The sequence below is a fragment of the Robinsoniella sp. RHS genome (assembly GCF_001029355.1).
Lineage (GTDB): Bacteria > Bacillota > Clostridia > Lachnospirales > Lachnospiraceae > Robinsoniella > Robinsoniella peoriensis.
On the sequence record NZ_JNGB01000023.1, the window covers coordinates 1 to 192,243 of the forward strand.

General features: G+C 41.6%; 142 protein-coding genes and 1 pseudogene. 22 read left to right on the forward strand and 121 right to left on the reverse strand.

Features of this window, described 5'->3' with window-relative positions:
* From RHS_RS12525 to RHS_RS12605, 17 genes are all read right to left on the reverse strand, one after another.
* The coding region (locus tag RHS_RS12525; RefSeq protein ID WP_047833382.1) for a hypothetical protein at positions 1–5,050 on the reverse strand (5,050 nt) is incomplete at its 3' end.
* A gap of 272 nt (positions 5,051–5,322) precedes the next feature.
* Entirely contained in the window at positions 5,323–5,697 is a 375-nt protein-coding gene (locus tag RHS_RS12530) for a hypothetical protein (RefSeq protein ID WP_044295633.1), read from the reverse strand.
* Positions 5,698–5,794: 97 nt separating this feature from the next.
* Complete coding sequence (locus RHS_RS12535) at positions 5,795–28,783, reverse strand: NlpC/P60 family protein (protein WP_047833383.1); 22,989 nt, start codon at positions 28,781–28,783, stop codon at positions 5,795–5,797.
* A gap of 242 nt (positions 28,784–29,025) precedes the next feature.
* Positions 29,026–29,616, reverse strand: a complete 591-nt coding sequence (locus tag RHS_RS12540; RefSeq protein ID WP_047833384.1) for a prepilin-type N-terminal cleavage/methylation domain-containing protein — start codon at positions 29,614–29,616, stop codon at positions 29,026–29,028.
* A 287-nt stretch (positions 29,617–29,903) separates the two neighbouring features.
* Positions 29,904–30,986: a type IV pilus twitching motility protein PilT gene (locus RHS_RS12545; RefSeq protein ID WP_047833385.1), complete on the reverse strand. Its 1,083-nt coding sequence runs from the start codon at positions 30,984–30,986 to the stop codon at positions 29,904–29,906.
* A gap of 14 nt (positions 30,987–31,000) precedes the next feature.
* Positions 31,001–32,698 (reverse strand): GspE/PulE family protein, encoded by a 1,698-nt coding sequence (locus RHS_RS12550; protein ID WP_047833386.1) that lies wholly within the window; start codon positions 32,696–32,698, stop codon positions 31,001–31,003.
* Between the two features lie 12 nt (positions 32,699–32,710).
* The gene (locus tag RHS_RS12555) at positions 32,711–33,466 is read right to left on the reverse strand and encodes an A24 family peptidase (protein ID WP_047833387.1); all 756 of its coding nucleotides are present in this window, start codon (positions 33,464–33,466) and stop codon (positions 32,711–32,713) included.
* A complete protein-coding gene (locus tag RHS_RS12560; RefSeq protein WP_027292474.1) occupies positions 33,466–34,137 on the reverse strand; it encodes a hypothetical protein in 672 nt (223 codons plus the stop codon). Before RHS_RS12560 ends, RHS_RS12555 begins: the two co-directional genes overlap by 1 nt.
* Before the next feature lie 17 nt (positions 34,138–34,154).
* Entirely contained in the window at positions 34,155–34,844 is a 690-nt protein-coding gene (locus tag RHS_RS12565; protein WP_047833388.1) for a hypothetical protein, read from the reverse strand.
* Between the two features lie 111 nt (positions 34,845–34,955).
* Positions 34,956–36,026, reverse strand: coding sequence for a hypothetical protein (locus RHS_RS12570; protein ID WP_027292472.1), 1,071 nt, complete (start codon positions 36,024–36,026; stop codon positions 34,956–34,958).
* A gap of 11 nt (positions 36,027–36,037) precedes the next feature.
* Complete coding sequence (locus tag RHS_RS12575; RefSeq protein WP_047833389.1) at positions 36,038–37,264, reverse strand: type II secretion system F family protein; 1,227 nt, start codon at positions 37,262–37,264, stop codon at positions 36,038–36,040.
* Between the two features lie 3 nt (positions 37,265–37,267).
* Positions 37,268–40,288, reverse strand: a complete 3,021-nt coding sequence (locus RHS_RS12580; protein WP_395022247.1) for a polymer-forming cytoskeletal protein — start codon at positions 40,286–40,288, stop codon at positions 37,268–37,270.
* A 1-nt stretch (position 40,289) separates the two neighbouring features.
* Positions 40,290–40,598 (reverse strand): hypothetical protein, encoded by a 309-nt coding sequence (locus RHS_RS12585; protein WP_047833391.1) that lies wholly within the window; start codon positions 40,596–40,598, stop codon positions 40,290–40,292.
* Positions 40,599–40,619: 21 nt separating this feature from the next.
* Entirely contained in the window at positions 40,620–41,321 is a 702-nt protein-coding gene (locus RHS_RS12590; RefSeq protein ID WP_047833392.1) for a PilW family protein, read from the reverse strand.
* Between the two features lie 39 nt (positions 41,322–41,360).
* Positions 41,361–41,819 (reverse strand): hypothetical protein, encoded by a 459-nt coding sequence (locus tag RHS_RS12595; RefSeq protein ID WP_047833393.1) that lies wholly within the window; start codon positions 41,817–41,819, stop codon positions 41,361–41,363.
* A 19-nt stretch (positions 41,820–41,838) separates the two neighbouring features.
* A complete protein-coding gene (locus RHS_RS12600) occupies positions 41,839–42,477 on the reverse strand; it encodes a hypothetical protein (protein WP_027292466.1) in 639 nt (212 codons plus the stop codon).
* 25 nt (positions 42,478–42,502) lie between these two features.
* Positions 42,503–43,285 carry a LytTR family DNA-binding domain-containing protein gene (locus tag RHS_RS12605; RefSeq protein WP_047833394.1) on the reverse strand — a complete coding sequence of 261 codons (783 nt, stop codon included), beginning with the start codon at positions 43,283–43,285 and terminating at the stop codon, positions 42,503–42,505.
* Positions 43,286–43,605: 320 nt separating this feature from the next.
* Between RHS_RS12605 and RHS_RS12610 the strand changes: the two genes are divergently transcribed.
* Positions 43,606–44,727: a hypothetical protein gene (locus RHS_RS12610; RefSeq protein ID WP_047833395.1), complete on the forward strand. Its 1,122-nt coding sequence runs from the start codon at positions 43,606–43,608 to the stop codon at positions 44,725–44,727.
* Positions 44,728–44,949: 222 nt separating this feature from the next.
* Here the strand turns inward: RHS_RS12610 and RHS_RS12615 are convergent, their stop codons facing one another.
* The 17 genes from RHS_RS12615 to RHS_RS12695 all read right to left on the reverse strand — a co-directional run bounded on the left by RHS_RS12615 (position 44,950) and on the right by RHS_RS12695 (position 65,889).
* Entirely contained in the window at positions 44,950–47,100 is a 2,151-nt protein-coding gene (locus tag RHS_RS12615) for a transglutaminase family protein (protein ID WP_047833396.1), read from the reverse strand.
* A gap of 19 nt (positions 47,101–47,119) precedes the next feature.
* Positions 47,120–48,316 carry a DUF58 domain-containing protein gene (locus RHS_RS12620; RefSeq protein ID WP_047833397.1) on the reverse strand — a complete coding sequence of 399 codons (1,197 nt, stop codon included), beginning with the start codon at positions 48,314–48,316 and terminating at the stop codon, positions 47,120–47,122.
* 12 nt (positions 48,317–48,328) lie between these two features.
* Positions 48,329–49,255 carry a MoxR family ATPase gene (locus RHS_RS12625; RefSeq protein WP_027292461.1) on the reverse strand — a complete coding sequence of 309 codons (927 nt, stop codon included), beginning with the start codon at positions 49,253–49,255 and terminating at the stop codon, positions 48,329–48,331.
* Between the two features lie 283 nt (positions 49,256–49,538).
* Positions 49,539–50,243: an aspartate/glutamate racemase family protein gene (locus tag RHS_RS12630; RefSeq protein ID WP_047833398.1), complete on the reverse strand. Its 705-nt coding sequence runs from the start codon at positions 50,241–50,243 to the stop codon at positions 49,539–49,541.
* Positions 50,244–50,449: 206 nt separating this feature from the next.
* A complete protein-coding gene (locus RHS_RS12635; protein ID WP_395022260.1) occupies positions 50,450–52,129 on the reverse strand; it encodes a glycoside hydrolase family 3 protein in 1,680 nt (559 codons plus the stop codon).
* 85 nt (positions 52,130–52,214) lie between these two features.
* Complete coding sequence (locus tag RHS_RS12640; protein ID WP_047833400.1) at positions 52,215–53,354, reverse strand: exo-beta-N-acetylmuramidase NamZ domain-containing protein; 1,140 nt, start codon at positions 53,352–53,354, stop codon at positions 52,215–52,217.
* A gap of 56 nt (positions 53,355–53,410) precedes the next feature.
* A complete protein-coding gene (locus RHS_RS12645) occupies positions 53,411–54,121 on the reverse strand; it encodes a PIG-L deacetylase family protein (protein ID WP_047833461.1) in 711 nt (236 codons plus the stop codon).
* A gap of 127 nt (positions 54,122–54,248) precedes the next feature.
* Positions 54,249–55,247: a GNAT family N-acetyltransferase gene (locus RHS_RS12650; protein WP_047833401.1), complete on the reverse strand. Its 999-nt coding sequence runs from the start codon at positions 55,245–55,247 to the stop codon at positions 54,249–54,251.
* 46 nt (positions 55,248–55,293) lie between these two features.
* Complete coding sequence (locus RHS_RS12655; RefSeq protein ID WP_395022263.1) at positions 55,294–56,763, reverse strand: 6-phospho-beta-glucosidase; 1,470 nt, start codon at positions 56,761–56,763, stop codon at positions 55,294–55,296.
* Positions 56,747–57,631 carry an ROK family protein gene (locus RHS_RS12660; RefSeq protein WP_047833402.1) on the reverse strand — a complete coding sequence of 295 codons (885 nt, stop codon included), beginning with the start codon at positions 57,629–57,631 and terminating at the stop codon, positions 56,747–56,749. The genes RHS_RS12655 and RHS_RS12660 overlap by 17 nt, the downstream gene beginning before the upstream one ends.
* Positions 57,628–58,575: a BadF/BadG/BcrA/BcrD ATPase family protein gene (locus RHS_RS12665; RefSeq protein ID WP_395022265.1), complete on the reverse strand. Its 948-nt coding sequence runs from the start codon at positions 58,573–58,575 to the stop codon at positions 57,628–57,630. Before RHS_RS12665 ends, RHS_RS12660 begins: the two co-directional genes overlap by 4 nt.
* Before the next feature lie 83 nt (positions 58,576–58,658).
* Positions 58,659–59,522, reverse strand: a complete 864-nt coding sequence (locus tag RHS_RS12670; RefSeq protein ID WP_027292453.1) for a carbohydrate ABC transporter permease — start codon at positions 59,520–59,522, stop codon at positions 58,659–58,661.
* Between the two features lie 50 nt (positions 59,523–59,572).
* The gene (locus tag RHS_RS12675) at positions 59,573–60,460 is read right to left on the reverse strand and encodes a carbohydrate ABC transporter permease (protein WP_027292452.1); all 888 of its coding nucleotides are present in this window, start codon (positions 60,458–60,460) and stop codon (positions 59,573–59,575) included.
* Between the two features lie 80 nt (positions 60,461–60,540).
* Positions 60,541–62,055: an extracellular solute-binding protein gene (locus RHS_RS12680; RefSeq protein ID WP_047833464.1), complete on the reverse strand. Its 1,515-nt coding sequence runs from the start codon at positions 62,053–62,055 to the stop codon at positions 60,541–60,543.
* Between the two features lie 166 nt (positions 62,056–62,221).
* Complete coding sequence (gene murQ / locus RHS_RS12685) at positions 62,222–63,142, reverse strand: N-acetylmuramic acid 6-phosphate etherase (RefSeq protein WP_047833465.1); 921 nt, start codon at positions 63,140–63,142, stop codon at positions 62,222–62,224.
* A gap of 13 nt (positions 63,143–63,155) precedes the next feature.
* Positions 63,156–64,016, reverse strand: a complete 861-nt coding sequence (locus tag RHS_RS12690; protein WP_027292449.1) for a MurR/RpiR family transcriptional regulator — start codon at positions 64,014–64,016, stop codon at positions 63,156–63,158.
* A gap of 1,174 nt (positions 64,017–65,190) precedes the next feature.
* Positions 65,191–65,889, reverse strand: coding sequence for a LytTR family DNA-binding domain-containing protein (locus RHS_RS12695; protein ID WP_047833403.1), 699 nt, complete (start codon positions 65,887–65,889; stop codon positions 65,191–65,193).
* A 174-nt stretch (positions 65,890–66,063) separates the two neighbouring features.
* Here RHS_RS12695 and RHS_RS12700 point away from each other — a divergent pair, with 174 nt between their 5' ends.
* The 3 genes from RHS_RS12700 to RHS_RS12710 are packed head-to-tail and all read left to right on the forward strand — an operon-like array spanning position 66,064 to position 70,692.
* Entirely contained in the window at positions 66,064–66,786 is a 723-nt protein-coding gene (locus RHS_RS12700; RefSeq protein ID WP_047833404.1) for a LytTR family DNA-binding domain-containing protein, read from the forward strand.
* Positions 66,787–68,733 carry a hypothetical protein gene (locus tag RHS_RS12705; RefSeq protein WP_047833405.1) on the forward strand — a complete coding sequence of 649 codons (1,947 nt, stop codon included), beginning with the start codon at positions 66,787–66,789 and terminating at the stop codon, positions 68,731–68,733.
* 39 nt (positions 68,734–68,772) lie between these two features.
* A complete protein-coding gene (locus RHS_RS12710; RefSeq protein WP_047833406.1) occupies positions 68,773–70,692 on the forward strand; it encodes a sensor histidine kinase in 1,920 nt (639 codons plus the stop codon).
* Between the two features lie 31 nt (positions 70,693–70,723).
* Here RHS_RS12710 and RHS_RS12715 read toward each other — a convergent pair whose 3' ends face one another.
* From RHS_RS12715 to RHS_RS12805, 19 genes are all read right to left on the reverse strand, one after another.
* Complete coding sequence (locus RHS_RS12715) at positions 70,724–71,020, reverse strand: STAS domain-containing protein (protein ID WP_047833407.1); 297 nt, start codon at positions 71,018–71,020, stop codon at positions 70,724–70,726.
* A 148-nt stretch (positions 71,021–71,168) separates the two neighbouring features.
* On the reverse strand, positions 71,169–73,358 hold the full coding sequence (locus tag RHS_RS12720; RefSeq protein WP_047833408.1) for an NHLP bacteriocin export ABC transporter permease/ATPase subunit: 2,190 nt from the start codon (positions 73,356–73,358) through the stop codon (positions 71,169–71,171).
* Between the two features lie 11 nt (positions 73,359–73,369).
* A complete protein-coding gene (locus tag RHS_RS12725) occupies positions 73,370–75,529 on the reverse strand; it encodes an NHLP family bacteriocin export ABC transporter peptidase/permease/ATPase subunit (protein ID WP_027292441.1) in 2,160 nt (719 codons plus the stop codon).
* An 11-nt stretch (positions 75,530–75,540) separates the two neighbouring features.
* On the reverse strand, positions 75,541–76,050 hold the full coding sequence (locus RHS_RS12730; protein WP_047833409.1) for a hypothetical protein: 510 nt from the start codon (positions 76,048–76,050) through the stop codon (positions 75,541–75,543).
* On the reverse strand, positions 76,043–76,258 hold the full coding sequence (locus tag RHS_RS12735) for a hypothetical protein (RefSeq protein ID WP_047833410.1): 216 nt from the start codon (positions 76,256–76,258) through the stop codon (positions 76,043–76,045). The genes RHS_RS12730 and RHS_RS12735 overlap by 8 nt, the downstream gene beginning before the upstream one ends.
* A 220-nt stretch (positions 76,259–76,478) precedes the next feature.
* On the reverse strand, positions 76,479–76,799 hold the full coding sequence (locus RHS_RS12740) for a hypothetical protein (protein ID WP_027292438.1): 321 nt from the start codon (positions 76,797–76,799) through the stop codon (positions 76,479–76,481).
* Positions 76,800–76,873: 74 nt separating this feature from the next.
* Positions 76,874–77,068: a hypothetical protein gene (locus RHS_RS12745; protein WP_047833411.1), complete on the reverse strand. Its 195-nt coding sequence runs from the start codon at positions 77,066–77,068 to the stop codon at positions 76,874–76,876.
* A 70-nt stretch (positions 77,069–77,138) separates the two neighbouring features.
* The gene (locus RHS_RS12750; protein WP_047833412.1) at positions 77,139–78,521 is read right to left on the reverse strand and encodes a radical SAM/SPASM domain-containing protein; all 1,383 of its coding nucleotides are present in this window, start codon (positions 78,519–78,521) and stop codon (positions 77,139–77,141) included.
* A gap of 43 nt (positions 78,522–78,564) precedes the next feature.
* Positions 78,565–79,095: an RNA polymerase sigma factor gene (locus RHS_RS12755; protein WP_047833413.1), complete on the reverse strand. Its 531-nt coding sequence runs from the start codon at positions 79,093–79,095 to the stop codon at positions 78,565–78,567.
* A gap of 23 nt (positions 79,096–79,118) precedes the next feature.
* Entirely contained in the window at positions 79,119–79,526 is a 408-nt protein-coding gene (locus RHS_RS12760; protein ID WP_047833414.1) for an ATP-binding protein, read from the reverse strand.
* 19 nt (positions 79,527–79,545) lie between these two features.
* Positions 79,546–81,693, reverse strand: a complete 2,148-nt coding sequence (locus RHS_RS30940; protein ID WP_395022275.1) for a SpoIIE family protein phosphatase — start codon at positions 81,691–81,693, stop codon at positions 79,546–79,548.
* On the reverse strand, positions 81,683–82,756 hold the full coding sequence (locus RHS_RS12770; protein ID WP_156042749.1) for a hypothetical protein: 1,074 nt from the start codon (positions 82,754–82,756) through the stop codon (positions 81,683–81,685). Before RHS_RS12770 ends, RHS_RS30940 begins: the two co-directional genes overlap by 11 nt.
* Positions 82,757–82,828: 72 nt before the next feature.
* Entirely contained in the window at positions 82,829–83,524 is a 696-nt protein-coding gene (locus tag RHS_RS12775) for a hypothetical protein (RefSeq protein WP_395022278.1), read from the reverse strand.
* Complete coding sequence (locus RHS_RS12780) at positions 83,454–83,744, reverse strand: hypothetical protein (protein ID WP_047833417.1); 291 nt, start codon at positions 83,742–83,744, stop codon at positions 83,454–83,456. The genes RHS_RS12775 and RHS_RS12780 overlap by 71 nt, the downstream gene beginning before the upstream one ends.
* Before the next feature lie 326 nt (positions 83,745–84,070).
* Entirely contained in the window at positions 84,071–85,339 is a 1,269-nt protein-coding gene (locus RHS_RS12785; protein WP_047833418.1) for a DUF4179 domain-containing protein, read from the reverse strand.
* Positions 85,340–85,352: 13 nt separating this feature from the next.
* Positions 85,353–85,853, reverse strand: coding sequence for an RNA polymerase sigma factor (locus RHS_RS12790; RefSeq protein WP_027292431.1), 501 nt, complete (start codon positions 85,851–85,853; stop codon positions 85,353–85,355).
* A gap of 385 nt (positions 85,854–86,238) precedes the next feature.
* Positions 86,239–88,257, reverse strand: a complete 2,019-nt coding sequence (locus RHS_RS12795) for a beta-galactosidase (RefSeq protein WP_047833419.1) — start codon at positions 88,255–88,257, stop codon at positions 86,239–86,241.
* Between the two features lie 159 nt (positions 88,258–88,416).
* The gene (locus tag RHS_RS12800; protein ID WP_047833420.1) at positions 88,417–89,616 is read right to left on the reverse strand and encodes a DUF6070 family protein; all 1,200 of its coding nucleotides are present in this window, start codon (positions 89,614–89,616) and stop codon (positions 88,417–88,419) included.
* A 39-nt stretch (positions 89,617–89,655) separates the two neighbouring features.
* The gene (locus RHS_RS12805; protein ID WP_395022281.1) at positions 89,656–91,791 is read right to left on the reverse strand and encodes a penicillin-binding transpeptidase domain-containing protein; all 2,136 of its coding nucleotides are present in this window, start codon (positions 91,789–91,791) and stop codon (positions 89,656–89,658) included.
* 430 nt (positions 91,792–92,221) lie between these two features.
* Between RHS_RS12805 and RHS_RS12810 the strand changes: the two genes are divergently transcribed.
* Both RHS_RS12810 and RHS_RS12815 read left to right on the forward strand, forming a co-directional pair.
* Positions 92,222–93,112 (forward strand): hypothetical protein, encoded by an 891-nt coding sequence (locus RHS_RS12810; RefSeq protein ID WP_047833421.1) that lies wholly within the window; start codon positions 92,222–92,224, stop codon positions 93,110–93,112.
* 198 nt (positions 93,113–93,310) lie between these two features.
* Entirely contained in the window at positions 93,311–94,168 is an 858-nt protein-coding gene (locus tag RHS_RS12815) for a DUF6612 family protein (protein WP_027292426.1), read from the forward strand.
* Positions 94,169–94,388: 220 nt separating this feature from the next.
* On the opposite strand, the pseudogene RHS_RS30945 reads toward RHS_RS12815, so the two are convergent.
* Positions 94,389–94,454 (reverse strand): annotated as a pseudogene (locus RHS_RS30945) (hypothetical protein); the annotation flags it as partial.
* A 424-nt stretch (positions 94,455–94,878) separates the two neighbouring features.
* Here RHS_RS30945 and RHS_RS12820 point away from each other — a divergent pair.
* Entirely contained in the window at positions 94,879–95,433 is a 555-nt protein-coding gene (locus RHS_RS12820; RefSeq protein ID WP_027292425.1) for a hypothetical protein, read from the forward strand.
* A 224-nt stretch (positions 95,434–95,657) separates the two neighbouring features.
* Positions 95,658–96,116, forward strand: coding sequence for a hypothetical protein (locus RHS_RS12825; RefSeq protein WP_027292424.1), 459 nt, complete (start codon positions 95,658–95,660; stop codon positions 96,114–96,116).
* Between the two features lie 207 nt (positions 96,117–96,323).
* On the opposite strand, the gene RHS_RS12830 is transcribed toward RHS_RS12825, so the two are convergent.
* The 27 genes from RHS_RS12830 to RHS_RS12955 all read right to left on the reverse strand — a co-directional run bounded on the left by RHS_RS12830 (position 96,324) and on the right by RHS_RS12955 (position 132,398).
* Positions 96,324–98,033, reverse strand: a complete 1,710-nt coding sequence (locus RHS_RS12830; protein WP_070041198.1) for a sulfate adenylyltransferase subunit 1 — start codon at positions 98,031–98,033, stop codon at positions 96,324–96,326.
* On the reverse strand, positions 98,033–98,944 hold the full coding sequence (cysD, locus tag RHS_RS12835; RefSeq protein WP_027292423.1) for a sulfate adenylyltransferase subunit CysD: 912 nt from the start codon (positions 98,942–98,944) through the stop codon (positions 98,033–98,035). Before cysD ends, RHS_RS12830 begins: the two co-directional genes overlap by 1 nt.
* 181 nt (positions 98,945–99,125) lie before the next feature.
* Positions 99,126–99,440 (reverse strand): ferredoxin family protein, encoded by a 315-nt coding sequence (locus RHS_RS12840; RefSeq protein ID WP_044295740.1) that lies wholly within the window; start codon positions 99,438–99,440, stop codon positions 99,126–99,128.
* The gene (locus RHS_RS12845; protein WP_027292421.1) at positions 99,424–101,130 is read right to left on the reverse strand and encodes an adenylyl-sulfate reductase subunit alpha; all 1,707 of its coding nucleotides are present in this window, start codon (positions 101,128–101,130) and stop codon (positions 99,424–99,426) included. The genes RHS_RS12840 and RHS_RS12845 overlap by 17 nt, the downstream gene beginning before the upstream one ends.
* Positions 101,131–101,260: 130 nt before the next feature.
* The gene (locus RHS_RS12850; protein WP_027292420.1) at positions 101,261–102,322 is read right to left on the reverse strand and encodes a sulfate/molybdate ABC transporter ATP-binding protein; all 1,062 of its coding nucleotides are present in this window, start codon (positions 102,320–102,322) and stop codon (positions 101,261–101,263) included.
* Positions 102,322–103,146, reverse strand: a complete 825-nt coding sequence (gene cysW / locus RHS_RS12855; protein ID WP_027292419.1) for a sulfate ABC transporter permease subunit CysW — start codon at positions 103,144–103,146, stop codon at positions 102,322–102,324. The genes RHS_RS12850 and cysW overlap by 1 nt, the downstream gene beginning before the upstream one ends.
* 13 nt (positions 103,147–103,159) lie before the next feature.
* On the reverse strand, positions 103,160–103,993 hold the full coding sequence (gene cysT, locus RHS_RS12860) for a sulfate ABC transporter permease subunit CysT (protein WP_047833422.1): 834 nt from the start codon (positions 103,991–103,993) through the stop codon (positions 103,160–103,162).
* Positions 103,994–104,074: 81 nt separating this feature from the next.
* Positions 104,075–105,106, reverse strand: coding sequence for a sulfate ABC transporter substrate-binding protein (locus RHS_RS12865; RefSeq protein ID WP_047833468.1), 1,032 nt, complete (start codon positions 105,104–105,106; stop codon positions 104,075–104,077).
* Positions 105,107–105,265: 159 nt separating this feature from the next.
* The gene (locus RHS_RS30950; protein WP_081820097.1) at positions 105,266–105,421 is read right to left on the reverse strand and encodes a YezD family protein; all 156 of its coding nucleotides are present in this window, start codon (positions 105,419–105,421) and stop codon (positions 105,266–105,268) included.
* A 508-nt stretch (positions 105,422–105,929) separates the two neighbouring features.
* Positions 105,930–107,270, reverse strand: a complete 1,341-nt coding sequence (locus tag RHS_RS12870; RefSeq protein WP_047833423.1) for an MATE family efflux transporter — start codon at positions 107,268–107,270, stop codon at positions 105,930–105,932.
* A gap of 190 nt (positions 107,271–107,460) precedes the next feature.
* Positions 107,461–108,183, reverse strand: a complete 723-nt coding sequence (locus tag RHS_RS12875) for an MBL fold metallo-hydrolase (RefSeq protein ID WP_047833424.1) — start codon at positions 108,181–108,183, stop codon at positions 107,461–107,463.
* Positions 108,184–108,354: 171 nt separating this feature from the next.
* Positions 108,355–109,788 (reverse strand): sucrose phosphorylase, encoded by a 1,434-nt coding sequence (gtfA, locus tag RHS_RS12880; protein ID WP_395022286.1) that lies wholly within the window; start codon positions 109,786–109,788, stop codon positions 108,355–108,357.
* A 117-nt stretch (positions 109,789–109,905) separates the two neighbouring features.
* On the reverse strand, positions 109,906–110,496 hold the full coding sequence (locus RHS_RS12885) for a class II aldolase/adducin family protein (protein WP_395022288.1): 591 nt from the start codon (positions 110,494–110,496) through the stop codon (positions 109,906–109,908).
* Between the two features lie 67 nt (positions 110,497–110,563).
* Complete coding sequence (locus tag RHS_RS12890) at positions 110,564–112,642, reverse strand: Sip1-related alpha-galactosidase (protein WP_047833425.1); 2,079 nt, start codon at positions 112,640–112,642, stop codon at positions 110,564–110,566.
* The gene (locus tag RHS_RS12895; RefSeq protein ID WP_047833426.1) at positions 112,639–115,341 is read right to left on the reverse strand and encodes a glycoside hydrolase family 2 protein; all 2,703 of its coding nucleotides are present in this window, start codon (positions 115,339–115,341) and stop codon (positions 112,639–112,641) included. The genes RHS_RS12890 and RHS_RS12895 overlap by 4 nt, the downstream gene beginning before the upstream one ends.
* A 13-nt stretch (positions 115,342–115,354) precedes the next feature.
* Positions 115,355–116,497, reverse strand: a complete 1,143-nt coding sequence (locus RHS_RS12900) for a uroporphyrinogen decarboxylase family protein (protein WP_044295752.1) — start codon at positions 116,495–116,497, stop codon at positions 115,355–115,357.
* A gap of 30 nt (positions 116,498–116,527) precedes the next feature.
* Positions 116,528–119,821 carry an alpha-mannosidase gene (locus RHS_RS12905; RefSeq protein ID WP_047833427.1) on the reverse strand — a complete coding sequence of 1,098 codons (3,294 nt, stop codon included), beginning with the start codon at positions 119,819–119,821 and terminating at the stop codon, positions 116,528–116,530.
* 34 nt (positions 119,822–119,855) lie between these two features.
* Positions 119,856–120,842: an ROK family protein gene (locus RHS_RS12910; protein ID WP_047833428.1), complete on the reverse strand. Its 987-nt coding sequence runs from the start codon at positions 120,840–120,842 to the stop codon at positions 119,856–119,858.
* Positions 120,839–121,477: an SIS domain-containing protein gene (locus RHS_RS12915; RefSeq protein ID WP_027292401.1), complete on the reverse strand. Its 639-nt coding sequence runs from the start codon at positions 121,475–121,477 to the stop codon at positions 120,839–120,841. The genes RHS_RS12910 and RHS_RS12915 overlap by 4 nt, the downstream gene beginning before the upstream one ends.
* Positions 121,478–121,647: 170 nt before the next feature.
* Positions 121,648–122,928, reverse strand: a complete 1,281-nt coding sequence (locus RHS_RS12920; RefSeq protein ID WP_027292400.1) for a four-carbon acid sugar kinase family protein — start codon at positions 122,926–122,928, stop codon at positions 121,648–121,650.
* 229 nt (positions 122,929–123,157) lie between these two features.
* Entirely contained in the window at positions 123,158–125,590 is a 2,433-nt protein-coding gene (locus RHS_RS12925) for an alpha-mannosidase (protein WP_047833429.1), read from the reverse strand.
* Between the two features lie 213 nt (positions 125,591–125,803).
* Positions 125,804–126,730, reverse strand: coding sequence for a class II fructose-bisphosphate aldolase (locus RHS_RS12930; protein WP_243133100.1), 927 nt, complete (start codon positions 126,728–126,730; stop codon positions 125,804–125,806).
* A gap of 186 nt (positions 126,731–126,916) precedes the next feature.
* Positions 126,917–128,410, reverse strand: a complete 1,494-nt coding sequence (locus RHS_RS12935) for an L-fuculokinase (RefSeq protein ID WP_395022294.1) — start codon at positions 128,408–128,410, stop codon at positions 126,917–126,919.
* Between the two features lie 11 nt (positions 128,411–128,421).
* Positions 128,422–129,117 carry an aspartate/glutamate racemase family protein gene (locus RHS_RS12940; protein ID WP_047833431.1) on the reverse strand — a complete coding sequence of 232 codons (696 nt, stop codon included), beginning with the start codon at positions 129,115–129,117 and terminating at the stop codon, positions 128,422–128,424.
* A 38-nt stretch (positions 129,118–129,155) separates the two neighbouring features.
* Entirely contained in the window at positions 129,156–130,031 is an 876-nt protein-coding gene (locus RHS_RS12945) for a carbohydrate ABC transporter permease (RefSeq protein ID WP_242849028.1), read from the reverse strand.
* Positions 130,021–130,953, reverse strand: a complete 933-nt coding sequence (locus RHS_RS12950) for an ABC transporter permease subunit (RefSeq protein WP_047833432.1) — start codon at positions 130,951–130,953, stop codon at positions 130,021–130,023. Before RHS_RS12950 ends, RHS_RS12945 begins: the two co-directional genes overlap by 11 nt.
* Positions 130,954–131,033: 80 nt before the next feature.
* Entirely contained in the window at positions 131,034–132,398 is a 1,365-nt protein-coding gene (locus RHS_RS12955) for an ABC transporter substrate-binding protein (RefSeq protein ID WP_395022297.1), read from the reverse strand.
* Positions 132,399–132,770: 372 nt separating this feature from the next.
* Here RHS_RS12955 and RHS_RS12960 point away from each other — a divergent pair, with 372 nt between their 5' ends.
* Complete coding sequence (locus RHS_RS12960) at positions 132,771–133,517, forward strand: DeoR/GlpR family DNA-binding transcription regulator (RefSeq protein WP_047833433.1); 747 nt, start codon at positions 132,771–132,773, stop codon at positions 133,515–133,517.
* Between the two features lie 149 nt (positions 133,518–133,666).
* Positions 133,667–134,401, forward strand: a complete 735-nt coding sequence (locus tag RHS_RS12965) for a DeoR family transcriptional regulator (RefSeq protein WP_047833434.1) — start codon at positions 133,667–133,669, stop codon at positions 134,399–134,401.
* A gap of 109 nt (positions 134,402–134,510) precedes the next feature.
* Here RHS_RS12965 and RHS_RS12970 read toward each other — a convergent pair whose 3' ends face one another.
* From RHS_RS12970 to RHS_RS12990, 5 genes are all read right to left on the reverse strand, one after another.
* A complete protein-coding gene (locus RHS_RS12970) occupies positions 134,511–135,401 on the reverse strand; it encodes an Rpn family recombination-promoting nuclease/putative transposase (protein WP_047833435.1) in 891 nt (296 codons plus the stop codon).
* 380 nt (positions 135,402–135,781) lie between these two features.
* Complete coding sequence (locus tag RHS_RS12975) at positions 135,782–137,974, reverse strand: alpha-galactosidase (protein WP_047833436.1); 2,193 nt, start codon at positions 137,972–137,974, stop codon at positions 135,782–135,784.
* A gap of 33 nt (positions 137,975–138,007) precedes the next feature.
* The gene (locus tag RHS_RS12980) at positions 138,008–138,838 is read right to left on the reverse strand and encodes a carbohydrate ABC transporter permease (RefSeq protein WP_027292390.1); all 831 of its coding nucleotides are present in this window, start codon (positions 138,836–138,838) and stop codon (positions 138,008–138,010) included.
* Positions 138,839–138,852: 14 nt separating this feature from the next.
* Positions 138,853–139,749 (reverse strand): carbohydrate ABC transporter permease, encoded by an 897-nt coding sequence (locus RHS_RS12985; RefSeq protein ID WP_047833437.1) that lies wholly within the window; start codon positions 139,747–139,749, stop codon positions 138,853–138,855.
* A gap of 144 nt (positions 139,750–139,893) precedes the next feature.
* On the reverse strand, positions 139,894–141,234 hold the full coding sequence (locus tag RHS_RS12990) for a sugar ABC transporter substrate-binding protein (RefSeq protein ID WP_027292388.1): 1,341 nt from the start codon (positions 141,232–141,234) through the stop codon (positions 139,894–139,896).
* Between the two features lie 318 nt (positions 141,235–141,552).
* Between RHS_RS12990 and RHS_RS12995 the strand changes: the two genes are divergently transcribed.
* Complete coding sequence (locus RHS_RS12995) at positions 141,553–142,386, forward strand: AraC family transcriptional regulator (protein ID WP_027292387.1); 834 nt, start codon at positions 141,553–141,555, stop codon at positions 142,384–142,386.
* Positions 142,387–142,402: 16 nt separating this feature from the next.
* Here the strand turns inward: RHS_RS12995 and RHS_RS13000 are convergent, their stop codons facing one another.
* The 7 genes from RHS_RS13000 to RHS_RS30960 form a co-directional block, all read right to left on the reverse strand.
* The gene (locus tag RHS_RS13000) at positions 142,403–144,100 is read right to left on the reverse strand and encodes a diguanylate cyclase (protein WP_047833438.1); all 1,698 of its coding nucleotides are present in this window, start codon (positions 144,098–144,100) and stop codon (positions 142,403–142,405) included.
* 94 nt (positions 144,101–144,194) lie between these two features.
* Positions 144,195–145,226 carry an ABC transporter permease gene (locus RHS_RS13005; RefSeq protein ID WP_044295765.1) on the reverse strand — a complete coding sequence of 344 codons (1,032 nt, stop codon included), beginning with the start codon at positions 145,224–145,226 and terminating at the stop codon, positions 144,195–144,197.
* Between the two features lies 1 nt (position 145,227).
* Positions 145,228–146,220, reverse strand: a complete 993-nt coding sequence (locus RHS_RS13010; RefSeq protein ID WP_047833439.1) for an ABC transporter permease — start codon at positions 146,218–146,220, stop codon at positions 145,228–145,230.
* A complete protein-coding gene (locus RHS_RS13015; protein WP_047833440.1) occupies positions 146,220–147,065 on the reverse strand; it encodes an ABC transporter ATP-binding protein in 846 nt (281 codons plus the stop codon). The genes RHS_RS13010 and RHS_RS13015 overlap by 1 nt, the downstream gene beginning before the upstream one ends.
* Positions 147,062–147,217, reverse strand: coding sequence for a hypothetical protein (locus RHS_RS30955; protein ID WP_176731056.1), 156 nt, complete (start codon positions 147,215–147,217; stop codon positions 147,062–147,064). The genes RHS_RS13015 and RHS_RS30955 overlap by 4 nt, the downstream gene beginning before the upstream one ends.
* Before the next feature lie 364 nt (positions 147,218–147,581).
* Entirely contained in the window at positions 147,582–148,067 is a 486-nt protein-coding gene (locus RHS_RS13020) for a hypothetical protein (protein ID WP_047833441.1), read from the reverse strand.
* 33 nt (positions 148,068–148,100) lie between these two features.
* On the reverse strand, positions 148,101–148,223 hold the full coding sequence (locus RHS_RS30960; protein ID WP_395017555.1) for a hypothetical protein: 123 nt from the start codon (positions 148,221–148,223) through the stop codon (positions 148,101–148,103).
* Positions 148,224–148,707: 484 nt separating this feature from the next.
* Between RHS_RS30960 and RHS_RS13025 the strand changes: the two genes are divergently transcribed.
* The gene (locus RHS_RS13025; RefSeq protein WP_047833442.1) at positions 148,708–150,006 is read left to right on the forward strand and encodes an extracellular solute-binding protein; all 1,299 of its coding nucleotides are present in this window, start codon (positions 148,708–148,710) and stop codon (positions 150,004–150,006) included.
* Between the two features lie 36 nt (positions 150,007–150,042).
* A complete protein-coding gene (locus RHS_RS13030; protein ID WP_047833443.1) occupies positions 150,043–154,005 on the forward strand; it encodes a response regulator in 3,963 nt (1,320 codons plus the stop codon).
* A gap of 434 nt (positions 154,006–154,439) precedes the next feature.
* Here RHS_RS13030 and RHS_RS13035 read toward each other — a convergent pair whose 3' ends face one another.
* Positions 154,440–155,528 (reverse strand): cell wall metabolism sensor histidine kinase WalK, encoded by a 1,089-nt coding sequence (locus RHS_RS13035; protein WP_047833444.1) that lies wholly within the window; start codon positions 155,526–155,528, stop codon positions 154,440–154,442.
* The gene (locus RHS_RS13040) at positions 155,525–156,193 is read right to left on the reverse strand and encodes a response regulator transcription factor (RefSeq protein ID WP_047833445.1); all 669 of its coding nucleotides are present in this window, start codon (positions 156,191–156,193) and stop codon (positions 155,525–155,527) included. The genes RHS_RS13035 and RHS_RS13040 overlap by 4 nt, the downstream gene beginning before the upstream one ends.
* Before the next feature lie 109 nt (positions 156,194–156,302).
* Here RHS_RS13040 and RHS_RS30965 point away from each other — a divergent pair, with 109 nt between their 5' ends.
* Positions 156,303–156,425 (forward strand): hypothetical protein, encoded by a 123-nt coding sequence (locus tag RHS_RS30965; protein ID WP_255348072.1) that lies wholly within the window; start codon positions 156,303–156,305, stop codon positions 156,423–156,425.
* Positions 156,426–157,251: 826 nt separating this feature from the next.
* Here the strand turns inward: RHS_RS30965 and RHS_RS13045 are convergent.
* Positions 157,252–158,190 carry a YafY family protein gene (locus RHS_RS13045; RefSeq protein WP_047833446.1) on the reverse strand — a complete coding sequence of 313 codons (939 nt, stop codon included), beginning with the start codon at positions 158,188–158,190 and terminating at the stop codon, positions 157,252–157,254.
* A gap of 130 nt (positions 158,191–158,320) precedes the next feature.
* On the opposite strand from RHS_RS13045, the gene RHS_RS13050 reads away from it, so the two are divergent.
* A complete protein-coding gene (locus RHS_RS13050; RefSeq protein WP_027292377.1) occupies positions 158,321–158,809 on the forward strand; it encodes a cysteine hydrolase family protein in 489 nt (162 codons plus the stop codon).
* A gap of 147 nt (positions 158,810–158,956) precedes the next feature.
* On the opposite strand, the gene RHS_RS13055 is transcribed toward RHS_RS13050, so the two are convergent.
* Positions 158,957–159,919: an aldo/keto reductase gene (locus RHS_RS13055; protein ID WP_047833472.1), complete on the reverse strand. Its 963-nt coding sequence runs from the start codon at positions 159,917–159,919 to the stop codon at positions 158,957–158,959.
* Between the two features lie 2 nt (positions 159,920–159,921).
* Positions 159,922–160,452, reverse strand: a complete 531-nt coding sequence (locus tag RHS_RS13060; RefSeq protein WP_027292375.1) for a flavodoxin — start codon at positions 160,450–160,452, stop codon at positions 159,922–159,924.
* Between the two features lie 135 nt (positions 160,453–160,587).
* On the opposite strand from RHS_RS13060, the gene RHS_RS13065 reads away from it, so the two are divergent.
* The 4 genes from RHS_RS13065 to RHS_RS13080 all read left to right on the forward strand — a co-directional run bounded on the left by RHS_RS13065 (position 160,588) and on the right by RHS_RS13080 (position 163,360).
* Positions 160,588–161,475 carry a LysR family transcriptional regulator gene (locus RHS_RS13065; RefSeq protein WP_027292374.1) on the forward strand — a complete coding sequence of 296 codons (888 nt, stop codon included), beginning with the start codon at positions 160,588–160,590 and terminating at the stop codon, positions 161,473–161,475.
* 79 nt (positions 161,476–161,554) lie between these two features.
* On the forward strand, positions 161,555–162,229 hold the full coding sequence (locus tag RHS_RS13070) for a hypothetical protein (RefSeq protein ID WP_047833447.1): 675 nt from the start codon (positions 161,555–161,557) through the stop codon (positions 162,227–162,229).
* A complete protein-coding gene (locus RHS_RS13075; RefSeq protein WP_047833448.1) occupies positions 162,226–162,972 on the forward strand; it encodes a zinc ribbon domain-containing protein in 747 nt (248 codons plus the stop codon). Before RHS_RS13070 ends, RHS_RS13075 begins: the two co-directional genes overlap by 4 nt.
* Entirely contained in the window at positions 162,953–163,360 is a 408-nt protein-coding gene (locus tag RHS_RS13080) for a hypothetical protein (RefSeq protein WP_047833449.1), read from the forward strand. Before RHS_RS13075 ends, RHS_RS13080 begins: the two co-directional genes overlap by 20 nt.
* Before the next feature lie 217 nt (positions 163,361–163,577).
* On the opposite strand, the gene RHS_RS13085 is transcribed toward RHS_RS13080, so the two are convergent.
* The 23 genes from RHS_RS13085 to RHS_RS13190 all read right to left on the reverse strand — a co-directional run bounded on the left by RHS_RS13085 (position 163,578) and on the right by RHS_RS13190 (position 190,020).
* Entirely contained in the window at positions 163,578–165,323 is a 1,746-nt protein-coding gene (locus tag RHS_RS13085) for an ABC transporter ATP-binding protein (RefSeq protein WP_044297879.1), read from the reverse strand.
* Positions 165,320–167,104 carry an ATP-binding cassette domain-containing protein gene (locus RHS_RS13090; protein ID WP_047833473.1) on the reverse strand — a complete coding sequence of 595 codons (1,785 nt, stop codon included), beginning with the start codon at positions 167,102–167,104 and terminating at the stop codon, positions 165,320–165,322. Before RHS_RS13090 ends, RHS_RS13085 begins: the two co-directional genes overlap by 4 nt.
* 245 nt (positions 167,105–167,349) lie before the next feature.
* Complete coding sequence (locus RHS_RS30970; RefSeq protein ID WP_176731058.1) at positions 167,350–168,312, reverse strand: AraC family transcriptional regulator; 963 nt, start codon at positions 168,310–168,312, stop codon at positions 167,350–167,352.
* Positions 168,313–168,635: 323 nt separating this feature from the next.
* Complete coding sequence (locus RHS_RS13100; RefSeq protein ID WP_044297881.1) at positions 168,636–169,403, reverse strand: LamB/YcsF family protein; 768 nt, start codon at positions 169,401–169,403, stop codon at positions 168,636–168,638.
* Between the two features lie 48 nt (positions 169,404–169,451).
* Positions 169,452–170,798, reverse strand: a complete 1,347-nt coding sequence (gene accC, locus RHS_RS13105) for an acetyl-CoA carboxylase biotin carboxylase subunit (RefSeq protein ID WP_027292367.1) — start codon at positions 170,796–170,798, stop codon at positions 169,452–169,454.
* Positions 170,799–170,819: 21 nt separating this feature from the next.
* Positions 170,820–171,245: an acetyl-CoA carboxylase biotin carboxyl carrier protein gene (accB, locus tag RHS_RS13110; protein ID WP_027292366.1), complete on the reverse strand. Its 426-nt coding sequence runs from the start codon at positions 171,243–171,245 to the stop codon at positions 170,820–170,822.
* Positions 171,246–171,276: 31 nt separating this feature from the next.
* Entirely contained in the window at positions 171,277–172,281 is a 1,005-nt protein-coding gene (locus RHS_RS13115) for a biotin-dependent carboxyltransferase family protein (protein ID WP_047833450.1), read from the reverse strand.
* A gap of 1 nt (position 172,282) precedes the next feature.
* Positions 172,283–173,011, reverse strand: a complete 729-nt coding sequence (gene pxpB, locus RHS_RS13120; protein WP_047833451.1) for a 5-oxoprolinase subunit PxpB — start codon at positions 173,009–173,011, stop codon at positions 172,283–172,285.
* A 56-nt stretch (positions 173,012–173,067) separates the two neighbouring features.
* Positions 173,068–174,273: an NRAMP family divalent metal transporter gene (locus tag RHS_RS13125; RefSeq protein ID WP_027292363.1), complete on the reverse strand. Its 1,206-nt coding sequence runs from the start codon at positions 174,271–174,273 to the stop codon at positions 173,068–173,070.
* A gap of 210 nt (positions 174,274–174,483) precedes the next feature.
* A complete protein-coding gene (locus tag RHS_RS13130; protein ID WP_047833452.1) occupies positions 174,484–176,544 on the reverse strand; it encodes an ATP-dependent helicase in 2,061 nt (686 codons plus the stop codon).
* Positions 176,545–176,553: 9 nt separating this feature from the next.
* On the reverse strand, positions 176,554–179,220 hold the full coding sequence (locus tag RHS_RS13135; RefSeq protein ID WP_047833453.1) for a DEAD/DEAH box helicase: 2,667 nt from the start codon (positions 179,218–179,220) through the stop codon (positions 176,554–176,556).
* 119 nt (positions 179,221–179,339) lie between these two features.
* Positions 179,340–180,440 carry an ABC transporter permease gene (locus RHS_RS13140; protein WP_047833454.1) on the reverse strand — a complete coding sequence of 367 codons (1,101 nt, stop codon included), beginning with the start codon at positions 180,438–180,440 and terminating at the stop codon, positions 179,340–179,342.
* A complete protein-coding gene (locus tag RHS_RS13145; RefSeq protein WP_047833455.1) occupies positions 180,437–181,123 on the reverse strand; it encodes an ABC transporter ATP-binding protein in 687 nt (228 codons plus the stop codon). The genes RHS_RS13140 and RHS_RS13145 overlap by 4 nt, the downstream gene beginning before the upstream one ends.
* A 42-nt stretch (positions 181,124–181,165) precedes the next feature.
* Positions 181,166–181,360: a DUF6783 domain-containing protein gene (locus tag RHS_RS30975; RefSeq protein WP_083267372.1), complete on the reverse strand. Its 195-nt coding sequence runs from the start codon at positions 181,358–181,360 to the stop codon at positions 181,166–181,168.
* Between the two features lies 1 nt (position 181,361).
* Positions 181,362–182,489, reverse strand: coding sequence for an ABC transporter permease (locus RHS_RS13150; RefSeq protein ID WP_047833456.1), 1,128 nt, complete (start codon positions 182,487–182,489; stop codon positions 181,362–181,364).
* 80 nt (positions 182,490–182,569) lie between these two features.
* On the reverse strand, positions 182,570–182,746 hold the full coding sequence (locus RHS_RS13155; protein WP_027292357.1) for a cysteine-rich KTR domain-containing protein: 177 nt from the start codon (positions 182,744–182,746) through the stop codon (positions 182,570–182,572).
* Positions 182,747–183,048: 302 nt separating this feature from the next.
* Entirely contained in the window at positions 183,049–183,729 is a 681-nt protein-coding gene (locus RHS_RS13160) for a hypothetical protein (RefSeq protein WP_047833457.1), read from the reverse strand.
* Entirely contained in the window at positions 183,722–184,567 is an 846-nt protein-coding gene (locus RHS_RS13165; protein WP_044297889.1) for an ATP-binding cassette domain-containing protein, read from the reverse strand. Before RHS_RS13165 ends, RHS_RS13160 begins: the two co-directional genes overlap by 8 nt.
* The gene (locus tag RHS_RS13170) at positions 184,560–184,922 is read right to left on the reverse strand and encodes a GntR family transcriptional regulator (RefSeq protein WP_395022313.1); all 363 of its coding nucleotides are present in this window, start codon (positions 184,920–184,922) and stop codon (positions 184,560–184,562) included. The genes RHS_RS13165 and RHS_RS13170 overlap by 8 nt, the downstream gene beginning before the upstream one ends.
* 332 nt (positions 184,923–185,254) lie before the next feature.
* Complete coding sequence (locus RHS_RS13175; RefSeq protein WP_395022315.1) at positions 185,255–186,112, reverse strand: hypothetical protein; 858 nt, start codon at positions 186,110–186,112, stop codon at positions 185,255–185,257.
* A 96-nt stretch (positions 186,113–186,208) separates the two neighbouring features.
* Positions 186,209–187,231 carry a ParA family protein gene (locus RHS_RS13180; RefSeq protein ID WP_027292352.1) on the reverse strand — a complete coding sequence of 341 codons (1,023 nt, stop codon included), beginning with the start codon at positions 187,229–187,231 and terminating at the stop codon, positions 186,209–186,211.
* 1,018 nt (positions 187,232–188,249) lie between these two features.
* The gene (locus tag RHS_RS13185; RefSeq protein WP_027292351.1) at positions 188,250–188,663 is read right to left on the reverse strand and encodes a GNAT family N-acetyltransferase; all 414 of its coding nucleotides are present in this window, start codon (positions 188,661–188,663) and stop codon (positions 188,250–188,252) included.
* Between the two features lie 319 nt (positions 188,664–188,982).
* Complete coding sequence (locus RHS_RS13190) at positions 188,983–190,020, reverse strand: ParB/RepB/Spo0J family partition protein (protein ID WP_047833459.1); 1,038 nt, start codon at positions 190,018–190,020, stop codon at positions 188,983–188,985.
* A 797-nt stretch (positions 190,021–190,817) separates the two neighbouring features.
* On the opposite strand from RHS_RS13190, the gene RHS_RS30980 reads away from it, so the two are divergent.
* From RHS_RS30980 to RHS_RS30985, 3 genes are all read left to right on the forward strand, one after another.
* Positions 190,818–191,285, forward strand: a complete 468-nt coding sequence (locus RHS_RS30980) for a hypothetical protein (protein WP_395022318.1) — start codon at positions 190,818–190,820, stop codon at positions 191,283–191,285.
* A gap of 397 nt (positions 191,286–191,682) precedes the next feature.
* A complete protein-coding gene (locus RHS_RS13200) occupies positions 191,683–192,036 on the forward strand; it encodes an IS5 family transposase (protein ID WP_047833460.1) in 354 nt (117 codons plus the stop codon).
* A gap of 29 nt (positions 192,037–192,065) precedes the next feature.
* The gene (locus RHS_RS30985) at positions 192,066–192,209 is read left to right on the forward strand and encodes a hypothetical protein (protein ID WP_395022321.1); all 144 of its coding nucleotides are present in this window, start codon (positions 192,066–192,068) and stop codon (positions 192,207–192,209) included.
* The last annotated feature ends 34 nt before the right edge of the window (positions 192,210–192,243 follow it).

Sequence of the window (192,243 nt, forward strand, 5' to 3'; positions counted from 1 at the left end):
GTGCCGGAATTACCAGCGGCGTCGTTTCCTGATTCACCAGATTGGATAAGTCTTTTCCGGCGCTATCCTTTACCTTAATTGTGACTTGCAGCTGTTCCTTGTAAGTAAATGTTACTGTCTCGTCTTTCGTGATTGGATTGAATTCCTGGAAATTATCTCCCTGAACTTTATATCCATCTATCACTGGCGCCTCTACTCTTACATTGTCACCTTTCAGCACTGGTATCACGAGTGGTGTTGTTTCCTGATTCACCAGATTGGATAAGCCTTTTCCGGCGCTATCCTTTACCTTAATTGTGACTTGCAGCTGTTCCTTGTACGTAAATGTTACTGTTTCATTTTGGGCGATAGGATTGAATACCTGGAAGTTTTCTCCCTGGACTTTATATCCATCTATCACTGGCGCCTCTACTCTTACGTAGTCACCTTTCAGCACTGGTATCACGAGTGGCGTCGTTTCCTGATTCACCAGATTGGATAAGTCTTTTCCTGCGCTATCCTTTACCTTAATTGTGACTTGCAGCTGTTCCTTGTACGTAAATGTTACTATCTCGTCTTTCGTGATTGGATTGAATTCCTGGAAATTATCTCCCTGAACTTCATAACCATCTATCACTGGTGCTTGTACTCTTACATTGTCACCTTTCAGCACTGGTATCACGAGTGGTGTTGTTTCCTGATTCACCAGATTGGATAAGTCTTTTCCTGCGCTATCTTTTACCTTGATTGTGACTTGCAGCTGTTCCTTGTATGTAAATGTTACTGTCTCGTCTTTCGTGATTGAATTGAATTCCTGGAAGTTTTCTCCCTGGACTTTATATCCGCCTATCACTGGAGCTTCAACTCTTACGTTGTCACCTTTCAGCACTGGTATCACGAGTGGCGTTGTTTCCTGATTCACCAGATTGGATAAGTCTTTTCCTGTGCTGTCTTTTACCTCAACCGTCACGCTCAGCTGTTCCTTGTACGTAAATGTAACTATCTCATTTCCCGTGATTGGCTTGAATTCCTTAAAGTTGTCTCCATAGACTTTATATCCGTCTATCACTGGGGCATCTACTCTTACGTTGTCACCTTTGAGTACCGGTATCACTAATGGTGTTGTTTCCTGATTCACCAGCGCGGACAAGTCTTTTCCTCCGCTGTCTTTTACCTGGATCGTCACGTTCAACTGTTCCTTATAAGTAAATGTTACCGTCTCATTTCCCGTGATTGGCTTGAATTCCTTAAAGTTATCTCCATAGACTTTATATCCGCCTATCACTGGAGCATCTACTCTTACGTTGTCACCTTTGAGTACCGGTATCACTAATGGTGTTGTTACCTGATTCACCAGCGCAGACAAGTCTTTTCCTCCGCTGTCTTTTACCTGGATCGTCACATTCAACTGTTCCTTATAAGTAAATGTTACCGTCTCATTTTTCGTGATTGGATTGAATTCCTGGAATTTATCTCCCTGAACTTTATATCCGTCTATCACTGGTGCTTGTACTCTTACGTTGTCACCTTTCAGCACAGGTATCACGAGTGGTGTTGTTTCCTGATTCACCAGATTGGATAAGTCTTTTCCGGCGCTATCTTTTACCTTGATTGTGACTTGCAGCTGTTCCTTGTACGTAAATGTTACTGTTTCATTTTGGGTGATTGGATTGAATTCCTGGAAATTATCTCCCTGAACCTTATATCCATCTATCACTGGTGCTTGTACTCTTACATTGTCACCTTTCAGCACTGGTATCACGAGTGGTGTTGTTTCCTGATTCACCAGATTGGATAAGTCGTTTCCTGTGCTGTCTTTTACCTTGATCGTCACGTTCAGCTGTTCCTTGTACGTAAATGTTACTGTCTCGTCTTTCGTGATTGGATTGAATTCCTGGAAATTTTCTCCCTGAACTTTATATCCATCTATCGCTGGTGCTTGTACTCTTACGTTGTCACCTTTCAGTGCCGGAATTACCAGTGGCGTCGTTTCCTGATTCACCAGATTGGATAAGTCTTTTCCTGCGCTATCTTTTACCTTGATCGTCACGCTCAGCTGTTCCTTGTACGTAAATGTTACTATCTCATCTTTTGTGATTGGACTGAATTCCTGGAAATTATCTCCCTGGACTTTATATCCGTTTATCACTGGTGCTTTTACTCTTACGTTGTCACCTTTCAGTGCCGGAATTACCAGTGGTGTCGTTTCCTGGTTTACCAGATTTGACAAGTCTTTTCCTGCGCTATCCTTTACCTTAATTGTGACTTGCAGCTGTTCCTTGTACATAAATGTTACTGTCTCGTCTTTCGTGATTGGATTGAATTCCTGGAAACTATCTCCCTGGACTTTATATCCGCCTATCACTGGTGCCTCTACTCTTACGCTGCTTCCCTTTGTAACTTCTCTATTTAAAGGTGTAACATCTTGGTCTACAAGTGCACTCAGGTCTCTTCCATCTGCATCCTTTACCTGAATTATTATATTCACTTTTTCTTCTACAGGATTTCTGGTATAGGTGAATTCCACTGAACGATCTGAAGTTACTTCATTCAGAGTGACTTGACTAGCTCCTTTTATGGTATAACCTTTTATCAGAGGTGCTTGAATAGTTATGGATCCGTTTTCTTCTACTTCATAATTAAATTGATAATTCGGATCTGCTGCCAGTTCTGTCAGATCTGTACCCGTTCCATATTCTAATGGTACTACCTGAATACGATGCAATCCCTTTGCATAATGGAATACAACTTCACTATTCTGCGTAATTTTGGAAATAGTTACGAATCCATCGGCTGCCGATATGCTTCCTCCGCTTCCCTGTACAAAATCACCGATCGGGGATGCCAGTGTATATCCTGCGATACCCGGTAATTTAAATCGGATTGTTTCATCCGGGAATACTTCGTAGCTGCTCTTGAAGCTCTTTGGCCATTGGCTGGTTATATCTTCTCCCTTGGAATTTCTGGCTGTAAGTTTAAGTGTATGTCCGGTCTGTACTCCATCGCCTACGCTGACGTAAAGTGTTCCGGAATATTGGTACAGCTTCTCTCCCTGGGAATTATAAATAGATTTTGCATCAAAAGTGATGGTATACATATCTCCGGGTTTTGCATTGTCCCAGGTAAATGTATAGGTACTATAGTCGTATTTACCACCGCCGGAAATGGTATATTTATCAATCGGCAGCTTTCCGCCATGATATTGCAGTGGATTAGTCAATACTGCTTTTTTTGTACCTGAATTATACTGTGCTGTTACTTTAGTTGTCTGTCCTTTTAGTATTGTACTGGATGGAATCACCTTGCCTTCCCAGGACTCCGGTATGTTTAAAATACGGTTGCCGGATAAGTTTACGGATACGCCAACTCTCTGATTAGCATAAAATCCGTTGAGCGCTCCGGGGCTTCCATCCTCCCCCGTCCATTCTCCTAAGTCTTCAATTTCACAATTTGATAAATCCAAAGAAGCCACTGTGGCTTTCTTAAAAAGTGAAATTTCCGGAACGGTTTTGAACTTATTGTTGCTCAAATCAATTGCTACCTGCCCCATCCAGCTGCTTCCTTCCAGCTCAGAAATTTCCTTCGGCAGCGAGGTCAGCTGATTACCCTGTAGAAATAACTGCCCCAGAGACAGATTTCCGATTGATCCCGGTATCTCTGTTAAATTATTTCTCTGTGCATGAAGAATGCCCAGATTTTTCAACTGTCCAATAGAGTCCGGAAGCTGGGTAAGCTGGTTTCCCTCCACATAAATTGCTGTTAATCCGCTCATTTCTCCGATTTTATCCGGCAGAGTTTTCAGCTGCTGCTGTCCTGCTTTTAATTCAGTGAGGTTCGTCAGGTTTACAATAGAATCCGGCAACACACTGATCTGTCCGATATCCGGCAGGACAACTTCCAGATCCAGTTGTGTCAGCCCTGACAAAGTGCCAATGTCTGCCGGAAGGCTCTTCAGATTTAAGCATTGGCTCAAATCCAGCTTCGTCAGTTTTTTCAGCTTCGTAATTGATTTTGGCAGAGACGTTATGGATGCCCCTGTTAAATTTAACTCTTCCAGTTCGGTACAATTTCCAATACTTTCCGGAAGCTGTGTTATCCCCACTTCTTTATCCAGCTCATTATAATATACACTGTACGTGGATAAATATTTTAGTTTTGACAGCTGTCCAATACTTTCCGGGATCCTGCATCCGGTCGGAAGAAACAGTAATTCCAGTCTCTCCATATTTGTAAGGTTAGAGATCTGTACCGGTATTTCTGCATAATTTCTACCATACAGGGACAATTCTTTTAAACTTCTACAGTTAGTGAGTCCCGCCGGAAATTCATCCATTACCACATTTGCAGCATTGAAAATTTCCAGTTGCTGCAGTTTTCCCAGTTCTTCCGGAAATATAACCCCTTCTCCATCGGAAAGTTCAACAGACTGTAAATTTACCAGGTTTCCTATTGATTCCGGAAATGTTATATTGCTCATCGTCTCCTGAATATTTAAACGCCTGAGATTTACTAAATTACCAAATTCCTGTGGTATTACCGTTTGTTTACTACTTCCTAAAGTACCGGAGCCATTCAGTATCTCAAGTTCTTCAATCTGAGTAGCCAAACATAATTTTGCCGGAAAATTCCCCTTGTAATAGGTGATCTTAAGTTTTTTCAGGGAAGGAATCTCAAACATTTCATCTGGCGTATTATTAAATACGCTTTCTGTTGTTAACGCCTGAAATTCTATTTCTTTCAGATTCCTGAGATTAGCCAGTTCTTTTGGCGCTTCCCAGGGGTTTTTCCCACTTCCGGGAACCGTTTTGATCACAAGTGTCTCAATCGAATCAAATTGTGCCTGGGTAAGCTGTGAAGGCGTGGGCTTCGGCGAACCCACAATTTGTTTTGCAATTAATGTAGTCAACCAGTTTTCTGTTGCAGGATTGGATACCGGATTGATATCCGCTACATCCCAGAAGCTTTTTTGAGATGGAGCTGCAAGTGTATCCGTTTTCATCAGACAGATTCCGCATACAAAAACTGCCAGAAAACAAATTAACACTATTAATTGTCTCTTTCGGTTTTCCATGTTTCTCTCCTTTTCTTATGTAATGCTCAACTTACGGTTTCATGTAAATACACTCATATAATCATCCCCTTTGATTAAAATTTATAAAATCACCTGCATAGATCACAGCAAAATGACTGCAGCAGATGAGTTTATCAATATGCCGATCCCACACTTCAAATTTTCCCTAGTGCCCCCCGGTGTTGATACAACGGAAGGCACCCACAATTTTCATACCCACTCAAATCTATAGAATCCGGCAGATATTTTACCGGTTATTTTCTAATTTAAAATTAATAATAGTCTTTTGCTCCTAAAATATACAGACCAGGTAATAATAGCCCCAGTATACTCATTAAAATATTATCTCCCGACAAAAGCACTCCGACAAACCCTAATAACTGCAGGATAAACATGATAGTCCCCAGTATTCTGATAACATTCATTCTGTCATCCCGCCTGTTAAATACTAATCCTAAAATACCGGATACAATCATAAAAATAGCATAGCCGCTGTATATAAATAACGTCGTTAAAACAATTTTTGATAACAATCCTTCTGCGAATAATCCAATCCCATCAAACAGCACAAGATGATAAACCAGGGTAACCCCACCCATAATAATCATGAGAATACTGGTAATTTTTAATAATATTCTGCTCTCCATATAACCTTTTCTCCTTTGTAATAACCGTATTATTATAAAAGGCACTATAATTATAATAATCATATAATCATAGTGCCTCCGATTTGTACTTGTACCATTAAGGTACGAAGAAACAATTTCCATATTCTGCTATCAAACTCATGTTTCCCCAGAACCCATCATGTATTCCCTGTGATTCATAGAAACCTTTGCTGCAGAAATACAGACAATCTGAATTATTTAATACAGATAGTTCTCCGCTCATCACCTGGGTGACGATTGAAATCTGTTCTGCTGTTGGTACATAACTGTCAATCATGGCATAGGTTGTAAACTGCCCTGGTGCCGCTACAACTCCTGTAGCTGTATCCGGGAATAGCGGTGACATTACTCTGTTACGAATAACTTCTGCTACAGCTGTCATTCCTTCTACTCCTGTTCCTCCAGCTTCCAAACCTACAATTTGTGCAACCAGATAAATTTCAGAATCATTGGTTCCAATTGGCATCATATCTGCATTCGCATTGATATTTGCATCAGCAGTATATGGTCTTCCGTAAAAGTTAATATTAGATTCAACAATTGGATCTAATACGGTACCTCTGGCGGAATTAGCCGCATGAATCATCATCCCGTCACCTACATAGATTGCTACATGACTGATATTCATATAGTCTCCATTAGCTTCATAACTGTAAAAAATTAAATCGCCGGGCTGCAGTTCTTCTCTGGAAACTACACTTCCCTGTTCCGCACAAAACTGTGCCTGCCAAGCCGCTACACGGGGTACTGATACACCTGCAAGATCATAAGCTGTCATTACAAGATAACTGCAATCCAGGTAGTCTCCCTGTCCTGCTAATGGCATGGAATAAGGATCCCCTAAACGGGTATAAGCATATTGAACCACCGTATCTCCGATCGTTCCGCTGTATCCCCGGGAAAATCTCATTTTACCTCTCCTGCTGTTCAGGATTAGGGGATCCGCTTCCATTACCAAAGAGTCTCCTGCTTCTATCAGCCCCTCTGTCTTACCCAGAGTGATATCTATTGACTCCCCTCGCATTCTTCTGTCATTTCCATCTCTCACTGCAGCTACACCTAATAGAAACGGTGTATCCTCCGTCAAACGGTTTGTGATATCAGCCCAGTACTCCGGACTGAAATGGTAACTGTAAGAAGTTGCTTTTGGTGTTCCGGACTGGTTTGCCAGTCCGGGCCTTAAAGTAAGTATCCTCTTTGGATTTTGATTAGCATCGTATAGCATAATTGCAAATCCATCCACAGACGGATCCGTCTGTTCAGTGTAACTCCAATTCACTACATAATCACCGGAAGCCGGGTCTTTTGTAATGGATACATTATTGACCGCCTGCACCATATAATGGGTATCATCGTCCGGTACATATTCATTTCCTCTTAATACAGGCAATGTATACTGTCCTTCTGACTCATCTGCGGTATGCATCATCCATTTTGCCGGTGCATCCGGATCTGCCGGGTTAATTCCTTCAATCAGTGTATCGTCCCAGCCGGATTTATCTTTTAAGGTATCTAGATCCTGCATCTGTGCAAGACTTAACAAGATTGCACTTTCTGCTTCCGGATCATCTTCCTCAGACTTATCCGTCTCGTTGGTACCTGTATCGGTAGTACCTGTATTGGTCGTATCTGTTTCTTCCGTCTGCTCCGGTCGAACCATATCTTCCAGCCCAATGTTATAATACTGGGCAATGGCCGGTTTCGGTGGTTCAGGTGGATCTGTCTCTGTTTCAGTTTCCGTTTCTGTTTCTGTTTCGGATTCTGTGTTGCTCTCCGTTTCATAACCAGTTTCGGATTCCGATTCACTTTCTGTTTCAGACACACTTTCGGATTCTGTTACTGTTTCAGTCTCCGTCTCTGTTTCCTTAAGGGTTTCAGATTCCATTTCAGATTTCGAACTGCTTTCTGTTTCTGAAGTTCCCTCAGTAGCTGCGCCACTGCCTGAACCTGTACGGCTCTTGGATCTGGTTTCATTTTCCTGTATTTCCGGGTATGTTTCGGCACTGTCTTTGGAATCTTCTATTTCCGTTTCCGGATGAATATCTATGACAGATACCTCTCCGGATTTGGAACCGGATCTCCTGTATTCTGAACTTTCTACTTCCAAAGTTGAATCCATATTGGATTCTTCTTCTGTCTCCGGTACCGTTTGTATTTCCGTTACCGCAGCAGATCTCAACGCCGCATTCGACTTCTTCACTTTTTCTGTTTCCGGTTCTTTTATTACTTTTGTCTGACTTTCCGTCTCCGGTGCCTTCTTTGCTTTCGTCTGGCTCTCCGTTTCCGGCGCCTTCTTCGTTGCTGTCTGGCTTTCCGTCTCCGGTGCCTTCTTCGTTGCTTTCTGGCTTTCCGCCTCCGGCGTTGCCTTTGTTTCCTTTATACTTTCTGTTTCTGATGTTTTTTTTGTATCAGTTACATCTTCGGTTTCCGGTATATTCTTTGTTTCGGCTGCGCTTTCGCCCGACAGCGGTTGTTTTGTTTCTTCTTCGCTTTCTGTGTCCTGCCCGGTTTGCTTTTCAGCGGGGCTTTCTGTTGTCTGCGCTGTTGTCTCAGCTTTTTTATCTGCCTTATTTTTTTGTTTTTTTGCTTTTACAGATGTAGTTTCCGGGGTTTCGGCATCCCCTTCCCCTTCATCCGGCGGAGCTGTTGTCATTTTCTCGCCCCGCCCGTTATACTCATCACCGTTTACATCCACTTTTACCGGAAGCTGCCACATTGCAGTTATATCTGCTCCGTTTTCATGCGTTCCTGCATCGATGGTTCCCACGTTGATGTTATACCTAACCGTACTGAACGGAAGGCTGTCTTCATCCAAAGTGTGAACTATACCTGCCGCCATATCTGCTTTGATTCCTCCTGCATTGTGATTATACTGTATATCCACGCCGCTCTTATAGAGGATCTCTGCTGAGATTCCACCCGCTTTTGCAATTCCGTCTGCCCTTGCCGGCACTTCATCCGGATCAGATTTATCCCGGTTATCCTGGATATTTCCCTGATTCAGTGCATTCTGAACTATGAAACGTGTGGTTGGCGGCGCTGTTGGATATGCGCTATCTGCCGCATAGGCTGCAATTCCTGCTCCGTAGAAATTAGCATGTTGGTTTTCACCTGTTACTTCTACATTACCTTCGTTTCTCACTCCAAACAGTTCAAGCATTGTCTCAGCCGCATATCCCACTGCTCCGGCACCGTAAACAGTACCAGGAGTAAAGGTATCAGCCTTTGGATTCTGAACTTCTAAATCAATTACTGTATTTCCGGTATTTCTGATGTTACTGTTTCCAGTATCATCGCTGTCTTCCATATGGACATTTCCATTTTCTGCTTTTCCGATAAATCCGCCGCTGTAAAGCACAGATTCATCGCCCAGCTTGGATACTTCAAGGTTTCCGATATTCACAGTGTTTTTCATGTTCACGGTATAACCTTGCAGATGTCCCATGATTCCGCCAAGTTTACTTTCTGTCGCAGGTTTCTCCAGGAATAAATTGCTGTTATTGGTCACTCCCTGCAAAGTAATGACATTCGCGCTGTTATCTGATGCCGATGCTTTTCCAATAATACCACCCAGATTTATCATATGCCTGTCTGTATTCTTAACATACAGTTTTGTCTGGCTGTCCGGATCCGTATCATCGTAGCTTCCGGCTGTTACTTTTTTCAGTTTTACTTCTGCTGCCTCATTCAGTTCTCCAATGATTCCTCCAACGGATGTTCCCAGTGTATTAACCGGATTACTTCCGTTTTGTTCGATACTGCCTGTAGCTGCAGAATTCTTGATATTTAGTTTACCCTGTTCACTTCTGCCCACAAGTCCGCCATAGCTTCCCTGTCCGTTCGTATTGCTGACAGCAATATTTCCTGCAGAAATATTTTCATCCATTTCAACGTCAGACTGTGTCACATTACCCAGAATTCCACCTGCCGCTGTACTTCCATAGAAGTTTGTGCCAGCTGATGATCCTGTAACAGCCATACTTCCTGTATTCTGGAATCCATGAACCGTAAGAGGAGTATGGTCCGCATAGCCGACTGCACCTCCGGTATATAGATAACCTGCTGTTGTTGCAGACCTTGGTGTTTTTCCGACAGAGATGTTACCCTCGTTTAGTACATTGCTTACATCCGTGTCATCGGTGTCTGTGATTTCCACATCGCCGTTCTGCGCTTTTCCGATAAATCCACCGCTGTAAAGAACGGATTCATCACCCAGTCCTGTTACGCTCAGATCCCCACGGTTCTGCGTATTTTTCATAATCACGGAATAGCTCTGCATTTCTCCAAGGATTCCTCCCAGCCTGCTTTCAGTCTGAGGATTCGCCAGTTGAATGGAACTGTTATTTACAACGCCATCCATCGTCACCTTATTCTTGGCATCTGCTGCCGTTGACGGATTAATTACTTTACCAATGATGCCTCCCACAGATACAGCATGTTTATTACTATTGCTGATACTGATCTGGGTAGCTGGTTTCATGTCCGCCGTATTGTAGCTTCCGGCTGTAACACCGTTCAGCGTAATCTCAGATACTTCTGATGTTTCGCCGATAATGCCTCCATAGGTTCCTTCCTGGCTTACAGCATAAGCAGTATCCTTATGTGTAATATTTCCAGAAGCTGTACTGTCTGTAACCGATATATCCGCTTTTGAGATTTTACCAACAAGTCCTCCAAAAGAACCTTTGCCGCTGATCTGTTTTAAGCTGATGTCACCACTTGACACACTGCCCTGTATTGTAACTTCTGACTGATCTGACACGCCTACGATACCACCTGCCATCTTACCTGTCTTACCCTGTCCTGAAATTTCTATATTTCCTATGTTTTCAAAACCTTTGACTGACAGAGGTGCTGATACAATATTTCCTATCGCTCCTGCTGCATATACGGTAGTTACATCTGCACCAGTATTTACAAAGGCATTTTTAATTGATGTATGTCCCTGGTTCACCACATTGCTCTTGCCAGTGCTGTCCGTATCTTCGATTACAACGCTTCCGCCTTCGGCTTTTCCAATAAATCCGCCGCTGTAAAGTGAATTTGTATCACTTACCTGAGAAGCATTTAGGTTTCCACGGTTTTGTACATCTTTTAACTCAACCGCAAATCCCTTTTCTGTACCGATAATACCGCCCATCTTGCTGTCATTTGCAGAAGACGTTATCTGAATGGTGCTGTTATTTACAATACCTTCCATTTGTATGGTATTGGATGCAGCTGTTGTATCTGCTGCCGCCTTGCCAATGATTCCGCCTGCATTTATAACTCTTTGACCGCTGTCCGGAATGACAATCTGTGTTGTGCCCGCTGCTGCTGCATCATCATAGCTGCCTGCAGACACATCTTTCATTGTAATTGAACTAACGCCTGTGGTTTCACCGATGATTCCACCGAATGATCCGCCCTGATTATAGCTTTGCGTTCCGCTTACTGTGATGTTTGCAGAAGCTGCTGCATTTGTAAGCTTTATATCGGATTTTTCTAACTTACCGATTATGCCTCCATAAGTTCCCAGCCCGTTGGTCTGATTACGGATAATGTTGATATTACCCAGGTTCTTCATTTCTTTCATTTCAACCGAGTAATTTACGGCATATCCTAATATTCCGCCTATACGGCTGTTATTAACCGCATAATTCAGATTAAGGCTGCTGTTATTGATTACGTCTTCCATGACCAGCTTGTTCGGTGCGTCTGCGCTTCCCGGGGCTGCCATTACGGCTTTTCCGATCATTCCGCCAATTATGGCTTCATAACTTCCACTGTTCACCACCTGTATCTGTGAAATGGACGTACCTGTTCCTGCATCAAAGCTTCCTGTTCTTACATTTTTAAATGCAATATCCGGTACTGCCGAAGTCTCACCAATGATTCCTCCATAAGATCCTCCGCGGTTATAACTCTGGGTGCTGCTGCTTTCTGTTATACTTCCGGATGCCGTTCCATTTATAAGGGAGATCGTTGATTTTTCTAACTTACCGATCATACCTCCATAAGTTCCCAGCCCATTGGTATAATTTCTATTGATATCAATATTTCCACGGTTTGCTGTATCTTCCATTTCCACCGTATAATTAACCGCATACCCCAGTATTCCACCGATTCTGCTGTTTCCTTTTGCATTTGTAAGGCTCAGTCCGCTGTTGTTCGTTACTGTTTTCATCACCAGCCTGTTTGGTGCACCTGTACTACCCGGCGCCGCCATTACGGCTTTTCCGATGATTCCACCCAGTAATATTTCATAATTCCCATTGTTTACTGATTGTATCTTTGTAACAGAATTTCCGGCTGTGGTATCAAAGCTTCCCGCCGTTACATTTGTAAATGCAATATCCGGTACTTCTGATGCCTCTCCGATAATTCCTCCAAATACACCTCCATGATTATAACTCTGATCACTGCTGTTCTCTGCCATACTGCCGGATGCTGTTCCATTTGTAAGGGAGATCGTTGATTTTTCTAATTTTCCGATCAGACCTCCATAGGTTCCCAATCCGCCGGTTTGGTTCCTGTCGATTGCAATATCTCCACGGTTTGTGATATCTTCCATCTCCACCGCGTAATTGACTGCATATCCCAGTATTCCGCCGATTCTGCTGCTTCCTGATACATAGCTCAGGTTCAGCGCGCTATTGCCTGTCACATTTTTCATAACCAGACTGTTCGGTGCATCTGCACTTCCAGGTGATGCCATAACTGCTTTACCAATGATCCCGCCTGCCACTGCTTCACTGCTGCCATTGTTTACAGCCTGTATCTTAGTAACAGAGCTTCCGGCTGCAGCATCATAGCTGCCTGCCGTTACATTTGTAAATGCAATATCCGGTGTTTCCTGAACTTCTCCAATGATTCCACCAAAGCTTCCGCCCAGGTTGCTGCTCTGGGTTGTGTTATTCTGAACAATATTCCCCGAAGCAGTGCCATTTTTCAGTTCAATGCCGGACTTAATTAGCTTTCCGGCTAATCCACCGTAAGCACCCTGTCCGTTTGTACGGTTCAAGATGATATCCGCAGATGAGTAAACGTTATCCATAACGGTATCAGCCTGTTCAATCAGACCCACGATTCCGCCTGTCCTCTGGTTGCCTGCATTTGTAAGAACCAGTTTTCCTCCGCGGTAATGTACATTCTTCAAGCTTAACGCTGCCTGCTCTGTAGAACCTGCAGGTGCTGTTACACGTCCTGCAATTCCGCCTGTAGAAGCCAGACTGCTGCTTGCTCCGGTATGGTTTATAGATGCTGCCGAAGTTACATCTGCCAGATTTGCAGAACCGGTGATCTTGCCAACCGTACTGCCTATGTCCTCTTTATTCGAAACCTGATTTTCCACTGAAATTTCTTTCCTGATATCAATCTTTTCTACAACCGGTATCTCGGCTGCTCCTGGTTCCGCTTTTATTTCACCCGCAATCAGACCAAACCGGTCTGGGCTTGTGGTTGTTACTTTTACTAAGGTGTCCGCTGCGGCAGAAGTGAGGTTGATACCGGAAATGGTACCTGCTCCTGTCTTCACAAGGATAGCATCTGCACTGATACGGTAATCTGCTTTATTGATAATGTAATCCAGATTTGATACTTTAGCGGTCTTAGTCATACCGTTAAAAATGCTGTATCCAACCGGTTTCGCTGCTGATGCCGACCTGTTATCCAGAATCTTGTGATTCGTTCCTCCCGCTGCCGCCCCAGTATAGGTTCCTGAGAAGTCCTGTGCTGGGGTTCCAATGCCCCGTTTCCAGAATTCCTGCATGGTTCCTTCCTGGTTCGTTTGTACAGGCACAGATAATTTCTTATCTTTTAATTCCAGATCCTGTGTCTGTGCATAATGAGATTTCAGATAATGGCTGTCCCCGTGTTTGATTCCCCCAAGACTGATGTTATAGAGGTTTCTCTGAGTCATGATCTCATAAGGTTTTGCCGGAGTTCCAAATTCCCATGCAGCACTCTGCGTTTCTGTTGCTTTTGCAAAATGCGGACTAAACTTAGAGTAGAAGTTGTTCTTATCTGTCTCCTCTTTGCCCGGAACCTGATATTCCACCACGGTTGCACTGTAGTATGGCTTCTCCTTCTGAGGCTCTTCCAGCCTGTCTAATACATTGTTATTGAATAAAATCTCATTTTTGTTATTAATAAATTCTTTATTGGCGAATATCGCCGGTACTTCATTTCCATATCCATCCCTTACCAGGACCTCATAATAATATCCGCTCTGCCCGTCTACATAAATCTTACTGTACTGCATATTGTTCAGATTACTGATATTGGACAGGTTGCCCGGATTCCGAAGATCCACATATTTCTTCTCTATGGTAACGAATAGTTTTTGTTTCTCCTGTTTCTTTATATCCTCTGCTATTGCATCGCCTTCATAAACCAGGACTTTATATCTGGCTGTGGTACTCACATTATTCAGATCTACCTTGATGGTATCCTTAAATGTCTCTGTTTTCCCTTTGTCAGCCACCGGATCATAAGGTTCGTATTTCAGCTTCTTATCGCTGCTTCCATACGGCGTTTTCCCGGTTTCCTGTGCCGCTCCGAACAGAAGCGGGAAGTTCAGGTTTTTTCTTGTCTTATGTTCATACTGCGTAAACTGCGGCAGTGGATATGGATCTTTAGCATAATCCCTCAATAAGAGGTTACTGCTGTTAATGGTATCATTCACCGGATTCGGATCCAGCTTCCAGGTTTTGTCCGCACCTCCTGTTGTCATATCGAATCCCTTTGCCGCCATTGCGACTGCATCCGTGATTTCTGCATAAGTCAATGCGTAGGTATCCTGGTAAACTTCATCAATACCATTGTCCGGGTCTGCCGGTGTTGTCACATAATCTTCGTGTTTATTGTCTGCGAAAGCCCAATATTCATTCGGTGCCCTGCCAAATCCCAGGTACAGTTCCAGATCCTTATCGTCTGTCACCACCATGGATCCCGGCAATCCGGGCAGCTGTGTGGAATCTCCCCAGTAGAAATTTTCGTCCTTCAGATAGTATGCATTTGTAAACCGTCCTCTGGACCCTTTGTTCCTGGATAAGCTTCCCTGATATTTTCCGCTTACAAATCCTGCGTTATAAACTTCCGTTACGCTGCCTGTAACATCTGCGGCAATACCAACTGCGGTTCCGCTGCCTCCGGCTGAAGCAACTGCCAGAGCAGTTACTTTACCGGTATTATAAGCCTGTTTGATCTGGCCGCTTCTTAAATCCTTTACAAGTCCTGCCGCCGTACCGTTGTGTGCTCTGATATAGCCGCCATTCATGCTCTGTGAAATCTGTGATTTACTTCCTTCCATGGTATGCACCAGACCTGCTGCGTGATGATTTCCCTGACTGGCAATAATTTCGCCATTATTGGAAACTTTCACGAATTTTGTATCTTTTGCATACGCTGCAATTCCGGCTGTTTCGATACTGAGTGCTGCCGGGAGATCATATTTTACTTTCAGCGTGTCCCCATTTCCAAGGGGAACATCTGCTTCCGGTCTGGTTAAATTCACTCCAAGAGTCGCGTTATTTCTTGTATCGGTTACTTCTGAATCTCTGATAAATCCTGCCACACCGCCAAGTGTATAACTGTTATTTAAATATCTCTTTACATTGGCAAGGCTGTTAAATCCCTGAGCACGTACCTCTCCGCTTACCGTAATCTTATCCAGCAGCGCGCTGTCCGCATAATCTGCAATCAGTCCGAGGTTTGCTGTATAGTTGGATGCTTCCTGGTATTTTCCAAGGTTCTTAAGCTTTTTACCGGACGTATCCGTTGCTTTTACCTGCATCTGTAAATTGTGTACACTGGCTGTAAATGATGCTTTATCCTTACTTCTTAAATAGGATATAAATCCAATATCTTTGTTGTCCTGAGTGATCTTATGGCCATCGCCATCGTAATCACCGTTAAACTCAAACATTTCATAGAACGGCTGATCGATTGTGAAATTTTCCGTCTGCCTGTAATATCGCCCTGTTGTGGCATCCTGTGCAATACCGGATGTAGTCATGCCGATTATGCTGTACTGGTCTGTTACATAGTAAGGCTTCGCCTGTGTACCGTATGAATATCCGGTTGGCAGCAGACCAAAGAAGGTTGTCTGGGAATCTATATTACTTCCATCAGCATTATCCCCTCCAAAATGTACCTGGAACCGCTCAGAGGTGTTTCCTTTTATTGCAGATTTTGCAATACCATTTACCGTTCCGTTTTTATCCTGGAAATCACTGACTTTAGATTCAATATCCGCTGTCGTGGCGTTTCCTGTGGATTTTGTTACAATTGCTGTATAGTATCCCTTAATTGGCATATACCAGCCGGTTTCTTCTTCATCGAGAATCTGAAGCGTTCCTGTTCCTGCGTTAAATACAACATTTGCCGGATTAAAGAACTTCATCGTTCCCGCCGTTGTGGTGGTTGACTCATAATTCGGAAGTTTGCCGCCTGAAGTTACCGCACCTCCCGGTGCTATTTCAAATTTCCGGATGGTAATCGGGGCATAATCTGCCTTCTCATATGCATCACCATCATAGATTGTGACCTGATAAGAGGCTGCCGGATCATATCCATCTATCTGAATGGAATAATTGGAAGGTGTACTCTGATAGCTGATTGTACTGGATACAGCATCTTTCACCGTAACCTGTGCATTTTCTATCGTGGTTTTCGGGGTTTCTATATCAATATTGTTCTTGCGTTTATTAAAGTCTGTGTTGAATGCAAAGTCCGGTTTATCTGCCAGGAATTGATCCCCAACGTATTCCGCCGTCTGCTGCCTCTTCACAAACTGTGGGAATGGATACAAGACATCTCCGTCATCGTCCCTGGTCTGATTATCCAGAGTCCAGATATCAGGATCAAAGCCTTTGAAATTATCTCCGGACATCATATCCATATAAGTCATTGTTGTTACGTTATTTCCATAGGTTGTATTTCCAACCGCATCCAGTTTGTAATTATAACCTTTTGCGTCGGGATCCTGGTTTACTACTACCTGATTCCAGGTGAAATCCGTCGTTGCTCCGTTTATTACCAGCTTGTAAGCCTGGTGGAGCTGTTTGATGCTCAGTTCCGGATCAGACAGGCTGTAGCAGTTTTGTATATCTACGAACCGGTTTAATCCTCCTCCGGCTATTCCGCCGATATTCCGGTTATTATCTGAGAAAGTACCTGAAATATAAGAATCCGCAGTGTAATCTTTGATATAGTGAACGGTTCCCACATTATAACAATTCCTGATAATGGTCTTTCTGTCATCGTTATCCGTAATATCTGTTGGTTTTAACGTATCCCAGCTGTAGCTGTCCGGTCTTGGACTGGATGCATAAGCTACGATACCTCCGGCGTAAGAATTTTCTATTGCCTTTTTATTATCCGTATTCGTAGTGACTGCAACATTTCCTGTGTTGTAGCAATTACTCAGTTTCAGCTGGACATCCTGATTCGGTACGGCTGTTCCGCCATACCCGGAAGGAACTGCCACAATACCTGCTGCTGCCAGCGTTCCCTGTACATAACCATTATTTACACAGAGGTCAACAACGGTATGTTTATCTCCATAGTTACTGATTCCGGAAGCAATTTTTCCAAATACACTTCCATTATTCGTACAATAAGAAGCTTCACTTACATAGTTTCCGATTCCGCTTGCCAGTCCGTTGCCGTCCGGCGTCTGTACGATACCGTTATTATAAGAATAAGTAACCTGTATCCTGCTTTCATTTCTGCAGTCTGCCTGCTGTACCGTGTCACCTGTACCAAAGCTGACAATACCCTGCGTGATGCCGTTAGCCTGTTCATGGGCAACAACTGCCCCGTTATTGGATGATTTACGGATTGTTCCAATCTGTCCCACCCGATTTTGGGGATATAATGCCTCGCAGATCATTCCGGCAGATACATTATTTGCAAATACATATCCTTCTTTGTCTACCTGGCACCCATTTACTTCCGCCTCGGTTCTGTAATTCTGATACAGATTCAGACCTGGCTTCGTTTCGTCAATATCTTCTGACTTACGGGTACCGGAAACAAATACTAAGATACCTGCTGATCTGGATGAGTTTCTTGCCAGTGCATCTCCGGCATTCATAAATGGATCATTTCCTCCATAAATACCGTTAATCTTTCCGGCAAAAGTATCATCTGTAAAAGTAACCGCTTTCTTAACTGCCTCTCTTCCGGATGCTGTTGTAGGAACATCCCCGCTTCCGCTGAAACGCCTTGCCGTATACAGTGCAAAACCTCCTGCCCTGCTGGCACTTATCCTTGCAGATACCCTTGTATCATAGATTTTTGCATCTGCGCCGGTTTCCATCGGCAGCTGCGGACTTAAGTTCTCAAATAAAGCATTGTCATAATCCTGATAAGGATCCGGGTTCCTGGCCGTCCTGCCATTACTTACGTAATATGCAAGCCCTGCTGCTTCATCGGCAACAATTTTGCTGTCACTTCCGATATTTAAATTCTTCACCACACCGCCGCTCAAATCATAAATCAGAGCATAATGTGTATTCGGTATGGATGCCCCGGCCTCGAAATTACCGGGATTTTGTATACGGTTTACCCTGATTCTTCCAATGGTATAACCATTTCCGTCCAGAGATCCCGTCATACGGTACATACGTTTATTGGATGCACCAATTACAAATCCATTGTATCCGCCATCACTTGTAGATAACTGGATATTATTCATTAATTCTATATCTCTTGTAAGATATTTCAGATAAGAACTTCCGATTGCTGCATAACCCATGTTTTCACCCAGGTTCATGTTATATAAATGACGTTCATTCCGGATCTGCAGCTTGTTCTCTGTCTCTACCCGGTATGTATCCGGCTGGGCTGCTGTCTCATCTTCTGCAAGCAGTGTACTTCCCAATGCCGCTGTCGTCTGAGGATAATATTCCAGATCATCCAGATCATCAAAATCTATTGATGGGATTTCATCCAGTATACTGTCATTATGAACATCATCTATTTCAGTATTTGAAAAATGCATACTGAACATTCTGCTGGTTCTGTCATATGCCGCTAAATTTTCCGGCTTGATTCCTAATTCCTTATCATAAATCTTGGTTGCCTCTAATGTAAAATAACCACTGGAAGCCGGCAGATAAGAATCCATCTCTTCACAAGGAAGATTTATTCGGATGGTCATATTAGTTGCTCCTGTGAGATTTACGGATACCGTAATATCATCTACAGAATCAAATTTATCCGGATCATTTCCTGCCGTATCTTTTGCATAGAAATAATACAATTCCCCGTTTACCATAATATCCTGTTTTTTATTGGGGACGTCATACTCATAACTGGATGCCTTAGCCAGTGTGTAAACTTTAACCGGCGATTTTGGCAATATCGTATTTGTAAAGACTGTATTATTATAATTATAGGTTCCTCTGCTGTGTCCGTCATAAACGGAGAAGTTCATATAATTTGGCAATGCGCCGCTGCTCAGTTTGAACCTGGCTAATAAATCAACATTTTCCTGTGTAACTCTCTTTACCGGATACTTATCATTGTCTCTGAATTTTATTTCTACTCCGGTATTGTTGGTGTTATCTGCTGTCCAGGTACCGTCTGTATACGCTGAATTGTCATTATTTCCTCCATCATGGTATTCCACGGATGACTGCATATAATCAACGACTTTTGTTGGCCAATAGTTGTAATAATAGGAAACCTTCGTATTATCAAGAGACGTAAACGACTGGTTATTACCCGGCAGTGCCTGTCCTCCGTTTGTTGTAAAACTGCCCAGGCTGACTTCGGATATACCGCTGTCATCCGCAGAAGCACCTGCCAGATCCAGCTGTGGAAATTCATAATCCATTCCCAGAGTTAATTCATCCTCTGTCCATGGATAAACAAATTTAGCCGATCTTGCCTTTTGGGCTGCAAGGCTGCCTGAAGAAGCTGCCACATCTGCCGAACCGGTTCCCGTAATTTTATTGTTAAGAGGGGTTTTCAAATTTTCTTCCCCTTTGGCCGGATATTCCATAGATACGCTGACGCTGGAATTTACCTTTGCATACTGGCGTACCATATTGCTGTAATTTCGCAGACCATATTCACTGTCCGTTCTCTTTTCATCCAACGGAGTTGTATTATCTGCCGGATCTCCATCCTTTTTCAACTGCTGCGTTTTCTGTACAAATGTTTCATAGTCTGTACTGCTTGGCAGTGAAATTGGTTTTAACCCATAGTTGAAGGTGGAGTCGATCTGTGAGGTGGAACTATTCCAATACTTCAGTTCGTTGTCACTGAGATAATAGCTGTTCTCAATACGTTCTGATTTAATTACTTCATCGGTATATCCTTCCAGGAATCCAATCAGGGTTCCCCGGTCGTTGGTACCTATTATTTCTCCTGTGTTATAGCTGTTTGTTATTTTTATGGTCTTGCTGCGGTCCTGGGCCATTACGCCTACCAGCCCGCCTACTTTTGTACCGGATACTCCTAAGTCATCCAGTCCGGTATCCGTCTGTTTTGCAGATATGGTTGCACTGTTATAAGATACATCCACAGGACCGACTGCATAACCTGCAATACCGCCTATGTAACTGGCTCCTCTGACAATCTGCGAACTGTTGAATACACTCTGGATATAGACACCTGTCTCCGGCTTCTGAACAATTCCGTTGCCGGTACGTTCACCAAGCTCACCGGCTATCCCGCCGATATGTGTTGCCTGTGTATATTCTGTCAATGTTGAATTTCCCGGAACATGTCCTACATCATGAATGTAAATCACCCTGTTTTCACCAATCACATCGCCCGTGTTGTATGTATTTGTGATCCGGTAACCGCTTCCGCTGATACCGCCTGCACGCTGCACCGCAGATATCTGTCCGGTATTGACTGTATAATTGATAATACCGTATGCTCCTGTGATACCGCCTACATAGCTTTTTCCACTGACTGCGTTAGACTGGTTGCCGCCAAGGGTATACTTTCCGGCAAACTTTGCATCTTCCTGTAAATCTTTAAATTCTTCGGTGATCAGCGGGTCATTTTTACTCATGGTAACAATAACACTATTGTCACCCCGGCCCACGATTCCACCGATATAGCTTCCGTCTACATTACTTTTATCAAGCTGTGCAGATTCGTAACCCGGCAAAGTTATGGAAGCAGTATCCGTTTTTAAATCTTCGGCGCTGTATGCCTTACCGGTAACAGCTTTCAGATTCTGGGCAAGCGTTACTTCTACGCTTGTTCCTGCATATCCAATGATACCGCCTACATTTGTTCTTCCGGTTACGCTGTTGTAATTCCGGGTATCCAGTACCTGAGTTCCATCATAGGCATAACCGATGATACCGCCCACATTCCGGCTTCCCCTCTGAATAAAGTTTCCGCTTCCCTTTGCAGCTTTCGTTGTAAGGGATATGTCTTCTCCATCCATTCTGGTAACCTGTTTCACAAGTGCATTCTTTGCAAATCCTACTACTCCGCCTACATTTTCCGGAGAAACAACTTCTCCCTTCAGCGAATAAACTCTTTCAATTCTGCCGCCTTCCATATATCCGACTGCACCGCCTGCGTTCTGACTGGTCAGGTTATACTGGTCTCCTGTACTAAAATCAACCAATCCCTGAGCAGTTGTCTGGCTGGCACCCTTGTCTATGGAACTTGCCCTTACCTGGGCATTGTTGGCAACCATGTGAAGTCCGGTCATGCTCCCGCCAATACGGATTGCATACGGATCTTTACGTACTGCTTCATCGTTAAACGCCGGTGCAAATGTACTGTGATCGCCTTTATCTGTAGTATTCAGATTTGACGGTCCGGGATTAATATCAAATGTGTAGGTAATATCTGCATAAACTGAATTTCCTACCAAACCTCCGGCATTGCTGTTTCTCGCACGAATACCGCAGATTGCATTGCCGCTCTTCTCCGCACCTGTGTTAAAGGTGTTCTCAACGCGGATATTTCCCGGATTACCAGTAACGAATCCTACAATTCCTCCGGCATTATTGTTGCCTGCCGTTATATTATCCTCTGCCGATGCTTTTACTGTTGCAGCTTTCGGAGCATTGGTATAACGGTTCTGATAAGGTGCATCCGGTGTATCCGGACCTGTCGTGATTGTCTGATAGGTAATATAGCTGACTTTTTTGGCTTTTTTCAGATCCTTAACAGCAGTACCTCCTATATTGGTATCTTCTGCCTTCACGGTCTGATTTAATTTCACATCAATTCCGCTTAAGTCTGCCACATCTTTGTCTGCGCTGTCTTTTTTGTCGCTGACAATATCTCCGGTTCCCTTATCATATAATTGTCCGGCAATTCCTCCGGCATTATTTCTTCCTGCGGTGATCTGGCCCATATTATAGGTATCCAGCAGCTGCACACTTCCTCTTCCGTTACCGATGATTCCTCCGGCATTGTCCCTTCCTGCACGTATATTAGCCAGGTTGGTGTAGACATATGCACGGTTATTTATGATCTGATCTGATATTAATTTGGAATAGGAAATGCTCATTGCATCTGCTCTTCCCACCAGACCTCCGGCATTGTCCTGGCCGGCACTGATCACTCCCTGAGTACCGCTGTTCTGAACCTGTTCATAGGTTCCTGTCATTCCGCTGTTAAATACATCCTGTAAAATACAGATGTCCGCATCGCCAATGATTCCTCCGGCGTTGTCATAATCTGCGGTTACCCGATTTGTATTCGTAAAAAGGAAATTATCAGGATCATTCGCATTCATAGCATCTGTCAGTACTTTCCTGGAATATTTCAGATCCAGCTTTACCGCTTTTCCTGCTACTCCTCCGGCATTGTACTGTGCCCTGATGCTTCCTCTGTTAAATAAATCGGTGATATCTGCATCTGTATCATTTCCCTGATAATCTTTTGCGGTTGTGGAAATCTCAAACTTTTCACTTGCATAACCGAAGATTCCTCCGGCATTTGCAATTTTCGCCCAGACATTTCCTGTATTCGTACTCATACCCTTTGCAATCATGTTTACCACACGATTGTCCTTATTACTGTATTTTCCGTCACCGCCTATACCGAAGATTCCCCCGGCATTCATCCTTTCCGCAGTAACATTTCCTGCGTTATAGACATCAGAGATGTTAAAGCTGTTCTGTTCCAGTCCGGAACCTGTCTTGATGCTGTCTATTCCTGCGTATGACATATTATTAAATCTGTCATCTGCTCTGTCCCTGCCATCCGCATTGCCGACAATTCCTCCGGCATTGCTGCGGCTTGCTGTTACAGTAGAATTATTTGTGTAAATTCCTTTACTGATTGCTGTATCTACACTGACATCGTTTGTAATATCAGTATCGATCAGTCTTCCTACCATACCGCCTGCATTGCTTCTGGCATTTACGCTAAGCGGCAATGCTCCAGCCGCTGTTGAAATTCCACTGTAGACATCTTTTATGATCGCTCTGTCTGCATCTGCTGAACCAACGCCGACTACCTTACCTGCAATTCCTCCGGCGTTGTCTCCGCCTGCGGTGACGCTTGCCTGGTTGGTCATGAAGTAATCATTAATTACATTATGAATTCCATCGATCACGACGTTCTTACTGTGCTCAATGGTACCTTTTCCGCTCAAGAATCCTGCAACGCCTCCGGCGTTATTTCCGTATCGTGCATTTACAGTTCCACGGTTAAATACATCCTTTATCGTTACATTTCCTTCGGCACTTCCGGCAATTCCTCCGGCATTATCCCTAGAAGCAGTTACAGTTCCCTGATTGGTACATACTTTTTCTTCCACAGATTTCTTAGCCGTAGCTTCTCTGCTTTCGATATGTATTTCTCCAATCACCTGCCCTGCAATACCTCCGGCATTGCTATTGTTTGTTGCTGTCACAGTACCACTGTTATAAGTATCTGTAATGGAAACAACATTTGTAGCCCTGCCTGTGATTCCACCGGCATTACTGCCACCGGCTATTACATTTCCCTGGTTGGTATACATCTTGTTAACAACCATGTCTAATGCAATCGCTGCATCACTGCTGACAGCAGCATCTTGTGTATTCGCCTGTAAGTTACCGGCGATTCCTCCGGCATTATCTCCGATTTCGGCTGTAACTGCACCTCTGTTAAATACATTTGTTATATGAATATCTGCACCGGTACCAATCACACCTCCGGCATTGCTGACCCTTGCCTTAACATCTCCCAGATTTGTATACATACTGTTTGCGATCATATTGGATGCAATATTGCCATCTATACTTATCACAACAGTTTGTGCATTTCCCCGAAGATCTCCGGCAATTCCACCAGCGTTACTGCCAGTTGACGCTGTTACCTTGCCCCTGTTAAATACATTACTGATATTAACATCTACACCAGTTCCGATCACACCGCCGGCATTATTAACACCTGCTGTGACATTTCCCTGGTTACTGTAGATCATACCTGCAAATACTTCCGTGGCTACGGATCTATCGTGGTTGATATTACCTTTTGCAATACTTCCCGCGATTCCACCGGCGTTACTGTTGTTGTTGGCAGTTACTGCCCCCTGGTTGAACATATTTATAATATCGGTATTTTCACCATGACCGGCAACTCCGCCAGCATTTTTCCCAAAAGACTGAATCGTACCTGCATTATTATATATAGGCGTAACCCCGGTAGTTATATGTGAAATAATTCTTTTCGCGATCCCTTCATCATTTGCAATAACCATTGCATCAGTATCAGAGTCTTTGTTCATATTGCCGACTATTCCTCCGGCATTATCTCCATTTCGTGATGTTACCGCTCCGCGGTTAAACACATTCTTCACATCTGTATGTGAGTCTCCAATAATTCCTCCGGCGTTATTTGCCGCCTGAACTGAACCGCTGTTTGTATAAAAAATTCTTTTGCCCGCGTCTGCAGGTATCACAACATCATCTAAGATATTCTGGCTGTATGTCAGGATAAATCTGTCCTGCTGTGCAGTGGAACCCCCTGGCTGCCTTACCTGGATCAGCCCTGCAATTCCTCCGGCATCTTCATTAGTCGCTGTAATATTTCCACGGTTAAATGCATTATGAATAACTGCATTCCCATCTGAAATATTTCCTGCGATTCCTCCGGCATTTCTGTATGCATTTACTGATCCTTCATTTGTGGCCATGGAGTTGGTATGATTCATTCTGGCTTCAATTAATTTCTCATCATATGTGATCGTAACTGCAGAACTGATGTAACCGGCTATTCCACCTGCATTTGCCTGTGATGCGGATACAACTCCGGCATTAAATACATTTCTGATTTCTTCTGTGGTATTTAGTTTTCCCGCAATACCTCCGGCATTATTGCCGACTGTACCGGTTGTGCTAACCGGCATTGTATTTGTGTAATACCCCAGAACAGGATCTATTTCATCTGTTATAGGATCCACCGTAATACTTGGCAGACTTTTTAAGACTAGAATCTTTACTTCGGTATCTGTTGATTCGGTGTCCCCCGGGAACAAACCTGCATCTGCTTCGGAAGTGACACTGCCTGCGATTCCTCCGGCATAACTGCCGGCAGCTTCAATCTTAGGTGTGGTCACCGTATTATAACGGTTCTCCACATTTTGAATCTCAACTTTTCCGGCTGCCACACCTGTGATTCCTCCGGCATAACTGCCTCCGGCACTAACCGTTCCTTCATTATAGACCGGTTTTTCCTGCACCTGAGTAGTCCCCACATTAAGTTTTACATTTTTTGTCAAAGCACCGGCGATCCCTCCGGCATAACTGCCCTGAGTGGTTACATTCGCACTGTTGCTGACCTGAATTATGGCATTTGCCGTCAGGTTTCCAATATTATAAGGTAATGAAAGGTTTGATATTTCCACCTGATCATCTGCCAAGCCTATAATTCCTCCGGCATACGATACCGCTGAAATACCAGGCTTCATAACAGGCACTGTTCCGATTTTAATATCTTCAATGATCTTTCCTGTTTCCGTTTTCAGATTTACAGCTCCGCTTATTAAAAACTCATTTCCTGCGGCTGCTGTAATACCTCCGGCATAACCTTTTATTCCTGCTCCACCAGTCGCTGTCAAACCAACAGCAGCCACATCGGCCTTATTTACCACATTCTGCAGAGATACCTGATAACCTTGTATCTGTCCTGCAATTCCTCCGGCATAACTGTCTGTTGCCAGCACCGGACCGGCATTTGCTGTATTTTCGATTACTACATCATAATGCAGTTTTGGATTCAACGGTCCTTCTGCAGAACCTGTAATTCCTCCGGCATTTATTTCAGCCTGAATAATTCCATAATTGGAATATTCACTTTTGTAAGTCTTCACCGCAGTCGTCCCGGCACCCGTAATATATTCGTAATCCCGGATAACATATTGCTCATTGGTTGAACCCGCTGCTTTATCAAGTCCAGAAAAAGTGCTTCCTTCTTCTATACTTCCGGCGATTCCTCCGGCATTATACTGCTTAGCTGTAACTTCTCCGGTGTTAACCGCTTTCGTTATGACTGTCTTTTTGTCTGCAACACCGGCGATTCCTCCGGCATTGTTATCTGCCTTTACGGATATACCATTCAAATCTTTTCGGCTGGCATTTCCAAGAGCAGGATTCTGGGTTTGATTTTCTTCGTTAATCTTACCATCATACAGACTGATGAAACGGGTTCCGTTTGCAGTATCTACCAGCATTCCTGATTTTGCATCACCCGGAACTGTGTCCTCAATTCCTATTGCAAGTATACCTGCAATTCCCCCGGCATAATTACCTGCTGCTTTTATGGTATTGCCGTTAAATCCAGGATCCGCTGCTCCATATGCGTAAGGTTTTAGAACAATTTCATTTCCACTGCTATCCTTCAGTCGTTCTTCACTTTTTTCTCCGCTTGCCGATTCTACCATTTTCGTGTGATAATTATTTTTCTCGTTTTTCAGGAGTGTAATATTCTTTCCAAATCCCTGAAACTCGCCGGCAACACTGCCTACATAATCATTTCCCTTAGCCGTGATGCCTTCAATGGTAAAATTCTTAACAGATGCATTTTGTCCAACAATTTCAAAAAGACCTACTCTGTTTTCCTTTGCTGTATCAGCCGGATTACCCGGATCTGTATATGTATTACTTATTTTTAAGTTTGATAATTTATAGTTGTGATAAACAGGAATTTTTTCCTTTTTCTTCACACCCAGCGAATCCAAAACTTCAATCTCAAGATAATTTCCATCCGCCTTTTTCTGGTATTCAATTTTCCCGGCAGTATCTTTTTTAACCGTGGAAGTAAATGATCCTTCAAACCCTCTTGTTCTGTCTGGCTCTAACGCATCATGTTCATTTGCCGATATCGGCTGTAAAATCCGCAGTTTTGAGACATCTGTTGTAGTCAGATCATTACCTGACGCATTTGACACTACCAGCCGGTGATATACTTTGTTACCACCTCCGGGCTGTATAACCTCTTCTCTTCCAAGCTTCTGTAAACTCCAGTCAATGTCATCATTTAGCATAAAGTTCTGGAAATTGCCATCTTTATTTGGTTTATAATCCGGGGCTGTCGGATCTGATTTGTAATTCAGTATGTACCGAAGATTGCTCAGATGTCGTGCATACCCTAAACCGTACCACATGTTAGATAACGCTGTTTTGTTACGATTTTCCAGATATGCCATTGCTTCTTCAAAAACCGTACCGCCGCGTACACCTGTGATATAGATGTTTTCTGCGGGATTGACCGTCTTTGCTTCCGTATAGGCATTTTCTTCTCCGGATGAAACACTCATGGATCCGGTAAATCCTTCACCTTTATACTTTCCTTCTACTATGACTTTAAAGTTTTCATTCCATGGTATTGAGGGATATTTTTTATTGACCGATAATTTATCATCACTGTCATCCGTTATACTGTCGAGAACAAGCCGGAACACTCCATATTGTTTCTTCCCTGCTTTATCCGCAGGTACATAGTATGACAGCCGGTGCTTAAAGGTACTGGTCTCATCAGAGCCGTCATAGCTCTTCATTGTTCCATCACCCTGGAGTTCTTCCGTATAAAAAGGAACCATTAAATTCGTTTTCAGAGCGTTATTCACGCCTTTATTTTTATCATAAGAATACAGATCATAAACCGGCATTGGACCACGGACATCGCCGGATGCTCCTGTTGTCACAGTACTTCCTGGCGTTATATAACCATCTCCGCTGTTATATGCGGTAACGTCTTTTATCTTATAATAGACCTTCGACGTATCCACAGCATTTACAATGGATATATCATAAGTCATTTTGGTGAATTTTTTCCTCTTATCATCCGTTACTCCACCTGCATCATTTTCCGGACCGATTTCACCCCACTCAATAGTAAGCATATCATCATTATTAACTTTTACATATGCATTCTCCAAAAGTCCTAAATTTTCCGGTTCTCCAATCCCCTGAGCGCCATAGTAGCCCTGTCTTTTATCTTCCAGGGCACCCCGGTCCCTCAGAAGCACATTTTCTTTACTCTTTAATACACTTTCGCTTAAACTTGTTTCATTATAAGATAAGCTATCTGTACGTTCTGAATAAAATGCGCAACGAACCGTTTTATTATTTAGATTAACTTCTACCAGAATGCTGTAATCGAGAATACTCTTATCACTGATATAAGGTTCTAACAGACGGTAAAGCAAAGCAGATTCATCCGAGTCATCTTTGCTCAATTCCATGTAAACTAAATTTTTTGAATCGATCAGTTCTTGCTTTTTAGCAGTTTCATCTGCACTGCCTTCGGCAACTCCAGGAAATGTCACGCCGGGATAATCAACTCCATCCACAGTACCTCCCTTAATCGCCTCCTCGGGAACATCAAAGAATTCCGTTCCCCGGTTTGCATCCGAAAACTCCTCATCAAACTTGCCCTGAACTTTCAGATCTGTCAGCGAAGACTGCATCGCCATATAAATTACCTGAGAAGTATCATCTGCCCTTGCCATGTATGCCTGATTAGCGATTCTCACTGCATTAAATGCAACTATACCAATCAATATACTAAGCACACCTAAAACTACAGCTAATTCAGTAATTGTAAAGCCTTTTTTATTTTTAACCCTTTTCTTGTACCTGTGCATAAATGGCATCATATACAGTCACCTCCTTTCAAAGCAGTCAGCGCTGCATTTTTTAGATGCTGATAATTTCTGTCACATGCCATTTTGTTACACTTGAGTTGCTGGCTTTAAATGAATGCTCTGCCCTCCCCGTTGTACAGGGAGAAAGGGGAAGATTTGCGAAACATTCATTTAAAGCCAGCAAATATCTTCTAATTTATATTATCAGAAGATATTTGCCAAATTTAATATTATCTAACGTTATCAGAATGTATTTAAGAAATAACACCATTAGCAGGATTAAATGTCTTATCCTTTAATGTTGCTGAATCAAAGTTGTCTGCAGTTACCCCTGTTGGAGCAAAACCAGCAACAGCTTTAACTCTTGTTCCATTTACATATACCATTCCCATAACTGCGCCTTCATTACTGATATATGCATATAACTTATCGTCTCCACTTACCACATTTGTGTTCAAATATGCATCACCTGATTGGCTCATAAACTCATCAGTTGAAGCTGTTGCTGTACCACCACCAGCAGGAGTTACAGTATAAGCCGCTTTCATCTTGTCATCTGTTAATTCGATTACAAATGCAGTTGCAGGAGTAGCAGTTCCTACACCAGATCCTGCAGCTGGAGTAGCTGAACGTCCTGCTGCCACCTGACGTGTAGCATAAGCCTGTGCTGCAGTTAATGCTGTCTTTGCTTTAGCAGCATCGGATGTTTCCTGCCCATCTTTAATAATTCTTGCCATATTTGGTGCGACCAAAGCAATCAAAATACCGATAATTGCTAATACTACGATCATTTCAACCAACGTGAAACCCTTTTTGTTTTTCAATTTTTCTCTTAATTTTTGCATATTAATATTTCCTCCGTTTTTTTACTATTTTTTTATAATTATTTGTACCTGCAATTCTTTATTTTCCTTTCCTCCCTCCGTCATACTTCTTCAGATACATCTCTTGCTTCAGTAAAATGATTACTGTCAGCTACATATATAAAATAGCAAAAAAAACCATTTTTTTATCATTTTTGTATTCAAATGCTCTTTAACCGTTATATATTTGTTTGTCATGTATTGAAAAGCTGTTTTTTCGACATAAAATGAACAGTTCATCATTTCACATGTCAAAATTGGCTGCTTTTTTACTTATTAACCAAGTATTTATTCACCATTTGCTTATCAACACACCTTTCAATACCTGCATCATAAGTTATAATATTAGCCTGTATCAGTTTCGCAATATGGTAATCCAATGACTGCATCCCTACTTTTTGACCTGTTTGAAGCACTGATGCAATCTGATGGCATTTATTTTCCCTTATCATATTAGAAACTGCATCATTACACAGCAAAATCTCAAATGCTGCCACCCTGCCTGTCCCATCCGCTTTCGGAATCAAAGTCTGAGTAATAACACCACATAAAACCTGTGCTAAAAGTATCCGTATTTCGTCTTGCTGGCTTGCAGGGTATTGGTCTATGATACGGCTAAGCGTACTGGCAGCGCCGGTTGTATGTAAAGTAGACAATACATAATGCCCTGTTTCTGCGGCAGTTATGGCTGATGATGTAGTTTCGAGGTCTCGCATTTCTCCTACCTGTATGACATCAGGATCTTCTCGAAGGGCACTTTTCAATGCACCTGCAAAAGACTCCACATCCCTTCCTACCTCTCTTTGATTAACCATAGACCGCTTGTGCTCATGTTTATACTCTATCGGATCCTCAAATGTCAAAATATGGCATTGTTTATTCATGTTAATATAATTAATCATAGATGCCAGTGTAGTGGATTTACCGCTCCCGGTGGGTCCTGTAACCAAAAGCAGCCCTCTCGGGAACATTGCCAGCTTTTTAAACAGCTCAGGAAGATGCAGTTCATCAATTGTGGGAATCGTATCATTTAGCAAACGTATTGCTATACCAGGACTCCCATACTGTGTGTAAATATTGACACGATTCCGGTTACCGTCAGCTGAAACATAACAAAAGTCCACATCCTGTCCAAATACATATCTTTTTTTTACCTGAACCAGCATAGAATCAGCCAAAGCACGTATCTGATTTTCATTCAGAATACCCACTTCTTTCATTTTCTCCAAACTCCCATGAATTCTCATAATAGGCGGAAGTCCTTTTGTAAAATGCAGGTCAGATACCTTCCATTCCCTGCAGGTCTCCAAAAGAATATCAATTATCTGCCTTTTTTCAATTTCGTTACCCATGATTCCAACCCCTTTTAGTCTAATGATGTTTTTATTTTTTTCATTTCCTGAGTAGTTGTAACGCCCTGGTTCACCAGCTCCTGCATATGTAATCCCAGATCCAGAAATCCCTTTTCCTCCTTCAGGTATTCTTTTATGACATTACTCTCTGCCTTTTGTACAACAAACCTTTTTACCTTATTATCTATTTCTATGATTTCATAGACTGCCATTCTGCCAAGATAGCCAGTATTATTACACATTGGACATCCTCTTCCATGGTGTAATTTTTCAGGTTTCTCTCCTTCCCATTCCTCCAACTCCTCTGGTTCAGGAGAATACTCTTCTTTACAGTATTTGCAGATTTTTTTTACCAGTCTCTGCGCCACAACACAGGCAATTGAGGATGCAACCATATATGGCTCCACCCCCATATCTATTAAACGCATAAATGCCGATGCCGCATCATTTGTATGCATGGTTGCAATAACCAGGTGACCGGTTATCGCCGCACGTGCTCCTATCTCGGCAGTCTCTGCATCTCTGATTTCACCTATCATTACAATATCCGGATCCTGCCTTAGTATTGATCTCAGTCCGGCTGCAAACGTAAGACCGCTTTTTATATTTACCTGCACCTGATTAATTTTCGGTAATATTTTTTCCACAGGATCTTCTACCGTAATTACATTAATAGTAGGTTTTGCCAGCATTTTCAAAGCTGCATATACGGTTGTGGTCTTACCACTTCCGGTAGGTCCTGTAATCAGCACAATCCCATTCGGCGCACTCAGTCCCTTTTCAAACTTTTTTTGATTCTGACCCATATGAAGATCCTCTATTCCGAGAATATCCTCAGGGTTACTGGTCCCCAGAATTCGAATAACAATCTTCTCCCCGAATATCGTCGGGAGAGTGGAAATTCTCATGTTTACTTTTTCTCCATCTAAAAGCACATTCATTCTACCATCCTGGGGCAGTCTTTTTTCTGCAATGTCTAATCCCCCTAGCACCTTAAAGCGGCTCAACAGATGCCCAAAAGCTGTTTTGGCAAAAGACATCGTCTCTATTAGTTCTCCATCTATCCTGAGCCTTACAGTTACATGATTTTCTACAGGCTCAATATGGATGTCGCTTGCTTTTCTCTGATATCCCTGTTCCAGAATAACTCCTACCGCCTTTACAATAGAATCATTCTGGAGGCTTTCATCATCAAATGCAAAGATTTCTTCCTGTTCTTCTTCTCCTTTTCCAAACTCATCCTCAATCTGTGCCATTATATTATTAACACTTTGTTGTATATAATTTTGCCGGATAGCTTCTTCAATATCGTTCTTAGTGGCCAGGAGCACAGAAACCTGTTTACCGCATAACTGACTGAGTTTTTCAAATAATACCTGCTTAAAAGGATTGTCGGTAGCAACATGCAGCATATATTCTGTTTCATGTACAGGAATAATTACATTCTTTTTGGCATCTTCTTCCGAAATATACCGCAGTATGACAGGAGATATTTTCTGGGCTGCAAGATTAACCAGCGGAAGATTATATTTAACACCCATAGCCCGTATATAATCAAACTCAGATATTATATTTTTTTCCAGTAAAATAGTACTCAGCGTCTTCTTCGGGTAAGCTTTTTTTGCCTCAGCAGCTTTCAGCAGTCCCTCTTCATTTAGAAGACCCATTTTAACCAGAATCATTTCCAAACTTTGATTTTGTTCTTTTTCCATCGTTACCTCTCCTTAATATAATCCCAGATACCAGTCAAAAATCATATTTCCCCAGATTGAGGCTATTATCAGGCCAAAAGAAAGAAAAGGTCCAAACGGCATCTTCAATTTTCTTTTTTTCTTATGAATGAGTATCATAATTCCATAGATTCCAGCGATAATTACTGCTGCCATCATAGCAACAATATTTGCCTTCCACCCAAGCAGGAATCCGGCAACAGCCATTAGCTGGATATCTCCTCCTCCAAATCCTCCGCATAACAGAGTGATGAGAATCATAGGCACACTGATTGCAAATATACCAATTACTTTATCCCAAATGTTATCTGTTCCATTTATAAAAACGGAAGCTATACCTAATCCAATAATGATGAATTCAAACCTGTATGGAATCTCCATCGTATCCCAGTCAATCATACAGATTACAATCAATACAGAAAAGAAAATACAGTATAGAACTGTATTTAAACTCTTTCCCCAAATATATGCAGCCGCTCCCCACAGAACGCCATTTAAAAGTTCAATAACCGGATAACGAAGGGAAATATGCGTTTTGCAAAATCTGCATTTTCCGCCTAGAACACAATAGCTGATTACCGGTACCAGATCATACCATTTTAGTGTCTTTTTACAATAAGTACACATGGACCTTCCATGATTTCCATTAACTGAAATTTCTCTTGGAATTCTGTATATACATACATTTAAAAAACTGCCGACGATAATTCCTGCTATAACTGCATATGCAATGATATAATTCAAATCCATTACTGTTTTTCCTCCTCTATCGGCGGCGGTGTCATCCCATACATATTTACCTGCAATGACACTTCTCTGACTGTTTCCCCCTGAGGTTCAAATTCGACAGTAGGTATCTGAAGACAGTAGCGCTCTTTATTTTTTTCTCCTAATCCTTCCGGTGGTATATTATTAATAGCATTAATTACCTGCAGACACTGGGAATCGTTTACATCCAATGATATAGATATTTGTGAAACGAGAAAAAGATTAATTAATTCTCCTCCCATATCCGCCTGCATCTTTGTATAGTCCTTAGCATTCTTTGGCTGTACAATACTGCTTTCATAGGTAACAGCATCGACTTCTGTATAAGGAGATATATTTATGGAATTCAGTTTCAATCCCAGGCTGGTAACAATTTCTTCGATTTTTTCATTAGCCTTAAAGCTTTTATAATTCTGTTCAAAGGTCATTTTACTGTCTTTTTTGATCTTTTCATAATTGGGTTCTATCGTAACATCTTCAATTACGCTGCGGATTCCGTCTTCCTGGATCTTTAAGGTCTCCAGCTCTTCTTTATTTAATTTAATTTTGTCATAGACGGACTGAACACCCATTGTGATAATCAAAGCACTGAACATAATCGTAAACAGCAGCATGATAAGCTTTTTTTGACTCTCCGTAATAGAAAAACTCAATATTTAACCCCCTTTCTTTATTGTACCGTTTCAGATTGAACTTGTGTTTCAGCAACTGCTGGTTCAGATTCTTCTGCTGTCTCAGTATCCACTTGCCAAAGCGTTATTTTTAAATCATAAATATAAACCATATCGCCAAAGACATCAGTCTGATTTTTAAACCCTGTGTACTGCACATCCGAGAACATCTGTGTTCCGTCCTTTTTCTTCAATTCACTTAAATGCTGGGCAAAAAGCTTAGGCTTTTTCTCATCATCAGCAGAGCAATTTAACGTTAAGGAATTACCTCCATAATTATAATTCGTAATTTCACTGCCATTTCCAATTGCCTTATCCATTTCTGCAGTAAAAAAATCCACCCATTTACTTGAGAACCGGGCACTGTCTTCTAACTGCTTCAAATATTGTGAAGAAGCATTATTATAATCTTCTATTTTTTTTGTTTTTGCTTTTATTGCCAGTTTTTCATTATACTGTTTGACGTTATTTTCATCCTGTATGTACTCTTTAGATGCTGTAATATCGCGTTCTACCATCAGGTTTTGATTCCACGCCATTGCATATACGATCAAAACGCTTCCCAGCATTAATGCACAAACGAGAAATACTGCATTACTGGAACGGCGTGCTTTAAATTTATCCGGATTTTCATTCTCATGCAAACTGACATAAAAATTAATATCTTTATCTCTTCTATTTATTTTCATAATTTATAACCCATGCATATAGCAAAGCATCTGCTATACTGCCACAAATAAATTGAGTTGGAAAAACAACAGCGTGGCTTCCTTCCATTTACATATTTTTCTTCCAACCTGTTAACTTTTTAAAAGACAGCCAATTGCCCCTGCGTACTTTGGATAATCTGTTTCATATATCCCTCTTACCCCTTTGGGAACAGGAAGATGGGAGGTGGGGATATCGACCATTGCTGCGGTCAGTTCACACATTCTAGACAGCATGGAAAATTCACCGTATAGATAGATGCTCTCCACAGGCTGATCCGGTAATACACTTTTCTGAAATGCCAGGAATTGTTTTATTTCTTTCATATAAAGTATCATCATATTCTTTTCCTCCTCCATCTCTGATTCGTACTCTGTATCACCTCCAAGATCCAGATTCATCCCCTCCAGCATGATTGTTTTTGTAAAGATATCTCCATCGATGCCATTTGTCATTATTTTAATTTTTTCATAATAAAGACCAATCCATAATTTCACCTGTCCTTCGATCCGGACATTCTGAAATTCATCTGTTTCATCATCTATTTCCTGATCTTCATGAAAACTATCCGTCAATCCTGCTTTCTTTTTCCTGGGTTTCTTTACTTTCTTCTTTTTTTTAGGCTCTGAAAACTCTTTAATTATGCCAATGTCCTTTTTGTCTAACTGCTTAATAATGGATTCATTTAATGTATCAATACTTTTTAAATTTAACCGGCTCTCTTCACAAAGCCCCTGATAATCCTTGAGAAAGATTTTGGGAATTGCATACAAAATGCACTTCATATATTTCTTATTATTTTTTTTGTATATATCTTTTACAATATAGTCCAGAATGTGATCTTCATCTGCAATAAGCTCCCCCATCTCACGCTGCATGAGCTGAAGTACTATTTCCCTTTTTTCAAAGGGTACCTCTACTTCTTTCCTTTTTAACGCAGTACCATCTACCACAAAACAAATTTGCCTTTCTCTTATCAGGTTATGATCCAGCAAAGCCCCCCTGATCTCTTCAGCCAGTCCCTTTATATTTTTAATATATCCGTTTCTAAGTGCTCCCCATGGGGTGGTTATGCTGAATGAATCTAATATCCGGACTCCCCTTACGCTAAGGACGCCGGATACAATATGTATATTACTGCCTGTCATTTCAATACCAATCATGATCTGCCTCCTTAACTTGCCTTTGCTTTTTCGGTAACCTGAGATGCAAGTGAAAATGATGGAACGATTACGGCTGCAATTACAACCAGTAACAATACTCCAATGATAACCAGAATTACCGGTTCAATCACTGTTACCATTCTCGCAATTGCTTCTTCTGCTTCACTCATATAGAACACGGAGATTTCCTGCAGGATATGTTCCAGATTACCGGCTTCTTCACCAACAAACATCAGTGAAGTAAACATCGGTTCAAATATTTGTTCTTTTTCCAAAGCTGCGGAAAGCATTTTCCCCGACTCCACCGCCTTGATAACCGATTTAAAACGTTCTTCATAATATTTATTATTCAAAATGGAAGATGCTATCTCCAACGAATCCAGCATAGAAACACCACTTCCGTAAAGTACAGCCATCGTACTGCTAAAATTGGCTATCGCCACTTTTTCTGTAGCTACTCTGACTATAGGGAGCTGCGTTTTTATCTGGTCAATATAATAAGCAAATTGATAATTTGTCATTAAAATAACGAATAATAACCAGACTGCTGCAACTGCAATTACGATGTACAGCCATTTGTTTATAAAAAAATCACTGATTGCAATAACTGCCTGAGTAACTGCAGGAAGTTCAACATCTAACTGATCAAATACAACAAAAAACTTTGGTAAAATAAAAGTAAACAGACCGACAACAATAATTACCAACAGCACTAACAAAATTTTCGGATACAGTAATCCCGTTTTTATTTTGTTTTTTAACCTATGCTGAGATTCGAAATATACTCCGCATTTATCAATAACAATATCCAGATTACCACTGGCTTCACCGGCTCTAACCATATTTACCAGCATAGGAGGAAACACATCCCCTTCTGCCCTCATACATTCATTTAAGGACATACCTTTTTGAATATTCTGGTATATATTTCCGTATATTCTATACAACTGCCTTTGCCCTGTCTGTTTTGCCTGAACAGTAAGGATATCAAAAGCTTTAACCAGGGGAATTCCGGCTGATAACATAGAACCAAACTGCCTGCAGAACAAGGTAACTGTTTTTAATGATAATTTTTTAGCTTTCGTCTGCTTTTCCTGCTTATCCAATTGTAAAATTTTGATAGGCTGCAATCCATTTTTTTCTATGCTTTCATATACATCCGCATAATTGGCTGCTTCCACATATTTTTTAACAACTTTTCCTTCCATGTCCCTTGCCGTATAACGAAATTTTGCCATGTACTATTTCCCCTTTCTTTCAGGATTTTTGAAAAAGATGTCTCCTTGTACCATTGCCCCCTGTGTAATCCTTACATCGGATGAATAGATATTTCCCAAAACTAATGCATCATTTTTAATGACTACTTTTCCTCTTGCTTCTATTTCGCCAAATACCGTTCCTTCCACAACGATGGAATCACAGCTTACTTTCCCCATGATAGCTGCTCCAGATAAACAAAGAACCTTTCCCTGGGCAATGACATCCTTCTTTACAACTGCCAGCGGATTCAGCGTCACGTTATCTCCGCTGACTGAACCGGTAATTAATCCATTAATAAAGGTCTCTTTTTCCTGACTTTTATAAACGTTACTCTCTTCCATAACAGCCTCTTGGCTGACAATCTCCAATTTAGGCTTTTTCTTAAATAGTTCTCGAATTTTTTGTATCAGCCTGGACAACAGGCTCTGCCGCTTTTCCTCTGTCAGCACTTTTACTGCATGACTGGAAGAATCTGCTTTTACTATTTCAGCAGTTGTCTGTTTTTGTTCTTTCGTTAACTTCTCTTTTGTTAACTTCTCTTTTGTTATCCTTTCCTCCGGAACTTTTTTTGCCGCAGGTTTTTTATTATTTTCTTCCTTAGCTGCTTTCCCAACTATTTTCTTTTTTTCCGGTACAGCCACAGATACCGGATCGGATATCTTTTTATGTATTACCTTCTGCATGTCCGCTGCATGATCCTCCTGAAAATAAGCGGCAATTCCATCTTCCATTCTTTTTTCTGCAGAGACAGGTTTTGTGGGTTCTGTCTTCTTTTTCTCTTCTGCAGAATCCTTGTCCTCATCTATATATTCCAGGCTTTCTATGTCCTGTTTTTCTATGTTTAGCTTTTTTATGTTCTCCTTTTCTATGTTCTGCTTTTCTATGTTCTGTTTTTCTATGTTTTGCTTTTCATTATTCTGTAAATCAGACTGACCAACCTGCGTATCTTCCATTAATAAATTCAAGATATCTTCTATGTTATTTGTATTACTGGAGGATTTACCTTTTAACTGTTCTGCATGTTCACCTGTGCCAATTACCGAAGCAGTTTCCATTTCATTAATTTTTCCAACGTCACTCTTTTGCTCTGAATCATTATGAAACAGTCCGGATGATTCCATGTCCATGCACTCTTCAACAGCTTCGGCTTCCTGATCAATGCCAGAATCGGATCCCCCTAATAACGAATTCAATAAATCTTCCATGACTTCAAACTGATCTGTTGTTTCATCACCAATAGAACTGTTAATTCCCAGGTTGTCGCTGTCTGTTTCTTCATTATCCTCCGATTCACTCTTCCTCCTTTCCATTTCCACTTTTAGAATTTCATCTGCATTTTCTCCTGAAACGATTTTGATTTCATCACTATATTCATCTAATTGCACTTGCTTTTCCCGCGAATTTTCCGGGGAATGATTTTCTGATACATTATCTTTGTTCTCAGTTCCATCGGTAATCACTTCTTCACTTGTGTTACTTTCCTCAGATTCATCTTCCACATGTGCATTACTTTGTGTCTTTGCTGATTCCATATCATGATTGGCGGAAGATTCATCTTCACCACTGGTTATCGGATTTGTTTGCCCCTCTGATCCAGAATCAGGCACGATTTCCTGTTTTAAACTATTATCCATAGAAACAGGTGCCGGGCTTTCACTTTTTCTTTCTAAATCATCAGATAAATCTTGATTATCCGGTCCTTCTCCAGCAAGACCATCAAAGTCTATTTCTATCTGCTCCTCTCCATTTTCACCATACTCCTGGAGGATTACCGTGTCACCTGGTTTGTTCCTAGCTTTTTCATTACCATGCCCTCCAACTCTACCATCCTCTGCAGACTCCGGCCGAGGCATATTTTTGTCCGCTTTGACAGAAGATATAAAAACTTTGTTACGGTATTCCTCAGTATCATCTGTATCTGTCTCCGGTGATTCATCCGCTTCACTTATCTGATCATTAGATAACAAATTGCTAAATAAATCAGATAAATTGCTGTCATGGACTTCTCCCGGTTCCTCGGTATTCAAGCTTTCATGCTCTCCATCAGACCTAGTGTCTGTAATTTCAATGCTTTCATCTTCATCTTCTGCTTTTTCTGTATTTTCTGCAGATTCCATATTCAGTCCCGGTATATAAACATCTCCATTATCTTCCTGATTGTCCTTGCTATGCAGATCTGCCTCTAATTTACCCTCTGATAAAAGGCGGCTCAACAGATCACTCATACTCTGAGTTTCATCATCCATCTGTCCCACGAACGCTTCCTGCTCTGCCTGCTCAATATGCCCGGATTCCTCACCGGAATGATTGCTTTTATATTTTGATGAGTCCTGATGAGTGAAAACTCTGTTTTTCAATTCCGAATCCTGGCCTTCTTCCATGCGCAGTTCCTGCAATTGTTTGAGCAGATCCTGGTCCAGGCTGTCTTTCACAGAATTAAGATCTGCTGTATTTTCATTTACTTTATCTTCAACGATAATATTCTGCGCTTCATCCTTCGCAGTTTCTCCCATTTCCTGATATAGTTCTTCACCGAATAACTCTCTGATTGTATCCGCATTAGTCTTCTCATCACTACGTTCAACAACGGTATCCTGCTCCTCCATAACATCCGTTTCTACAATATCCGGTGAAAACACCTGGCTTCTGTATTCATCTGGGAGATCATATTCCTTCATCCGGCTGAAATCTAAGGGATTTGATCCTGCCGGTCCGTCCTGCTCAATCATATTCTTTATAACAATTTCATCTTCCACTACTTTTTTGGGAATATGTTCTGTTATCTTTTCTTCCAGTTCATTCATATCTTTCACATATATTTTATCCGGCATGGAAGGATCTTTATCCGGATGTTCCAGATAGAACGCTTTTATTTCTGCTCTTAACTGTTCTATCTCCTGTGCAATATCCTGTTGTTCAATATCCAGCACTTCTTCCTGTTCCAGTTCATCCCTGGACTTAAAGATTTTTTTTGCAGAGGTAAATATCTTATTTTTATTCATCTTACTTTTCGCCATCCTTATTTGTATTCCTTTCTTCTATTCTGCCCTCCTGCATCCGCATGTCCGAGGCCAATTGCTGTATTCGCTCATCCATTATGTTTATCTGACGCTTCAATGTATAATATTGTCCAGCGATATAAGTAAACTGAACGCTGACAAATAGCAGCAGAACAAGCATTAATATTATTCCAATCCCGATGATTCCCCTCTTCCTATGTACTTTCTTTTTTATCTCTAACTGCTGTTTTACTTCTAATTCACGCAGTCTGTTAATCTTAGCTTCTATATCATTCTGAATCTGTTCAGACATGGGATGTCTCCTTTCCTGCATCTAGTTCTTATTTAAGCCTTCTACCGATACCTCCGATAATGCCACAGCCATATTTCCGGTTCCGGTGAGTTTAATCATATAAATCCCTTTTTTACCAGCATCCCCTGCCACAACACCCTTGTCTCTGATTTGAAGTTTCAAATTTAACCCTCTGTAATATTTACCGCCAAAAGACAGCCCATAAATGGATTCCCCCTGATAATTATCGGCTGCTATTTTTTTACTCACTAAATAAATTTTTTTATATCCCAGATCTATTCCGTTACCATAAAATTCTGCACCTGAGACTAACTGTCCGGTAACACCGGAACCAGGTAAAGCAACAGCATTTTTGGTTCCGTTCATATCGTCAAAGATTAACCGGTTATCGTCCTTAGGATCCAGATAAACCTCAGTTCCTTCTGCAAACCAGCTGGCGGCTGCCCCTGCCACGGTTTTTCCGGACACTTTCGTCTCTCCCTCTGACAAACGGTAGAAGACCCTCACATCTTCGCCATACATCACATAATTAGTGATATCATCCATAATCGTGGTGACAGCCTCCTGATTATTTCCTGCGACTGTTTCTGTAAGGTAAATCTTGCTGCCTGAAGTTAATATCAGAGTGACTCCTAAGAAAAATATGGACATTACAGCCATCGTTACAATAAATTCCACTATGGTAAATCCATGTTTATCCATGTATTTTTGTTTTATTTTCATCACCTTCTCTATACTAAATTTATGTATCTGCAGGATCGTTTACCTGTTATCAATTGTATAAATATATGCATTGCCGCCAGATACGGAAGCTTCTGATTTTACAGGTTCCTCATACCTGCAGAACACTTTATCTCTCAGCATGATTACCGTTGGAATCATCCCACTATTTACAGTAGATACATCAATCGTTCCTGTACCCAAAGGGGAGTTGTCTGCAAGAATAATGTCTTCTCTGTTAATATTGTTCATAACCATTACTACATTAAATGCCGGTGTACTTTTTGTAAACGAAGTTGAAAAATCCTTTTCAACTGTTTTACTGAATATCCTCTCCCATTCACTGGATATCACAGCCGATTTACGAAATAACGTAGATGCACTGATTACACTCAGGCTGAAAAAAGAAATTACAATTGTCAGAACAGCAAATGCGCATAAAGTTTCAATCAAAACAGAACCTTTACTATTACGGAAAATGTTAATAATTTTATTGAACACACTATCCCTCCAATCGAATTTAAGTTGTATATAGTTTTCCGGTATATTTATTTAACTGCCATTTCATGTTTATAAAAGGTTCCAGAGATGGCGGAGGCTCCACATCCGATCCATCGGGATTTTTATTCGCATTAGCAGAACAATAGTAATCAGCTGCTATGCGATATTCCATATCCGTCAGCTTTATCCGGTATTCTACTTTTAAGCGGTCTCCAATTCTTATATAATTCTTTGCATCATCCGGAAGTATCTGGCCGGCACCCTGGGGTTCATAAGCAACCGACATATCCATGTAAACTTTCCCAAGATCATTCTGTATAAAGGAATTTGTTAAATACTTTTTATCTCCGCCTGCATTTTCCCCCAGGTCAAACTGAAACTTATAGACTTTTGCATACTGGGACAATTTACCCGGATCTGTAACAATAATATTTTTTACCATCTGCGCAATCTGCTGGTTTAACTTCCCCTCTTCAATTGTTTTAGTCGCATCCTCAACTAATGCCGTTGCATATAAATATAATTGATCCTGTTTTTGACGCACGAATGTACTTTGATATCTGTAGCTGGCAACCAAAAGAAGGCTGCCTGCAAATGCCATTAACAACAGCATTAATGCCAACGCCATTGGAACCGTATACCCTTTCTTGTTTAGCATGCTCCTCCTACCTTCCTTTTTCACTTTACAGCAGTATTGTCTTTTCCTGCTGTATCATCCTCTCCACAAGATCTTGTTTATAATTTCTCGCAACAGGTAATTTTTCCCCGGTCATAAGATAAAGTTCACCTTTATCTACGCAGTCCACATAGTTTAAATTCACAATATAGCCCCTGTGAATCCTGACAAAGTTCTCATTTTTAATGCTTTGCTCTACATTTTTTAAGCTTTCATAAAAAGAATATTCCTGATTGTCCTGGCAATAAATCTGCGTTACCCTATGCTCTACTTTCATATAAACGATCCGATTCATATTAATCCGGTTCAACTTTCCATTTTGAGTAAAACACAGGGAATTATTTTTTTTGTCTAGAATTAACCGAAAGCATTTCATAATTACTTCTTCGAATTTTCCATGAGTGACTTCCTTTTCTATAAAATAGTAAAAAGGATTCACCTGAAAGGAATCCAATATATTTTCAATTTCCATCCCTAAAAAAATAATTTCAGCCTCACATTCATTTTTCCGAAAAGCCCTGGCAATATTTATCCCTCTTAAATACCTGTATTCCCATCCAATCATAATCAGATCGAGTGTTTTTGCCCTGTCCTCTTCACAAAACAGGGCTTCTTTTCCACTCTCATATAAGGCAAACGTCACATCATACCCATTTTTTTCAGCAATATATATGAGCAGATTTTTATATGTTTTCATCAGGCTTTCGTTTTCATTGCAAATTAAAATATTAATATTCTGCTCTATATTCTGCTCATCCTGCTTTTGTATCTTTTTTTCTTTATCCTTCATAGCCTCATTTCTTCCCAATTTCTTTAAGACATTATTCTAACAAAAAATAGTGGTTCTATTGATCTATATGTACTGAATAGAAAATTAATCGACATATTTTTATTATTTGCGATGTAAATTGCGGTATATCAACTTCTTATCTATGTTTTAATACACAAAATGTGCTTTTTAATACATTTTCATGCATTGTATTTTTAAATTATGTTATTTTTGTACTATATTTTTGAAATATCTCAGATTTGATTCCATTGCAAATAAATCAATTTATCTCAAACTACATATCAATAATTCAGTTTATAAAAAACAAAAGGAGCATAATAATGAATCAGGAAAACCAAAAACAAGAACAAAAAAGCATGTTATCTCAAAATACGGATTTATCAGTAAAAAAAGAAAATCAAATACCTGTTGAAGCTGAAACTAAGGATACCACTTATCCCACCGTACAAAGCAGCATTATTCCCTCTATGAATGATTCAAAAAAAGAAGAGACAAATAGTCCCACGGTTGAAATCAATCCCCAAAAGAAACCCGAAGCATCACAGAATAATATTAATAATAATGAATCCATTAAAGAAAAATCACCGGACTCAGAATCCAGAAAACCTTTTACTGCAGGCCAGGACATTACATGCAGACCGCCTAAATATGATCCTGAAAGAATGAATAACCATATACAGAATTTAATTAAAGAAAAAAAGGCTCATTTAAAAAAGATTGCTAATTTGGAAGACCAGGTGAATCAGTTAAGAAAAGATTTATCAGCAAATAATACACGTGTTCCGAAGACTGAAAAAATGATTGATATTTTTTCTACTGCTCAGGAAAATGCAGAAAAATATTTTGATAATATTAAGAATCTTGCAGATGCAGAAATGGCAAAAGCGAAAAAAAGTGCAGAAGAAACTATAACAAACGCTAACCAAAAAGCTCAGAAAGTTTTAGCTTTAGCTGAAAAGAAAGCTCTTTACATACAGGAAAAAGCCTCTGAACAAGCACTGGAACTACAGAAAAAAAATGGAATAATGATGCAGGAGACAGAGCGTTATAAATCCTCTATTGAAGCTCAGTTAAACGAAGCAAAAGCCAAAATAGAGACTTCCGAAAATCAGGCAAATGAAAAAGCAGAGCGGATTATAATTAAGGCAAAAGAAGATGCAGCAAATATATTAACTGAAGCAAACATGAAACTGGAACTGGCTAATAAAAAGCATGATCAGATTATCGGCCGTGCCGAAGATCAGGTTGAACATATTGTAAGCTGTGCTCGTACTGAGTATGAGGGTCTCCGTTCATTGATTGATAAAAGTTCACTTCAATATATTGAATTGTGTAAAGATTTGTCTGATTTTGACTATCTGTACAGTTTTACTGAAACTATAAATTCACAGCCTGATGAAGATGATTCAGAATCTGACAGCGGCGAGACAAAAGAGAATTAATTTTTTATCCTGTAATGAAAACGGCTTGCCACAAAAATGAGAATGGCTTGCCACAAAGTGGGATATGCAGATGTGGGAAATAGATAGTACCAAACAAGGCAGGGTGTGACCAATGCTGTTCACACCCTGCCTTCAACTTTATCCCCCAGAAAAATGATGATGGAATCAGATTAGAACCGGGTATAATCCAATCATGCTGTATGCTGTCTTTTTACTAATCATTTATGCAAAATCTGGGTTTTTCTTCTTTTTTATTAATCTGTACAAATGTCTATAACATTGTATAACTTCCCGTTTTTCTTTTCCGGATACCAGCGTTTTTCCATACGTGCTTCGGTCAAATATCTGTCCGATTACAGTGCAGTCATATCCATATCCACGTTGAACACTCTGGATTAAATCGTTACTTCCCAGTATTGCTTTTTTCTTCATTTTTTTTAAAATAATCTTCCATAATCTATGATATACCATTTTTACAGACTGCTCATTTGTACAAAATAATATATGGAACCGAAACCATAATTCACTCCCTAATGTCCGGATAATCATAAGAAGGCTGAGACCTATTGACACAAAAGCTATGATAACCAGTATATTTTGAAAGGTAATGTTTTCCCACCATTTTGTTACTGTATCTGCCGGTTTATCTTCATATTCCTGGCTTAAGGATACTGTGGGTTCAAAAACCATCCAGCCCAGACCTTTAATAAATATTTCCACAAACGCATGGGAGTTTTTTGTCCTGACAACATATGCACCTTTTTTCTCATCATATTCACTGACCTTAAAACCTTCCATGTATCTGACATTCAAGCCAAGTGTCTGAGCCATTAACGCCATGGACGTTGCATATTGGGTACAGGCTCCACGTTTACTGTTCTCCATGAAATACTCTGGTCCGTAATCCGGCGGTACATAGGAAGCATCATAGATATAATCTCCTTCATGAAAATATTTTTCCAGGGCTTTTGCTTTATCATAATCGGTTTTGGAGTCTGATGTAATTTCCAATGCCTTTTCTTTTAAATAATCCGGATAATAGTCAAACTGTCTTTTGATATGATCTGAATAGGCAAAAGAAAATGCTTCATAATAGTCCACATATTCATCATCAAATACTTTTATTAATCTGTTATATGCATCCTCATTCAGTTCAGATAGAAAATTTAATATATTATCCGGTTCTGTCAGTTCGTTCTTCATATATTTCACTGTGTAAGGGTATGATGTACTTCCATTGACTGCCATCATTTTGTTCGCATCCCATAACACCGGCTGCTGTAATTCCATCTCCAATTTACCCGCATAAGAATACGGCGGGTGAGGCAGCATGGTAAAGTTCATCAGTGGCTCCAGGTAAACCGTTTTTTCAACAGAGTTTATTGCTTTAGAAAGTTCCGGCTGCACACCTGGGAAACTTTGCTTCAGCTCCTTTTTATTTAATAAAATTTCATCTATTTTAGTATACAATTCTTCCATATTAAAAGGATTCTGCTGAATATCAAGCCCCTCAAAACTATCGCTTTCTTTCATTTCCCAGCTATGGTTGTCCCAGTTATAAAAAGTATAAAACTGGCGTTCCAGGTAAAGCGGTTCATCCGCATATACATATAGTAAAATCTGATCATCTAAATCCTCATTTCCATTGCTGTTCCCTGACTGTTTATTCAGGTGTCCCAGATTTGCATTTGAGTTTACATCCATCTGAAACATCACCAGGTTTCTAAATTCCTCTCCAAAGGGCGCCAGATATCCTTTTGGCATCAAAGAAGCCGGAAGAATAAGAATGCCAAGCAGTAAAAATGCGTACCATTTATACTCTTTCGTAATTATATATGTATAATTGCTCTCTTCCCGCATCTGGCGGCAATGCAGGATTGTCATAAAGTACATGAAGCATAGAGTTATGATATATACACTGGAAAATATTCTGCCTGTTTTAAGAAAAAGCAGCATAGGCATAATTACAATCAAAAAATTAAGCAGACTATTTTGTATCACATTGGAACAGTAATAAACCAGCGATCCGATCACAAAACATATAAATACCATGATTCCAGTCTGCAGAAAAATATTCGTCGTATAAACGCCGCCAAAAATAATGTCTTTGAATTCATTGACCGTTTTACCTGCTGCCATACAGCACACCCATACGATGATAAACACGGAAGCTAATCCCAGACAATAGTATAGCGTTCCTCTCCTGGTATTATCTTCTTCAATAAAATAAAAGAAACAAAATAACACTGCCTGAAATAATAAGACAACGATACTCCAAACCAGGATATTTTGTATGTATAAAGTCAGGATAATACCGCAGACAAACGTTGCATATACAAGGGGTACTCCGTTCTTTTTCATTGTGTTCAGCATAAATGTTTCCTTTCTTCCCTTATCCAGTAATTCTTTGTAAATGAAATTCTTCCGTAATCAGAAACATATCCGGCACAGTAAGCAGATTTTCTCCGCCGATAACCGTTATCACCTGATTACCCAAAATTTTAATTTGGGATTTCAGCCTTGCATTCATGCCTGCCGTAAAGATTATATATCCGCCTCTGCTATCCGGAATCCGATCATATAAATTGAAACTGCGATAGCTGTTATGCTCAAATTGAAACCTGGACATCTTCCATTGCAGAGCTCCCAGATCTTCCATTGCATTTAAAGATATCTGCTGGATTTCTCCTTCAAAAAAGCAGTACAGTTCACAGCCAGATCCATTTTCTATAAATTCCTTTATCGTTCCCAGCATCCCCTCAAGAACCCGCTGCTGCATATAAATTATCTGGCTTCTCTGGATCTCCGGCCAGGCATCCGTATCCACATATGCATCCAGTATAAAGACCGGGGGGGAACACATGGCGTAGTCATCCAAACGCAGCATATATTTTCCTCTGCGCTCTGATAATTTCCAGTTAATTCTTTTGATGGGATCTCCCGGCTGATATTCCCGGTATTCATATCCGGGCATGGCTGATCTTTGATCTAAAGATTCCCTGGATTCTTTTTCATCCTGAGTATCATCTGCAATCCTGAAGCAGTTCCATATACACTCATCTTCTATCAGTACATCCGGAATATCCGGTACAATCTTGATTGTTTTTTTAATCTTCTCATGATCAGCAACCGCTTCCTGAAAACTGATAAATCCAAATAAATCTGTTACGGTTACATATGCTGCTTTCAGATTACACTCTCCCCACATGACAGCCTGGTATTCTTTATCATATGACAGGCTTTGCCTGCCGCCAATTGATAAATGATACCGGTCTTTACCCAAATATTGTATATGGTTCTCTTCGGTTAAGATAACCTCCAGACCGAGAACCGGCGGCAGGCTGTGATTCGTTACGGTAACCGATATTTTCCCTTTCTCCCCTTTTAGGAGAACAGTTTTCTGAATGTCTATGGAAACTTCAAGCTTCTTCACTACTGCAAACGCACCGCCAATTGACAGGATCGGAGCAGCCAGATACATCCCTAAGAAAACCAGTGAAAAATCCATATCAATAAACAAGCCGATTATAATAATTCCAAGACCGGTAAGTAAGTATTCTTTTAATTTATATATTTTAATTTTTCCCATAATTTTTCTTTTCTAAGATGTCACTGAAATATTTTCCAGTAAATAGTTAATAAATGCTCTGGAATCTTTAAATTTTACCTTTCCTTTTCTGGAAAGGATCATTCGATGAGCCAGGATATCAACCGCAATCGCCCTTACATCATTGGGCGTTGCATAGTCACGGTCATCCATATAGGCAAGGCCTTTTGCCGCTTTAAAGAGACTGATGCTCCCTCTTGGGCTGATTGCCAGGGAGACATTCTCATTAGACCTGGTTGCCTGAACCAGATCCAGAATATATTTCTTAACCTCGTCCTGGACCCGGACCTGCTCAACCTCCTTTTGCATAGCCGTTACATCTTCAATGCTCCATACCGGATTCAATGCTGCTTTTAAGCTTCTCACGCTGTTTTTATTCAAAATTTCCATTTCACTTGCATGATTTGGATAACCTATGGATAATCTCATGAAAAACCGGTCCATCTGAGCTTCCGGCAAATGATAAGTACCATAGTTTTCAACGGGATTCTGAGTAGCAAAAGTGATAAAGGGTTCTGGAAGCGGATAAGTTTTTCCATCAACACTGATCTGATTTTCTTCCATGACCTCCAATAATCCCGACTGCACTTTTGGCGAAGCCCGGTTGATCTCATCCGCCAGAAGGAAATTACAATTGACCACACCTTCCCGATACACCATCTTCTTTGTCTCGGGATCAATCATGGTATAACCGATAATGTCTGAAGGCATAATATCGGGCGTCAGCTGCAACCGGTGAAATACACCGGCAACCGACTGGGATAAAGCAAGTATTAGTTGAGTTTTCCCGGTACCTGGCACATCTTCTATCAATACATGTCCATTGCACAACATTGCAAGAACTACTTTTATGACAGAGAGTTTTTTCCCGACGATTACTTGTTCAATATTTCCGACTAACTGTAGAATTTTTTGATTCATTTGCTTTCCTCTTTTCAAAAATTTATAATACAATTTTTCCACTTAATTATTATATTTTATTGTAATATAATTTTTCTATTATATACTATACTGATGATATACGGCTTTATAATGTATTGAAAGGTAGACTTTATGTCATATTTATCAAACAAGCCAGAGTATACAGCTATACGTGCCGAAAATTGATTGGTTAGCTGACTTTTGAATTTCTTGCTTAATGTATAAAAATAAGGCGTTGAAAAATAGATACCAGTTCTATTTTCCAACGCCCCTAACATATTACCTATATCAAAACCCGCTCTTCCATCGCCAGCATAGCCGCCTGTCTGGCATGTATATAAGTAGTATCAAACACAGGAATCTCTGTATCCTCCTGTTTCACTAATAAACCGATTTCCGTACATCCAAGAATAATACCCTGAGCACCCTTTTTCATTAGTCCGCCGATAATTCTCAAGTATTCTCTTTTGGACTTCTCCGATATAATTCCCAGGCATAACTCCTTGTAAATGACCGAATTAACTATTTCCATATCCTGGATATCGGGGATGATTACATCCACCTGCTTCTCTTTCAGGTTCTCCTTATAAAAGTCCTGCTGCATAGTATACTTCGTCCCCAAAAGGCCCACCTTATCAATCCCCTGTCTTCTTAATTCCACCGCAGCAGTTTTTGCAATGTGAAGAATTGGTATCTCTATTTCCTTTTCTATCTGGGGTACTACTTTATGCATTGTATTGGTACAGATGATAATAAAATCAGCACCTGCTTTTTCAAGATTTTTTGCTGCTTCCGCCAGTATACTACCGCTTTTTTCCCATTCACCGTTAGCCTGGCATTCTTCTATTTCCTGAAAATCTACACTGTATAATAAACATTTGGCAGAATGAAGACCACCTAATTTATCTTTCACCACTCTGTTCAGGATCTGATAATATGTAACCGTGCTCTCCCAACTCATGCCTCCAATTAAACCAATTGTTTTCATTATTAAAAATCCTCCTATTAATCAGGCTTTTTACAGCCCTTTTCCTGTTCTCTATCTTTGTGAATTCAATTATAGAAAACATCTCCGATATCTTTTTGCAAATACGTTATTACATCATATTTCCAATAAAAAGTATAACTTTTTATGAAACCTGTGTCAATGCACAGCCGGATAAATAATTGTAATTATGCATAAGATAAAAATAATTAATAGAAGAAAGCAAGATCACAAAAAGCCTTCAACGCCCTTTCACTGTACTCATATAGTGCTGCCCGAAAAATATTCTCCGGCATTTGCTCCAGATCATAAGGATTTCTAAGGGCTGCTACTGCCATAGGTTTTCCCGCCTTTTCCAGTTTAGCCGCCAGTCTGGCAACCAGTTCGGCCTGCCCGGGATTCATATGGGCATTTAAAGTGCCCACCGCTATAGCACTGCATGAATTTGTTTTGCTTAATATAATGTCTATTTCATCCAGGGTTGGATTTAATGACATATATACAGCATCACCGCCATACTTCGCTTTCAGATAGGATGAAAAAGCGAAGCTGCTGTCCGCTTCATTTTGCACCAGGGCAGTCCTTGCCGGATATGGTCCGATCCATAACGGCATTCGTCCGACTTTCATTTTATCCATTCCTTCTGGTTTATAGAGATCAATGCATTTTCTGTAAAATTCTTCCATGAACTTTTTCTGGTCAGCTGTTCCCACAAGCTTTAAATCCATCGGCTGACCAGAGTTGAAGTCAGCTTGTGCAGTGTGATTTTTTTTAATTTTTGTCCCATGTTTTTTTTCTGGGGGTTCTCCGGCATATAATGCTTTATATTGCAAAACCCGCTGCAGCGCTTCATCTATTCTGCTCATTTCAATTCTGCCGTCATCTACAGCATTCTTGATTTCCTGTATGGACTCATGGACTACCGATGCTGTATGGGATATAAAGATTAGATCTGCCCCTGCCCGCAGAGCTTCTACTGCACCTGCCGGTGTCCCGTAATACTTCCGGATGGCATCCATTTCCATACAATCGGTAATTACCAGCCCTTTAAACTGCAGCTCATCCCGGAGTAAACCAGTTATGACTTTCTTAGACATTGTACATGGGATTTTTTCAGGTTCATATGCCGGCAGAAGCATATGTGCAATCGTAAGGGCAGGAATCCCTTTTGCAATGGCAGTTCGAAAGGGCAAAAGTTCCTCCCTCTCTAACTGCTCCCGGTTCTTATCTACAGAAGGCAAGCCCAGATGGGAATCGACATCCGTGTCCCCATGTCCCGGAAAATGCTTTCCTGAGCATAGAATCCCGGCATCCTGATATCCACGTACCGCCTGTACAGCACATTTGCTGACTAAAGCGGGATCATTTCCAAAACTTCTGACTCCAATTACGGGATTTCGCGGATTGCTGTTTATATCCAGTACCGGAGCCAGGTTAAAATTTATGCCTAGTGCTTTTAATTCTTCTCCTACAATTTTAGACCCATGATAAATGGGATCCCATTCCCCGGGGTGTGCCTGTAAATCGTTTTCTGGCATCTGCGGGTCATACATTGCAGGCTGCAAACACGCTTCAGCTCTCCCCTGCGCCATTGCAGATGGAAGCACAGCTGCATCTTCAGGCAGTCTGGATACCACGCCTCCTTCTTCGTCAACGCTAAGAAAGGGCAAAACCCCGGTCTCTTCCAGGATGAAATCCTGCAATTGCCTGCACAGAGCTGCCGCCTGTTCCTTACTCTTTATGTTGTAAGAGAAGAAAATAACATTTCCAACCTTATCCTTTTTCACTAAATCCAAAAATGCTTGATCCGGTTTACTGCCCGGGAATCCGGTAACAATCAACTGTCCTATTTTCTGATCTAAATTTTCCAATTTTTTTAAATCCATCATAATCTCCTTGTATTCCTTAAAGCTATTTCATGGTGTACCGGGGGGGGGTCTGAGACTGCTTTCTGACGCTTCCCTTCTGCTTCATTTAATACCTGTGAAATTTAGATTTTCTTTTATAAAATTTACTGCTGTCTCTGGCAAGTCCGCAAAGCAGTTCCTCCGCCTGCTGCCCCTCTTCCAGGATTTTTCCGCTGCCAAAAAGTAACTCTATCATGCTTCTTGCACCATCCTGATAGGGTGGCAGAAAGGCAAACTCTCCCGGATAATAATCCCGGAAAGCAAACAACAATTGCAGACCGGTTTCCACCGGACAAAATGCATTCCTGTCCGTAATGTGTATATGGACTCCTTCGCATGCCGTTCCCTGGTGCTTTGAGCTAAAAGGTGTGAAATATGCCGGCGAAAATATGGTTCCAGGCAAATTTTTCATGTTCATATGCTTTGCCAGCTTATATCCGTCTGCAAAAGGTGCTCCGATTATTTCAAAAGGTGCAGATGTCCCCCTGCCTTCAGAGAGATTGGTTCCTTCAAACAAGCAGGTCCCGGGATATAAAAGTGCTGTATCGAACCTGGGTATCCCAAGGCTGGGCATTACCCATATGCTATCTGTATCGGGAAACATCCAATTCCTCTCCCAGCCTTGTACCGGGACAACCTTCAGCTCAAAATGATAACCCTGTTCCTGATATATCATATCTGCCAGTTCTCCTATAGTCAGTCCGTACCGCATACAGAGCGTATATGCACCGACAAAGCTCTCATATTCTTCCCGGAGCAAAGTCCCCTCCGCTTTGTCCCCAAGGGGATTTATGCGGTCCAGAATAATCAATTCCTTCTGGTATCTCTCGCATTCCTGCATTGCATAATACATCGTTGAAATAAACGTATAATATCTCACCCCCAGGTCCTGAATATCATAGACCAGAGTATCTGCCCGATCCAGCATTTCCTTTGTAAACCGCTTAGAATCTTTGCGATATAAACTGTAAACCGGAATCTTTGTATAAGGATCCACATAGGCCCCCACATCGCCTCCTGCATCCACATTTCCCCGGACACCATGTTCCGGGCTGTAAAGCGCTGTCAGCATAAATTTCTCCCGTAAAATATCAATAGTGGATACCAGCCTTTTATCTACACCGGAAACCGAAGTAATCAGCCCAAGCCTTTTACCAGTAAACCACCCCTTGTAATCATCAATAGAATCTATACCATTTCGAATCATTTTCTCTCAAACCTCCCATCTCTTTATCATAAAACACCCCCAAGAACACCTAAAACCTAAAACTCCTGCAAAACCAGTTTCTTAGCTTCTTCCTCTACGGTAAATGCCTGAGCATATTCTTTTCTTGCGAGACACCCGTTGCATCTCATCAAATGCGCATAGTATTCCATATATGGAAAACTGGGGCTGTTTACAGCAAACCAATGTTTCGATATAGCCTCTTTCCATAAAGCAAACCCCTCATTTGTTACTTCCATATATAAATATGGAGTATAATGTGCTGCGTCTTCCCAGTTCTGGGCATAATAAGGACCTTTTGCAAACCAGGCATCCTCTGTTCTTTCCAGACCTGCAAGCCCTGCATAAAACCATGCATCTTTTACTATTTTATGGGTCAGCTCATGGTCCTTGTGCATACTGTATTTCCAGTGTGTCATAATTGCTGCCGGTTTATATTTCCGGATATCATCACAAAGCCTGAGTCTCACTTCTTCACTGTCAGGCAGTTCCCCATCCACATAGGGATAAACCAGAGCCTCACCCTTTAATATCTGTGCAAATTCTGCTGCTTCACTCTCTTTCTGTATGCGGTATTCCTGTGGAGAAAGATGGGGCGGATTTCCCCGCTCTCCTCCGGTCAATGCCACCGTAACGATCCGGTATCCCCTTAAAGACAGGCTCGCCAACACGCCTCCGCAAGTTAATTCCGCATCGCCCACATGACCGCCTATTGCCATAATTGTTTTTTGCTTTTTATTCGTCTCCATACATATACGCACAAGAGCGTTTCTTAAAATTGCTTTCTGGCAGCTTTGCGTCACAAATCAAATTGAAAGAATCACTCCGTGGCTTCCTTTCCTAATTATCTTTCAACCTTTTCAACCTTGATCCTCCCTATAAATAACGTTTTCTCATATCTGCCCACGTATGTATTATGGAAAATCCCACGGATTCATAAATATTTCTTGCCGGGTTATTTTCCCCTGTAAACAGCGTCATATATTCTGCACCTTTTTCCTTCAGCCCGCTGCATAAGAAGCAAAACAAAACTTTAGCCAGACCTTTTCCCCGGAACGCCTCATCAATGCCGATACCGGCAAAATACCCTCTTTTACTTTCCTCCACATCCAGAGGTCCTGCAAATCCACAGACCCGCCCCTGATACACCGGAACCAGAATCGGCCTCCCTCCTTTATTTCCGTGTGCATTAATATTGCTGTCTGACAGAGTTGCGTTTAGTATCTCCTTTTCCCACAGAGGATTCTGAAAATCCTGCATCATCTTTTCCATGCCCCGGTGAACGCTGGGATCAAAGAAGGTAAATGAAAATCCTTCTTCAGACAGTTGGATACTTTTCTCATCCATTTCATTGGGAGCCTGATAATCATACAGATTCAGATAATAACTATTCTGCATGGCAAAATCCCGGTATCCGCAGTTTTTCAGGAATATATATGCATCCGATTGAATGTCCACGCCGGGTGTGTTCGGATGGGTTACTGCTTCTTTCCCCGGAACGCCCCAGGGCAGCCCTACCGGACTAAAAAAGGATATTTCCAGCTCCGTCTTATGCCCGCGTTCCATTAACTGCTTTTCTAAAGCAGACAATACTGCTCTGCCAAAGCCTTTTCTTCGGCAGGATTTATCAGTTATTACCATTGTTACAAACAGCTTCCCTGTGAGATGGTCCACAACGCCTGATGCAAATGCAATACCGTCATCCAGAAGGAGTGTAATTTTCTCCATCCCCTCTTTCTGCTTCAGAAACTTATCCTCAAATGTTTCTCTTGACAGGGGCAAATGGAGCATTTCTTTTTCTTTGCAAGCCTGGCTAAACATCATGTATGCCTGTTCCGACTCCCTGCTCCCGGTTACTATTTCTGTTATTTTCATTGAATACCTCCCCTAGATCGTGTCTTAAAATTCATTCCAGCCATCTTCACACTCTAAACTGCGGAAGATAATCTCTGTGCGCCTCAAATAATTCATCCATGACTGCCCGGGCTGTCTTCTGGGACATGACCAGTGGATTAATCATCAGCGCCAGCAGAACTTTTTTCTTATCTCCCATAAATGCCGCCTCACATCCTGCGATTTCAAAGGATTTAATCTGCTGAATGAGGCCATTTACCGCTCCCGGCAGCCTGCCAATTTTAATCGGTAGCGGTCCATTGGCGGTAATGCGGCAGCTCACCTCTACAATTTCATCCTCTTCAAAGTTTTCGATGGCACCACGGTTCACCGTATTTACCACCTGAATATCCCCTGTGTCATTATAAATGGAACTGATCAGACTGCATGCAGCATCACTGTAATAAGCCCCTCCACGTTTTTCAAGCTGCTTTGGCTTCTCACAGAGTGCAGGATCCTTATACAGCGCAAACAATTCATCCTCAACAGCTTTGACAAATTCAGCCCGTACTTCATGCTTTTTGTATTTCTCCAAAGCCTCCTCCAGATATTCTTTTGTCATATAATAATACCGGTGATAGGAACAGGGAATGACTCCCAGTTCTTCCACAAAATCAGGGTCCCAGGATATGGAAGTTATATTCTGAACGCTCTGGTCTCCCCAAAGCTTTAACACTTCTTTGGTTACATCCATTCCGTCCACTTCTACTCTGGTGCCAAATACCATGTGGTTCAATCCCCCAAAATCAACCCGTACTTCTTCCACAGGGCGTTCCAGCAGATCTGCAATTGCTTTATGCATGCCTATCGGCACATTACAAAGACCGATGATTTTCTGAAAGTCCGTATACCGGTGAATTCCTTCCATCACCATGCCCACCGGATTTGTAAAATTAATCAGCCATGCATCGGGACATATTTCCTTTATATCACGGCATATATCAGCAATGACGGGAATCGTTCTCAAGCCTTTAAAAAGCCCGCCGGCTCCGTTGGTTTCCTGCCCGAGTATACCGTGGGCCAGAGGAATCCTTTCATCCTTTATCCGCGCTTCCAGCTGCCCCACCCGAAGCTGGGTGGTGACGAAATCCGCTCCTGCCAATGCCGATCTCCGGTCCAGGGTTGTATGTATCTCCATAGGGATTTGTGCCCGCTTTACCATCCTTCTTGCAAGTCCGGCAACCGTATTCATTTTTTCTGATCCCTCCTGAATATCAACCAGCCATAGTTCTCTGACCGGCAGTACATCATATCGTTTTATAAAACCATCCACCAGCTCCGGCGTATAGCTGGAACCACCACCGATGGTAACTACTTTGATACCCCGGGGGGTCTGCTTTTCTGACTTCTGCATTCCTGACTTCTGCATTCCTGATTTCTGCATTCCTGACTTTTGCATTCCTGATTTCTGCATTCCGGATTTCTGCATTCCTGATTTCTGTGTTTCTGACTCCCCTGAACGCTGTGAAAATTCCTTCTTTTCATTCTTCTCTGCCAAGATTCTTTACCTCCACTTCATATGCCATCCTGTACAAATACAAAGCACCTATTCTTCCCGCCTGATTGCCCAGGCGGCACGCCTCAATTTTCGTATATTCCTTTAACTGGGGATAAAGGCAATAGACCGCCTCTGAGAGATCCGTGAGGAACCTCGGCTGGTGGGAAACTGCGCCGCCAATCAGCATTTTTTCGGGATCCAGAAGCATCGCCACATTGCCGGTAACCATTGCCGTTTTATCCAGCCACGCACGGTAAATACGTGATATCTCCGGATCATCTAAATGGGCAAAGACATAGATCCCATCCACTTCTCTTTCCAGCGCAAGGGATACTTTCCTGACCAGCGCTGAAGTGGCTCCCGCACTTTCCAAATCAGTTGACGTATGTCCAAGTTTCACTAACCCTGCTTCTGCAGCCTTAAAATGGCTTCCCCGGTACAACTGTCCATTTATAATCATTGCCCCGCCGATACCAGTTCCAAAGGTGAGCATACAAAAGTTTTGTATGTTCTGACCAGAACCTTTTACCAACTCTCCTACAGCGGCGCAATTACTGTCATTTTCAATCATCACAGGTATTTTAAAGATATCTGCCAGTTCTTTTTTCAGATTGTACTTCCTGAAATTTTCCCCTACACTGTAATCCGTATTTTCTCCCGTTACCGGATTAATAAATCCAGCCATGCAGACAGCCACCCCGCAAATTTCCTGCTGATATGGTTTCACCACCATTTTTATCTGTTCCAGGAACTGTTCCGGATTCTTTAAAGTAGGTTCCTCCCCTTCCTCTAAGACCTGATAATTACGGTTCATCAGGCTGTATTTCAAAAAGGTGCCTCCTATGTCCACTGCCAGATATTTCTTCATTTTGTCTCCGCCTTTCTTTTCAACAGCATTCTCAAAGTTCCTTCTGCCGATTCCGTCTCTGCCAGTTTCACACGAAGGTCCGGGAATTCCAGCAGTATCCGTTCCTTTGTCTGTCGGCAGATATCTTTATTTTTCAGCAGGACGCTTCCGGCAAATACCAGATTATGTTCCTCCGGCATCCGGCGCAGCACAGATTTTGCAAGCTTTGCAAGTTCTTCTGCGCTTCTGTTTTGTATTTCACAGGCTGTTTTATCCATTTTTTCAGCTGCTTCCCCGCACAAAACCGCCAGTGAAGCAATTTCGCCTTTGGTTCTTTTTTCCTGATAAACCCAGCGGATCATTTCTTCTATACCGGTTATCTGTAAATGATCATAAACCATCTGTCCAAGCAGGGTTTTCTTCTCTCTGCAATCTTCACTTTGTACAACTGCAGACAGAATCTCTCTCCCAATAAAATAAGCGCTTCCGCCATCATCAATCAAATGCCCATAGCCCCCCGCCCTGTACAAAATGCCATTTGCGCCTATCCCCATGCAGACAGACCCTGTGCCGGCGACTAATATGCAGCCTTTACACGAAGGAAATGACGCCGCCAATGCAGTCTCATGATCTCCAAATAAGACAACTTCACATAAAAAACCTGCTTTTTTACAGGTTTCTTCTAAAAAACCGGATACCACCGGGTTACTGATCCCAGCGGTTCCAATACCAATCTTCATACAATTATCCGGCGGAAAACCCTGCTGCTTCAAACAGGCTAATGCCCCCAGCAGCATGCTCTGCACTGCCTCTTCTTTCTGACCATTCATGTTCAGGGGGCCGGCTTCCAGTCTGGAAATAATTCTGCCCATACAGTCAGCCGTTAAAATTACCGTTTTCGTTCCCCCTCCATCAATTGCCAGCAGGTACTGCTCTTCCCATGCTTTTTCATACATTTCTGTCATATCCCCCTTCCTGGCTGAACCAGGCTCTCTCTTTCACTGCTCTCATTTACGACTCACACTTTCACTACTCACACTTTCAGACCTTACCCTTTCACTGCCCCCACGGTTACTCCTTCCAGAAAGTATCTCTGAAGTGCGAAGAACAGGATAAACATCGGTAGTGCCGAAACTGTTGCACCTGCCATCATCGGAGCAAAATAAGTCGTATTTGCGAAGCTGAAATTCTTAAGCCCCACCTGAATCGTCTGCATAAATTCCTGGTTCGAAACCAGAAACGGCCAGAAGAACGTATTCCATTCTCCTAAAAATGTCATAATCGCCATAACAGACAATATGGTCTTTGAGAGTGGTACCACAATCTTCCACACAATCATCGGCTGGCTGCATCCCTCTATCCTGGCCGATTCCATAATCGATGTAGGAAGTGATGTAAAGAACTGTTTCGCCAGAAATACGTTATAACAGGTAATCAGCGTTGGTGCGATTAAAGCAACATAAGTATCCTGTATCTTCAGTACATTCACCACCAGAATATAGAGGGGTACCTGGGTAACCTGATAGGGCACCATCATCGCCACTAATAACAGGAAAAAGAAAAATTTGCACCCTGGAAAACGCAGCTTCGCAAATGCATACCCGGCCAGACTTGCAAAAATTACATTGCTTACCGTCACAGCGGACGCCACAATCAGTGAATTTAAAATCCACCTGAGAGAGTATTTGCTGTAGCCGAAGAAAAACTTATAAGAATCCAGTGAAAAACTCCTGGGGATCAGTGAATAGCTGGCTCCCCCGGCTTCCGTCGGCGCTCCAAAGGAGGAAATTACCATATAATAAATCGGAAAAATGGTAAGCACTGCAATGGTAACGAGCAAAAGAGCCAGCAGCAAATTTCTAAGGATTTTCCGATATCTTTGATTCTTTCCGTAGTTTTTATATAATCCCATCTTTGTGGCTTCCTTTCTATATCATAATATTCTTTCAATTTTCAGACACGCTAATATTCCACGTCATTGGCACTTAGTTTGAACTGGAATACTGCAAATACCGCAATAATTACAGCCAGAATTAATGCCTGGGCACAGGCTTCCCCATATTCAAAGTATTTGAATGCACGGTTAAAAATCAAAAGTCCAGCCATGGTGGTCGCGTTATCCGGTCCTCCGCCAGTCATCAGGTATGCATTCTGAAATGACTGGAACCCATTTATGACACCGGTAATAGCAAGAAATACTGTGGTCGGTTTCACCATGGGCCACACCACATAGCGCACCTTCTGGAAAAAGGATGCCCCGTCGATATCCGCAGCTTCATAATATGTAGAATCAATTCCAAGAAGAGCCGCGATATAAATAATAATGCTGGTGCCCAGACCGGAAAAAACAGCCATAATAATCAGCGATGCCATTGCTGTCTTAGAACTTCCCAGCCAGTTCTGGTTACTGATACCCAGAATATGAAGTATGCTGTTTAACAGCCCGGTGGGCAGGGGATCATAAATCCATTTCCACACAAAAGAAAGTGCCACTCCGGAGGCAATTGCCGGAAGGTAGAACACCGCTTTGAATACGGTCTGTGTCCTTTTCTTAAATGGCAGAATAAATAAAGAGATGGCAAAGGATAAAAACATGGAAATGGGAACTGCAAAGACCGTATAAACCAGCGTGTTTTTCAGTGCTTTATAAAACAATGCATTCTTAAAAGTGGACACATAATTTTGGGCGCCCACCCAGGTCGTATTCAGCGGTTTATAATGCTGAAAACTGGTGACAGCCGCAGAAATAACCGGATACAGGGTGAAAATAATAAAGGTTGTAAGGGGTACCAGAATGAAAATATAACCCCAGAGAGCATCTTTTTTCAGTTTATGTTTTTTATTCGTCATCGTCTTCTCTCTTTCCAGGGGATGCTGCACAAACCAACGCCAGTAAGTGTCGAAATGCCTGCCGCAGCACCCCCTTATGCTTAATTATTTACACAGCCATCCTCGCCAAACCTTTCATATGCCGCATCCTTAATCGCCTGATACATCTCTTCCGGTGATACTTCACCAGCCAGTAATCCCTGGAATTTAGGTACAATGACTTCATCTTCGATTTTGATTGCATTTGCACTTAATTCAGCCGGGATATCCGGTCTTGCTTCACCAACCTGTGTCAAAAGCTTCTGCACTGCTTTCGTATTATCTTCATTCTTATTTTCAATCGGAGTAAGCGCTTCATATGCTTTACGACCGCTTTCACAGATTGGATTCAGGTATAATTCCTGACAGGTCTGCGCTGCACGTTCCCCGCTTGCCAGGTAATAAGCTGCATTTGCCACATTTTTCAGATGGGCTTCATCCGGATTTCTTTCTCCGGTAAGGCAGATGTATCCGTCCACTGCTCCATATGCCTGTTGTTCTCCGCCTTCAAAAACCGGTACAGGAAGAACAATGTAGTCTAATTCCATACTGTCTTCTACTGCACTGCTGTCCTTATTTTTCAGTTTTTCATTATTGTCGGATGCACTTTTTTCAAAAGAGGACAGCCCTTTTCCGGTAATCATTGTCTGTCCGGTTAGAAACATATTCCAACGTTTTCCGGCATCTATACTTCCCAGTTCTTTTGGCATAGATCCATCATCAATTAAAGCACGCAGATCCTCCAGATAGCTTTTCATTTTAGAACTGGTATATGCATATTTTAAATCCTTATCAAATGCTGACGGCATCCCTGCATTTCTCACAAAAATACTGAAATAATCCTTTGCCGCCACGCCTGAGCATGCAAACAGGAACCCATAACGGCTGACGGCATCCCCATCTTTCACTACCCCCTTACTGATCGATTCCCGAAATTCGTCATAACTCCATCCCTCTTGCTGTACTTTCTTCCATTCAATACCTGCATCCTCCAGGAACTGACGGTTGCCGCCGATACACTGCACCTCACAATAGGCCGGGAACCCATACATTCCATCCCCATTTTTGAAGTAATTCAAAATATCCGGATCAAAATCACTCATCATTTCTTCATCAGCATACTTGGAAATATCCACTGCCATGCCGGAATCTACATATTTGGAAAGGCCGTCAGAACCTATGAATGCAATATCTGGCGGAGATCCTGCATTTACCTGCACATCTAATTTCTGAGTTACATCTTCCCAGCTTGCCGTTGTCACCTGGATCTCTACATCCGGATTTTCTTTGTTAAATGCTTCCACATAAGAATTGATTTTGTCCTGATAGGTAGCGGAAACCGGAGGCAGTAAAGCTGTTACTACATCTTTTTCACCGGAAGTACTTTCTTTTGCTGCCTCACTCTCCTTTGTACTGTCAGCGGCATTCCCCGCTTTGACATCCGTCTGCGTACTGTCTTTTGTACTATCTTTTGTACCATCTTTCGTATCCCCCATTGTGGACGCCCCACAACCTGAAATGATTGACAATGTCATCACTGCTGCCATACCAAGTCCCCATAATTTTTTACCTTTCATTTTGATACCCTTTTCGTATTGCAGGCAAGCCGGCAATACGGCCACAATTAATCCGGTTGAAAGAATCGCTCCGTGGCTTCCTTTCTATCTTATAATTTTCTCTCAACCTTATCCCCATGAACAGCGCAAGCGAGCTTGTGCTATTCCCATATCAGCTGTGTGAACATCATTCACACTGTGTTTCCTTTTTCCCATTCATAACTGCTAAACGGATCTTTCCATTTGCAGCCTCTAACAGCTTGCGGGCTCTTGCAATATTACAGTTCACCAGCATCCTTGTAATTGCCAGTTTCGCATCCCCATCTGCTTCCCTTAAAGCTTCTTTTGCATCTTCTCTGCTACAGTTCACTGCTTCCATAACAATGTTTTCCGCACGGCATACCAGCTTTTCATTGGTCTGCTGTACATCCACCATCAGGTTCTCATATACCTTTCCGATTCCAACCATGCTTGCAGTAGAAATCATGTTCAGAACCATTTTTTCAGCAGTTCCTGCTTTCAGCCTGGTGGAACCGGTCAGTATCTCAGGACCCGTCAAAAGTTCGATTCCAATATCTGCTGCCCTGCTCATTTCCATATTTTCATTACAGACAATAGCCACCGTCCTGCACCCGGTTTCTTTGGCATATGCCATAGCCCCCAACACATATGGCGTTCGTCCGCTGGCAGCAATCCCGATCACCGTGTCTTTACTGGTCAGATGAATATGAATCAGATCATCTCTTCCAAGACCGGGATTATCTTCTGCCCCCTCAGCCGCTTTGATAAATGCCTCCTTTCCTCCTGCAATAATCCCTACTACACAGTCATAAGATACACCAAAAGTAGGCGGGCACTCAGAGGCATCCAGTATACCAAGCCTTCCGCTGGTCCCCGCTCCTATGTAAACGATCCTTCCCCCGGTCTGCAGGCTTTTTGTTGTCCACTCAATCACCTTTGCGACCTCCGGAAGCGCCCTTTTCACCACCTTAGCCACACCTTCATCCTCATGATTCATAATGGTGATAATTTCCAAAGGTGTCATTTCATCCAATGCCATCGTTTTGGCATTGCGCATTTCTGTTGCCATTTTTTCCAAATCTACCACTTTTCTGTACATCTCATCCCTCTCCTTCACTCCTGTCTGTTTTTGATATATAAGTTTTTTTTAAGGAAACCATACAGGTGTCATAATTTCTCTGAATATAAGCCACATACAGAATATCAATTACATTCAGCTGTGCAAGCCTTGACGCCAGCTTTCCCGTTTTAAAAGCATACTCCGTTGCCGTTACGTAAAGGTTATAATCCGTAAGCTTCGACAGGGGTGATTCTTTAAAGCAGGTAATTGCAATCATGGGAACCTGTGCACTCTTTAATATCTTTGCACAGGATATTATCTCACTTGTCTGTCCGGAGTAGCTGATAATAATTGCCACATCCTGACGCCCCATTATTTTAGCCTGCACAAGCTGGGCATGAAAATCTTCACATACCTGACATGGTTTGTTGATCCTCAAAAACTTAAGATAAGCATCTTTTGCCACCAAAAGTGACGCCCCAATTCCGAAAAAAGAAACCATACGCGCATTTTGGAGCAAATCAAGGCATTTCTCCAGTGTACCAATATCGATTAAGCTTCTGGTATCTTCCAAAGAAGCGATGCTCTTATAGGTGATCTTATCCACCAGATTTTCCAGTGCATCATCACGATGAATCTCATAATCCAGTCCCAGCACATTTTCTTTGCGAACAGCCAGTTCGTAAAGCAGGGATTTCTGAAACCGCTTATACTGCGGAAAACCCGTTTTGTGGCATAGCCTTGTGATGGTAGATGCAGATGCGTAAACTCTGTCCGCCAGCTGATGAATGCTCATCTCTGCAGCCTCCTCCGGATTCTCCAGCAGAAAAGAAATGATACTCTTCTCTGTATTACTTGCCTGATCATAATACTCACGAAGCCTCACCAAAACACTTTCCATGCATTTTGACCAATCCTTTCTATACATTTTCAGCATTGCAAAAATTTTATTATGCAATACCACCTATATATTTGTTTTTTTGTTTATTTAATGTGTTCATTATACATAGATGAAACATTTCTGTCTATATTTCTGTCTACTTATGGTACTTTGTTTCATCTATTGGTACTTTCCCCTAATTTACATCCTAAATTGTGCAATTTCGCTATCGGACTTGGTCACCGAAGAACAGAAAAAGTGCCGGCACGCATCTGTGAACCGCTCCCTGTCTACTTGACAGGAGCATATCACTGCTGCGCACCGGCACTTTTTTCTTTTATTAAATTTTCTGGTACCCATTTCATCTTCAAGGATCCTACGGAATTATTATATTTGGGTTTAGTTGAGAAGGGGACGCTTTGTAGATAGAGGTAGTGCGCGGAAAGATGGGAGTGGGAAACTTGTATGGACTCCGTCAGCTGGCCGCAGAACTGGTATTTTCTAACCTTTCCGAAATCCAGGTTTTTGCCACAAAGCTGGTTTTCTCAGCAGGGTGTAGACCCCCCGGGCAGTGACCAACTGTTCGTTTTTGGATGCAGCAAAGTGTGTTTCAGCAATTCAGTATGAAATGTGGACAATAAGATTAAAGTATACTTGCTATCCTGTTCATAGACCTAACTGACAGTAGTGCTGTAACCAAAACATATGTAGTAGAATGAAGAAAAAAACTGCAGTGAGAAGATCCGCTGCTTTATGCTTTTATATGTTCTATGCCTATAGCGTACAGCATGCCACATCCCCGGGGGCCCATCATGCTGAGAAAACCAGCTTTGTATCAATAAACTGGATCCCGGAAAGAGAAGGGGGCGGACCATGGCAGGCGTTTGGAAGGCGTATAGCAGATCTGAGCATTTACTTACCTTGCCGGAGTGTTTTTTGGCGGATAGTATTCGACTGGCTCCCATCGGATACTAAGCGGGCAGTGAGCTGCGAAATGCATCAGGATTTCGGAGCGAATGCCCGCGTGCCGCCAAAAAGCGCTCCGGGAAGGTTAGAAAATGCCAGTTCTGCGCTAAGCCTTCCAAACGCCTGCCATGGTTCGCCCACTTCTCTTTTCGAACACTATCTCCAGCTACAAAGCGTCCCCTTCCTCAGCTCCCCCCCCAATTCCAACCTGAAATTGCACACTCTAAAGCTACCTGGATTCAAATAAAAACTGGTTATAGCGTTCCATCATCTCCTGCTTCCGATGTCTGGATACCTGCAGTTCTTTTCCATTTTTCAATAAAAGCCTGTCCTTCTCCAAAACTTTTATGTAAGACATATTTACGATATAACTGCGGTAAGGCTGTATAAAACAAGCCGATTTCAATTCCTGATAAAGCATACTCAGGTTTTCATAGGTGGTAAACTCCTGGTTTTCCGTATGGATTATCACTTTATTGTTAAAAGATTCAATATACTCAATTGCTTTTAGTGGTATGGAAACCTTATGGTATCCGCAAAGTACCTGGATACAGGCTTCCGAGCAGGAAATACTCAGCCTGGCAAAGCAGTCACATATCTGAAAATAATCCACCGGCTTTATCAGATAATTTACTGCATATAAGCGGAATGCTTCCACTGCGTAATCACATAATCCCGTTACAAATATTAATTTCCCACGATAATCTTCACATATTTCTTCAGCCAGCCTTTTACCCTCATTTTCTTCTATTCCTACGTCCAGAAAAATAACATCATAACAGTATCGTTTCAACGCATTTTTCATGGTAAATATCGATTGATGTATATGTACTTTGATATTCAAAGAATTTTCATATCCATACCTAAAAATGTAAGACTGTAGAACCTCAGAATCCTCAAAAACTGCATCACAAACAGCAATCAGCATTACTCAACACCTCCCTTATTACAAACAGATTAAATACTGTATAATTGTAATAAAACAGATTTTCCATAAATTCTCAATTCACTTGTAATAAAGCGCAGATTTTTGTAATAAAAATCACGAAAATAAACGAAAACATGTTATAATAATACGGAATAAAAAACAGGAGAAACAAACATGAAAATAGCTATCTGTGATGACAATATACAAGATTTAGACAACTTGACGAGACTTCTGGAAGGTTATTGCAGAAATCAGCAAATACCTATTGAACTTTCTGACTATACATGTTCCAGAGAACTGCTTGCGGACTTTGACAAAATCAGATTTCCCCTTATTTTTCTTGACATCTATATGAAATCTCCGGACGGCATGCAGACAGCAAAATTGCTGCGCAAAAAAGATACTGGCTTTCATCTGATTTTTACAACAACCAGCCTTGAACATCCTTTACAGGCATTTAGCGTATCCGCTACCGATTATCTCATTAAGCCTATTACATATGAATCTCTGGACGTTTCCATGAAAAAATGTCAGAATCTTCTGAACCAGACGGCACATTATCTTGTTGTAAAAGATAAAAAACTGGTACGCAACATTTTAATACACGACATTTTCTGGACAGAAAGCAGAGGGCGGCTAACCTTATTGCATCTCGAAGATGAGATTATTGAGACATATCTCTCATATCGCGAACTGAAAAAACAGGCTGCCGGATTGCCCTTTCTGGAATGCATCAGGGGCTGTCTTGTAAATATGAATGATATAGACGCGGTTTTGGAACATGATTTTCTGTTGAAAAACAAAGATAAGGTTCCCATCCGGCTGCGTGGCTCTCTGGCAGTAAAACAGTCTTACTATGACTATCTGTGGAGCCGTACAAGGAAGGAGTCAATCTAAATGAATCATGGTTTTGCACGAATATATGGTGCCTTTATCACCTTGTTACTGCTTCTCTCTCTTGTATATCTACCGGTATCTGCAAGTGAAATAGAACATTCAGCTACCGGCAATAAGGATATCGTATATTCCGGAAATGAGCTTATGAACTGGTTTGCCGAACACCCAAACGGCGGAGTAGTAACCTTAGGCTGCACGATTAATACTGGCAGATATCTGTCGCTGAATACCACTTCCCCCGTTACCATACATATGAACGGTTATGGCATTAAAGTTCTGAGCTCAATTAGTATATTCGGCCCGGTCAGAATGGTCAGTATTGATAATCCGGTACCTGTATTAGATATAGCCCCCGATACAAGCATCTCTTTTACTAAGGACGTGCGTATAGAAGCGGTAAACAGCTGCGGGCTATATTTTGAGGGCGATGCAAATGCCGATTTACCGGATAACTCCAACAGTAGTTTTAGCAGTAGTTTTTTTAATATATCTGTTTCCGGGCCTAAGGGTATTGGTATTAAATGCAATGGTAATCTTTCTCTGGATTCCTTTAATATCCGATTAGAGAAAGGCGCCTGCGGTATGGAAGTGCTGGGAAATACCTCTTTATTTTTAACTGGTATTGCAGGCAATGGCATACCTCTGCGTACAGCCGGGGATGTCTCTTTAGATTGCTGCGGCATATCTGATGTACCGGCAAATGCAAAAGTCATTAACCGAATCGTGTCATTAAGCGATTCCGCTGTTAATTATATTATATCGCCGGGTACTTCAGACGAACTACTAGCCCGGATCCCGCAATTAATGCAATATGCATTTCAGTCTGATGACCCAACCGTACCAAAAAGGACAGCTTTATTACCCATCACCTGGAACATTGAAAATGTAGATCCTGAGACACCTGGAATTTACAAGTTTTCAACTTACCCGGAAGCCTTTCCTGTCCTTGGATTGGATATAGATTTCCCTCAGATAACCTGCTCTGTTTTAGTTACTGAACCCGGAAAATTCTATTTGTACGGCGCATCCTCTACGAATAATAATGTCCGTCTTTACTTTTATAATACTCCGCCATACAAGTCCGCCATTGAGCTTTTTTACTCCACAGATGCTGGTTCCAACTGGCAGCCTTTTGAGAACTTTTCGTTTTTACATCCAGGAGAACTGTATCTGGAGACTCCCCTGGATAAAAGCTTAAGTTATTTATTCCAGGCAGATATTACTGCTGACGGCATTACAACCAGAACCAATATACTGAAAGTGGCATATGGTCCGGATGGGCACATCACCCCTCAGATTACGGATGGCGACCGGGATGGAAGTGACCGGGATGATCAGCCTGTAATACCTCCGGATAGCGGAATTAAGCCACCAAATGAATCATATCCTCCAAACGATATGCTGCCATCACCGTCCCCCGGAGATAACAGCAATTCTTCCGAGGAATCCGAGTCATCCGCTTTGGACGTTGAAACAGAACCGTTACCCTCCGCTAAACCGCCTTCCACAAAATTGCCTTCCACAAAATCGCCCTCCACGAAACCGCCCTCCACTAAGCCGTTCCCTTCCAAGCCGTCGCCCGCTAAACCGCCCTCCACTGAAGAGATCGTAATTGATTCTCCAGGGGATGAGGGTAGTTCTTCAGCGAAAACACCAGCTTCGCAGCAAGGCAGCATACCAGAAAATAATAACCGCTCTGATATGACTGAAACAGAATCTGCCTCGGACAAAACGGCTGATAATGTGAAAAAAGAATCTTTTATGCCGGAAACATCACCGGTTCTGAAAGCAGCTCCGAATACCGGCACCGACTCTGCCCAAAACAATATCATTAATCCCATGCCCGTAGGAAAGTCCGGGCATGTACTGCCAAAGTTATTACTTTTATGTTCCGCAGTTATTCTGGCATGTCTGACTCTGTATTGGAGAGGCAAACGGAAATATTAAGACAAACACCCAAAATCTCTTAGAAAGGAGCCTCCTACATTGCAGATATCAGGCAAACACAAAGACAAATATCCCCTACTGCTGGCGGTGGCTATTCTTACCGGCATCCTTCTGTTTTCATTCAATGCCGTTCATAATAACAAGTATGCACTGCAAACGCCACAGGGCAAAAACGGAGTGCTGGATCTGCGAAATACCGAAACGGATTATTTATATCTCATCAGCGGCTGGGAATTCTATCAATACCGGCTTCTTACACCCGACGAACTCCATTCCCAGTCCCCAGCCTGCAGCGACTATGTATCCATCGGTCAGCATGGAGGCTTTGAATTGGGAGATAAAGCAAAGAATCCCCATGGAAGCGCAACTTACCGCCTGACTATCCTGAACAACGCTGATACTCCCCAAATGCTGGAGGTTCCTGAGATTTATTCCTCCTGCCGCATCTGGGTTAACGGGAAATTAGTTACTTCGTTTGGATCTGTAGATCCATCCAGTTATCAGAGAGGGATTGCCAACACCCTGATCACCATTCCACCATCGGATAAAACAGAAATTGTAATTCAGGCAACCGATCCGGACAGTCTTTACAGCGGTCTTACCTATCCTCCCGCTTTTGGTAATCCCGCCAAAGTCACAAAATTTTTTATCCTGCGGCTGTTGATATACACCATGGCATTCACGGTTACTATTCTCATAGGTATTTTTTATCTGTTCACTCAGACGAAAACAAAGCAGAAAAAGACTGCTGTAATGTTCTTCTTACTCTGTGTCTTTTATGCTGGATATATCAGCTATCCACTGGTTCATGCCATTGGATTTGACAGTTACTTCTGGTACCGTTTAGAATCATTTAGTCTGTATGCCATGTTATTAATACTGATTATACAGCAGGGGGGTATCTGCCGGATCCCCGGGAAATGCCGCTATCCAATGGCTGCTGCCAGCTTTCTGATCTGTCTGGCAGTTCTGATTATGCCCACGTTATGGAAAGATAACATAAATATCATGCTGCTTTACAGTAAATTGTTAATGTACTACAAATGGATTGCGGCAGGTTACCTGATTCTCAGTACAATGGCTGCCGTATTAGATAAAACCAGATATTCCAGACGACTGTTGATAGGTTTTGGTCTTATGGGTTCCGCTTTGGCAATAGACCGGATCTTTCCGTTATATGAGCCCATTGTCGCCGGATGGCCACTGGAAATAGCAGGATTTATTGTAGTTCTTCTGCTATGCAGTATCTTATTTTCGGAGACCGTATCCATATACCGCAGCATGCTGGTATTAAAAGAACAGGAGAAATATAACAGGCGCCAGTTAGCGGTTCAGCAGGAACAATACCAGCGCCTGATCTCATCCATAGAAGCAACAGCTAAAAACCGCCACGACCTGCGCCACCACATCCTGGCAATTCGTTCCCTGGCTGAAAACCAGGAACAGGAGAAACTTCTTAATTACCTGAATCAGTTTGAAAATCATTTTAAAACCGCATCTAATCTCATAGTTTGTCAGAATCATGCTGTTAATTCCATCCTGGTTCATTACCTTATTCTTGCCAGGGAGGAAGCAATCCCCACTAGAACAGATATCAGTCTGCCGGATGACCTGGGCGGAATATCAGATATTAATTTGTGCGTGATATTAGGTAACAGCCTGGAAAATGCATTAGAAGCATCAAGACGTATGGTAAATGGAGAAGCCCTCTTGCAGATCTGCATTCAGCCAATGGGTTCCATGCTCTCCATCACAATAGATAACAACTGTGAAAATATCGCTCTTCCCGATGCAAAAGGCGGGTTTTTATCTGACAAAAGGAACCGGAAATTATCCGGTTTGGGCGTTTTAAATATTCGGACCGCTGTAGAACAATGCAATGGAATAGTAAAATTTGAAAATTTGCAAAAAGAATTCCGAACCTCAATCTTGCTGCCTATAAAAAACGGCCGATGTTAGCTGATCAGAGTTTTGCATAGCGGGCTATGTATTACACTATTGTCAGGATATCGCTGAACCCTGTCATATCAAAAACATCCTGTACTTCTTCACATACATGATGCAGTTCCATAGAACCCTGCTGATTCATCTGCTTCTGGGCTCCCAATAAAACACGTAATCCTGCCGAAGAAATGTAATCCAGGTTTTCCATATCCAGAACCAGCTCTGCAGTATTCGAAAGCGATGCCTCCAGTTCCTTCTCCAGCTGGGGCGCCGTCATCGTGTCCAGACGCCCTTCTAATTCTAATACTAATTTACTTTCATCTATTTTCTTTATAATATTCATAGTTATCCCCATGATGTACTGCGCATTGTTTGCAATACAGCCACTCTCAGACAGGTTGAAAGAATCACAAGTGGCATCCTTTCTTCATCTTTATTTTCTTTCAACCTTTATGTTACAAATGCAATTACAGAAAATCACGGCACTTCCACTATTTCTCCGACCCTATCTGCTGTCTTTTCACCAGTTCTGAGAAAAATCCGCCTTTTGCATTTAATTCCTCATAGGTTCCATCTTCAATGATCCGCCCTCTATCCAATACAATGATCCGGTCACATGCTTTAATGGTAGAAAGCCTGTGTGCAATTACGATTCTGGTACTTTTTAGTTCTGCAAGCGCATCTGACACCTGTCTCTGGGTAATATTATCAAGTGCAGATGTGGCCTCATCCAGCATCAGTATCTTTGGTTTTGGCGCAATGGCTCTGGCAATCATTAACCTCTGACGCTGTCCGCCCGATATTCCCCCGGCTCCTTCACCAATCATTGTAAACATTCCCATGGGCATTTCCCGGATATCCCGGGCGATTCCTGCTTTTTCGGCAGCATCCCAGGCATCCGGCAAAGTCAGCCACGGTGCCGAAATTGTAATATTCGCAAAGATATCTCCGCTAAAAAGCTTTCCGTTCTGCATTACCACGCCGATCTGCCGCCTGAGAGATTTCAGATCCACTTTCTGAATATCCCTGCCGTCATAATAGACAGCTCCGGTATCCGGCTTTTCGAATCCCAGCATAAGACGCATCAGCGTAGACTTTCCACAGCCGGTGGTTCCCACAATCGCCACATACTGACCCCTGTTTATTTTGAGACTCAGGTTGTCAATGATTAACGGCGTGTCCTCCTGGTATCGGAAAGATACCTGGTTTAATTCAATGGTTCCTGAAACAGATTTAACAATTTCTTTGTTTTCACTGATTTCCGGGGGAGTCTGCAATATTGGCTGTGACAGTTCCAGGATGGGTTTAATCATGGCTACGGTTGAAACCGTCGCTACCAGTGACAGAATCGCTGTGCTAACCATACCGTATGCCACATTAAAAGCAACATAATTGGCTACCGTAATTGCACTTTTCACGGATACCCAGTAGATCAGCAGCGTCCCGAGCAATGCTGCAGCCGGTGAAACTGCTTTTTGAATCTTAACCAACAGAGGCGGATTGTAATCTGCATCTGCTTCCTCATGATACAAATTCGCCCATTTTACAAATGCCCTCTTTTCACTACCCGACATCTTAATTTTCTGAATACCGGAATAGAGAGCAAAAACCACCCCTTCGACTTTGGAGGACGAACGGATCTTTTTTCGCAGCACCCGGATCTGCCCCCATGCTCCCAGAAAAGCAATGATCAGCTGCATTAAGATTACAAGAAATGCAGTAGCTGCCAACTGTGGAGAAATCCGAATGATTTGCAGAATATAGCTCAGTGAAAAAACCGCCATTAATCCTATCCCCAGCACCCCGTTTGCCAGAATACTGCATATATTCTCCAGGGCACGCACCCTGTTTGCCAGATCTCCGGAATTATAATTCTTAAAAAACTGAACAGGCATATTAATTACCCGTCCCATTACGGCACTTTCCAGTATAACACTCATTTTCGTCTCTATTTTTGTCTGAACCAGCGTTTTGGTTATATTCATTAAAAATGTTGAGATTGCGGCACCGAAAAGTAAAAACGATACTGACAACACCATGGACATCTGACCTGCCGGAATAATATGGCTGAAAATCAGGGTATTAGCAGCCGGTGTGATTAATCCCAGCTGTGTTACCGCAAGTGCTGCAAATCCTAGAAGCAATTTATCATCCATCCCTATATTCCCCAGCAAAAAGATAATTAAATCCTTTCCGGATAGTTCCTTTTGGGGAAGTGGTTTGTAAAAACAAATGGCATCTTCTTTCAGCCGCTCATTAATGCGGGCATCCACTTTTAGCTCATTCCCGCTCTCATAATCAAAATAACGGTAGCCATTAAAAGCTTTTGGTATCAAAGCCACCGGCCGTCCTTCCTTCGTTTCTCCCAGGACAGGTCCCATACTGTCTTTCCACCATTTTCCCCGAAGACGCATATGCCGCCACATTACTCCGGACGGTTCAAAGAGATATTGAATCTGTTCATGTATTTCAACTATATTTTCAGGAATTTCTGTTTTATCTATTCGATAGTATTTACAGATTTTTGTGAGTGCATCTTTCCCCTGTCCCTCTTCTGCAAGATGACCATAGTCAATTTTTTCTTTCCTCCCAACGACTTCGGCAAGCTTTGCATAGGATTTCTTCATCTCGCCTGCATCGTATTGCAGCCGCTCTTTTACCTGACTGTCAAACCAACCCATAACCTGCCCTCCTATTCTGTGGTAATTAACCGTGTATAGTAACCGTTCAAATGATATAGTTCTTCATGTGTCCCCCGTTCCATGACCCTGCCGTGATCAAGAACAATAATTTCATCACAGTCACGAATCGTAGACAAACGGTGTGCAACAATAATACAGGTAATCCCGCGCTTTTGAATTGCTTTGACAACTTCATATTCTGTTTTTGCATCCAGCGCTGATGTAGCCTCATCCAGTATAGCAATCGTCGGGTCCTGTGCCAGAACACGTGCGATCTCAAACCGCTGGCGCTGTCCTCCGCTGAAATTTTTGCCTCCTTCGGAAACAGGATGCCCGTATCCGCCTTTTCTCATCATAATATCAGAATGAATCTGCGCATCTCTTGCTGCAATAATCATTTCAAAATCTTCGATGGATTTATCCCACATTTTAATATTATCTGCAATACTATCTTCAAACATGGTTATGTCCTGGTCTACCACGGATAAAGATGCATTAAAAATTTCTTTCGGAATAGCCTTCATCGGTTTCCCCTGAAACAAAATCTCACCTGACCATGGTTCATATAATCCGCAGGCAAGTTTGGCTATTGTAGATTTACCACATCCTGACGAACCAACCAGTGCTACTTTGGATCCACTTTTTACCGTTAGATTAAAGTCTTTTAAAAGAGGCTCTTCTAACCTGGAATATCCAAACGTAACATTACGGAACTCTACGCTGCCATCCAGCTTTTCAAACACATCATCCGTATTTTGGATGGAAGAAAATACAACATCTTCTTTATATTTCATTACATCATCCACGCGTTCCATTGAAGTCCGCATTTCCTGTAATTTTTGTCCCGTTTCCAGCAAATCGTTCACCGGCATTAAAAACTGTGTCATATAGGACTGGAAAGCCAACAGCATACCAACAGTAAAATTACCTTTTATGATCATCCAAACGCCCAGTGCCAGGATTATAATCCCGGAAAGCTGCTGTACTAAAGCAGGAATTCCCCCCAGAAACTGATTCGTCAATGCAAATTCTACCTTTGCCTTATTTACAGAAGCCTGAAATCCGGACCAGCGTTCAAAAAATCCACTTTCTGCACCTGCTGCCTTGATTGTCTCTATCATCTCAATTCCGGATACCGTAGAAGCGTCCAGCTTGCCCTGGTCACGCATCCTTGTTCTGGTAATGTGTATTCTCTTTTGGGAAATAATATTTGCCAGCACCAGGTTAACAGCAATTGCCGCAAAGCCAACCAGTGACAATACGACACTATAACGAAGCATGATGATCAGATAAAATATCAAAAGTACCATATTTATCAGCATCGGCGCAATCCGTCCAACCAGAGTTTCCGCAATATCATCATTTAAAAGCTGTCTGCTGGCAATATCGCCTGCCATTCTCTGTGAAAAAAACGTCATCGGCAGATGCAGAGTATGCCAGATAAAAGACGAGTTAGATACAATTGCCATCTTGCCTTTGATCTTATATATGTAAATTTCATTTATCATGCCTACCACTAACAGGAATACGATGATAACTGCCAAAAATGCAAGAAAATCAGACAGCCATTGTGTATTCTGTCCGGTTAGAATATTATCGGTAAATATCCTTGAAAATACTGGGGTTAATAAGCTTACAAATGCTGTCAGTACCGTAGTCATCATTACAAAAACTATAGATAATTTACTTCCCTGCAGTCTTTTTTTTGCAAATTCCAATACACTTTCTTTTTTACCGTCAGCAGCAAAGTGCTCACACGGTTCAAACTCCAGACACACTCCGGTAAATGACTTATCAAATTCTTCCGGAGATATTTCTACAACTCCACGTGCCGGATCATTGATAATCGCTTTCCCCCTCTTAAATCCGTCCAGTACCACAAAATGATTAAAATTCCAATGAATGATAGCCGGATAGGTTACCTTGGTACGCACCGATGCCACACTATAGCGATGGGCTTTTACCTGCAATCCATATGCACCTGCTGCCTTTGCCATATTGGATGCTTTACTCCCGTCCCTGGATACTCCGCAATCTACTCTTACCTGTTCCAGCGGCACCCATTTTTTATAATATGCCATAACCATTGTCAGACATGCTGCTCCGCATTCCAAAGCTTCCATCTGCATGATTACGGGCACTTTAACACATTTCTTTTGTTTATCTGCCACGGGCGCACCTCCTAATTCAGTAAAAATACAATGGGCTTCACTTCCGCTGTTACCAGTGTCACATTTGCCAGAACATCCTGCCTCACTTCTTCCGGGAGTTCTACATCTACCTGATAAGCATAGTTTCCAACAGCCACATTTTCCACTACCCAGTCACTTTTTAAGGACTGTGCTATCTCTTCCAATGAATACGGATTATTGCTTACTGATTTTACAACCCCTTCCACGCTGGCACCGTCCGGAAGCACAACATTTGCCTTACATCCCGTCAGATCTTCATTTAATTTTGACGCATCTACATAGCACTGTACCATATTTTTGGAAACCGTAACGCCCTTAGCTGCCAAAGTCTCCGGTAATGATCCCACCAGACTCCATACTACAAGGGCCGCAGCAAGAATAACAAGGGCCGACAAAACAATCCAGATACTGGGATTTGATACCCGTATATACTCATCTAACTGCTCGGGAGACTCTACCGTATCAAGGCTCCTTTGTCTGAAAATGCTTTTTTTACTCATATCTTCTCTCCTTTCTGCTACAATACTTTTTTACCTTCTCCTGACTTCTTACTCCTGCTGCCACCATATCAGGATCCTCCGGATCCATTTCTTCCTGGTGTATCCTTTCCTGTAGTTCTTCCCATAGGCTTCTCTTAAATTCCTTTGAATGAATCGCAGGATTCTGAGCTGCCAATAATCCTATTAATGTCTTTTCTAAATCCTCCATCCTCTTTCCCTTCTCTCCCGTATTCAAAACGGCTTAAAATCAGCTAGAAGTATAAATCCGATCCTGGTCTTACTCTTGTCACTATTAATATATACGCATAACACGGGCTTTTCCCTACATGCAAAAATAAAGTTTATTGAAACCGGGTGATGTTCCGTTACCACATCACCCGTCCAATAAACTTTATTTTATGAACAACTCATTATCATAATACTGGAACTTATACGTAAGCTCCGATGATAATGCATCCGCCTTCGGATGTAATTTCTCCAAATAAGCTGCATCCTGCATTGGAAATGAAACAACCACCTGCTCCACCTGCTACCGCTTTCAGATCATCTAAATTTAATTCGCCTTCTTCTGCATTAAAATCTGCTTCACATAATGACAGATCATATTTCTTTGCGGTTTCGATTAACTTTGCTTTGATAGCTGCTTCATCAATTTCTACGCCTTCTGTCTCTTTGTTTAATTTTACTAACTCATCTTTTAATTCTGCATTTTTCTCTACTTCTTCATAGAACTTTTTTAAATTATTCATTCTTAATTCTCCTTTTCTACTTCTATTTTTTTATTTTGATTTTTAAGAAAATCCATTATGCAGCAAGAAATTAACTATAATTTTCTTTCTGATTTAACACCGTTCTTATAATTATTTCTTCCGGTATTGGTGTTATTTAAGACATCCTCTACTACTTTTTCAATAACTTTTTCACCAACAATTTTACCTATTTCACCTGCGGTACCGCCGCCGGATACCTTGTCAAGTTCCTCATCTTTTAAGTTTTCATCTTTTTTTTCTTCGCTCATTACCAATTCCTCCTTATACTCTGCTCTGGATATTTTCAGATCCGTTTTCATTGCTTATATATAAATTTTATTACTTATAAATCAGGCTTTTAATCTGTGACGGATAACCCTTTTTAAAAAAAGTACAAAGAATATCTGCTTTACCCATAACACCATTGCCGGTAAACATGCTCATAGCCCTGCATCCGCCTCCGCAATCGTACCGGTAATCACAAATTCTGCAGTCTTCATTTGCGTAAATTACTTCTTTTAATTTTATAGATGCCAGGCGAAAAAATGGGTTCTCTATATTTCTATAAATTTCTGCTACGGTTGTCTGTAATAAATTTGGCATATTTTCTTCAATCTCAGAATCCGTCATAGACGGGCAGGGAAGAAAGGTCCCGTCCGGCAAAAGATATGGATGAATCCTGCAATTCAGACAGGAACTTGCATTCTCGCATTCCCTGTCCCCACTATATCTTTGATAGGGACTTCCATATCCTTCTATATTTCCTTTTTCACATGCAAAAAATCCATCCAGCTGTATTCCCATTGGTGCCTGATCCGCCTTGTATACCTGCACAATTTTCAGGTATTCTTCATACAATTCTTCTGTCTTTAGGGGTGTTCCCTGATTGTTTTCTTTCCATTTTCCGGCTTCAAATACCAGCGAAGTTTTCCAAAAATCAATTTTCAGGTCTCTAAGAATCTCATAAGTAGTTTTCAATCCATCAATATTTTTTCTGCAAATAGCGGATTCAATCATGACCCGGTATTCATTTTCTTTCAGCTTCCGTATGATCTCTATTGTTTTTTCTTCCGTTCCCACAATCCCACGCATCCAGTCATGCTGCCCAGCTCCATCAAAACTCAGGACAAATTCCGGATTGAAAGAGCGTTTTTTACACTCTTTTAAAATATCATCCGTTATCAGAATTCCATTTGTATAAATTTGTGATATGGCTATTCCCGATTCCAGAATCTTGTCCACAATCTGAAAAAAGTCTTTACGCAGAAATGGCTCTCCGCCGGTTATGGATATCACACTTACATTTGCTTCCCGAAACTGGTCAATCATTGAAAAGCATTCTTCTGTATTCATATCATGGTAACGGTAGTCCGGAGCACTCATGTAACAATGCCTGCATTTCAGGTTACATCTGCCTGTAACAGACCAGTGAATTGCTTTTATGTATGTATTATCCACATTCCGGTATTCCTGTTTTACAGACAGTTCCATTGGATGCGGGGACACAGTAATAATTTCTTTATCCTTTAATTCACAGAAAAATTGTTTCTGCTTTCTGCTAAAAAAAACCGCATCTATATCTATTTTTCCATTGCAAAATTCCAAAACCTGAAAACCATCCTGCTCCAGAAAATTGATTGTACCATTGTCAGTTTTTATAATTGCAAAGGGCAGATTCTTCCATCCCCTTAACGCATATGGTTCTGCTAATTTTGCATACATGTTTTCACCTTCTTATGTTTTCTTTTCTGTATATATATACGTATCAACTTCTGCATTCCCTACATTTTTTTTCAGATTTTTCTAATTTATTTTTTATCTTTTTCAGAGTTCTGCTTGCTGTTACACTGGCACACTTTTCAGATATATCCAATTGCACCGCTATTTCCCCATAAGATAAATTCATATAATAATGAAGAACGATAATCATTCGTTCCCTCTCAGACAAATTTCCAAGTATTCTTTGTATATCTACCTGATTTTCAACCTGGCTGTAAGTTTCATTTTCCCGGGAAACATCCAGATCAATCAGATCATCTATCGAAATAGCCCCTTTCCGATTCTTCCGCAAATAATCCACCCATACATTTTTCGCAATCGTCAATAGCCACGTAATAATTTTAGCCTTTTCTTCGTCATAGAGGTTTCCTTTTTCCAACACTTTCATAAAAGTGGTACTGGTCAGGTCTTCCGTGGCCTCTTTTTGAAAAGTGTGATAGTAAAAATAATTATATATATAGTCATAATAATGTTCATATACCATTTTAAAAGCCTTTTCCTTACGCAAGTCTATCATTTTTACACCTCTCTTTCGCTGTCTTAAATGTTCTTCTGCAAGGTCAGAATGTTCCTTCCCCCTTCATACCGGTAAGATATGTGATCCATCATCTTCTTCACCATCAGTATGCCAAGCCCTCCTATCTGCCTGCGGTCCGCATCCAGGGTAATATCCGGGTCCTCCTTTAGCAGGGGATTATAAGGTGTTCCAAAATCCATAAACTGGATCGCCACATGCTTTGATTCACCTTGAATGAGGCAGCGGATCGTTGCGTTTCCCTCCCTGGGATAATATGCATATTTGCAAATGTTGACGTAGATTTCTTCCACTGCAACTTTGATCTGCATTTTGACTTTTGCAGTACAATCTGTTTTGTTTAATTCTTCTTCAATAAATTCCAGTACCTGATCCAGACAGTCCGGTTTAGCCGGTACGGTTAACTCTTTCATTTCACACCTCCCGCTTTCTCTATTCCCTTTCATGAATCTTTAATGCAAGCATTGTTATATCATCAAATTGAGGAGCACCTTTTACAAACAAATCAATATTCTTTTTGATATTTTTCAGAATTTCTTCTAGCGGGAGGCTTGCATTTTTATCCAAGATTTCCTGCAGCCGCTCTTCTCCATAAAGCTTATTATAAATATCCGTGGCTTCCGTCACTCCGTCTGTATACAGGTATAGCAGGTCCCCCGGGTTTAATTGGATCTGGTACTGCCCGTAACGTATCCCTTCCATACCTGCAAGTACAAATCCTGCACGGCTTTTCAGATAAGTGAAGCGTTCTCCTTTCCTCTTCAGAAGCGGCGGGTTATGTCCTGCATTAACATAGGTAAACATGCCGCTGTCTATTTCCAGAATGCCCATCCACGCAGTCACAAACATCCCCGCCTGATTATTTTCACACAACTGTTTATTCACATTGGTAAAAACATCGCAGGGCGCCTCAAAATTCTGGGTATGGTTTTTAATCAAAGTCTTGGCAATAACCATGAACAGCGCAGCCGGAACTCCTTTGCCGGATACATCCGCCATCACAACTGCCAGATGGTTATCATCGATCAGAAAGAAATCATAGAAGTCTCCGCCGACTTCTTTTGCAGGCTGCATCGTAGCATATACGTTAAATTCTTTGTGCTCCGGAAATGCCGGAAAGATACAAGGCAGCATACTTGCCTGTATCTGTGTTGCCACATTTAACTCTGCTCCTATCCGTTCTTTTTCTGCTGTCACTGCTGTCAGATTCCTGATGTACTCTTTTAATTTCAATGTCATTTCCTGAAATGCATTGGAAAGCTCTTCCGTTTCATCTCCTGTATGGATTTCCAGATTATATTCCAGATCTCCGTCTCCCACTTCTTGTACAGCCCGGGTCACGCTCACAATAGGATCCGTTATTTTTTTGGAAACAGAGTTACTCAGGAAGAAGATTGCCAGTAATACAATCAGGATTAATACGATTAAGATCACAAATACCATCCTGATATTCTGATTAATCTGGCTGATAGCACCATTCGTCAGCTTCATAATACCGTCCTGGCTCTCAATCGCCGGAGCAATAACCTCTTCCTGCTCAATGACAGTTGCAAAGCTCCAGCCCAGAGTTGTCAGTGGTTCATATGCCAGATATACCTTTTTTCCATCTATAGTTACTTCAGCAATACCGCTTTCACCTGCTGCCATATTCCGGACCGCATCTGCCAGTTCTTTATTTTCGCTCCGGCGAAGATCCGTTACGTGATCAGGATCAGCCCCCACCTCTCCGCTCTCTTTGGAAGATATATTCACCTTGCCGCCGCTGTCGATTAGAAATGCATAGCCGGATTTCCCTACTTCCGTATTCATTACCACATCGTTGATATCCGTCAGGTAGGAGCCTACCCCTGCAACACCCATGAATTCTCCACCTTTATAAAAAGGCTTAGCACAGATAATTGCGGAACCTCCTCCGTGAATGTCCTTAATGATGTCAGTGAAAATTAGCTTCTGTTCATCCACTGCTTTTTGATACCAGGGACGCAAAAATGCTTCATATGGATTGGGCACATCCGAACCATCATCAAACTTAGCGGAAGAAATATAATCAGCCATAATTACAATTCCGGATTTTGTAGCAACATAAGTGGAAGCCACTACCTCGTCATGCCCATTAATCTGCACCAGAATATCCCGGATGTTGGCTATTTTATGTATTTCAGTTTGAATTGCCGGATCGTTTTTATCCTTTACGGTTGAAGAAAACATCAACTGGGCTGTAAGGTTTGTGTTTCCTTTGACCGGCTCCTTCACAGACCGATCGGGATATTCATCCGGATTATCATAAATAGATGTCATGGTATCCGCTATGGTCTCCACATAAGTCTTTGTGAAATTGAATTTTGTTTCTATATATTTTGCTTTTTCTTTGGCAACGTCTGCAATTTTTTGTTTCGCCTGACTGATCAGCGCCACCTTGGAATCAGCTCCCGCCTGATGGCCCAGTTCTTTACTTGTCTGAACCGTGTGGGATTTCATGGAAAGCATTCCATAAACCGTTACTCCACTGATGATAATAATTGCTGTCATTGCTACAAGAATCGTTGCAGCCGTAACCTTTTTCCTGATATTATGCTTCATACTTCCTGCCTCCCATACAATGGCACCGCTGCCGTTCCTCATAAAACACTTCCACATACTGGCTCAGGTCACGGAATTCTTCTGTTAATATATAATCATCAAAATTAATCGGAACTGCCAGGGGATTGTGCATAACCATAAATTCATTTTCACTGCAGAGGGGCTTAAATCCTGCAAAAAAGAAGCCATAATCTTTCAGCAGGTAATAAGCAGCAACCGCTCCCGGATCATTTACATTCAGAAATACATTCAACGTAAAATGCGGCAGCCTTCCGTACTCTTCCAGTATCATCTCCACATACTCCTTAAGCCCGCTGCCGGTTCTATAGATCGTAATGGCGGCGCTGCTCTGTATCCAGTCGATCGTCTTCATAACCTGGCAGGGAGCATGCCGGTCTCCTGTATTCCACTCCCTATCCTCCGGCACATCCGCCAAATGGCAGGTCACGCCCAGCTTTTTATACAGCCATCCGGTAAAGCCTTTTTGCTCCGATGGAATATACAGTGTTCCCCCATTGGTTTTATCCTTAGCCAGAATCTGAATTCCCTGTGAATGCTTGAGGTTCCTGCGCTTACCATAAGACTGTTGTATTTTCCCCATATCAAATACTGAAAAAATAAAGCCGCAGCCGATCAGCCCTCTCATCCGCAATAACCGCTGGGATATGGCGTGAAAAGTAACGGGAAGAGAATAGACTGCTGAACATGGCATCTCCTGGAGTATAGTCATTCCATAATCAAACATATGCTCAGCCATCCCATATCCCCGATACTTCTTTTTGAAAATCTGCGTTGCAATCTCGATCATAAACTCATAGGGAAAAAACTCTTTTAAAATCATAACACCTGCCACATCTGCCATATCCGTAACCGCCACGAGAAAAGTAATAATTCCCTCCCTGTGTTCTTTCCGAATAAATTCAGGATTATAAAAATCCCTTTTAAAATAGGTATCCCCATACTCATCCCGAATGCACTCAACAACTCCCTCTGCATCCCTTTCCTCTAAGGTCCGAAAGGTTACTTCCAAACGTTCACCGGTTTCTCTATGATATAATTGCATCTTTTTATCTGCTCCTTTCCTATATGAACATAAGGCTTTCACAGTAACGTCTCCTGACTGTTATCTAAAAAGCTATACAACCTGAATTACAGTCTTAATTACAATCTTCAGGTTATTGACACCAATTTCTTTGTCTTCAAAACAATGGTCAAAAATGATAATCAGCATTTCTTCTAAAGACAGACTAAGCATCATTGCCGTCTTCCCATCCAGCTGGTTTTCTTTACAAAAAGCATTGATCTTTATTGAAGCATCCACCGCCTCTTCTACTTTATTGGGTACCGAAAAAGAAAGATATTTTCCCTTGTCCTCATAAGTCCTGTCCAATAAGTACAACCCGGAAAATTTATTATTTCTGATGCACACGACCCCCACCCACATGAGCATCACAAGAAAAGCTGCTGCTTCCGCAAGAATAAAGCAAGACCACACTCCCATTAAAAAACCTGCTCTGGAAAAGAGCATTGCAAAAACCGTAACAAACCCAAAAGCCCTGGAAAATGTAATTGCATTCGCCAGCAGATTTCTACCGGTTGTAAAGAATAGAAAAATAAATATATTATTTACCATAGACAAAGCCAGGCTAAGAGCATAGCAGACCAGCGCAGCTGCAGATAAGGCAAGTACTTCCCCTTCCTGTATCCCGAACATTCGGCAGATTTGCTGTGGAAAAATCACAAGCACTATGGTTACAGCCTCAATAATGCCAATGCCGCTCTGGAAAGCCATTTTCATCGTCGTTCGGATACTGGTAATAGACAGATGCATTTGCCGCCGCCCCCACGCTGATCAGAGAACCCAATGTCATAAATGTAAAATATACCGGTTTTACCAGATTAAGTGCCGCCAATCCTTTTTCACCTAAGAAATTACCAATAATAATACTATCAATTAAGACCGTAATCGTAGTTCCAAGAAGCGCCAGAATAGTGGGTATCAGATAAGTCCGGAAAGTGGATCGAATAAAAAAGTCATTATTTCTTTCCATATCAATATTTCCCCAGATTTAATTTTGATTTTATCAATTTATGTCAGTGATACTTTACCAACGAATTTTTTAACTATTTTATATTTAAAGAGAATTATTTTTTTCTAATATCTAATAACTATTATACAAGAAAGGACCTTCTGCCAATTTACCATTTACCACGAAAGTGTGCTATTTACCATGTAATAGCAGCGGGAAGTCGTGCATTAAAAAACCAGGCATATATGATAATTGGTTATCATATATGCCTGGTGATTTTTTGCTGTTTCTCTTAATCTTACCCTCTCCTAACGCTTTAACTCAGTTCTCCCTATGAATGCTAACCTTTACTGTACCTCTACCGTTACCCCTAATATTGCCTTTTCCTTCATTTTCCCCATATCCTTCTCTTTCATGGTATCTATCCCATCCTTTCCAATATACACTTGCAGTTGGCTGATATCATTATTTTGAACTGCAAAAGTAGCACTCTTTTCACTCTGGGAAATTGGCATAAGCCTTTTTCCATCCTGCGTAAACACGGAAACGCCAAACTCTTCATAGATTTTATCCATTAAATAATCATCATAGAGAACTTCACTTTCCCCCTGCGCTTGGATTTCTTTATTTTTCTCCCCCCATAACTCCTCAAATTCCTCTTTCGTAATTTCAGAATCATCCCGGGTCGTGTATGGAACCGTTGTCAGAACTTTGACCTGGTATGGTGTAACAATCACCTGATCTATAGAAAATCCCATCTCATTTTTTTCATTCACGTCGATTACCTTGATATCTGTTTCATCTGCCTGCACGGGGATATCTATATTCCAGGTTCCGAGAATGGTATTTGTGACACCTTCATTTTCCAGCATTTCCGGTGTGAATTCCTTATTGTCAAACCCTATCTGCGTCATTTGCAGAGAAAGTGTATCTTCCGTAATCCTTCCATCATCGGGAAGATCCAGCTTCATCATTCCGATAAATTCTGTATCAGAAACCACCTTCCCTTCTATTAAATTGTTGACAAAGGGAATACCTGCACCATTTGAATTAACCAGCCATACTCCCTGAATATACAACGTCTGCGCAGTATTCTGATCATCCGCTGTATAGTGGCTTGGCATTTTATCAAATCCACCGGACTCTGACTGCACATCTAGTGTGAGATAAATGGAATAACCATCACTGTATATTTCGGAAGCTGTCATAGTAACTCCATTATCTTCTACTGAATATTGCGTGTTGACAGGCATCCCTGTACTCTCATCCTCCGCAGTCAGTACATTATCCTTTTTCGAGTATTCCCCTGAAAAAGTAACATCCTGTTCCACGCGGTCAAAAATAGCACCTATAATGGGAATCTTCGCTGCCAGTGCCGGATTGCTGGCGCACAGCAAAACTCCTCCCGCCAACACTGCCGCAGTCACAGTCAATCCCTTTTTAATTACCGAAAACCTACTGCCAGACTTCTTCCTCCCCGCTTTATTATTAACAGATTTCCCGCCTGCCCCTATCTGCTGATAAACATCCTGAAGTCTTTGATTTACTATTTCTGAAGGCTCATATTTTTTCCCTAATGTTTCTCTCATTTCCTGTTCTGTATAATTTTTATCCATAGATGACTCCTCCTCATAAACTTTCAACGATTGTTTTACGCAGCCTGTCCCTGCTGCGCCGCAGCTTGCTTCGAATTGTATTTTCATTCATATCCAGGATTTGACTGATCTCCTTTACCGTAAACTGCTCCCCGTAATATAAAAGTAAAATCATCCTGCAGTCTTCCGGGAATGCATTCAACATTTCCTGAAACTCTACAATTTCCAGTTCCCTGTCTATGTAATTGATCTCCGGGAAAAATTCAATCACCTCACATCGTTTTCTTTCCCGGATACACATATTGCAATGATTAATCAGAATCCTGATCAGCCATGTTTTGAAATAACCCGGATTTTTCAAACTTCCTATATGTTCGTATGCCGACAGAACACTGTCTGCTATGGCATCAGCCACATCCTCCTCATTCATAAAAAACCCTTTTGCAACCTTATACATACTGCTTTTACTCTGCTCAATTAGGGTCACAAAGGCATCTGCATCACCTCTTTGTGCCTTTTTCACTAGAAAATCCAAATTTTTACCCCCTTTCTGCGTTTTCATTGTTCTGAATTATTGGTTCCTATATATTAGATGGGGATTGGGGCAGATATTGTGCATAAAAATAATATTTTATTTTGGATAAGAAAATGGGCGGAGCCATTTTTTACACGCTTTCGTACAACAGCGAACAATAGTTGCTTTTCGCCAATCGCGTCCAGCATGCCACACACCCAGGGTCTCATCATGCTGAGAAAACCAGCTTTGTATCAACGAATGCTATCTCGGAAAGAGAAGGGGGCGGACAGCTACAAAGCGTCCCCTTCCTAGCTATTGTTATATACAAAAAAATCCCGTACCATGACCATCCCCTCATGATACGGAATCCACAAACATCTCTTTTATTTTTACATATATTTCATTATTTCTTCAACACAACCGTACCAAACGGATCAATCCCTCCATCCGCTTCCCAATTACCTGCTAACACCGTAAACCCATCCGGCAGTTTCAGTTTCACACTCCCAGAATTAAAATTCTGCACAAACAGATATACCGACGTATCCGAGCTGCGGGCAGTAATCTCAATTCCTTTTGGCACTTTCTTCATAAACTTTGTAAGCTTCACTTCTTCCCCGATGTGGCTGCATAATTCACTGCAGAAATCCTGCTCAGCGTCCGTACACACATAGTAGGCTTTGCCTTTACCGAACTGGTTGCAGGTCAGTGCCGGATATCCCTTATAGAAATCCTGTTCATATACAGCCAGTACTTCCGCCGTTGACACTTTCACCAGGTCGCATAGATGTCGGCACTCATATGTTCCTTCCCCCAGAGTTTCTTTTTGCCCGGTTATCTGAATCCGATTCGTTTCATGATCATACAACCCGTCAATTTCCATACTGCGCAGTCCCAGTACATCCATCAATCCATAAGGTGTGCCGCCAAGATAACACCGGTCTGTTTCATCTACAATTCCGGACCAGAAAGTCATGATAAAATGACCGCCATTTTCCACAAATCTGCGGATTTTATCCGCAAAGTCTTCCCTGTACAGATAGAGCATTGGTGCTGCTACCACTTTATAACCGTCCAGATTCCGCCCGCTGCCGATTACGTCCACATTTACTCCCTGTTCCCTAAATGCACGGTAATATTTCTGAACGGTTTCTTTATAATAAAGCCCCTGGTTTCTGGGACCCTGGGCATCTTCCATCGCCCATTTATTTTCCCAGTCATAGATAACCGCTGCTTCGGAAACTGTATCCGTACTGCAGGTTTCCTTGATTTCTTCCAGTGTGTTTCCCACATCTGTCACCTCACGGAACACTCTGGTATCATTCCCGCCATAATGATCAATCACGGCACCATGAAATTTCTCGGATGCTCCGCGGCTCTGACGGATCTGGAAATAAAGCACGCTGTCCGAACCATGGGCAACTGCCTGAAGTGACGAGAGCTGATGCATCCCTGGTTTTTTCAGTTTGCTCACCTTCTGCCAGTTGGTTGCACTGGGACAGGACTCCATCAATAAAAATGGTTTCTTTTGCACACAGCGCAGCAGATCGTGCATCATTGCAGTATCCATAGCGGTTACAGATTCATCTGCCTTATGCCATGTAGGATAAGAATCCCAGGAAAGGACATCCACCACGTCGTTAAACTTAGCATAATCCAGTTCATTATAATAGTACATACAATTAACTGTTGTAGGAATCTTTGAACCTGTCTGACGGATTGCCGCCGCCTCCGCTTTTATGAAATCGATAGTCTGATGGGTAACGAACCGCTTCCAGTCCAGATTCAGTCCATGAAGCTGCATCTCTCCCCTTGGTGAAGGGCTTTCGATCTGGTCAAAATCCTGATAAATATGGCTCCAAAAGGTAGTGCTCCACCGGCGGTTTAATTCATCAATTGTCTTATATTTCTCCTGAAGCCAGTTTCTAAATGCTTCCTGGCAGAGCGGACAGTGGCAGTCCCCTCCATATTCATTTGATAAATGCCACAGTATCACACCGGGATGAGCACCGAAGCGTTTCCCCAGTTCCTGATTCATGATACTTACTTTTTCACGGTAAACCGGGGACGTGTAGCAGTGATTGTGGCGTCCGCCAAACAGATTGCGCTGACGGTTCCCATCCACCCTGAGTACCTCGGGATATTTGTCTGCCATCCATTTGGGCCTTGCGCCGGAAGGAGTTGCCAGAATAACACTGATTCCATTCTCATACAAGCGGTCAATGATATCCTCCATCCACTGAAAATGGAAGACGCCTTCTTCCGGTTCCAGTACCGCCCAGGAAAATACTCCCAGGGTAACGGTATTTATCTTCGCTTCCTTCATATACTCAATGTCTTTTTCCAAAATCCCGGGATCGTCCAGCCACTGTTCCGGGTTGTAGTCCCCACCATGCAAAAGTCCTTCTATGCTAAAATTCATTAAATTTATTCCCCTTCCTTTGTATGTAATGTCTAAAACAATATTAACCTTAGATACATGGAAGCGTCAATACATTTTTTTATCGTCATGTTTATACATTTTTATTATTCCATTTTTATTAATCCATTTTTATTATTCCATTTTTATGTTATTCCATTATTACTGTAACCGGTAAACATAATTGGGCATCACATTGTGTTCATCAGGAACGATTGCATTTGCTGCATACTGCACCTTTCCCCCGCCCAATTCCCGCAGCGTCAGCTCATGGGTAAACGCCCGGTCATTACTTTTCTCCAGGCAGATCACATCTATGGTTAGCGTTACCGTACCATCTGAATTTTTTTTCACCGCTGTTACATCCGGGTCCATATAAGGCATTGCAACACAATTATTGTTGGAGCGAATTTCCTGCCAGGGATAAGCATCTCTCTTTTGTTCAAACATCGCAGCTTTTCTCAGATCCTCCTTTGTAATGGAAAAGTAACTCTGAATGACATTTTCAAATAAATCAGCAGGAATGTACCTGTTTTCATTTGATGGATCAATGGGAAACTGGTCTTTTTCCAGCCGTTTGCCTTCTTTTAAATTATATAAGTTTTCAAACAGGTCATTAAAGTTAAGCTTTGAATAATCCGTCTCTGACCAATTGCTGATCATCAGATTATTACCTCCATAATTGATGGGTTCCACATATTTTTTCTGATAAGACAGACAATTTTCATCCACTGGTTTTACACGGATCATGCGGTATCCATTTCCACTCGCCCAGACTGCATAATCATCCCGGAAAATAAAGTTTTCTTTCTCCGTAAATTTCCATTCCGAGAGAGGTGTTATTTTCATCTCATATACGTCAGGATTCCCTTCTAAATCCAGATTGACAGAAGCGGATAACAGATATTTTCCGGTGTGGTCCATATAGAATTCATAGCGGTAAAACCCTCCATTCTGCCGTATGCGGTAAATGGTAACAGATGCAGCTTCTCCCTTTTGGATCTTTTCCCAGAAGCTATAAAACGCTTCGGTATTTTCCAGACTGCACCTGCCAGCAGTATCGCTTACAGTAATTCCTCTTTTGCCAATCTTCTTTACGATTTCACCGACAGCCTCTTCTGAAATCTGCTTATCTGCCTGAACAATATCAGACGGCTGTTTATCCGTATTAAGATAGGTTTCTTTATAAATGCCGGCAACCTCCAGACACTCTTCCTTCACCCGGTCTGAGACTTCCTTAGAGATACTTCCCTCCATATTCTGAGCCAGAAGATACTCTCCCTTCTGATTTGGTGCGGCATAAAAGACACCTATTATAACCATACAGCATAAAATTCCGGTTACAATTACTATCTTTTTCATCCGGTCTTTCTCCTTCCATCGGTATTCCTAATATTCTTTTTATTCTGCTGAAAAATAATAATCCAAAACAATCTTATCCTTCTCCACAACATAGGTGCTTCCACCGGTTTCTTTTACATCTTCCACCATGCTGATTAACAGGACGGGCTTACTGGAAGCAGGCTCCGGAGTCAATACACCAAACCATCCCAGTTCCGTACCTGTCGTATCAGATACGTCTGCCTTGATTTCCGCAGTTCCTGTTTTCCCTGCTAAAATAGTGGAATCCATTTTTGCTGCCCTGCCTGTGCCTTCCGGCGAGGATATTACTTTTTCCATAGCGTTTTCCACCCTGTCCGCCGTTTCCTTTGAAAATGCCTGGGGAAGCCACACCTGAGGCTCTGGTGAATCCTTGTACTGAAGATAAGGCTTTATGACATTTCCATCATTACAAAATGCCGTATACAATGCCGCAAGATGCAGCGGGTTAATTAAAATCTGTCCCTGGCCATAGCCGCTGTCGGCAAGCAGTACCTCTGATTCTATTTTCTCTGTATTGGAATACTGGGATTGTGCCATGGTAATCTCAAAAGGCATTTCCTGATTAAATCCCAATTTGTCCAGCTGGCTTTCCAACTGATCTGCCCCAATCTTAAGTGCTGCTTTTGCAAAATATATATTATCGGAATAGATCATTGCATTTTCTAATGTGACTGGTTCATATGCATGTAAAGTAGTTACATGATAATCTCCCCAGCTTGTGTCTTTCTGCCAGCTAAGCCCTTCATTTCCAAAGTCCTCATCCGGGTTAACCGCCCCTGTTTCCAGCCCTATTCCGGCGATTACCGGCTTAAAGGATGAACCCGGGCAAAGTACCTGACGGAACCGGTTATACAAAGGATTCCTTTTATCGTCGTTTAATTCCTTCCACTTCTTATCCGACATGCCTTTTATGAAATCATTACTGTCAAAAGTCGGCGTGCTGACAAGGGCCAGCACCTCCCCGGTATACGGATTCATTGCAACAGAACAGCTTTTGTCATCTTTAAATTGCTCATACAGACTTTCCTGAAGCCCGGCATCAATCGTCAGCCTAATATTTTCTCCGTCTTTTTTTGGTATGGATGCAATCACCGCTTTCGTCTTCCCGTTTTCATTTTCAATTACAATCTCATATCCGTCCTGACCCTTTAATTCTTTTTCATACAAGCCTTCCATTCCGCTTTTTCCAATTACACTGTTTTCACTGTATCCTTCATTCGGGTGTGCTTCCAGGTCTTCAGCCGTTACATTCTGAATATATCCGGTCAAATGGGATGCCCCCTTTCCAAGAGGATAACTTCTCACAACCGTATCCGATATCATAACCCCGGGTATCATAATCAGTTCATCCTGAACCTCTTTATTTTTCATAACCTGATCCGGCGGGGAAGCAGACATCAGATCCGTCTCTAACACCTTATCCAATACGGCAACCGGTACCAGTGAATCTCCTTTTACCCAGGTCGCATCCAGCTTTGTCTTGATGGATTCCACGGTAGTATCCAGAAGTTTTGCCAGCCTGATCAGATCATTGCCGGCATCTTCACTCATTTTTCCTGGTACCAGTCCTATGGATACCGCTGTTCCTTCCCCGGCAAGCATTTTTCCATTTCTGTCTGTGATCTCTCCACGTCTGCTTTCCACTACAGATACCCTTACCTTATCCTTCGCCGTCAGCTCTGGGAAAATCAGGCTGTCATTCCATTCCAGTACATATCCCCTCCCCTGCTCTTTGGTAAATACCGCCTGGTTTTCAAACTGCACTTCTCCGGCAGAGCTCTTCATAGCCTGTTGATAACTCACAGTTACCTGCCCCTGGTCTTCCTCCGTATCCAGTATGCTGACCCTGATATCCTCTGCTTCCATTCCCTGATAAATATTTTTATTCCTTTCCGTAAAATATTTTTCGGAATAGCTCTCTTTGCTTTGCCCGCTTATCATGCTGTACATGGTTTGATATTCTGATTTCTCTATATAGGACATATATTTCTGAAGCAGTTGATCAGGCTCTTCTCCCCTGCCGGTTAATTGCTTCAAAAGAGATTCCGGTCCCTTATATCCCTGTGATCTCAGATACATATATCCCGTTGTGATAATCACTCCGGCCACAACAACAGCCAAAAACGCAATGACAGCGATATTCTTTTTCTTCATTTCACATCCTCCTAACAATTCATATTTATTACATTTGTAATATTTAATTACAAAAATTTTTATTTATATATTACATCTGTAGGATTTTAAAGTCAAGTACTTTTCTCATTTACCATGATATTCATAACCCAAAATAAAACCTTTAAATTTTGTCATGATTTCATGTCCGCCCAGGGTCTTCCACTTTACAATACACAAGCAGATTAAAAGCAGATTTGTCTTTTATGCCATACCTGCCACGTTAAATTATGCCGGAAATGTCCGTACTTTCTTCAATAAAGAGTTTAAAACACATACAAAATCTGCATTTCAATACAAATCTGATCCGTATTTTATAAAATCATATATAATGATAATTATGTTTCTATTTCTAAAAGGAAAACTATAGAAAAACCGATTAAAAGTCTAAACAACAACAAAAGGAGAGAATATGAAAAAGAACTTATGGAAATACGGCTGTACTCTATTAGCAGGCAGTATCCTGATTCTAAACATAACAGGATGCGGAAAGGTAACTGCAGAATCACTTATGAACTCCATGTCAGAAAACATGTCAAAAGTAAATGATTATAAAATTGATATGTCGGCAGATCTAAACGCCAGCGGATCCATGAGCGGAGTTACGCTGGATGTCCAGGCAGGTCTGGATATAGCACTTCAGCTAAATGTGGAGCCACAGATACTGTATGCTGATGGTAATATTTGGTTCAAAACACTGGGTATGGAGCAGAAAATAGATGTTGCGTCTTACTCCATGAAAGAAGATCCGGATATCATCAATTATTTTCAAATCGGAAAATCAGAATGGAAAAGGAACACCATTACCAATCCGGAAAATGACCCTGACGTAAATATATATAATGAACTCACAGATTTGTCGGTTAATTTAGAACTGGAGGATCATACATCCCAGCTGGAAGACATAGAATGTTACAAACTCAAAGGTCTTTTAGATACGAATGCCTTGCGTAAAATGGCAGATTCACTATATGATCAGTTCGATGAAGCTGCCAATATTTATAAAGATGTTAACTGGGCGGAAATCGAAATACCTATAGAATTCTACGTTTCCAAAAAAGAAAAAATGCCGGTTAAAATAAGTGTGGAGTTAAAACCATTATTGATGGGTCTGATGAAATCTATTGATGACCAGAAAGACCTAAGCATAAACTGTGATCATTTAACATTAAACTTTATTTATAGTTCTTTCGGAGAAATTGGTACGATTTCCCTCCCACAGGAAATTAAAGATATTCAGACAGAAAAGACTTCGGAAGCCATGAATTCAGAAACAGAAAATATTACAACAAAAACAATATAAATTTATGAAAATAGCAGAAGGCAAATATGTTCTTCTGCTTTTATATCTCTATTTGCACATTTTATGTTATAAAATGTGCATTTCAATACACTCCCGATCCGATCACAAATAAATCATATATAATGACTATCATGTGTTCTTTCTGTCTTAAGAATACAATCACCCATTGAAAAGGGAAAGACAAAGGAGAAAAAAAGTATGAAAAAGAAATTTGTAAGGTATAGCTGTGCTGTATTGGGAAGCAGTATTTTGATTTTAAGCGTGACAGGATGCGGTAAAGCAACATCCGAATCACTTCTAAAATCCATGTCCGAAAATATGTCGAAAGCAGAAAACTATAAAATAGACATGCTTATGGATTTGAAAGCCGGCGGCACTGTTCAGGGAATTTCGGTCGATGTTACCATGAATATGGATATGGGAATGAAGGTAAACACAGATCCCGAAATCATACATGCCGAAGGGAGTATGGCTTTGGGAATGCTTGGTATGGATCAGACATCTCCACTAGAAGTATATACGGTCCGGGACGGTGATAACACAATTTCGTACACCAAAACAGGGGAAGAGGGCTGGACAAAAGAAGTACAAGAAAATCTGGATAAAAGCCTGAATGCTTATGAATTTAAAGAGTTTGAAAAACTGGCAGCAAGTCTGGAATTGGAAAAGAATACAACTGATCTGGAAGGTGTTGAATGCTATGCATTAAAAGGTGTACTGGACGGCGAAGCATTGAGCACAATTCTGGACTCTGCATTAAGTGCAATGAACGATTCTGCGGAGATCATGGGGGATGCAGATTGGGCAGCTATTAAAATTCCGGTAGAATTTTATATTGCAAAAAAAGATTCCATGCCGGTAAAAATGACGCTTGATTTGCAGACTATGATGTTAGAAGCCATGAAATCAGCGGGTGCACAGGAAGATGTAGAATTCAACTGTGAATCATGCACTTTTGATCTTAAATTTGGGTCTTTTGGCGAAGTTGAAACCATTACGCTTCCGGATGATGTCAAAAACTCTGCCATAGAAAAACCTGCAGACAGCGCAGCTTAAAGCGTATTTTTAAACAGATTTTACAAGCTGTACTTTCCATTTACCGGGAAGACGCAGGATGATCTGTTTAAAATGTTCATTTTCTGTAATCAATGTAACCGCAGCAGATAAAACAGGCTGTAATCTTCACACTTTTATTATTTTGTTACAGAAAAACAGCCATTTAGTACAAACATGTTCTAACTGTTTTTAATTTGTGTATAATAGTGATTGCTTAGTATTACATGATTCCCATCCCGCAGCTCCCACAAGCTGCGGCGGGTACTCCCAACAATATAATATTTTCTAAATCCTATATAATTTTATAGATAAAACAGAATCTTATCTGATCTGAAATTCCAACTTCACAGCATCGAGCTCTTCTCCCTTAACCCCTTCTCTCTTAACGTATTTTTAACCTAACAGACCATAACGCTTAAATTCGGGGCTAATCCTTGTCTATTTTCTAACTGCTGCGATGTGGTCAATCGACGTATCCGCTGCGCCTCATTCCTCCGCCTTGCAAACGCTTTGTAGCTGGGGGTAGTGTTCGGAAAGTAGTAAGCTATCTTACCAACCAAAACAACTTGAAAATCTACATTTATTCCCCTATAATAATGTACATAAACTATTACAAAGAGAAAAATAGCTTAAGCTTTAAAAGTGATCCAATTGCTCCATACAACCGCTAAATGGAAAAAAGCATAAGTTATCATAAGGAGAAGTGAATTATGAAATGTGTAATCTGTGGAAACGAGAAAAGTATTTTTTCAGTAATTGGTCTAGACGGCAGCATCTGCAGCAGATGCAACGAACACCTTAATATGTATACCTACGATAATCCGGCTGTTGCAAAAGCTTATTTTGACAAAGTGGCAGAAATCAACGAATTAGGACCAGATACAAAACGCTTTCTGGAACTCAAATACCGGGAACATCAAAGTGATATATCCGAATTTGATGTTGAAAATGCGAAAAAAAATATTTCACTGGAAACGCCTTTGGATACTTGTTACGAAAGTACTTGCAAAGAAGAAAATGTATCACGAAAATCTTCCCATCGGAATCCGGAATCTGAATTACATAATTCCCATGATTGCAGTCTGGAATATAAAGCATTTCATCGCGAATTAGCTAATATAGAAAAAAAACTGGAAGACCAGTATAATAATGTAAGAACCATAAAAAATATACTGATATTCTTTGCAATTATAACTGGAATCGGATTAGTCTGTACATTTATTTATGTTGCCCAGCTGATAAGCGCTATAAATAAAGTATTTTAATTCCAAAAACATTCTATGCCAGAAAACTTACCTTTTAATACAAACATTACCACAACGCTCTGACAATCGTATATAATAAATCTTGAATTTCGTTATTCACAATGTCGGCTCCGCAGCTTCCTCCAACGCTGCGGAGTAACTCCATTTTGCCTGGCTCCGGGGTTATATCCGGAGCCGGTGTATCGTAAAGATCAAAACCCGTTTATAATCTCCAGGAGGTTTCCGTGAAATTTAATCCCCCCAGACTACTGACAAAAGAAAACTGTTCCAATCATAAAATCGAATATTTTGCTTCCGCATTTATAAAACATTATTCCTTTAAAGAAAATTTTGACTACTCGGTCCAAAGCCTTTCCCAGCTGGATCATATCCTGAAAACAATGCCGCCATATGCCAAATTTAATCCGGCGTTCCGGCAAAATACCAGGGTTTTATTTGGCTGCTATATTCTGGAAACAGCCAGACGCTCTTTCGGCGGAAGATATAAGTGGTGGGAGATAAAAGAATTACCCATACTTCTTTCCGGTGAACCCCAAAACGCTATCGGTATTGCACCCTTTGATAAAGTGTTAGAAAGAATGGTTTCTGACGTAACCGAATCGATCCCGGAATTCTTTCAAATATATGTAGACATGATGGAAAAATCAAAAACTGAAAGCCGCCTTTCTTTTATTATCTACTGATAGTTCATCAAAGAAACTGGTAACACAAAAACTGCATTTCAATACATTCGTGAACAAAAAGCCGATGTAATTATATATAATAATTGAGTAATAAACTTCTTTATCATTTTAACTCTGTTTACAGAGAACTCTCTTTTCAAATACCCCGGAGCCAGCCAACCTCCGGGGTATTTCAGCTATATTTTCAGAATCATTTATTTTCTCAAATTAAATCACCCAGAAATTATCATGAAAGATAATTCTGCGGTAAGCCCCAAAATCCATCCACCGGTTTAAAAATTCTGCCTGCCGATTATCTTTTTTTAGCTCCCATTCTTTAAAAAGTTCTGATACTTCATCATCGCTATTTACCTGAATTCCAAATCCTCTGCCATTTAAAACCGGTACACCACTATAATGATATTCCTTTAATGGCTGTATTTCCGCTATCTGTCCTTTGCGTATGCGTACCGCTGTCTTATCGCGAAGTACACAAACATCAAAATCTTCGGGATATGAAAAACTCTCCCCTTCTAACGGGATTTGATCTCCAATAGTATACACCTGCTGTACTTCTCTGCTTTTCATAACAGACAGGCTTTCCAGATTGTAATAATATTCTTCAAAAATATCGCCTCTTGCCCTGAGGTCACCATGGATAAAAGTACTGTCTCTCCCCTCTTTCTCCCCTGCTTCGTCTAACCCACACAGTTCTTCAATAACACCGCAGGCAGAAGTCATATTTGTTATCCTGTCGATCAGAATCAATTCTCCCAGCGTTTTATGCTTATGGAACAGATCGATTACAGCCGGTTCTGTCAAAGCAATTTCACAACGTGCAATTTCATTCTTCACCAGGTGTTCTGCTGCTAAATGTTCCCCTGTATTCACATCTACTTTATACCGGATCGCTTTTACCACTCCCGGTATTAGTTTTGTTCCCGTCTTAACCAGAAATTCTTTTCCGGGAACCAGTCTGGAGTCATCCATCCACAACAGACTTGTCACAAATTGTTTGACTGGTTTTAAATCGGTATCTTTAGTCAGCACACATCCTCTGGAAACATCTACCTCCCGGTCCAGCTGAATGGTCACAGCCTGACCTGCGTATGCTTTGGAAGTTTCCCGGTCTCCCGCATAAATACTCTTTACAACCGCCCTCTGTGCACTTGGCAAAGTAATTAGTTCTTCTCCTGTCTCTATCACACCGGATTCAATCTGACCCTGAAATCCCCGGAAAGTATGATCCGGTCGGCACACTCTTTGTACCGGAAGTACAAATCCCTGTTCCGAAGTTACGGCAACGTCGATATTTTCCAGGCAGGTAAGCAAATCCTGGCCTTCATACCAGGGTGTGTTTGCTGATTTTTTGGTTACATTATCTCCTTCCGTAGCAGATACCGGGATACAAATGATATTTTCAAGCAACAGTTCTTCTTTCAATTCCTGCAATTCACGTTCAATTTCCAGAAAACGATTCTGGTCGTATCCCATGAGATCCATTTTATTTACTGCAAATATAAATGAACGGATACCCATTAACGAACATATTCTGGCATGGCGCCTGGTCTGCACCAGTACACCTTGTTTTGCGTCCACAAGTATTACTGCCAGATCTGCAAATGATGCACCCACTGCCATATTTCTGGTATACTCCTCATGTCCCGGAGTATCTGCCACAATAAAGCTTCTATGATCTGTTGTAAAGTAGCGATATGCTGCATCTATCGTAATTCCCTGTTCCCGCTCAGCCATTAAACCATCCAGAAGAAGGGAATAATCAATCTCACCTCCGCGGCTGCCAACCTTGCTGTCCAGCTCCAGTGCTTTTTCCTGATCTGCATAAAGCAGTTTCGCATCGTATAAAATATGCCCGATCAGGGTTGATTTTCCATCATCCACGCTTCCGCAGGTTATAAATTTTAATAATCCTTTCATTAGAAATATCCCTCCCTTTTTCTTCGCTCCATGCTGCCCGCCTCTTCTTTATCAATCACCCGGGTGGTACGTTCAGAGGAAACTGCACTTAACGTTTCTTCGATAATTTCATCCAGCGTTGCTGCCCTGGATTCACATCCGCCTGTGAGGGGGTAACATCCCAGAGTACGGAATCTTACACTTTTATGCTGAATTTTTTCCTCCGGCAGCAATTCTAATCTGTCATCATCTACCATAATCAGATTGCCATCCCTTTCAATAACCGGACGTTCTGCAGCAAAATATAACGGTACAATGTCAATATTTTCTCTTTTAATATACTGCCAGATATCTTTTTCGGTCCAGTTTGAAATTGGGAATACCCGCATACTTTCTCCCTTATGGATTTTCGTATTATATAATTTCCACATTTCCGGACGCTGGTTCTTGGGATCCCAGGCATGGGCTTCATTTCGAAAAGAAAAGATTCTCTCTTTTGCCCTTGCTTTTTCTTCATCACGGCGTCCGCCTCCAAATGCAGCCGTAAAACCATACTTTGTAAGTGCCTGTTTTAATGCCTGAGTCTTCATAATATCCGTATATGCAGCTCCATGGTCAAAGGGGTTGATTCCCTGGCGTATTCCCTCTTCATTGCTGTATACCAGCATCTCAATCCCCAATTCCTCCGCTTTTCTGTCTCGGAACTCTATCATTTCATGAAACTTCCATGTGGTATCTATATGTAAAAACGGGAATGGCGGTTTCTGCGGATAGAATGCCTTTAATGCCAGATGCAGCATAACGGAACTATCCTTTCCAATGGAGTACAGCATAACCGGTTTCTCACATTCTGCCGCCACTTCCCGTATTATATAAATTGCCTCTGCTTCCAATTCGTCTAAATGAGATAATTCATTTGATATTTTCTTCATATTTATACCCATTACATATTGCAGGATTGCCTGCAATACTGCCACAATAAAACAGGTTGAAAGAATCACACTGTGGCTTCCTTTCTAAATCATAATTTTCTTTCAACCTTTATTCCTCCTAATTGCTGTATGGTCACTGTCTGGAGCGTGTCTTAAAATTCATTCCCTCCATCTGCACTCCTCAATATTGATTTGCATCCTTTTTATTAACTTCGATTGTTACCGTCGTGCCATCTGTTTTCTCTACTTTCCAGTAAAGCAGATCCCCTTTTTCCTCCACAGACAGCAGGCTTCCTTTTCCTCCCATATCCGACCCCAGGTAAAGGGAAATCGCATTTACGGGACACTCTTTTACGCAGGATGCACAGCCCCAGCAGTCTCTGGGATAAGCAATATACGCTTTTCGATCCTGATCTGCCTTCAATAAACTGCCCGGACACACCATACGGCATTTTCCGCATCCGATGCATACATCCCTTTTAATTGTTATGCTCATACTGCTCCCTCCTTCCCGTCAGCTTCCGGTATAAGATTTTAATTTCGCCATCCTCCATGCGGGAATTTACATACTTCATCCATTCAGGATCTTTCCGCGGATAATCCAGATTTTCATTAAAGCTGTTCCACCGGGTCTCCCTGCGTGCCCTGAGGTGCGCAATCAGAGTCAGACAGACCACCAGACGTTCTTTCAGTTCATATACAAACATCACTTCATGCATATCTGCTGCAGACAGATTTTCCGCCAATGCCATTAGTTCCTTTATCTTTCTTTCAGCCAGATTCAGTTGTATCCCATTGTACTGATAATGGTTCGAAATCCCTCCTGCATAAGTATCCATAACCTTCTGCATCGCTTCTTCCAGCTGTTCCGTTGAAAACAGTCCTGGTCTATTCTCCAGTATTTCTTGAATTTCTTTCGCTTTTTCAATACTCACCTGTTCAAATAAACCATCATTATTTTCCGTCAAAGCAGCAGCATTGCACCTTTCTAAATCTTCCAGTATTGCCTGTGCCGCAATCTCGCCTTCCGCCAGTGCTCCGGTTACATATTTCTGGGGACATCCACCAGCCACATCTCCGGCTGCATAAAGTCCTGTTATGGTAGTTCTTCGTTTGGTATCGACCCAATATCCACTTGCTGTGTGTCCCCCGACAATATATGGTTCCGTCCCTTCAATCTCCACATCTGCTGCACTTGGCGGCTTGCCTTCCTCTATCCATTTCAGCGTTTGGGACGGCGCCATATTCAGATAAGCTTTCATTAAATCCAGATCCCGTTCTTTGGAAACTCCAGTTGTCTTAAGATAACAGGGCCCCCGGCCTGCAAGATTTTCTTTTACGGTTCCATAAACCCGCTGAGAGGTAGAAATCCCGTACTTTTCCTCATATAATTCTCCTCGGGCATTCATCTGTTTTGCTCCCGCGCCCTGGGCTATGGTACCGGTCGGTGCGATTGTATCTTTGCAGCGAAGTGCAATAAACCGCATCTCAAAAGTCGTCATCTCTGCCCCGGCACGAATTCCCATAGCATATCCACCGCCTGTATTAAAGGGCGGATACCACATTTTATGTCTTGAAAATCCGGGATTGTTCGGTCGGTACAGCCCTGCAGCGCCTCCTGTAGCACAAAGCACGGCTTTTGCTTCTATCACATAGATCACCGGATCTTCCACTCCAATTCCTACGGCTCCCAGAATTTTATTATCCTTCATGATATAGTCAATGATATGAACCTGGTTCATCACCTGAACATCCTTTAATCCCTGCACCGCATCTGCCAGAAGCGGTTTTATATTTTCTCCGTTAATTTTAATATTCCTTTTTCCCCGGGTGACGTACTCCCCATTTTCATCTTTAAGAATCACAAGTCCCAGGGATTCCAGCTGTTCGGTTACACCATTCAGCCTTTCAGACATGGTCAGCAGCAGGTCTTCCCTTACGATTTCATTTGCATCTTTCTTTGCATAATCAACGTAGTCATCGGGTATCATCCCTTTTGTAACATAAGCATTGAGTGCATTCACTCCTGCTGCAAGGCACCCGCTTCTCTTAATATTTGCCTTTTCGGCAATTAAGACAGATGCATCACCTTCCCGGCGGATGGTCAATGCAGCGTAACATCCGGCAGTTCCGCCGCCAATAATCAAAATGTCGCTTTTAAGTCTTTTTACCTGTAACTTTTTCATAATCGGCTCCTTTTATTCCCGCCGGCAACGAGCCAAAGTCAAGCTTGCCTGGCCTTGACGACTGCCGAGAGGGTTGCTGAACGTCCAATGGACGTTTGTCGTTCATCCATTGCATATTTTCAAACAGAATCTAAAGATAAATCAGATTAGTTTCCTGAAGATTCTGATTTTCTACCAGCCTTGCGCTGCGTTCATCGAATTCATACAGCTTATAGATCAATACACTCACCTCATCACCGGACTTTAGCAATTCCTTCTCCAGAGGCCAGTTTGCCGTGAGAGTAAGATCTCCTACCAGAACCCGGACCTCCTGATAGCTGCCGCGAAATGAACTTTCACACACAACCCCGTCTTCACAGGCATGAACAAACTGTTTCATCTTGCCACGCTTTGCAATTTTGATAAATTCAGGCCGGATTACTGCTTTTCTGGATTCTTTTCCTGCATCAAATCCTTTTAATCGTCCATAATTGTCCAGAACCGCAGACTCTCCTACAAATTGTGCCACAAAAGGCGTTGCAGGGTGTCTGTAAATATTATCCGGAGTCCCCATCTGTTCTACTCTGCCCCGGTTAGTAATTATAATATCATCTGCAACCTCTACCGCCTCATCCTGGTCATGGGTTACAAAGATACTGGTTATTCCCACTGTATTAATCATTTCTTTTAACCAGCTTCGCAGTTCCTTTCGCACCTTTGCATCAATAGCAGCAAAAGGTTCATCCAGGAGCAGCAGCTGGGGATTCGGTGCAAGTGCCCTGGCAAATGCCACACGCTGCCTCTGGCCTCCCGACAATTGATGGGGATACCGCTTTTCCAGGCCATCCAGGCCGATCAGATGCACCAGCTCCATAACCCGGCTATGTATCTTTTCTTTACTCTGTTTTTTTATCCGAAGCCCAAATGCAATATTTTCAAATACAGTCATATACCGGAACAACGCGTAGCTTTGAAATACAAATCCGATTCCCCGCTTACTTGGTTCCTGATCATTGACCCGGATGCCGTCAATGAATATATCCCCGTCATCCGGCGTCTCAAGCCCTGCTATCATACGAAGAATCGTTGTCTTTCCGCTGCCGCTGGGTCCAAGGAGCCCCGCCATTCTGCCCTTTTCGATACCAAAGCTCACCTGATCAGATGCCGTATAGTCGCCAAAGGTTTTCCGAATATTTTTTAACTCCACATACATTAGCGGCCACCTCCTTTTTTCCCTTTATATTCAACCAGATTTCTTAAAATAAGAATAACAACTGCCAGCAGCACCAGAATCGTAGACACTGCAAATGCCTGTGAAAACTTAAATTCATTGTATAAAATCTCCACATGAAGCGGCAATGTGTTGGTTTTCCCTCTCAGATGTCCGGAAATAACGGACACTGCTCCAAACTCTCCTACTGCTCTGGCTGTACATAAAATAATTCCATATAGCAAAGCCCACTTTATATGAGGAAATGTAATCTTACGAAAGATCGTAAAGCCTCCCGCTCCCATAAGTGCTGCCGCCTCTTCCTCATCGGTTCCCTGGGCATTCAGTACCGGTATCAGCTCCCTGGAAATAAAGGGAAATGTAACAAAAATCGTTGCCAGTATAATGCCAGGAATAGCAAATACAATTTTAATATCCGCCGTCTGCAGCAGAGGATATGCCCACCCGATTCTGCCAAAGGTCATAGAAAGCACCAGACCGGCTATAACCGGGGAAATGGCAAATGGAATGTCAATCAGTGTTGTTACAAACTTCTTTCCCCGGAAATGGTACTTGGTCACTGCCCAGGCTGCAAAAACTCCGAACAGGGTATTTACCGCTACCGCAGCCCCCGTCGCTTTTAATGTGAGAAAAAAGGCTTTCAGCGTATATTCATCTGTGATTGCCTTTGTATAAGCTTCCCAGCCGCCCCGCATTGCCTCTCTTACAATTACAAGTAACGGCAGAATCAGCAATACCGTTAAAAAAATAAGACTGATTCCGATCAGTACTATTTTTGTAACCCGGTTTTCCTGTTTTTCTTTCATATCCGCCTTCCTCCTATTCTCCTGCAAACTTTCCCGCATAGATCTGTACCGAGTTAATCAATAATAAAATTAAAAATGAGATCAGAAGCATTACCAACGCAATTGCTGTGGCTCCTTCATAATCGAATTGTTCCAGTTTTCCCATAATCAGCAACGGGGCGATTTCTGTTTTATATGGAATATTTCCTGCAATAAATACCACACTGCCATACTCCCCAAGGGCTCTGGCAAATGCCAAACCAAATCCGGTCAGCAGCGCCGGTGTAATCTCCGGCAGTATAATGCAGAAAAAAGAAACCACTCTTCCGGCACCAAGCATCGCTGCTGCCTCCTCATATTGTCTGTCTAACTTTTCAAGAACAGGTTGAATTGACCTTACGATAAATGGTATCCCGATAAATATCATAGCTATGGTAATTCCAACACGGGTATAGGCAATTTTAATTCCTGCCTTTGCAAACAGTCCGCCAATCCACCCATTATCGGAATACAGCGTCGTTAACGCAATACCTGCTACTGCTGTGGGAATCGCAAATGGCAGTTCAATCAAACCATCTGCAATTCGTTTCAATGGAAAATCATACCTTACCAGAACCCAGGCTAAGACGACCCCAAAAAAACTGTTGATCAGCGCCGCAATCAATGCACACAGAAAACTCACCTTATAGCCGTCCATAATTCTCCTGTCCGTAACAATCCCTACGAATTCGGCAAATCCCAGCCCTGATGCGCTGATCACAATAGACGCCAGGGGAATGATAACGATCAGCCCAAGCAATGCCAGTGTAATACCCATTGTGAGACCGAATCCCGGAATCACTCTTTTTGATCTTTGTTTTCTTTTCATATATTTCCTTTCTCAGGGCGCAAATCCTGATGTCATAAATTTCAGTCACACTCTGGTCTTCTGCCGTTTCAGATCCCCATTTTAATTTGCTTCATAGATCTGGTCAAAGATACCACCGTCATCAAAATGTTTCTTCTGTACTTCTTCCCAACCGCCAAAGATTTTATCATCTATGGTAACCAGATTCATTTTCAGATTAAACTGTTTCCCATACTGAGAAGCAACTTTCTCATCTGAAGGGCGATAGTAATTTTCGGCGGCAATCCGCTGTCCCTCCTCTGAATAGAGGTACTCCAGGTAGGCCTGAGCTGCCTTTCTAGTTCCTCTCTCATCTACCGTCTGATCCACTACTGCCACAGGGGGCTCCGCTTTGATACTGATATCCGGTGTAATTAATTCATATTCATCAGGATGTTCCTTCATCGCCAGATATGCTTCATTCTCCCAGGCGAGAAGAACATCCCCCTGCCCGTTTTCCACAAATGTTGTCGTTGCGCCTCTGGCTCCCGAATCTAAAACCAGCACATTATCATATAACTTTTTGATAAACGATTTCACATTTTCCTCATCTCCCTGATAAGCTTTCTCTGCATAAGCCCATGCTGCAAGATAATTCCACCTGGCTCCGCCTGACGTCTTGGGATTTGGTGTAATGACCTTTACATCTGGCTTGATCAGATCCTGCCATCCGCTGATCTGTGCCGGATTTCCCTTTCTTACGAGAAAAACAATGGTGGATGTATAAGGAGCACTGTTATCCTGCAGCTTACTCTGCCAGCCTTCCTTAATCAGTCCTGCATCCTGAATTGCTGTAATATCTGCTGCCAGTGCAAGTGTAACCACATCTGCCTCATTACCTTCAATAACGGACCTCGCCTGCTTTCCGGAACCCCCATGCGACAGTGTAATCTCGATCTCCTGACCCGTTTTTTCTTTCCAATATTTTGCAAAAGCCTCATTATAACGTTCATACAATTCCCTGGTTGGATCATAGGAAACATTCGTGAGTTCTATCTTCTCCGTATTCGATCCCTCTTTCGCCTCTGCACTGGAAGCTTCTTTTTGGCAGCCCGTTAGTGCTGCTGCCGATAATAAAATAGTTGTTAATAGCATCGTCAATCTGATCTTTCTTCCTTTTATTGCTAAGTCACTCTTCTTTTCATTTTTCATAATTTATCCCCTCTCTTTCTATATTGAAAACTGCAGTACTGTACAAAAAAACTGGAGATTTCGAAAATAATTTTTTCCGAAACCTCCAGTTGACTGGTCAGTTTATCTTAATCTTTCTTTTACATTTTTTTCAATCTGAACGATTCGTCCATCCTGGATGATAACCGAAACGGCACCATACTGCACCGACTCAATTGCCTGTATAACTTTTGTTATATCATCTCTCTGTCCGTAAGAATCCACTTTCTTTTTTTCCATTCATCCACCTCTTAACTTTCATATGCAAATACAGCAGTGCACCTGACAGGAACAACATCGGCACATTCGTGCCTCCTCTATGTATATTTGATTTTGGTTTCTTCGAATATTCATGTGAATTCTCCTTTCATACTTTTCTAATCCCATATAACCTATTAAGTATATCAAGTTAGTATGATATTAGCTATTATATCCTTAATTTTACATTTGTCAAGTGGTTTTTTGAAATTAAATCTGGAAATCAGATCTGATTTCAAATTTGGATTTCAAATCGGGAATTTAAATTAGGAAATACATAATACTCAATAAGCATATGATCGGTTCTAGAAAATATATTCACAATTTTACTAATCGGTTCTATAATTTTGATAGGCATTTTGCTGATTAGGGGTTGCTGATTGAAGACGCTTTAGAGCAGCATCCGACTGGCTCCCATGGGTTGCTAAACGGGCATTGAGCTGCGAAAGCCTTCCGGATTTTACAGCGAATGCCCGACTCAACTACACATCTATTTCACATTTTTCAAGTACTTCCCAGTTCTCACCCTATACACAAAGCATATTGACCGGAAAAGCCAGTCGATAGCCATAGCTGCCCATACTCCCAGGAGCCCCATTTCAAAATGCAGTCCCAGCAGATAACTAAACCCTACCCGAAATATCCACATAGAACCAATGGATACCACCATTGTATAAGGAGCGTCAAAAGATGCCCTTAGTACATTGGGGAGGGAAAATGCCATGGGCCAGAGAAGCGCTGCACAAACGCTGTGAAATATAACGATTTGTTTTGCCATCACAGAAGCTTCCGAGGACACATGATAGATTCCCACAATGGGACCTGCCATGAGAATAATGCCAATATTCAGCAATGCCATGAATAGATAAGCATACTTTATCAGTTTAACTGTATAACGCCTGGATTCGTCATATGCCCCTGCTCCCACAGACTGTCCCACCACGGTAATCAGCGCAGTTCCTACTGCAGATGCCGGAATAACTGCACAGCCGGCTACTACACCTACAATAGCATTGGCAGCAATCGCCGCGGTGCCAAATCCGGCAATCAGGCTTTGTACCAGAATCTTTCCAATCTGAAAGATGCAGTTATCAAGCCCGGTAGGAACCCCTATCCGCAAAATATCCTTAATAATTCCAGGTTGAAACCCCAGTCGGAAATGCCTTTCATAATGTATGTCTTTCTTCTGGTCATGAAGAATCACCAGCATAATCACAGCTCCTGCCGCCCTGGACAATAAAGTAGAAAATGCAACCCCAAATACACCCATATGAAATACAAAAATCAGTATTGCATTTCCGGTTACATTCATGATATTCATCAATATAGAGGTATACATTGCTATTTTGGAATTCCCCATAGACCGCAGCAACGCCGTGCTTGCACTGTATATCCCCAAAAAAGGAAATGACAATGCAGTCAGGTAAAAATAAACTACTGCATTTTCCATTACCGCCTTTTCTACATTTCCAAAAATGGATGCAAGAATTAATCGATTTCCAATCAGTGATATCACCATGATCAAAGATGCCATACCCGTTATGGCTAACAGCAGCTGATCTGCAGTCTTGCAGGCTCTTTGCGTATTTTTCTCGCCCAGCCGGTGCGCAGCCACAACTGCACCACCAGTTGACAGGCATACAAAAATATTAATCAATAATATATTGATGGAATCTACCAGCGAAACTCCGGATACCGCTGCTTCTCCCACACCGGACACCATAACGGTATCCGCCATTCCCACCGTGACTCCAAGTATCTGTTCCAGAATCAAAGGAATAATCAATGCTTTCAACTGCCTGTTTGAAAATATTTCTTTTTTATTTCCCATTTTCAATCTCTGTCTTTCTAACGAATTCTTTATTCGTTGTTGATGATTATGTCTGTGAACTGCATTTGGGTTAAGCTGATTAAGACGCTTTGTAAATGATAGGTAGTGTACAGAAAAATGGGTGCGGGAAACTGGTATGGGCTCCGTCAGCTGGCGCGGATAGCAGGTGCTATATAGTGGCATATTTACACTAGTACCGAAACTCTTCCTTCATTGGCTTAAACCAGGGATTATAATATACACCAAACTGCCGCTTTGCATCCATAATCCTTCTATCGGCATCTGCAATGACATTTGCCCCAACATGCCCGAAACTAAATCCGTCAAAATGCATTGCAGTGAGCTTATCCAGGCTCTCCATCCAAAGCTTTGCATCAGACCCAATCTGTTCACTAAAGCCGCCCCAGATCGTATCCCCTGCAACTAAAAATTGATAACCGGCGCAATCCAAGGCAAAGCAGACGCTTCCTCTTGTATGCCCTGGTGTATGTACCACTGTCATTGTTATCTGGTTTCCAAAGTTTATCTGCTGACCATCCTTTAGGTACCCATTTACTATACAGGGAGGAAATGGATTGCCATAAAGCAATTCACCTGTGGTCAGGATCGGATCGCCCGTTTCCACCTGCCAGGCATCTGCTTCATGAATCATCACCCTGCATTTATATTTTTGCTGAAATAACGCTGCCGCTCCAACATGATCGTAATGCCCGTGGGTTCCATAAATATACCGGATATCATCAGGCGCAAATCCCAGTAATCTGATATTCTCTGTAATCCTGAAAAAGCCATCCGGCGTGCCACAGTCCAACAGGTAAAGTCCCGCATCCCCCTCGATCAGATATGCTGTGGCATCAAAGGAATGGGACAGAGATACACCTGCCACCATGTAAAGATGATTCATTAGTTTCATAGTTCCCCTTCTTTTGCATAAATGTAACAAATATGCCGCTTCTTTTGATGATGATCAGATTTTCCAAGCTTTTGATCCTACGATTACTTCCATTTTCATGGTTCAGGATTTTTCAGAAATTGCCATGTATGCCGCTGATTTATTATTGCGCCGTAACTTCGGCGTATTTCCTTACTGACTCACATAATTATAATTGCTATCATCGCAAATAATACAAAATTTCATTGTCTTCAAATCTGCATCCAGCACCGCTCTGCATCCATTACTTTCCCTTATTATCCTAAGTTTATCATCTGCCGTTTCTTCAGCACAAAAAATATCATCAAATGCCCTGTATTCATTCCGTATCCGCATAAGCCTGCACAGTTCTTTTACCACCGGCTTTTGCACCTCCTGCTCGACTTCCGCAACTGTATAGTTATGTCTGCTGATATTTCTTGGGAAGTCTGTCTTTTTCATTAATTCATAATCATTTTCTCCCGCCAGAAGCCCCATATAATATACTTGTGGGATACCGGGCGCGAAAAACTGGATGGCTCTCGCCAGAAGATAAGCATCATCTTTACATTCCAGCGCCGAATAGTAAGTACAGTTGATCTGATATACCACCGGTTTCTCATTTGCTTTTGCAGAAAAATCCATTTTAAAATTTGCACCGCACTTTTCTGTTACCTTTATTACATGTTCCAGCTCTTCACTGCTCAGTAAATCTTCCACATCCACTGTTCCGATTCCATCATGAGTATCCAGCGTAGTGTATTGATTACACGGGCAGATTTCAAACCAATGTTTTAACCTTTTGACACTGCCTGTATATAGTGTATGCAGCACCAGCACCGGCAGGGCAAAATCATATACCGCATATCCTTTATCCGCGATTTTCATCTGCACTTTATAATGGTCGTGAATTTCAGGAAGCATCGGAATATGCTTTTCATCCAGAATCTTTTGTACCCGTTCCATAAGTTCCCACATCTCAGGCTCTATAAAAAAGCAGGAAGTCTGATATTTCTTTGTAGCAAAGGCAAATGCATCCAAACGAATCAACGCACCACCGTTATCCATTAAAAACCGGAGAGAACGCTCTATAAACTCCCAGGTAATTGATGATTCCATATTTAAATCCATCTGTTCTTCGCTGAAAGTACACCAGATATTTTCATGCGTACCATCCCGAAAAGTGATATCCTCACAGGGTGCATGGTTTTTCCTCTTATTAAGCATTGCTACGTCTGCCGGAGAAGGCTCTCCTTCCGGCCAGAATTCTTTAAAGCGGATAAACATATCTTTATATTCTGACTTATCATGTTTTTCTATAAAATCCTGAAACTGGGCGGATTGTCTGGAAAGATGATTAATCATAAAATCAAACATTAACTCATAATTTTCAGACAACGCATGAATATCGTCCCAATTGCCAAATGCCGGTTCCACTTCTTCATAGGTAGTAGGCGCGAATCCTCTGTCTCCGGTAGATGGGAAAAACGGAAGAATATGAATCGCGCCTATTTCCTGCGAAAAATACATATCCAGCATTTCTTTTAACTCTTTTAAGTTCTTACCAAAGCTGTCAGCATAGGTAATCAGCATTATTTTATTATTCATTTTTATACCCGTTGCATATTGCTGGCTTGCCTGCAATACTGCCACAATATAGCGTGTTTGAAAGAATCAATACCGTGGCTTCCTTTCCATTCATAATTTTCTCAACCTTATTTCCCTTCACTCCGGAATGCTCTGGGGTTCCCCAAGAATCTTAGACATAATGATTGTTTTGGATATGCTTTCCAAAACCTCCATTTTATTGTAGGCCTCTATCAGATCTTTCCCATACGTTAACGCACCATGATTTTTAAGCAAAATTGCATTAGAAACAGATACATCGGGTTCTATCGCATCTGCCAGCGCACGTGTCCCTGGCGTTGCATACTCTGCAAGCGCAATATCCGGCAGCATCATTCTGGTTTCAATCAGATAATTGTCCGGAATATTTATTCCTGCCAGTGCAAATGCTGTTGCGCAGACCGGATGAGTATGAATCACAGCATTTACATCCGGTCTCATCTGATAGATCAATTGATGCATCGGATATTCTTTTGAGGCTCGCCCGTTTCCTTCCAGGGTATTGCCGAAAAGATCCAGCACCATGATATATTCCGGCAGTAACAGACCTTTATTCATTCCCGAAGGTGTCAGTAAAATATGATCTTTAGACACCTTCATACTAATATTGCCATCACATGCAGTTACTAATTGCCGCTCATAAAGCATACGGCAGATATTCACCAATGCTTGTTTTTCATCTATATACACAAAATCCCTCCTCTTTCAATAGAACCTATAATGCTTATGGTCTGATCTGGATTTCCCAGCTGACACGTTATAGCGCATCTTTTGTTTCAATCATCAAAATCACGGTTCCCACTTCCTGCATACAATCAATCTGATACATATATCCCTGGTGATCCAGCTGGTTTGTTTGATCTTTTCCATTGACTAATACCCTGCATATATTCTTTTCGGAATAAAATGCTGCCTTTCCGCCCTGTCTCAAAACTGCCATTGTCATATGGGTGTCGTGTTTTACCTCCATTATGGAATGAAAACTAATATATTTATCAAGCAGGCCAAAGAAAATGATATCCTCCTGATAAGGCAGAATCAAAAAAAATGCAGTCCCTTCTGACTCCACAGTTATTTCTAACTTCTCTTCTCTGTCCATAACCATCGTTTCTTGTCTGAAGTAATCATATACCAGGAACTGATCTCCTTTCAGATCATAAATATCTGCCGGAGAAATGGTGCTTTTCTGGCATCCCGGGCTGATATTAAATGCAGCAATCACCCCCGCCTTACGATTTTCTCCGCATCCTCCGACATTGGTAAGTTTACACAACCCCTCTTTTTGCGGGTCTGTAAAAATACAATCCGGAGATGGCTTGGCTCCCCGGTCCATTTTCAATATTCTTCCATCCCGATAAACAAGTGGCCGCACTGCTTCGCCATCCGTTTCCCCAATCCGGTCGCTGAAATATACAGGGCCTCCGCTGATCGCTCTTAATAAACCATGCTTCCCGGCATCTTTATGTGAAGTCCAGAACATATCCCAATCCAGATAATATAATTCATCATGGTACAGAGCATTGTATGCATTTTGCAGAAGATGTTCTTTGAATCCATCCTCATGATCCGGGACAAAATCATCGCTGTTTCGGGAAATCGCAGATCCCTGGCGTCCTAAGATATTCTCCATAGCCATACCCATACAATTAATAAGTCTGCCTCCCATATAAGCAGCGGCAGCACCTTCCAGTGCCATATGAGTTTGTGCTGCAGCCAATGGAACAGGCCGGTCATTCTCATAATAATTTTTCACAGCACTTTGGCCGTCTACTTTTACAAAATCTATCCCGTCCCTGCGAAGCTGTTCATACCAGTCCCTGAAAAAGCCATATCCCCGCTCCGCTTCCGGATAAGGCAGCAGCTTTCCATTGGTGGTAGAAAACAGATTATCCTTTTCTTCCTCAGCCAGAGGGCTGCCCGGCTCAATGCCGCCCCAGTAACCGCCAAAAGCATGCCAGACCCCAAACCATTTAATATCAGTATTACGTTTAATCTCAGCCGTCATTTCTAAAAATCCCCGGGGGAATTTTTCTGTCTCCGGAGCCATACTGTAGAGCCGCTGGTCATGCACCGACAACCATCCGTCATCCATAAGCATCCATCTTACCGGAACATTTTTTTCTTTTAACTCTTTTGCCTTTTCCTGCACTTTTTCTTCTGTAATATCGGTGTAAAAAGCATCCCAGCTGCACCACCCTAGATACTGGAACATATCCGGATAATTCTTTTTTTCTTTTCCTGGTATTCCTTTTAATTTAACTGCTTCATCAAATGCGCTATTTACCGCAGAATACAGCTCTTTTCCCGTTGTCATTAAAAATACGGGTTCACACAGCTGATTCATTCCGGCCATATAGGAGGTCATCGTCAGTGAAAGAATGCCCTTCTTTTCTCCCTTTGCGTAAGCTTTGAATTGATTTCCGGATAAAGGGAGAAGATAACCTGCTCCGTCATCATATTCCATAAAAACGGATTGTGTTCTGTCCGGGATTTTTCCAAGATCATCTGTAAATTCCGGTCTGGTCCACCAATCACGATGCAGATACATGGCTGTAACCGCCCTGGGTTTTTGTGCTAATTCTATTTCCAATGTAACAGGCTCTATAAGCTCCAGATTATCATTTTCCCGAAACGGCTGATTCCCTAATTTCAGGCTCAGAAAACCCGCTAAGATTTCTCCGTGTTTTCTGATAGTTATTTCTGCCCTTCCCTTATCTTCTTCAAATAAATAGATCTGTTCTCCATCCCGCTCGCTCTTACCGGAACACTCCCACACATGTTCCCCGGATTTCTGACATCTGATTTTTAAAAGTATCTTTATTATGTCCTGTTTCATTTTCCACACCTTTCCAACACGCTCTGCAGCACCGTCACTCTTATATCCCAGTTCTTTCCACCATCCGTATCCTTCAGGTTTTCCACCTCCAAAAAGGTTCCGGCAAATTTGGGAATCAATAAATACTGCATTTTTATTTCTTCCCCCGGAAACAGCAGAACATAATTATCTGTTCCTAAAAGGTAATAGTCATCTCTTACCAATTCAATTCCAACCTCTGCTGCTGCTTCTTTTCCGGTATTTTTTAATACGAGTGTTTTTTCCAATCTGCCATTTCGAAGCTTTTTCGTTTCAGAATGCCGGACTTCCACTTTTCCCGCACCTCCCCGAAGAGGATTTAATATCTCTTTCTCCAGGCTGCTAAATGTATAAGTGTTTTCTGATAAGAACCTGCTGCCGTTTCTCAGCCTGACGGTTACAAAGAAGAGACCCTGCTCTTTCGGTGCATGAAAAACTGCTTTCCCTAAGACAGAAGAACCGTTTTTCAGAATATTTCCGGTCAAAGCGAACCTTGAAATCAATTCACCGGAGATTACCCGTACCAGCACTTCTGCCTCGGCCAGAAATCCTTCGCCGGAATTGGACACCACGATATCTTCTTTGATTTCTTCGTTAGGAGCATAGTTTAATTTCCGATACGTCATAGAAATATGTTGTCTTTCATATGCCCGTTTAACCTGATAATACGCCGATTTCGTTTCCCCGTAATAGTCAATCAGATTTGTGCATGAGGCATTGGGCCAAGGCTCATTTAACTGCCAGATAATCGTACCGCTGTTTTGAAACGCACGCCTTCTGTCCGCTTCAATCATAAAGCGAAGTCCTTCAGACTGCATAAACTGGCTGCATTTCGTAAACAGCATCAGGTTCTCCTTTGTTTTTGCTATCTCTCCGAACATCTCCACATCACGCAGATAAGTTCCCCACCACTCACCGTGGTGCTGCCAGTTCAGATCCCCGGACATAAGCGTGGGTTTCCCAGACTCTTCGGGCAGGAACTTTTCCAGGCTTTTCACGCTGCTGGTACCATCCATGCCGAATTCACTGTGAAACAAATTATCAGACTGTCCGTATAACTCATAGTGTTCCGGATTTCCTTCATATCTCCAGTTTCCATGTACGTCATGGCTGACGCCTTTTTCTCTGGTTATAAATTCCCGGGGTCCGGACGCAGACGTGGGCAGAAACAGACGGGTACCGTCATAAGTATCTACAATGGATTTTAACAGCGCTATATTTTTATTAGCAGCAGAAACTGGTCTGTCTGCCTCTTCCATCAGCTCATTTCCGCCGCTGTATACCATAAGTGCGGTATGATTGCGTTTCTCCAGTACCGCAGCTTTTGCATTTGCTTCCAACAGCTGCAAAAAAGCTGCTTCCTCGCAGGGCTTATTGTCAATCCCGGAACTGGACTGGATAAATTCCTGCCAGATCAGAATGCCGTTTTCGTCACAGAGATCGTAGAATATTTCCTTTTCTATCAGACCTCCTCCCCACACACGAACCATATTTATTCCCGCATTTACCATGGCTGTAATCAAATACGCGTATTGCTCTCTGGTTACATTGCCGTAAATATGATCCAGGGGGGTAATATTGACGCCTTTCACAAATGTTTTCTTACCATTCACAACAAATGTATAGGGCAATGCACCGGCATGTTCTCTTTCATTATGTGCATATGTAAAGGAGCGGATTCCCACGTGTTTTGTACAGGTATATAATTGGTTTTCACCCTCATGGACACTGCATGTAACCGGATAAAGGGGCTGTTCTCCCTCACCGTTAGGATACCATAACTGAGGGTTTATAACTACAATTGGCTTATCAAAACTTCCATCTGCATTCAGACTGACTTCTTCTATTCTTAACGGCGGATCTTCCTCCATCACTTCCGTCAAACCATCTGCGGACACACTATCCTCATCCAGCATTTCATGTTCCCGTATCCATCTTACATCACTGCTGCTTTTATCTCCTGGCGATCCTATACAGACTTTCACAGAGAGCCTCTGTGCTTCTTCTCTATTCCTACTGGTACAGACTTTTCCCGATACCCGGATCATTCCCAGATCATCTTCCATATCGGTACGGATAAACAAATCCTCTATTTGCGCTTCTTCCACAATATCCAGAACCACATCCTGCCAGAAACCGATATTAACCAGATGTGTGGAAAAATCCCATTTATAATTAAACCTGCTTTTCTGGGTGGATGTGGCTGAGGTATATCCGATCTGGCCCATCTCAGAAGGTATTCCTTTGAATATTACTACCAGTTTATTATGTTCCTTTATTTTGCCCGTAAGATCAATGCGCTTGTGTTCATACATTCCTTTGTGGGTACCCAGCAGTTCATCATTGAAATAGATCATTGCTTCATAATCCATACCTTTAAACACCAGGAATACCCGTTCTGAAGTAAGGTCTTCACAGCCAGACTGTCCGTCAAAATCCGTGCGGTACATCCACCAGCGGTTCTCCACCCACTCACAATTCAGGCTGTTTCTCGCATAGTAAGGGTTCTGGATATATCCTGCTTTCCACAAGTCATAATGTACACCTCCCGGAACTTTTGCATCTATCCATGGTGTAACACCATGCAGCGTCTGACCGGTTTCCATGCTTTTTTCTTTGATCGGCACATATGGCCAATACCCTTTTACCTGCCAGTTAAGATTTGATAATGAAATCTCCATCTGACTCCTCCTCTTAATCCTCTATCGCGCACAAATATGCAGTATCCAGCATGGCAGCTATATTTGCAGGCGGAACATTTCCCATAATATTATGTACCTGATTAAATACGAATCCGCTTCCTCTGGCAAAGATCTCTATATTCTTTTTCACATGAGCAGATACTTCCTCCGGTGTTCCCTGCCACAGCACACTTTGTGTGTCACATCCTCCGCCCCAGAAACAAATGGAATCTCCATACGCCTCTTTTAAATGACCGGGCTCCATATGATCCGCAGAGATCTGAACCGGATTGACGATATCAACACCAGCTTCAATAATATCCGGCAGCAGTGCGTCAATAGATCCGCAGGAATGAAGGAAAATCTTAATATCGCTGTTTTCATGTACATGTCTGCAAAAAGCTTTCAGATACGGCAGGCAGCATTCCTCATAACTATCCGGTGAGCACATAGGTGCATTCTGCATTCCCAAATCACTGTTTACCTCAATCGCCTGAATATATTTTCCAAACCTCTGATTCATACGGTCAAATTTCGCTATATTTTTACCCAATTGAGTTTTATTCTGGTACTTACAAGACTCCGGGTCTAATAACATCTCGCAGGCAAACTCCAAACCATGGAAAAAAGCACCATATCCCATGACCATAGTAAACTTATCTGTTTCTTTATAAATTTCCTCTGCTCTCCTGCCAAACAACTCCCATTTATCTTCTTCACTTGAAAATCCATAAAAATCCGGACAAATCCCATCAAAGAAATATCCACCCGCAGGCATATACATCTTTCCCTGCGGGGAATTCATGCGATATCCCCCGTCTGTCTGCTTAACCGGATTGAAATTATCAGGCACCAGAAACTCATACGCTCCCCGGGGATTCCATTTGCGTGTCTTCTCCCAGGGGGGATTTAGAAGCATGGTATCTATGTGAAATCTGTCCAAAATATCCTGATCAACCCTGGCAAGCCCTTGCCCGCAGTCAATCATCTCGATCTTATCAGCAGACAGTCCAAGATATTTCCGAAGTTCATAGTAAGCATACGCTGAAATTCCGGTAGAAAAATGTACCCCCAGATCGATTGGCATCCGGTCAACCGGTTTGTGTTCAATTGCATTTGTCACTCTTTGGCGGCTGCTCATATATTCTTTCTTCATTTTATCGATTCCTCTTCTTTCTTCTGAGTATCACAAAATATAAATCTTAAATGTTTTAATTTCAAAACACCCAATCTCAAATTCAATCTCATTTCCTCTCACTTTAAGTTCCTGCATCTCTTCCTCGCAGAGATTAGTTTCCACCACCCGTTTCACTGGAATATTGAATTTCAGCCGGACACCTGTTTCTTTTGCATTTTTAAATTCATAAAGCCGGATTATATAAGCCTCTTCTGCTTCTGCCTTTTTAACCGTATCAATCACAATATGACCGCAGTCTGTCTCTAGCAATGCGAAAGAAGTCACGTTAGTTCCTTTCTCAGATACGGATACACCTGCTTTTTCTTCATTTTTTGCTGCAGCAGAATATAACAGCGGCATATTAAGCATCATTGCTTCCTTTTGTACCTCACATTCAGTTACATAGCCGGCATGAGGATACAGGGAATAGGTAAACTCATGAATTTTCCTGTCTGCTGTTTCATCCGGACGCACAGCAGATTTGATCAGGGAAAGTCCCAGGGTGTTCTGGTGGATATCATAACCATATTTACAGTCATTCAGAATGGATACACCATAGTTACTTTCCGACAAATCAGCCCACCGGTGTCCGCATACCTCAAATTTTGCAAAATCCCATTCATTATTCGTATGGGTTGGACGCTTAATATTTCCAAACTGTATCTCATACACCGCTTCTTCGCAATGCACATCCACAGGAAAATAAACCTTCAGGAGCACCTGTTCTTCTTTCCAGTCTGCTGTTGTCTTAAAATCAATTCTTCTGCTGTTGTGATATAAAATCATATCCTGGGTTATCACCGAACGGTTGAAAATCCAAACATGCCGTAAGACACCTCTTATCTCACCCTGCTCCACCACTTCCGTCTTTACCAGTTGAAATGGTTCATATGGTTTTTCTTTGTAATATACATCGATATCCCATGCATCAAAACGCTGAGGCTTGTCCTCGTATGCCTGTAACAGATTCATCGGAGTTTCGCAGCTGACCTTGCGTCCGTTTTCCTTATCATACAAATACGAAATTTCACCATTTTCATTTAATTCTATCTGGTAAAAGGCATTTTCCATAGATGTTTCCGTGACCCTGACACATGGTAAAGCAGGAGCCTCCATCTTTGGATTTGCAGAATATTTAATTATTTTATATCCATAAGCAGGAATATCCTTTACATATATCAGCAGACCTTCTTCTGTTTGCTGGCTTACAAGCTTTTCAGATTCATATGAAAATTCTGTTGCCTGACTACCTGATACATCGTTGCGTAAGTTTGGGTGAATAGAGTGCCTGATATTTGCATCAGTGCAAAGCGCCGAATCGACGGCGTAGCGGACTCTGCTGCCAGTTTCTGGTTCCTCATAGGGCAGGAACAATAAATCATCTCTTGAAAAACCGGTAGTATTATACACTACGATGGAATCGGGGCTCACCTTGATCTCCGCCATAAGCGCTGTCTGTACCTGCCTGCTAAGCTCCCTGCCTTTTTGCGCTATTTCCAGATAATCCCTGGTGGTATCCTCATACACCTGGCGAATCGATGATCCGGGAAGTATATCATGGAACTGGTTTAACATAACCCGCTCCCAGATCACATCCAGCGCTTTCCGGGGATAGCAGTCTCCTCCGCTGAGGATATCTGACATACTATACAGGAATTCAATATTATGGAGCAGCACCTCGGACTGCCGGTTGAACTTTTTATTGGCAGCCTGCGAGGTATAGGTACCCCGATGCAGTTCAAAGTATAGTTCCCCATCCCAGGTTCCCAGCCCGTTATGATCCACGTGGCTGTAAATGCGTTGGAAATAGTGCTCTGCCGAATCCATCTCTACTCTTGGAATTCCGGGAATATTTTTCATAACACGGCTTTGCTCCAGCATTTCTCTTGTTGGTCCGCCGCCGCCATCCCCCCATCCAAAGGCAATTAAAAGCTCATCATTTTTATCCTTATCTTTATAGTTCTTCCATACCCCGGTCACTTCCTCCGGATCCATATGCCCGTTATATGTATAGAACCAGGAGCCGTCTTCCGGTGTTGTAATAAAATGCGTAAAGATACTGGTTCCGTCAATTCCTTTCCAGTTAAAAGTATCATACGGAAAATGATTGTACTGGTTCCAGCTGATCTTAGTCGTCATGAAATACTTCATTCCTGCTTTTTTCATAATCTGGGGCAGCGCACCGGAGTATCCAAAGACATCCGGCAGCCATACCAGATTCGTATCCTGTCCAAACTCTTCTTTTATAAAACGCTTTCCATAGACAAACTGCCGAACCAGTGATTCTCCGGAAGGAATATTGGTGTCTGGTTCAACCCACATTCCCCCAGTGATTTCCCACTGACCTTCTGCAATTTTTTCTTTTACCATCGCATAAATTTCAGGATAGTCTTCCTTCAGGAACTTGTACAGCTGCGGAGACGTATGCATAAACCGGTACTCGGGATATTGTTTCATGAGATTTAGTACAGTAGAAAATGTCCTGGAAGCTTTTTCCCTGGTGGCGCAAAGCCTCCATAACCAAGCCATGTCAATATGGGAATGTCCCACTCCATATACCGTAGGTTTTATTTCTTCCACCTTTGCATACCTTTCCAGCTGTTCAAGTACAAATGCCAGTGCTTCTCCAATGGACTTATAGTACCCTTCTGATTTATATTCCAGAAAATTCACTCTGGAAAATGTATCATTTAATACTTGGGTCAACTTTATTCTTCGCAAATCATTCTCATCTAAAAGCTTCACACATCGCAGCAGCGTATCTATTACATAGTAAAAACGGTCTGTATGCATGTCCATCCTTACCAGCTGCGCAATCTTAAAGGTGCGCATCCTGGGAGGTACTAGAACGCCGCTCCATGCTTTCAATGCAATATGCAGGGTATCACTGTCCTGAAATAATTCTTTATCCAGAAAGGCTTCCTCATGCCAGATATCAATTCCCTGAACAGGCCTGCCATTGATATACAGCAAAACCTCCGCTGTAGATTCTCCCCCATCCCGGGGGCCAACCGACAGCTTAAGACACAGCTGGCTGTCCATAAAGGATTCCGGAACTTTCACACTGGTACGGAACCAGGCAACCTTGTCATATCCGCCCCAGGTATCCCATAAACGGAAATCCTGCCAGCCGCTGTCATCATAATTAATATCACAGGCATCATTGATACGGTTATCCATATGATGCTCTATATATTTCCACTCGTCCAGTTCCACAACATCACGGTATCTGGTGGGCCAGATATCTTCATCAATGTATTTGCGGATCTTCTCTAATATAAAATGCGGATCTTTTACTTTCAATCGAATACCTCCTGTCTTATTGCGCTGTTCATAATTAAATGAATGAATTGTCAAGCCTCAGCAGATTACCTGCTACAGATAACGCGGCATAATCCCCCAGTTGTTCTCCCAGCCCTGCCGGTACTACCTGACATACCTGCCGGTTCTGTAATAATGTTTCCCTGCGGATTACCTCCATCATCGGTTCTCTGAGGATATCTTCCTGCCGCAGATAAATACTTCCGATTACAATTCTTTCCGGATTCAGAATATCAATCAGAACAGAAAGACCTTTTCCCAGATTTTCTCCCGCCTTTTTCAAAATATCAAGTGCCAGTTCATCTCCTTTGCCGGCTGCCGTACCGATGTCCGCTGTGGTAATCTCCTGCGGTATTTTCCCCGGGGGTAAAATCTGCGTCTGTCTGCCGTTCCTGATCCACTCCTCAATATAGGGTACTGCAAACCTTGCAATTCCGCCTCCGCTGCAAAAACCCTCAAAGGACCCCTTCTTGCCGTATCCTTCCGGTCCGTCCTCTGACAGGCGCACATGTCCAACCTCGCCTGCCATATCACAGGTTCCGCAGTATAACTTTCCATCCAGTATCAGCCCTGCTCCAAGACCGGTACCAAATGTCAGAAATATCATATTCCTTGTGCCTCTTCCCGCTCCCCACAGCCATTCCGCCAGCCCGCATGCATTTGCATCGTTTTGTACCTGAACCGGAACGCCAAAACGTTTGGCAAACGGAGTAACAACGTCTATTTGATCCCAATTGGGCAGATTCGGAGGGCACATAATAATTCCTTTTTTAGAATCCAGTGGGCTTCCACAGCTGATCCCAATGGCTTTTAGATCTATCTCTTTATGGGCATCTATCATAAAAGCAAGGGTATCTGCCATTTTCTGTACTGCCGCCTCAGGAGTATCAGGAGTAGGGAATTTTTCTTTATAACAGATCTCTATCCCGTCTTTTTCCGTGGTTTTTCCAATACTAACCGCACACTTAGTACCGCCAATATCAATTCCTGCCAAATAACTCATCCAAAAAATTCCTCCTCCAGCATCATGCAGATTGTATGGTATACAGGAAGATGAAGTTCCTGAATATTTGGTGTTGCCACCGCCGGGACACAGATACATACATCGCACAATTCCTTCAGCCCGCCGCCTTTTTCCCCAGTCATGCCAACTGTTTTCATTCCCAGTGCCTTTGCAGTTTCCACTGCATAAATGACATTTTTAGAATTTCCGGAGGTGCTGATGCCCATCAGAACACTTTTATCATCCCCATACCCGCAAACCTGTTGTGCAAATACCAACTCTGGTACTGCATCATTGGCAAACGCCGTAGATAAGGCGATGTTACTGGTAAGAGTCACTGCAGGTAGTCCCCCCTGTAAATGCTCCGCCAATAATTCTCCATTTTCCAGGGATGCATTTTTTAACTTTTCTTTCATTTCATCTGACAATGGCCGTTTGATTGCAAATTCTTTCATCAGCTCTCCCACGATATGCTCTGAATCTGCCCCGCTTCCTCCGTTGCCGCAGACAAGAAGCATTCCGCCTGTCCGAAAGGAATCCCGTATATTAGTAAATGCCGACCATATTTCGGATTCACACGCCTGTAATACAGGATAACGTTTTATTAATTGTGCAATATGATTATAAATATTCATCCTTTTCCCCCATGAATAGCGCAGGCAGGCTTGTGCTATTCCCAAATAAGCAATGCGAACCAAGTTCGCATTTTACCCACTACAGTACAGCAGGCAGTCCTGGTATACTGCTTTCATCCTTTCAAATATGCATATCGCAAGCCTGCTTGCGATATGCCCAAGTTACTATGCTATATCAGCATATTCATTGCTTTTTCCACAAATTCTTCCGTACCAAAGCTCCCTGATTTCAATACCATTTTATAATATGGGCGATCTATGCTCTGGCATGTAGGAAGTCCTGGCTCAATTTCTTTTAAAATCCGCATTCCACGGATACTCAGACTGGAGCATAAGGACGCACTGGTATCTCCACCGCACACGATAATCCTTCGAATTTCATAATTCTGTATTACCTGCTCCGATATCATCGCCAGCGTACCGGATACCAGGGTAGAAACAGCCGTGTTATCTATCCCCTGCACTGCCGCAATCCGCTTCGTCTCCTCTACGTCTTCCACAGAGTTCATGGAATGAAGCATAACAAAAGTTTCTGTTTCATATGCCTTTTTTACCGCCTCTGATACCCGGTTACATTCCTGCTGCTTTGTCCTGTCATCAAATAAAAGCTTTGTGTTTAATTCAATTACCGGATATCCATGTTTTTTCATATATAAAGTCTGAGCCGTGGTCTGAGGTGTCAGACTGCCTGCAATACACAAGATCCTTTTATCCGCCTCTTCTATTTTCGTTTCTGAGACAGGCACTCTTGACTGTCCTTTGACATATATTCTTGCAAGATATTTTGATAAAGCGGAACTTCCGCAAATAATTTTCTCATCAAAAAGTGCCTCAGCCAGAATCCCAAGATCTTCATTATTCCGCACATCCATAATCACATAATTATAAAGGTTCCGGCATTCATCTACTGCCTTTTTTACAGCCTCACTTCCCTGCTCTGTCACTTCATAAGTAACCGCGCCCACTTTCCTTTTCGTTTGTTCCTGCAGAATTTCAACCAGGCTTGATTTGGTCATCGGATGTACCGGATCCTGCTTAAACTGCGAATCGGCAAGGAGTACCCCATGCACATAATGCTCACTGTGAATGGTGGTTCTTCCGTTATCCGGGAATCCCAGAACCACTACTGCGAATTCTTCCCCAAGAGCGTCCAGCATAGCATCAAATTCTGCCCCTATATTTCCGCGAAACACGGAACACTGCTTGTCAATATACTGCTTTACCTGGGGATTCTTTACATGGCTGACCGCATCATATACCTTTTTGTAAGCATCCTGATAAGTATCAAATCTGGAATCGGTATCAATGATGACCACTTCACCCTCATCATAACCGGACTTCTTCCCATCTCCATAGCTGTACACGATCGTTTCCAGATCTGATTTCCCGTACATAATACCAATATCATTTGCTCCTGTAACATCATCTGCAATTACTACTGTATATGGCATTTTTTTATCTCCTGACATTCGTTATAATTTTTCATGGTGTATTTCAGACAGGTCTAACTTGTACACAGCCTTTTCCACACCCCGGGTTATTATAACACTATTTATTCCTGTTCTGGCATATTATAAAACCTATTTATTCCTATTACGGCACATTATAAAATCTATTTATTCCTATTACCGCATATTATAAAACCTATTTATTCCTATTACGGCATACTATAACACCTGTCTACTCATATTCCAGCATATTAACTTCTGTAATTTCCGCGGAAATATCGTATGGGATCTTAACCGTTTTAATCTCACATGGAGTAAAATTCAGTTCCACTTCCCTGTTCATAAAAGGAACCATAAGCGTGGCCATTCCTTTTTGTTTCTTTGTTTCAAAAGCCCGGATAATAATTCCGTCCTGATCTTCAGCTTCCTTCATAACTACGGCTGCCACATGGTCACTCTTAAGTTCCATGAACGACTGTTTCTGAGGCTGGCTGCCCTGATGAAAAGTTTCTATAACGGTAAACGGTTTCTGATTCAGAGCCGCTGCATGCTCTACAATCTTTGAATCTTTCCAGGTGCCCTCATGAGGCAGCAGCAGATAAGTAAATTCCTGAATACCTTCATCTACAAATTTATACTCCATGCCTTCTTCCAGCTGTTTGGGATCATGATGCGCAAATACCGAATTTTTCAATATTGTCAGACACATCTCATCAACATCAAAAGAATAGCTGTATTTCGCATCATTTGCAATTGCCAGCCCATACATTTTACCTTTTTCAAAATGCTCTCCCGTAAAATCAAACCAGGTCTGTCCCGGCTCTTCTTCTCCGTTGGCACTCTTTTCAATATAACCATATGGAATCTCATAAGTAGGCTTACGGAAATTAAATCTTACCGGATACTTCACTTTCAGCATCGTCTGAGGCTCTCTCCAGTCTGCCACTGTCTTTACTTCCACATAGTCCAGGTCTTTGTACAGCCGAAAATCACAAATCACATAGGACTGATTGTATTTATACTTAATACGCAGTGCTGAACGAACAGGTCCATCCTCCAGCACATGGAGATATACGGCCTTCATATCCCCGATTTCCTTGTCAAATTTGAACTTATTATGAGACCAGGTATCGGATTTATCCTCAATCACAGCAAGCCTTCCACCTTCTCGTCTAAGTACCTCAAGGTCAGATTTTTTGTCAAACAGCTGCTTCATACATCCGCTTACCGGATTGAATTCCAGAAAATACCGGTCATTTTCAAGGGTATATTCCGTTACTTTCACATGATCAAATGCCGGCGCTTCCTCTATATTCAGGTACAATTTAAATACTTCATAGCCCATACTTTTCAGTTCTGCGGTGAATAAAAGTCTTGACTGCCCATTAACTGCAGCCTCTGACTGTATCCGCTGTGCACGAATTACATTTCCCTCACTGTCCGTAAGCTTAAACTGGTCATTATTAAGTCCCCGTACCTCCAGGTCAATCACCATTCTCCCCTGGAATGGATGTGCATTAAATACTACAATGGGCTTCATTGTCACATCTTCTTCAATATTAATATCCCATGATATCGCCTGAATTGCATAATTGAGATTCCTCTGCCCAATCGCCATTGCCTGTCCATAGAGATAAGACGCATCCTCATAGGCAGACGGAATACTGGTTCCAGCCAGAATATCATGGAACTGATTAAATAGAACCCCTTTCCATGCCGTCTCAAAATCATCCGGATAAGCCTGGCCTTCTACCTTATTTGCAATCGTACTCCATGCCTCTGCCGCCAGCAGCAGATTTTCAGCCCTGCGGTTTTCACGTTTGATTCTGGACATCACACTGTAACACCCACTTGCATGATGCTGAAGATCACCGGTTACCTGATGATATTTTTTCCCATTGCTGCGGATAGTTTCAAAAAACCCAGACGTTGTCCCCATTTCCATAACCGGCATATCTTCTCTGGCATTCAGTTCATAGATACTCTTTATATTTTCCTTCGTGGGTCCCCCTCCATGATTGCCTACACCATAGAACATCATCAGGTTATCTTCCCCATCTTCCAGCTCACATTTTAAACGCTCTGTATATTTCTCCAGATTTTTTCCCCAGGTGCAGTACTCATACGGAATCCGGTAAGCCAGTACCTGAGAACCATCCTCAGACCCCCACCAGAAAGTGCGCCCCGGAAGCCCTTTTTCCAGAGGCATCGGCCTCATAAATACATAATTGTCCATACCGCTTTTCTTAAGGATCTGAGGCAAATTTCCATTATGTCCAAAACTGTCCACATTATATCCAGTGACCGCTGTCTTTCCAAATTTTTCTTTAAAATATCTTTGTGCATACAATCCCTGTCTTACAAATGATTCACCGGAAGGAATATTACAGTCCGGCTGAATATACCATCCGCCAACAATTTCCCAGCGCCCTTCTTCTATCCTTTTTTTAATTTCCGCAAACATCCCCGGATTATTCTTTTCTACCCATTCATAAAAAGCTGCCGAACTGCATGTAAAAATAAAATTCTCATCTTCCTTCATACGATCCAGCGCCGATTTAAAAGTCGCTTTAACCTCCTGAAACCCTTCCTGCCAGTTCCAGAGCCAAACCGGATCCAGATGAGCATTCCCAATCATATGTAATTTTTTATCCTTTATTCCCATAGTTATCCCTTCTGCATATCGCAGGCTTGTCTGCGATACTGCCTTAATAAGTAGTTTGAAAGTGCTTTTCTTTCACACTTATCCCTTCTGCATATCGCAGGCCTGTCTGCGATACTGCCTTAATAAGTAGTTTGAAAGTGCTTTTCTTTCACACTTATCCCTTCTGCATATCGCAGGCTTGTCTGCGATACTGCCTCTCTTCTATATAAAAATTTATGCCTTCCCACTGCTGAAAAGATAATGATCCATTTTTTCTTCCACCAGCAGGCGTACCGCTTCTCTGGATTTTTCAATCACATCTTCGGGGTAACTATTCAGTTCCTCTTCGGTCATATGGCCTTCCCGGCCCACTACTGCCAGCATCTCAAGCTCCAGATCTGTTGCAATATTCACCTTGCTCACTCCACCGGTTGGCATCTGAGCTGCTTTTGCTACCATATCACTTGGCACACCTGAACCTCCATGCAGTACCAGCGGAGTATCCGTAAGTTCATTTATTCTTGTGATTCTCATGTAATCAACACTGGGCTGTTTTACGGTATATACACCATGTGCCGTTCCAACCGATACTGCCAGGCAGTCTGTCTTGGTCTGTCTGCAGAATTCCTGTGCTTCTTTTGGGTCTGTAAACATCTCTTCATCGGTATCTGTTTCCACAAAATCCGTCGTACCTATTTTCCCAAGCTCCGCCTCTACCGTAACACCCACCGGATGCGCAATCCCTGCAACTTTCTTTGTAACAGCCACATTCTCATCAAATTCCAGTTCTGAAGCATCGATCATTACCGAAGAAAATCCATAGTCAATTGCTTCCTGAATCACTGCTATGGTCTTCGTATGATCTAAATGCAGTGCCACCGGAACTGTCGGCTTCAATTCTTCCATAACACGGTAAAATTCCTCTGTAAATTCAGGAATTCCCACCTTATGACGTATAATTTCCTTTTCCGAAAGCTGTACAATCACAGGAGATTTCCGATTTATAGCTGCCTCAATAATCGGCCTGATCAGCTTCGTATAACGTGCAGAAAAGGATCCCACCGCATACTGGTTCTCTGTTGCATCTTTCAAAATATCTGTCAAATTCTCTACTCTTTTTATCATCATAATACCTATTGCATATTGCAGAATTATCTGCAATACCCTTTCTCTCCTTCTGGAGCGTGTTTGAAAATTACTGGAGCGTGTTTGAAAATGCTTTCTGACAGCTGTGCGTCACACTTTGTTGGCAATTCGTTCCAATTAAAGGCGCATAGCGGGCTATATAACCTGAATCTGGAGCTAATATACCGCGAAGCAGGGTGTGCAGATAGCAGGAATGAACTTTCAAACAGGCTCTTGTGCCAAAGGCATATATTTCTCACTCCATATCCTGCCGTATTCCATACCCCTGTCCAAATCCGGATAATACCAGTCTCTTGTCTGCAGCGGACCATCCAGAAACAGACGGCAGGCATCGGCTCCTTCATTCTTTTTTATATATAAAGCAGCGGCACCCAGTGCGGTTGCCTCCGAAACGGAAGGGACTTGTATAATCTTCCCCAAAACATCTGCCTTGATCTGCATCCAGACCCGGCTGTTAACCGCACCGCCTGCACAACGGACGATTCCCGGGCTTATTCCGTGCCACCGGTACAGAAGGTCCAAAATCCACGCGGCCTGATATTGAATACCTTCCATGATACCCTTTAAAATATGTGCGTATGTATGTTCCATCTTCAGCCCGATGAAATTTGCCCCCGTATCCGGTTTGAAAACAGGTGTCCCCATCCCTGTCAGATATGGAAAATATAATATCTGCGTAGGGTTCATGGGCAGAGATTCCAGCATATCATTCATTTCCTTATAGCTAATCTCTTCTTTCTGGGCTGTTTTCCGAAACCATTCTACCGACTGGCCTGCCGAAGGAATATTTCCCATCCAGAAATACCCGCCGTCTACAAAAGGACCATATATAAATCCACTTCCCTGCTTGAAATCGTCATCTGCCGCCGCCTGTGAGCCGTAATTATCCTTGGGTTTCTGTTTCAATAAACCAATATAAGTCTCAGCCGTTCCCAAACTGTTGCATATGTCCTCTTCCCGGTTCTGCAAAAGCGCAAATGCCGCGCACACATGGTCATGGCCTGCAACCGCTGCCAGGATCTCGTCCTGCTTCCTGCATCCAAGCAATCGCTTTATCTCCTGACTGCGTATAGGAATTGCATTTCCGCTTGGTAATACTTCCGGAAAATTAAAAAGTTCTAGCTTATATCCCTGTATCCGTTCTTCATCCCAGCATCCATTTCTAATATCATAAACATAAGTTCTGGCTGCAAAGCTGGGATCGGTAACGAATTCGCCGGTCATTTTCCATGCAATAAAATCACACATGGACAGCCAGACCGCCGTCTTCTGATCGATATGCCTGCTCTGCAATAACCATATGAATTTATAAATACCATATTTAAAACTCCCCCGCAAACCAGTGGAAGTAAAATTACGCTCTTCTTCATCGACCGGCTGTTTTGCAAGTCCCACGGTCCGCTTATCAAACCAGGGTAATATATCTGTTTCTTCTATACCTGTCCGGCGATTCACGATCAGTCCTGCTTCTGCCATACCGGTAATACTGATCCCTTTCACCTGCCCTTTTACAGGTGCACAAAGTCTCGTCATCTGCTCCTTTACTATTCCCCAGATCACATCCGGCCTGTATACATCGCCCCACTGGTCTTTAGACATAGGGGTCACTTCTTTTTCTATTCCAATGATTCTGCCTGCGTGATCAAACAACACTGATTTAATATGGGTCGTTCCCATATCTATCCCTATTATCATAGCATTATCTTTCATTCTGTTTTATTTTTGCTTCTGTTCGTTTTAACTGTTTGTATATCGCAAATCATACTTTTTAATTTATCAACTCCAAGTGCAGGACTTGTCAGAATCCGATTCTGATCCATGTCTTCTTTTGCGGTAACTGCTGATGCCATAGATGCCTGCGCCAACACAATTACATCCACTTCACCAAGATACTCTTCCACCGCATCAGCAATTTTTCTATCGTGAAGCGCTTTATTTTGAGACATCAGTGCATCATATGCCCCTTCTACCAGAACCGACCGGACGCAGACTGCCTTTCCCGCTTCTCTTGCTTTACGTTCAATTAAATTAACCGTAGGATTTAGCGTGGTATTTAGCGTGGCAAATACACCTATTTTTTCACCTTCTGATACTGCCTTCTCTGCCATCGCCTCATCAATCCGAAGCACCGGCACTCCAAGAACCCGATCTGCTTCCTCTGCAAATTCTCCAACTGTAGAGCAGGCGCTTAGAATAATATCCATATCCATTTTCTCAAGAACCTTTGCATATTCCAGCCAGCGCCAGCGTACCAGCTCCGTATCTCTTTCGTCAGCCATATCCCTAAGAATAGAATCGTCCAGTATATTATAAACTGCAGCATCTTCCATTTTACTTTTGATCTGTGCTGTCAGACTGTCTACGGTAGCTTTTGTTGTATGTATTACACCAATTTTTTTCATTGTAAACTCCATTTCTGCCTCACTTTCTTATGGCAAGGCTATTTAACTGCACCGCCCACATTCATACCTTCAATAAAATAATTCTGGAAACAGAAAAATAAAATTAAGATTGGTATCATCGAAAGGAAAGAAACTGCCATCAGATAATTCCACTCTGTGTATCCCTGCCCCTTGAATACCTGAAGCCCCAACTGCAAAGTATACAGTTTCTGGTCATTTATATACAGCAGAGGTCCCTGGAAATCACTCCATGCTCCTTTGAAAGAAACCAGTGCAATTGTTGCCAGTATAGGTTTAATCAATGGCATCATGAGCTTCCCCCAGATATAGAAGTGTCCTGCCCCATCTACTTTTGCAGCTTCCATCAGCTCATTTGGAATAGTACGGTAAAACTGCCGCATCATAAAAATGTGAAAAGCATTACCTGTAAAAGCAGGAATGATCAGTGGCAGATACGTGCCAACCCAGCCAATCTTCGAAAAAATAACATAGGTAGGAACCAGGGTAACAAAGCCCGGAATCATCATAGTTGCCAATACAATTTTAAATAGCGGTTTTCTTCCCTTAAATTCAATTTTGGCAAATCCATAGGCAACAAAGGAGTTCACTAATACATTTCCGATGATGGTAAACAGTACAATTACCAGCGTATTTAATGTATACCTTGTAAATGGTGCCTTCGTCCATGCTATGGCGAAGTTTTCAAACATTGGTACCTGGGGAATCAGTGTTGGCGGATACTGTGCCACTTCCTGAGGGGATTTCAACGCTGTACAGACCATCCAGATGATAGGAAATAATATGATGACTGCACCCAGACATAAAATAAAAAACATAAACAAATCGGTTACCCGGTCTCTTTTAAATTTTTGTTTTGAACTACTGCCATTTTTTTCTTTCTGTCTAGTCATCATTATCACCTTCCTCGTAATAAACCCATTTTTTAGAACCCTTCTGATTAAATATGGTCAATACCATGATAATCGAAAATAGGAACCAGCACATGGCATTGGCATAACCTGTTTTGAAATTCTTAAATGCCTGATTCCACAGATGCACATTATAAAACAAAAGAGAACCTGCGGGATTCCCGGTTCCGTCTCCGGAGAAGATATAACCTTCCTGGAATATCTGAAATGCTCCGATAATACCGATGGTCAGATTGTAAAAAATAATCGGGGATAACAGGGGTACAGTAATTTTTGTAAACCGCTTAAAACCGCTGGCACCATCAATACTTGCTGCCTCGTAATACTCTGTGGGGATACTTTGCAGCCTTGCCAGGTATAAAAGCATCTGTCCACCCAATCCCCAAAGGTGCATCAGAATGATTGCCGGTTTTGTCCAATTAGGATCTGTAAGCCAGCCCGGACCGGTAATTCCCACAAACTTTAATATTGTATTTACAAGACCGTTCGCCGGGTCCAGTAATAACATCCAGAGAAAATATGTACCAACCCCTACCATAATAGATGGCAGATAATATATGGTTCGAAACGTCCGAAGACCGAATATAGACCGGTTTAATATACATGCAACCACTACCCCTCCGATTGTGACAAGGGGAATATTAATCAGCGCATAAACTACGGTATTTTGCAGACTTTTCCAAAAAAGCTGATCTTCGAAGAACATTTTTTTATAATTCGTCAACCCGGTAAAGTCCATCTTCATCATATTATAATCGGTAAAACTGGTGATAAAAGAAAAGATCAGCGGTCCCATAACAAAACAAAGGATTCCAATCAGCCAGGGAAGTATAAAAATATATCCATAAACGCTCTCCCTTGCCTTCATATTCTTAATACCCAGCCTACTCAGTAATTTACCAAACATAAAGCTACCTTCTTTCTTTTTCTAAAAATGACTCTTCAAAAATCAAAGAGCCATTTTAACATTCCACTATATTCCAATCATTACTTCAGGAAATCCTGGAATGCCTTTTGTGCATTTGCCAGAGCATCATCGGTACTCTTTACTCCCAGGGTTCCTTCTTCAATCAGTGGATTGATGATATCTGTATAACCTTTCATATTGTTTGGTGTAACTGCTGCCTTTGTATCTGATAATGCTTCAGAAATTTTTGCAGTAATCGGATCACTTAAAAAAGCACTGTCTTTATCAAAATCTGTCCTGGCAGAAAAATCTCCCAGTCTTTCACATAAGAATTCCTGCATATCTTTACTCGTCATAAATTTAATAAATTCATAGGAGCCTTCCGGATTTTTTGCTCCTTTTGGTATTTCCAGCACAAATCCACTGCCATTTACCGTGTGCCCATTTCCTTCTTTGTATTCCGGCATCTGCATAACCCCGTAATTCAAATCCGGATTTGTCTGCTTTAGAGAGGACACATATGCGCTTGTCTGTAACAGCATAGAAAGTTTTCCGGAAGAAAACGGATCCTGCATACCAGACTTAAATGCTGCGCTCATTTCATTATATGTACTACTTCCATAATGCTGAGTAAACTCGTCAACCCATTTGAAAACATCCTTATTAATATCGGTGTCTACAGACGGATTACCACTTTCGTCATACCAGATCTGTCCCTTATTGGCATTACATACCCAGGTATCCAAACCGCCGTTTCCAAGCAATGGAAGAAATCCTATCCTGTCATAAGCATCTCCATTCTTCTTTTCCAGTTTGTAAGCAGCTTCTTTTAATTCGTCCCAAGTCTTAGGTGGATTTTCAGGATCTAATCCCGCCTCCGTAAAATGATCTTTATTATAATAGATCACTCTGGTATCAACAGAGAAGGGTAATGCATAAACACTTCCATCTTCTCCGGTACAGGCATCTAAGTCTTGTTCAATAAAACTGTCAGCTCCTGTCCCCTCATCTTTTTTCAGAAAATCATCCAGGCTCTCAACCTGTCCCTGCTCTGCACGGAATCGAACTTCCTCCAAAGTATTTGCCATAATATCGGTAGGATTGCCAGCTGCAATCTGTGCTATATTCTTCGTAAAAACATCTCCCCATGGAAGATTCACATATGTAACTTCATATTTTTCCTGTGATTCATTAAACATTTTCACGGCTTCTTCCAGAACCGGTTTTCTTGCTTCTGATCCCCACCAGCCCCAAAACTCTAATTTCTCCCTGTCACCTCTGTCTGCTGTTTTATCATCACTTTCTTTATTTTCACTTCCGGCCTCCGTTTTTGCACCGGTACTATCTGTTCCTCCTGTATTTTTGTCCCCCGAACTGCATCCTGCAAGTGTTGACCCCAAAAGTGTTACTGCTAATGCTGCTGCAATTAATTTTTTCATTGCCATAAGAACCTTCCTCCTAATTTTTATTATTTATTAGTTATATCTCTTTTCATTCATTATATTATCATATATATATCATGTTTGCAAGAACTATTTGAACATATTTTGAATATTTATGATATTTTTGTGATTATATGTGGACGTTTTGACGAACAACACCTATTACAGCGCTCAATTTCATCGGATAGTACCAATGTTTTTTTCTGTGCAATGATAAACCATCCTGTTTCTTCCGCTATTTTTCATAATATAATCATATTATTTCATTTATTTTCACTTTTTACAATAAAAATATTCACTTTCTTTCCATATTATGATATGATAGACAAGTCTTAACCAAACACTTGTCAGAATAACAAAAGGAGGCGTAGCAATATGATTCCAGAATTGCGCCAGAAAAAAATTATTGATATAATTTCTGAATCCGATATTATATCAACTGAAAAATTAACAAAGCTTTTAGATATTTCTCCTTCTACACTCAGAAGAGATTTAATAAAACTCTCAAAACAAGAAAAAATTATGCTTATGCATGGAGGGGGCATACGGATCCTGCCTAAAAATACTGAAATGAGCATGTACGCTAAAATGGGGCTTCATAAAGAAGCAAAGGATCAAATTGCTAAAAAAGCGGCTTCCCTGATTGCAGATGGGGATGTCATTTATCTGGACCCATCCAGTACAACCTACCAGATGATTCCATATTTAAAGGAATGCAGGGTAACAGTTATTACAAACAGCGTTTCCCATATCGATGAATTAATTCACCATAAGATACCCTGTATTATGGTAGGCGGTACTATTAAGATATCCACTAATTCCTGTATCGGATTGATTGCGGAAAATATACTAAGAGATTTTAACTTTAACAAATGTTTCATTGGAGCCAATGGGTTTAGCATCACTTCCGGCATTACCAATCATGACATTAATGAAAATGTGATCAAAACTCTGGCAGTCCGGCAAAGCTGTCATCCTTATTTTTTAATGGATTCCAGCAAATTTAATGTAATTGCTATGGTCAAACTGGCGAATATCAATGACTATCCAATCATAACGGAAAAATTCATACCGGAACTGAGCAACTATAATAACATAATCTATACAAATGTTGATCTATAATTCAAAATTGTGCATTAAATAATCAACTACACATCAATATTTGACCGAAATCAAACATTTTTTCGAATAAGTTTCTAAAAAAGTTCATTCATATAACTGCAAAATGTGATATAATGGAAAAAAGATTTAATCAAGGAGGCTCACGATTTATGATTCCTGCAATGCGCCAAGAAAAAATACTGAATATTCTCTCGAATGATGAGATTGTATCCGTAGAAGATTTAATGGATGTATTGAATATTTCCATCTCCACCATCCGCCGCGACTTATCTAAATTAGAAAAAGAAAGCAAAATAGTTCTGCTGCACGGCGGTGGTGTAAAACTTGCTCAAAAACCAACAGAACTCAGCATTACAACAAAACTGGATTTAAACAGAGATGCGAAATACCTGATTGCCAAAAAAGCCGTTTCCCTGATTCAGGATGGTGATGTGATTTTCGTAGACCCCTCCAGCACTACCTATCATATGATCCCGTTACTAACGGATAAAAATATAACTGTAATTACCAACAGCATATCACATATCAACCAGCTCATACATTATGGTGTACCATCCATCATGGTGGGCGGAAATATTAAATCCACCACCAATTCATGTATTGGTCCCATCGCAGAATCAACTCTGAAGGATCTTAACTTTAATAAATGCTTCCTGGGTGCCAACGGCTTTACAATCCAGGCCGGAATTACCAATCATGATATTAATGAAAAAGTAATCAAAACTCTGGCACTTCAGAACTCGGCCACCCCCTACTTTCTCATAGATTCCAGTAAATACGGTTGTATTACTATGGTGAAAATAGCTGATCTTGATACCTATCCGATAATTACGGAGTCAGTTTCGGAAGAGTTAAAAGACTATAAAAATATAATACTGGCTTAATAATACTGAATCAGAAAAGCAGTTGCTGCAAATTTTGCAGCAACTGCCGCTGATAGATAACCGATCCGGTTAACGACATCTCATTCTTATTTCGAACATATAAGCTGCGTTACTTATATTTCTCATAGTATTTTTCAGCAGAATTAAAATCCAGGTTGAAACATTTCTGCAGCTTTGCAACAATTCGTTCGGGGATGATACCCTCGTCCAGATTATCCCGTATAAAAACTTTAATGCCTGATTCCCGGCCTTCTTTTTTCGCCATGTATATGATATGGTTATGATCCCTGATTGCTTTCTCCCTTGATTCGTATTCGTATCTTTTTTGGTCATCTGCACTGATGTTTTTTAAGATCTGATACGCTTCGTTTATGTATTCGTTTTTCTCTGCCATTTCTTTGAAATCCTCCTCCCGTTTTCCGTTCAGGAATTTCGCCCATTGTAATAATTCATTTTCCGGTTCTTCCCAATTACCCAGCTTGGGCAGCTCCAGTACATGCAATTCCAGTTTATCGGAGTATAAGCTCCCCCTCTGATCTTCCCGGAGATGAAAACAGGAATACCATTGATCTGTATCCTGTAAAAATGCAAAATCCAGTATACTGATTTGGATACATTTCACCAGTACATCATAATTATCCCCGCTTACAATCTGGTCTGTGTACATCTTGCAGGCATAAAACAGGGTGCGTTCTTCCCAGCATTGGAAAGGCAGTACCTGCATTTCCAGATCGATCTGGGTGTTGTCATGCATTCGTACCCTTACGTCCAGAATTCCAAGCTTTTCATTTTCTTTTTCCTTTCGCAGGCTTGTATTCAGCAGTACCGTTTCCTGAATGTCCTTTGGATCCATGTTCAAAAATGCAGCTATTAATCCTTTCCTTGCTTTCTCACTGCACATCAGTTCTTTAAAACAAAAATCAACCGTAGGCAGCATAATAAATGGTTCTGTTTTCTCTTTTTCAGTCTGAATATTACTTGTTTTGGGCGAATTTATCATGTTAGTCCTCCTCATACTAAAAGGCAGTAACCTTTGCAGCGTAAGAAGGGTTCGATTCCAGATATATTATAGCGACTTACGGCAAGCATAGCAATGCCTTATATTTAATTAAATGTCAATTGGAAATCACCTGGCAGAACAGCCAGTTCTTAGAATGTTTTAATACAACTATACTATCACAATAAATTGTTTATTGCAACATATTTTTTCACATAGTTACTTATTAGTTATTAAGTATGCTATTATAAGGTTCCGCTACCTGCAAAAATAAACCCGTTTGTCATATAGAAAACAAACGGGTTTAATCATAATCAGCACAATATCAATTTTTGTTAATTTTACTTTCTGAGAAAATAATTTTTCTAAAACGGACTAAATTTCTAAATTTCTTTTATCGCAAAATTAAAACTCTGATAATCTCCATTTACTAAAGGAATATTAATTCCCGCATTCATCAGTGCACTTCCCTCATAGATACGGTCTTCATCATTCACTTTGTAGAAGCTGTCCGGTTTTAAACCTTTCACTCTGACTCTGAATAATGCAGGATTCGCATACGAATGAAGCACTACAATACTAAACAGGGATTTGCTGCCATCTTCATTTACAAACTGCCATGCGGCATAATCGCGATTTTCCTCCGGATTGCTCAGTCGGTAATACGTACCATATTGAATAAGGTCATAATTTTCTTTAAAGAACTGAATCTGCTGCCGCACCGCTTCCCGCTCTTCCTCATCCAACGTTCTTACGTCCAGTTCATAGCCGAAGGTCCCGGCCATCGCCACAGTACCTCTTGTCTCGAGCGGTGTGCTCCGTCCTGTCTGCTGATTGGGGCTGACTGATACATGCGCTCCAACGGTGCTGATCGGATATCCAAAAGAAGTTCCATACTGAATCCGTATCCGTTCGATAGCATCTGTGTCATCACTGCACCAGATCTGAGGCATATAATAGAGCATGCCCGCATCAAATCTTCCGCCGCCGCCAGAACACCCTTCAAAGAGGATATCCGGGTACTTTGTAACAAATTTCTCCATCATGTCATAGAGCCCCAGAACATATCGGTGACATACTTCTCCCTGTCTGTCCTTTGGCAGCAGTGCGGACCAGACATCTGCAAAATTACGGTTCATATCCCATTTTACATATTCTACATTTGCTTCATCCAGAATCTTACCAATGGTTTCAAACAGATAATCCCTGACATCCTGTCTGGATATATCCAGAACCAGCTGGAACCTCTCCAGATTGGGCTTTCTGCCCGGGATGCGCATACACCATTCCGGATGGTTCCGAAACAGGTCACTGTCTTCATTTACCATCTCCGGCTCAATCCAGATACCAAATTTCATGCCCAGGTTATTTATCTTTTTTGCAAGTCCGGTAACACCGGAAGGCAGTTTTGTTTTATTTACAAACCAGTCACCAAGTCCGCTCAGATCATGGTTTCTGGTACCGAACCAGCCATCATCCATAACAAACAATTCAATACCCAGATCCTTGGCACTATCCGCAATAGAAACCAGCGTATCTTCCTCAAATTCAAATTCCGTTGCTTCCCAGTTATTGATCAGAACCGGTCTGCGCTGCTTTTTGAATTTGCTTCGGATCAGATGATCCATATATAGTTTGTGAAAATTTCCGGACAATGTGCCCAGGCCATTTGCACTGAACGACAAGATTACTTCCGGCGTTGTGAACACATCTCCCGGCTCCAGCTTATACCGGAACCCATCTGCATTGATTCCCATAGTAAACCGCGTCTGATTTACCTGGTCTACTTCCACCTGCGCCATAAAATTACCGCTGTATACAAAGGAAGCACCGTAACATTCGCCATATTCTTCCCCTGCATCCCGGCCGCAGATAATCATAAATGGATTCTCATGATGACTGGAGGTACCCCTGGTACTGTCAATCAATACTTTTCCATGGCAGACATTTCTTCTCTGCATAATCCGTTCCATGTTATGTTTTCCATAGAAAGAGATCACATCAAAGTGATCGGTTGTAAAATCAAGGCATGCCGTCAGCGCTCTGTTCAGGTACACCGCATCCTGATTTCCATTTTTAATCCGGCAAGCCCTGGTAATCACATCGTAGTCTTCCAGGACACCGTATAACAGCGTTACTTCCAGATCGGTTGCCTGGTCCTTTAAAACGATTTCCAGGGTCTGGGCTTCGGATTCCTCTGCCCATACTGCCGGCAGTCCCTCCAGGGCATATTTGCCATCGTAAATTTTGTGGGATACATATAGAAGTTCCGTTACCTGGCTTCCGTCCGGATTCTCTGCCTGAAGACAGCTGGAACGGTAATCTCCCATTCCGAAAGTAGAATACTCCTGGGGATAGGTGTCCAGGGAATACCCCCTGTCATTTCCACCTTCGTATGGATTTCCGGAAAATCCTCTGTTAATGCCGCGGATCAGGTAGGATAATTCCATCCTTCCTATTTTAGCCCCGTAATATACATGTATTAAATGCTGATAGCTGCTCACCAGCATCTGATAGGTGGCATTTTTTGTCTGTAAAGAAAAGACTTTCTTTTCCTGGTCAAATGTAACTGCCATTCCATTGGCCTCCTTCTTTTTAATTCGTGTTTTCTACAACTTACCGCCTGAAGTTGCAATTCCTTCAATAAACTGTTTTTGAAATATCACATAAATAACGATCATCGGAAGGCAGGCGATCAGAGAAGCTGCCATCAGTTCCGGAAATTTCGTTACATACTGTCCCTGCATTTTGGCAAGTGCCGCAGACAGTGTCAGCATGTTTTTATCTGTGTTTACAATCATTGGCCACATCAGATCTTTGAATGCAAATACCGCAGTAAAGATACCCAGCGCTACCATCGCAGATCTGGTTAACGGTGCCATGATAAATAAAAATGTCTGTCCGATATTACACCCGTCCAGTCTGGCTGCCTCTTCCAGATCATTTGGAAGTCCCATGTAACCCTGTCTTAAGAGAAAAGTACCGAATGCCGTTACAAGTCCCGGGAAGACCAGTGCAAAAATAGTATTCATCATTCCCATTTTACTGATCATCAGATACTGAGGGATAATAAAGATCTGTGCCGGAATCATCATCTGGAATAAAACCAGAGAGAACATCAGGTTCTTGCCTTTAAAATGAAGCCGCCCAAATGCGTAACCTGCCATTGTGGCTGTAATCACAGCACATAATACCCTTCCTATGATTAACAATAATGTATTTTTATAAAGCAGCAGGAAATTCATATTGTTCCACACCGCTTTAAAAGCGTCTGTTCTCCAAACCTTTGGAAATATAACAAAAGGGTCTACCTGAGTAGCTTCCGTTACCGACTTAAAAGCGGTTAAAATCATCCAGAGGAAAGGTACCAGCATGGTTATAGAAATTAAAATTAAAATCACATGAATCAATACAGATACTACTTTTTTCTTCGATTCCATTACTTTCCCTCCTTCTAATTATAATGAACCCATTTTTTCTGTGCGATCATCTGGAAAACAGTTATGATCATAATCACTACTAAGAGCAGCACAACGATAGTGGAACCATAGCCGAGATTTTTCTCCGTAAATGAATACCGGTAGAACAGATAAACCAGTGACTGTGTTTTTTCCAATGCGGGATTAGACTTATCCATCACCATGAATATCAAATCAAATACCTGTAATGCCCCGATTACCCTGGTCACCAATACAAAGAAGATGGTAGGAGAAATCAGCGGGATGGTAATGTGGAAAAACTGTTTGATTCCCGTTGCTCCGTCAATTTCTGCCGCCTCATAATAATCATGAGGTACTTCCTGCAGACCGGACAAAAACAACACCATATTATAACCGATAATGGACCATACACCCACAACTGCGATGGCAAACACCGCAATCTTCGGGTTAGAAATCCAATTTGTATCTGCTCCGGTCAGATTATTAATCAATCCAAAATCGGAATTATACAACCATCTCCATACCATAGCAATCGCAGCAGGTGCAGCAACCATCGGCAGGAAGAAAATTGTTCTGTAGACACTGCGCCCTTTCATCTTACGATTGAGCAGAACAGCCAGTACAAGTGCAATGGCAATGGAAAACGGAACTTCCACAATTGCGTATTTAAAAGTATTTAATAACGCCTGCCACACCTGTCCGTCACCAAAAAGTTTCATATAGTTATCTGCACCAACAAATATATTTCCCTTACCAAAATCTCCGGTTTTAAAAAAGCTCTGGTAAATAGTCTGTACGATTGGAATAATATTCAATACAATTAACCCGATCATCGTAGGCAATATAAACGCCCATCCCCATAGGAACTCGTTGCGGGCGCGGGAAGTGCCTTTTACTTTTTTCTTAGACATATGTCCCAACTCCTTTCGTCTTTAATTCTATGGCGGTACAGCAGACCTGCCATACCGCCATAATCACACATATTTTTATAAATATCCAAACTGGCTTACGATAGTCCCAAACAAGCAGTTTACAAACATGCTCTAGATCACACTTTACTCCTCTGCTAAAGATGCATTCATTTCCTCTGCGATCTTCTTACAGGTTTCTGCCATGTCTGCGTTGCCTGCCCATACTTCTTTTAAAAGCTCATTAGTTTTGTTTTCCCAGATTACTGTGGATCTGGAATAAGGCCGGATTACCATGTCATCCCGTACATCTAAATATGCCTGTAAATTAAACTCAGGCGCTGATTTAACCCAATCTTCGGATGTTCCTTCATAAGCAGACATAGTAACACCTAATTCAGCCTGTTTCTTCTGAGCAGCTTCTGTTCCCAGGTATTCAATCAGCTTCCATGCATTGTCGGTATTTTTGCCATTTGCAGATGCTGCCCATCCAAGTCCGTTGTATACGGAACATCTTCTTCCTGATTCCGCATCCTTTGGCATAATAGCCACATCCAGATTCTCTTTGGCATAATCATCATCTTTGAAACTGGAAATCATCCAGGAACCCTGGAATGCCATCGCCAGCTGTCCGGATCTCAGCAATACATCCGGTCCGTTCTCAGAAAGTGTCTGGCTGCTTGGCATAGAACCGTCTTTGATCAGCTGCTCAACATACTGCATAGCCTTAATGGTATTCGGATCATCATATCCGGAAGTCTTCTTGTCATCCGATATTACTTTTCCGCCCATATCATAAATGATATTGTAGTAACCTTCGTGGTTTGTATCACTCTTCATTCCCAGACCATACTGTGATCCGTCTGCTTTTGTCAGTTTCTTCGCTGCTTCAGCAAGGGTATCCCATGTCCATGTATCATCCGGATATGCCACACCGGCTTCGTCAAACATAGTTTTGTTATACCACAGTGCTATCGTATCGATGTCTTTTGGTACCGCATAAACATGGTCATTATAAGAATAAAGTTCTTTAATATCTTCCGGGAACTTACTCATATCCAGTTTATCACTATCCTTAATTTTATCTGTAAGATCAAGGAGCATATCATTTTCCATATATCTCTGTGCTTCGTTGGAATGCATCCAGAAAACATCCGGCATAGAGCCGCCCTGTGCTCCTGCTTCCAGCAGTGTCCAGTATTCATTCCAGGTAACAACCTGAATCTGTGTGGGAATTCCGGTCTCCTTTGTAAAATCATCCATAATCTTCTTTAAGCCCGGCTCCTGATAAGTATCCCAGATCATAACCGAAAGCGCATCTCCCGAAGCATTTTCATTGGTTGATGCATTATCTCCTGCTGCAGATTCCTTCGTGGTGTTGTCTGCAGCATTTCCGTCCCCTGTATTTCCTGTACTGCCGCAGGCTGTAAGGGATAATCCCATCATACCTGCCATAACAAGTGCGCATGTTTTTTTCCATTTTATCATTTTCTATATCTCCTTTTACCTTAATATAACTTTGTATGTTTTTATTTCAATATACTGTTTTTGTTTCTATTATCAAGTCTTTCAGCATATCATCAAACTTATTATGGGAATTATAGAGTCTGCAGCCTTATATTTCCAGCAATTTGACTAATACGCCTTTTTCTATGTGACTTATATTAACACTTTACACAAACCTTGTACATGCGGTGGTATTATTTCATTTATACCTTTATGTGTCATTTATACTCTGTCGTTGACGCTAGGACACATAATGGTATATAATACAAAGAATAAAATCTGAGAATAAGGAGCCAAAAGATGCGCGACTATCTTTTTTTAAGCAATGATTTTTTCGATATTACCATTTATCAATATGGCTACCAGCAATGTGAACCATTTCATACCTTTGGACCGGCGATGAGAAACCATTACCTGATACACTATATCATTTCAGGTACGGGCGTTTACCGTGCCGGCACAGAAAAATCGGAAGCAGAATACCATCTCCATGCAGGCCAGGCATTCTTGATCGAGCCAAACAGAGTCATTCATTATACTGCTGATGAAAAAGATCCCTGGGAATATATGTGGATTGAATTTGACGGATTAAAAGCAAAAGAATATGTAAATCATGCAGGTCTGTCACATGAATCACCGGTTTACAATTCCATAAATGAAGAAGGAAAAAAGAAAGTATATGCATATTTAAGTTATATCATTGACCATCCGGATTCCCCTGCCCCTGAGATTATGGGATATACCTATCTGTTTTTTAGCGCATTGATCGAAAGTTCTAAAACCGCAAGGGCTCTCCCCAAAAATGATATCAAGAAATTTTATATACAGTCTACGGTAGATTTTATTGAGAATTATTATATGAAAGATATTTCCGTGGAGGATATGGCAGCTAATCTGAGCCTGAACCGCAGCTATTTCAGCAAGCTTTTCAAAAAAATGACGCAAAAAAGCCCACAGGAATTTTTAATCACATACCGCATTCATAAATCCTGTGAGTTTCTGCGTTCCACTGATATGACCATAGCCCAGATCTCTCCTCTGGTAGGCTATGCCAATCAATTTCATTTTACACGTGCATTTAAAAATATAATGAATATATCTCCAAATGAATGGAGAAAACGCAACCGTTATTAACAAAGTTTAGAACATATTATAATTTTATTTTGTATTGCTGCTTGTCGGAATACATTCGTTCGTCTGCTTCCCTGAACAATGTTTCCGCATCTTTATTGCTGGTACCTCTGACTGCAGAACCACTGGCAATAGAGATGTCATGGCAGTGCACTTTATTATAAATTCTAATCCGTTCCTTCAGTGCTTTATCCAATTCAGCCAGATCAGCATCCTCTTTCTGTATCGCAACCAGGAATTCATCACCTCCGATTCTATAGACATCTCCTACACCGCCGTATTCCAGCTTAATACATTCTGCCGCCCCTTTAATTACATCATCACCGGACTTATGCCCATATAAGTCATTTGTCTGCTTCAGGTTATTTAAATCCAGCATAACAAACGCAAGCGGGGCTTTGTGCTCCTGGTTTTTATCCTTCTCTTTTTCCTGTTCCATAAATTCATCAAAGGAAATGCGGTTCAAAGTCTGTGTCATCATATCCGAATATGCCATTTTCTCATAGAGTTCAAACTGCGTCTTCTCCTTCAGATAGAGAAACAGTTCTTCATAATTTAAATAAATCAGAATAACAAGAAAGACGATCAGTCCATATCGGAAAAACTTGCTGTTATCCTCCATTGGATTGGTATAGAAACGGATCAGTGCAATAATTGAAAAAACAGTCAGACACAGAATTGCATATAACATCCCTTTTGCTTTCCTGGAATTCATCTTCACCGCTTCATATATTAAAAATGCCACCAAAATGATAATCACCAAAAACATCATCGTATGCGTAATAATCAGCATCTGCGGGAAATCAGCTATATTACCCAGGTAAAGAAGACTCTGGACAATCATATTTACCCATAATACAGTTTGTATCAGCTCAATATATTTACCTTTCTTCTCACATATATTCTTTACAAAAGATAAAATATAGACAGGCATTGCCATAAAACTGATAAAAGAGAGGATACATAAGGCCACGCTGTTCCCGATCATAAGCTGTGACAATTCCGAATCGGACCAAATCCACACCGAAGATATCACCATGAATAATCCCAGATATAAAAATGAATCAAAATTATAATTAAACTTTTTGATATACAGCCCGGAATAAACGACCAGCAGCACAATACCAAATAACAAAAGAAATAAGATACAGCCAATCTTTCCTACATTGCTGTATAATACTTCTGTAACATATGCCCCTGTCGTTCCTATTTTAACCGAACCAACTCCTCCCGATAAATTTTTATAGGGACGCTCTAATTCTATGGTAATATCCTTACCGCTGTCCTTTGCAGATACCGGTATCTGGCAGGAAATGTACCCCAGCATATTCCCCACAGGAGGCTTTGTATCAAAACCATATTCATAGACACAATCCTGTCCGATATTCACCCTTACCGTTTGATATCCATTATTAAATATTATTTTTTCTCCATCTTTCACCTGGGGAAGCTGATTTTTAAGCTTTATGTACCCTGATTCATTTTTCAGTTTAAATGGAAAATGAACCGCTTCTCCCTCTTTTCCTTCCAGCTGCCAGCCATCCTGAAATAGCCTGCATTTCTCCACCTTCGGACGGACATCCGGCAGAGCTGATGTATGAATTACATTTAATAACATAGTAATCAACAGTATACCGGACAGACATGTTAATATTCTTCTAAATGTATTTTTATTTTTTTGTTCATATATACCTGCTCCGTTATTCCTGAATCTCATTGAACAATACTTCATTCAAATGTAAAGACTCAACTTTGTGAACGTATCTTCTTTAAGATATTTTATCACACTCAACAACAAAACACTATATCATTTAGTCCCCCAATTTCACATACCGAAACTTTGGACTTTTACCCTTCTGTATAATAAGATAAATCAGAATCCATACCACACTGTGAACCAGCAGAATTACAATATTCATGCCTGCCTCTTCCATCCTGCCATGAAGCAAATCCATAAGACCGTAAAATGTTGCGCTGGACGGCAGCAGATACGATAACCCCCGTACTATGCTCTCTTCCGGAGCCACCAAATAGCAGACGATCGGCGGTGCGATAAATATTATCATAACAATTTTCAAGTACACAATGCCTACCATAAGTCCATCTGCTATCCGCCCGATAAATACCCCCGCCAATGCTGAAATAAAGGCAGAAAAGATGATCAGAAGCAGTATCCCGGGAATCCCCGATAACTCCGGCCGCATGCAAACCCATGCCGTCAGAATTGTGGAAACCACGCCTCCGGCAAACCCCAGCAGGATTTTCTGCAGCAGATAATTCGTCGGTGTCATAGGCAGTATTTCATTAATCAATGCCACCCCATCCTCTTTTTCCCCAATGATACTCATGGCATTAAAAGTACATCCCATAAACATAGCCGTCACCATTGTAATGACAATCAACAAAGATTTTAACACATTGCTGTCACTGGCATTTGGAAGAATTTTCACATTCCCGTCTTGAAATGAACCGCGGTTTTCATAGAGATTCGGAAGGAAATCCGCGATTTTAACACTGACACTCAGTTCATCTCCTGCCAGCATCGTCTGAATGCCATCTCCATTCTGCATCACCCCAATCATTTGAGACGAGGGCTCCAGAATCTGTGCTTTTAGTTCCTGAATACTTCCAAACGGTGTTACAATTCCGCTATCTTTAAGCCAATCTACCGTTTCTTTCGGCAAATCATTTCCGATGATACCAAAAGATATTTCATTTACAGCCGTAAAACTTGCTGCAGATATAAAATGAATGGCAATTCCAACAATGATCGGCAGTAAAAATGAGAGGATACACATTTTATCTTTACTGATATTTTTCAGCTGATATTTTAATCCGTTCATTCTATCCCTCCTTTGTCATTTCCCGGCTTAAAACTCTCCGGGCAAAATAAAACAGCAATCCAATGGCAGCGATACATACAAGATAATAAATGCTATTTGCGTTAGGAGTATTAAAATAAGCATTCTTCATAGCCATAAACAAATGGTACATTGGATGAAAGTCTATCCATCCCCAGGATACATTTGTCTGCCCTGCAAGAAAAACCGGGGTAGTAACAAATATAGCTAACACCAGATAGAGTAATGAAAACTGCTTAAAATCAGGAATCCATACGGCACAGAGGAAACCGGCCAAAGCCATAATGGTAGAAAGTATCCCCACCTGAAGCAGCACATCCGGCATTACAGCCAGCGCAGAAGGAATCCCTAAATTGAAAATCGTCAGTAATACTGCAAATAGCAGGTCGGACAGGAAAAATAATAACAGCTTAGAACCTATAAATGCAGCTTTACTTATAGGCAGAATGCTATGAACACGGATCACCCCCATCTGCTTTTCTTTAAACAAGGTTGATGCAACACCCAGGAAACCTACCGCAGCCAGTTCGAAAAATAAGAACTCACTGGTGATCTCACGGCGGTTTTTCATTTCTTTATTATTGGCTCCGATTACCACGGCACGATTACCACTGGTATTTAAAATCAGTGACCGGGCATAAGCAGCCCGATAATGGTCTGCCTTACTGCTTCCGGAGCTGGTCATTATGATTTCCAGTGAATCTCCACTGGCATCAATCCCCACAGAGTACCCATCCAAGCAGACCTTCTGCAGCTCTTCTTTTGAATTTACCACGGTTACATCCGCTGATGCATTGAACTGGTTTCCCATAGGGTCAAATAAGTAAACCGGATAAATATCCTGGTCGGTCTTCACATAGACGAAGTTGATATAACAGGTATACAGGATCAGTGATCCCAGTGCCAACAGGAAAAACCTGCTGGAAAGCATCATTCGGAAATCTTTTTTAAGCAAAGACAGAAAACTGTTTACCATCAGGTCAGCCCCCTTCCCGTATATTGGATAAACATATCCTCCAATGTGGGTTCTTTGGAGTGGATGCTGATGATCTCATCATGGGGAAACGGAATTCCGGTTTCTAACTCCGGCGGCAGAATCATCTTGCTTTCCCGTTTTCCAAGATACAGATACTCTACAACAATTTCCTTACTGCTGTTACGCTCCTTTAATTTCTTAGGCGTATCAAGTGCTGCGATAGTTCCATTGGAAATAAATGCGACTCTGTCACAAAGCAGATCTGCATCGTGCATATTGTGGGTGGTGAGAAATACCGTCGTTCCCTTCCTGCGTTCCTCTTCTATAATATTACGAAATAAAACAGCTCCCGCCGGATCCAGTCCACTGGTAGGCTCATCCAGGAACAAAAGCCTGGGATTACTAAGCAAGGCACGCGCCATACTCACCCGCTGACGCATACCTTTGGAATAAGTAGACACCTGCTTTTTCAGATAATCCGGCTTAAATTCCAGTTTTTCCAGAAGTTCACCTATATCGCGCCGCTGCTCTCTGGGATAAAATGATGCAAAGTAATTCAGATTATCCAATGCACTTAAATTGTCATATAAGTATGGGAACTCAAAAAGCACGCCAATCTTTTGATGAAATTCAGTAGGATCCAGTGACGGATCCTTTCCAAATAGAGATATCTCCCCTCCATATCCTTTTAAAATCCCGGTCAGTATTTTTTGTGTCGTAGATTTACCTGACCCGTTTGGACCCAGAAATCCAAATATTTCTCCTGTTTTCACCTTAAAATCAAGCCCGTGGAGTGCCTGTTTATTTTTACTGTAAGAAAACGTCAGCTCTTTTACCGCAATCATTCTTCATCCCCCCACCGATTTCTTCTGCTGTCCTTGTGTTCCTTTTGCTTTCTGCTCCACCACTTCATAAATTTCACCTTGGCGGGGATAATCACCGCTGCGCCTGCAAGAATTAACAGCCACCAGTACCATTCCATATCTAAAAACTTCATTATAAAACCTCCTTTTCTAAAGCGGGACAATTCTCAAACACATTTTAGAAAACGAGGTTGAAGTTGAAGTGTGGCTGCTGTGAAATCGGTGTGAAATAATTTTAATGACTATTCTTATTTTGTAACAAAGGTGGCACAAAGGCCGGCCGCAAGCTGTGCCGCCTTGCTTTGCAGGACGGCGTTTGCTTTTACCGTCAGGATTGCCCGAATTTTTCTGCTTGTATCGCGTGCTTAAAAATCGTTCTCGACATTATTCAATGGTTTTCGACAATATTTCTCGACCGCGAATAGCCGCAATATACCAATAAGGTAAATTAAATTTGTTCCTCAAAATTGGGATTCATCGGGCTTAACTACTCTGCGACTATGAAGCCGATTTACGCACATTGACCTCTGCACAGACCAGCCCCGCTATATGCTCCGCCGTTTCATTTGTCAACCAAAAGAACATTCCGTCATTACGGCACTTTTTATGTGTTTCGCCATTCAAGGCATAAACAAAACCCTTCACGCAGGTATCACTACAGGCATTGGGGTCAATCAGTCTCTTACAATCACGAGAAGTAGTCATTTCCTTTTGCATATCAGCAGGCAGAGAAGCAAGTATGTCCTCATACTTGCCGGCGTTGTCACCGTAAATCCGCGCCAAAATACCCGACTTTCTAAAAACCCAATTCATTACTGTTTTCTTTTTTAACTGGTATGAAGCAGTATAACCGCTCTTTACTTCCTTGATGACAAGGTCACACCCTTGTTCAATAAGTTTATTATTAAGTTTCTCTACAAACGCTTGATGTTCTGGCGTAACTGCCATTAGAAACTCATTAAACGAAACCTTTTCTTTTGCCATTATCTTTTTCCTCCACAAATTCCAATCTGATAATTACGCAAACTCTGCTATCACTATCTCGTTTCCGTCAATATCTTTTAAGCGAACCTCGTAAGTTCCCCAATTATCTGCAATTGGCCCATCCCAATAATCATGAATAGTAATTACCTTTTCCATAGCCCCACCCCCAAAACACTGTCTACAAAAGCATTATACTAAACTATCAAGAAAAAAGCCATACGTCCCCCATAAAGCAGGGCATTATAAACGATAAGAGGACAGCCATTTTATAAAAGCTTATCCTCTTAAATAACTTTTAATATGGTAGTCTTGTCATATTTTTGCGCCAATTTTTACTTGCTGCTAAAAGGATTATGCCCGCAAACGCGTATGGTTGCTGGCCATTCTAGCTTTTTTGCTTTTCGCCAACAGCTCCTGCGTTGATGGTCGCCCTTGCGGGCAGAGTGGAAATTCCGTTTTCTCAAAAGTCCAGCGCAATTTTACTACTCTTTTAGCCAGGATCTTTGCTGATACTACACAATCCAAATCTGTATTTTGAATTGAAAACAAAATATTTTTGTTGTATAATGTTATTTATCATGCGACTAATGAACTGTTTCGTAAAATACACAAGGTGTTTTAATGGATTGGAGGACTCCCTTTGAACCACAAATTACTGAGAGTGACCTGTCTGCTGTCATCCACGATTATGCTTCTCTCCGCCTGCTCCAGTCAGACACAGGAGAATGAAGCGCCTTATCAGGAAGCACAGCGATATGAGTGGGGCGAAATCACAGGCCGGACAATTACCGTATGGGGAGACCGGGATGATCTGTCCCGTCCTTATATGGTAAACGCGTTTAAAGATTATCAGGAGAAAACCGGTAATCTTATAGAGGTGGTTCCCCTTACAAAGAGTGAACTGAACAAAGAGGTTCCCCTGGCGTTTTCAGCAGAAGGGGCGGAACGTCCCGACATGTTGCTCGCTTACGGCGGGACCAACGTGGAGAACCTGAATCCCGACGAAAACTTTTACGATTTTACAGACGCGCCCTGGATCGATGACCTTTCGGACACCGCGCTTACGCAAGCCGTTTTTAATGGAAAAGTCATAGGTCTGCCGCATGGCGAAGCGTCGGTTTCCGGTATGCTGTATAACAAAGAGGTTTTTAAAAAATATAATTTGGAAATACCCAAAACGCAGGATGAATTTTTGGATGTATGCGAAACGCTGCTCAATAATGGCGTGACGCCGGTTTATTTGCCCTACGCAGAAATCACCATGCTTCTGTATCAGTTTCCTATGGACAGCTTTTTACAGGATCAGTCCGTTTTGGACGGCCTGAATAACGGAACGCTATCCTATGCAGATGTTCCGGAAATGAGAAAAATTGTGCAGTGGTATAAAACCATGTCTGACCAGGGCTATTTTGGCAAGGATTATCTGGGCAACGACTGGAACGGCATGGACCAGACGCTGCAAAACGGAAGCTATGCGATGATGCTGTGCTGGGACACTTGGCTTTATACCAGCTATTCGGGAGACCCTTCCAAAATCGGCATCATGCCCGCTTTTATGGGTGTTCCCGAGGATGGCTGTTTTGAAAGCGCGAACATCATCCTGTGCCTTGCCAGCAAAGAAAGTTCCCAGCTGGATGTTACACTGGATCTGATTAATTTTATGGCGGACCCCTGCAACTATAACAGGCACTACGAGGGCATTTACACAGCGCCCGTGTTTAACGACCAAAGCGGCAGCATTACAACGCCCCAATATATGGAGGCGGAACGGCTGATTAACAAGCTTTTTTATCCGTCCACCGCTTGGTCGCGCGTGCGTGGGTTTTCTCAGATTGACGCCTCCTACATTCAGCAGTATATGCAAAACGAGATCTCTTTAGAGGATTGTTTAACGGCAATGAATGATGCCAGACTAAAACGTATTCATTTTGGAACATAAAAAATCATGATTTAATAGCAATAAGGGGGTATTTCTTTGTCTGGCAAGAAGAATACAAGTGATAAACGCAATCGTGTGATGATCGCATCGGCTATTTTGGTGGCTTTCCTCATTGTTTTTATTTTGGTCATCTCATCCTATATTATCCGCTTTGACAGGGAATTGGAGGCCGAAAACCGGACACGTCTGGACGAGGTATCGTCCTATACAATTTCTCATATGACCAGTGCTGTTGCCGAAACCCAGGATGCGCTCCAGGCTGTCGCCTCCGCCGTTAGTTCCATCGAGTCGAATACCACCAAAATGGAATATCTCAACCAAATTGCCACACAGTACAATTTTGCTTATATCGGCTGCGCTGGTACGGATGGAATGCTCTACTCAACCATGCCGTCTGAATCGGTGGACATCAGCGGGGAGGAATATTTCAAATCAGCCCTCCGCGGGGAAAGCAGCATTTCAAACCTGACCAGAAAAATTTTTCGGGACAGGGCCGCCAGCGGTATTTTGCTGTCAGTACCCATGGGAAAGGATTCCCCCAAGGGCGCGCTGGTCGCCATGATGGAGATATCGCACTTGAGCGCCGCCCTGAGCCTTGAAAGCTTTGGAGGAGAGGGGTATTCCTATGTCATTGATAAAAATGGAACGATTATCATGCGCACCCAAAGCCTCGATTTTAACAATTTGTTTAAAGCGTGGAGAACCGCAAAGTTTACCAACGGAACCAGCTATGAGAATTTTCTCGATGATCTAAGCAACAAGCGCAAAGGGGTTTTATACTACAGCTATTTGGGCGTAAAGAAAGTAGCCTATTATGCCAATATCCCGTTTAACGACTGGTATCTTATAAACATCGTATCGGAAGAAGTCGTCTCCGGTAAAGCGGACAGAATGACAAAAGAGATGGTCATTATCGGCGTGGCTATTCTGCTGGGTTTCTTTGGGCTCTTGCTCTTAGCACTGCGGTCCTATGGCGTCTCTCAGGATAGCCAGCAGGCCAACAGCGCCAAGTCGGCGTTTCTGGCCAATATGAGCCATGAAATTCGAACCCCCATGAACGCGATTGTCGGCATTAGTGAAATATTGCTGCGGGATGGCTTGACTGCAGGCCAGCGCAGCAAGGTGCTGACCATTCTTAATTCCGGAAAAGGCCTTTTGACCATTATCAACGATATTTTGGACCTGTCCAAAATAGAGGCGGGGAAATTCACCATTGTCGAAGAACCCTATGAGCTGGAATCCATGCTGTACGATTTAACCATGATCGCGGCGGTCCGTATTGGCGAAAAGCCCATTGAATTTATGGTGGAAATTGATCCGCTGCTCCCGCGCAGCTTTGTGGGGGATATGGGCAGAGTCAAGCAGATTCTAATAAACATCATCGGAAACGCCATCAAGTTTACAATCAATGGCAGCATCCGGCTGATTATAAATGGGAAACAGGACAATGGGCAATGGCTTCTGGAGATGGAGGTTCGGGATACCGGAATCGGTATTCGTACCGAGGATCTGGATAAGCTGTTTGCAAGCTTTACGCAGGTGGACACCCAGCGCAACCGCAACATTGAGGGCACCGGGCTGGGGCTGTCCATATCGCAGGGGCTGTGCAGGATGATGGGCGGTGCGATTACCGTGACCAGCGAATACGGCAGGGGATCCTCCTTTGTAGTGAGGCTCCGCCAAGGAATCGACGGCGTGGAACCTGGGATCATTGTGCCTGACCCAGCCCGATACAGGCTGCTGGTGTGTGAGCCCTCGGATATTCTGCGGGACTATGAAAGTGCCTGTATTGACAAGCTGGGCCTGCGGTACGATATTTGCCAATCGGAGGACGAGTTGATCCGGAAGGCCGCACAGGGCGCATATACGCACATATTGGCGTCCAGCCAAACACTGAGGCTGCTACCGGCTGGTGAGGAGGCGTTGTCGCAGCGGATCGCGATATACCGGCTCAATGAACATGCGTTTATCGATACGGCATCAAGTAATATCTTTATTCCGATGTTCCAGTTACATCTGCCCTACCTATTGCGAGGCTCTTCAGAATGTATTGGCAGTCCTAAAAATATAGGTGTGGTGGTCGGAGAATTACGCCAGATGCCCTATGTCTCCATTCTTATCGTGGACGACAACATCGTCAATATTCAGGTGGCAAAGGGCCTCATGGAGCCTTATCACATGCAAATTGACTACGCTGTTTCCGGAGAGGAATCCATCCAGCGCGTGGAGGCGGGCGGCTATGACCTTGTGCTGATGGACCACATGATGCCCGGCATGAGCGGCATTGAAGCTCTGCATCAGATTCGCGCCCTTTCCAAGGAAGGATGCGGGACGCTTCCCATAATCGCGCTGACCGCCAACGCGACCAGCGACGCGCGCAGCATGTTCCTGCAAGAGGGATTTGACGATTTCCTCTCCAAGCCCATTGAAATGCAGAAACTTAACGAGGTTTTGCGAAAATATCTGAAAGACCTGAATGAGTCGCGTGCGGCGGCGCACTCGAAGGGTCCCCCTGTGCAGCACGCGGATGCGCTCTCGTCAATCTGGACTGATATTGGGTTTGAGAATATGACCTACGGCGAGGTAGATTTTGGAAAAGGGCTGGCGATGGTGGGTTCCCTCACCGCCTATACCGGCATTCTGTCAACCTACCTGCGTTCCACCAAGGAAAAGCTCCCCGCCCTGATAGAGTGGTTGGAAACGGACAAAAACCGCTTTGTCATTGAAATTCACGGGCTAAAGGGAGCCAACGCCGCCATCGGTGCAGTGCAACTGTCGGGATTAGCGGCAGAAATGGAATTGCTGGGTAAAACGGATCGGTTTGACGGCATTGGGAAGCTACTGGCTGTTTTTACTAAGAGGAACGAAACGGCTTTCCACGAGATCGAAGAATTTCTTACGCAGTCCACCGCAACTGTCCCCCAAATCAGCTTTGGGCAGGAAGGGGACGGCAGAAAGCATATCGTGGTGGTGGACGACAATCCAGTCAATTTGGATTTGGCGGAAAGCGTTTTGCAGGTGGATTACCGCCTGACCAAGCTGGAATCCGGCGAGGCGCTGCTGGATTTTCTGAAGCAGAAGAAACCGGATATGATCCTGTTGGATATTCAGATGCCGGGGCTCAGCGGCTACGAAACGCTGGAACAGATCCGTCAGTGCAAGGAATGGAAAGACATCCCCGTTATCTTTTTGACTGGGCAAAACGATGTCCAGAGTGAGCGCATGGGCTTCCGCCTGGGTGCAAAGGACTTCATCCGGAAACCCTTTGACCATGTGGTCATGAGCGCCCGCATCAAATCTCAGATGGAACTGTATCAGTATCAGATGGAGCTGCGGGAAATCATTTGTGAAAAAACCACGGAGGTTGAGGAACTACAGCATGTTATTACCATAACCTGGGCGGAAATCATTGAATCCAGAGATGGTACCACAGGTAACCATGTTCGTCATACTACAAATTATTATGAGGCATTACTGAGGGTGGTATATGAGACTCCCGCTTATCAGGAGGGCTTAAGCAAAGAAAGCATACCAGATTTGCTTCGCGCCTCCGCCCTACATGATATTGGCAAAATAGGCATCAGCGATACGGTACTCAAAAAACCCGCCGCGCTCAGCAAGGAAGAATTTGATTACATGAAGACTCATTCGCAGATCGGCGCGGATATGATTCAAAAGATTATCGACAGAAGCCGTGCGGACCGCTTTTTACTTTACGCGCGGGACATGGCGCTGTATCATCATGAGCGGTGGAACGGCACCGGCTACCCCTGCGGGCTGAAAGGAGACGAGATTCCGCTTTACGTTCAGATCCTGACGATCGCGGACATCTTCGATGCGCTGACAGCTGTGCGCCCCTATAAACGAGCATTTACCTTTGGGGAGGCACTTGAGATTATGAACAAGGACCGCGACATCATTTATTCGCCTGAGCTACTCGATGTGTTTCTTGCACACCAGGAGACTTTCCAGAAGATGTTGGACAACAAGGAACTTTGATGATCAGCAAAAAGCTACAGAAAGCGGAATGAAACGCAGGAATATGGTGACTTTCTAAAAATGAGCGCAAAAAAGAGGTATCGTGCCCCTTAAAATAATGGATATATGCGTGTATTCATGTCACCCAATAGGAGCTATAAAAGTCCGTATTCATGGGCGTTACAGACACTGAAATGCCAAGGGCAGGGACTTTATACACCTACCCATCAAAATGGCATTCTACTGCGTGACAAAACGAGCGCACCGCCGCTTTGACGATACGCTCGTTTTTCCACACACTGTTTGTCAGCCGTTTTATTAGGTTAATTGTTACGTCCTTATCCCTATTTAACGTGCCCCCTGTAAACCTCTTTTTTAAAAGGAAACAGCGGTATTGCCCCCCCAAAGACCAACCGCCTTCTTCAGAGCCATCATTGGGATCGGCTGTTGAATAATTACTCCATAATTGGCATTGCAAAATAAAATTCCACTCCGTCCGTACAATTGTTAACACCATAATCCATATCCTGCATAGCCAGTATCTGCGCCACAATCGCAAGTCCCAGTCCTGAACCGTTGTGATTTGCCCGGTTACTCTTATAAAATTTCGTCCAGATTTTTGAAAGCTGCTCTTCCGGAATCGTCATTCCCTGATTATAAATGGAAAAGTACAGCTTAGAGTCTGCAACGTGAACAGAGATCCTTATGATCCCACCGGGTATCACGTTCTTTTTCCCATTAATAATCAGATTATCCAATACCTGCTCCATTCGTCCCTTATCCGCATTGACATAAACCTTTTGCCCCGGCAGCTCATACTCCAATTGAAAATCATCGTCCGGAATATCCATTAACAGCCTGCCTCCAACTGTTTCCGTAAATTCTATAAAATCAAAACGTTCCGGCAGAAGCTTTACTGCACCGGCTTCTAATGCTGACAGATCCAGTAACGAAATGATCATCCGGTTCATAAGCTCTGTTTCAGAAACTATGACCTGGGTATATTTCTTTTGTTTTTCCGGATCCGTTTCATCCTGCAGGCCTTCTGCATAGGCACGAATCACGCCTAACGGCGTCTTCATTTCATGAGACAGATGATCTGTCAGTTCTTTACGCTGGGCAAGGAGCTTTTGTTTTTGGTCTACATCCTTTTCCAGCTGGGCATTGACGCTTTCCAGCTGCGAAAGTGACTGCTGCAGGTTAGACGCAAGCGTATTTAAGCTGACTGATAATTCTCCGAACTCATCATCGGATTCGATCGTACATGCCTGGGAAAAATCTAATTTTGCCATTCGTCCTGCTGTTTTATTGAGTAAATCTATCGGATTTGTAATATATCGGCCCAATAAATAATTAACGCCCAGGATTGTACAAAGCATCAGGAAAAACCATATGACAGAAGCAGCGGCACTGCTCACCGGCAATTCTTCCACCAGAATATAGAAAAAAACAATTGCCCCACCAGCTGCTTTCGAGAGAAAAAAGACCTTTTTTCTTACGGTGCGAATCCCGAATAATTCTTTTACCTTATTACATCTATTCATAACGATCCCTCAAATTTATAACCGGAACGGATAAGTGTAACGATGAGACTGCCTTCACTTCCCAACTTTTGCCGCAAGGTCTTAATATGGGTATCTACCGTACGGCTGTTGCCTTCAAAATCATATCCCCAAATCCGGTTTAGAAGCTGTTCCCTGGAAAATACCTGTCCTTTGTTCTTCATAAATAAGTGCAGTAATTCATATTCCTTATGGGTAAGTTCTATCCCCTTCCCATCCACATATACCTCGTGGGATCCCGGTATTAGCGTAATCTTCCCTGCATTCACAAAATCTGTCGCTACCATCAGTGAACGTTTTAAAAGTGCATTCACCTTTGCCAGCAGTACCCCTGGACTAAAAGGCTTCGTCATATAGTCATCTGCACCATAGCTGTATCCCCTTAGCTTATCTTCTTCCTCTCCTTTTGCTGTGAGCATTATAATAGGCATGCCGCTCATTTCCCGTGCGAACCTGCAAACAGAAAAACCATCCATATGAGGCATCATAACATCTAATATCATTAAATCCACAGGAGTATTTTTTAAAATAGTCAACGCATCAATCCCATCATCAGCCGTCAGGCATGAATGCCCTCCTCTTTTCATATACTCTACTATAATTTCCTGCATATTCTGTACATCTTCTACAACTAAAATCTGTGCCATAACAGTTCACCATCTCCTTTCGGGAGCTCCTGCTCATTTGTTTCTAAATAAAATACTTCGTTTTATATATTTGGGTTTAGCTGATTAAGACGCTTTGTAGATGTAGGTAGTGTACGGAAAGATGGGTGTGGGAAACTGGCATGGGCTCCGTCAGCTGGCCGCAGAACTGGTATTTTCTAACCTTTCCGAAGCGCTTTTTGGCGGCACGCGGGCATTCACCGAGAAATCCTGATGCATTTCTCGGTTCAGTACCCGCTTAGTATCCGATGGGAGCCAGTCGAATACTATCCGCCAAAAAACACTTCGAAAAGGTAAGTAAATACTCAACTCTGCTCTACGCTTCCTCCGCCCATACCAGTTTCCCACACCCATCTTTCCGAGATTCAGTTTACTGCCACAAAGCTGGTTTTCTCAGCCTGGTGGAGACCCTTGGGTTGTGACGGTCTGTTCGTTTTTGGATGCAGCAGAGTGTGTTACGGCAGTTCAGTGTGAAAGGGGGATGATAAGACGAAATTTTACCTGCTTTCCTGATCACAGACTTAACTGGATGTAGGTACTATAAACACAAATATACTTTAGTAGAATTTAGAGACAGTTCAGAGTGATAACATCCAGCTGGTTTATTGGTTTTTAAGTGTTCTATGCCAATAGCGTACAGCATGCCACAACCCCGGGGCCCAACCATGCTGAGAAAACCAGCTTTGTATCAATAAACTGCATCCCGGAAAGAGAAGGGGGCGGACCATGGCAGGCGTTTGGAAGGCGTATAGCAGATCTGAGCATTTACTTACCTTTCCAGAGTGTTTTTTGGCGGATAGTATTCGACTGGCTCCCATCGGATACTAAGCGGGCAGTGAGCTGCGAAATGCATCAGGATTTCGGAGCGAATGCCCGCGTGCCGCCAAAAAACGCTCTGGGAAGGTTAGAAAATGCCAGTTCTGCGGTAAGCCTTCCAAACACCTGCCATGGTCCGCCCCCTTCTCTTTTCGCGCACTACTTCCATCTACAAAGCGTCCCCTTCCTCAGCTAAACCCAATTTAAGCTGAATTTGTATAATACTAAAGCGCGTCTTCATATAAGATACCTATATCATGTATTCTGCGCTTCATTTCTGTACGGATATGTAACGGCTCTAAGCACTCACATTTATTCCCAAAACTAAAAAGAATATTGTAGTAGTATTCATTCTCTATGAAAGGAAAACTAACAATATAATGATCATTGCCGTCAGGCGTAAAGTGTTCATAATCGCAAAAATCAAGTACCCTGTCTTTGACAGATTTATGAATACGGATTTTGATTGTATTTTGCATAGTTGCTAAAATATCCGCAAAATCTAGAATTGGTTTTTGATAATCTCGTGGTGTAAAAGATTCCTCTTGTATTTGTAGATTTGATATGCGGCATATTTTGAATAAGCGAAAATCATTTCTTTTAAGGCAATACCCTTGCCAATACCAATGGCTATTTTTCATAACAAGCTGATACGGCTCGGCTGTTCGTGCAGTTATGTTGCCATAGCGGTCTTCATATTCAAAAGTAAGCAGTTTGCTTTCCAGTAAAGCTGTTTTGATGATTTCTAAATATGCCTGAATATTTCTGTTGCCTATCCACGGACTTAAATCTATGTGAATCTGATTTGCTTTTAATTCAATGTCTTTTGCTCTGTCAGCGGGTATAAAGCTCTTAACTTTTGCAAGGGCATTTACCAGTTCATCCCCTCGTATCATGGTAGGAAGATTGGAAAGCCCCATCAGGATAGCGGAAAGATCTGCCGTCGAAAAAACTTTTTTATCAATCTTATATTTCTGCATGATTTCAAATCCACCGCCAACTCCAGGTGCAGAACAAATGGGAATCCCCGCCATGTTTATAGTGTCTATGTCACGGTAGATTGTGCGGGGTGAAACTTCAAACATATCTGCTAACTCCTGTGCGCCTATGCGCTTTTTTTCAAGGAGTATCATTATAATGCTTACAAGTCTGTCAATTTTCATCTGACAGCCGCCTTTCAATTTTTAAAGATTTTTATTTTTATCATTATAGATTATTGCCATAATGTTGTCAACAATTACATGATACAATAAACAAGCAAACAAATAAATCTACCTATCAGGAGGAAACACTATGCAGAAAAAAGCCTTAGTAATAATTGATATTCAAAATGATATAACAAAGAATTACAAGGATATCATTGAGAATATCAATAAAGCTATTGATTGGGCAGTCAATAATAATATTCATGTTGTTTATATAAGGCATGAAAATTTATCAGCCGGCACGAGGACTTTTAAACCCAATACAGAAGGAGCAGAATTAGCTTCAGACTTGAAAATCGTCTCAAAAAATGTTTTCAAAAAATGCAAAGGAAATGCATTAAGCAGTGAGGGTTTTACGGACTTTATTAGTGAAAATGAAATATGCGAATTCTACATAACAGGAGCAGATGCTGCTGCTTGTGTTAAATCAACCTGTTACAACTTACGCAAAGCTAATTATAGGGTTAATGTATTATCAGATTGCATTACAAGTTATGATAAAAGGAAAATTGACGAAATGCTGCACTATTATGAAAGTAAAGGCAGTAAGATCATTGGTTTAAATGAATTGTCATAAGTTTCATTTTTTAATCCTCTGCCAAAAGATAAAAACCGTCATTTAGTAGTTGATAGTTCATGTTCAAAAATTAATGCTTATCTGAACAGCGGTTTTAAGAAAATAAAAGCCGCTGTTCTCTGCCGTAAGTAAATTGAATTCTTCTCCTTATAACGCTCCCACAATATTGTGGGGTACATATGATTCTTCCAGATAATTCATTTCATCCTGTGACAATATAACCTTAAAACTGCCTGCTGCATCATCAAAATACTTTGCTTTTGTTGCACCGATAATTGGCACTGCAACACCTTTTGCAAACTGCCAGGCAAGGGCAATCTGAGTCATGGTTGCATCTTTTTTCTCTGCCAGTCCGGATACTCTCTTTACTATTTCCATATCACTTTCCCGGGTCTTATCATATTTACCTTTTGCCGTTACATCCGTTCTGCTTCTTAAAGTATCTGCAGACCAGGTAGGACGTGACAGCCTTCCGGCAGCCAGCGGACTGTACGGTGTTCTTGCCACATTCTGATCTTCGCAGGCCGGGATCAGCTCTCGCTCATCCTCACGATAAAGCAGATTATAATGATTCTGCATCGATACAAATTTTGTCCAGCCATTCTTTTCAGCGGTATACTGCATCTTCATAAACTGGTATCCATACATAGCGGAAGCACCAATGGCACGAACCTTACCTGATTGGACCACCTTATGCAGGGCCTGCATGGTCTCTTCTATTGGCGTATCATAATCAAAGCGGTGAATAATCAGCAAATCTATATAGTCTGTTCCCAGGCGTTTGAGCGAAGCTTCCACCTCTCGCGGTATTGCTTCCCCTGAAAGTTTTCCCTCATTGAAATAAACCTTTGTGGCCAGAACGACTTTATCTCTTGCTATATTATTTTTAACCGCCCTGCCCAGATACTCCTCACTTGTTCCTGCGGAATAACAATTAGCCGTATCAAAAAAATTAATCCCCAATTCTAATGCATGTTTGATAATCTCTTCACTTTCCTGTGGGTTCAGGGTCCATGCATGCATTTTGCTTGCCGGGTCACCAAAACTCATACAGCCTGCACATAAACGTGATACCTCAATGCCTGAATTTCCTAATTTTATATATTCCATTTTCATTCCGTCCTTTCCCGATTGCTATTAATTGTCATCCAGTTTGCTATGTCTTTTTTAGACCTCTGTACAGCGCTTCCATAAATGGGCAGTCCCGCCTCTACCATTGCTCCGGGACATAATCTGCTGATATCACTTGTACTGCTGCCCATTCCACTGCCCTCGTGAGTGCAAAAAGGCATAATGGTTTTTCCGGTGAAATCAAAGTGTTCCAAAAAGGTAAACACCGCCATGGGCATAGTCCCCCAGTAATTAGGAAAACCCAGATAAATTACATCATACGGATCAATACTTTCCGGGTACGTTTTCAATTCCGGTCTGGCATTCCGTTTCTGATCTGCCTGAGCCTGTGCAATACATTCGTTATATTCCTTTGAATATGTCTGTATTGGCTCAATTTGAAATAGCCGGGCACCTGTCAATTCCTGTATAATACCAGCTGCGGCTTCTGTGTTACCGATATCCAGTGTCTTAATTATACCATTAACATAATTTTCATCCCTGCGTGAAAAGAACGCTATCAGTTCTGCCATTTAATCTACCTCTTTTCTATTATTTTTCTTTGTATTTTCCTATAGTTTATCTTAGTTTTCATTGACTTGGAATCTCCGATATGTTATCGTTGTATTAACATAAAGTTTATACACTTTAATTTTAGGAGGTAATATATGTACAATCAGATGCTGGATACATTTATAGCAGCTGCGGACTTCGGAAGTTTTACAAAAGCAGCAAAACATCTGTATATCTCGCCTACCGCCGTTATGAAACAAATAAATACATTGGAAAATCATTTGGATATAAAGCTTGTGGAACGTACCCCCTCGGGCATCCGTTTAACAGACTCCGGAGCTGTCATATATCAGGACGCTAAATTCATGATAGATTATTCAAAAAAATCCATTGCAAATGCCAAAGCCGCCAACCATGCTAAGGACACTACCTTTTGTGTGGGCACATCGCTTCTGAATCCTGCAAAGCCCTTTATGGATTTATGGTATCGTGTAAATAAAGATTTTCCGGAATATAAACTGCATCTTGTACCGTTTGAGGATAATTACGAAGGAATTCTTGGGGAAATAGGACTGCTGGGAGAAAAGTTTGATTTTCTGATAGGGGTATGTGATTCCAAAGCATGGCTTAGCCGCTGTAATTTTCTTGCCCTGGGCAGATACAAAAAAATGATTGCAGTCCCCAGAGAACATCGCCTTGCAGGAAATTCCTGCATTGATATCGAAGATTTATACGGTGAGACTCTGATGATGGTAGCCCACGGAGATTCCGGAGTGAATGATTTCCTCCGCAATGACCTGACGAAACACCATCCCAAAATTCAAATAGAGGATACTCCTCAATTTTATGATTTATCAGTATTTAACCGCTGCGCAGAGACCGGAAATGTCCTGCTTAGCATTGAGTGCTGGCAGGAGGTTCACCCGGGTCTTATATCAATTCCTGTGAATTGGGATTACAGCATCCCCTATGGCTTACTTTATAGCCTGGATGCACCAGAAGATGTCCTCAGATTTGTTAATATGGTAAAAACCATGGTATAGAATGACCGCTTTCGCCTACCCACATATTATTGTATTCTTATTATAATTAATTAACTAACCTGAAAGGACAGTTCTTATTATGAAATGCCAAAGCTGCGGAACCATACTGGATGAAACTATAGTGAAATGCCCCTATTGTGGTTCCACGAACTTCCCCGGTGCCGAAAAAGAATATATGAATGAGCTACATGAGCTGCATCAGAATCTGGAGAAATTAGAAGATGTCCCTATGGACTACTTTGAAGATACTATAAAAAGTGAATCTTCACGTGTAGGAAAGCGCATTGGTATATCGCTCCTGATTTCCGCCCTTCTGGCACTTGGGATATTTTTATTGTTTCAGTTTAATGACAGCCAGTTAAAAAAACAGGACGCTGCCCAGACAGCCTGGGAACGTACGGCATTTCCGAAAATGGATGTCTGGTATGAGGAAGGAAATTACGACGCTGTTCTGAACTACATACTGACAGACTCCGAAACACAGAAATTTTCCACCTACAACTGGAAGCATTCTGACTTTATCTGGGCATATGCCGACTATCTCATAATTACGGACCCGGAGAACAACCGTAAAAAAGATATCATGACCGCCATGACTTCTCTTCTGATCATGACACGCCTTGAAGATATGCGTAAGGAAGATTCTGCTATGGTAAAAGCATATCAAAAAGAAGCAGAACAGATTTTAAATGAACGCTATCACATGAGTATAGATCAATTAAAAAAGCTTTATGATGAGGAGGTTAAAAAATGAAGTGTACTTTCTGCGGGGCACCCTTAACGTTAAAGGATGAAAAATGTCCTTATTGCGGTTCCCAAAATCCCGATATTTTGAAACACCGTTCTGATATAAAACATTATCAGTCGGAATTCAAAAAAACTCAGAATGACGTTTACACTACAACCCATAGATTTACAAGTTTCAGTGTACGCACAAGCATCATTGCCATTTTGGTGATCCTGAATGTTGCCGCCTTTATCCTGGTCGGATCCGCCTGGCCCATATACAAAAGCGTTACGAAAAGCGCCTTACATAAAAATGAAGCTATCCATAAAGAAACCATGGATAATTTAATAGAAAACAAAAAATATATCGACCTGAATGCTTACTATAACTCAAACAATTTGTACCTGGGTGACGAATTTGATTCCTACACTGCAATTACCCGGGCTTCAGAGAGTTATAATAGTATCTTTGATTCCATTAATTCGCTGATTAATCCTGAACTTCATAGCAGCTGGTCTCCCAGATACCTGGTCTCCAGCCTCTCCTCTTATTATGAAACCATATCGGGAGAATATTTTTTATATGAGGGGAAATACCAGGCTGAACATCTGGCTGCATTAGATGATATTGATCAGAAGATTCAGCTGCTGCTGTCTTCCTTCTGCAATATGACAAAGGAAGATCTGAGTACGCTTCCCAACCTGTCTGCAAACGGAGTTCGAGATATACTGGAAAGGAGATTAGACATCCATGAAGAAGAAACGAGTTAGTATATCGGGCATCCTTATCATCATTCTGTCGATTCTATTTGTCTTTTTACTTGCTATGGGGATCGCACGCCTTAAGGAAGAATTCCAGGGCTATACAACATTCGATGAACAATCTTTTTCCGGAGATCTGAAATACCAGGATTATGGGTCTATACTGCGAAAAACTTCACAAAACGAAGCCCGGGGTGCTAAATCAAATGAAATACTTGAGGAATATTATGCTCTGGCCCGCTACTATGAGGCTGCCGTAAATTACAGACTTTATACAGACAGCAGGCAAACAGAAAAAGCTGCTGCCTATAAAACCGTGATGAAACAAAAAGAAAAAGAAATGGGGCAGCTTCAATCAGAAATACCTGCCATTCTGGATATCCTATCCATAAAATAGAAAAGTATTAAAAAGCGCTTGTCCATGATGTTATCATATTTTCATGAACAGGCGCTTTTATTACCGTTTAATCGAAATCATTTTCAGATGAATTTTCTACACGATCTCATCCAGCGGGCAGATCTCTGCCAGATTAGTATCCGATGGGAGCACGCCTGCCATGGTCCGCCCCTTTCTCTTTCCGGGATACAGTTTATTGATACAAAGCTGGTTTTCTCTATGATAACTTCCACGCCATGCTCTTATTTTGCAGTTCTACCATATGTCTGTACATTCCCTTTTGTTTCAGAAGCTCTTCGGGTGCACCCTGCTGCACAATTCGTCCGTTTTCCAGAACAACCACCTTGTCAGCACTGGCTACTGTACGCATCCGATGTGCAATAATTAAAACCGTTTTCTTGCGAATCAGCCTGGATAATGCATCCTGGACTGCACTCTCGTTTTCCACATCCAGACTCGCCGTGGCTTCGTCCAGAAGGACTACAGGTGCATCCTTTAACAACGCCCTCGCTATGGAAATTCGCTGGCGTTCTCCTCCTGAAAGGGTAGAGCCATTTTCTCCGATTACTGTTTCATATCCATCTGTCAGGCGCATGATAAATTCATCACACTGCGCTGCCTTTGCTGCTTCGATTACTTCTTCATCTGTGGCCCCCTTACGTCCGAGCCTGATATTTTCCATAATGGTATCCCGGAACAGGACAACGTCCTGAAATACAATCGCATAATATTTCAGTAAGGCTTCCGGATCTATTTCAGAAATATCTCTGCCACCTAATTTAATTTTTCCTTTATTCACATCCCAGAATCTGGCTGAAAGCTTTGCTGCTGTAGATTTTCCGCCGCCAGAGGGACCCACAAGAGCTGTGACCTCCCCCTGTCTTGCCATAAATGTCACATCCGATAGAACCCCTTCTCCGTCTCGATATGAAAAATCCACGTGTTCGAAACTGATGTCAAAGCCATTTGGTTTAAAATTTTCCGTTCCTGTCTGTACCGGCTCTTCCTGAATCGCACGCATACGGTTAATCTGAAGTTTTGCGTTAAAGGTTGCCGCCATATTCATAAGAACAATGCTAAGGGGATCATAAATTCGTGCAGCTGCAAACAGAAATCCAAGAAAATACAGTAGTGTAAGCTCTCCGCGTACGTAAAGGTCCGCCCCTGCCAGAACTGTTGTCGCCATACCAATACGTAAAAATGCCTGCGCAGAACTTACAAAAGTGCCTGCCGCCAATTCTGACCGGATGGCTGATTTTTCTGCGGCTGCCGTTTTTTGCTCCAGCTCTTTTAAATAAACTTCCTGTTGATTGCAGGCCTTCAGATCACGATTGGTTTCCAATCCTTCCTGGATATAGTCAGTAACGGCACGTTTTGCCAGAATGTTTTTCGTACCATATGTATCCTGCAGCTTTTTGGAGCAAATCGTCAAAAGCAGCGCTGCCGGAACAACCCACAATACAGCCAGTGCCATTTTGGGATTAAAACAGAACATACTGATTCCTACAATAGTGGTGGAAATAACAGCCGCAAACAACACTGGAATATAATGAGAAAACATCTGATCCAGACTGGAACAGTCTGCAATCATGGTTGCTGTCAGATCGCTTAAATCTCTTTTTCCAAAAAAGGAAAGCGGAAGCTTGCGCAGTGTTTCAGCCAGTGCAATTCTTCGGTTGGCACTCTCCTTATATACCGACAGATAAAGGGCCGCATATTGAATGTAATGAAGCACAAACAGTACAACCAGGATCACTGCCGCTATCCCGGTATAATACAGAATTTTTGCTCCTGTATTTTCTCCGTTGGGAATCGCTGCAAGCATATATTGGATCACTGCCATAATGACGCCTACCGGAAGCATCAGACTGATGTTGCATACTACCGTCAGCAATACTGCCTTTACAAAGTCCTTTGCCCCCTGATGACTGAGTGCAAAAAGATGTTCAATTCTTGAAATCATAATGTGCTCTCCTTTCCAACCTTCCACTTTGCCGACTTCTGATAATCCCTCCACATTTTAGCATACAGTCCCTGTTTTTCCAAAAGTTCACCATGTGTTCCACACTCCGTAATCTTCCCATTATCCATAACAAGAATGTTATCTGCATTTTGAATCGTGGATAGTCTGTGGGCAATCATAAGTACCGTTTTCCCCCGAATCAACGACTCAAAGGCTTTTTGAATCTGTGCTTCATTTTCCGGGTCCGCAAATGCCGTTGCTTCATCCAGCACAATAATTGGTGCATCCTTTAAAATGGCCCTGGCTAACGCAATTCTCTGTACCTCCCCGCCGGACAAATAAATTCCTTTCGTTCCCACAACCGTATCTAAGCCGTCCGGAAGTTTTTCAAGAATATCATCGCACTGTGCAGCATGGGCGGCACGGAGAACCTGCTCCCTGGATGCCTCCGGTTTTGCTGCCCTTATATTATCAAGCAGGCTTTGTTTAAACAGCCGCGTATCCTGAAAGACAAAAGCAACCTGATCCATCAAAAGCCTGTTGTCTATTTCACGAACATCAACGCCGCCAATCTTCACCTGCCCTTCCAATACATCCCAGAACCTGGGAATGAGACTGGCTGCAGTAGTTTTACCCCCACCGGAAGGCCCCACCAAAGCTACTGTCTGCCCCCCCGCCACACGAAAACTGATATGGGAAAGTGCAGGCCTTGTGGCTTTCGGATAAGTGAATGTGACATCCTTAAACTCAACCGTTCCATCGGAGGGTGCCGTGGTATATGTCGCATTTTTCAATGGTTCCTGGGATAAGACTTCCTCCATTTTAAATACAGCCTCATTTGCTTCCATGACAGACTGTGACGCATACATAATCCGGTTAATCATATTTCCACAAGCCGGTGCAAACAAAGCATAGAAGATAAAATTGGGAATGACACCCCATCCGTCACTGACAGAAGCAATATAGAGCGCTGCAGGAATCAGGAGTAGAAATGTTCCGTTAATGGCACTTAAAAAACAAGTGTTGCCCATTTGGCAGCTCATAGCGTATTTGCCGGCAAGATCACTGTAGGACAAAATTGCTGCATAAAAGGCCTTGAAGGAATATACCGTCTGCTGAAATACCTTTACGACCGGAATACCTCTGACATATTCCACTGCTTCTCCACTCATTTTTTCGATTTCCTGCTGATACCGGTGAAAAAAGTTTGCATTTTTTCCACTCATCATCATACCCATAGATGCCAGTGCCAGGACCATGGTGAAAAGGGATAGTGCACCCATTCGCCAGTCAAACAGGAGCAAAAAAACAATTGCTGCAAGAGGTGTCACGACTGCGCCAACGGTATCAGGCATCTTATGCGCCAACAAATCCTCTGTAAGCGCTGCATTATCATCTACCAGCTTGCGAAGCTTGCCAGACTGATTCCCGGTAAAAAAACCAAGGGGTAATTCCACCATATGCTGCATTGCTTTCATTCGCATGTTTCTTGCTGTGCGAAATGCAGAAATATGGGTCATCATTAACGCTATAAAATACACTGCAAGATTTGCTACTGAAAACCATACTGCAAGCCATCCCCACTTAGCCAGATTATCTGCCGCCGCAAAATTGGGATATACCGCAAGAGCATCTCTTGCCACCAACCATACAAATACATACGGCATTAAGCCGATGGCGGCTGCAGCACCTGATAAAATGCAGCCCAGGATTGTCAGCCAGCGATAATTACCGGCATATTGAAGTAAAACAACAATACTGCTTTTCTTTTTCGTTTTCAATTTCTTTTTCCTCTCTTTCTTCCTTTCTTTAATCTCCCCCACAAAGAGGAGCTGAACACTTACACTTTTCCATATTTCAAATGCAGCACATGGGTGCAGCTTCCCACAACCAGCTCCAGGTCATGGGTAATCACAAAATCCACCCACGCATTCTCCTGATTTTCCCGCAGCATAGTTAGCTTCACCTAACCAATAATACAAAATAGAGGAATATTCTTCCACTCTGTTTAGTCAAAATACTCCATTTAGCCATTTTTTCTATATTTAATTGGTGTTAAACCGTAGATACTTGAAAAAGCTGCTGAAAACTTACTTGGATTCTCGTACCCGATTGCGTTGCCTATATCCGCTATGGATTCATTTGTTGTTTTCAGCCTTTTAGCGGCCCATTCCATGCGGCATCCTTTTAAGAATTCATAAGGACTGCAACCATAAATGACTTTAAAATTATCCTTAAGTCCTGTCTCCGATATATGGAAATGTGCAGCCAGCTCCCTAATGGTAAAATGCTTCTGCATATTCTTTTCTATATAGTTTTTGATCTGACTGATTGTTTCTGTTTTCTTATCTGTAACGACATGATATTTCTTCTGTCTGGCTCCTTCATAATGGACAAATTCTGTCAGTAAGTGTAGAACATGTATTTTCATATGAATATAGTCGCCCTCTCTGGATGCTTCATACAATGCTTCGAGGACTTTTTTGATATGACCGTCACAAACAAATCGTTCAAATCGTTTACCCTGAAGGTGCGTTTTAAAAAGTTCGTTAATATCAATCGCAAACAATCCGAGAAAGTCAATTGCTTCTCCTCCTATCATCTGCGGATAAAAAATGATATTGATTCCCTGAAAATATCCCATGGGTGTATGAGAATCAAAACTCTGATACGTATTTGTCATCATGGAAATTTCACCCTCAGAAAGTCTAAGAAACCGATGCCCGTCAATCCTGCTTTCATAAACACCTTTATGGGAATATGCAATCTGATAATAATTGCATTCATTCACCTTTCCATAAAAATGTTCATGTGTCTGATAATCTGTGCAAAAAATCTCAACTCCCGGCAAAATCATATAAGCTGTTATATGTACTTTGTTTTTCGGTTCATTTATGCTATATTCTTGAATCAATTCGTTTACTTCCCTTTTTGAAAAGCCAAATCCTCTAAAATCCATCCGTACCGATGATAAATCTATTCCGTTCAATACTTCACCTTCTTTTACTTTTATACATAGAATATCATTACCTATCCCCATATCATATTTCAAAGCAGATATATGATGCTTGGTTATAGCCCACATAGTTAGCTATATCTAACCGCATTTTATCAGCTTTTCTTTTTATAAGCAAGCATATATTTGAGTTTTCCCCAAACTTTCCGGCAGCCAGGCTCCAAGCTGAAATACCTGCCATTCTGGAAATACTTTCTAACAAATAAATACGTTAATTCAAAAAACGCCTGTTTCATGATATAAACTATCATGAACAGGCGTTTTTACAACAATTTCCAATAAATATTCTATAGATCTTACACGATCTCATCCAGCGGGCAGATTTCCACGCCTTCATCTATCAGTGTTTTACGGATCTTTTCTACAAATGCCAGAGCTTTTTCGCCATCTCCGTGCACACACACTGAATCTGCTTTAATCGGTATATCTTTTCCGGTAATCGCAGTAACCTTTCCTTCTTTTACCATACGGACAACTCTTGCTATCGCTTCTTCTTCGTCCGTAATCATAGAGCCTTCTTTTCTCCGGTTAACCAGAGTTCCGTCTTCTTCATAAGCACGGTCTGCAAATACTTCCAGTGCAGTACGAAGCCCACAGTCGGCAGCTGCCTTTGCCAGCTCTCCGCCGGATAATGCCAAAACTATCAGATTCTTGTCAAATTCATAAATTGCCTCACAGATACCCTTTGCAAGTTCATAATCCTTTGCTGCCATATTATAAAGGGCTCCATGCGGTTTTACATGCTGCAGGCTGATACCCTGTGCTTTACAGATTCCGGCCAATGCTCCGATCTGATAAAGCGTATAGGCTTTTGCTTCCCCTGGTGTGATGTCCATAACGCGTCTGCCAAATCCCATAAGATCCGGCAGTCCCGGATGCGCACCTACCCGCACCCCTTCTTTTTTCGCAATCGCTGCTGTCTTTTCCATAACAACCGGATCAGAAGCATGATATCCGCATGCCACATTTGCGGATGTGATAAATGGAATCACACGGTCATCCATTCCAATTGTATAGTGTCCGAAGCTTTCGCCAAGGTCGCTGTTTAAATCCACTTTATACATAGAAAACTCCTTTCATCTCACTTTATGAATATTTAGATATATCATTTTCTAACTCAGTTTCATCAACTGTTCAATAAATCCGGTATCGGCTTTTCCCTCACAAAATGTAGGGTGCTTCAGGATCTGATACTGAAAATCAATGTTTGTCTCGATTCCCATAATCACCATTTCATCCAACGCGGAACGCATCTTCTGTAATGCTGCTTCTCTGTCCGGTGCGTGGACAATAACTTTTGCAATCATAGAATCATATTCGGATGGAATGCGGTACCCGGTATAAAGCCCGGTATCCACACGCACTCCATTTCCTGCCGGAAGATGCATATGTTTAATCACACCCGGACTTGGCATAAAGTTTTTCTCCGGAATCTCGGCATTTATACGGCATTCAATAGCATGTCCGCGAAGAATAATGTCACTTTGGTTAAAGCTCAATTTTTCACCCATAGCAATACGGATCTGTTCTATAATTAAATCCGTACCGGTAACCATCTCTGTAACACCATGTTCTACCTGGATACGGGTATTCATTTCCATAAAGAAAAAGTTGCCTTTTGGATCTACAATAAACTCTATCGTTCCGGCATTTGTGTAATTTACGGTCTTCGCTGCCAGTATTGCATAGCGGTTCATTTCCTCCCGCATTTCCTCTGAAATAGCAGGTGATGGCGATTCCTCAATCAATTTCTGGTGATTTCTCTGCACCGAACAGTCACGCTCTCCCAGAGCTACTACATTTGCATATGCATCTGCAATAATCTGTATCTCCACATGCCTTGGATTCTCAATAAAACGCTCAATGTACATGGTATCATCACCAAAAGCATTGGCTGATTCCCGCTGCGCCATATTAAACTGAAACTCAAATTCATCTTCATTTTTTGCAACACGCATACCTTTACCGCCGCCGCCGGAAGATGCCTTAATCATAACCGGATACCCGATTTCTTTTGCAATCTTTGCACCCGCCTCAGCCTCATAGACCGGTTCTTTTGTTCCCGGAACAACCGGTACGCCTGCATCCATCATTGTCTTTCTGGCATGGGATTTATTGCCCATACTGTCAATTACATCAGCGGATGGACCGATGAACGTGATTCCATTCTCATCACACATCCGCACAAAATCACTGTTCTCAGATAAAAATCCAAATCCCGGGTGTATAGCATCAGCAGCCATATTATTTGCCGCACTGATAATGCGTTCCATATTTAAATAACTGTTCTTTGCAGGACCCTCGCCAATACAGATACGCTGGTCTGCCAGCTGTACATGAAGGCTGTCTTTGTCCTCTTTGGAATATATCGCTACACTGCGAATGCCCAGGTTACGGCATGCGCGGATAATTCGAACTGCTATCTCACCCCGATTGGCTATTAATATTTTTTTAAACACAGTCCAATCCTCCCTTTATGCCTATAATTTGTTTACGCGAAACAGCGGCTGTCCATATTCTACTTTTTGTTCATTGCTTACCAGAACAGCTTCAATTTCACAGTCAAAATCGCTTTCAATCTCATTCATCAGCTTCATCGCTTCCAGTATGCAGACAGTCTGTCCGCCCTTTACCACATCACCTACTTTTACAAATGCCGGTTCATCGGGTGATGCCGCCGCATAAAAAGTTCCTACAATAGGAGATGTTATAAAACACTGCTCTTCTTCTTCCACGGGATTACCTTCCTCCTGAGCTGAAGTATTAACAGTCATGCCTTCTGCTGCTCCAGGAGCATACTTAATCTTGCTCATAGAAATCTTTACGTCTCCTTCTTTGATGGAAAACGTTGTCAAAGATGACTTTTCAATTATTTTTATCAATCCCTCTATCTTTTCTAAATCCATTTAAATACCTCTCTTTCTTATCTGCTTTTATCTATGAAAAGAGTTTTTCCAACCGCTTGGCAACCAGACGGCAGTCCAAAACTTCTTTACAGGGCCTGTGTATTTCTTTTCGGAAATCATCCATTTCTCTTATCTCATCCAGATAAAGACTCTGGGCTTCTGTAACAGTAATTGCCTGAAACCGTATCTTATGATCTGTCTTTCTCTGTACCAGCTTCGGGATATCCACTGATGCAACGGTTGCGATCTTGGCATAACCCCCGGTAGTCTGTCTGTCAGACAACATAATAATCGGCTTTCCATGGGACGGAACCTGTACAGATCCCATTGTAATACCATCTGAAATAATATCCGCCGTATTTTTATAAGCTACAAAAGGACCTTCCAGCCGGCATCCCATACGGTCAAAGTCACTGGTTACCTCATATTCACTGCCCAGAAAGCTTTCCATCCCCTGCTTTGTGAAATGACTGTCCTGGGGTCCTAACACCACTCTCAGCGTAGCATCCTCCTGGTCAAATTCATCCAGATCCAGATTTCTGGATAAAAAGTATGGCAGATATCTCCTTTTTATACGGAATCCCACATAATCTCCCGCCTGAAGTTTTCTTCCTTTATATCCCCCTACCCTGCTTCTGATATTGGTGGAGCGGCTTCCCATGATAACAGGAATATCCAGATAGCTTGAAAACGCAATATATGCCCTGCTGCCTGTTCTGGCACTCTGGAATTCCAGTATATCACCCTTATTCATGTAAATAGCCGTATACATTGGCGCCGGTTTTTTATTAATCATCGGCTGGAAATCCCCTCCGGTAATGGCAATAATCGTAGCGGATGTGAATTCCAATGTAGGACCAATCAAAGTGATCTCAAGCGCCGCTTCATTTTCCGGATTGTCTAAAAGCAGATTTGCAATCTTAAAGGAACGTACATCCATTACTCCTGACACACCAAATCCCTGACTCTGGTAACCTGTTCTTCCTAAATCCTGTACCGTTGTCAGCATGCCTCCTTTTAATACGCGAAATCCCATCTTACACACCTCCTTCATGAACGATACACTGATATTCGCCCTTATTGGCTAATTCTTTTATGAGGTAAAACTCTGCTTCATCGATAGGTACGAAACGGATATAATCCCCAGCCTCAAATAAAATAGGCACTTCTCTGTTCGGATCGTATGTCTTCACCGGAGTTAAACCGATCAACTGCCAGCCTCCCGGAGAATCCAGTGGATAAATTCCTGTCTGGGAACCGCCGATGCCTACACTTCCTGCATTAATCTTAATTCTGGGATTAGCCAGACGCGGTGTATGAAGACGCTCATCCAGACCTCCCAGGTATGAAAATCCGGGCAGAAAACCAAGCATATAAATCAAATAATCTTTGGAAGAATGCAATTTAATCACTTCTTCCCGGGACATCTTTGCATTTTCGGCAACGGTTTCAATATCCGGTCCAAAATCCCCGCCGTAGCAGACAGGGATTTCAATAATCCGTTTTTCACCAACCTCAGCCATAACATCCACTTTTACTAATTGCCGCATGCGCTCCACAATCTTCTCATATGAGATAATTCTGGGATCGTAATTCACCAATAAGGAGCAGAAAGCGGGAATTGTGTCTACAATTCCTTCGATCTGCTGTTCCTTAATCAGCTGTACAATAGCCGTAATTTTCCGATTGATTTCCGGGCTGATCTCTTTGCCAAACTCAATCAAAATCGCAGAATCACCTGCTGTTAGAATTTCAATTTTCAGCATTATGCTCTCTCCTATTTCAAAAAGGTGCAATCATAGTGACTACACCTTTGTATTTTCTATGCGAATAACTTACCAAGACCTGAAAGTGAAGTAACTCCAAGATATGCTGCAAGCAGAACTACCAGGATACCAAGAATCAACAGCCACTTCGGATGCTTGTAATCTTGTCCCATGATACTCTTTTTCTGGGATGCCACAAGGCATACACCTAAAGTAACCGGTAAGATCAGGCCATTTAATGCACCCGCCAGAACCAGAAGAGTAGCCGGCTGTCCAAGAATCGCCATAACCAGAGTTGATACTGCAATGAAAGCAATGGTAACCCATTTTTCATATTTTGCAACCGTCTTGCTCAGAGTCTTCATGAATGAAACGGATGTATAAGCCGCACCTACAATAGAGGTAACTGCTGCACAAAGCAATACTAATCCAAAGAATCGGTAGCCCAGCTCACCTGCACCCTGGCTGAATGCATCCGCTGCCGGGTTGTTTGGATCTAAAGTAAGGCCTTTTGCCACTACACCAAGAATTGCAAGGAATAAGAAAATACGCACGATCGTTGCAATTCCGATACCCATGATAGAACTCTTGTTAACTTCTTTTAAATTCTCTTTCTTTGTAATGCCTGCGTCAATCAGACGATGGGCACCGGCAAAGGTAATATAACCTCCTACGGTTCCGCCAAGTAACGTTAATATTGCAGGGAACAGCGCTACCGCACCTGTAGACGGGATAAAAGTTTCTTTAATAGCCTGTCCAACAGGAGGCTTTACAATTACGATAACCACAAAAATTACAACAATCATCACTCCGCCGAGCACTTTTGTCAGAGTATCCATTGCCTTTGTGGCATTTTTAAGTAAAAATACAGCGATGGCAATCGCTCCGGCTAAAATATATCCGGCTGTCAACGGAAGCCCTAATAACGTATTGAATCCCAAAGCACCGCCGCCTACGTTGCCAATATTAAATACCAGGCCGCCTAATACAACCAGCAATGCTACAAAATAACCTAATCCCGGGAGTAACTTATTTGCCACATCCTGTCCGCGCATCCCGGATACACAAAGCACACGCCAGACATTCATCTGAACGACGATGGCCAGTAAAATAGAAACTAAAATAACAAATCCGAAGCTTGCCTGGAAATCACTTGTAAACTTTGCTGTCTGTGTTAAAAACCCAGGACCAATTGCTGATGTAGCCATGATAAATGCAGCTCCCAGCAGTGCACCACCATTTGATTTTTTCTTTTCTTCCATACAATTCCCTCTCTCTTTCTTTTTTTACCATAGTCACATACATAGAATGACTGTAATAGTAAAATTATACATTAAAATTTATTTTCAGACAAGTATATATTTTAATTTCACGGATATCTCATATTACATGAAGCTGACAATCACCGGAAAACCAGAAAAGAAGGCGGATGCCGTCCGCAAAGCTGGGTATCCAATTAAGAAAAAAAATTTTCAAACACGCTCTAACTCACTAAAAGCTTTTATAAATTCTTTCACTCCATAATTTTCAAACTCTGCCACAATCATAAGGTCATCTTCTTTTAATATCTTACCCGTCCCATATTTCTTATGTTTTACCATTCCCTGGGAAACCTGCTCTTCCGGTACCGCATTGGATGACTTTTCCTTTGCCCCCTCATTTTTTGCTTCCTGTATCTGCCTTTTGAGTTCCTGCAGATTCACTTCACTTTTTACACCTGCTTCATCCTCAATCAGATGGGCGGGAATCATATGGATATATCTGCTTTCACCGGGCATCACCCGATAAAAATCCGGATTCGTATAATATGAAATCTCAAGATAATCTTTTGCCCTGGTAATGCCTACAAAAAACAGCCTTCTTTCCTCATCCTCCTCTTCGAAATTCTTTGTCCGTAAAGGAATCAGTCCATAATTCACTCCCGTAATAAAAACATGGGAAAACTCAAGCCCCTTAGAAGCATGCAGTGTCATCAGCTTCACCGAGTCTTCCTCACTGTGAACATCTTTCTGTAATATATTTATCCCATAAAGTGCTGAAGAATTCAGGAAATCCGTCAATCCATCCAAAAACACCATCTGCTTTTCCTTAATATAGGAAAAGATAATCTCTGCCAAATCTATGACCGCCTGCCTGTCTTGTGTATAAGCAGATGAAGTAGGCATAAGATACTCATCCAATGCAAAATACCGGAAAAGTTCTAAGGGATTATGTAATTCGCTGCTCTGTTCCGTAAAAGCCATCATTTTATCATATAATTTTGAAATACCCACATGATTCCCATTCTGGTCTTTTAACAGTTTTACGGCTTCTTTTTTCGTCAGCCGCTCTCCATAATCCCGATGACTTAACACATAGATTCCCGACAAATCGTCATCCGGATTTACACAAAAACGCAGCAGTTTCACCATCCACTTTAGAACCGGAATATCCTGTATCGTCTTTTTCATAGAAACTTCAAATGGGATTCCATTTTCTGCAAATACCTTCTCAAAGACTTCGGACTGATTCTGCAATCGGTAAAATACAGCAATTTCATTAAGCGGCACACCTTCCGACTGAAGCTCCCTTATTTTACCGGACAGATAGCAGGCTTCGTTAAAGGGATTATAATGGTTCTTCAAAATAATTTTATTCCCTGTGTCCCGCATACCCTTTAACGGAGTTCCATTCTGTAAAAAACACTTTGCTACTTCTAAAATAGAACTGCTGGAACGATAATTAATGGGAAGGGATAATTCCTTAGCATGATATTTATCCTTTAAAATATAAAATACATTCCAGGTGCTTCCTCTCCAGCTGTATATAATCTGGTTTGGATCTCCCACAGCAAACAGTCTGGTGTCTCCATTCATAAATCTTTCGATAAAATCCAGCTGCATTTTATCACAGTCCTGCACCTCATCAATAATTATCCATTTGGCTTCCATACTATGATCTTCCAATAATTGATTTGTATTCTGCAAAAGATCCGAAAAAGACATTTTATTTTGATGTACCTTCTCTTCTTTCAACATCTTCACCAGTTTGAAAATATCATCCCGGATGCTGGAATTATTTTCTGTTATCTGCCCCGTCATCGCCTGCTCCAAACGTTTCTTTAAACGATTTTTATATTTAATAACCAGTTTCTCTTTCTCGATCACCTGCATTGCAATGTCCAGTTCTTCTTCTGGTTCTATCACAAGAAAGCCCTTTGTATACCCAATCTTTTCAAGAGGCAGCTTACTTCTTAAAAGATGGAGTGCAACACTGTGAAAGGTCCCGAAAGTCTCCAGCTCATCCATTGGAATTCCCGCATCAGTACCAGTCAGACGTTCTTTTATTTCATTTGCCGCTTTATTGGTAAACGTAAGTACCACCATATTCTGATATGGAACATTTCTCACATTATGCAGGTACATGATCTTAGAAATTAATACCGTCGTTTTACCGCTGCCCACGTTAGCATTTACGATACAGGCATCGCTTTCATCCAGCACTGCTTCCCTCTGGTACTGGTTCAGCCGTTCTAATTCTTTTTCAAACTGCATGGAAACCTCCTATTCCATCAGATTTTCATATCTTCTCTGTAGTTTATCCTTTATTTCACTTCGGTCTCTTCCCTTCTCCATTTGCTTAATCTGCAAACGGATCCCCTGAGGCGCTTCCGTGTAAAAAGATATTATATTTAAAAGGCTCTTTCTATTATTCTCCTCCAGAATCCATTCCTTATAGAAATTGCTGTACGTAAAAAGTATCAGATCCGCTCCATCTGTCTCTACTTCCGGTATCGTATTGAAAAAAGCTGCAAAGGTATCTCCCCGCTCCTTTAAATATTCACAGAACTCCTGCCACTTTTCCGGCAGTTCTTTAAATTGAAACTGTTTTTGCATAAAGGTAGAGGGGGCATATTCTACAAGCTTCACTTCTTTGGGTACCGGCTCTTCCTCCAATAGATTCTGCAATCCCCAGAGAATCATGTTTTTATCTAATTTATAATCCCCGATACACACCGCACATCCTTTTTCACATTTGCATCCATTTACCAGGGTGATTGCATTACGGATAATCTGTTCTGTCAGGTCATAGACCTTCTCCGAATATCCGAGACCACCAATATACTTATCATAGATAAACAGATATACCTCTCCACAGGCAAAATTTTCCCCCATGCCAATTGCATTTCCGGACATGACAACACCGATATCCTCCTGCTCTGTCATCGTAGCCATCATTGCAGCATTCTTAATTGCATAGCACAAGCCTTCAAAGTGATTATTCCTGATTAACTGTCCATTGGGGCTCTCCTGAAGCAGGCGTCTGTATGCCTGTACTACGTTTTCAGGAATCTTAATCCAGGTACTCTCCGTATCGTAATCCTTAGACAACGGCTGTTCCAGCTGCTCATACCCCAGATTCTGATGATTATGGAATTGCAGCTTCTTAAACATATAGACCATCTCATCCACATTTACATCTCCAAATGTAATTGTTACACGTTTATAATCTCTTTCTTTGCTTCCCTGAATGATCCTTATATTGGTGTTACTTCCCGGCATTGTATAATAATTTCCCTGAAAGGTCACCGCATAAGCCGTTTTACATTCCAGATCCAGTTTTAGAACCTGATATTGTACCCCGTCATGCATGTACACTGCACCCTTATGAATTTCCCGGAACGCCTGCAGCTCGTCCATTTCCGTAATTTCCTTCTGATTGTCCTGATTCATCAGTTTATACCTGGATTTGTCAATATTTCTCAAACTGAAATCTCCTGCCGGAAAGGCATTACCTGTCCAGGCAAATTTCCCGCCCTGGCTTGCCAGTTCCTTTGCCCGGATCAATACAGGAATTGTCTCGCCCAGATCCGGAAACAATGAAATATCATCCAGTGTCAGCGGAATCTCTGCTGCCGCCGCACGGATATGAGATAGCTCTATAAGCAGATTATTCTTATCAATAACCGCATTCTCACTGCCGGATTCAAACAGCCACTCCGGATTAATGGCTATATACTGGTCAAAAGGAAGATTATCCAGAATCAGATAATTGGTGCAGCGATTGCTGCTTCTTCCAGCCCTTCCCGTTTGCTGCCAGAAGGAAGCCCTCGTGCCCGGATAACCGGAGAGCACTGCTGTTTCAATTTTTCCAATGTCAATACCGAGTTCCAGCGCATTAGTAGAAACTAACCCGCACAAAGCTCCCGAGATCATCTTACTCTCAATTTCTTTTCGCTCCAGCGGTGTGTATCCGCCCCGATATCCGGAAATCTTGTCTGTAAGCGATACTCCGAAGAAACTTTCTGCTTCCAGCTTATCCCTTGCTTCCTTTAAAATAATCTCTACATTCTTTCTGGATCTGGCAAATGCAATAAAGCTGTGGCCGTTCTCCACTAATTCCGGAAGAAGTTCTGCTGCCACAGCTGTGGACTGTACCTGTCCATAATATTGCTTATCTTTTCCCATAATCCTGGGTGGCTGAATCAATTTATAATTTCTCTCAGACGCCCCCGAACCATCCCGTTCAATCCGCACAAATTTCTGCCCGCAAATACCTTCAGCCAGCTCCACCGGATTGGCAATGGTTGCAGAACTGCAAAGATACTGGGGTGAAGAATGGTAATACCTGCATACTCTTCCCAGTCGGCGAAAAACATTAGCCAGATGGGAACCAAAAGCCCCCCGGTATGTGTGAAGCTCATCAATCACTACATATTTCAAATTTGAAAAAATAAAATCAAAGCCGAATTTACTGTGATTTGGCAGAAAAGCACTGTTTATCATTTCCGGATTAGTCAAAATAATATTAGCGCTTTTCCGGATTCTGCTTCTTTCATTTACCGGTGTATCTCCATCATATACCCCTGCCGCTATTCTGTTCTCACCGAAATACTCCAGAAATGGCTTGATTGCCCTGAACTGATCACTTGCCAAAGCTTTAGTCGGATATATAAAAATAGCTCTTGTCAACGGATCTGCCAATATTTCCTGGATAACAGGGAGCAGGAAACTCAATGTTTTACCGCTGGCCGTAGAAGTTGTGATTACAATATTCTTTTGCTTTGCAGCCTCCAGAAACATTTCAGCCTGATGGCAGTAAAGTTTTGTAATTCCCCTGCATGACAGATACTCACATATTTCCTTTGATAAACCATCCGGGAAATCAGCATAAACGGCTGCCCTTTTGGGAATCGTTTTATTGTAAATAATATAATCCTGTATATTCACGAAAATGCTCCTATTCTATTCAAACATTATTGTTTTTATTATAGCGCATAAGACTGTGAATTACATCTGTTTTTTCATGTTTCATGCCGTGATGTCATTCTGGCTGCTTTCCTGCCGTTTTAAAAATTACGAGTTCTTTTCAAACTAGGCATTATACTGAAGACAGATACAAATACGGGTATTGCACCTGCTGCTATCAGTCCTCTTAAATTCATCACTTCCAGAATTTTACCATGAGGCTGCATAAATAAAAGATTTACCACTCCTACAACCGCGGTTGTAAATAAAATCCCCGATAGAAAACCGCATACACATACCAGAAAATTTTCCATCCAAAGCTTGCGTGATAACTGTCCGCTGGTATAGCCAATAGAATGTAAAATCATCATTTCATTTTTCCGATTTGCAAACAGAATGGCATTTAAGTTTCCCAATGCAATACACAGTACCAGAACCATTGCCGCCGTCAGGACATAGGTCAGGGACTGCATCGAAAGGAGTGTGGCACCGTATTCCTGTTCGTAATATGAGCGTGTTCTGGTTACCACATTTGAGGGCAGATCTTTAAGCAGCAACGCCTGATTATCTACGCTGAGAGGCTGGCTTCGATACATCACACTTCTGCTTATAATCTGTTCTTTTGTTTCCTCCCCCGGCTGGCAGGTAACTGCGAAAAATACGTCTCCCTCTGTTAATCCGCAGATTCTGTATTTACCATACAGCATATATTCATCAGACACTTCCGTACCCACAAAATCACCTACCTCCAGGTTATTCTGCAGCGCATACTCCCCCGGCACAAGAAGCTCTGATTGGTTATTCCCCGGAAGCCTGCCGCTGACAAGCTGCACACCGCAATTTTCCAACACTGAAGATACATCATCCCTGAACAAATTAAATGTCAGCATCGTCGTACCGCCCATTCCTCCCCGGTAATAAGAAAATCCGGGCAGATCCATCTGTACCGGAATTGGATCTGCTTCCTTCATGCTGTTCAGCTGTTCATGGAAATTCAAAGGCAGAGGACTGTCATCGTCAGTATATACAATATTGTATTTATCCATCACATCTGTTGACGCCACACTCATCATCTTCTCTGTTGTTGCACTAAAAAGAGAATAGAAGTAGATCATAAACACCCCAACCAGCAGTGAAAGGTAAATAGGCAGGACTTTTTTAAAATTATTTTTGAGATATAAAAAAGCATTCAGCGGTTTCATCGTCTTTCCTCCTGATCGGGTGAATACATCTGCGTTATGACTCCATCTTCTATCTGAATCATCGTATCTGCATTTTTAAGGATACTCCTGTCATGGGTTACGATAACCACCATCGTATTTTGTGTATATTCCGTAAGCAAATCAACCACTTCCATGGCGCTTTCATGATCCAGTGCGGCAGTTGGCTCATCCCCGAATATCACCTTGGGATCGTTCATCAGTGCACGGGCAATAGCTGCCCTCTGCCGCTGTCCTCCGGATAACTGGTAGGGATATTTGCCGGCTTGCTTTGCAATGCCCAGACTCCCCAGCAGCCCCATAGCCTTCTTTCTTGTCTGCCTAGTATTAAGATTTAATGGAACCAGGGCATTTTCCAACACAGTCATATAATTAATCAGAAAATGCTGCTGGAATATAAATCCAAAATCCTGCCGGCGCAAATTGGCTAAAGCTGTGTTATCCATTGCTGTCATGTCATTTCCATCATATACAATCTGACCGGAAGTAGGAATTTTCAATCCTGCCATGGCATATAAAAGGGAACTTTTGCCGCTGCCCGAGGGTCCCATGATTCCAATCATACCACTATCCTTCAGAGACAGATTCACATTACTTAAAGCTGCTGTTTTTGCTTCTTTGTCCATATCATAGATCAGACTAACATTATTTAATTTGTAATTCATTATGATTTCTCCTCGTATAGAGGATCGCAATTACGATCCTGTTTATATAAAATAATTGTTTTTACCACCGTTTGCTCTAAAGCGTGTTTTAAAATAGCTTTCTGGCAGCTGTGCGTCCCACTTTGTGGGAGATTTGACCCGGATGAAGGACGCGTAGCGGGCTACGTAACCTGAATTCGGAGCAAATATGCCGCGAAGTGGGGCATGCAGATGGCAGGAATGAAATTTCAAACACACTCTAGTTTTGTTCCACTATAGAAACGGCATCTACGCTTCGAATCAAGCGTCTGACAGGAATCAGTACAAAGACACCAGTAAAGAGCGGCGCCAATACTGACATGATAGCTGCTTTCCCATAAAACACAATTCCCGTCCCGCCGATGTCATCAAAGAGTCTGGGAATAATTGCTGAGGTCAGTAATATTGCAATCAGTAATCCGATGATTAATGCGATTAAATTTGTTACTATCACTTCCCGAAATGTACGGGCTGTCAACTGCCTGCGGGTATAACCCAATGCTCCCAGTACTCCAATCTCACTTTTCCGGGAAAAATGCTGTGCATAATTGGAACACACAAGACAGATCACCATTGCTAAAATTGCAAGAATTACCATCATATCCAATATCTGAAATGTCTGTTGATTTTTCGCATAAGTTCTGTTGTACAACTCCAGCGTCCAAACAAGTAATCCCTGGCTGTTCAAAGCAGCTACCTCTTTTTCTGCTCCTTCAAATCTCCCGGTTCGGGGAAATACTACAATTCCGCTATCCCCATACTTAATGGATTTATCACCTGAAGTGGGGGAACCTATCAGGGAAATATGACTGTCACTTTCCAGTATGCCAACTACTCTATAATCCCCGGTGAGTGATTGTGTCTTATCATGCTTACTCCCCACCTGACTTCCTATCTGCAGTTTGTTATTCAGTGCTACATTTTTATCAATAGCTAACTCGTTTGTACCTTCTTCCGGCAGTCTGCCGCTGCTTAATTTCATTTGAAATCTGTCTAATAACAATTTCTGGTCTTCTGCCGAGCAACCGAATGCAGCTGTGTGAGTAGTGGAACCAGGTACCGAAAAAGTTATCTTTTCAATTGCAATGGGCACGGTAACATCAATGCTGTCACTGCTTTCCAATTCCTCTATGGTTTCCCGGGGAATTTCCGGAACCGCAGACGTAGATACTACAACCATGCCATAATGAAAACGGTTCGCATCCAATGGATAAATAGAGCCCGCAATGGAAGCCACAAAACATTCCATAAGATATACCAGGCAGATGGCAACAACAATTATAATAACGTTAGATAACAGTTTACGCTTATTGTGGCGAAAAAAATTAATGGTTGATAATGGGTTCATAAATTACCTCGATTCTATTTTTTTATAAAACAACGCAAACAGAGCCAATAACTGCGATTCATCTCATTTTGATTCGCAAGTTATCGGCTCTGCATCTGTGCGTCTGGCTCTGTGATAACGGATATATTCAATTGTTGGACATTTATCAGGTGTTCCTGTCTACACTTAGGACAGTATAGCGGAAAATTCAAAAGAACAGTATCTGCCCGAACCCGTGTGCGGGTTTTGTTATGGCAGGCTGGACAGATAATCCACATCTCTTCCTGTTTTTTTAGTTCTTGGTTTAGTTCTTGGTTTAGTTCTTGGTTTAGTTCTTGGTTTAGTTCCTGGTTTAGTTCTTGTTTTAATTTCTGGTTTAATTCCTGTTTTAATTCTTGGTTTAGTTCCTGGTTTAATTCTTGGTTTAGTTCCTGGTTTAGTTCCTGGTTTAATTCTTTGTTTAGTTCCTGGTTTAATTCCTGGTTTAATTCCTGGTTTAATTCTTGCTTTAATTGCTGCTTTAATTGCTGTTTAAATTGTTGCTTTATTTGTTGATTGAATTGTTGATTTACTTCATTAATCAAATTCGTTTCCTCCTTAGAACATATAAATCTACTGCATAACACAGAGCAGTTAATACAAGACAACATCCGATCTGGATAAACACATTAGGATGAAATATAATTAGCCTGAAAAAACCTTCCAGGACATTTCGAAGTACAGGCACCGGAATAAATATACTAAGGACTACAACAAGCAAAACATCTGCCAGCCAGCCCAGCCAAGAACTTTGCATTTCTGTCATCATATGTACAAACACAGACGTTAACAATAGAAAACAAAATTGTTGAATAAAACAGATTACTATGCCATGACTCAGCCAACCAAATATTTCAGCCAGACTCTGAATGTTAACCAAAGAATCAAACAGCGCTTTGCTGCAAAAAAACAGTATCATATTACCCAGTGACGCTGCCGCAGCAATTATAATATAGTTGGCAAGGCATCCCCAATAATAATCCTGCTTCTTACCATTCAGATGCATAATTCTCTTAAAGTTTCTCCCTGCAATAAAAATCGGTGCTAATACAGCAAAAACATACAGATAGTTACCTATTTCAACATAGATATTTCCGGTAATACCTGTTGATGCACCAATCAGATTCCATACGCCAGCCAGCAGGAACACGGCAGTGATTATATAGGCCGGCAGTAAAAACCGAAAATTTATCTTTGCTATAACCAATGCTTTTTTATTCATCTGCATTTCCTCCAACCATATTCACAAAGAACTCCTGCAAGCCAACAGATTGTACCGAAACTCCTGCCGGAATCTTCCCCCTCTCATCATAAATAAAAGCAGAAGTATGGCTCCCCAATATTTTCTTACTGATTACGTTCAGATTTCCCACTATAGAAACCACATCGGCAGTACGGCCTGTGATCACATAAGCCTTTTCATCAATATCATTAATATCCGCCTCGAAAATAAGTCTGCCTTTATCCAGAATCATGACCCGCTGTGCACTTTTCGCTATTTCATCAATCATATGAGTAGAGACAATGATTAGTTTCGGATGTTTTTCAAAACTATCATTCAGCATTTCGTAGAACTCTTTACGCATAACAGCATCAAATCCTAAAAGTGGCTCATCTAAAATAACAACATTTGCATTGCTTGCAAGCCCCATCAGTGTGGTCAACATGGTCTGCATCCCAAAAGACAGCTGCTTATATTTCTTATGTAAATCAAGCTGAAATCTATTTGCCATGCTTTTGGCAAAGTCGTAATCAAAATCATCATTGAGATTACCTGCCATTTTTAACAGCATTCCCACCGTTGTATTAAACTGTGTCATCTTGTTTTCGATAAAGTTGACATTTTCCGGCATCACAGACGTTTTTACCTGCCTGCCGCAGACTTCAATCTGACCGGAAGAAGCATTAATATGTCCGGCTATCATTTTGAGCAGCGTCGTTTTGCCTGCTCCGTTCCGGCCCAGGAGACAATATATCTTATTTTCTTTTAATTCAGCCGTAATATGGTCAATTGCTATTGTTCCGCCATAATGCTTTGAAGTATCGTTTAAGCTAATCATTATGTTCCTTCTCCTTCCGAATCGTTTGAATTAACTCTGCTTCAGATATTCCCAGTTTATCTGCTTCTGTAAGCAGTTCTGGAACAGCTTCTTCAAAAAAAATCTTTTTCCGGCGGTTTAGTATTTTATCCCTTGCACCGTCAGTGACACACATTCCAATTCCCCTTTTTTTATATAGAATTCCTTCCTCTGTCAAATTACTTACAGCCTTTACAGATGTGGTAGGATTCACAGACAAGAGTTTTGAAATTTGAGTTGTTGAAATAATAATATCATCAACTTGATAAGTCCCGGAAATAATGTCATCCTCAATCATTTCCATAATTTGTTGAAAAATAGGTCTGTCATTATTCAACTAATTCTTCCCTCCATTTCTTAAGGGTATTGGGTTAGTGATGCAACCCACTAACCAGAATTTAGCACATAAATACTTGATTGTCAACAATGATTTTATTCGGGTTTTAAAATTATAAGATCATAACGCAAGCTAATATAAGATTTTTCCAATTAAAATTAGAAAAGGATATGGATGAAAAATAATAAAAAGGAACTAGCAAAAGAAAAGAGACAGAAAAATAAACAGCTAAATTTGTATCTGATTTTAAACTTAATTATGTTAAATAAAAATAGAGTTGCCACATTATTTTTGTGACAACTCTGCTATTGTATTGTAATAAATTTTTTCGTTTAAGTAACTGGATTAGGATTATTTTTCAGATATTCTGACAAAACTCTTTTTATTTCTTCTTCCCTGCCAGCTGGAACTGTTATATTAATCCTTCTCATAATAATTGGATCATCCAGCGCCTCTGCAATATCTTCTTTTTTTCTCATGCTCTTTTTCAATGACATAATCTTATTATCAGTAAGACGATTATTGTATTTTTCGTAGATCCACTCCTGCATCATTTCATCAAATAGAGCCAGCTTTAATGCAGCTTTTCTTTGAATTTTTTTATCAAAATACATTTCCTGAAACTGGGGAATTAGCTTTTCTCCGATAGTTTTCCATTCATAAACCGCTGATTTTTGAATGCCCATTGACTTTGATAATTCTTCAATCGTTTCTCCTGCCTTATTCTTCAGTTCTTTTGCTCTTTGAATACGGCGTTTAACCATATCGACTGTCATCTTTGTATTTTCAGGACGCTGCAAATAATTTGTATCTTCTATAATATCCCTGGCTTTTTCATCTGTTAATTCATTTTCCTGATATACTATGGATGGAAGATATAAGAATCTTTGCTTTTCTTCCTCTGGCTGATCTTTATATTTTTCATATAAATCCTTGTTACTATCTCGTCGATTATGTCCAGCCAACAACATATATCTGCCATTTTCTCTCTGCCATAAAATCAACGCATTTAGTGTACCATGTTGTTCAACTGACATCATAAGCTGCGCATAGGTTGCACGATCACTATCCTTAAGCCTCGGATATCTGTTCCAATCAGCAGGAGCATCATCCATTAACTCCCAGCTAATATATTCTAATATTTTACCGGTACTCTCTACCAACTGTTTATATTTTGTATCTTCCTGCATCTGCTCCGCCTTCTGCATATCCTCTTTTGCAGTACCGGCAAGTGCTTTCATAAAATCTGTAGAACTGAATCCTGTCTTTTTGCCTTTAGCTGCCATTTAATTCCCACCCTTCATTTTCTCTTTAATTCGACCTAAAATTTCATCTGTTAAACTTCTAATCTGTTTTGAGAATCTGGAGTTCCTTGTTTCCCCATACGCACCTGCCGGCATAAGCACACGCTGCGACTTTTCAACTGCGGCATCATTAGAAATAAATGTTTCAAATGCCGGCCAGCTAAAAAATGAATTTGCATCATCAATCGCATTTTTAACTTCATTTTTTCTTAAATTAACTTTATTGAAAACCAGTCCTAAACAATCCAGTTTTTCATTAGTCTTTTTTACTATTTCGATCATCTCGGTGATTGGTACTAAAGCCTTAGTAGAGTAGAGTGCACACTCAGCAACTACAATTACGTAATTAGCTCCATTTAAAAACGATTTATTAACAAGTCCCATCGTCTTGTCCACATCTACAATAACAAAATCATAATAATTTTCATCTTTAAGCTGTACTAATGTATCTTTAAACATAGAACTTACATGTTTTTCCTGCATAGTAGCAACCGTACGTTCCAATTCTTCCATAACACCAGATGCTGGTACCAGATCCAAATTCAAATAATCAGTTTCTACCGTAAAGTCTTCAAGGGATCTATGCAATATCATTGCATCATATATATTTTTATCTCTGAATTCCGTATATCTACACTGTAATGTACTGGACATATCAGCCTGGCTATCCCCATCAACTGCAAGAACATTATAACCTCTGCTTGCCAATTCATATGCAACATTTTCTGCCAAAGTTGATTTTCCCGTACCTCCTTTTCTGGCACCAAAAACAAGTACCTGAGGTTCATCAAAACGCAGCATTTTTTTCTTTTTTGCCTTCTTAGTTTCATCCAGCAGCCATTCAGCTTTTTCTTCATCCAACATAATTTTTTCTGCCATAATATCAGAAAGAAGTCTTTGCTTAATACCGGTTGCTCTTGCCCATTCTTTCATATCCCAATCGCGTTGATTTAACAATCTTGTAATCTCGCTCATTATTTTTTCTCTTCTATCCAGCCTGTTCATAATATACCTCCGTCCAATGATGTTCCTACATTATAATACATCATTCTTTTTAACAATTCAAGTTAATATGTGTTTTTCTTCGCACAAACAATAAATTAGTTTGCGCAGTAATTTCCGCGGGGCGGAAAAATTGTTTTTTATGCTATTGGTTAGGGTTGTGAAAAGAAAAGGTTTGTTTGGAACGATAGATGGTTTTAATAATAGATTGACGTTATAAATATATTTAAGTGTGAGGGGGGGGGTAGCATTGTATTTTCTCTTTATTTTATAGAAAAGTTATAAGTATAATTAACTTTTTATAATGTCTGGACTTAAGTGTAATTGTATATATGTGATTATTAGGGTAAGAATAATACTTGTAAGATTTAAAAATGAATATTTAAAGATATATTTTTTCACGATAAAAAGAATAGTAAAAATATATATTGACCAACTATAAGAATACTTTTTAGTATCCAAACAGAATACTAAAGCAGTAGTATATACTGTATGGCTTTTAATGATTAATCCATGTTGTTTTAATGTCATAAGACAACATCTATAATTCTAAAGAGATTTATAGATTTATAAGTAACAAAAATAATATAATTATTAGAGAACATTTTAGTAAGTAATTTTCAAAATTTTTATTACATAATGCTGATTAAAAAATTTGAGTATATAATATCTAAATATTTATATATAACTTAAAATTCCGCCCCGCGGAAATTTAAACACAAAATAATATCTCGACTCAATTAATATAGATATTTAATTATCCTTTAGATTTACATGTTATGTTATGATATCATATTGTAATATATAAAATATTTCTTTCTACATATTATATATATTACTGTATAACAACTAGTTTTCAAACGGACAGTAGTATATGTACAAATATTTTTTGTAATTCCCTTACACGACCTATAAATAACATATACCGGCCCCCCCTAACAAGAAAACAGTAAAATCACTAAAATTGCCCTGGATAATTACTCCATTGTCTTTGAACCTTTTAACAACGCTAATATTACACCTATAAATCTTTCGTTAGATAATAGCGTTTTCCTGATATAGGATATTCTTCTAAAGTAAACGCTTCACTATAACCATATCTTTTATAAAACTCTGGTGCCTGAAAACTAAATGTATCTAAAAATACATACTTACAGCCCCTTTCCTTCGCAGTCTGCTCAGCTTGCTGTAATATACGGCTTCCAATACTTTGTTTCCTAAACGCTTTCTTTACCCATAAATATTTTACAAATAACCAATTACCATGAGTATTTCCTATCAAACCTCCAACTTTTTCTCCCGTTTCATCTTCTATATAAATTCCCAGGTCCTTTAAATTTTTATCTTCAATCCTGGTTAAATTATATTCCAATAATCCTTGAAAGATAAGTTCTTCATCTTGTTTTTCTATTTTATCAGTAATTAAGAATTTCATATTACATACACTCCTTGTTTATAAACAGCAGTAGCATTTATTATGAGATTTGTCCCCATCAGGTCACGTATCAGACTACATAACATGCATTTGGAGCAAAATATACCACAAAGTAGGACGTCTAGATGGCGTGAATGAATTATCAAACACGTTCAAATAGTCCATACAGTTTGATAATTACTTTTATCATGAATCTCATAACATTTTGTGATATGGATGATACAAATTAGGGAGGCATAGTAGGCTTAGCAGCCTAAATTTGGCCCGTTGTTGTAGCATTATTATTAATAAAAGCGGTAGTAGCTCAAAAATTTAATATCTAAAAATCATCATATTTTAGATATTTCAGCTTTGTTTGAATGCTTCTCTGTAATTCCTCCAGTTTTTTAATTACAACTGGTATTTCAGATGTTTTATAGATCGCGTCACCTTCCAAAACTTCGCATAATTCTTTTGCATTTTTTAAAATTGCCTTTGTGCCATTTCTTCTCCTCACACGCTGCGTTTTTTTTTCTAATTCCTCTTTTCTTTTTTTCTCTTTTTCAGGATATAGTGCAATATCATTTCTATCAAACTGATATCCCCGTTCTTCTCTGACATATTTTAGCTCTGAAATTTCTTTTTCCAGCCAAGTTCTCGTCACTCCGTCTTTATTATATAATTTTAATCTGCCATTAATTCGCCTGTAAAGCATTTCTTGAGCATACTTTGTCATGGTAGAAGCAGCCGATAAAGTAGACCATGATATCCCATTATCAGCTAGTTTCTGTAACTCCGGAATCAAATTTAGCAATGCTTTATATTTTGATACCTGTGAAGTTGAAATCTCTAAATCTTGAGCAACTAATTGAATAATCGATTTTTCGTATTCACTTCCAGCTTCTTTCTTAGCTCTCTGTTCTTCTTCATGTGCATCATACAAAAACTGTGTTTCTTTTGCAATAATCATTGGTGTCCTATTTCTTGAATGTAAATTTGCACGTCCCAGTCTTAAGGCCCTTTCCCATTCAGCAACTGGGGGATCTGTGATAAAAACTGGATATTCTTTTATGCCAGCCTTTCTACCAGCGTACCTTCTCCTATGTCCCGATTCTATTCTATACTTTCCCTGATATGGATAAGCCAATATAACTCCCTGGAACCCATATTGTTTCATATCTTCAGCCAATTCATTGACTTCCAATTCGCCATATACTTCAGTATTTATAGGATCATCTACCAACATGTCATCCGGTAAATACTTAAGCTTACTGGCGAGCGACTGATCTAGATCCTGTACATTCATTTCTTCCGTAATCTGTTTCAAATCTTCTTGTTCTGATTCAGTAACAGTCGCTTTTACAATATCTGCCGTCATATTTTCTTAGCTCCTTTGTATTATATAATCTATACTTCATATTTTATTATCCATTTAATAGTCTATAGAGCTTATACATCAAATAGATATAACTTATTATTCAAAAACTTTTCAACTACTAACTTTATACTATCTATAGGGTTCGTTGATTCTACAAAAATAGACAATTAAATCTACTTGTAAGTTAATAAACTACTTATAAAATGAAAAACCTCACGGTGATGTTTTTCATTTTAAGATAATTATTACATATTAGTAACTATTATTCAAGATATATTTTTATTATTAGACACTCTTATAATATCATATTATGATTATAACGTGTCTTAACTAGTCTCAGCTTCTTATAATTGTCGTTTATTGTCGTATTTACTTTTTTTAATAATTTTGATCTTAATGATAGCTTTATTAAATAGGATGCCTCCTTTATTCATTACAATAAAGTAAACAGGAATCGATTTCCGCCCCGCGGAAAATAACGTGTTAACAATTATTATATACGGTATGGCGTTTTACAATATTAAGATAATTGTACCTAGCGCGAATTCTTTAAAATATGATATCATTGCCTTTCCTTTATTGGTATAATTAAAAAAAGGGGACTCATATTTCTTGCTTATGCCGGAGACAACGGATATGGACTCGTGGATTATAAACTGTACCTCCCTAAGGAATGGTTCAGTGATGATTTTCCACACTGCGTGAAGCTTGCCATATCCCTGGGGAGTTGGCCTTCTCCACAAAAAACGCGCTCGCTCTGGAGCTGCTCAACCGCGCACTGGGGAGCGGCCTGTTTCATGCACAGTGGATTGGCTGTGATGCGGCATATGGGAATGACCATGACTTTTATGGACAGCCTAAAGCTACCGGAAGGGGTATGGTATTTCGCAGCAACTAACGCAAAGGAACAGTTATTTCAGGAGTATCCGCAAATAACATTTCCAGATACGAAAAAGGGCTGTCCCAGGAAACTTCCGGTGCTTTCACAACAAACGGTAAATGTGCAGACAGTGGCCACAGATCCGGCAATCCCATGGAGAAAGGTTATATTGTCAGAAGGGGGGAGATGCCCCATCATCACAGAAAGAAAGTTTATCCGGTGCTACTCGTGCCGTAAGGCTGGAAACCGCAGTTATGTCAAGCCCGGCTATGTAATATGGCTGTATCTAAGGAGATATGCAGACGGCGAAATTAAATATTTTGTATCGATTGCCCCAGAAAGTCTACCCCCTGAGGAACTGGATCGTGCTGCCACCTTAAGATGACCAATCGAGCAGTGTTTTGAGGAATGTAAAAGCAACTTAGGAATGAGCCATTATGAATGCCACAGTTATCAGGGCTGGAACCGACACATGTTATTTGTGATGATGGCTCATTTGTTTACCACAAGGATACGGGAAATTTTAAAAAAAAGCAATTTCATTAACACTAGCGATAGTAGTAAAACTAATGCATGGGATTATGAATCCTGCAGTTACCAATATGAGAATCATTGTATGTTACCACATACGTAGGAATCACTGTGCATATTTATCGCATCGAAAAACAACACTTTTGAAATGTTCGCTGTAGTACTAGAGCGTGTTTAAAATTAAAAGTTGCACAAAACAAATGTTTTGCATCCCCGTTTTATGGTAAAATAAAGAAAAAGGGGTGTTTTATATGTTGAAACGATATGAATTAACAGATGATGAATGGAATCATATAGTAACTTTACTTCCTCCTGAAAACACAGGAAAAACAGGTCGTCCCTCAAAAGAAAACCGTACCATGCTTAATTCAATGATTTGGCTGGCGCGAAGCGGAGCCCCATGGCGTGATCTTCCTGAGCGTTATGGGCCATGGGAAAGTGTATACAGCCGTTTTCGTAAGTGGATTGATGCTGGCGTACTGGATAATATTTTTCGCGTTCTAAGCCTTGAAGCCGCATTGGAAGAACTTTCGTTAGATGCATCTATCGTTCAGGCGCACCAACATAGTGCAGGTGCAAAAAAAGGGGGCCTTCTAGCGAAATAGGACACAGCCGGGGCGGAGCCAGTACAAAAATACACGCCATTGTGGATGCTTATGGAAATCCAGTGTATTTCATGATCAGTGAAGGACAACGCAACGATATTAATTTCGCGATTCCCTTATTGAAACATGTAAATTTAAAAGGAAGTAACATACTTGCTGATCGTAGGATATGACAGTGATAAACTGATTGACTATATCTATGAGCAA

Excerpts from the sequence above, each read along its gene's own strand:
- RHS_RS12770 (WP_156042749.1), bottom strand. The coding sequence starts at position 82,756 with ATGCAATTATATCATAGAGAAACCGGTGAACGTTTGGAAGTAACCTTT.
- RHS_RS12715 (WP_047833407.1), bottom strand. The coding sequence starts at position 71,020 with ATGAATATTATAAAGAAAATAGATGAAAGTAAATTAGTATTAGAATTA.
- gtfA (WP_395022286.1), bottom strand. The coding sequence starts at position 109,788 with ATGAATAATAAAATAATGCTGATTACCTATGCTGACAGCTTTGGTAAG.
- RHS_RS13125 (WP_027292363.1), bottom strand. The coding sequence starts at position 174,273 with ATGGAAGAAAAGAAAAAATCAAATGGTGGTGCACTGCTGGGAGCTGCA.
- RHS_RS12720 (WP_047833408.1), bottom strand. The coding sequence starts at position 73,358 with ATGGGTTGGTTTGACAGTCAGGTAAAAGAGCGGCTGCAATACGATGCA.
- RHS_RS12980 (WP_027292390.1), bottom strand. The coding sequence starts at position 138,838 with ATGGAATCGAAGAAAAAAGTAGTATCTGTATTGATTCATGTGATTTTA.
- RHS_RS13140 (WP_047833454.1), bottom strand. The coding sequence starts at position 180,440 with ATGAAACCGCTGAATGCTTTTTTATATCTCAAAAATAATTTTAAAAAA.
- RHS_RS13055 (WP_047833472.1), bottom strand. The coding sequence starts at position 159,919 with ATGGAATATATAAAATTAGGAAATTCAGGCATTGAGGTATCACGTTTA.
- RHS_RS13165 (WP_044297889.1), bottom strand. The coding sequence starts at position 184,567 with ATGATTAGCTTAAACGATACTTCAAAGCATTATGGCGGAACAATAGCA.
- RHS_RS12665 (WP_395022265.1), bottom strand. The coding sequence starts at position 58,575 with ATGACAGAAATGTATGAAAAAGCATGGGAAGAGCAGTACCTGCTGGCA.
- RHS_RS12700 (WP_047833404.1), top strand. The coding sequence starts at position 66,064 with ATGAAAATAGCTATCTGTGATGACAATATACAAGATTTAGACAACTTG.
- RHS_RS12580 (WP_395022247.1), bottom strand. The coding sequence starts at position 40,288 with ATGAATAAAAATAAGATATTTACCTCTGCAAAAAAAATCTTTAAGTCC.
- RHS_RS12950 (WP_047833432.1), bottom strand. The coding sequence starts at position 130,953 with ATGTTTGGTAAATTACTGAGTAGGCTGGGTATTAAGAATATGAAGGCA.
- RHS_RS12670 (WP_027292453.1), bottom strand. The coding sequence starts at position 59,522 with ATGGGATTATATAAAAACTACGGAAAGAATCAAAGATATCGGAAAATC.
- RHS_RS12745 (WP_047833411.1), bottom strand. The coding sequence starts at position 77,068 with ATGAGCGAAGAAAAAAAAGATGAAAACTTAAAAGATGAGGAACTTGAC.
- RHS_RS30960 (WP_395017555.1), bottom strand. The coding sequence starts at position 148,223 with ATGGAAAAGGTAATTACTATTCATGATTATTGGGATGGGCCAATTGCA.
- RHS_RS12915 (WP_027292401.1), bottom strand. The coding sequence starts at position 121,477 with ATGAATATTTATAATCATATTGCACAATTAATAAAACGTTATCCTGTA.
- RHS_RS13115 (WP_047833450.1), bottom strand. The coding sequence starts at position 172,281 with ATGGGATTTCGCGTATTAAAAGGAGGCATGCTGACAACGGTACAGGAT.
- RHS_RS13190 (WP_047833459.1), bottom strand. The coding sequence starts at position 190,020 with ATGACGGCAGATATTGTAAAAGCGACTGTTACTGAATCAGAACAAGAA.
- RHS_RS12970 (WP_047833435.1), bottom strand. The coding sequence starts at position 135,401 with ATGATAAATTCGCCCAAAACAAGTAATATTCAGACTGAAAAAGAGAAA.
- RHS_RS12810 (WP_047833421.1), top strand. The coding sequence starts at position 92,222 with ATGAAAAAGAACTTATGGAAATACGGCTGTACTCTATTAGCAGGCAGT.
- RHS_RS12865 (WP_047833468.1), bottom strand. The coding sequence starts at position 105,106 with ATGCTATTAACAACTATTTTATTATCGGCAGCAGCACTAACGGGCTGC.
- RHS_RS12925 (WP_047833429.1), bottom strand. The coding sequence starts at position 125,590 with ATGGGAATAAAGGATAAAAAATTACATATGATTGGGAATGCTCATCTG.
- RHS_RS12570 (WP_027292472.1), bottom strand. The coding sequence starts at position 36,026 with ATGATTGGTATTGAAATGACAGGCAGTAATATACATATTGTATCCGGC.
- RHS_RS12755 (WP_047833413.1), bottom strand. The coding sequence starts at position 79,095 with ATGATAGACTTGCGTAAGGAAAAGGCTTTTAAAATGGTATATGAACAT.
- RHS_RS13015 (WP_047833440.1), bottom strand. The coding sequence starts at position 147,065 with ATGATTGCGGTAAAAGAGCTGACGTTTTCTTACAGTAAAAATAAACAG.
- RHS_RS12635 (WP_395022260.1), bottom strand. The coding sequence starts at position 52,129 with ATGATGGATTTAAAAAAATTGGAAAATTTAGATCAGAAAATAGGACAG.
- RHS_RS12960 (WP_047833433.1), top strand. The coding sequence starts at position 132,771 with ATGATTCCAGAATTGCGCCAGAAAAAAATTATTGATATAATTTCTGAA.
- RHS_RS12630 (WP_047833398.1), bottom strand. The coding sequence starts at position 50,243 with ATGAAAACAATTGGTTTAATTGGAGGCATGAGTTGGGAGAGCACGGTT.
- RHS_RS12740 (WP_027292438.1), bottom strand. The coding sequence starts at position 76,799 with ATGAATAATTTAAAAAAGTTCTATGAAGAAGTAGAGAAAAATGCAGAA.
- RHS_RS12680 (WP_047833464.1), bottom strand. The coding sequence starts at position 62,055 with ATGAAAGGTAAAAAATTATGGGGACTTGGTATGGCAGCAGTGATGACA.
- RHS_RS12650 (WP_047833401.1), bottom strand. The coding sequence starts at position 55,247 with ATGAAAATAACAGAAATAGTAACCGGGAGCAGGGAGTCGGAACAGGCA.
- RHS_RS12990 (WP_027292388.1), bottom strand. The coding sequence starts at position 141,234 with ATGATAAAATGGAAAAAAACATGCGCACTTGTTATGGCAGGTATGATG.
- RHS_RS12965 (WP_047833434.1), top strand. The coding sequence starts at position 133,667 with ATGATTCCTGCAATGCGCCAAGAAAAAATACTGAATATTCTCTCGAAT.
- RHS_RS12575 (WP_047833389.1), bottom strand. The coding sequence starts at position 37,264 with ATGGCAAAATTTCGTTATACGGCAAGGGACATGGAAGGAAAAGTTGTT.
- RHS_RS13035 (WP_047833444.1), bottom strand. The coding sequence starts at position 155,528 with ATGAATAGATGTAATAAGGTAAAAGAATTATTCGGGATTCGCACCGTA.
- RHS_RS12660 (WP_047833402.1), bottom strand. The coding sequence starts at position 57,631 with ATGAAGAAATATCTGGCAGTGGACATAGGAGGCACCTTTTTGAAATAC.
- RHS_RS12935 (WP_395022294.1), bottom strand. The coding sequence starts at position 128,410 with ATGATAATAGGGATAGATATGGGAACGACCCATATTAAATCAGTGTTG.
- RHS_RS12730 (WP_047833409.1), bottom strand. The coding sequence starts at position 76,050 with ATGAGTAAAAAAAGCATTTTCAGACAAAGGAGCCTTGATACGGTAGAG.
- RHS_RS13180 (WP_027292352.1), bottom strand. The coding sequence starts at position 187,231 with ATGAACAGGCTGGATAGAAGAGAAAAAATAATGAGCGAGATTACAAGA.
- RHS_RS12640 (WP_047833400.1), bottom strand. The coding sequence starts at position 53,354 with ATGATTCGAAATGGTATAGATTCTATTGATGATTACAAGGGGTGGTTT.
- RHS_RS13160 (WP_047833457.1), bottom strand. The coding sequence starts at position 183,729 with ATGAATAAAAAAGCATTGGTTATAGCAAAGATAAATTTTCGGTTTTTA.
- RHS_RS12690 (WP_027292449.1), bottom strand. The coding sequence starts at position 64,016 with ATGGAAAGTGTTTTGGTGAGGCTTCGTGAGTATTATGATCAGGCAAGT.
- RHS_RS12625 (WP_027292461.1), bottom strand. The coding sequence starts at position 49,255 with ATGAATCAAAAAATTCTACAGTTAGTCGGAAATATTGAACAAGTAATC.
- RHS_RS13175 (WP_395022315.1), bottom strand. The coding sequence starts at position 186,112 with ATGCAGGAAGATACAAAATATAAACAGTTGGTAGAGAGTACCGGTAAA.
- RHS_RS13060 (WP_027292375.1), bottom strand. The coding sequence starts at position 160,452 with ATGGCAGAACTGATAGCGTTCTTTTCACGCAGGGATGAAAATTATGTT.
- RHS_RS12920 (WP_027292400.1), bottom strand. The coding sequence starts at position 122,928 with ATGCCATATACAGTAGTAATTGCAGATGATGTTACAGGAGCAAATGAT.
- RHS_RS13145 (WP_047833455.1), bottom strand. The coding sequence starts at position 181,123 with ATGAATTACAAATTAAATAATGTTAGTCTGATCTATGATATGGACAAA.
- RHS_RS12995 (WP_027292387.1), top strand. The coding sequence starts at position 141,553 with ATGCGCGACTATCTTTTTTTAAGCAATGATTTTTTCGATATTACCATT.
- RHS_RS12875 (WP_047833424.1), bottom strand. The coding sequence starts at position 108,183 with ATGAAACTAATGAATCATCTTTACATGGTGGCAGGTGTATCTCTGTCC.
- RHS_RS12890 (WP_047833425.1), bottom strand. The coding sequence starts at position 112,642 with ATGAAACAGGACATAATAAAGATACTTTTAAAAATCAGATGTCAGAAA.
- RHS_RS12780 (WP_047833417.1), bottom strand. The coding sequence starts at position 83,744 with ATGGAAAGAAATAATGACTTTTTTATTCGATCCACTTTCCGGACTTAT.
- RHS_RS12735 (WP_047833410.1), bottom strand. The coding sequence starts at position 76,258 with ATGGAGGATTTAGAAAAGACATTAATAGGATTATTGGCAGCTCAGAAT.
- RHS_RS13050 (WP_027292377.1), top strand. The coding sequence starts at position 158,321 with ATGCAGAAAAAAGCCTTAGTAATAATTGATATTCAAAATGATATAACA.
- RHS_RS12775 (WP_395022278.1), bottom strand. The coding sequence starts at position 83,524 with ATGCATCTGTCTATTACCAGTATCCGAACGACGATGAAAATGGCTTTC.
- RHS_RS13155 (WP_027292357.1), bottom strand. The coding sequence starts at position 182,746 with ATGTGGATTATCTGTCCAGCCTGCCATAACAAAACCCGCACACGGGTT.
- RHS_RS12550 (WP_047833386.1), bottom strand. The coding sequence starts at position 32,698 with ATGGAAAAAGAACAAAATCAAAGTTTGGAAATGATTCTGGTTAAAATG.
- RHS_RS12600 (WP_027292466.1), bottom strand. The coding sequence starts at position 42,477 with ATGCTAAACAAGAAAGGGTATACGGTTCCAATGGCGTTGGCATTAATG.
- RHS_RS12750 (WP_047833412.1), bottom strand. The coding sequence starts at position 78,521 with ATGTATGCAAAATTAGCAGAACCATATGCGTTAAGGGGATGGAAGAAT.
- cysT (WP_047833422.1), bottom strand. The coding sequence starts at position 103,993 with ATGAAAAGAAAACAAAGATCAAAAAGAGTGATTCCGGGATTCGGTCTC.
- RHS_RS12910 (WP_047833428.1), bottom strand. The coding sequence starts at position 120,842 with ATGAGTTATTTGGCAGGAATTGATATTGGCGGTACTAAGTGTGCGGTT.
- RHS_RS12675 (WP_027292452.1), bottom strand. The coding sequence starts at position 60,460 with ATGACGAATAAAAAACATAAACTGAAAAAAGATGCTCTCTGGGGTTAT.
- RHS_RS13080 (WP_047833449.1), top strand. The coding sequence starts at position 162,953 with ATGAAGAAGAAACGAGTTAGTATATCGGGCATCCTTATCATCATTCTG.
- RHS_RS12530 (WP_044295633.1), bottom strand. The coding sequence starts at position 5,697 with ATGGAGAGCAGAATATTATTAAAAATTACCAGTATTCTCATGATTATT.
- RHS_RS12705 (WP_047833405.1), top strand. The coding sequence starts at position 66,787 with ATGAATCATGGTTTTGCACGAATATATGGTGCCTTTATCACCTTGTTA.
- RHS_RS13020 (WP_047833441.1), bottom strand. The coding sequence starts at position 148,067 with ATGGCAAAAGAAAAGGTTTCGTTTAATGAGTTTCTAATGGCAGTTACG.
- RHS_RS13005 (WP_044295765.1), bottom strand. The coding sequence starts at position 145,226 with ATGAACGGATTAAAATATCAGCTGAAAAATATCAGTAAAGATAAAATG.
- RHS_RS12610 (WP_047833395.1), top strand. The coding sequence starts at position 43,606 with ATGAATCAGGAAAACCAAAAACAAGAACAAAAAAGCATGTTATCTCAA.
- RHS_RS12895 (WP_047833426.1), bottom strand. The coding sequence starts at position 115,341 with ATGGAGATTTCATTATCAAATCTTAACTGGCAGGTAAAAGGGTATTGG.
- RHS_RS12940 (WP_047833431.1), bottom strand. The coding sequence starts at position 129,117 with ATGAAAAAAATTGGTGTAATACATACAACAAAAGCTACCGTAGACAGT.
- RHS_RS30950 (WP_081820097.1), bottom strand. The coding sequence starts at position 105,421 with ATGGAAAAAAAGAAAGTGGATTCTTACGGACAGAGAGATGATATAACA.
- RHS_RS12605 (WP_047833394.1), bottom strand. The coding sequence starts at position 43,285 with ATGAAGGATAAAGAAAAAAAGATACAAAAGCAGGATGAGCAGAATATA.
- RHS_RS13200 (WP_047833460.1), top strand. The coding sequence starts at position 191,683 with ATGTTGAAACGATATGAATTAACAGATGATGAATGGAATCATATAGTA.
- RHS_RS12805 (WP_395022281.1), bottom strand. The coding sequence starts at position 91,791 with ATGAAGAAAAAGAATATCGCTGTCATTGCGTTTTTGGCTGTTGTTGTG.
- RHS_RS30955 (WP_176731056.1), bottom strand. The coding sequence starts at position 147,217 with ATGAAGTTTTTAGATATGGAATGGTACTGGTGGCTGTTAATTCTTGCA.
- RHS_RS13085 (WP_044297879.1), bottom strand. The coding sequence starts at position 165,323 with ATGATTTCAAGAATTGAACATCTTTTTGCACTCAGTCATCAGGGGGCA.
- RHS_RS12585 (WP_047833391.1), bottom strand. The coding sequence starts at position 40,598 with ATGTCTGAACAGATTCAGAATGATATAGAAGCTAAGATTAACAGACTG.
- cysD (WP_027292423.1), bottom strand. The coding sequence starts at position 98,944 with ATGAAGAAAATATCAAATGAATTATCTCATTTAGACGAATTGGAAGCA.
- RHS_RS12820 (WP_027292425.1), top strand. The coding sequence starts at position 94,879 with ATGAAATGTGTAATCTGTGGAAACGAGAAAAGTATTTTTTCAGTAATT.
- RHS_RS13045 (WP_047833446.1), bottom strand. The coding sequence starts at position 158,190 with ATGAAAATTGACAGACTTGTAAGCATTATAATGATACTCCTTGAAAAA.
- RHS_RS12845 (WP_027292421.1), bottom strand. The coding sequence starts at position 101,130 with ATGAAAAAGTTACAGGTAAAAAGACTTAAAAGCGACATTTTGATTATT.
- RHS_RS13070 (WP_047833447.1), top strand. The coding sequence starts at position 161,555 with ATGAAATGCCAAAGCTGCGGAACCATACTGGATGAAACTATAGTGAAA.
- RHS_RS12850 (WP_027292420.1), bottom strand. The coding sequence starts at position 102,322 with ATGTATGTGGAGTTAAAAAATATTCGGAAAACCTTTGGCGACTATACG.
- RHS_RS13000 (WP_047833438.1), bottom strand. The coding sequence starts at position 144,100 with ATGAGATTCAGGAATAACGGAGCAGGTATATATGAACAAAAAAATAAA.
- RHS_RS30940 (WP_395022275.1), bottom strand. The coding sequence starts at position 81,693 with ATGAAGCATAATATCAGGAAAAAGGTTACGGCTGCAACGATTCTTGTA.
- RHS_RS12815 (WP_027292426.1), top strand. The coding sequence starts at position 93,311 with ATGAAAAAGAAATTTGTAAGGTATAGCTGTGCTGTATTGGGAAGCAGT.
- RHS_RS12785 (WP_047833418.1), bottom strand. The coding sequence starts at position 85,339 with ATGGATAAAAATTATACAGAACAGGAAATGAGAGAAACATTAGGGAAA.
- RHS_RS13185 (WP_027292351.1), bottom strand. The coding sequence starts at position 188,663 with ATGAAATTCTTAATTACTGATAAAATAGAAAAACAAGATGAAGAACTT.
- RHS_RS12645 (WP_047833461.1), bottom strand. The coding sequence starts at position 54,121 with ATGGAGACGAATAAAAAGCAAAAAACAATTATGGCAATAGGCGGTCAT.
- cysW (WP_027292419.1), bottom strand. The coding sequence starts at position 103,146 with ATGAAAGAAAAACAGGAAAACCGGGTTACAAAAATAGTACTGATCGGA.
- RHS_RS12840 (WP_044295740.1), bottom strand. The coding sequence starts at position 99,440 with ATGAGCATAACAATTAAAAGGGATGTATGCATCGGATGCGGAAAATGC.
- RHS_RS12545 (WP_047833385.1), bottom strand. The coding sequence starts at position 30,986 with ATGGGTAACGAAATTGAAAAAAGGCAGATAATTGATATTCTTTTGGAG.
- RHS_RS12615 (WP_047833396.1), bottom strand. The coding sequence starts at position 47,100 with ATGCTGAACACAATGAAAAAGAACGGAGTACCCCTTGTATATGCAACG.
- RHS_RS13150 (WP_047833456.1), bottom strand. The coding sequence starts at position 182,489 with ATGAACCCATTATCAACCATTAATTTTTTTCGCCACAATAAGCGTAAA.
- RHS_RS13040 (WP_047833445.1), bottom strand. The coding sequence starts at position 156,193 with ATGGCACAGATTTTAGTTGTAGAAGATGTACAGAATATGCAGGAAATT.
- RHS_RS12900 (WP_044295752.1), bottom strand. The coding sequence starts at position 116,497 with ATGAAGAAAGAATATATGAGCAGCCGCCAAAGAGTGACAAATGCAATT.
- RHS_RS12540 (WP_047833384.1), bottom strand. The coding sequence starts at position 29,616 with ATGCAAAAATTAAGAGAAAAATTGAAAAACAAAAAGGGTTTCACGTTG.
- RHS_RS12795 (WP_047833419.1), bottom strand. The coding sequence starts at position 88,257 with ATGAATTTTAGCATAGAAGGACTTTTGCATGGTGGGGACTACAACCCG.
- RHS_RS12620 (WP_047833397.1), bottom strand. The coding sequence starts at position 48,316 with ATGGGAAAAATTAAAATATATAAATTAAAAGAATACTTACTTACCGGT.
- RHS_RS12555 (WP_047833387.1), bottom strand. The coding sequence starts at position 33,466 with ATGGATTTGAATTATATCATTGCATATGCAGTTATAGCAGGAATTATC.
- RHS_RS12695 (WP_047833403.1), bottom strand. The coding sequence starts at position 65,889 with ATGCTGATTGCTGTTTGTGATGCAGTTTTTGAGGATTCTGAGGTTCTA.
- RHS_RS13065 (WP_027292374.1), top strand. The coding sequence starts at position 160,588 with ATGTACAATCAGATGCTGGATACATTTATAGCAGCTGCGGACTTCGGA.
- RHS_RS13010 (WP_047833439.1), bottom strand. The coding sequence starts at position 146,220 with ATGGTAAACAGTTTTCTGTCTTTGCTTAAAAAAGATTTCCGAATGATG.
- RHS_RS12565 (WP_047833388.1), bottom strand. The coding sequence starts at position 34,844 with ATGAAAATAAATAGAAGAGATAAAGATATTAATTTTTATGTCAGTTTG.
- RHS_RS12800 (WP_047833420.1), bottom strand. The coding sequence starts at position 89,616 with ATGAAAAAGATAGTAATTGTAACCGGAATTTTATGCTGTATGGTTATA.
- RHS_RS13130 (WP_047833452.1), bottom strand. The coding sequence starts at position 176,544 with ATGCAGTTTGAAAAAGAATTAGAACGGCTGAACCAGTACCAGAGGGAA.
- pxpB (WP_047833451.1), bottom strand. The coding sequence starts at position 173,011 with ATGCTGAAAATTGAAATTCTAACAGCAGGTGATTCTGCGATTTTGATT.
- RHS_RS12760 (WP_047833414.1), bottom strand. The coding sequence starts at position 79,526 with ATGAAAGAGTTAACCGTACCGGCTAAACCGGACTGTCTGGATCAGGTA.
- RHS_RS13075 (WP_047833448.1), top strand. The coding sequence starts at position 162,226 with ATGAAGTGTACTTTCTGCGGGGCACCCTTAACGTTAAAGGATGAAAAA.
- accB (WP_027292366.1), bottom strand. The coding sequence starts at position 171,245 with ATGGATTTAGAAAAGATAGAGGGATTGATAAAAATAATTGAAAAGTCA.
- RHS_RS12535 (WP_047833383.1), bottom strand. The coding sequence starts at position 28,783 with ATGATGCCATTTATGCACAGGTACAAGAAAAGGGTTAAAAATAAAAAA.
- RHS_RS12975 (WP_047833436.1), bottom strand. The coding sequence starts at position 137,974 with ATGGCAGTTACATTTGACCAGGAAAAGAAAGTCTTTTCTTTACAGACA.
- RHS_RS12945 (WP_242849028.1), bottom strand. The coding sequence starts at position 130,031 with ATGATGACTAGACAGAAAGAAAAAAATGGCAGTAGTTCAAAACAAAAA.
- RHS_RS12955 (WP_395022297.1), bottom strand. The coding sequence starts at position 132,398 with ATGGCAATGAAAAAATTAATTGCAGCAGCATTAGCAGTAACACTTTTG.
- RHS_RS12870 (WP_047833423.1), bottom strand. The coding sequence starts at position 107,270 with ATGGGAAATAAAAAAGAAATATTTTCAAACAGGCAGTTGAAAGCATTG.
- RHS_RS12590 (WP_047833392.1), bottom strand. The coding sequence starts at position 41,321 with ATGAAAATAAAACAAAAATACATGGATAAACATGGATTTACCATAGTG.
- RHS_RS12985 (WP_047833437.1), bottom strand. The coding sequence starts at position 139,749 with ATGTCTAAGAAAAAAGTAAAAGGCACTTCCCGCGCCCGCAACGAGTTC.
- RHS_RS13100 (WP_044297881.1), bottom strand. The coding sequence starts at position 169,403 with ATGTATAAAGTGGATTTAAACAGCGACCTTGGCGAAAGCTTCGGACAC.
- RHS_RS12830 (WP_070041198.1), bottom strand. The coding sequence starts at position 98,033 with ATGAAAGGATTATTAAAATTTATAACCTGCGGAAGCGTGGATGATGGA.
- RHS_RS30980 (WP_395022318.1), top strand. The coding sequence starts at position 190,818 with ATGCACAGTGGATTGGCTGTGATGCGGCATATGGGAATGACCATGACT.